Annotated in this window: 201 protein-coding genes, 1 tRNA gene and 1 pseudogene (2 of these 203 cut by a window edge); 121 read left to right on the top strand and 82 right to left on the bottom strand. The window is 70.9% G+C overall.

Annotated features, from left to right (window positions below; all coding sequences use genetic code 11):
- Window positions 1–542 carry the 3' end of an MFS transporter gene (locus tag IF54_RS0115810; RefSeq protein ID WP_420790364.1) on the top strand. Its footprint begins 640 nt before the window's first position, so only the last 542 of its 1,182 coding nucleotides appear in the window; the start codon falls outside the window, past its left edge; it ends in the stop codon at window positions 540–542.
- Window positions 543–623: 81 nt separating this feature from the next.
- Here the strand turns inward: IF54_RS0115810 and IF54_RS0115805 are convergent, their stop codons facing one another.
- Window positions 624–1,259 carry a TIGR03085 family metal-binding protein gene (locus IF54_RS0115805; protein ID WP_030318905.1) on the bottom strand — a complete coding sequence of 212 codons (636 nt, stop codon included), beginning with the start codon at window positions 1,257–1,259 and terminating at the stop codon, window positions 624–626.
- A gap of 83 nt (window positions 1,260–1,342) precedes the next feature.
- Between IF54_RS0115805 and hisI the strand changes: the two genes are divergently transcribed.
- The 11 genes from hisI (at window position 1,343) to lgt (ending at window position 10,040) form a co-directional block, all read left to right on the top strand.
- A complete protein-coding gene (hisI, locus tag IF54_RS0115800) occupies window positions 1,343–1,741 on the top strand; it encodes a phosphoribosyl-AMP cyclohydrolase (RefSeq protein WP_030318903.1) in 399 nt (132 codons plus the stop codon).
- Window positions 1,742–1,752: 11 nt separating this feature from the next.
- Window positions 1,753–3,231, top strand: coding sequence for an anthranilate synthase component I (locus IF54_RS0115795; protein ID WP_030318901.1), 1,479 nt, complete (start codon window positions 1,753–1,755; stop codon window positions 3,229–3,231).
- A gap of 51 nt (window positions 3,232–3,282) precedes the next feature.
- Window positions 3,283–3,924, top strand: a complete 642-nt coding sequence (locus IF54_RS0115790; protein WP_030318899.1) for a TIGR02234 family membrane protein — start codon at window positions 3,283–3,285, stop codon at window positions 3,922–3,924.
- A gap of 91 nt (window positions 3,925–4,015) precedes the next feature.
- On the top strand, window positions 4,016–4,264 hold the full coding sequence (locus IF54_RS0115785; RefSeq protein WP_030318897.1) for an HGxxPAAW family protein: 249 nt from the start codon (window positions 4,016–4,018) through the stop codon (window positions 4,262–4,264).
- Between the two features lie 78 nt (window positions 4,265–4,342).
- Complete coding sequence (locus tag IF54_RS0115780) at window positions 4,343–4,783, top strand: DUF2752 domain-containing protein (protein ID WP_030318895.1); 441 nt, start codon at window positions 4,343–4,345, stop codon at window positions 4,781–4,783.
- A 137-nt stretch (window positions 4,784–4,920) separates the two neighbouring features.
- Complete coding sequence (trpC, locus tag IF54_RS0115775) at window positions 4,921–5,730, top strand: indole-3-glycerol phosphate synthase TrpC (RefSeq protein ID WP_030318893.1); 810 nt, start codon at window positions 4,921–4,923, stop codon at window positions 5,728–5,730.
- A gap of 21 nt (window positions 5,731–5,751) precedes the next feature.
- Entirely contained in the window at window positions 5,752–5,916 is a 165-nt protein-coding gene (gene trpM / locus IF54_RS44175; protein ID WP_107047838.1) for a tryptophan biosynthesis modulator TrpM, read from the top strand.
- A gap of 108 nt (window positions 5,917–6,024) precedes the next feature.
- Entirely contained in the window at window positions 6,025–7,311 is a 1,287-nt protein-coding gene (trpB, locus tag IF54_RS0115770) for a tryptophan synthase subunit beta (protein ID WP_030318891.1), read from the top strand.
- Window positions 7,308–8,126: a tryptophan synthase subunit alpha gene (gene trpA, locus IF54_RS0115765; RefSeq protein WP_030318890.1), complete on the top strand. Its 819-nt coding sequence runs from the start codon at window positions 7,308–7,310 to the stop codon at window positions 8,124–8,126. The genes trpB and trpA overlap by 4 nt, the downstream gene beginning before the upstream one ends.
- A gap of 102 nt (window positions 8,127–8,228) precedes the next feature.
- Entirely contained in the window at window positions 8,229–9,002 is a 774-nt protein-coding gene (locus IF54_RS0115760; protein WP_030318889.1) for a DsbA family protein, read from the top strand.
- A gap of 81 nt (window positions 9,003–9,083) precedes the next feature.
- Complete coding sequence (lgt, locus tag IF54_RS0115755) at window positions 9,084–10,040, top strand: prolipoprotein diacylglyceryl transferase (RefSeq protein WP_078851988.1); 957 nt, start codon at window positions 9,084–9,086, stop codon at window positions 10,038–10,040.
- A gap of 84 nt (window positions 10,041–10,124) precedes the next feature.
- On the opposite strand, the gene IF54_RS0115750 is transcribed toward lgt, so the two are convergent.
- The 7 genes from IF54_RS0115750 to IF54_RS41145 all read right to left on the bottom strand — a co-directional run bounded on the left by IF54_RS0115750 (window position 10,125) and on the right by IF54_RS41145 (window position 17,987).
- Window positions 10,125–10,952 (bottom strand): HpcH/HpaI aldolase/citrate lyase family protein, encoded by an 828-nt coding sequence (locus tag IF54_RS0115750; protein ID WP_030318887.1) that lies wholly within the window; start codon window positions 10,950–10,952, stop codon window positions 10,125–10,127.
- Window positions 10,949–12,139, bottom strand: a complete 1,191-nt coding sequence (locus IF54_RS0115745; RefSeq protein WP_030318886.1) for a CaiB/BaiF CoA transferase family protein — start codon at window positions 12,137–12,139, stop codon at window positions 10,949–10,951. The genes IF54_RS0115750 and IF54_RS0115745 overlap by 4 nt, the downstream gene beginning before the upstream one ends.
- Window positions 12,136–13,029, bottom strand: coding sequence for a ribokinase (rbsK, locus tag IF54_RS0115740; RefSeq protein WP_030318885.1), 894 nt, complete (start codon window positions 13,027–13,029; stop codon window positions 12,136–12,138). The genes IF54_RS0115745 and rbsK overlap by 4 nt, the downstream gene beginning before the upstream one ends.
- Before the next feature lie 101 nt (window positions 13,030–13,130).
- Window positions 13,131–14,483 (bottom strand): ADP-ribosylglycohydrolase family protein, encoded by a 1,353-nt coding sequence (locus tag IF54_RS0115735; protein WP_030318884.1) that lies wholly within the window; start codon window positions 14,481–14,483, stop codon window positions 13,131–13,133.
- Window positions 14,471–15,637 carry an ADP-ribosylglycohydrolase family protein gene (locus IF54_RS0115730; RefSeq protein ID WP_030318883.1) on the bottom strand — a complete coding sequence of 389 codons (1,167 nt, stop codon included), beginning with the start codon at window positions 15,635–15,637 and terminating at the stop codon, window positions 14,471–14,473. Before IF54_RS0115730 ends, IF54_RS0115735 begins: the two co-directional genes overlap by 13 nt.
- Window positions 15,638–15,645: 8 nt before the next feature.
- Window positions 15,646–16,974 (bottom strand): ADP-ribosylglycohydrolase family protein, encoded by a 1,329-nt coding sequence (locus IF54_RS0115725; protein WP_078851987.1) that lies wholly within the window; start codon window positions 16,972–16,974, stop codon window positions 15,646–15,648.
- Window positions 16,971–17,987, bottom strand: a complete 1,017-nt coding sequence (locus IF54_RS41145; RefSeq protein ID WP_078851986.1) for an ADP-ribosylglycohydrolase family protein — start codon at window positions 17,985–17,987, stop codon at window positions 16,971–16,973. The genes IF54_RS0115725 and IF54_RS41145 overlap by 4 nt, the downstream gene beginning before the upstream one ends.
- Before the next feature lie 254 nt (window positions 17,988–18,241).
- On the opposite strand from IF54_RS41145, the gene IF54_RS0115715 reads away from it, so the two are divergent.
- The 3 genes from IF54_RS0115715 (at window position 18,242) to IF54_RS0115705 (ending at window position 25,410) form a co-directional block, all read left to right on the top strand.
- Window positions 18,242–18,973 carry a VIT1/CCC1 transporter family protein gene (locus tag IF54_RS0115715; protein WP_030318880.1) on the top strand — a complete coding sequence of 244 codons (732 nt, stop codon included), beginning with the start codon at window positions 18,242–18,244 and terminating at the stop codon, window positions 18,971–18,973.
- A 379-nt stretch (window positions 18,974–19,352) separates the two neighbouring features.
- On the top strand, window positions 19,353–23,957 hold the full coding sequence (gene gltB, locus IF54_RS0115710; RefSeq protein ID WP_078851985.1) for a glutamate synthase large subunit: 4,605 nt from the start codon (window positions 19,353–19,355) through the stop codon (window positions 23,955–23,957).
- The gene (locus IF54_RS0115705; protein ID WP_030318875.1) at window positions 23,950–25,410 is read left to right on the top strand and encodes a glutamate synthase subunit beta; all 1,461 of its coding nucleotides are present in this window, start codon (window positions 23,950–23,952) and stop codon (window positions 25,408–25,410) included. Before gltB ends, IF54_RS0115705 begins: the two co-directional genes overlap by 8 nt.
- A 196-nt stretch (window positions 25,411–25,606) precedes the next feature.
- Here IF54_RS0115705 and IF54_RS0115700 read toward each other — a convergent pair whose 3' ends face one another.
- Window positions 25,607–26,524, bottom strand: a complete 918-nt coding sequence (locus IF54_RS0115700) for a rhomboid family intramembrane serine protease (RefSeq protein ID WP_030318872.1) — start codon at window positions 26,522–26,524, stop codon at window positions 25,607–25,609.
- 97 nt (window positions 26,525–26,621) lie between these two features.
- On the opposite strand from IF54_RS0115700, the gene IF54_RS0115695 reads away from it, so the two are divergent.
- The gene (locus IF54_RS0115695) at window positions 26,622–27,344 is read left to right on the top strand and encodes a vWA domain-containing protein (protein ID WP_030318870.1); all 723 of its coding nucleotides are present in this window, start codon (window positions 26,622–26,624) and stop codon (window positions 27,342–27,344) included.
- Window positions 27,345–27,369: 25 nt separating this feature from the next.
- Here IF54_RS0115695 and IF54_RS0115690 read toward each other — a convergent pair whose 3' ends face one another.
- A complete protein-coding gene (locus tag IF54_RS0115690; protein ID WP_051735452.1) occupies window positions 27,370–27,879 on the bottom strand; it encodes a MarR family winged helix-turn-helix transcriptional regulator in 510 nt (169 codons plus the stop codon).
- Window positions 27,880–28,015: 136 nt separating this feature from the next.
- Between IF54_RS0115690 and IF54_RS0115685 the strand changes: the two genes are divergently transcribed.
- On the top strand, window positions 28,016–29,596 hold the full coding sequence (locus tag IF54_RS0115685) for an MFS transporter (protein ID WP_030318866.1): 1,581 nt from the start codon (window positions 28,016–28,018) through the stop codon (window positions 29,594–29,596).
- Window positions 29,597–29,639: 43 nt separating this feature from the next.
- Here the strand turns inward: IF54_RS0115685 and IF54_RS0115680 are convergent, their stop codons facing one another.
- Together IF54_RS0115680 and IF54_RS0115675 are read right to left on the bottom strand one after the other, a co-directional pair.
- Window positions 29,640–30,536 (bottom strand): hypothetical protein, encoded by an 897-nt coding sequence (locus IF54_RS0115680; RefSeq protein ID WP_030318864.1) that lies wholly within the window; start codon window positions 30,534–30,536, stop codon window positions 29,640–29,642.
- 37 nt (window positions 30,537–30,573) lie between these two features.
- A complete protein-coding gene (locus tag IF54_RS0115675; RefSeq protein ID WP_030318862.1) occupies window positions 30,574–32,466 on the bottom strand; it encodes a glycoside hydrolase family 35 protein in 1,893 nt (630 codons plus the stop codon).
- Window positions 32,467–32,654: 188 nt separating this feature from the next.
- Here IF54_RS0115675 and IF54_RS0115670 point away from each other — a divergent pair, with 188 nt between their 5' ends.
- The 8 genes from IF54_RS0115670 to IF54_RS0115630 all read left to right on the top strand — a co-directional run bounded on the left by IF54_RS0115670 (window position 32,655) and on the right by IF54_RS0115630 (window position 43,636).
- Window positions 32,655–33,527: a helix-turn-helix domain-containing protein gene (locus tag IF54_RS0115670; protein WP_030318860.1), complete on the top strand. Its 873-nt coding sequence runs from the start codon at window positions 32,655–32,657 to the stop codon at window positions 33,525–33,527.
- 94 nt (window positions 33,528–33,621) lie between these two features.
- Window positions 33,622–33,972: a chorismate mutase gene (locus IF54_RS0115665; protein WP_030318858.1), complete on the top strand. Its 351-nt coding sequence runs from the start codon at window positions 33,622–33,624 to the stop codon at window positions 33,970–33,972.
- A 113-nt stretch (window positions 33,973–34,085) separates the two neighbouring features.
- Window positions 34,086–34,691 (top strand): response regulator, encoded by a 606-nt coding sequence (locus IF54_RS0115660; RefSeq protein WP_030318857.1) that lies wholly within the window; start codon window positions 34,086–34,088, stop codon window positions 34,689–34,691.
- Window positions 34,692–34,747: 56 nt separating this feature from the next.
- Complete coding sequence (pepN, locus tag IF54_RS0115655; protein WP_030318856.1) at window positions 34,748–37,234, top strand: aminopeptidase N; 2,487 nt, start codon at window positions 34,748–34,750, stop codon at window positions 37,232–37,234.
- 397 nt (window positions 37,235–37,631) lie between these two features.
- Window positions 37,632–38,267, top strand: coding sequence for a DUF3800 domain-containing protein (locus tag IF54_RS0115645; protein WP_030318854.1), 636 nt, complete (start codon window positions 37,632–37,634; stop codon window positions 38,265–38,267).
- A gap of 229 nt (window positions 38,268–38,496) precedes the next feature.
- The gene (locus IF54_RS39605; RefSeq protein WP_051735451.1) at window positions 38,497–40,662 is read left to right on the top strand and encodes a hypothetical protein; all 2,166 of its coding nucleotides are present in this window, start codon (window positions 38,497–38,499) and stop codon (window positions 40,660–40,662) included.
- Between the two features lie 137 nt (window positions 40,663–40,799).
- On the top strand, window positions 40,800–42,218 hold the full coding sequence (locus IF54_RS0115635; protein WP_030318850.1) for a pyridoxal phosphate-dependent decarboxylase family protein: 1,419 nt from the start codon (window positions 40,800–40,802) through the stop codon (window positions 42,216–42,218).
- Window positions 42,215–43,636 carry a lysine N(6)-hydroxylase/L-ornithine N(5)-oxygenase family protein gene (locus IF54_RS0115630; protein ID WP_030318844.1) on the top strand — a complete coding sequence of 474 codons (1,422 nt, stop codon included), beginning with the start codon at window positions 42,215–42,217 and terminating at the stop codon, window positions 43,634–43,636. The genes IF54_RS0115635 and IF54_RS0115630 overlap by 4 nt, the downstream gene beginning before the upstream one ends.
- 129 nt (window positions 43,637–43,765) lie before the next feature.
- On the opposite strand, the gene IF54_RS0115625 is transcribed toward IF54_RS0115630, so the two are convergent.
- A complete protein-coding gene (locus IF54_RS0115625; RefSeq protein WP_030318843.1) occupies window positions 43,766–45,565 on the bottom strand; it encodes a bifunctional metallophosphatase/5'-nucleotidase in 1,800 nt (599 codons plus the stop codon).
- 127 nt (window positions 45,566–45,692) lie between these two features.
- On the opposite strand from IF54_RS0115625, the gene IF54_RS0115620 reads away from it, so the two are divergent.
- Both IF54_RS0115620 and pyk read left to right on the top strand, forming a co-directional pair.
- Window positions 45,693–46,379, top strand: coding sequence for an SIMPL domain-containing protein (locus IF54_RS0115620; RefSeq protein WP_030318840.1), 687 nt, complete (start codon window positions 45,693–45,695; stop codon window positions 46,377–46,379).
- A gap of 144 nt (window positions 46,380–46,523) precedes the next feature.
- A complete protein-coding gene (pyk, locus tag IF54_RS0115615) occupies window positions 46,524–47,954 on the top strand; it encodes a pyruvate kinase (RefSeq protein ID WP_030318837.1) in 1,431 nt (476 codons plus the stop codon).
- 1 nt (window position 47,955) lies between these two features.
- Here pyk and IF54_RS0115610 read toward each other — a convergent pair whose 3' ends face one another.
- Window positions 47,956–48,732: a sigma-70 region 4 domain-containing protein gene (locus tag IF54_RS0115610; protein ID WP_030318834.1), complete on the bottom strand. Its 777-nt coding sequence runs from the start codon at window positions 48,730–48,732 to the stop codon at window positions 47,956–47,958.
- A gap of 88 nt (window positions 48,733–48,820) precedes the next feature.
- Window positions 48,821–48,903, bottom strand: a tRNA-Leu gene (locus IF54_RS0115605).
- 101 nt (window positions 48,904–49,004) lie between these two features.
- Here IF54_RS0115605 and IF54_RS0115600 point away from each other — a divergent pair.
- Window positions 49,005–49,661, top strand: a complete 657-nt coding sequence (locus IF54_RS0115600) for an ANTAR domain-containing response regulator (protein WP_020137531.1) — start codon at window positions 49,005–49,007, stop codon at window positions 49,659–49,661.
- Between the two features lie 75 nt (window positions 49,662–49,736).
- Here the strand turns inward: IF54_RS0115600 and IF54_RS0115595 are convergent, their stop codons facing one another.
- The 8 genes from IF54_RS0115595 to IF54_RS0115560 form a co-directional block, all read right to left on the bottom strand.
- Entirely contained in the window at window positions 49,737–50,453 is a 717-nt protein-coding gene (locus IF54_RS0115595) for an ABC transporter ATP-binding protein (protein ID WP_030318832.1), read from the bottom strand.
- Entirely contained in the window at window positions 50,450–51,319 is an 870-nt protein-coding gene (locus IF54_RS0115590; RefSeq protein ID WP_030318830.1) for an ABC transporter ATP-binding protein, read from the bottom strand. Before IF54_RS0115590 ends, IF54_RS0115595 begins: the two co-directional genes overlap by 4 nt.
- 5 nt (window positions 51,320–51,324) lie before the next feature.
- Complete coding sequence (locus IF54_RS0115585; RefSeq protein WP_051735456.1) at window positions 51,325–53,094, bottom strand: branched-chain amino acid ABC transporter permease; 1,770 nt, start codon at window positions 53,092–53,094, stop codon at window positions 51,325–51,327.
- 5 nt (window positions 53,095–53,099) lie between these two features.
- Window positions 53,100–54,029, bottom strand: coding sequence for a branched-chain amino acid ABC transporter permease (locus IF54_RS0115580; RefSeq protein WP_030318823.1), 930 nt, complete (start codon window positions 54,027–54,029; stop codon window positions 53,100–53,102).
- Between the two features lie 138 nt (window positions 54,030–54,167).
- Entirely contained in the window at window positions 54,168–55,388 is a 1,221-nt protein-coding gene (locus IF54_RS0115575) for a branched-chain amino acid ABC transporter substrate-binding protein (protein WP_030318821.1), read from the bottom strand.
- Window positions 55,389–55,614: 226 nt separating this feature from the next.
- Window positions 55,615–56,298 (bottom strand): hypothetical protein, encoded by a 684-nt coding sequence (locus IF54_RS0115570; RefSeq protein ID WP_030318818.1) that lies wholly within the window; start codon window positions 56,296–56,298, stop codon window positions 55,615–55,617.
- A gap of 530 nt (window positions 56,299–56,828) precedes the next feature.
- Window positions 56,829–57,290, bottom strand: a complete 462-nt coding sequence (locus tag IF54_RS0115565) for a PaaI family thioesterase (RefSeq protein WP_030318817.1) — start codon at window positions 57,288–57,290, stop codon at window positions 56,829–56,831.
- Between the two features lie 55 nt (window positions 57,291–57,345).
- Window positions 57,346–59,640, bottom strand: coding sequence for an FdhF/YdeP family oxidoreductase (locus IF54_RS0115560; RefSeq protein WP_030318815.1), 2,295 nt, complete (start codon window positions 59,638–59,640; stop codon window positions 57,346–57,348).
- Between the two features lie 182 nt (window positions 59,641–59,822).
- Between IF54_RS0115560 and polA the strand changes: the two genes are divergently transcribed.
- Window positions 59,823–62,552, top strand: a complete 2,730-nt coding sequence (polA, locus tag IF54_RS0115555; RefSeq protein WP_030318813.1) for a DNA polymerase I — start codon at window positions 59,823–59,825, stop codon at window positions 62,550–62,552.
- Between the two features lie 579 nt (window positions 62,553–63,131).
- Here polA and IF54_RS0115550 read toward each other — a convergent pair.
- The gene (locus IF54_RS0115550) at window positions 63,132–63,977 is read right to left on the bottom strand and encodes a DUF4184 family protein (RefSeq protein WP_030318810.1); all 846 of its coding nucleotides are present in this window, start codon (window positions 63,975–63,977) and stop codon (window positions 63,132–63,134) included.
- 307 nt (window positions 63,978–64,284) lie between these two features.
- Here IF54_RS0115550 and IF54_RS0115545 point away from each other — a divergent pair, with 307 nt between their 5' ends.
- From IF54_RS0115545 to IF54_RS0115535, 3 genes are all read left to right on the top strand, one after another.
- Window positions 64,285–66,042 carry a lytic transglycosylase domain-containing protein gene (locus tag IF54_RS0115545; RefSeq protein WP_030318808.1) on the top strand — a complete coding sequence of 586 codons (1,758 nt, stop codon included), beginning with the start codon at window positions 64,285–64,287 and terminating at the stop codon, window positions 66,040–66,042.
- Window positions 66,043–66,184: 142 nt separating this feature from the next.
- Window positions 66,185–66,319, top strand: coding sequence for an SPW_0924 family protein (locus IF54_RS42140; protein ID WP_107047837.1), 135 nt, complete (start codon window positions 66,185–66,187; stop codon window positions 66,317–66,319).
- 21 nt (window positions 66,320–66,340) lie between these two features.
- Window positions 66,341–67,324 carry a DUF3068 domain-containing protein gene (locus IF54_RS0115535; protein WP_030318806.1) on the top strand — a complete coding sequence of 328 codons (984 nt, stop codon included), beginning with the start codon at window positions 66,341–66,343 and terminating at the stop codon, window positions 67,322–67,324.
- Here IF54_RS0115535 and hrpB read toward each other — a convergent pair.
- Window positions 67,314–69,788 carry an ATP-dependent helicase HrpB gene (hrpB, locus tag IF54_RS0115530; RefSeq protein ID WP_030318804.1) on the bottom strand — a complete coding sequence of 825 codons (2,475 nt, stop codon included), beginning with the start codon at window positions 69,786–69,788 and terminating at the stop codon, window positions 67,314–67,316. The genes IF54_RS0115535 and hrpB overlap by 11 nt on opposite strands.
- Before the next feature lie 42 nt (window positions 69,789–69,830).
- Window positions 69,831–70,733, bottom strand: coding sequence for a methyltransferase domain-containing protein (locus tag IF54_RS0115525; RefSeq protein ID WP_030318801.1), 903 nt, complete (start codon window positions 70,731–70,733; stop codon window positions 69,831–69,833).
- A 314-nt stretch (window positions 70,734–71,047) separates the two neighbouring features.
- Between IF54_RS0115525 and rpsA the strand changes: the two genes are divergently transcribed.
- From rpsA to IF54_RS0115505, 4 genes are all read left to right on the top strand, one after another.
- Complete coding sequence (rpsA, locus tag IF54_RS0115520) at window positions 71,048–72,547, top strand: 30S ribosomal protein S1 (protein WP_030318799.1); 1,500 nt, start codon at window positions 71,048–71,050, stop codon at window positions 72,545–72,547.
- A 215-nt stretch (window positions 72,548–72,762) separates the two neighbouring features.
- Window positions 72,763–73,701 carry a PAC2 family protein gene (locus IF54_RS0115515; RefSeq protein WP_030318796.1) on the top strand — a complete coding sequence of 313 codons (939 nt, stop codon included), beginning with the start codon at window positions 72,763–72,765 and terminating at the stop codon, window positions 73,699–73,701.
- 31 nt (window positions 73,702–73,732) lie between these two features.
- Complete coding sequence (gene coaE, locus IF54_RS0115510; RefSeq protein WP_030318794.1) at window positions 73,733–74,350, top strand: dephospho-CoA kinase; 618 nt, start codon at window positions 73,733–73,735, stop codon at window positions 74,348–74,350.
- Window positions 74,351–74,400: 50 nt separating this feature from the next.
- Window positions 74,401–74,781: a tetratricopeptide repeat protein gene (locus tag IF54_RS0115505; RefSeq protein ID WP_020137550.1), complete on the top strand. Its 381-nt coding sequence runs from the start codon at window positions 74,401–74,403 to the stop codon at window positions 74,779–74,781.
- A 145-nt stretch (window positions 74,782–74,926) separates the two neighbouring features.
- On the opposite strand, the gene IF54_RS0115500 is transcribed toward IF54_RS0115505, so the two are convergent.
- Window positions 74,927–75,202 carry a DUF6343 family protein gene (locus IF54_RS0115500; RefSeq protein ID WP_030318791.1) on the bottom strand — a complete coding sequence of 92 codons (276 nt, stop codon included), beginning with the start codon at window positions 75,200–75,202 and terminating at the stop codon, window positions 74,927–74,929.
- Window positions 75,203–75,269: 67 nt separating this feature from the next.
- Here IF54_RS0115500 and IF54_RS0115495 point away from each other — a divergent pair, with 67 nt between their 5' ends.
- On the top strand, window positions 75,270–76,169 hold the full coding sequence (locus tag IF54_RS0115495) for an acyltransferase domain-containing protein (RefSeq protein WP_030318787.1): 900 nt from the start codon (window positions 75,270–75,272) through the stop codon (window positions 76,167–76,169).
- Window positions 76,170–76,271: 102 nt separating this feature from the next.
- Window positions 76,272–76,751 carry a DoxX family protein gene (locus IF54_RS0115490; RefSeq protein WP_030318786.1) on the top strand — a complete coding sequence of 160 codons (480 nt, stop codon included), beginning with the start codon at window positions 76,272–76,274 and terminating at the stop codon, window positions 76,749–76,751.
- 67 nt (window positions 76,752–76,818) lie between these two features.
- Here IF54_RS0115490 and IF54_RS0115485 read toward each other — a convergent pair whose 3' ends face one another.
- Window positions 76,819–77,634, bottom strand: a complete 816-nt coding sequence (locus IF54_RS0115485) for a S4 domain-containing protein (protein ID WP_030318783.1) — start codon at window positions 77,632–77,634, stop codon at window positions 76,819–76,821.
- Window positions 77,635–77,699: 65 nt separating this feature from the next.
- Here IF54_RS0115485 and IF54_RS0115480 point away from each other — a divergent pair, with 65 nt between their 5' ends.
- Entirely contained in the window at window positions 77,700–78,398 is a 699-nt protein-coding gene (locus tag IF54_RS0115480; RefSeq protein WP_030318781.1) for a uracil-DNA glycosylase, read from the top strand.
- Window positions 78,399–78,464: 66 nt separating this feature from the next.
- On the opposite strand, the gene IF54_RS0115475 is transcribed toward IF54_RS0115480, so the two are convergent.
- The gene (locus tag IF54_RS0115475; RefSeq protein ID WP_030318779.1) at window positions 78,465–79,133 is read right to left on the bottom strand and encodes a GntR family transcriptional regulator; all 669 of its coding nucleotides are present in this window, start codon (window positions 79,131–79,133) and stop codon (window positions 78,465–78,467) included.
- A 194-nt stretch (window positions 79,134–79,327) separates the two neighbouring features.
- On the opposite strand from IF54_RS0115475, the gene IF54_RS0115470 reads away from it, so the two are divergent.
- The gene (locus tag IF54_RS0115470; RefSeq protein ID WP_030318777.1) at window positions 79,328–80,797 is read left to right on the top strand and encodes an NCS1 family nucleobase:cation symporter-1; all 1,470 of its coding nucleotides are present in this window, start codon (window positions 79,328–79,330) and stop codon (window positions 80,795–80,797) included.
- 5 nt (window positions 80,798–80,802) lie between these two features.
- Window positions 80,803–81,525 (top strand): aspartate/glutamate racemase family protein, encoded by a 723-nt coding sequence (locus tag IF54_RS0115465; RefSeq protein WP_030318774.1) that lies wholly within the window; start codon window positions 80,803–80,805, stop codon window positions 81,523–81,525.
- Window positions 81,526–81,634: 109 nt separating this feature from the next.
- Here IF54_RS0115465 and IF54_RS0115460 read toward each other — a convergent pair whose 3' ends face one another.
- Window positions 81,635–82,084, bottom strand: a complete 450-nt coding sequence (locus IF54_RS0115460; RefSeq protein ID WP_030319119.1) for a GNAT family N-acetyltransferase — start codon at window positions 82,082–82,084, stop codon at window positions 81,635–81,637.
- Entirely contained in the window at window positions 82,081–82,500 is a 420-nt protein-coding gene (locus tag IF54_RS0115455; protein ID WP_030318772.1) for a RidA family protein, read from the bottom strand. The genes IF54_RS0115460 and IF54_RS0115455 overlap by 4 nt, the downstream gene beginning before the upstream one ends.
- A gap of 557 nt (window positions 82,501–83,057) precedes the next feature.
- Here IF54_RS0115455 and IF54_RS43380 point away from each other — a divergent pair.
- Both IF54_RS43380 and IF54_RS0115445 read left to right on the top strand, forming a co-directional pair.
- Window positions 83,058–83,135, top strand: a pseudogene (locus IF54_RS43380) (nucleotidyltransferase domain-containing protein); the annotation flags it as partial.
- A gap of 171 nt (window positions 83,136–83,306) precedes the next feature.
- The gene (locus IF54_RS0115445) at window positions 83,307–85,406 is read left to right on the top strand and encodes an FUSC family protein (protein WP_037820026.1); all 2,100 of its coding nucleotides are present in this window, start codon (window positions 83,307–83,309) and stop codon (window positions 85,404–85,406) included.
- A gap of 42 nt (window positions 85,407–85,448) precedes the next feature.
- Here IF54_RS0115445 and IF54_RS0115440 read toward each other — a convergent pair whose 3' ends face one another.
- Window positions 85,449–86,396 (bottom strand): endonuclease/exonuclease/phosphatase family protein, encoded by a 948-nt coding sequence (locus tag IF54_RS0115440; protein ID WP_030318767.1) that lies wholly within the window; start codon window positions 86,394–86,396, stop codon window positions 85,449–85,451.
- Window positions 86,397–86,623: 227 nt separating this feature from the next.
- Between IF54_RS0115440 and IF54_RS0115435 the strand changes: the two genes are divergently transcribed.
- The 3 genes from IF54_RS0115435 to IF54_RS0115425 all read left to right on the top strand — a co-directional run bounded on the left by IF54_RS0115435 (window position 86,624) and on the right by IF54_RS0115425 (window position 89,304).
- Window positions 86,624–88,048 carry an amidohydrolase gene (locus IF54_RS0115435; protein ID WP_078851982.1) on the top strand — a complete coding sequence of 475 codons (1,425 nt, stop codon included), beginning with the start codon at window positions 86,624–86,626 and terminating at the stop codon, window positions 88,046–88,048.
- A gap of 211 nt (window positions 88,049–88,259) precedes the next feature.
- Window positions 88,260–88,949, top strand: coding sequence for a DUF899 domain-containing protein (locus IF54_RS0115430; RefSeq protein ID WP_030318762.1), 690 nt, complete (start codon window positions 88,260–88,262; stop codon window positions 88,947–88,949).
- 169 nt (window positions 88,950–89,118) lie between these two features.
- Window positions 89,119–89,304: a hypothetical protein gene (locus tag IF54_RS0115425; protein ID WP_020137566.1), complete on the top strand. Its 186-nt coding sequence runs from the start codon at window positions 89,119–89,121 to the stop codon at window positions 89,302–89,304.
- Between the two features lie 2 nt (window positions 89,305–89,306).
- Here the strand turns inward: IF54_RS0115425 and IF54_RS0115420 are convergent, their stop codons facing one another.
- From IF54_RS0115420 to IF54_RS0115410, 3 genes are all read right to left on the bottom strand, one after another.
- Complete coding sequence (locus IF54_RS0115420) at window positions 89,307–91,169, bottom strand: ABC transporter ATP-binding protein (protein WP_420790363.1); 1,863 nt, start codon at window positions 91,167–91,169, stop codon at window positions 89,307–89,309.
- Between the two features lie 357 nt (window positions 91,170–91,526).
- Window positions 91,527–91,973: a hypothetical protein gene (locus tag IF54_RS0115415; RefSeq protein ID WP_030318757.1), complete on the bottom strand. Its 447-nt coding sequence runs from the start codon at window positions 91,971–91,973 to the stop codon at window positions 91,527–91,529.
- Window positions 91,964–92,626: an ATP-binding protein gene (locus tag IF54_RS0115410; protein ID WP_234438986.1), complete on the bottom strand. Its 663-nt coding sequence runs from the start codon at window positions 92,624–92,626 to the stop codon at window positions 91,964–91,966. The genes IF54_RS0115415 and IF54_RS0115410 overlap by 10 nt, the downstream gene beginning before the upstream one ends.
- A gap of 298 nt (window positions 92,627–92,924) precedes the next feature.
- Between IF54_RS0115410 and IF54_RS0115405 the strand changes: the two genes are divergently transcribed.
- Both IF54_RS0115405 and IF54_RS0115400 read left to right on the top strand, forming a co-directional pair.
- The gene (locus IF54_RS0115405; RefSeq protein WP_030318752.1) at window positions 92,925–93,785 is read left to right on the top strand and encodes a helix-turn-helix domain-containing protein; all 861 of its coding nucleotides are present in this window, start codon (window positions 92,925–92,927) and stop codon (window positions 93,783–93,785) included.
- Window positions 93,786–94,040, top strand: coding sequence for a DUF397 domain-containing protein (locus tag IF54_RS0115400; protein ID WP_030318750.1), 255 nt, complete (start codon window positions 93,786–93,788; stop codon window positions 94,038–94,040).
- Between the two features lie 48 nt (window positions 94,041–94,088).
- On the opposite strand, the gene IF54_RS0115395 is transcribed toward IF54_RS0115400, so the two are convergent.
- Entirely contained in the window at window positions 94,089–95,699 is a 1,611-nt protein-coding gene (locus tag IF54_RS0115395) for a PLP-dependent aminotransferase family protein (protein WP_030318748.1), read from the bottom strand.
- A 46-nt stretch (window positions 95,700–95,745) separates the two neighbouring features.
- Between IF54_RS0115395 and IF54_RS0115390 the strand changes: the two genes are divergently transcribed.
- Window positions 95,746–96,225, top strand: a complete 480-nt coding sequence (locus IF54_RS0115390) for a carboxymuconolactone decarboxylase family protein (protein ID WP_030318746.1) — start codon at window positions 95,746–95,748, stop codon at window positions 96,223–96,225.
- A gap of 49 nt (window positions 96,226–96,274) precedes the next feature.
- Here the strand turns inward: IF54_RS0115390 and IF54_RS0115385 are convergent, their stop codons facing one another.
- The 3 genes from IF54_RS0115385 to IF54_RS0115375 all read right to left on the bottom strand — a co-directional run bounded on the left by IF54_RS0115385 (window position 96,275) and on the right by IF54_RS0115375 (window position 99,525).
- The gene (locus tag IF54_RS0115385) at window positions 96,275–97,762 is read right to left on the bottom strand and encodes a glutamate synthase subunit beta (protein ID WP_030318744.1); all 1,488 of its coding nucleotides are present in this window, start codon (window positions 97,760–97,762) and stop codon (window positions 96,275–96,277) included.
- 178 nt (window positions 97,763–97,940) lie between these two features.
- Complete coding sequence (locus tag IF54_RS0115380; RefSeq protein WP_030318742.1) at window positions 97,941–98,420, bottom strand: DUF1772 domain-containing protein; 480 nt, start codon at window positions 98,418–98,420, stop codon at window positions 97,941–97,943.
- A 397-nt stretch (window positions 98,421–98,817) separates the two neighbouring features.
- Window positions 98,818–99,525 carry a DUF2293 domain-containing protein gene (locus tag IF54_RS0115375; RefSeq protein WP_078851981.1) on the bottom strand — a complete coding sequence of 236 codons (708 nt, stop codon included), beginning with the start codon at window positions 99,523–99,525 and terminating at the stop codon, window positions 98,818–98,820.
- A 61-nt stretch (window positions 99,526–99,586) separates the two neighbouring features.
- On the opposite strand from IF54_RS0115375, the gene IF54_RS0115370 reads away from it, so the two are divergent.
- Together IF54_RS0115370 and IF54_RS0115365 are read left to right on the top strand one after the other, a co-directional pair.
- Entirely contained in the window at window positions 99,587–100,219 is a 633-nt protein-coding gene (locus IF54_RS0115370; protein WP_030318737.1) for a uridine kinase, read from the top strand.
- A gap of 125 nt (window positions 100,220–100,344) precedes the next feature.
- Window positions 100,345–100,776 carry a CBS domain-containing protein gene (locus IF54_RS0115365; RefSeq protein ID WP_030318735.1) on the top strand — a complete coding sequence of 144 codons (432 nt, stop codon included), beginning with the start codon at window positions 100,345–100,347 and terminating at the stop codon, window positions 100,774–100,776.
- Window positions 100,777–100,809: 33 nt separating this feature from the next.
- Here IF54_RS0115365 and IF54_RS0115360 read toward each other — a convergent pair whose 3' ends face one another.
- Window positions 100,810–101,937 carry a magnesium and cobalt transport protein CorA gene (locus IF54_RS0115360; protein ID WP_030318733.1) on the bottom strand — a complete coding sequence of 376 codons (1,128 nt, stop codon included), beginning with the start codon at window positions 101,935–101,937 and terminating at the stop codon, window positions 100,810–100,812.
- A gap of 210 nt (window positions 101,938–102,147) precedes the next feature.
- Here IF54_RS0115360 and IF54_RS0115355 point away from each other — a divergent pair, with 210 nt between their 5' ends.
- Entirely contained in the window at window positions 102,148–102,942 is a 795-nt protein-coding gene (locus IF54_RS0115355) for a methyltransferase domain-containing protein (protein ID WP_030318731.1), read from the top strand.
- A 117-nt stretch (window positions 102,943–103,059) separates the two neighbouring features.
- Here IF54_RS0115355 and IF54_RS0115350 read toward each other — a convergent pair whose 3' ends face one another.
- Together IF54_RS0115350 and IF54_RS0115345 are read right to left on the bottom strand one after the other, a co-directional pair.
- A complete protein-coding gene (locus tag IF54_RS0115350; RefSeq protein ID WP_030318729.1) occupies window positions 103,060–103,998 on the bottom strand; it encodes a carbohydrate kinase family protein in 939 nt (312 codons plus the stop codon).
- Window positions 103,995–104,903 carry a pseudouridine-5'-phosphate glycosidase gene (locus tag IF54_RS0115345; protein WP_030318727.1) on the bottom strand — a complete coding sequence of 303 codons (909 nt, stop codon included), beginning with the start codon at window positions 104,901–104,903 and terminating at the stop codon, window positions 103,995–103,997. Before IF54_RS0115345 ends, IF54_RS0115350 begins: the two co-directional genes overlap by 4 nt.
- 98 nt (window positions 104,904–105,001) lie before the next feature.
- Here IF54_RS0115345 and IF54_RS0115340 point away from each other — a divergent pair, with 98 nt between their 5' ends.
- Entirely contained in the window at window positions 105,002–105,430 is a 429-nt protein-coding gene (locus IF54_RS0115340) for a VOC family protein (RefSeq protein WP_030318726.1), read from the top strand.
- A gap of 33 nt (window positions 105,431–105,463) precedes the next feature.
- Here IF54_RS0115340 and IF54_RS0115335 read toward each other — a convergent pair whose 3' ends face one another.
- Together IF54_RS0115335 and IF54_RS0115330 are read right to left on the bottom strand one after the other, a co-directional pair.
- A complete protein-coding gene (locus IF54_RS0115335) occupies window positions 105,464–106,018 on the bottom strand; it encodes a methylated-DNA--[protein]-cysteine S-methyltransferase (RefSeq protein WP_030318725.1) in 555 nt (184 codons plus the stop codon).
- Window positions 106,019–106,074: 56 nt separating this feature from the next.
- Window positions 106,075–106,944, bottom strand: coding sequence for a glycerophosphodiester phosphodiesterase (locus IF54_RS0115330; protein WP_030318723.1), 870 nt, complete (start codon window positions 106,942–106,944; stop codon window positions 106,075–106,077).
- 279 nt (window positions 106,945–107,223) lie between these two features.
- Between IF54_RS0115330 and IF54_RS0115325 the strand changes: the two genes are divergently transcribed.
- The 7 genes from IF54_RS0115325 (at window position 107,224) to IF54_RS0115295 (ending at window position 116,248) form a co-directional block, all read left to right on the top strand.
- Window positions 107,224–108,093 (top strand): MHYT domain-containing protein, encoded by an 870-nt coding sequence (locus tag IF54_RS0115325; protein ID WP_030318721.1) that lies wholly within the window; start codon window positions 107,224–107,226, stop codon window positions 108,091–108,093.
- Between the two features lie 176 nt (window positions 108,094–108,269).
- A complete protein-coding gene (gene uvrB / locus IF54_RS0115320; RefSeq protein WP_030318719.1) occupies window positions 108,270–110,417 on the top strand; it encodes an excinuclease ABC subunit UvrB in 2,148 nt (715 codons plus the stop codon).
- 129 nt (window positions 110,418–110,546) lie between these two features.
- Window positions 110,547–111,125, top strand: a complete 579-nt coding sequence (locus tag IF54_RS0115315) for a TerD family protein (protein ID WP_030318717.1) — start codon at window positions 110,547–110,549, stop codon at window positions 111,123–111,125.
- Window positions 111,126–111,180: 55 nt separating this feature from the next.
- Complete coding sequence (locus tag IF54_RS0115310) at window positions 111,181–113,391, top strand: TerD family protein (protein WP_030318715.1); 2,211 nt, start codon at window positions 111,181–111,183, stop codon at window positions 113,389–113,391.
- Window positions 113,392–113,617: 226 nt separating this feature from the next.
- Window positions 113,618–114,619, top strand: a complete 1,002-nt coding sequence (locus IF54_RS0115305; RefSeq protein ID WP_030318712.1) for a TerC/Alx family metal homeostasis membrane protein — start codon at window positions 113,618–113,620, stop codon at window positions 114,617–114,619.
- Between the two features lie 131 nt (window positions 114,620–114,750).
- On the top strand, window positions 114,751–115,053 hold the full coding sequence (locus tag IF54_RS0115300; protein ID WP_030318710.1) for a hypothetical protein: 303 nt from the start codon (window positions 114,751–114,753) through the stop codon (window positions 115,051–115,053).
- A gap of 94 nt (window positions 115,054–115,147) precedes the next feature.
- Window positions 115,148–116,248, top strand: coding sequence for a calcium:proton antiporter (locus IF54_RS0115295; protein ID WP_030318707.1), 1,101 nt, complete (start codon window positions 115,148–115,150; stop codon window positions 116,246–116,248).
- An 81-nt stretch (window positions 116,249–116,329) separates the two neighbouring features.
- Here the strand turns inward: IF54_RS0115295 and IF54_RS0115290 are convergent, their stop codons facing one another.
- Complete coding sequence (locus IF54_RS0115290; RefSeq protein ID WP_030318705.1) at window positions 116,330–117,376, bottom strand: S66 family peptidase; 1,047 nt, start codon at window positions 117,374–117,376, stop codon at window positions 116,330–116,332.
- 80 nt (window positions 117,377–117,456) lie between these two features.
- On the opposite strand from IF54_RS0115290, the gene aroQ reads away from it, so the two are divergent.
- Entirely contained in the window at window positions 117,457–117,930 is a 474-nt protein-coding gene (gene aroQ, locus IF54_RS0115285) for a type II 3-dehydroquinate dehydratase (protein WP_030318704.1), read from the top strand.
- 93 nt (window positions 117,931–118,023) lie between these two features.
- Here aroQ and IF54_RS0115280 read toward each other — a convergent pair whose 3' ends face one another.
- From IF54_RS0115280 to IF54_RS0115260, 5 genes are all read right to left on the bottom strand, one after another.
- Window positions 118,024–118,782: an amino acid ABC transporter ATP-binding protein gene (locus IF54_RS0115280; RefSeq protein ID WP_030318701.1), complete on the bottom strand. Its 759-nt coding sequence runs from the start codon at window positions 118,780–118,782 to the stop codon at window positions 118,024–118,026.
- On the bottom strand, window positions 118,779–119,669 hold the full coding sequence (locus IF54_RS0115275) for an amino acid ABC transporter permease (protein ID WP_030318699.1): 891 nt from the start codon (window positions 119,667–119,669) through the stop codon (window positions 118,779–118,781). The genes IF54_RS0115280 and IF54_RS0115275 overlap by 4 nt, the downstream gene beginning before the upstream one ends.
- Complete coding sequence (locus tag IF54_RS0115270) at window positions 119,666–120,550, bottom strand: ABC transporter substrate-binding protein (protein WP_030318697.1); 885 nt, start codon at window positions 120,548–120,550, stop codon at window positions 119,666–119,668. Before IF54_RS0115270 ends, IF54_RS0115275 begins: the two co-directional genes overlap by 4 nt.
- 325 nt (window positions 120,551–120,875) lie before the next feature.
- A complete protein-coding gene (locus IF54_RS0115265; RefSeq protein WP_030318695.1) occupies window positions 120,876–121,532 on the bottom strand; it encodes an MBL fold metallo-hydrolase in 657 nt (218 codons plus the stop codon).
- Window positions 121,533–121,542: 10 nt separating this feature from the next.
- Window positions 121,543–122,229, bottom strand: coding sequence for a maleylpyruvate isomerase family mycothiol-dependent enzyme (locus tag IF54_RS0115260; RefSeq protein ID WP_030318693.1), 687 nt, complete (start codon window positions 122,227–122,229; stop codon window positions 121,543–121,545).
- Between the two features lie 231 nt (window positions 122,230–122,460).
- Between IF54_RS0115260 and uvrA the strand changes: the two genes are divergently transcribed.
- Window positions 122,461–125,529: an excinuclease ABC subunit UvrA gene (uvrA, locus tag IF54_RS0115255; protein WP_030318691.1), complete on the top strand. Its 3,069-nt coding sequence runs from the start codon at window positions 122,461–122,463 to the stop codon at window positions 125,527–125,529.
- 114 nt (window positions 125,530–125,643) lie between these two features.
- Here the strand turns inward: uvrA and IF54_RS0115250 are convergent, their stop codons facing one another.
- The 3 genes from IF54_RS0115250 to IF54_RS0115240 form a co-directional block, all read right to left on the bottom strand.
- Window positions 125,644–126,555 carry a carbohydrate kinase family protein gene (locus tag IF54_RS0115250; RefSeq protein WP_030318688.1) on the bottom strand — a complete coding sequence of 304 codons (912 nt, stop codon included), beginning with the start codon at window positions 126,553–126,555 and terminating at the stop codon, window positions 125,644–125,646.
- Entirely contained in the window at window positions 126,552–127,727 is a 1,176-nt protein-coding gene (locus IF54_RS0115245; RefSeq protein WP_030318687.1) for a LacI family DNA-binding transcriptional regulator, read from the bottom strand. The genes IF54_RS0115250 and IF54_RS0115245 overlap by 4 nt, the downstream gene beginning before the upstream one ends.
- Before the next feature lie 231 nt (window positions 127,728–127,958).
- Window positions 127,959–128,915: a hypothetical protein gene (locus IF54_RS0115240; RefSeq protein WP_030318684.1), complete on the bottom strand. Its 957-nt coding sequence runs from the start codon at window positions 128,913–128,915 to the stop codon at window positions 127,959–127,961.
- A 474-nt stretch (window positions 128,916–129,389) separates the two neighbouring features.
- On the opposite strand from IF54_RS0115240, the gene uvrC reads away from it, so the two are divergent.
- The 12 genes from uvrC to IF54_RS0115180 all read left to right on the top strand — a co-directional run bounded on the left by uvrC (window position 129,390) and on the right by IF54_RS0115180 (window position 144,548).
- Entirely contained in the window at window positions 129,390–131,489 is a 2,100-nt protein-coding gene (gene uvrC / locus IF54_RS0115235; RefSeq protein ID WP_030318682.1) for an excinuclease ABC subunit UvrC, read from the top strand.
- On the top strand, window positions 131,486–132,445 hold the full coding sequence (rapZ, locus tag IF54_RS0115230; protein WP_028809639.1) for an RNase adapter RapZ: 960 nt from the start codon (window positions 131,486–131,488) through the stop codon (window positions 132,443–132,445). The genes uvrC and rapZ overlap by 4 nt, the downstream gene beginning before the upstream one ends.
- Complete coding sequence (locus IF54_RS0115225; protein WP_030318679.1) at window positions 132,442–133,509, top strand: gluconeogenesis factor YvcK family protein; 1,068 nt, start codon at window positions 132,442–132,444, stop codon at window positions 133,507–133,509. The genes rapZ and IF54_RS0115225 overlap by 4 nt, the downstream gene beginning before the upstream one ends.
- A complete protein-coding gene (gene whiA / locus IF54_RS0115220; protein WP_020120074.1) occupies window positions 133,500–134,489 on the top strand; it encodes a DNA-binding protein WhiA in 990 nt (329 codons plus the stop codon). The genes IF54_RS0115225 and whiA overlap by 10 nt, the downstream gene beginning before the upstream one ends.
- 145 nt (window positions 134,490–134,634) lie before the next feature.
- On the top strand, window positions 134,635–137,586 hold the full coding sequence (locus tag IF54_RS0115215) for a M14 family metallopeptidase (RefSeq protein ID WP_030318676.1): 2,952 nt from the start codon (window positions 134,635–134,637) through the stop codon (window positions 137,584–137,586).
- Window positions 137,587–137,799: 213 nt separating this feature from the next.
- A complete protein-coding gene (gene gap, locus IF54_RS0115210) occupies window positions 137,800–138,807 on the top strand; it encodes a type I glyceraldehyde-3-phosphate dehydrogenase (protein ID WP_030318674.1) in 1,008 nt (335 codons plus the stop codon).
- 129 nt (window positions 138,808–138,936) lie between these two features.
- Complete coding sequence (locus IF54_RS43375; protein WP_030318673.1) at window positions 138,937–140,148, top strand: phosphoglycerate kinase; 1,212 nt, start codon at window positions 138,937–138,939, stop codon at window positions 140,146–140,148.
- A 6-nt stretch (window positions 140,149–140,154) separates the two neighbouring features.
- Window positions 140,155–140,931, top strand: a complete 777-nt coding sequence (gene tpiA, locus IF54_RS43370) for a triose-phosphate isomerase (protein ID WP_030318671.1) — start codon at window positions 140,155–140,157, stop codon at window positions 140,929–140,931.
- A gap of 103 nt (window positions 140,932–141,034) precedes the next feature.
- Entirely contained in the window at window positions 141,035–141,265 is a 231-nt protein-coding gene (secG, locus tag IF54_RS0115195) for a preprotein translocase subunit SecG (protein WP_020137612.1), read from the top strand.
- Window positions 141,266–141,480: 215 nt separating this feature from the next.
- Window positions 141,481–141,816, top strand: a complete 336-nt coding sequence (locus tag IF54_RS0115190; RefSeq protein ID WP_003957010.1) for an RNA polymerase-binding protein RbpA — start codon at window positions 141,481–141,483, stop codon at window positions 141,814–141,816.
- 230 nt (window positions 141,817–142,046) lie between these two features.
- On the top strand, window positions 142,047–143,702 hold the full coding sequence (pgi, locus tag IF54_RS0115185) for a glucose-6-phosphate isomerase (protein WP_030318668.1): 1,656 nt from the start codon (window positions 142,047–142,049) through the stop codon (window positions 143,700–143,702).
- Between the two features lie 105 nt (window positions 143,703–143,807).
- A complete protein-coding gene (locus IF54_RS0115180; protein ID WP_030318666.1) occupies window positions 143,808–144,548 on the top strand; it encodes a DsbA family protein in 741 nt (246 codons plus the stop codon).
- Between the two features lie 27 nt (window positions 144,549–144,575).
- Here IF54_RS0115180 and pgl read toward each other — a convergent pair whose 3' ends face one another.
- From pgl to tkt, 5 genes are read right to left on the bottom strand one after another with little or no spacing between them, the layout of a single operon-like run.
- Window positions 144,576–145,358 (bottom strand): 6-phosphogluconolactonase, encoded by a 783-nt coding sequence (gene pgl / locus IF54_RS0115175; protein ID WP_030318664.1) that lies wholly within the window; start codon window positions 145,356–145,358, stop codon window positions 144,576–144,578.
- Complete coding sequence (gene opcA, locus IF54_RS0115170; protein WP_030318662.1) at window positions 145,355–146,566, bottom strand: glucose-6-phosphate dehydrogenase assembly protein OpcA; 1,212 nt, start codon at window positions 146,564–146,566, stop codon at window positions 145,355–145,357. Before opcA ends, pgl begins: the two co-directional genes overlap by 4 nt.
- Window positions 146,563–148,086 carry a glucose-6-phosphate dehydrogenase gene (gene zwf / locus IF54_RS0115165; RefSeq protein ID WP_030318659.1) on the bottom strand — a complete coding sequence of 508 codons (1,524 nt, stop codon included), beginning with the start codon at window positions 148,084–148,086 and terminating at the stop codon, window positions 146,563–146,565. Before zwf ends, opcA begins: the two co-directional genes overlap by 4 nt.
- Window positions 148,087–148,089: 3 nt before the next feature.
- Window positions 148,090–149,208 (bottom strand): transaldolase, encoded by a 1,119-nt coding sequence (tal, locus tag IF54_RS0115160; RefSeq protein ID WP_030318656.1) that lies wholly within the window; start codon window positions 149,206–149,208, stop codon window positions 148,090–148,092.
- Window positions 149,209–149,241: 33 nt separating this feature from the next.
- A complete protein-coding gene (tkt, locus tag IF54_RS0115155; protein WP_030318654.1) occupies window positions 149,242–151,329 on the bottom strand; it encodes a transketolase in 2,088 nt (695 codons plus the stop codon).
- Between the two features lie 342 nt (window positions 151,330–151,671).
- On the opposite strand from tkt, the gene IF54_RS0115150 reads away from it, so the two are divergent.
- From IF54_RS0115150 to IF54_RS0115135, 4 genes are all read left to right on the top strand, one after another.
- Window positions 151,672–152,625, top strand: coding sequence for a heme o synthase (locus IF54_RS0115150; RefSeq protein ID WP_030318652.1), 954 nt, complete (start codon window positions 151,672–151,674; stop codon window positions 152,623–152,625).
- A 59-nt stretch (window positions 152,626–152,684) separates the two neighbouring features.
- Window positions 152,685–153,020, top strand: coding sequence for a hypothetical protein (locus tag IF54_RS0115145; RefSeq protein WP_030318651.1), 336 nt, complete (start codon window positions 152,685–152,687; stop codon window positions 153,018–153,020).
- Window positions 153,021–153,353: 333 nt separating this feature from the next.
- Window positions 153,354–154,460, top strand: coding sequence for an amidohydrolase family protein (locus IF54_RS0115140; protein WP_030318649.1), 1,107 nt, complete (start codon window positions 153,354–153,356; stop codon window positions 154,458–154,460).
- 45 nt (window positions 154,461–154,505) lie between these two features.
- The gene (locus IF54_RS0115135; RefSeq protein ID WP_030318648.1) at window positions 154,506–155,225 is read left to right on the top strand and encodes a nucleotidyltransferase domain-containing protein; all 720 of its coding nucleotides are present in this window, start codon (window positions 154,506–154,508) and stop codon (window positions 155,223–155,225) included.
- Here IF54_RS0115135 and IF54_RS0115130 read toward each other — a convergent pair.
- Together IF54_RS0115130 and IF54_RS0115125 are read right to left on the bottom strand one after the other, a co-directional pair.
- Window positions 155,180–156,217 (bottom strand): COX15/CtaA family protein, encoded by a 1,038-nt coding sequence (locus IF54_RS0115130; protein ID WP_030318647.1) that lies wholly within the window; start codon window positions 156,215–156,217, stop codon window positions 155,180–155,182. The two genes, IF54_RS0115135 and IF54_RS0115130, sit on opposite strands and share 46 nt — an antisense overlap.
- 75 nt (window positions 156,218–156,292) lie before the next feature.
- Window positions 156,293–159,037, bottom strand: a complete 2,745-nt coding sequence (locus IF54_RS0115125; RefSeq protein ID WP_030318645.1) for a DUF3856 domain-containing protein — start codon at window positions 159,035–159,037, stop codon at window positions 156,293–156,295.
- Window positions 159,038–159,211: 174 nt separating this feature from the next.
- Here IF54_RS0115125 and IF54_RS0115120 point away from each other — a divergent pair, with 174 nt between their 5' ends.
- Window positions 159,212–160,453, top strand: coding sequence for a glycosyltransferase family 4 protein (locus IF54_RS0115120; protein ID WP_159002140.1), 1,242 nt, complete (start codon window positions 159,212–159,214; stop codon window positions 160,451–160,453).
- Here the strand turns inward: IF54_RS0115120 and IF54_RS0115115 are convergent.
- From IF54_RS0115115 to IF54_RS0115095, 5 genes are all read right to left on the bottom strand, one after another.
- The gene (locus IF54_RS0115115; protein ID WP_030318641.1) at window positions 160,402–161,196 is read right to left on the bottom strand and encodes a hypothetical protein; all 795 of its coding nucleotides are present in this window, start codon (window positions 161,194–161,196) and stop codon (window positions 160,402–160,404) included. The genes IF54_RS0115120 and IF54_RS0115115 overlap by 52 nt on opposite strands.
- A complete protein-coding gene (locus tag IF54_RS0115110; RefSeq protein WP_159002138.1) occupies window positions 161,193–163,292 on the bottom strand; it encodes a glycogen debranching N-terminal domain-containing protein in 2,100 nt (699 codons plus the stop codon). Before IF54_RS0115110 ends, IF54_RS0115115 begins: the two co-directional genes overlap by 4 nt.
- 82 nt (window positions 163,293–163,374) lie before the next feature.
- Complete coding sequence (locus IF54_RS0115105) at window positions 163,375–164,145, bottom strand: ABC transporter permease (protein ID WP_030318638.1); 771 nt, start codon at window positions 164,143–164,145, stop codon at window positions 163,375–163,377.
- Complete coding sequence (locus IF54_RS0115100; RefSeq protein WP_030318636.1) at window positions 164,142–165,065, bottom strand: ABC transporter ATP-binding protein; 924 nt, start codon at window positions 165,063–165,065, stop codon at window positions 164,142–164,144. The genes IF54_RS0115105 and IF54_RS0115100 overlap by 4 nt, the downstream gene beginning before the upstream one ends.
- A 98-nt stretch (window positions 165,066–165,163) precedes the next feature.
- Complete coding sequence (locus tag IF54_RS0115095; RefSeq protein ID WP_030318634.1) at window positions 165,164–165,961, bottom strand: aminoglycoside N(3)-acetyltransferase; 798 nt, start codon at window positions 165,959–165,961, stop codon at window positions 165,164–165,166.
- A 161-nt stretch (window positions 165,962–166,122) separates the two neighbouring features.
- Here IF54_RS0115095 and IF54_RS0115090 point away from each other — a divergent pair, with 161 nt between their 5' ends.
- The 8 genes from IF54_RS0115090 to IF54_RS0115055 all read left to right on the top strand — a co-directional run bounded on the left by IF54_RS0115090 (window position 166,123) and on the right by IF54_RS0115055 (window position 172,686).
- A complete protein-coding gene (locus IF54_RS0115090) occupies window positions 166,123–166,866 on the top strand; it encodes a helix-turn-helix transcriptional regulator (RefSeq protein WP_030318633.1) in 744 nt (247 codons plus the stop codon).
- Window positions 166,863–168,284 (top strand): Fe-S cluster assembly protein SufB, encoded by a 1,422-nt coding sequence (gene sufB / locus IF54_RS0115085; protein ID WP_030318631.1) that lies wholly within the window; start codon window positions 166,863–166,865, stop codon window positions 168,282–168,284. Before IF54_RS0115090 ends, sufB begins: the two co-directional genes overlap by 4 nt.
- A 61-nt stretch (window positions 168,285–168,345) precedes the next feature.
- Window positions 168,346–169,527 (top strand): Fe-S cluster assembly protein SufD, encoded by a 1,182-nt coding sequence (sufD, locus tag IF54_RS0115080; RefSeq protein WP_030318629.1) that lies wholly within the window; start codon window positions 168,346–168,348, stop codon window positions 169,525–169,527.
- Window positions 169,527–169,844: a non-heme iron oxygenase ferredoxin subunit gene (locus IF54_RS0115075; RefSeq protein WP_030318627.1), complete on the top strand. Its 318-nt coding sequence runs from the start codon at window positions 169,527–169,529 to the stop codon at window positions 169,842–169,844. The genes sufD and IF54_RS0115075 overlap by 1 nt, the downstream gene beginning before the upstream one ends.
- 8 nt (window positions 169,845–169,852) lie before the next feature.
- The gene (gene sufC, locus IF54_RS0115070; RefSeq protein ID WP_030318625.1) at window positions 169,853–170,617 is read left to right on the top strand and encodes a Fe-S cluster assembly ATPase SufC; all 765 of its coding nucleotides are present in this window, start codon (window positions 169,853–169,855) and stop codon (window positions 170,615–170,617) included.
- Complete coding sequence (locus IF54_RS0115065) at window positions 170,614–171,870, top strand: cysteine desulfurase (RefSeq protein ID WP_030318623.1); 1,257 nt, start codon at window positions 170,614–170,616, stop codon at window positions 171,868–171,870. Before sufC ends, IF54_RS0115065 begins: the two co-directional genes overlap by 4 nt.
- A 16-nt stretch (window positions 171,871–171,886) precedes the next feature.
- On the top strand, window positions 171,887–172,357 hold the full coding sequence (sufU, locus tag IF54_RS0115060; protein ID WP_030318620.1) for a Fe-S cluster assembly sulfur transfer protein SufU: 471 nt from the start codon (window positions 171,887–171,889) through the stop codon (window positions 172,355–172,357).
- A complete protein-coding gene (locus IF54_RS0115055; RefSeq protein ID WP_028809645.1) occupies window positions 172,354–172,686 on the top strand; it encodes a metal-sulfur cluster assembly factor in 333 nt (110 codons plus the stop codon). The genes sufU and IF54_RS0115055 overlap by 4 nt, the downstream gene beginning before the upstream one ends.
- 68 nt (window positions 172,687–172,754) lie before the next feature.
- On the opposite strand, the gene IF54_RS0115050 is transcribed toward IF54_RS0115055, so the two are convergent.
- Window positions 172,755–173,573: an AbfB domain-containing protein gene (locus tag IF54_RS0115050; protein WP_030318617.1), complete on the bottom strand. Its 819-nt coding sequence runs from the start codon at window positions 173,571–173,573 to the stop codon at window positions 172,755–172,757.
- A 203-nt stretch (window positions 173,574–173,776) separates the two neighbouring features.
- Here IF54_RS0115050 and IF54_RS0115045 point away from each other — a divergent pair, with 203 nt between their 5' ends.
- From IF54_RS0115045 to IF54_RS0115015, 7 genes are all read left to right on the top strand, one after another.
- Window positions 173,777–174,097, top strand: coding sequence for a DMT family transporter (locus IF54_RS0115045; RefSeq protein ID WP_030318615.1), 321 nt, complete (start codon window positions 173,777–173,779; stop codon window positions 174,095–174,097).
- Window positions 174,097–174,633, top strand: coding sequence for a TetR/AcrR family transcriptional regulator (locus IF54_RS0115040; RefSeq protein WP_030318613.1), 537 nt, complete (start codon window positions 174,097–174,099; stop codon window positions 174,631–174,633). Before IF54_RS0115045 ends, IF54_RS0115040 begins: the two co-directional genes overlap by 1 nt.
- 95 nt (window positions 174,634–174,728) lie before the next feature.
- Complete coding sequence (locus tag IF54_RS0115035) at window positions 174,729–175,334, top strand: RNA polymerase sigma factor (RefSeq protein ID WP_030318611.1); 606 nt, start codon at window positions 174,729–174,731, stop codon at window positions 175,332–175,334.
- A 2-nt stretch (window positions 175,335–175,336) separates the two neighbouring features.
- A complete protein-coding gene (locus tag IF54_RS0115030) occupies window positions 175,337–176,350 on the top strand; it encodes a CU044_5270 family protein (protein ID WP_030318608.1) in 1,014 nt (337 codons plus the stop codon).
- 214 nt (window positions 176,351–176,564) lie between these two features.
- Complete coding sequence (gene dapD, locus IF54_RS0115025) at window positions 176,565–177,554, top strand: 2,3,4,5-tetrahydropyridine-2,6-dicarboxylate N-succinyltransferase (RefSeq protein WP_030318606.1); 990 nt, start codon at window positions 176,565–176,567, stop codon at window positions 177,552–177,554.
- Between the two features lie 141 nt (window positions 177,555–177,695).
- Window positions 177,696–178,265 (top strand): SigE family RNA polymerase sigma factor, encoded by a 570-nt coding sequence (locus tag IF54_RS0115020; RefSeq protein ID WP_030318604.1) that lies wholly within the window; start codon window positions 177,696–177,698, stop codon window positions 178,263–178,265.
- The gene (locus IF54_RS0115015; RefSeq protein ID WP_030318602.1) at window positions 178,262–179,494 is read left to right on the top strand and encodes a hypothetical protein; all 1,233 of its coding nucleotides are present in this window, start codon (window positions 178,262–178,264) and stop codon (window positions 179,492–179,494) included. Before IF54_RS0115020 ends, IF54_RS0115015 begins: the two co-directional genes overlap by 4 nt.
- A gap of 35 nt (window positions 179,495–179,529) precedes the next feature.
- Here IF54_RS0115015 and dapA read toward each other — a convergent pair whose 3' ends face one another.
- Complete coding sequence (gene dapA / locus IF54_RS0115010) at window positions 179,530–180,423, bottom strand: 4-hydroxy-tetrahydrodipicolinate synthase (protein WP_030318600.1); 894 nt, start codon at window positions 180,421–180,423, stop codon at window positions 179,530–179,532.
- A gap of 155 nt (window positions 180,424–180,578) precedes the next feature.
- On the opposite strand from dapA, the gene IF54_RS43900 reads away from it, so the two are divergent.
- Genes IF54_RS43900 through IF54_RS0114990 form a run of 4 tightly spaced genes read left to right on the top strand, consistent with a single transcriptional unit; the run spans window position 180,579 to window position 182,461 of the window.
- Complete coding sequence (locus IF54_RS43900) at window positions 180,579–180,707, top strand: hypothetical protein (protein WP_258318803.1); 129 nt, start codon at window positions 180,579–180,581, stop codon at window positions 180,705–180,707.
- Window positions 180,704–181,423: a hypothetical protein gene (locus IF54_RS0115000; RefSeq protein WP_030318598.1), complete on the top strand. Its 720-nt coding sequence runs from the start codon at window positions 180,704–180,706 to the stop codon at window positions 181,421–181,423. The genes IF54_RS43900 and IF54_RS0115000 overlap by 4 nt, the downstream gene beginning before the upstream one ends.
- 52 nt (window positions 181,424–181,475) lie before the next feature.
- The gene (locus IF54_RS0114995) at window positions 181,476–181,895 is read left to right on the top strand and encodes a phage holin family protein (RefSeq protein WP_030318597.1); all 420 of its coding nucleotides are present in this window, start codon (window positions 181,476–181,478) and stop codon (window positions 181,893–181,895) included.
- Window positions 181,892–182,461 carry a DUF3618 domain-containing protein gene (locus IF54_RS0114990; protein WP_030318595.1) on the top strand — a complete coding sequence of 190 codons (570 nt, stop codon included), beginning with the start codon at window positions 181,892–181,894 and terminating at the stop codon, window positions 182,459–182,461. The genes IF54_RS0114995 and IF54_RS0114990 overlap by 4 nt, the downstream gene beginning before the upstream one ends.
- A 156-nt stretch (window positions 182,462–182,617) precedes the next feature.
- Here IF54_RS0114990 and IF54_RS0114985 read toward each other — a convergent pair whose 3' ends face one another.
- Window positions 182,618–183,598, bottom strand: coding sequence for a YihY/virulence factor BrkB family protein (locus tag IF54_RS0114985; RefSeq protein ID WP_030318593.1), 981 nt, complete (start codon window positions 183,596–183,598; stop codon window positions 182,618–182,620).
- A 148-nt stretch (window positions 183,599–183,746) separates the two neighbouring features.
- On the opposite strand from IF54_RS0114985, the gene IF54_RS0114980 reads away from it, so the two are divergent.
- Window positions 183,747–184,364, top strand: a complete 618-nt coding sequence (locus IF54_RS0114980) for an ArsR/SmtB family transcription factor (RefSeq protein ID WP_030318591.1) — start codon at window positions 183,747–183,749, stop codon at window positions 184,362–184,364.
- Window positions 184,365–184,367: 3 nt separating this feature from the next.
- Entirely contained in the window at window positions 184,368–185,096 is a 729-nt protein-coding gene (locus IF54_RS0114975) for an SRPBCC family protein (RefSeq protein ID WP_030318589.1), read from the top strand.
- 63 nt (window positions 185,097–185,159) lie between these two features.
- On the opposite strand, the gene IF54_RS0114970 is transcribed toward IF54_RS0114975, so the two are convergent.
- Window positions 185,160–186,983: an endonuclease/exonuclease/phosphatase family protein gene (locus IF54_RS0114970; protein WP_030318587.1), complete on the bottom strand. Its 1,824-nt coding sequence runs from the start codon at window positions 186,981–186,983 to the stop codon at window positions 185,160–185,162.
- Window positions 186,984–187,275: 292 nt separating this feature from the next.
- Between IF54_RS0114970 and IF54_RS0114965 the strand changes: the two genes are divergently transcribed.
- From IF54_RS0114965 to IF54_RS0114940, 6 genes are all read left to right on the top strand, one after another.
- Entirely contained in the window at window positions 187,276–188,700 is a 1,425-nt protein-coding gene (locus IF54_RS0114965; protein ID WP_030318585.1) for a hypothetical protein, read from the top strand.
- Between the two features lie 210 nt (window positions 188,701–188,910).
- Window positions 188,911–190,356 (top strand): alkaline phosphatase PhoX, encoded by a 1,446-nt coding sequence (locus IF54_RS0114960; RefSeq protein ID WP_030318583.1) that lies wholly within the window; start codon window positions 188,911–188,913, stop codon window positions 190,354–190,356.
- A 349-nt stretch (window positions 190,357–190,705) separates the two neighbouring features.
- Window positions 190,706–192,286, top strand: a complete 1,581-nt coding sequence (locus IF54_RS0114955; RefSeq protein ID WP_030318580.1) for a TROVE domain-containing protein — start codon at window positions 190,706–190,708, stop codon at window positions 192,284–192,286.
- An 86-nt stretch (window positions 192,287–192,372) separates the two neighbouring features.
- Complete coding sequence (locus tag IF54_RS0114950) at window positions 192,373–193,020, top strand: GntR family transcriptional regulator (RefSeq protein WP_030318577.1); 648 nt, start codon at window positions 192,373–192,375, stop codon at window positions 193,018–193,020.
- A gap of 13 nt (window positions 193,021–193,033) precedes the next feature.
- Window positions 193,034–194,059 (top strand): 1-aminocyclopropane-1-carboxylate deaminase, encoded by a 1,026-nt coding sequence (locus IF54_RS0114945; protein WP_030318576.1) that lies wholly within the window; start codon window positions 193,034–193,036, stop codon window positions 194,057–194,059.
- A gap of 78 nt (window positions 194,060–194,137) precedes the next feature.
- On the top strand, window positions 194,138–195,175 hold the full coding sequence (locus IF54_RS0114940; RefSeq protein WP_030318575.1) for a LacI family DNA-binding transcriptional regulator: 1,038 nt from the start codon (window positions 194,138–194,140) through the stop codon (window positions 195,173–195,175).
- A gap of 195 nt (window positions 195,176–195,370) precedes the next feature.
- On the opposite strand, the gene IF54_RS0114935 is transcribed toward IF54_RS0114940, so the two are convergent.
- From IF54_RS0114935 to IF54_RS0114920, 4 genes are all read right to left on the bottom strand, one after another.
- Window positions 195,371–196,387 carry an aldose 1-epimerase gene (locus tag IF54_RS0114935; RefSeq protein ID WP_030318574.1) on the bottom strand — a complete coding sequence of 339 codons (1,017 nt, stop codon included), beginning with the start codon at window positions 196,385–196,387 and terminating at the stop codon, window positions 195,371–195,373.
- Between the two features lie 16 nt (window positions 196,388–196,403).
- Complete coding sequence (locus IF54_RS0114930; RefSeq protein ID WP_020137661.1) at window positions 196,404–197,186, bottom strand: ATP-binding cassette domain-containing protein; 783 nt, start codon at window positions 197,184–197,186, stop codon at window positions 196,404–196,406.
- Window positions 197,183–198,214, bottom strand: coding sequence for an ABC transporter permease (locus IF54_RS0114925; protein WP_020137662.1), 1,032 nt, complete (start codon window positions 198,212–198,214; stop codon window positions 197,183–197,185). Before IF54_RS0114925 ends, IF54_RS0114930 begins: the two co-directional genes overlap by 4 nt.
- 89 nt (window positions 198,215–198,303) lie before the next feature.
- Window positions 198,304–199,431 (bottom strand): substrate-binding domain-containing protein, encoded by a 1,128-nt coding sequence (locus IF54_RS0114920; RefSeq protein WP_030318571.1) that lies wholly within the window; start codon window positions 199,429–199,431, stop codon window positions 198,304–198,306.
- Between the two features lie 149 nt (window positions 199,432–199,580).
- On the opposite strand from IF54_RS0114920, the gene IF54_RS0114915 reads away from it, so the two are divergent.
- Both IF54_RS0114915 and IF54_RS0114910 read left to right on the top strand, forming a co-directional pair.
- Window positions 199,581–200,639, top strand: a complete 1,059-nt coding sequence (locus IF54_RS0114915) for a LacI family DNA-binding transcriptional regulator (RefSeq protein ID WP_030318569.1) — start codon at window positions 199,581–199,583, stop codon at window positions 200,637–200,639.
- On the top strand, window positions 200,632–201,672 hold the full coding sequence (locus tag IF54_RS0114910; RefSeq protein WP_234438985.1) for a carbohydrate kinase family protein: 1,041 nt from the start codon (window positions 200,632–200,634) through the stop codon (window positions 201,670–201,672). Before IF54_RS0114915 ends, IF54_RS0114910 begins: the two co-directional genes overlap by 8 nt.
- A gap of 95 nt (window positions 201,673–201,767) precedes the next feature.
- On the opposite strand, the gene IF54_RS0114905 is transcribed toward IF54_RS0114910, so the two are convergent.
- Entirely contained in the window at window positions 201,768–204,317 is a 2,550-nt protein-coding gene (locus IF54_RS0114905; protein WP_030318566.1) for a glycoside hydrolase family 32 protein, read from the bottom strand.
- A gap of 316 nt (window positions 204,318–204,633) precedes the next feature.
- On the opposite strand from IF54_RS0114905, the gene IF54_RS0114900 reads away from it, so the two are divergent.
- Window positions 204,634–205,638, top strand: a complete 1,005-nt coding sequence (locus IF54_RS0114900) for a LacI family DNA-binding transcriptional regulator (RefSeq protein ID WP_051735446.1) — start codon at window positions 204,634–204,636, stop codon at window positions 205,636–205,638.
- 102 nt (window positions 205,639–205,740) lie between these two features.
- Window positions 205,741–206,316 (top strand): TetR/AcrR family transcriptional regulator, encoded by a 576-nt coding sequence (locus tag IF54_RS0114895; protein WP_030318562.1) that lies wholly within the window; start codon window positions 205,741–205,743, stop codon window positions 206,314–206,316.
- Between the two features lie 176 nt (window positions 206,317–206,492).
- Here IF54_RS0114895 and IF54_RS0114890 read toward each other — a convergent pair whose 3' ends face one another.
- The 7 genes from IF54_RS0114890 to IF54_RS0114860 form a co-directional block, all read right to left on the bottom strand.
- Window positions 206,493–207,719, bottom strand: a complete 1,227-nt coding sequence (locus IF54_RS0114890; RefSeq protein WP_030318560.1) for a TerD family protein — start codon at window positions 207,717–207,719, stop codon at window positions 206,493–206,495.
- Window positions 207,720–207,858: 139 nt separating this feature from the next.
- Window positions 207,859–208,848 (bottom strand): zinc-dependent alcohol dehydrogenase family protein, encoded by a 990-nt coding sequence (locus tag IF54_RS0114885; protein WP_030318558.1) that lies wholly within the window; start codon window positions 208,846–208,848, stop codon window positions 207,859–207,861.
- Window positions 208,845–209,669, bottom strand: a complete 825-nt coding sequence (locus IF54_RS0114880) for a carbohydrate ABC transporter permease (RefSeq protein ID WP_030318556.1) — start codon at window positions 209,667–209,669, stop codon at window positions 208,845–208,847. Before IF54_RS0114880 ends, IF54_RS0114885 begins: the two co-directional genes overlap by 4 nt.
- Window positions 209,666–210,604, bottom strand: coding sequence for a carbohydrate ABC transporter permease (locus IF54_RS0114875; RefSeq protein WP_030318554.1), 939 nt, complete (start codon window positions 210,602–210,604; stop codon window positions 209,666–209,668). The genes IF54_RS0114880 and IF54_RS0114875 overlap by 4 nt, the downstream gene beginning before the upstream one ends.
- The gene (locus IF54_RS0114870) at window positions 210,601–211,971 is read right to left on the bottom strand and encodes an ABC transporter substrate-binding protein (protein ID WP_030318549.1); all 1,371 of its coding nucleotides are present in this window, start codon (window positions 211,969–211,971) and stop codon (window positions 210,601–210,603) included. The genes IF54_RS0114875 and IF54_RS0114870 overlap by 4 nt, the downstream gene beginning before the upstream one ends.
- Before the next feature lie 77 nt (window positions 211,972–212,048).
- Window positions 212,049–212,816 carry a DeoR/GlpR family DNA-binding transcription regulator gene (locus tag IF54_RS0114865; protein WP_030318547.1) on the bottom strand — a complete coding sequence of 256 codons (768 nt, stop codon included), beginning with the start codon at window positions 212,814–212,816 and terminating at the stop codon, window positions 212,049–212,051.
- A gap of 309 nt (window positions 212,817–213,125) precedes the next feature.
- Window positions 213,126–213,935, bottom strand: coding sequence for an NAD-dependent epimerase/dehydratase family protein (locus tag IF54_RS0114860; protein WP_030318545.1), 810 nt, complete (start codon window positions 213,933–213,935; stop codon window positions 213,126–213,128).
- 153 nt (window positions 213,936–214,088) lie between these two features.
- Here IF54_RS0114860 and IF54_RS0114855 point away from each other — a divergent pair, with 153 nt between their 5' ends.
- The gene (locus IF54_RS0114855) at window positions 214,089–215,033 is read left to right on the top strand and encodes a 5-dehydro-4-deoxyglucarate dehydratase (protein ID WP_030318543.1); all 945 of its coding nucleotides are present in this window, start codon (window positions 214,089–214,091) and stop codon (window positions 215,031–215,033) included.
- Entirely contained in the window at window positions 215,030–216,190 is a 1,161-nt protein-coding gene (locus IF54_RS0114850; protein WP_030318541.1) for a hypothetical protein, read from the top strand. Before IF54_RS0114855 ends, IF54_RS0114850 begins: the two co-directional genes overlap by 4 nt.
- Here IF54_RS0114850 and IF54_RS0114845 read toward each other — a convergent pair.
- Complete coding sequence (locus tag IF54_RS0114845) at window positions 216,127–217,350, bottom strand: MFS transporter (RefSeq protein WP_030318540.1); 1,224 nt, start codon at window positions 217,348–217,350, stop codon at window positions 216,127–216,129. The two genes, IF54_RS0114850 and IF54_RS0114845, sit on opposite strands and share 64 nt — an antisense overlap.
- A 146-nt stretch (window positions 217,351–217,496) precedes the next feature.
- Between IF54_RS0114845 and IF54_RS0114840 the strand changes: the two genes are divergently transcribed.
- From IF54_RS0114840 to IF54_RS0114795, 9 genes are all read left to right on the top strand, one after another.
- Window positions 217,497–218,081, top strand: coding sequence for a TIGR03086 family metal-binding protein (locus IF54_RS0114840; protein ID WP_030318538.1), 585 nt, complete (start codon window positions 217,497–217,499; stop codon window positions 218,079–218,081).
- Window positions 218,082–218,155: 74 nt separating this feature from the next.
- On the top strand, window positions 218,156–218,911 hold the full coding sequence (locus IF54_RS0114835) for an MBL fold metallo-hydrolase (RefSeq protein WP_030318536.1): 756 nt from the start codon (window positions 218,156–218,158) through the stop codon (window positions 218,909–218,911).
- 204 nt (window positions 218,912–219,115) lie between these two features.
- Window positions 219,116–219,772, top strand: coding sequence for a GntR family transcriptional regulator (locus tag IF54_RS0114830; protein WP_030318535.1), 657 nt, complete (start codon window positions 219,116–219,118; stop codon window positions 219,770–219,772).
- Window positions 219,769–220,680 (top strand): dihydrodipicolinate synthase family protein, encoded by a 912-nt coding sequence (locus IF54_RS0114825; protein ID WP_030318532.1) that lies wholly within the window; start codon window positions 219,769–219,771, stop codon window positions 220,678–220,680. Before IF54_RS0114830 ends, IF54_RS0114825 begins: the two co-directional genes overlap by 4 nt.
- Window positions 220,677–222,434 (top strand): L-arabinonate dehydratase, encoded by a 1,758-nt coding sequence (gene araD / locus IF54_RS0114820; protein WP_030318530.1) that lies wholly within the window; start codon window positions 220,677–220,679, stop codon window positions 222,432–222,434. The genes IF54_RS0114825 and araD overlap by 4 nt, the downstream gene beginning before the upstream one ends.
- Window positions 222,435–222,586: 152 nt before the next feature.
- A complete protein-coding gene (locus IF54_RS0114815) occupies window positions 222,587–223,525 on the top strand; it encodes a carbohydrate ABC transporter permease (protein WP_030318528.1) in 939 nt (312 codons plus the stop codon).
- A complete protein-coding gene (locus IF54_RS0114810) occupies window positions 223,522–224,418 on the top strand; it encodes a carbohydrate ABC transporter permease (protein ID WP_030318526.1) in 897 nt (298 codons plus the stop codon). The genes IF54_RS0114815 and IF54_RS0114810 overlap by 4 nt, the downstream gene beginning before the upstream one ends.
- 277 nt (window positions 224,419–224,695) lie before the next feature.
- Complete coding sequence (locus tag IF54_RS0114800) at window positions 224,696–225,889, top strand: Gfo/Idh/MocA family protein (protein WP_051735445.1); 1,194 nt, start codon at window positions 224,696–224,698, stop codon at window positions 225,887–225,889.
- Window positions 225,886–226,548, top strand: the 5' portion of a protein-coding gene (locus IF54_RS0114795) for a PmoA family protein (protein ID WP_030318520.1). It continues 183 nt past the right edge of the window; only the first 663 of its 846 coding nucleotides appear in the window; it begins with the start codon at window positions 225,886–225,888; its stop codon lies off the right edge, out of view. Before IF54_RS0114800 ends, IF54_RS0114795 begins: the two co-directional genes overlap by 4 nt.

Genomic DNA, 226,548 nt, shown 5'->3' with positions numbered 1-226,548 from the left:
TGCTCGCCGTCGCCCTCGGCGACCTCGGCTTCGTCGGGCCGCTCAACGTCGGGTTGACGCTGCTCGCCGACGAGCGCGGCTGGGGTTCCGCCGGGATGGGCTGGGTGCTGGGCGGGTTCGGAGCCGGGGCCAGCCTCGCCTCGCTGGTGCTGGCCGTGCGCGGGCGCGTGCCGCACGCCGGGCACGTGATGGTGTACGCCTGCCTCGGCGGGGCGGTCGCCATCGGCGCCCTGGCGTTCGTCCCCGGCGTCCTCGCGGCCGCCGGAGTCGCCCTGCTGATCGGACTGCTCGCCGGGCTCAGCGGCGCCCTGTGCGGCGCCCTGCTCCAGACCCAGGCTGACCCTGCCTACCTGGGCCGGGTCACCGCCGTGGCCGCACTGGTCAGCCTCGGCTTCGCACCGCTCAGCATGCCGCTGTCCGCCGCCGCGATCGGCACCTGGGGCACCGGCCCGGTGTTCGTCACCAGCGCGGCGGTGTGCGGCCTCGGCGGGCTCGTCGCCCTGTGCGCCCGGAACCTGCGGCGCGCCGAACTCCCAACGTGAACCGTTCGGGTCGGGGCGGAGGGCTCGCCAGGGCCAGCACGGCGGGGGCGGCTTGACGAGTCCCGCCCCCCGTCCCGCCCCTCAGATTCCGAGTTCCTTGGCCTCGTGGAGTTTGGCGATTGCTTCCTTGTCGCCCTCCAGGTCCACCTTGGCCGCGCTCTGGCGGCCGTAGAGGAACAGCAGGAGTTCGGAGGGTTCGCCGGTGGCCGTCACGACCGGGGTGCCGCGGTGGGCCACCGCTGTCTGGCCGTCCGGGCGGCGCAGCACCAGTCCGGTGGGGACGCTGCGGCCCATGAGGCGGGCGGTGCGTTCCAGGCGGGACCACAGGGTGTCCTGGAAGACCGGGTCCAGCTCGCGGGGCGTCCAGTCGGGGCGGGCGCGGCGGACGTCCTCCGTGTGGACGTAGAACTCGACCGTGTTCGACAGCTCGTCGACCTGCTTGAGCTGGAACGGCGAGAAACGCGGCGGGCCCGTACGGATGAGCTGGATCAGCTCCTCGTAGGGCTTCTCGGAGAACTCGGCCATCACCCGGTCCAGACGGGACGCGAGCTGCTTGATCACCAGGCCCCCGGCCGCGTCGGGGCGGCGCTCGCGCACGACCACGTGCGCCGCGAGATCGCGGGTGAGCCAGCCGTCGCACAGAGTGGGGGCGTCCGGGCCCTCGGCCTCCAACAGGTCGGCGAGGAGAAGTCGTTCACGCTTGGCGAAAGTCGACATGCAGTCAGCCTACGACCGTCTCACCGGTCCGCACAGTGGACACCCCACGGTCACTGTCAGTGGCGCGCGGCACAATGGCAGTCATGACCAGCACGCCCCCGCCCCGCAGCAGTCTCGACCCGGAGATCGCCGCGCGTCTCAAGCGCAGCGCCGACGGGCTCGTCCCCGCGATCGCCCAGCAGTACGACACCGGTGAGGTGCTCATGCTCGGCTGGATGGACGACGAGGCGCTGCACCGCACCCTGACCACCGGCCGCTGCACCTACTGGTCGCGCAGCCGCCGGGAGTACTGGGTCAAGGGCGACACCTCCGGCCACTTCCAGTGGGTCAAGTCCGTCTCCCTGGACTGCGACGCCGACACCGTGCTGGTGAAGGTGGACCAGGTCGGCGCCGCCTGCCACACCGGCGCGCGCACCTGCTTCGACGCCGACGTACTCCTCAAGGACGGCGCCGGTTCCGGTACCGCCCCCTCGGATCAGTAAGGTCAGCCGCCATGGACCTCGAGACCTTCCGCAAGCTCGCTACCGACCGGCGCGTCATCCCGGTCACGCGCAAGCTCCTCGCCGACGGCGACACCCCTGTCGCGCTCTACCGCAAGCTCGCCGCCGAGCGCCCCGGCACCTTCCTGCTGGAGTCCGCGGAGAACGGCCGCTCCTGGTCCCGGTACTCCTTCGTGGGCGTCCGCTCCGCCGCCACCCTCACCGCCCGCGACGGCCAGGCCCACTGGCTCGGCACCCCACCCGTCGGAGTCCCCGTCGAGGGCGACCCGCTCGCCGCCCTGCGCGCCACCATCGAGACCCTGCACACCCCCCACCAGGAGGGCCTGCCGCCCTTCACCGGCGGCATGGTCGGCTACCTCGGCTACGACATCGTCCGCCGCCTGGAGAAGATCGGCCCCGGCGAGCGCGACGACCTGAAGCTCCCCGAGCTGACCATGCTTCTGACCAGCGACCTCGCCGTCATGGACCACTGGGAGGGCTCGGTCCTGCTGATCGCCAACGCGATCAACCACAACGACCTCGACACCGGCGTCGACGAGGCCCACGCGGACGCGGTGGCCCGTCTGGACGCCATGGAGGCGGACCTGTCCCGCCCGGTGGCCCAGCCCCCGGCAGTCCTCCCGCCCTCCGAGCTCCCCGAGTACACCGCGCTGTGGGGCGGCCCCGACTTCCAGGCGGCCGTCGAGGACATCAAGGAGCGCATCCGGGCCGGCGAGGCCTTCCAGGTCGTCCCCTCCCAGCGCTTCGAGACGCCGTGCACGGCAAGCGCGTTGGACGTCTACCGGGTCCTGAGGGCCACGAACCCGTCCCCGTACATGTACCTGTTCCGCTTCGACGGCTTCGACGTCGTCGGTTCCTCCCCCGAGGCCCTGGTCAAGGTCGAGGACGGGCACGCCCTGGTCCACCCCATCGCCGGCACCCGCTGGCGCGGGGCGACCCCGCAGGAGGACCAGGCCCTCGCCGACGAGCTGCTCGCCGACCCGAAGGAGCGCGCCGAGCACCTCATGCTCGTCGACCTCGGGCGCAACGACCTCGGCCGGGTCTGCGAGCCCGGCTCGGTGGAGGTCGTCGACTTCATGTCCGTCGAGCGGTACTCCCACGTCATGCACATCGTCTCGACGGTCACCGGCAAGGTCGCCGAGGGCCGCACCGCCTTCGACGTCCTCACGGCCTGCTTCCCGGCCGGCACCCTCTCCGGTGCGCCGAAGCCCCGCGCGATGCAGATCATCGACGAACTCGAGCCGTCCCGGCGGGGGTTGTACGGCGGCTGCGTCGGCTACCTGGACTTCGCGGGCGACTCCGACACCGCGATCGCCATCCGCACCGCCCTGCTCAGGAACGGCACGGCCTACGTCCAGGCAGGCGCCGGAATCGTCGCCGACTCCGACCCGGTCGCCGAGGACACCGAGTGCCGCAACAAGGCGGCGGCGGTCCTCAGGGCCGTACACACCGCGAACCGCTTGGGCAAGTAGGGCGATTCTCACGGAACCCCGGGTAACCGTTCGCCCGGGGTTCGGGTGATAGTGGGGTACGTGACTGCCCTACCTCACCCCCGTTCCGAAGCCGCAGGACCCGCCAGGGCCGGCCGCCTCAGTCTCGCCGTAGCGCTGCTCGCCGGTGCCCTCGGCGCGGCCGTGGCGCTGCTCGCGACCCGTCAGCGATGGTCGGAGGGCACCGCGACGGTGGCCGGCGGCGCGTTTCCGCTGACCGCCAAGGGCAGCGACGTGACCGGTGTCCCGGCCGCGCTCGCCATAGTGGGCCTCGCCGCGCTCGTCGCCGTCTTCGCCGTACGCAAGGCCGGGCGGCTGCTGGTCGCCGGGGTGCTCGCGCTCTCCGGCGCCGGCATCGTGACGGCGGCGCTGATCGGGGCGGGGGACTCCTCCGCGCTGGACGAGCAGGCGGCGAAGGCCTCCGGCGACACCTCGGCGACGGTCACCGCGCTGAGCCACACCGCCTGGCCCTATGTGGCCGTGGTGGGTGGCGTGCTGATTCTTGTCGCCGGGTTGCTCGCTCTTCGCTACGGGCGGTTGTGGCCCGCGATGTCGGGGCGGTACGAGCGGGACGGAGTGCCCCGGGCACGTCGTAAGGCTGTCGTCGTGGATCCCGATCGGCCCGAGGACATCTGGAAGGCGCTCGATCGTGGGGAGGATCCGACCGGGGCGTAGCGCCGCACCAAAGCGACCCCCGAACACATCGGGACCCCGCGTACGGAAGAATGGGCCCGACATCACGTACTTCAGCACCTAGGAGCAAGCAATGGCGGGCAGCAGCCACGGTCACACCCCGGCCGCCTGGACCGGTGTCACTATCGCCTTCATCGGTTTCTGCGTCGCGGGCGTCTTCATGGTGATGGCCCAGCCGGCGGGGTTCTGGGCCGGTATGGCGATCGTGGTCATCGGCGGGATCATCGGCTGGATCATGAGCGCGATGGGGATGGGCATGCCCAAGGACGCCCACAAGCCGCTCGTCACCTCCAAGGCCGAAGCGGCGGACGCCAAGAGCTGACACGCACCGCGTGAGGGGGCGGTCCGGCCAGAAGCGCCGGGGCCGCCCCTCGCGCGTTCGGGGAGAGGGCGGGGGACAATGCCGGACGTGAACGCCGACACGCAGCGAGCGCTGCCCCCCGAAGGACTCCTGGGGCGGCTGGCCGTCCCGGCCGGGATCCTCGCGGCCGTCGCCGGGGCCTTCGCGTACGTGGGGACCGTGGACCCCAACCAGCCCGGCCACTACCCGGTCTGTCCGCTCTACCGGTTCACCGGCCTGTACTGCCCCGGCTGCGGCGGACTGCGCAGCGCGCACGCCTTTGTCCACGGCGACTTCCTCGCCGCGCTCCAGGACAACGCGATGGCCGTCGTGGGCTATCTGGGCTTCGCCGTGCTGTGGACCGTCTGGGTGGTCCGCGCGGCGCGCGGACGGCCGCTGCGGCTCGGTCTCGGGCCCGTGCAGCTGTGGACCGTGGGGACATTGGCGCTGGTCTTCACCGTTGTCCGGAACCTGCCGTTCGGTGGCTGGCTTCATCCTTGATCAACTGGTGAATGTCCAGGTAGTGGGAACGACGTCAACCGGATGCGAGCCCTACGCCCTCCTGCGGATACCATCGCAGTGACCACTGTTTTCATCGGTCGATGGAACTGTCAACCGTCTGGAAGGGGGCCGCTCGCGTGAGTGTGCTCGACGAGATCATCGACGGAGTCCGTGCCGACCTCGCGGAACGGCAGGCGCGCGTCAGCCTCGACGAGCTCAAGGAGCGCGCGGCGAAGGCTCCCGCGGCCAAGGACGGCGTGGCCGCCCTGCGCGGCGACGGCGTCAAGGTCATCTGCGAGGTCAAGCGCTCCAGCCCCTCCAAGGGCGCGCTGGCCGCGATCGCCGACCCGGCCGGGCTCGCCGCCGACTACGAGGCGGGCGGCGCGGCCGTCATCTCCGTCCTCACCGAACAGCGCCGCTTCGGCGGCTCGCTGGCCGACCTGGAGGCCGTCCGCGCGCGCGTGGACATCCCGGTCCTGCGCAAGGACTTCATCGTCACCTCGTACCAGCTCTGGGAGGCCCGGGCCTACGGCGCCGACCTCGCGCTGCTCATCGTCGCGGCCCTGGAGCAGCCCGCCCTGGAGTCCCTGATCGAGCGCGCCGAGTCCATCGGACTCACCCCGCTCGTCGAGGTCCACGACGAGGACGAGGTCGAGCGCGCGGTGGACGCGGGAGCGAAGGTCATCGGCGTCAACGCGCGTAATCTCAAGACCCTCGAGGTCGACCGCGGCACCTTCGAGCGCGTGGCCCCCGAGATCCCGGCCAACCTGGTCAAGATCGCCGAGTCCGGCGTCCGCGGCCCCCACGACCTGATCGCCTACGCCAACGCAGGCGCCGACGCGGTCCTGGTCGGCGAGTCCCTGGTGACCGGCAAGGACCCGAAGACGGCGGTCGCCGACCTCGTGGCGGCGGGCGAGCACCCTGCCCTTCGGCACGGGCGCGGATGATCTTTCGCTAGGCTTGCCTCGATGACTCTGACCCTGACGGCTGTCGACCGGCACGCACGCCTCGCGCGTGGCTGCCGGCCCCGAGGCTGCCGCGCGCCGGCCCGCAGGGTCCACGGCCGCAGGGTCAGGTATGTCATCGGAGACGAACCCGGGCAGGTCAACGGTCGCCGATGGCGAGGCTTCTAGGGGCGCGGGGAACTGCGCGACCAGCCGCTGACGGCCTGTAGTCGGTCGGCTACCCACGCCCCCACGGCGCTTAGTGTCTCTTTCACGCACTCACCGTGAGGTACTGCCATGCCCAGCGAGTTCTTCATCCCCGACCCGGAGGGTCAGGTCCCGAGCCCCGAAGGCTACTTCGGGGCTTTCGGCGGCAAGTTCATCCCGGAGGCCCTCGTCGCCGCCGTGGACGAGGTCGCCGTCGAGTACGACAAGGCCAAGCACGACCCCGAGTTCGCGCGCGAGCTCGACGACCTGCTGGTCAACTACACCGGCCGCCCGAGTTCGCTCACCGAGGTCCCCCGGTTCGCGGAGCACGCGGGTGGCGCCCGGATCTTCCTCAAGCGGGAAGACCTCAACCACACCGGCTCCCACAAGATCAACAACGTGCTCGGCCAGGCCCTGCTCACCAGGCGCATGGGCAAGACCCGCGTGATCGCCGAGACCGGCGCCGGCCAGCACGGCGTCGCGACCGCGACGGCCTGCGCGCTGTTCGGGCTCGAGTGCACGATCTACATGGGCGAGATCGACACCCAGCGCCAGGCCCTCAACGTGGCCCGGATGCGCATGCTCGGCGCCGAGGTCATCGCCGTGAAGTCGGGATCGCGCACCCTCAAGGACGCGATCAACGAGGCCTTCCGCGACTGGGTCGCCAACGTCGACCGCACCCACTACCTGTTCGGCACGGTCGCCGGACCGCACCCCTTCCCGGCCATGGTCCGCGACTTCCACCGCGTGATCGGCGTCGAGGCCCGCCGTCAGCTCCTGGAGCGGGCCGGCCGGCTGCCCGACGCGGCCATCGCCTGCGTCGGCGGCGGCTCCAACGCCATCGGCCTCTTCCACGCCTTCATCCCCGACACCGCCGTACGCCTCATCGGCTGCGAGCCCGCCGGACACGGCGTGGAGACCGGCGAGCACGCGGCCACCCTCACCGCGGGCGAGCCCGGCATCCTGCACGGCTCCCGCTCCTACGTCCTCCAGGACGAGGAGGGCCAGATCACCGAGCCGTACTCCATCTCGGCCGGTCTGGACTACCCCGGCATCGGCCCCGAGCACTCCTACCTCAAGGACTCCGGGCGCGGCGAGTACCGCGCGGTCACCGACGACGCGGCCATGCAGGCCCTGCGCCTGCTGTCCCGCACCGAGGGCATCATCCCGGCCATCGAGAGCGCCCACGCGCTGGCCGGCGCCCTGGAGGTCGGCAAGGAGCTCGGCAAGGACGGGCTGATCGTCGTCAACCTGTCAGGGCGTGGCGACAAGGACATGGACACCGCCGCACGCTACTTCGGCCTCTACGACACCGACGCGGCCGTCGCCGCGGACGAGGCCGGCACCGGCGCGGAGATCGAGGGGGACGCCAAGTGAGCGGCAACATCCAGCTGTTGACCGACACCCTCGCCGCCGCCAGGGCCGAGGGCCGCTCCGCGCTCATCGCCTACCTCCCGGCCGGGTTCCCGACCGTGGACGGCGGCATCGAGGCGATCAAGGCCGTCTTCGACGGCGGCGCGGACATCGTGGAGGTCGGCCTGCCGCACAGCGACCCCGTCCTCGACGGTCCCGTCATCCAGACCGCCGACGACATCGCCCTGCGCGGCGGCGTCAAGATCGCGGACGTCATGCGCACGGTCAAGGAGGCCCACGAGGCCACCGGGAAGCCGGTGCTCGTGATGACGTACTGGAACCCCATCGACCGCTACGGCGTCGAGCGCTTCACCGCCGAACTCGCCCAGGCGGGCGGCGCGGGCTGCATCCTGCCCGACCTGCCGGTGCAGGAGTCGGCGCTGTGGCGGGAGCACGCCGAGAAGCACGGGCTCGCCACGGTCTTCGTGGTCGCGCCCAGCAGCAGGGACGCGCGCCTCGCCGAGATCACCGCTGCGGGCAGCGGATTCGTGTACGCCGCCTCGCTGATGGGCGTCACCGGCACCCGCGAGTCGGTGGGCGCGCAGGCCCAGGACCTCGTCGAGCGCACCCGGGCCGCCGGCGGCGGCCTTCCCGTGTGCGTCGGGCTCGGTGTCTCCAACGCGCAGCAGGCCGCCGAGGTGGCCGGCTTCGCCGACGGGGTGATCGTCGGCTCGGCCTTCGTGAAGCGGATGCTGGACGCGCCCGACGACAAGGCCGGCATCGAGGGCGTCCGCGAACTCGCCGCCGAACTGGCCAAGGGCGTGCGCCGACAGGCGTAGGCGCACCGCGCCCGTCATGGCGTAACGGACGGTTCGATCACTCGAACGGGTGGACCTGGGGCCGGGGAGGCGCGGTGCGCCTCCCCGGTTCGTTCTGCGGGTGTGAGTGAGAAGAACCGTGAGGGAAAGCGCACCGCCCGGGAGCGGCTGGCGGAGGAGCGCGCAAAGCAGAAGTCCGCGGAGAAGCGGCGCCGGGTGCTGATCGTGGGCGCGAGCGTGGTGTGCGTCCTGGGGCTGGCCGCGGTGATCGGCGTGGTCGCGGCGAACTCCGGAAAGGACGACAAGGAGGCCTCGGGCCCGGTCGTGGCGCCCTCGGGGGCCAACGGCCAGGACAGCCTCGCCATTCCGGTCGGCGAGGAGGGCGCCAAGTCGACGCTCGTCGTCTGGGAGGACTTCCGCTGCCCGGCCTGCAAGGCCTTCGAGGCGGCGTACCGGCCGACCATCCACGAGCTCACCGGGTCCGGCAAGCTCAAGGTCGAGTACCACCTGGCGACCATCATCGACGGCAACATGGGCGGCACCGGCTCCCGCACCGCGGCCAACGCCGCGGCCTGCGCCCAGGACGCGGGGAAGTTCCCCGGCTACCACGACGTGCTCTACGAGAACCAGCCGGAGGAGACCAGCGACGACTACGCCGAGAACGCGAAACTGCTCGAACTGGCGCAGAAGGTCGACGGCCTGGACACCCCCGCGTTCCGCACCTGCGTCGAGAAGGGCACCCACGACAGCTGGGTCGACAAGTCCGCGGCGGCGTTCCGCAACGGCGGCTTCAGCGGTACGCCGACCGTTCTGCTGAACGGCAAGAACATCTACCAGGACCAGACGATGACGCCGGCGAAGCTGAAGCAGCAGGTACTGGAAGCCGCCAAGGGGTAAGGAATTCAAGTCGGCCTGTTATGGACCCGTTGCCGGGCCGCCTGCCGTGGCCCGGCCCGGCAGGGTAGCGTCGACCCTGCCATGGAACTTGCCTACATTCCCAGCCCGTCGCGCGGGGTGATCCACCTCGGCCCCATCCCGCTGCGTGGCTACGCGTTCTGCATCATCATCGGCGTCTTCGTAGCCGTATGGCTCGGCAACAAGCGCTGGATCGCCCGGGGCGGGCGAGCCGGCACGGTGGCCGACATCGCGGTCTGGGCCGTGCCGTTCGGACTTCTCGGCGGCCGTCTCTACCACGTGATCACGGACTACGAGCTGTACTTCAGCGAGGGCCGTGACTGGGTGGACAGCTTCAAGGTCTGGGAGGGCGGACTCGGCATCTGGGGCGCGATCGCGCTCGGAGCGGTCGGCGCCTGGATCGGCTGCCGTCGCCGTGGCATCCCGCTGCCCGCCTACGCCGACGCCATCGCGCCCGGTATCGCCCTCGCGCAGGCCATCGGGCGCTGGGGCAACTGGTTCAACCAGGAGCTGTACGGCAAGCCGACCGACCTGCCGTGGGCCCTGCACATCACGTCCTCGACGGACGGCCGGGTGCCGGGCTACTACCACCCGACGTTCCTGTACGAGTCGCTGTGGTGCATCGGTGTCGCCCTGCTCGTCATCTGGGCCGACCGGCGCTTCACCCTGGGCCACGGACGGGCGTTCGCGCTGTACGTCGCCGCGTACTGCACCGGGCGCGGCTGGATCGAGTACATGCGCATCGACGACGCCCACCACATCCTCGGCCTCCGGCTGAACGTCTGGACCGCGATCATCGTGTTCCTGCTCGCCGTCACGTACATCGTGCTGTCGGCGCGGAAGCGGCCCGGGCGCGAGGAGGTCGTCGAGCCGGGTGCCGCCGACGGTCCGGACGACGAGGGCGAGAAGGCCGACGCCGACGAGACGGCCACGGATGCGGAGAAGGCCGAGGTCGACTCCGAGGATGCCGACGCCAAGGACGAGACCAAGGACGAGGCCGAGTCGGCGAAGAAGACCTGACGGCCGGCTGTACGTCGACGGGGGCGCCCCGGGATTCCCGGGGCGCCCTCTGGTGTGTCAGGAGCGGGGTGTCGCAGGGGTGAGTCAGAGACGTCGGGTCAGGGACAGGGTCCGATGGGCCTGGGCCGCGACCGCCGTGTCGATGAACGTGCCGTTCGCGAGGGCCTGCGCGCCCGGGTGGGCCTGCACCGCCTCGAGGATGGACTCCGCCTGCTCGATCTCCTCCTCCGTGGGCAGGTAGGCCCGCTCGATGACGGGGAGCTGGCGGGGGTGGATGGCCGCCCGGCCCAGGAAGCCCAGGGCGCGGCCGTGTGCGCAGGACACCTTGAGACCCTCCAGGTCCCGGATGTCGGGGTGCACCGACTGGGACGGCGGAGGCAGGGCCGCCGCTCTCGCCGCCACGATCACCCGGGAGCGGGACCAGTCCAGGCCCGCGTCGTGCCGTACGCCCAGATCGGCCCGGAGATCCGCCTCGCCGAGCGCGAGGCCCCGCAGGGCCGGGTGGGCGAGGGCGATGTCGTAGGCCCGCTCGACGCCCAGGGCCGATTCCAGGAGGGCGTAGAGGGGTGGGGCGCCCTGGTCGGCCGGGGCCGCCTCGACGACGCGGGTGATCTGGGCCGGGGAGGTGACCTTGGGCAGGCGCAGGGCGGACAGGCCCGGCAGCTGGGCGAGGGCTGCGAGGTCCGCTGCCGCGAGGGGGGTGTCGACGGCGTTCACGCGGACGTGGACGGGCGTCGGCTGAGGGTCGGTGAGACGTTCCGCGGTCGCCTCGCGGGCGTACGCCTTGCGGTCGGGGTCGACCGCGTCCTCCAGGTCGATCACCACGACGTCGGCGCCGCAGTTCAGGGCCTTGTCCACGACGTGGGGGCGGTCGCCGGGGACGTAGAGCCAGGTCAGGGGGTGCCGTCTCACAGGGCGCCCTCCGTGCGCAGGGCCGTCAACTCGGCCTCGGTCAGGCCCAGTTCGGTCAGGATCTCGTCGGTGTCCGCGCCGTGCGGGCGGCCCGCCCAGCGGATCGCGCCGGGGGTCGAGGAGAGCCGGAACAGGACGTTCTGCATGCGCAGCGGGCCGAGTTCGGGGTCATCGACGGTGGTGACGGTGCCGAGGGCCTGGTACTGCGGGTCGGCCATCACGTCCCGGATGTCCTGGACGGGGGCGACGGCCGCCTCCGCCTTCTCGAAGGCCGCGAGGACCTCGGTGCGGGAGCGTGCGGCGATCCAGGAGCCGACCGCCGCGTCGAGGACGTCGGCGTGTTCCGCCCGTTGGGCGCCCGTCGCGAACCACGGCTCGTCGATCAGCTCCGGGCGGCCGACGAGGTGCATCACCCGTTCCGCGATCGACTGGGCCGAGGTGGAGACCGCGACCCAGGTGCCGTCGGCGGTGCGGTAGGTGTTGCGGGGGGCGTTGTTGGCGGAGCGGTTGCCGGTGCGCTCCTGGACGTGACCGAGCTGGTCGTACCAGGTCGGCTGGGGCCCGAGGGCCGCCAGGATCGGCTCGATGATCGCCATGTCGACGACCTGGCCCTCTCCGGTGCGGTCGCGGGCCGCGAGGGCCGTCATCACCGCGTACGCCGTGGCGAGCCCCGCGATCGAGTCGGCGAGGCCGAAGGGCGGCAGGACCGGGGGCGCGTCCGGTTCGCCGGTGATCGCCGCGAAGCCGCTCATCGCCTCGGCGAGGGTGCCGAAGCCGGGGCGGCGGGAGTAGGGGCCGAACTGGCCGAACGCGGTGACGCGGGCCAGGACCAGACGGGGGTTGACGGCGGACAGCTCCGGCCAGCCGAGGTCCCACTTCTCCAGGGTGCCGGGCCGGAAGTTCTCGATGACGACGTCCGCCGTCGCGGCCAGCCGGAGGAAGGTGGTGCGGCCGCCCGGCTTGGACAGGTCGAGGGTGAGCGTGCGCTTGTTGCGGCCCAGCAGCTTCCACCACAGGCCGATCCCGTCCTTGGAGGGGCCATGGCCGCGGGAGGGGTCGGGTTTCGTGGGGTGCTCGATCTTGACGACCTCCGCGCCGAAGTCGCCGAGCATGGTGGCGGCGAGGGGGCCCGCGAAGAGGGTGGCCGCGTCGAGCACGCGCAGGCCTGCGAGGGGGGTCTCGGTCATGACGTGTACCCGGCCTCGATCTCGGAGCGGTAGGGCATCGACGCCGACGCGCCCTCCCGCTGGACGGAGAGGGCCGCCGCGGTGGCGGCCCAGGCCATCGCCTCCCGGATCGGCCGTTCCTCGCCGAGGGCGACCGCGAGGGTGCCGACGAAGGTGTCGCCCGCGCCCGTGGAGTCCACCGCGGTGACCCGGGGCGCGGGGACCGCGAGGGGTTCGGCGTCCCGGGTCAGGTAGAGGCTGCCGGCCGCGCCGAGGGTGATCACCACCCGGGGGACCCGGTCGAGGAGGGCGGCACCCGCGGCGAACGGGTCCGCGATGCCGGTCAGGGTGGCGGCCTCGTGCTCGTTGGGGACCAACAGGTCGGTGGCGTCGAGGAGTTCGGGCGGCAGCGGCCGGGCCGGGGCGGGGGTCAGGATCGTCCGGACGCCGTGGGCGCGGGCGGTCTCGGCGCCGGCCAGGACCGCTTCCAGGGGGATCTCCAGCTGGAGGAGCAGGGCGTCGGCGGAGGCGATCAGGCCCTCGTCGCCGGGGACGAGGTGGTCGACGGTGCCGTTGGCGCCGGGGACGACGACGATCGCGTTGCCGCCCTCGTCGTCCACGACGATGTGCGCGGTGCCGGTGGGCCCCTCCACGGTGCGCAGGTGGTCGGTGGTGACGCCGGAGTGCTCCAGGGTGGAGCGCAGCCGGGGGCCGAAGGCGTCGTTGCCGACCGCGCCGATCATCGAGACGGTGGCACCGGCGCGGGCCGCGGCGATCGCCTGGTTGGCGCCCTTGCCGCCGGGGATCGTGCGGAACTCCCTGCCGGTGACGGTCTCTCCGCGCCGGGGTGCCTTGTCGACGTAGGCGACCAGGTCCATGTTCGTGCTGCCGAGCACGGCGATGTGGGTCATGGGCGGGCGGCTTCCGGGTGGGTGGGATCGGTCATGGGCGAGCAGCCTCCCGGTGGACGATGGCGGTCATGGGCGAGCAGCCTCCCGGTGGACGATGGCGGTCATGGGCGAGCAGCCTCCCGGTGGGTGAGGTGGGCCAGGGTGTCGAAGCCGACGCCGTTGAAGTCGGCGACGGAGGTGGCGAGCCGGTTCTTGAGCGGGGCGGTCCAGTGCTCGGGCAGGCGCTCGGGGGCGCCGGTCAGCAGGGCGGCGATGCCGCCGGTCGTGGCCCCGTTGGAGTCGGTGTCCCAGCCGCCGCCCACCGCCCGGGACAGGGAGCCGGTGAAGTCGCCGTCCGCGTGGGTGAGGGCGGCGGCCATGAGGGCGGTGTTGGGGATCGCGTGGACCCAGTGGTGTTCGGCGTGGGTGGCGTGGAGTTCGTCCACGACCGTGTCGAAGTCGTCGTGCCGCCGGGCCAGTTGGATCGCCTGGGTGATCGCCGCCGTCAGTCGGGAGGCCGGGGGGATCACGGTGAGGCCGGTGCGCAGGCAGGCGTGGATGTCGGGGGTCGCCGCCGCCTGCGCGATGACCGCTGCCGTGAACATCGCCGCGTAGACGCCGTTGGCGGTGTGGGTGAGGGTGGCGTCCCGGTGGGCCTGTTCGGCGGCCGCGCCCGGGTCGCCGGGGTTGGTCCAGCCGTGGACGTCGGCGCGGATCAGGGCGCCGATCCACTCGCGGAAGGGGTTGCGGTGCCGGGCCGTCCGCGGGGGTTCCAGGCCCTGGAGGAGATTGCGGTAGGCGAGGCGTTCCGCGGTGAAGGTGCGGCCCGCGGGAAGCTCGTCGAGCCAGAGCCGCGCCACGTCGGCGGTGGTGAAGCGGCGGCCGTGGCGTTGCAGCAACAGCAGGTTCAGCAAGGGGTAGTTGAGGTCGTCGTCCTCGGGCATGCCGTCGATGTTCTCGGCGAGGGAGGTGGGGGCCGAGCGGCGGTTCCAGGGATGTGCGGCGAGCAGGTCCTCGGGGACGCCCTTCGCGGTGAAGTAGGTGTTCAGGGGCCAGTTTCCGACGGACTTGGCGAGTTGACGGATGGCGTCCAGGGGGAGCTTCTCCACCGGCTTGCCGAGGAGGCAGCCGACGGCCCGGCCCAGCCAGGCCGCTTCCAGCGCGGACCGGGTGAGGGCGGCCGGGGCGGGTGACGGCCACGCCGGGCAGCGGGCCCTGATCCCCGCGAGGCCGGTGGGTTCGTCATCCGCCAACCGGCTCGGCAGGTCGGCCAGTTCGTCGAGGAGGTCCTCGGCGAGCTGCCGCAGGTACCGGGACGCGGGTTCGGCCGAGGCGCCCGCCCGGGCCGGAGCCTCCGCGCCACCGGCCGCCCGCCACCGGGCCGCGATCGCCGACGGCTCCCGGCCGTCCTGGCGTGCCTGGCGGAGTTCGTGGCCGAGCAGGTCCTCCGGCTGGACCCAGGTCAGTCGGAGCATCTCGGACCTCCGAGCGCGGTGAAGGCCGACTCGTGGGCCCGGCGGCGGCGCACGTCCTGTTCGAAGATCTGCCGGGTGACGGCCGTCAGCGTCCGTGCCGGCTCCCAGAGGTCCAGGCGGCTCGCCTCCGCCACCTTCTTGGACCACTCGTCCGGAACAGGGCTGCCCAGGGCGCCTGCCACCGCGCCCGCCATCGTGGCGATCGAGTCGCAGTCCCGGCCGTAGTTCACCGCGCCGAGCACCGCGTGCCGGAAGTCGCCGCCGGCCACGACCAGCATGGCCAGGGCGACGGGCAGTTCCTCGATGGCGTGCAGGCGGGAGGGGCGGCGGGCGCCGAGGGAGGGGGCGCGGTAGTCGTCGCCGACGGTGTCGTAGGGGGACACCGCCGCGCGCAGCGGCCCTAGCGCCGACTCGAAGTCCGTGTACCGGCAGGCCACTTCGCAGACCTTCTCGACGGCGGTGCGGGTGCCGTCCTTGGCGAGGGACAGACAGGCCGCGACCACCGAGTCCGGGGTCGCGCCGGGAGTGCTCGCCGCCGCCACCGCCGCCGCGAACACGCCCGCCGCCTCGCGGCCGTACGAGGACTGGTGGGCGCCCGCGACGTCCAGGGCCTCGGCGTAGGCGGCGGCCGGGTTCGCCGCGTTGACCAGGCCCACCGGAGCCATGTACATCGCCGCACCGCAGTTGACGATGTTGCCCACGCCCGCCTCGCGGGGGTCGACGTGGCCGTAGTGGAGGCGTGTGACCAGCCATTTCTCGGCGAGGAACAGGCGGTGCAGGGGGAGGGCCTCCGCCTCCAGTTCGGGGATCCAGCGCAGGGTCGTCATCAGGTCGGGGACCAGGTGCTCGGCGATCGCGTACGCGTCCAGGTGGTCCCCGACCCGCTCGTAGACCCTGATCAGGGCGTGGGTCATCAAGGTGTCGTCGGTGACGTGGCCGTCGCCCTTGTGGTACGGCGCGATGGGACGGGCGGTGCGCCACCCGTCGCCGTTCCAGGGGCCGACGATGCCGTGGACGCGGCCGGCGTGGCGCTCGAGGATCTGGTCGGGGGAGTAGCCCTCGACGGGGCCGCCGAGGGCGTCGCCCACCGCCGCGCCCACGAGGGCTCCGGCGATCCGTTCCTCAAGACTGCTTTCTTGGTTTTTGGGCGTCATGCCCGGAATCATCCTCCTGGGAGGGGCGGTTGTGCGGCTTCCAGGAGTCCGGCGAGTTCCACGAGGTCCGTGCCGGTGAGGCGGGGGAGGGCGCAGCCGGAGAGGGTGCGGCAGGCGGCCTGCCAGGTGGCGGGGATCGACCCGCTGCCGCCCAGGGCGCCGGTCAGGGCGCCGACCAGGGCCGGGGCGGAGTCCGCCACCCGGGACAGACAGGCCGCCGCGGGGACCGCCTCGGCGATCCGGCCCCGGGCGGCGGTGGCCAGGGCGAGGGTCACGGGGACGGTCTCGGCGGCCGCGATGCCGTAGCTGTAGACGTGGTCGACGATGTCGTGTTCCAGGGCAGGGATCAGCGCGAAGGCGCTGCCGGCGGACCGGGCGAGGTCCAGCGCGTGGTGGGCGTTGCGGGCGATCTCGGTGCCCTCGGGGAGTTCGGCGAGTGCGGCCCGCACGCAGGTGTCGACGGGGGCGCCGGTCAGGGCGAGCGAGAGGGCGGCGGCCATCGCGCGGGCGCCGTGCACGCCGTCGCCGTCCTGGGTGTAGCGGGCGTCGAACTCGGCCAGGTCGGCGGCGAGTCGGGGGGCGCCGGGGTGGGCGACGGCGAGGACGCAGGCCCGGACGCAGGCCGCGTCGTCGAAGTAGTGCGGGTTGTCGTGGCCGGTGGCGGGCGGGCGCAGGCCGGTGGCGAGGTTGCCGAGTCCCGCGCGTACGGAGATGCGGGCGCGCAGGGGGATGTCGGCGGACTCGATCTCGGGGGCCCGGTCCGTCGCGGCGGCCACTTCGTCGGCGAGGGCGTTCCAGGTGAGGTCGATCGCGGTTCTCGTACGGCGGTCCCGGGGGAGGTCGCCGAGGGCGGTGTCGTCGGCCGCCCTGAGGAGGGCCTCCGCGGTGAGGGCCGCCCATTCGGCGTCGTCGGAGGGGCCGAGGCGGAGGGGCTCGGGGGGTTGGTTGAGGGCGATGGGGACGGGGAGGGTGGTGGTGGCGTTCTGTTCGGCGAAGGTGTCGAGTTCGCGGGTGAGGCGGCGGGTCCAGTCGGGGAGGCGGGTGGCTCGGTGGCGGGCGGAGGGCCAGCCGGCGGCGTCGCCTGCGGCGAGGCCCAGCAGGAGGCCGACGGTTCTGCCTGCCTCGGCTTCGCCTTCGGCTTTTGTGTTCCCACCCGCACCACCCGTTTCGCTTTCGTGGTCGGGTGCGGGTGGCCCCTGTGGGGCGGTCCCGCCGTCGGCGGCCGCGGGCGCGTTGGGGGGCGCGTCTGCGGGTGCGTTCGCGGGTGGCGCCGCGGGTGCGTACGCCGTCGCCGTCGTCGGTGTGGTCGGCTCGTCCCAGGGGGCCGGCGGGGTCATGAGACGACCTCCGCCCCCGCGCCCGTCACCAGCGACTCCGCCACGTCCAGTACATGTCGGCCCGCCATCGACGGCAGGCAGCTGCCTCTTGCCGGGCCGATCGCCGTGGCCCACAGGGGTGGGATCGCCGAGATGCCCCTCGTCGCGCCGGCCAGCGCTCCCGCGACCGCCGCCGTCGTGTCCGCGTCCCTTCCCATGTTCACCGCCGTCAGGACCGCCTCGCGGAAGTCGCCGTCGGCCGCCGCGTACGCGCCGAAGGCGAGGGCGACCGCCTCCGGGGCCAGGTCGGTCCAGGGGTAGCCGCCGATCACCACCGCCGAGCGGACCGCCTTCTCGCCCCGGTGGGCCACCGCCACCGCCCGCCTGAGAGACCTTGCCGTCCAGCTGTCGTCCGGGATCACCGCCAGCGCGGAGGCGACCACGGCGATCGTCGGGGCGCCCGCCATCGCCGCGGCCACTCCCGCCGCGACCGCCTGGCCGCCGTAGATCCCCTCGCCGTCATGGCTCACCGAGCCGTCGATCGCCACCAGCCGGGCCGCTTCCGCGGGGCGGCCCGCCGCGAAGACGCCGAAGGGGGCCGCGCGCATGGCGAGACCGTCGCTCCAGGCGTGCCGGTGCTGGGCCGAGATGGGGGCCGCGAGGCCCCGGCGGAGGTTCTCCAGGGTGCCCCGCTCGCTGAAACCGGCGCCCCGGAACGGGCCCTCGTCGCGGTCAGCGATCCACTCGTGCCAGGCCGCCTCCACATGGGCGGGGGTCAGTGCGGAGCCGTGCCGGGCCAGCAGCAGGCCCGAGAAGATCGTGTACTCGGTGTCGTCGGTGCCGGAGGGGGTCTCGGCCACGAAGCCCTCGATACGGCCCCAGCGGGCCCGGATCTCCGACGGCTTCAGGTTCTCGGCGGGGGCCCCGAGGGCGTCCCCGACCGCCAGACCGAGCAGGGCGCCGCGGGCCCGCTCGCGGAGTTCGGCGGTGTTCTGCGGCACCGGGGCCGAGGGGACGCAGGCGATCGATGTCATACGCGGGCCTTTCCACAGAGACACCTTTTGCGGATGTGTCCCACCGTCGGCGGTTGACCGGAGCCTCCTTGGCCCCAACGTCACCCGGTCGACATCTGTGCAGGCCTGCTATCGAATGAGCGCTCGACGGTAAAACCGCAGGTTAGCCCAGCCTTTCCTTGCTGGCGGACGGGATTGCCCCGACGTACTGTGGCGTTGTTAATTTTTAGAATCTGTCCAAAGTTAGCTTTGGCTTAGCTTCCCTGGGGGACCGAATGGCCATCATCGACATCGAGGCGCCGCTGCACGAGGCGCACCGCGACAACCACACGCACCGGGACGTCAACGGCGGCTGGCTCAGGCCCGCCGTGTTCGGGGCCATGGACGGGCTGGTCTCCAACCTCGCCCTGATGACCGGTGTCGCCGGCGGTGCCGTCGGTCAGCACACCATCGTGCTGACCGGACTCGCGGGGCTCGCCGCCGGTGCCTTCTCGATGGCGGCCGGCGAGTACACCTCCGTCGCCTCCCAGCGCGAGCTGGTCGAGGCCGAGCTGGACGTGGAGCGGCGCGAACTGCGCAAGCACCCGCAGGACGAGGAGGCCGAGCTCGCCGCCCTGTACGAGGGGCGGGGTGTCGAGCCGGAGCTGGCCCGTGAGGTCGCCCGGCAGCTGTCCAAGGACCCCGAGCAGGCCCTGGAGATCCATGCCCGCGAGGAACTCGGCATCGACCCCGGGGACCTGCCCTCGCCGCTCGTCGCCGCGGTCTCCTCCTTCGGCTCCTTCGCGCTGGGTGCCCTGATCCCGGTGCTGCCGTATCTGCTCGGCGCGACCGCGCTCTGGCCCGCCGTGCTGCTCGCCCTGGTCGGGCTCTTCGCGTGCGGTGCCGTGGTGGCCAGGGTGACCGCGCGGAGCTGGTGGTACAGCGGACTGCGGCAGCTCGCCCTGGGAGGCGCGGCGGCCGGTGTGACGTACGCCCTGGGCATCCTGATCGGAACGGCCGTAGGATGAGCGGGCTGCTACTTATGCGAGGGACCGCATAAGTAGCCGTTACTCGCTGGTTTCGAACGCTTAACCACTGGGCATGAGCCGTAAGCGCTGCGGGCAATGACGCTTGCGGCGCACTTGCGGGGTGGGCGACGACGCCTTCTCCGCCTCCCGGACCGATGGACATGGATCTGACCGATCAGTCCGGCCCGGAACCATCTACTTCAAGCCACGTGTGCGGCACCCCCCTCGCACCCACGTGGCGTCCGCATGTTGGAACGACATATCCAGTTCCCGAGAATCGCTCCATCATGTAACCTGCACGAAATTTTGCACTCACGCAGAGGGCCAACGTCGTCCCTCGGCAATCTGCATATGCCAGTTGACGACGACGGGAGAGCCGATGCGTACGCCGCGCCAGCCGTCCCAGCACTCCATGAATGGCCAGAAGTGGTCGTTCATGGATGCTCGCCCTGCTGCGCAGGGTATGTACGACCCCCGCAACGAGAAGGACGCCTGTGGCGTCGGTTTCGTGGCCACCCTCACCGGCGAGGCGAGCCATGCGCTGGTCGAGCAGGCGCTCACGGTTCTGCGCAACCTGGAGCACCGCGGTGCCACCGGCTCCGAGCCCGACTCGGGTGACGGCGCGGGCATCCTTTCCCAGGTTCCGGACGCCTTCTTCCGCGAGGTCGCCGGCTTCGAACTGCCCGCGGCCGGCAGGTACGCCGCCGGTATCGCCTTCCTGCCCGACGAGGGCACCCAGGACGCCGTCTCGAAGATCGAGACGATCGCCGGGGAAGAGGGCCTGACCGTCCTCGGGTGGCGTGAGGTTCCCGTCGCCCCCGAGCTGCTCGGCGCCACCGCCCGCTCGACGATGCCCGTCTTCCGCCAGGTCTTCGTGACCGACGGCCTCTCGGAGGGCATCGACCTCGACCGCAAGGCCTTCGTGCTGCGCAAGCGCGCCGAGCGCGAGGTCGACGTGTACTTCCCGTCGCTGTCCGCGCGGACCATCGTCTACAAGGGCATGCTGACCACCGGCCAGCTGGAGCCCTTCTTCCCGGACCTGTCCGACCGCCGCTTCGCCTCCGCGATCGCGCTCGTGCACTCCCGGTTCTCCACGAACACCTTCCCGTCGTGGCCCCTCGCGCACCCGTACCGCTTCGTCGCGCACAACGGTGAGATCAACACCGTCAAGGGCAACCGCAACTGGATGGCCGCCCGCGAGTCCCAGCTCGTCTCGGACCTCTTCGGGGACCAGGACACCCTCGACCGCGTCTTCCCGATCTGCACGCCGGACGCCTCCGACTCGGCGTCCTTCGACGAGGTCCTCGAACTCCTGCACCTGGGCGGCCGTTCGCTGCCGCACTCCGTGCTGATGATGATCCCGGAGGCGTGGGAGAACCACGACTCCATGGAGCCCGCCCGCCGCGCGTTCTACGAGTTCCACTCCACGATGATGGAGCCCTGGGACGGCCCGGCCTGTGTCACCTTCACCGACGGCAAGCAGGTCGGCGCGGTCCTCGACCGCAACGGACTGCGCCCCGGCCGCTACTGGGTCACCGACGACGGCCTCGTCGTCCTCGGCTCCGAGGTCGGCGTCCTCGACATCGACCCCGCCAAGGTGGTCCGCAAGGGCCGTCTCCAGCCGGGCCGCATGTTCCTCGTCGACACCGTCGAGCACCGCATCATCGAGGACGACGAGATCAAGGCCGGCCTCGCCGCCGAGCAGCCCTACGCCGAGTGGCTGGAGGCCGGGGAGATCGAGCTCTCCGACCTGCCCGAGCGCGAGCACATCGTGCACACCCACGCCTCGGTCACCCGCCGCCAGCAGACCTTCGGTTACACCGAGGAGGAGCTGCGCGTCATCCTCGCCCCGATGGCCAAGGCCGGCGCCGAGCCGATCGGCTCCATGGGCACCGACTCGCCCATCGCCGCGCTGTCCTCGCGCCCGCGGCTCCTCTTCGACTACTTCACCCAGCTGTTCGCCCAGGTCACCAACCCGCCGCTGGACGCGATCCGGGAAGAGCTGGTCACCTCCCTGCGCTCCTCGCTGGGCCCCCAGGGCAACCTCCTGGAGCCGAGCGCCGCGTCCTGCCGTACGGTCACCCTGCCCTTCCCGGTGATCGACAACGACGAGCTGGCCAAGCTCATCCACATCAACGCCGACGGCGACATGCCCGGCTTCAAGGCCGCGACCCTGTCCGGCCTGTACCGGGTCTCCGGCGGCGGTGACGCCCTCGCCGCCCGCATCGAGGAGATCTGCGCCGAGGCCGACGCCGCCATCGAGAACGGCGCCCGCCTGATCGTCCTGTCGGACCGCCACTCCGACGCCGAGCACGCGCCGATCCCCTCGCTGCTGCTCACCGCGGCCGTCCACCACCACCTCATCCGCACCAAGCAGCGCACCCAGGTGGGCCTGCTGGTCGAGGCCGGTGACGTTCGCGAGGTCCACCACGTCGCCCTGCTCATCGGCTTCGGCGCCGCGGCCGTGAACCCGTACCTCGCCATGGAGTCGGTCGAGGACCTGGTCCGCGCCGGCACCTTCCTGCCCGGCATCGAGGCCGAGAAGGCCATCCGGAACCTGATCTACGCCCTCGGCAAGGGCGTCCTCAAGGTCATGTCGAAGATGGGCATCTCCACCGTCGCCTCCTACCGCGGCGCCCAGGTCTTCGAGGCCGTCGGTCTCGAAGCGGGCTTCGTCGAGAAGTACTTCAGCGGGACCGCCTCCAAGATCGGCGGCGTCGGCATCGACGTCATCGCCAAGGAGGTCGCCGCCCGGCACGCCAAGGCCTACCCCGCCTCCGGCATCGCTCCCGCGCACCGCGCGCTGGAGATAGGCGGCGAGTACCAGTGGCGCCGCGAGGGCGAGCCGCACCTGTTCGACCCGGAGACGGTCTTCCGCCTCCAGCACTCGACCCGTGCGAACCGCTACGACATCTTCAAGAAGTACACGGACCGCGTGAACGAGCAGTCCGAGCGGCTCATGACGCTGCGTGGACTCTTCGGCTTCAAGTCGGACCGCCCGTCGATCCCCGTCGACGAGGTCGAGCCCGTCTCCGAGATCGTCAAGCGCTTCTCCACCGGCGCCATGTCGTACGGCTCCATCTCCAAGGAGGCGCACGAGACCCTCGCCATCGCCATGAACCAGCTGGGCGGCAAGTCCAACACCGGTGAGGGCGGCGAGGACCCGGACCGTCTCTACGACCCGGCCCGCCGGTCCTCCATCAAGCAGGTCGCCTCCGGCCGCTTCGGTGTGACCTCCGAGTACCTGGTCAACGCGGACGACATCCAGATCAAGATGGCCCAGGGCGCCAAGCCCGGCGAGGGCGGCCAGCTGCCCGGCCACAAGGTCTACCCGTGGGTCGCCAAGACCCGGCACTCCACCCCGGGTGTCGGTCTGATCTCCCCGCCGCCGCACCACGACATCTACTCGATCGAGGACCTGGCCCAGCTGATCCACGACCTGAAGAACGCGAACCCGCAGGCGCGGATCCACGTGAAGCTGGTCTCCGAGGTCGGTGTCGGTACGGTCGCCGCAGGTGTGTCGAAGGCGCACGCGGACGTCGTGCTCATCTCGGGTCACGACGGCGGCACGGGTGCCTCCCCGCTGACCTCGCTGAAGCACGCGGGCGGCCCCTGGGAGCTGGGCCTCGCCGAGACCCAGCAGACGCTGCTGCTCAACGGCCTGCGCGACCGGATCGTCGTCCAGACCGACGGCCAGCTCAAGACCGGCCGTGACGTCGTCATCGCCGCGCTGCTCGGCGCCGAGGAGTTCGGTTTCGCGACCGCGCCGCTCGTCGTCTCCGGCTGCGTCATGATGCGCGTCTGCCACCTGGACACCTGCCCGGTCGGCATCGCCACCCAGAACCCCGTGCTGCGCGACCGGTTCTCCGGCAAGGCCGAGTACGTCGTGAACTTCTTCAAGTTCATCGCCGAGGAGGTCCGCGAGATCCTCGCCGAGCTGGGCTTCCGCTCCATCGAGGAGGCCGTCGGCCACGCCGAGACCCTCGACGTGACCCGCGCGGTCGACCACTGGAAGGCGCAGGGCCTGGACCTGGCCCCGCTCTTCTACGTGCCCGAGCTGCCCGAGGGCGCCGCGCTGCACCAGGTCATCGCGCAGGACCACGGCCTGGAGAAGGCGCTCGACAACGAGCTCATCAAGCTCGCCGCCGACGCCCTGGCCGCCGACTCGGCGACCGACGCCCAGCCGGTGCGCGCCCAGGTCGCCATCCGCAACATCAACCGCACGGTCGGCACCATGCTCGGCCACGAGGTGACGAAGAAGTTCGGTGGCGCGGGCCTGCCCGACGACACCATCGACATCACCTTCACCGGCTCCGCGGGCCAGTCCTTCGGCGCCTTCCTCCCGCGCGGCATCACGCTGCGCCTGGAGGGCGACGCCAACGACTACGTCGGCAAGGGCCTCTCCGGCGGCCGCGTGATCGTCCGTCCCGACCGGGGCGCCGACCACCTCGCCGAGTACTCGACGATCGCGGGCAACACCATCGCCTACGGCGCGACCGGCGGCGAGCTGTTCCTGCGCGGCCGTACCGGTGAGCGCTTCTGCGTCCGCAACTCCGGCGCGCTGGTGGTCTCGGAGGGCGTGGGCGACCACGGCTGCGAGTACATGACCGGCGGTCACGCGGTGGTCCTCGGGCCGACCGGCCGCAACTTCGCGGCCGGCATGTCCGGCGGCATCGCCTACGTCATCGACCTGGACCGCGACAACGTCAACGTGGGCAACGTGGACGCGATCGAGGCCCTGGACGACACCGACAAGCAGTGGCTGCACGACGTGGTGCGCCGCCACCAGGAGGAGACCGGCTCCACGGTCGCCGAGAAGATCCTCGCCGAGTGGGACACCCCTGGAGGAGGGGTGGACCGCTTCAGCAAGATCATCCCCAGCACGTACAAGGCAGTGCTCGCCGCCAAGGACGCCGCCGAGCAGGCGGGACTCTCCGAGTCCGAGATCACCGAGAAGATGATGGAGGCGGCGATCAATGGCTGACCCGAAGGGCTTTTTGAACCACGGCCGCGAGGTCGCCAAGTCCCGTCCCGTCGACGTCCGCCTGAAGGACTGGAACGAGGTCTACGTCCCGGGCTCGCTGCTGCCGATCATCTCGAAGCAGGCGTCCCGCTGCATGGACTGCGGCATCCCGTTCTGTCACAACGGCTGTCCGCTCGGGAACCTCATCCCCGAGTGGAACGACTACGCCTACCGCGAGGACTGGACCGAGGCGTCCGAGCGCCTGCACGCGACGAACAACTTCCCGGAGTTCACCGGTCGGTTGTGCCCCGCTCCCTGCGAGGCGGCGTGCGTGCTCGGCATCAACCAGCCGCCGGTCACCATCAAGAACGTCGAGGTCTCGATCATCGACAAGGCGTGGGACAGCGGTGACGTCAAGCCGCAGGCCCCCGAGCGCCTGTCCGGCAAGACCGTCGCCGTGATCGGCTCCGGCCCGGCGGGTCTCGCCGCCGCCCAGCAGCTCACCCGGGCCGGTCACACCGTCGCCGTCTACGAGCGCGCGGACCGCGTCGGAGGCCTCCTCCGGTACGGCATCCCGGAGTTCAAGATGGAGAAGCGGCACATCAACCGCCGTATCGAGCAGATGCGTGCGGAGGGCACCCGCTTCCGTACCGGCATCGAGATCGGCCGCGACCTCAAGGCGACCGACCTCAAGAAGCGGTACGACGCCGTCGTGATCGCCGCCGGTGCCACCACCGCGCGCGACCTTCCGGTGCCGGGCCGCGAGCTCAAGGGTGTCTACCAGGCCATGGAGTACCTGCCGCTGGCGAACAAGGTCCAGGAGGGCGACTACGTCACCTCCCCGATCTCCGCCGAGGGCAAGCACGTCGTCGTGATCGGCGGCGGCGACACCGGCGCCGACTGCGTGGGCACCGCCCACCGCCAGGGCGCGGCCTCGGTGACGCAGCTGGAGATCATGCCCCGGCCGGGCGAGGAGCGGAACCCGAACCAGCCCTGGCCGACCTTCCCCATGCTGTACAAGGTCACCTCCGCGCACGAGGAGGGCGGCGAGCGGGTCTACTCCGTCTCCACGACCCACTTCGAGGGCGACGAGGACGGCAACGTCCAGTGGCTGCACCTCAGCGAGGTCGAGTTCATCGACGGCAAGCTGACCCCCAAGCCGGGCACGGAGCGCAAGATCCCCGCCCAGCTGGTCACCCTCGCGATGGGCTTCACCGGCACCGACCGGGAGAACGGCCTGGTCGAGCAGTTCGGCCTGGAGCTCGACGAGCGCGGCAACATCGCCCGCGACGCCGACTTCGCGACCAACGTGCCGGGCGTGTTCGTCGCCGGTGACGCCGGCCGCGGCCAGTCGCTCATCGTGTGGGCCATCGCGGAGGGCCGCTCGGCCGCCCGCGGCTGCGACCGGTTCCTGACCGGCGCGAGCGAGCTGCCGGCGCCGATCCGTCCGACGGACCGCTCGCTGATGGTGTGATCACACCCGCATAGACGTCCCGTACAAAGGCGTACGGAACAGTGATGGCGCCCGCGTCATGTCCCCGACCGGACCGAGGCGGGCGCCGTCGCATGTCCTGGACCGGACCGAGGCGGACGCCGAGGACTACGGCACCTTGAACGTCTCCCCGTACACCTGCCACTCCAGCGGTGTCAGCAGGTCCAGGAAGGCGTGCTCACCGGGCTCCCGTCAGCTCGGCGACCTTCGCCCAGGCGCACACCACGAGCAGCACCAGCAGCACGACGCAGGCTCCCGCCTGCACGAGGGCGCGACGGCCGTCCCGGGGAGCGTACGCGTAGGCGAGGGTGACGGCGCCACCGGTGAGCAGACCGCCCAGGTGGCCCTCCCAGGACGTCATGGCCGCCGAGATCACCAGCCACAGCAGCAGCCCCGCCATGAACCGGTTGACCTGGGCCATGTCGGCGCCGAGCCGGCGGGCCAGCACCCAGTACGCGGCACCGAGCCCGAAGATCGCGCCGGACGCGCCCAGCGTGGGGTCGTAGGGCGCGATCAGCAGGACGAGGACCGAGCCGCCGAGCGCCGAGAGCAGATACAGGGCGAGGTAGCGGATGCGGCCCAGCTGGGCCTCGACCACGCGGCCGATGTTCCAGAGCGACACCATGTTCATCACGATGTGCAGGATCCCGAACGTGCCCCCGGTGGGCGGCAGATGCAGGAACGCGCCGGTCAGCAGCCGGTACCACTCGCCGTCGACGACCCCCTCGACGTGGAGTTCGGCGGGGTAGGAGGCCTGCCACAGGTAGTGGCCGCCGTCCGGGCCCGCCAGTCCGGCCCCGAGCATCTCGAACCGGTCGACGATCGCCGGGCGCACCAACTCGCCGACGTAGGCGAGCACGTTGAGGCCGATCAGGACGTACGTCACCAGCGGTACGGCCGTGATCCGCCCGCCGAACGCGGTCCGCGCCTGCCGTACCGACCGGGCTCCCTCACGCACGCACTGCGGGCACTGGTGGCCGACGGCCGCCTCCCGCATGCAGTCCGGGCAGATGAACCGCTCGCAGCGGGTGCAGCGGACGTGGGACTCCACCTTCGGGTGGCGATAGCAGGTGGTGAGGGTGGATTCGGGTTCCACGTCCGGCTCCTCGGAGTGACAGGGGTGATCATTGAGCCGGTGGGGACGGCGGCGAACAAAATATCGAACGCCGGTGGCTGCGAGGAGCGGAGGGGTCATGGTCGCGATCAGTCTCAGCAAGGTGGAGGAGACGGCGCCCGAGCTGGTCGACCTGTACAAGAGCGCCGGGGTGTCCCTGGTGAAGCACGGGCTGGACGGGCTGCGGGCCGCGGTCTACCTCGTGGTCGACTACTCGGGCTCCATGCGGCCGTACTACCAGGACGGCAGTGTGCAGGCGCTCGCCGACCGGGTGCTCGGGCTGTCCGCGCACCTCGACGACGACGGCCGCGTGCCCGTGGTGTTCTTCTCCACCGGCATCGACGCCGAGACGGACATCGAACTCGCCGATCACCAGGGGAGCGTCGACCGGATCGTGGCCGGCCTCGGGCACATGGGAAAGACCAGCTACCACCTGGCCATGGACGCCGTCATCGACCACTACCTCGACAGCGGCAGCACCGCGCCCGCGCTGGTCGTCTTCCAGACCGACGGCGGCCCGATCAACAAGCTCGCCGCGGAACGGTACCTGTGCAAGGCGGCGAAGCTGCCCCTGTTCTGGCAGTTCGTCGGCTTCGGCAACCCGGACAGCAAGCAGTTCGACTTCCTCCGCAGGCTCGACGAGCTTCCCGTACCGGACCGGCGGGCGGTGGACAACGCAGGGTTCTTCCATGCGGGCGAGAACCCTCGCACGGTCCCCGACGGCGAGTTGTACGACCGTCTGGTGGGCGAGTTCCCGCAGTGGCTGGAGGCGGCGCGGGCGGCCGGGATCGTCCGGGCGTAGACCCGGGGTGCGGTGGCCGACGCGTTCAGTCGGCCAGGCGGGCGGCGGCCTGACGCTGCTGGTTCGTCATCACGTCCAGGAAGCGGATCACCGTCTCCAGCTCGTCCGTGGTGAACGGCTCGCAGGCGGTGGCGATGTCGCGGGCGTACTCCTCGAAGAACGCGAAGAGCTCCGCGAGGTTGTCCCGGTCCGGCTCGATCAGCACCCGGCGCTTGTCCGTGGGGTGCTCGACCCGGCGGACCAGACCCTTGGCCGCCAGCCGGTCGACCAGGCCGGTGACGGAGGCGGGCGCCAGACGGGTCGATGCGGCGAGTTCCTTCGCGGTGAGCGGGCCGTGCCGCTCCAGGAGGTCGAGGGCCTTCGTCTCCGTGGGGTTGAGACCGCGCTTCGCGGCCACGGCGGTGTGGAACATCACCGTGGCCCCGCTCTGCTCCCGGCCCGCCTCGAACAGCCGCAGCAGGACCGCGGCCCGTCGCTCGTCGTCGGCGGGGACGGCCTGGGAGAGGTCGGGGGCCTTCTTGCCGCTGCTGGTCATGGCGTCAGGCTAGCAAAATATTTCGTTCGGTCTAACTAACTACTTGCGATCAGGGGTGGGCGGCTGCGAGGGTGGTCAAAGTGTTTCGTTCGCCCGAACGAAATGATTATGACCGAACACCGCAGGGGGAGCCCTCATGTCCACGACCCTCACCGAGTCCCCGCCCGCCGGGGCGCAGCCGTATCCACGCCGCTGGGCGGCCGCCGCCGTGATGATGATCGCGGCCCTCATGGACCTGCTGGACGTGACGATCGTGAACGTGGCCATCCCGTCCGTCGGCCGTGACCTGCACGCCTCCCAGAGCGACCTCCAGTGGCTCGTCTCCGCCTACCTGCTGGGCTTCGCCGCCACGCTCATCGTCTCCGGCCACCTCGGAGACCGCTTCGGGCGCCGGGGGCTCTTTCTGGCCGGGGTCGCGGGCTTCGGGCTGGCGAGCCTCGCGTGCGGGATCGCGCAGACACCGGGGCAGCTGATCGCGGCCCGGGCGGTGCAGGGGGTGACCGCCGCGGTCCTGGTCCCGCAGGTGCTCGGCGCGTTCCGCACGATGTTCCACGGCAAGGAGCGCGGGGCGGCCTTCGGGATGTACGGCGCCGTCGCGGGGTTCGCCTCGGCGATCGGGCTGCTCGCGGGCGGACTGCTCACCGACGCCGATCTGTTCGGCTGGGGCTGGCGGTCGGTGTTCCTGGTGAACGTGCCGGTGGCGGTCGGGACGTTCGCGGCCGGGCTCGTGCTGGTCCCGGCCACCAAGGAGCGGTCCGCGGGGCGGCCCGACGTGCTCGGCAGCCTGGTGCTCGCGGGCGGCCTCGTGGCGGTGGTGCTGCCGCTGGTGCAGGGGCGGGAGAACGGGTGGCCGGTGTGGGGGTGGGTGTGCATGGCCGGGGGCGTCTGTGCGGTCGTGGGGCTCGGAGTGTTCGAGGCGTGGCGGGGTTCGCGGCGGGGCGCGGGGGGTGTGGGCGATGGGCGTGCGACTGCGGGGCGCATGACTGAAGGGGGTGCGACTGAAGGGTGTGCGGCTGCGGGGTGTGCGGCTGAGCGGCCTGCCGCTGAGGGGCGTCCGGCTGCGGGGCGTGCCGCTGCGGGGCGTCCGGGGATCGTGCCCTTGCTGCCCGCCCGGGCCTTCCGGCTGCCGGCGTTCTCCGTCGGTGTCCTGGTCCAACTGCTGTTCTCCGTCGGCATGCAGGGGTTCTTCCTGGTCTTCGCGCTCTGGCTGCAAGGGGGCCAGGGATACACCCCGCTCCAGGCCGGAGTGCTGACCGTCGCCTTCTCCGCGGGGGCGTTCCTGACCGCGCCGGTCGCGGACGGCCTGGCGGTGCGGTGCGGACGGCTGGTGCTCGGCGCCGGGGCACTGCTCATGGCGGGCGGCTTCGGCTGGGTCTGGTCCGGCGTCGACTCCGCGGCCGCCGTCCACACCGGGGCCTGGCCGCTGGTGCCGGGACTCGTCCTGGCCGGGGCCGGGCTGGGGCTGCTGGCGGTGCCGCTGGTCAACGTCGTGCTGTCGGCGGTGCCGGGGGAACTGGCGGGCGGTGCCTCGGGGATCTTCTCCACGGCCCAGCAGTTCGGGGGCGCGGTGGGCGCCGGGATCGTGGGGACGGTGTTCTTCTCCCACGCGGACGAAGGACTGGGCGCCGCGCTGGGGGCGGCCATGCCGTGGGTGGTCGGGGGGTTCGTGGTGAGCGCGGGGTTGTGCGGGGTGCTGCCGCGGCGGGGGGAGGGATGAGGCGTGAGGTGCAGGAGAGGGGAGAGGGGAGAGGCGGCGTGCTCTACGTGTCGCACTCCAGCACTGTCCGGCACAGCGCGCACCGGGCCCGCACCCGCCCTCGGACCGGCACTCGGATCCGCTGGTGGCAGGTGGGGCAGGGGAACGACACACGCAGGCTGCCGGTGCCGTCCGGGGTGAAGGCGTAACGGGTGCCCGGGCCCTGACCTTGGCCCGGTCCGGGGCCGCCGTGCCGGCGGTCGCGGGCGTACCGGCGGCGGCCCGCCCAGCCCGCCGCCGTCAGCGGGGGCTGCTGCTCGTCCTCGCGGGCCAGCGCGAGGCCCTTCCCGTACGCCGTGTACGCCTGCGGACTGGTGAACCACACCGAGGGGTCCTCACCGAACACCAGGGACCGTTTCGCCAGGACGTACCCGAACTCCTCCGGCGTCAGATACCCCAGCTTCTGGGACGACGCCGCGTCTTCCCGGTACGCGTCCAGCAGCAGCCACCCCGCCCCCAGATATGTCGTCGCCGTGTCCGTGAGGATCTCGTTCTCGCGCACCCCGGGGAAGGACAGGTCAAGCCGGTGCAGGTACACGTGCATGACCTCGTGGGCCAGCGCCGCCCCGATGTCCCGCCGGTGGGTGCGGAACCGGTCGTTGAGTTCGACGAAGTACTCGGGCCCCGCGGTGAGTTCGACGTTCGCCGCGTGGGTCATCTCCCGGAAGCTCACGACGAACCGCGCGTCCGGGAGACGGTAGTGCCGCACCAGCTCCCGCGCCACCCGCTGGGCCCCCAGATAGAGGTCGTCGGTGTCGCAGAACGCCACGTCCACCGGCGCCACGCTCGTCGCGAACGTCTGCACCGTGTCGTAGGAGAGCCGCTTGTAGAGCGCGGTGATCGCCGCCCGCACCGTCTCCAGATGCGGGTAGCCGTGCTGGACCGGTCCGTCGTTCGCCACGCCCGTACCCCCAAGACGCCCTGAACCCGATTCCACTCTACGAGGTCGGGCGCGGATCCAGGGGGATCGGATCCGGGGCACGCAGACGCAGGACGGGCCCGTCGGCCGGCGCCGCCTCCAGCTCAAGGACCCACACGTCGTTGCCGCCCTCCCGCAGCACCGGACCGGGCACGTACAGCGACCGCTGCGGGCCCACCGACCAGTACCGGCCCAGATTGAAGCCGTTGACCCAGACGAAGCCCCGGGCCCAGCCCGGCAGCTCCAGCACCGCGTCCCCCGCGCCGCGCACGCTCAATACACCCCGGTACAGGCCGGGAGAGCCGTCCCCGGGGACCGCCGCGAAGCCGATCCCCGCCGACGAGTCCGGTCCCGCCGACGAGTCCGGGCCCGCCGGCCCCACCGAGTCGATGGAGTGCAGCGTGTCGACCGAGTCGATGGAGTGCAGCGTGTCGACCGAGTCGATGGAGTGCAGCGTGTCGATGGAGTCCAGTGCGTCCAGCCGCAGCCCCGTCGCCCGTACCCCGTGCAGGAACTGCCGCTCGTGCAGCAGACCTCCCGTGATCCCCTTCGCCTCCCCGCTCCTGGGCCCGTAGTTGACCCGGCCCAGCGACTCCACCCACAGCTCCACCCGCGCGGGCCCGGCTACCGGCTCCTTGAGCTGCACGTCGTCCTCGGTGAGCACCCCGGCCCGCTCCCCGTCGACGTACACCACCGCGAGGTCCCTGAGGCCGCGCGCGATCAGCGGATACGGCTGCCGCGGCCCCGGCACGTCCACCTCGTACCGCACCAGCCCCCGGTCCACGTCCAGGTCCTCGAAGGTCGGCGGCACGGGACCCTCGATGGGCGTCCCGCCGCGCTCCTCCAGTACGGCGGACAGGGCCGCCCACCCGGACAGGAGCACCTCGTGGGGCTGCCCCAACACGGCCGGTGCGGGCGGCAGTTCGGCCACCGGGCCGTACGCGGCGAGCACCTCCCTGAACCGCTGGAACTTCTCCGTGGGTCGGCCGTACTCGTCGATCGGCGCGTCGTAGTCGTACGACGTCACGTCCGGCTCCAGCGGGCCGTCGTGCAGCGCGCCCCCGCCCCGGTTGGCGCCCGACCAGCCGGCGAAGTTCGTGCCGCCGTGCGCCATGTACAGGTTCACCGAGGCACCGCACTCCAGGATCTCCCGCAGCGCCTCGGCCGCGTCACCGGCGTCCCGGACGACGTGCTCGCCGCCCCAGTGGTCGAACCAGCCGCACCAGAACTCCATGCACATCAGCGGGCCGTCCGGGCGGTACCGGCGCAGCGTCTCGAAGGCCGCGCGGGCGTCGGAGCCGAAGTTGACCGTGGCGAGGACACCGGGGAGCGAGCCACCGGTGAGCATGTGGTCCTCGGGGCCGTCCGAGGTGAACAGAGGGACGGTCACGCCCACCGCGCGCAGCAGCTCCGCCAGCCGGCGCAGGTAGCCGGTGTCCGAGCCGTAGCTGCCGTACTCGTTCTCCACCTGGACCATCAGCACCGGGCCGCCCCGGTCTACCTGCCGCTCCACGACCTGCGGCAGCAGCCGCCGGAACCAGCGCTCCACCTGTCCCAGGTACACCTCGTCGCTCGTCCGGGGATGACCCCGCAGCCAGTGCGGCAGGCCGCCGTTCTCCCACTCCGCGCAGATGTAGGGGCCGGGACGGACGATCGCCCGCAGCCCGGCCTCCTGGGCCGCGTCCAGAAACCGGCCCAGCGCCTCCGTGTCCCGGAAGTCGCCGGGGCGCGGCTCGTGGAGGTTCCACGGCACGTACGTCTCGACGCAGTTCAGGCCCATCGCCCGCAGCATCGCCAGCCGGTGCCCCCACTGCGCCTCGTGGACCCGGAAGTAGTGCAGCGCGCCGGACAGCAGTCGCACCGGCCGTCCGTCCAGCAGGAAATCGGTTTCACCCGTCGAGAACTCGCTCATAGGCTCCACCTTCACGACTGGCGGCGACCACGTCCATGGACAAAGATCGGCGCTGCTTGGACCGAAGCGACGGTCGTCGAGCCGAAGCGACGGTCGTCGAGCCGAAGCGACGGTCGTCGGACCGGAGCGGCCGTCGTCGGACCGGAGCGGCCGTCGTCGAGCCGAAGGGATGCGTGGGAGGCGCGGCGATGTACCACACCTGGATGCGGTTCCTCACTCCCGGCCCCGTCCACCACCGCCTCGGCCTCGTCTGCCTCGGCGTCGGCCTCCAGTACGGTCCGCTGCCCACCGTCGGCCCCCGCACTCTCGACAGCCACGTCGCCGTCGTCGTCAGCAGCGGCACCGGGTGGTACGAGACCCCCGACGGGCGGCGCCGGACGGTCACCGCGCCCGCTCTGCTGTGGCTCACGCCGGGCGTCCCGCACCACTACGCGCCGGACCCCGTCACCGGCTGGGACGAGGGGTTCGTCGGCTTCACCGGGCCCGCCACGACGACGTACACCGAACTCGGGTACATCGAACCGGACCGTCCCGTGGTGGCGCTGTCCGATGCCGCCGGTCCCCGCGCGGTGATCGCCCGGATCGCGCGCGCCGCCCGTCGCGACAACCCGCTCCTGGAGGTGGAGACGGGCGCCGCGGTCCACGAACTGCTGGTCGCCCTGCGTCGCGCCCGCGCCGACCTCGCCCCTGACGGCGACCCCGTCCTCAAGGCCCTCGCCCGTGACGCCTTCAAGCCGATGTCCGTCGCCGACCACGCGGGCCGGCACGGCATGACCCTCGCCGAACTGCGCACCGCCGTGCGCCGGGGCGCCGGGTGCAGCCCCAAGGACTACCTCCTCGGTATCCGCCTCGACCGCGCCAAGGAACTCCTCGCCGCCACGGAACTCCCCGTCGCCGCGATCGCCCGCCGCGTCGGCTACGACGACCCCGCCTACTTCTCCCGCCTCTTCACCCGCCGCGTAGGCATGCCCCCCATCCGCTTCCGAGCCCAGGAAGCCCGAACGGTCCCCGGCGGCTGGAGCAACCAGGTCCCGGATCCGGGGGATCTGCCGAGGGTTTGAGGGGCGGGCGTTGAGGGGGGGGCGCCTGTCGTGCCTCCTGGTGGGCGCATCCGGCGATCTTTCCCTTCACCCCCTCCCCGTAATGTTGTCGACCATGACCACCAGCAACACCGGAAACGGTGACGTCGACCCCGCCGTCCGTGAGGAGCTCGCGCGGCTGCGGGACAGCATCGACAACATCGACGCGGCCGTAGTCCACATGCTCGCCGAGCGGTTCAAGGCCACCCAGCAGGTCGGCCACCTCAAGGCCCGCCACCAGCTGCCCCCCGCCGACCCGGCCCGCGAGTCCCGCCAGATCGAACGGCTGCGCACCCTCGCCGAGAACGCCAAACTCGACCCGGCTTTCGCCGAGAAGTTCCTCAACTTCATCATCGCCGAGGTCATCCGGCACCACGAGCGCATCGCCGAGGACGCCGTCAACGGCAGCACCACCACGGCCGATTGACCCCGCGGGACACACACGGCATGCTGCCCCGTGCACTCCTTGTCAGCCTGCGAGCACTCCCCGTCAGCACCCGGGCGTAGGCTGGATCGTCCGCGAGGGAGGGACGTCGGGCCATGCCGTCGGATGCCAGGATCCTCATCGTCGACGACCACGAGGACACGCTCTACGCCCTGGAGAGCGCCCTGGCCCCGCTGGGCTACCGGCTCGGCCGCGCCACCAGCGGTGACGAGGCCCTCAAGCAGGTGCTCCGGGGCCAGGTCGGCCTCCTGCTCCTCGACGTGCGGATGCCCGGCGTCAGCGGCCTCGACGTGGTCCGCTGGATGCGCCGCCTGGAACAGACCCAGCACATCCCCGTCATCCTGCTCACCGGCTTCGGCCCCGACCACGAACTCACCTCCGCCGCCTTCGCCCTCGGCGTCGCCGACCTCGTGATGAAGCCCATCGACCCCTGGGCCCTGCGCACCAAGGTCCGCTACCTCTTCGACGCCCACCGCCGCCACCTCGCCCTCGAACACGAGGTGCGCGAACTGCGCGCCCTCGTCAAAGGCCACGGCGAGGAGCACGGCGAGGACCATGGCGAGGACCTGGGCGAGGGCCACGGCGAGAACCAGGCCGCGCCCACCACCCCCCACCCCGCCCTGCCCCACCCCGACGCCCGCGTCCCCCTCCAGCGCGGACAGGGGGCGCACACCGAGGAGCTCGAACAGGACCGGACATAAGGCGTGTACCGATCCGCCTCTGTGAGTTGGCCCTGCCATCAGGCAGCATGTCCTGCATGTCCGTACTGACGCGCGACGAAGCGCAGACCCGTGCCAAGCTCCTCGACGTTCACCGCTACACCATCGCGCTCGACCTCACCACCGGCGACGAGACCTTCACGTCCCGGACCGTCGTCAGGTTCACCGCGCGCGCGGAGGCGGACACCTTCGTAGAGCTCAAGCCGGCCGAACTGCGAGAGGCGACCCTCGACGGCCGCCCCCTCGACCCGGAGACCCTCGACGGCAACCGGCTCCCCCTGAAGGGCCTGACCGCCGGCGAGCACGAACTGCGGATCGACGCCGTCATGCGCTACTCCCGCACCGGCGAGGGCATGCACCGCTTCACGGACCCCAGCGACGGCGAGTCGTACGTCTACACCCAGCTGTTCATGGAGGACGTCCAGCGCGTCTTCGCCGCCTTCGACCAGCCCGACCTCAAGGCCGTCTTCGACCTCACGGTCACCGCCCCCGAAGGCTGGAGCGTCCTCGCCAACGGCATCACCGAACACCTCGGCGAAGGCCGCTGGCAGGCCGCCCCCACCCCCCTCATCTCCACCTACCTCGTCGCGGTCGCCGCCGGCCCCTGGCACTCCGTACGCACCGAACACCGCGGCCTGCCCTTCGGCATCCACTGCCGCCGCTCCCTCGCCCCCTACCTCGACCCGGACGCCGACGAGATCTTCGAGATCACCCGGCAGTGCTACGACCGCTACCACGAGAAGTTCGAGGAGCCCTACCCCTTCGACTCCTACGACCAGGCGTTCGTCCCCGAGTTCAACGCCGGCGCCATGGAGAACCCCGGCCTCGTCACCTTCCGCGACGAGTTCGTCTACCGCTCCGCCGTCACCGACACCGAGCGCCAGACCCGCGCCATGGTCATCGCCCACGAGATGGCCCACATGTGGTTCGGCGACCTCGTCACCCTGCGCTGGTGGGACGACATCTGGCTCAACGAGTCCTTCGCCGAGTACATGGGCTACCAGACCCTCACCGAAGCCACCCGCTTCACCGACACCTGGGTCGACTTCGGTGTCATGCGCAAGGGCTGGGGCTACGACGCCGACCAGCGCCCCTCCACCCACCCCGTCGCCCCCGAAGCCGTCGAGGACACCGCCTCGGCCATGCTCAACTTCGACGGCATCTCCTACGCCAAGGGCGCCTCCGCCCTGCGCCAGCTCGTGCACTGGCTCGGCGAGAAGGACTTCCTCGCCGGCATCAACACCCACTTCGCCCGGCACAAGTTCGGCAACGCCACCCTCGCCGACTTCATCGACTCCCTCGCCTCCGCCACCGAACGCGACGTCCACGCCTGGGCCGACGCCTGGCTGCGCACCACCGGCGTCGACACCCTGCGGCCCGTCGTCACGCGCGGCGAGGAAGCCACGTACACCCTCCAGGTCGAGCACAAGGGCAGCCGCCCGCACCGCATCGCGGTCGGCCTCTACGACCAGGACGTCACCGACGAGGGCCGCCACCTCGTCCTGCGCGACCGCCTCGACCTCGACGTCCCCCAGAGCGAACCCCTCCCCATCGGCAAGCGCCCCGCCCTCCTGCTCCTCAACGACGGCGACCTCACCTACGCCAAGGTCCGCTTCGACCCCCAGTCCTTCACCACGGTCACCGAGTGCCTCTCCGGACTCCCCTCGCCACTGACCCGCGCCGTCGTCTGGAACGCCCTGCGCGACGCCGTCCGCGACGGCGAACTCCCGCCCTCCGCCTACCTGGAGGCCGCCCGCGCCCACCTCCCGCACGAAACCGACCTCGCCCTCGTCCAGGGCGTCCTCGCCTTCGCGGCCACCTACGTCGCCGACCGCTACATCACCCCCGAGGAACGCCCCGCCGCGCTGTCCCTCCTCACCGCCCTGTGCCGCGACCTCATCCGCCGCACCGAGGACGGCGACAACCCCGGCCTGCGGCTGATCGCCGTACGCCACTGCATCAACGTCGCCGCCCACCCCGACACCATCGCCGCCTGGCTCGCCGACGGCACCGTCCCCGGCGGACCCGAACTCGACCCCGAACTGCGCTGGCGCGTCCTCGCCCGCCTCGCCGTCCTCGGCGCCACCGACGAGGCCGCCATCGCCGCCGAACTCGCCCGCGACCCCTCCGCCACCGGCCGGGAGGGCGCCGCCCGCTGCCGCGCCGCCCTCCCCTCCGAAGAGGCCAAGGCGGCCGCCTGGGACGCCATGTTCACCCGCGACGACCTCTCCAACTACCTCTTCACCGCCACCGCCCAGGGCTTCTGGCAACCCGAACAGGCCGATCTCGTACGGCAGTACGTGCCCCGCTACTACGACGACGCCGTCGCCCTCGCCGCCCGCCGCGGCCCCGCCATCGCCGACGCCGTGGGCCGCTGGGCCTTCCCCGACTACGCCATCGACGAGGACACCCTCCGCCTCGGCGAGAGCTGTCTGCGCGACGCCGACCCCATCCCCGCCCTGCGCCGCAAACTCACCGACCAACTCGACGACCTGGGACGTGCGTTGCGGGTGAGGCAGGCGTGAGTCGCTGGCCGCTGTCGCGCGTGTCATTGCTCGCGGCAGCGGCCTTCGGGGCCTCTGGGTTGGAAGTTGACGGTGTGAAAGATGCGGGTCTAGCCTGAAACCGTACGAGCCCTTCATCACTCGCGGCCCCACACACGGCGACAGGCTGTGTGTCTCGGACACTCGAACTGGCGGACCTCACGGATCGTTGGATCCACGCAGGCCACCGAGGGAGAGACCGAGAAGCGTGGTGGTGAGGAGACGCAGCGCGTATCGCCCGAATCCGCTTGCCCGGTCGGCTCTGAGCCCGGCCGGAGTGATCAGTTCGATGCGGTGCAGCCGCATGTCGTTCTGACGACGTCCGGATTCGAGCGAAGGGCCAGGAACAGCCATCAATGCATCCAAGCCGGTCGATCGCGTGTACTACATCGACGAATCCGGCATTCCCCGAACTGGCTTTGCGCTCTACACCGCCGTAGGTATTCCCGTCGCTGACGCTCCGCACATTCTGAGAACTTGGCAGGCATTGCGTGAGGAATGGTGCAAGAACCACGGCATCCCCGTCGACTACGAACTCCATGCGAGCGACTTCCTGGCGGGCCGAGGCCGTCCGGGTGGACGCAACCCGCTCAAGATAGAGCGCTACCGCATGGCCCAGCAGGCCCTCGACCTGATCGGAACCCACCCCGGCATCCAGATCGTCACCGTCTACACCCGGGAGCCGGCACATTGGGGAGTGGCGAAGCGCCGTGCTTACGACCGGCTGTTGCGCGGTCTTGACCGAAGGCTCGCGGAAGCGGGTGAGACCGCCCGACTCGTCGTCGACGGCGACGGCAGTGAGCATCTTTACAGCGAAGTGCATGAGCAGGTGAGACCCGGCCGTATCCCTGTGACGGCCGTCGAGGTTCCCGCACACACCTCCGCCTGGCTCCAGATGGCCGATCTAGCCGCATACAGCGCCTGCCAGGCCATCGCGCAGCAGCAGAGCCGGGAGTTCATGTGGGGCTGGTACGCGCGCCATTTGCCGAAAGCGGCGCCCCCTAAGCCGTGCTGACTCTCATCATCACCCCGTACATGACGAACCCCGGCCGAGGGCCGGGGTTCGTGAAAGCAGACCTGGCACACGCGCTGCGCGTGGCCCTGACTGCAAGGCCAGTCTACCGGCGTATGGCACACCGGGCCAGCAATCAGACGGGTGACATACACAGTCTCGGCAGGTCAAAGAAAGGAAGAGTGTGAGCAGCTCCACTGAATCCCAGGATCAGGCCGGCCAAGGTCAAGGTATGCAAGCCTCCCCGGCCGGTCCCGAGACGATCTCCTTCAGCTTTGCGGGCGGGGACTTCACCGTCTCTGGCTTCGAGCGGACCCTTCCCTCCTACTCCACCCCCGGTGGACGCGCGCAGCTGGTGAAAGCAGGTATGGCGGCCGACGGCGCGGCTCTGGACGAGGACGCCTGGCACGCCGTCGCACGCGCCATCATCTCCCCAGAGGCTGCCGCCGCCCAGTTGAGCGCCCCCAAGGGACAGGGCTCCGCCCTCATCGAGGAGCACGTGGAAGGCGCCACCCTTCGCTCGCTCCACACTCGCGTCTGGCTGACCGAACTCTTTCCCGGCCACCAGCCCCGCACAAGCCAAGAAGCCCTCCCAGTCGAGGACCCCGAGGTGCACGGCGACATCGACGAACAGGGACGACCGCTCGCCCGTGTCAGATACCGGTACCGCGACCGCAAGCACCTGCGCGATCATCTCAAGCAGACCATCGAGCAGACCCGGCACGCCAACCCGAATCCTTACGACCGTTCAATTCTCGCCCGAAGAATCACCCGCGCGGTCATCGCTCACCCTTGCCGTCTTGAGTTCGCCGACGGCGACGAACACGTGGACGTTCTCGCCGTACGCGACGGCATCACCCGCCTGACCAGTGCCTGGGCACTGCTCACGGACGAGAGCGCACCCTATGCGGAGGACATCGCTGACACAGCGCTCAAGATCCTCACGGCGGAGAAGACTCAGCGCCGCGGTGCCCCCGAGAAGGCCTTGAGCCAGCGCATGGCTCTGGGACGCCAGGAAATGCTCAGCACCCTCCTTGCCGAGTTCCAGCGGGGAGTGACACAGACGCAGCCGGCGGACCGCTCGGTACGTCTCGGTCAGACGCTGGTGGTTCCCGCCCAGATCACCGTCGGCGTCCACCGTCACGGCTCCGCCGGACTCTCCGCCGAAGAAGTCTTCGACGACGCCGTCCGGTCCATCCTCGCCTCCATCCACGTCGAGTTCCGGCATTGGGAGGCAGCCGCGCAGAACGTGGAGGTCGGCAGCCGGGCCATCAGCCGGGTACGCCTGCCCGGACTGCCCCAGAACAGTCTGCTCGACGGAATCATCGGTCTCGCACTGGGACGGCGCAGGCCTGAGGAACTCCCCGCCGTCTTCGGCGACCCCGGAATTCCGGCAACTCCCCTGTGGCGGGCCGTCTACCTGACGCATTTCTTGACTCGGCCAGAGGTCCGCGAACAAGTCAAGAGGTTCGCCAAGGACATCAAGGGCACCGGCAGGATGTCGAACTCGGGATACGCCGAACTCCTCGGCCCGGTCATCGATCTGCCCTGGCGCGGCTACAAGGCGGGCTCACTGCAACAGGCGCGGAACGCGTGGGCGAACGGCGGAGTGCTCACCAAGCAGGTACTCGGAGACTGGCAACCCGCCCCGGTCGAGGACTTCACCGACCTCGTCGCACCAGCGCTCAAAGGCGACATCAACGCACGACAGACCCTGGTGGTCGCCGGGGGAACCGCACTCATCGCGGACAAACTCATCACCCGGAATGTCGGGTCCGCGGTTGGCAAGACCGTGCCCTTCCGCGCCAACACCGACGTGATCGTCGCCGGCCTCTCCGACTCCGAGGAAGGGCTGTGGACCCTGGCCTTCGCAGCCTCCGCATTCGAGGCGGGGCGGGAATGCCTGAACTCCTTCACCAAGGCTCAGCTCCTGGCCCGCAAGACGACCGACATGTACACCATCCCTGCGGTCGACCTCAGCGAGCCGGACCACAAGCTCCGGGACAAGGGGGGCGTAGCGCTCGAACTCCTCGATCAGTGGCGGGTCGTGGCCACATCCGACCCCACGAAGACACAACAGGCAGAAGACGAACGGCTTCAGCAGAGTTCTCCTTCCGGCACCGGGCTCTCCCTCACCGACAAACTCGGCGCCGAACGGCGTGCCCTGCGGCAGGCAGTAGCAGAAGCCCGGCAGGCGGTGGACCGTCTGATGAGTCTCGCGGACAGTCCCGAGGCGAGGGCAACCACGGTCCACCCATTCGGTTCACGCGAAGAGCTCGACCGAATGATCGACGAAGTACGCCAGCTCGCCGGCCAGATCCTCCTCCACCCACAGGCCAACGACCTGGTCGACGACGAGGAAGAGGACGAGGAGGAGGACGACGGCCTCTCCCACTGAAGTCCCCACCACCCTCGACCCAACACGCTTTCCCCGTACGGCAGTACCCCCTTTCGGGTCAGGATCGTTGAACTCTCCGGGCGCGCCCAGCCGGCTCCGTCCAAGCTGGAAGCCCCCAGCGCTCCCGGAGGTCGACGATGAGCACCCCGCCACTGGCCTCGGGCCCCGAAAGCGGCGATGTGCTGCGCCCACTGCTCGACACGGTTCTGGACGCCCTGGGGGAGGGGGTACGTCTGAGGGGTGGGCCACTGCCGGCCGGGGGCCCTGAGGCGGTCTCGGCCCGGGTGCGGGACGCGGTCGGGGCCGTACTCCCGGACGAGGGCGACCCGGAGGGCCTACGGCACCTGGTGCGAGCACTGGCAGAAGGCGCGGCGGACCCCGCGGACCCCTCCTGCGTGGCCCACCTCCACTGCCCACCGCTGGCAGTGGCCGCGGCAGCCGACCTGGCCGTCAGCGTCCTGAACCCTTCAATGGACTCCTGGGACCAGGCTCCGGCGGCGTCGGAGCTTGAGGCCCGGGTGACACGTGCACTGGCAGACGAGGTCTACGCCGAGACACTTGAGGGCGCGGGACTGTATCGATATGCGGCTCCGCCGCGGGGCGCGACAAGCCCCCACCGGCCCGACGCTCTGATCACAACCGGTGGCACGGAATCCAACCAACTCGCCCTCCTCCTGGCCCGAGAGACCCTGGGCCCGGGTGTCCGCCTCGTCTGCGGCGAGAACGCCCACCACTCCCTCCCAAGGTCCGCCTGGCTCCTGGGCCTGCCCGAACCGGTGATCGTCCCCACCCCCACCGGCACCCTCGACCCCGCAACCCTGGACAAGGCCCTCCACGGACCCTCGGTCATCGCCGCCACCGCAGGCACCACCGACGCCGGCCTCATCGACCCCCTCCCCGACATCGCCGCCCTCTGCGCACAACGCGGCGCACGCCTCCACGTCGACGCGGCCTACGGCGGCGGCCTCCTCTTCAGCCCGCGGCACCGAGCCAAGCTCACCGGCATCAACAGCGCCGACACCGTCACACTCGACCTGCACAAACTCGGCTGGCAACCCGTCGCCGCAGGCCTCCTGGCCGTCCGCGACACAGACGACCTCGCCGCCCTGAACCACCGCGCCGACTATCTCAACGCCGACGACGACACCGAAGCCGGTCTCCCCGACCTCCTCGGCCGCTCCCTGCGCACCACCCGCCGCCCGGACGTCCTCAAGATCGCCGTCACGCTGAAAACCCTGGGCCGCGCGGGACTCGCCGCCCTCGTCGACCAAGTCTGCTCAACAGCGCAGGAGTTCGCCGCACTCGTCGAACGGCACCCCGGGTTCGAACTCCACGAACCGCCCACCATCAGCACGGTTCTGTTCCGACCCGCAGACGCCACCGACGGTGCCGTAGCGGCCGTACGCCGACAACTCCTCACCGACGGCCGCGCCGTCCTCGGCCGAGCCCGCGCAGCGCACCGGCTCTGGCTCAAGGCCACCCTCCTCAACCCCACCACCCAGCCGGCCCACCTCACCGCACTCCTGCACCTCGTGGAAGGAACCACCCCCCGATGAACCCCCACCCCCCACACCACGAGCCCGACGCACCCCGCGACCTCGTCGGCATCGGCATCGGCCCCTGCAACCTCTCCCTCGCCGCCCTCGCCCAGCCCCTCACCACCCTCGACGCCGTCTTCTACGAACAGCACCCCGCCTTCCACTGGCACCCCGGACTCCTGATCGACGGCGCCACCGTCCAGGTCCCCTTCCTCGCCGACCTGGTGACCCTCGTCGACCCCGCCAGCGACTGGACCTTCCTCAACTACCTCAAGGCCCGCGAGCGCCTGTTCCCCTTCTACTTCGCCGAGCGCTTCCACATCCAGCGCGCCGAGTACGACGCCTACTGCCGCTGGGTCGCCGAGAACCTCCCCGGCCTGCACTTCCGCCACCAGGTCGACGCCGTCCGCTTCAACCCCGAACGCGACGTCTTCGAGGTCGACTTCACCCAGCTCGACAGCGACGGCGAGGCCGAGGCCCTCGGGCGTACCTACACCAAGAACATCGTCGTCGGCATCGGCACAGAGCCCTGCGTGCCGGAACCGCTCAAGCCCCTCGTCGAGGCCCCCGGCGTACCCGTCATCCACGCCGCCGACTACCTCGACCACCGCCGGAGCCTGCTCGCCGCCGACCACGTCACCGTCGTCGGCTCAGGACAGTCCGGTGCCGAGGTCTTCCTCGACCTGCTCCGCAACCGTCCCACGGGCCGCGAACGACTGCACTGGCTCGGCCGTACCGAAGCCTTCGCGCCCATGGAGTACTCCAAGCTCGGCCTCGAACACTTCACCCCCGACCACACCCGCTACTTCCACGCCCTGTCCGAAAGCGTCCGCGACCGCCTCGGCACCACCCAGTGGCAGCTCCACCGCGGCATCGGCGCCGACACCATCGCCGCCATCCACGACGAGCTCTACCACCGCACCCTGCACGGCGGCTGGCCCGACGCCGTCCTCACCCCCGGCGTCCGCGTCCGTACCGCCGGACGCATCGCCACCACGAAGATCGAACTCCACCTCGAACACATCCAGCAGGGCAGCCGCTCCCGCCTCACCACCGACGCCGTCGTCCTCGCCACCGGCTACCGCGAACGCCCCCTCGACCGCATCCTCGCCGGACTCGACCCCTACCTGCGCCGCGACAGCCGCGAACGCCCCCGCGTCGACGAGCAGTTCAGACTCGACCTCGACCCCTCCGTCAGCGGCGCCGACTGTCACGTGTACGTGCAGAACGCCGAGCGCCACACCCACGGCGTCGGCGCCCCCGACCTCGGCCTCGCCGCCTGGCGCAGTGCCACCATCCTCAACACCGTCACCGGCAAGAACCCCTACCCCCTGCCCGCCCGCACCGCCTTCACCACCTTCGGCCTCGAACAGCGACCCCAGATCCCACCCGCCCGCCAGGCCCCCGTCCTGACCCCCCTGGTCGAAGGACGATGACGGAGACGACGGAGACGACGGAGACGACGGAGACGAGGGAGACGAGGAAAACGAGGGAGACGAGGAAAACGCCGACGACAGCGCGCAGAGCGCGTGTCGCCGGCGTGACCCAGCGGAACCCCGGCGTCCCTAGAACACCGGCGTACCGTCCCGCGTGAGCTTCCAGTCCACCGACGCGAAGTCCTTCGGGTCCAGCACACCCTTCGCGGTCACCCACTCCGCGATCCGGGTACGGATCTCCGTCGACTCCGACCACAGCTCGGTGGCGGAGGCCACGTGCGGGAACGCCCCGCCGCCGTTGGCCCGGTAGTTGTTCACCGCGAACACGAACTTCTGCGCGTCGTCCAGAGCGGCACCGTTGAACGTCAGGTTCTTGATCCGCGAACCCGCCGCCTGCGCGATGTCGATGTCGTACGACAGCCCCGACACGTAGTCGTAGTTGTAGTCCGGACGGTTGTTCGCGTTCGTCAGCTTCTCCACGTCCACCGGCGCACCCGCCGCCGTCCGCACGAAGTACTCCGCCGAGTACTCCAGGTACGCCCGGATCTGCGCACCCGTCAGCAACTTCGCCACCAGCGTGTTGTCGTACACGTACAGGCTCGACAGGTCCCGGATCGTCACGGCGCCCGCCGGGATCTCCGAGGTCCGGGAGAACGGGGAAGCCTGCGCGATCACCGGCAGCGAGGCGTACTCCGTCGACGCCAGCGCCGCCCGCACCACGTCCTCCTGCACCTTCGTGATCAGGTCGATGATCGGGGCGTCCTTGTACCGCGCCTCGACCGTCGTCAGCGCGGCCGTCGCCGTCCCCACCACCTGGTTGACGTACTTCACGACGACGTCGTGATCGTCCTTCAGCAGCTTGGTGATCTTCGGATCGTCGGCCACCGAGTTCGAGTTGAGCACCTTGGACGAGACGGACTCGACCGACCAGCGGCCCTTCTCGAAGACCAGCTCGAAGTCGAACAGCGACAACCGCTCCGCGTACGCCAGCGGCTCCGAGAGCACCACCGTCTTCCCGGTCTTGGTGTTGGTGACCTTCAGCTCCGGGATCTCCACATGCGCGTGCCCCACCAGGATCGCGTCGATCCCCGGCACCTGCTGCGCCACCAGCGCCGCCGAGTTCTCCACGTACGGCAGCTGATCACCGTAGGACGACGTCCCCGACGAACCCGAGTGCGCCGACACCACCACCACGTCCGCACCCATCGACCGCAGCTTCGGCACCCACTTCGCCGCCTGCTCCTCAAGCCCCGGGAACGTCAACTTCCCCTGCACATAAGCCTTGTCCCAGATCGCGATACCCGGGTTCGTCAGCCCCAGCACCGCCACCTTCACCGGCGGCGCGCCCTTCACGTGGAACGTCTTGATGAAGTACGGCGGGAAAGCGGGCTTCAGCGTCTTCGCGTCCAGCGCGTTGGCGCCGAGCAGCGGGAAGTCGCACTGCTCCTCGAACTTCCGCAGCGTCTCGATGCCGTAGTTGAACTCGTGGTTGCCCAGCGCCACCGCGTCGTACCCGATGGCGTTCATCGCCGCCGCCATCGGATGGACCGGACCGCCCTTCGCGGTGATCGGGTCGACCTTCGCGTAGTAGTACGTCAGCGGCGTGCCCTGGATCGTGTCGCCCGCGTCCAGAAGCAGCGTGTTGCAGCGGCCCTTCTCCTTGCGGACCTGGTTCACCAGCGTCGAGATCCGCGACAGACCCTGCGCGTTGCCCGCCGCGTCCTTGTACTCCGCGTCCTTGAAGTAGTCCCAGTTGAAGACATGACCATGCAGGTCGGTGGTGCCCATGACCGTGAGCGAGTACCGCTTCACCGGCTTCCTCCCGCTCTCCGCGGCCTGCGCGGCAGGAGCTCCCACGGCACCCGCCAGCGCGACCCCCGCTCCCGTCACGGCGGACTTCTCCAGGAACTTCCTGCGGTTCAAGGCCATCTCTTGATCTCCTCGGGGAAAGGTCAACAACGCGCGTAGATTCTGACCCGGTCATGCTGAACCGCAACAGACCCCACAGGTTTCGATCTGGTGACTCACCGCGCGAAAACTGACACAGTGAGTCGTTATGACCGTTCCCTACGGCACACCCGACGCACCACGCATCGCCGTCCGCGGCGAAGCCCACCTCGAAGTCGACCCCGAGATCGCCCGCATCGGCGTCACCGTCGCCTCCCGCGGCAAGGACCGCCGCACCGCCCTCGACGACCTCACCCGCCGCAACACCACCGTCCTGGACCTCCTCAAGTCCTACGGCGACGCCGTCGAACACCTCGAGACCGGCTCCTTCTCCGTCACCCCCGAACTCAAGGAACACGGCCGCGGCGAACGCGTCCACGCCTACCACGGCCACGTCCACATCACCGCCGAACTCACCGACTTCACCGCACTGGGCGAACTCACGACCCGACTGGCCGACCAGGAGTTGACCCGCGTCGACGGACCCTGGTGGGCCCTGCGCCGCGACTCACCCGTCTACCGGCAGGCACGGCAACAGGCAGTCCGGGAAGCCGTCCAACGGGCGAAGGAGTACGCGGAGGCACTGGGCACATCCCTGGCGTCCCTGCTCGAACTGGCGGACATCGGAGCCGAGGACCCCGAACCCCGCTTCGTGGGCAAGGCGAGCCGCGCCCGCTCCATGGCCTACGAAGCCGCGGCCGACACCACGGCCGCCCCACTCGACCTCGAACCCCAGCGCCAACACGTCTACGCCCACGTCAACGCACGGTTCACAATGGCACCGCCGACCCTGTAACAGGTCGCCGTATTTGCTCCTGTGATGCTCATCGGAGCGGGGCCCCGCACACTTCAACACTTGTCAAAAGGGCTTCACCCGGAGGTTGTTGAGTCGTCATGTGCGACCAACTCCCTACCCGCCGGTAAGGCCTAATGTCGAAACATGCGCCGAGCAAAAATCGTCTGCACCCTGGGCCCCGCCACCGACTCCTACGACCAGATCAAAGACCTGGTCGACGCCGGAATGGACGTAGCCCGCTTCAACCTCAGCCACGGCAGCTACGCCGAGCACGAGGAGCGGTACCACCGCGTCCGCAAGGCCTCCGACGAGACCGGCCGCAGCGTCGGCCTCCTCGCCGACCTTCAGGGCCCGAAGATCCGCCTCGGTCACTTCACCGAAGGGCCCGTACTCCTTGAACGCGGGGACACCTTCACCATCACGGTGGAAGAGGGCGCGGAAGGCGATCAGCGGCAGTGCGGAACGACGTACGCCGGACTCGCCTCCGACGTCGCCGTCGGCGAACGCATCCTCGTGGACGACGGCAAGGTCTGCCTGGAGGTCACCTCGGTGGAGGGCCCCCGCGTCCACACCCGAGTGATCGAGGGCGGCATGATCTCCGACCACAAGGGCCTCAACCTGCCCGGCGTGGCGGTCTCCGTTCCGGCGCTGTCGGAGAAGGACGAGGAGGACCTGCGCTGGGCGCTGCGCATGGGCTTCGACGTGATCGCCCTGTCCTTCGTACGCTCCGGACGCGACATCGAGGGCGTCCACCGGATCATGGACACGGCGGGGCGCCGGGTTCCCGTGATCGCCAAGGTGGAGAAGCCCCAGGCGGTGGACGCCATCGAGGACATCGTCGCCGCCTTCGACGGGATCATGGTGGCCCGCGGCGACCTGGGCGTGGAGATGCCGCTGGAGCAGGTGCCGATCGTCCAGAAGCGCGCGATCAAGCTGGCCAAGCGCAACGCCAAGCCGGTGATCGTCGCGACCCAGATGCTGGACTCGATGATCGAGAACGCGCGGCCGACGCGTGCGGAGGCGTCCGATGTCGCCAACGCGGTCATCGACGGCACGGACGCGGTGATGCTGTCCGGCGAGACGAGCGTGGGCAAGCACGCGATCGAGACCGTCCGGACGATGGCCAAGATCGTGGAGGCGGCGGAGGAGGACATCCTCGAGAAGGGCCTCCCGCCGCTGACGGAACGGAACAAGCCCCGCACCCAGGGAGGGGCTGTCGCCCGGGCCGCGGCGGAGATGGGCGACTTCCTCGGCGCGAAGTTCCTGGTGGCCTTCACTCAGTCCGGCGACACGGTTCGGCGACTGTCCCGCTACCGGTCCCCGATCCCCCTCCTGGCCTTCACCCCGGAACCGGCGACGCGGTCCCAACTCAGCCTGACGTGGGGCGTGGAGACGTACCTCGGCCCGCAGGTCGACTCCACGGACGCGATGGTCGACCAGGTGGACGAACTCTTGCTGCGCTACGGACGGTGCGAGAAGGGCGACGTGGTCGTCATCACGGCCGGCTCCCCGCCCGGGGTGTCGGGCTCGACGAACCTGGTCCGGGTGCATCACATCGGGGAGGACGACAAGTAGGTCAGTGTTTGGGGCCTACGTGGGTGTCCAGGAGGGCGACTGAGGCTTTGCGGGCGATGGAGATGTTGCAGTGGTTCATCTGCCGCCAGTCGACCCCTACCTGGTCCAGGGCATCGGTGAAGAGCCGCATGATGTCGGCGGACCTGTTGCTGAAGCAGTACCGGGGATATTCGTAGCGCTTGTGTTCACCGGCCACGAGGCGGGTCGTCCAGTTGGTGATGCGGCACCCGTCCGAGTGGATCAGGCCTCGGATGAACTCCCAAGGGTGTTCATCGACGATGGCCTGTTGCCAGGGTTCGAGGGCGATGGAGCGCTCGTGCTTTCTGCCGGGGCCGTGCTGGGGAAACAAGCAGTGCAGGTGCTTCGAGTAGACCTTCACGTTGCGGCAGCCGATCTTCCGGACGCGGCAGACGGCATTGCCGGGAAACACCGCGCGCATGGCCTGCTCGCAGGCGTCCATCAGGCCGGGCCAGGCTTCATCGCACGTGATCATTAGGTTGGGCACTCGATGCTCGGAGTAGCGGCTGATGTGGCCGTCTCCGAGGTAGAGACCCAGTAGGTAGCTGTATGCGGTCGAGTCCAGATCTCTGCCGTCGCATCGCGGGCACTTCGGATCGTGCTTGCCCGGACACTCGCCCCGCCTGGCTCGGTCGAGATGCTTCCAGTAGCTGATCGTGCCTGCCGGGACGCCGAATTTCCGTGCGATATCCGCGTTCTTCGCCCCGTCCCGCAGTAGCGTGACTGCCTTCTGCTGAACCTCAGTGCCGTGAAAGTTCATACGGCTACTCTGAGTGAGTGATCGCAACTCCGCGCAGCAAAAAGCGGATGTTCACGAGAACGTGGACATCCGCTTCATGCGTTGGAAGTGCCGGGTGCGGGACTCGAACCCGCAAGCCCTCTCAGGCAGATGTGTTTGAGACATCCGTGTATGCCATTCCACCAACCCGGCAGGACTGGCTGCACGGAAGCATACCGGGTCACCGCAGCTCCCCGCCTCTAGGTAGGCTGCACAAGCAGCAGTACCTGCCCGGCCCGTAACAAGGAGCCCCCGTGACCGCCCCCGAGTCGCCCCAGCCCGTAGACGCGCCCGACGACGACAAGTCGCACGTGCCTCCGCTGACGACCCGTGTCGTCATCGCCGAGGACGAGGCCCTGATCCGCCTCGACCTCAAAGAGATGCTGGAGGAAGAGGGCTACAGCGTCGTCGGCGAGGCCGGTGACGGTGAGCAGGCCGTCGAGCTCGCCCGTGAGCACAAGCCGGACCTCGTGATCCTCGACGTGAAGATGCCCAAGCTGGACGGGATCTCGGCCGCCGAGAAGATCGCCGAGGAGCGCATCGCCCCTGTCCTGATGCTCACCGCCTTCTCGCAGCGCGACCTCGTCGAGCGGGCGCGGGACGCCGGTGCGATGGCGTACCTGGTGAAGCCCTTCAGCAAGAGCGATGTCGTGCCGGCGATCGAGATGGCGGTGTCCCGGTTCACGGAGCTGAAGGAGCTGGAGAACGAGGTCGCGGACCTCACTCAGCGTCTGGAGACGCGCAAGCTCGTGGACCGGGCGAAGTCGATCCTTCAGACCTCGTACGGGCTGACGGAGCCTGCCGCGTTCCGGTGGATCCAGAAGACGTCGATGGACCGGCGGATGTCGATGCAGCAGGTCGCGGAGGCGGTCATTCTGGACGCCGATGAGAAGAAGGCCAACAAGGGCTGAGCCCAACGCCGACCAAAGACCGAGGCCCGCGTCCCCAGCAGGGGGCGCGGGCCTCGTCGTACGACGAAGGAAAGGTCAGTCTTCGCCGAGGTACGCCTTGCGGACCGACTCGTCGTGCAGCAGGTCCTGGCCGGTGCCGGAGAGGACGATGTTGCCGACCTCCATGACGTGTCCCTGGTCGGCCAGTGAGAGGGCGGCCTGGGCGTTCTGTTCGACCAGCAGGATGGTCGTGCCCTGGGCCTTGAGTTCGACGATCGTCGCCATGATCTTCTGCATCATGATCGGCGAGAGGCCCATGGAGGGTTCGTCGAGCATCAGCAGCTTGGGCTGGGACATGAGCGCGCGGCCCATGGCCAGCATCTGCTGCTCGCCGCCGGACAGGGTGCCTGCGGCCTGGTTGCGGCGCTCTCCCAGGATCGGGAAGAGGTCGTAGGCGCGCTGTATGTCCTTCTCGATCCCTTCCTTGTCCTTCCTCAGGAATGCTCCGAGCTGGAGGTTCTCGAAGATGGTGAGGCGGGGGAAGATGTGCCGGCCTTCGGGGGAGTGGGCGAGGCCGAAGGAGACGATCTTGTGGGCCGGGATGCCGCTGAGGGGCTTCCCGTCGAACGTGATCTTTCCGGAGGTCGGCTTCAGGAGGCCCGAGAGCGTCCGCAGTGTCGTCGTCTTGCCGGCGCCGTTGGTGCCGATGAGGGTGACGACCTGGCCGGCTTCGACGCTGAAGGAGATGCCTTTGACGGCTTCGATCTTGCCGTAGGAGACCCGGAGGTCCTCGACTTCGAGGAGTGCGGTCACTGGGCTTCTCCCTTGGTGCTGGTGGTGCTTGGCGCGTCGGAGACGGCCTCTGCGGCGTCGACTTCGGCCGCTTCGGCTGCGCCGGGGTCGCCCTCGAAGGGTTCGCCGAGGTAGGCGGCGATGACGCGCTCGTCGGCCTGGACGACCTCGGAGGTGCCTTCGACGAGCTTCTCGCCCTGGACGAGGACGGCGACGCGGTCGGAGAGGTTGAAGACGAAGCGCATGTCGTGCTCGATGAGGAGGACGGCGATGCCCTTGTCGCGGATGGCGAAGACCAGCTCCTCGGTCGCCCGCGTCTCCTGGGGGTTCATGCCGGCGGTGGGCTCGTCGAGCAGCAGGAGGCCGGGCTCGGAGGCCAGGGCGCGGGCGATCTCGAGCTTGCGCTGTTCGCCGTAGGGGAGGTTGCGGGCGAGGTGGTCGCGCTTGGCTTCGAGGCCGATGAACTCCAGGAGTTCCATGGCGCGTTCTTCGCTGGCCTTCTCCGCCTTCTTGAAGCCGGGGCCGCGGAGGAGGGCGGACCAGAGGCCTTCCTTGGTGCGGGTGTGGCGGCCGACGAGGACGTTCTCGAGGACCGTCATGTTGGCGAAGAGGCGGATGTTCTGGAAGGTGCGGGCGATGCCGGCCTTGGTCACCAGGTGGGGCTTGGGCGGGAGGACGGTGCCCTGGTAGGAGACCGTGCCTTCGGTGGGGACGTAGAGGCCGGTGAGGCAGTTGAAGAAGGTGGTCTTGCCGGCGCCGTTGGGGCCGATGAGTCCGACGATCTCGCCTGCGTTGACGGTGAAGTCGACCGAGCGGACGGCGGTGAGGCCGCCGAAGCGCATGGTGACGTTGCGTGCTTCGAGTACGGGTGTGGTCTCGGTGGTCATGGTGCTCACGCCCCCGCCTTGGTGACGGCGGCCGGTTCGCCGGAGAGTGTGGTGGTGTCGGGTACGTCGAGTTGGCCGGTCTCGTGGAATTCGAGCTGGCGGCGGCGGTTGGCGATGATGCCTTCGGGGCGGAAGCGCATCAGCAGGATGAGGGCGATGCCGAAGGCCAGCAGCGACTTGTCCTGGAGGAAGACGAGCTTCTCGGGGAGCAGGTAGAGGAGCGCGGCGCCGAGGATGGGGCCTGCGACCGTGCCCATGCCGCCGAGGACGACGGCGGCCAGGAGGAAGGCCGAGTTGGGGGGTGTCGAGCCCGCGAACTGGTACGGCGTCGGGACGACGCTGTAGGTGACGTGGGCGCTGACGGTGCCGGCGAGGCCGGCGAGGGAGGCGCCGAGGGCGAAGGCGATCAGCTTGACGCGGAAGCCGTTGATGCCCATGGCGGTGGCGGCGGTCTCGTCCTCGCGGATGGCGATCCAGGAGCGGCCGATGCGGGAGTCGGCGGCGCGGGTGTAGACCAGGACCACGAGGGCCATGATCAGCACCATCAGCAGGTAGTAGTTGGCGAAGCGGCCGATGGTGAAGCCGGCGATGTCGTGGGCTTCGCCGAGGTTGAACCCGAAGAAGTTCAGGTCCGGGATGGACGGGATGCCGTTCGGGCCGTTGGTGATGTCGGGGCCCGATTCGCCGTCCATGTTGTTCACGGCGATACGGAAGATCTCTCCGAAGCCGAGGGTGACGATGGCGAGGTAGTCGCCGCGCAGGCGCAGGGTGGGGGCGCCGATGAGGACGCCGAAGATCAGCGATGCGGCGGCGCCGGCGAGTGCGGCGGCCCAGAAGGGGAAGTGGACGCCGGAGAAGCGGGAGAACTCGGAGCCGGAGACGAGGGCGGCGGTGTAGGCGCCGACGCCGAGGAAGGCGACGTATCCGAGGTCGAGGAGGCCCGCGAGGCCGACGACGATGTTGAGGCCGAGGGCGACCGTGCCGAAGACCAGGATGTTGACGCCGATGTTGGCGTAGTGGTCGTCGGTCTGGGTGAAGGGGAACGCGATCGCGGCGGCGAAGCCCATGGCGAGCGTGAAGCTGCGGTTGCGGGCGACGATCCCGGAGAAGCGGTCCATGAGGCCCGCGGTGTGCAGGGCCCAGACGGCGAAGACGACGACGATGAGGAAGCCGACGAAGAGCTCGCCGTACTCGGTGTCGATGCCGTAGGTGAAGACGGCCAGGCCGATGATCGTGACGACGGTGATGACCGCGCGCTCCAGCCAGGGGCTGAGGGGAGCGGGGGCGGGGATGCCGTCGGGCTTGGCGATGTAGGCCTTGAGGTTGGCCTTGGTGCTCTCGGTGTGCGGCTCGGGGAGAGCGAACGCGCCGATGACGGGGAGGAGGGAGGCGATGGCCGCGACCCAGCCGCCCGGTTCGAGGTTGGCGAGCCCGCCGAGTTCGGCCGCGATCGAGATGATCGTGTACCAGGTGACGCCGAAGGCGCCGATGGCGGTGAGGACGAGGGGCGCGTTGTTGCGGGCGGGGATGAGCCAGCCCAGGCCCGGGACGCCGTACGCGGAGAGGGCGAAGACGGTGGTGAGGGCGCCGGCGATGAGGGTGAGCCACTGGAGGCCGCCCGGGTAGCCGGTGATGGTGAGGTCGCCGGGGAACTCGCTGGTCCAGGTCCAGGCGAGGAACGCGGAGACGATGGTGGCGATGCCGCCGCCGAGGAGGAGCGCGCGGGCTGCCGCGAGGGGCAGCGGGATCAGGGCGCGGTTGGTGGTGTCGGTCATGGTGGTCACGCCCTGTCCGCGACGCGTTCGCCGAGCAGGCCTTGTGGCCTGACGAGGAGGACGATGATGAGGAGGGCGAAGGCCCAGACGTTGGCCCAGCTCTGGCCGCCGAGCTTGTCCATGCCGGGGATGCCGTCGATGTAGGCGGAGGCGAGGGTCTCGGCGACGCCGAGGACGAGCCCGCCGAGCATGGCGCCGTAGATGTTGCCGATGCCGCCGAGGACGGCCGCGGTGAAGGCCTTGAGGCCCATCAGGAAGCCCATGCGGTAGTCGATGTTGCCGTACTTGAGGCCGTAGGCGAGGGCGGCGACGGCGGCGAAGAAGCCGCCGATGGCGAAGGCGATCACGATGATGCGGTTGGTGTCGATGCCCATGAGCTGTGCGGTGTCCGGGTCCTGCGCGGTGGCCTGCATGGCGCGGCCGGTGCGGGACTTGCGGACGAAGAAGGCGAGCGAGGACATGCAGATGATGGCGGCGACGATGAGGAAGATGTCGGCGTCCTTGATGGTGACGGAGCCGATCTCGTGGGTGGCGTCGAGGCCGGGGAAGGCGATGGCGCGGTCGGCGCCGGGGTAGAAGTTGCGGACGACTTCCTGGAGGGCCAGGGAGAGGCCGATCGCGGTGATGAGCGGTGCGAGCCGTGGTGCTCCGCGCAGGGGCCGGTAGGCGAACCGTTCCGCTCCGACCGCGATGAGGACGGCGACGATTCCGCCGCCGACCAGCATCAGGGGGACGGCGACGGCCATCGAGACGCCGTCCGGGAGGATGTAGAAGTAGACCGTGAAGGCGCCGAAGGCCCCGGTCATGAAGATCTCGCCGTGCGCGAAGTTGATGAGCTGGACGATGCCGTACACCATCGTGTAGCCGATGGCGATGAGCCCGTACATCGAGCCTAGGAGCAGCCCGTTGGCCAGCTGCTGCGGCAGGGTGTTCACCGCGTGGCCTCCATTGTCGCTGGTGGTCGTGTGCACTGGTGGTGTGCAGGGGGTGGGGTGTGGCAAGGGCCGCGCGGTCGGGGTCCCCTTCCGCGCGGCCCGTGGTGAGGTGGTGCTGTTGCCTTTGAGAGGCCGGTACTAGCTGGCGGTGCCGGTCTTCACGGCCTTCCACGCACCCTTGGTGACCTGGTAGACGGTGAGCTGCTTGTTGGTGGTGTCACCGTACTGGTCGAAGGAGACCTTGCCGGAGATGCCTTCGAAGTCGGACTTCTGGACGTTGTCGACCACGGAGGAGCGCAGGGCGTTGATGTCGGTGGGGACCTTGCCGTCGTTGGCGTCGACGGCGGCCTTCACGGCCTTGATGATGGCGGTGGTGGCGTCGTAGGAGTACGCGCCGTAGGCGCCGTAGTCACCCTTGTAGCCCTTGGACTTGTACGTCTCGATGAACGTCTTGGCGGCGGGCAGGGTGTCGGCGGGGACACCGACGGCCGTGGCGAGGTCGCCCTCGGAGGCCGCGCCCGCGGTCTCGATGTAGGTGGAGGCGAACATGCCGTCGCCGCCGAAGAGCGGGATCTTGACTCCGCCGTCCTTGAGCTGCTTGGTGATCAGGGAGGACTCGTCGTACTGGCCGCCGTAGTAGAGCAGGTCGGCGCCGGAGCTCTTGACCTTGGTGACGAGGGAGCCGAAGTCCTTGTCGCCGGTGTTGACGTGGTCGGTGCCGACCACGGTGCCGCCGAGCTTCTTGAACTGCTCGTTGAAGATCTTGGCGAGGCCGGCGCCGTAGGTCTGCTTGTCGTCGACGACGAAGACCTTCTTCTTCTTGAGGCCGTTGTACGCGTAGTCGGCGGCGAAGCTGCCCTGGAGCTCGTCGGTGGTGGCGGTGCGGAAGTACGTCTTGTAGGGACGCTTCTTGGCCGTCTGCCAGTCCTTGCCCTGGGTCAGGGCCGGGTTGGTGTTCGACGGGGAGATCTCGACCATGTTGGCCGAGGCGAACACCTGCTGCATCGACTGGGCGACACCGGAGTTCAGCGGGCCGACGGCGCCGACGGCGGTCTTGTCGCCGGTTATGGCGGTGGCGTTGGACTGGCCGGTGGCCGGCTGCGCCTTGTCGTCGAAGGCCTTCAGCTTGAAGGTGACGCCCGGGACGAGCTTGTTCTTGTTGGCGTCGTCGACGGCGATCTGGGCGCCGTACTGGATACCGAGACCGGTGGTGGAGTTCTCGCCGGAGAGCGGGGCGTCCACGCCGATGGTGAGGGTGGTGCCACCCCCGCTGTCACTGTTGCCGCCCTTGTCGTCTCGGGAGCCGCAGGCGGTGAGTGTGAGAGCCCCCGTCGCCATGACGGAGGTCAGGATCACCATGGAACGTCGCACAATCATTCCTTTCCGCAGGCACCCGCGCCCTTGTGGGTGCGGCTGGTACCCGCGCTTTACCGAACTCCCGATGGAGCGGTGACTGGCCGTGACTCTAAGCCCGGTTTGCAGGCAGCGGCATCGCTGTGCACGGGCTTGTGACTTTCTTGTTATGACGTGGTGGATGGTGGGCTTCCGCGAGGGGGCCTCTCAGCCGGTTTGGCGGAATTTCCCCTCAGTCCGCATTTTGAGAACCTGCACTTCCGCTTGGCCGTGGGGCTCGGGGCGGCAATGTCGGGGTGCAGGCGCCTCGGAGGAGCGCGAAGAGGTCCTCGGAGTAGGCCCGGCCGAAGATGAAGCTGTGGTGTTGTATTGCGCGCGCGTTACGGAGCGTTACGTCAAGAAATGGTAGGTCGGCATTACGGGGCAGGCCGGAACAGTCGGAAACCGCTATCTCCACGGTGACCCGGCGTGTCGTGCCGGCGTGCACGGTGAAGGCGTGGGGCAGGGCGTGGGCGGTGAGGCCGGGGAAGGCGGCGCCGGTGACCTGGAGGGTGACGGGTGGTCCTGCGGTCACGTCGACGGCGAAGCGGAAGCGTCCGCCGGTGGGCCGGGTGCCGTCGGTCTCGGGGAGTCCGGCGGGCCCGAGGTAGCGCCAGGCGGTGACGTTGGCGGGCCAGGGCATGGGGGTGGCGGGCGGCTCGGGAGGAGGGGCGTCGCTGAGCGCGCGGGGGAGGAGGACGCCGACCGCGAGCAGGGCGGCCGCGGTGACGGCGAGGGCCCTGCGGGCGCGTGGCGGCAGCCCGCCCCACCACGCGCTCCAGCGATCCGTCGGCCGGGGCCCGTCGGCGCCGATGACGTCCTGGCCCTCCCCGGTGTCCGGCGACTCGACCGGCTCGACGGGCCCGATACCGGTCATGGGACCGACCTCATGGGGAAACGGTAGGGGAGCCGGGGGGCGGCGCCCAGAGGGTGTGCGCGGGCGGGTGCCTGTGCGGCGGAGGAGCCGCGGTGCGGGGCCCCTGTGCGGCGACGCGGCGGAGGAGCCGTGGTTCGGGGCTCCTGTGCGGCGACGCGGCGGAGGAGCGGCGGTGCGGGACCCCTGTGCGGCGGACCGGGGCGCATGGCTGCGGTGTGCTGTGCGGCGGATCGGGGTGCGTGGCCGGGGTGGGGTAGGCCGGGGTGGGGTAGGCCGGCCGAGTCGGTGTCACCGGGAGTCGGCCTGAGCCTGGGGTGTGCGCCCGGGGACCTGCGCGGCGGACTTGGGGTGTGCGGCCGGGGGCCTGTGCGGCGGACCGTGCGTGGGCGAGGCGCTGTCACCCGGAGTCCGCCTGATACCGGTGTGCGCGGCCGGGGGCCCGGCGGCGGATCGAGCTGCGTGGCCGGGGCCTGGGCGGCGGACCGAGCCGCGGGGGTCACCCGGAGTCGGCCCGGTCCGCCGGGCCGGTGCTAGCGGGCCGGGGCGTCGCGCAGGAGGCAGGTCAGGCGGGCGCTACAGACGCGCCGGCCTTCCTCGTCGCTGATCACGATCTCGTACGTGGCGGTGGAGCGCCCCCGGTGCAGGGGCGTGGCGACGCCGGTGACCAGGCCGGAGCGGGCCCCGCGGTGGTGGGTGCAGTTCAGGTCCACGCCGACGGCGATCTTGGAGCTGCCGGCGTGCAGCATGGAGCCGACCGATCCGAGCGTCTCGGCGAGGACGGCGGAGGCGCCGCCGTGCAGGAGCCCGTACGGCTGGGTGTTGCCTTCGACCGGCATGGTGCCGACGACCCGGTCGGCCGACGCCTCGATGATCTCGACGCCCATGCGGGTGCCCAGGTGCCCGGCGGAGAACATCGCGACGAGGTCCACGCCGAGGGCGGCGTACTCGTCGATGACCTCCTGCGGGAACGTGACGTGCTGCTGCTCACCCATGGGCCCGGGCTCCGTTCATCGTGTGCGGTACGGCTGCCAACGGCTGAGCAAACGCTCAGTCGGTCGTCGATTGTTCCAGACGTACGACGACGGATTTGCTGGCCGGGGTGTTGCTGGTGTCGGCGGTCGCGTCCAGCGGCACCAGGACGTTGGTCTCGGGGTAGTACGCGGCCGCGCAGCCCCGGGCCGTCGGATAGTGCACGACCCGGAATCCGGGGGCCCGCCGCTCCACCCCGTCCTTCCACTCGCTGACGAGATCGACGTACGACCCGTCGGTGAGCCCGAGCCCGCGCGCGTCCTCGGGGTTGACCAGGACGACCCGGCGGCCGTTCGTGATGCCCCGGTAGCGGTCGTCGAGGCCGTAGATGGTGGTGTTGTACTGGTCGTGCGAGCGCAGCGTCTGGAGCAGCAGCCGCCCCTCGGGCAGCTCGGGGTGCTCGACGGGCGCGGCGGTGAAGTTGGCCTTGCCGGTGGCGGTGGGGAAGCGCCGCTCGTCGCGCGGGGCGTGCGGCAGGGTGAAGCCGCCGGGGCGGGCCACGCGCGCGTTGAAGTCCTCGAAGCCGGGGATCACGCGGGCGATGCGGTCACGGATGGTGGCGTAGTCCTTCTCGAACTCCTCCCAGGGGGTCCTGCTGCCCTCCCCGAGGACCCGGCGGGCCAGCCGGGCCACGATGGCGGGCTCGGACAGCAGTTGTCCGCTCGCCGGCTCCAGACGGCCCCGGGAGGCGTGCACCATGCCCATGGAGTCCTCGACGGTCACGAACTGCTCTGTGCTTTTCCCGTTCGGGCCGACCTGGAGATCGCGCTCGGTGCGACCCAGGGTGGGCAGGATCAGGGCACGCGCGCCGGTGACCACGTGCGAGCGGTTGAGCTTGGTCGACACGTGCACGGTCAGCCGCGCGCGCCGCATGGCGGCCTCGGTGACGTTGGTGTCGGGGGAGGCGGAGACGAAGTTGCCGCCCATCGCGAAGAACACCTTGGCCTCGCCGTCGCGCAGGGCGCGGATGGCGCGGACCACGTCGAAGCCGTGCTCGCGCGGCGGGGCGAAGCCGAACTCCTTCTCCAGGGCGTCCAGGAAGGCGGGCGCGGGCCGCTCGAAGATGCCCATGGTGCGGTCGCCCTGGACGTTGGAGTGGCCGCGGACCGGGCAGACGCCGGCGCCGGGGCGGCCGATGTTGCCGCGCAGGAGAAGGAAGTTGACGACCTCGCGGATGGTCGGCACGGAGTGCTTGTGCTGGGTGAGGCCCATGGCCCAGCAGACGATGGTCCGCTTCGACGCGAGGACCATGGCGAGGGCTTCCTCGATCTCCTGCCGGGACAGGCCGGTCGCGGTGAGGGTCTGGTCCCAGTCGGCGGCGCGGGCGGCCTCGGCGAACTCCTCGTAGCCGTGGGTGTGTTCGCGGACGAACGCCTCGTCCACGGCACCCTCGGTCTCCAGGATCAGCTTGTTGAGGAGGCGGAACAGGGCCTGGTCGCCGCCGATGCGGATCTGGAGGAAGAGGTCGGTGAGCGAGGCGCCCTTGAGCATGCCCTGCGGGGTCTGCGGGTTCTTGAAGCGCTCCAGGCCGGCCTCGGGCAGCGGATTGACGCTGATGATCTTCGCGCCGTTCGCCTTGGCCTTCTCCAGGGCGGAGAGCATGCGGGGGTGGTTGGTGCCCGGGTTCTGGCCGGCGACGACGATCAGGTCGGCCTGGTAGAGGTCCTCCAGCAGGACGCTGCCCTTGCCGATGCCGATGGTCTCGCTGAGCGCCGAACCGGACGACTCGTGGCACATGTTGGAGCAGTCCGGCAGGTTGTTGGTGCCGAGCTCGCGCGCGAAGAGCTGGTAGAGGAACGCGGCCTCGTTGCTGGTGCGGCCCGAGGTGTAGAAGACGGCCTCGTCGGGGGAGTCCAGGGCGGCGATCTCCTCGGCGACGATGTCGAACGCGCGCTCCCAGGAGACCGGCTCGTAGTGCGTGCCGCCCTCGGGGACGTACATGGGGTGGGTGAGCCGGCCCTGCTGGCCGAGCCAGTAGCCGCTGCGGTTCGCGAGGTCGGCGACGGGGTGCGCGGCGAAGAACTCGGGGGTGACCCGGCGCAGGGTGGCTTCCTCGGCGACCGCCTTCGCGCCGTTCTCGCAGAACTCCGCCGCGTGCCGGTGGTCGGGCTCCGGCCAGGCACAGCCCGGGCAGTCGAAGCCGTCCTTCTGGTTGACCCGCAGCAGCGTCAGCGCGGTCCGCTTGACGCCCATCTGCTGCTGGGCGATCCGCAGGGTGTGACCGATGGCGGGAAGCCCGGCGGCCGCGTGCTTCGGCTCCGCGATGTGCGGCGCGTCCTGAACGGGGTCGGCCTTCGGCGGCTTCGATGCCATCGCGCACTCTCCTTCGCCTACACGTGCGAGTACGCCCCGATCCTCCCACGCGCCGCTGACAACGATCACGCCTGGGAGGGTGGGGGCGGTACGCCGGCGGGGGCCGGGTCCTGTGGACGGTCGTGGGACCCGGCGCAGTGGGTGGCGTCCGAGTGTCAGTGGCGCGTGGCAGGATCGGGGGCGTGGCAGAGACAGCAGCGAAGAAGACCGACAACAGCCCCGGCGGCAGCCGCCCGCGTCTGATGCTCATGGACGGGCACTCGCTGGCCTATCGCGCGTTCTTCGCGCTGCCCGCGGAGAACTTCACCACCGCGACCGGCCAGCCGACGAACGCGATCTACGGCTTCGCGTCGATGCTGGCCAACACCCTGCGTGACGAGGCGCCCACCCACTTCGCGGTGGCCTTCGACGTGTCCAGGAAGACCTGGCGCTCCGAGGAGTTCACGGAGTACAAGGCCAACCGCTCCAAGACCCCGGACGAGTTCAAGGGCCAGGTCGAGCTGATCGGCGAGCTCCTCGACGCCATGCACGTCTCGCGGTTCGCGATCGACGGCTTCGAGGCGGACGACGTCATCGCCACCCTCGCGACCCAGGCCGAGGCCGAGGGCTTCGAGGTGCTGATCGTCACCGGCGACCGCGACTCCTTCCAGCTGGTCTCCGAGCACACCACCGTCCTCTACCCGACGAAGGGCGTCTCCGAGCTGACCCGGTTCACTCCGGAGAAGGTCTTCGAGAAGTACGGCTTGACGCCCGCCCAGTACCCCGACTTCGCGGCCCTGCGCGGCGACCCGTCCGACAACCTCCCCGGCATCCCCGGCGTCGGCGAGAAGACCGCGGCCAAGTGGATCAACCAGTTCGGTTCGTTCGCGGAGCTCGTCGAGCGGGTCGAGGAGGTCAAGGGCAAGGCCGGACAGAACCTCCGCGACCACCTGGAGGCCGTCAAGCTCAACCGCCGCCTCACCGAGATGGTGCGCACGGTCGAGCTGCCGAAGGCCGTCACCGACCTGGAGCGCCTGCCGTACGACCGCAAGACGCTCGCGATGATCCTGGACACCCTGGAGATCAGGAACCCCTCGCTGCGCGAGCGCCTGCTGGCCGTCGACCCGGGCGCCGAGGAGGCAGAGGGCGCACCTGCCGCCGCGCCGGGCGTCGCGGTGGACGGCACCGTGCTCGGCACCGGCGAGCTGGCCGGCTGGCTCGCCGAGCACGGCGCACAGCAGGCCCTGGGTCTCGCCACCGTCGACACCTGGGCCCTCGGCACCGGTTCCGTCGCCGAGGTCGCGCTCGCCGCGTCCGGCGGGGCCGCCGCCTGGTTCGACCCCGCCGAGCTGGACGAGGCCGACGAGCGGGCCTGGACCGCCTGGCTCGCCGACGCCGACCGGCCCAAGGTCCTGCACAACGCCAAGGGCGCCATGCGGGTCTTCGCCGAGCACGGCTGGTCCGTCGCAGGGGTCGGCATGGACACCGCGCTGGCCGCCTACCTCGTCAAGCCCGGACGCCGCTCCTTCGACCTGGACGCGCTGTCCCTGGAGTACCTGGGCCGCGAGCTGGCGCCCGCCGCGACGGCCGACGGACAGCTGGCCTTCGGCGCGGACGACGGGGCCGAGGCCGAGGCACTGATGGTCCAGGCAAGGGCCGTGCTCGACCTGGGCGCCGCCTTCGAGGGGCGCCTGGAGGAGGTCGGCGCGGCGGACCTGCTGCGGGACATGGAGCTGCCCACCTCCGAGCTGCTGGCCCGCATGGAGCGGCACGGCATCGCCGCCGACCGGGCCCACCTGGAAGCCATGGAGCAGATGTTCGCCGGGGCGGTCCAGCAGGCCGTGAAGGAGGCGCACGCGGCGGCGGGACACGAGTTCAACCTCGGCTCGCCCAAGCAGCTCCAGGAAGTGCTCTTCGGGGAGCTGGGCCTGCCGAAGACGAAGAAGACCAAGACCGGCTACACCACGGACGCCGACGCGCTGGCCTGGCTCGCCGGCCAGACGGACAACGAACTCCCGGTGATCATGCTCCGGCACCGGGAGCAGGCCAAGCTGCGGGTGACCGTGGAGGGCCTGATCAAGACGATCGCGGCCGACGGCCGGATCCACACGACGTTCAACCAGACCGTCGCGGCGACGGGCCGGCTGTCGTCCACGGACCCCAACCTTCAGAACATCCCGGTCCGCACGGACGAGGGGCGGGCGATCCGGCGCGGGTTCGTGGTGGGAGAGGGCTTCGAGTCCCTCATGACCGCGGACTACAGCCAGATCGAGCTGCGTGTGATGGCGCACCTCTCCGAGGACGAGGGGCTCATCGAGGCGTTCACGTCGGGCGAGGACCTGCACACCACCGCCGCGTCGCAGGTGTTCGGGGTCGAACCGGACGCGGTCGACGCGGAGATGCGGCGCAAGATCAAGGCGATGTCGTACGGGCTGGCGTACGGGTTGTCGGCGTTCGGGCTCTCGCAGCAGCTGAACATCGAGGCGGGTGAGGCGCGGGCGCTGATGGACGCCTACTTCGAGCGGTTCGGCGGGGTGCGGGACTATCTGCGGCGGGCGGTCGACGAGGCGCGGGCCACGGGGTACACGGCGACGCTGTTCGGGCGGCGGCGGTACCTCCCCGACCTCAACAGCGACAACCGCCAGCGGCGTGAGGCGGCCGAGCGGATGGCCCTGAACGCGCCGATCCAGGGCACGGCGGCGGACATCGTGAAGATCGCGATGCTCAAGGTGGACGGGGCGTTGCGGGAAGCGTCTCTCGGCTCTCGGATGCTGCTCCAGGTCCACGACGAAATCGTGGTGGAGGTGGCTCCGGGGGAGCGGGAGGCCGCGGAGGCGATCGTGCGGCGGGAGATGGGGGACGCGGTGCGGTTGCGGGTGCCGTTGGGGGTTTCGGTGGGGGACGGGGCGGACTGGGAGTCCGCAGCGCACTAGCCTCCGGCGGGGGGGGTGTCCGTCCTCGGTCCGGCGGCTCGGTCTCTTTTCACAGGGCCCGGTTCCGGACGCCGGCCGCTGCGGGCGGACACCCCCCACCCCGTCCCCTTCACGCCGTCGGCGGCGAACGGTGCGTCGTGGCGTGCGTCCACTGCGCCTACCCAGGGGCGCGGGGAACTGCGCGACCAGCCACGACGGACCTCAAGCCGCCCGACAACCGAACTCGGCTCTCTCATAGGCGTCACTCGGCTGGACGTAGAACCCGCGCCCCTGAACCCGGCCCCAACCAAAATGCGCTCATGGGTATACGCATGCTCCACCGCCGGACGGCCCCCGCGCAGGTGTGCGCCGAGCCGAGGGCGTTCTCCCTGCGGGCCCCGGTGCCGGCTCACTCGGTCGGTGCGAGTACCGCGCGGATTCCCCAGGGGCTCACCGCACGTCTGCTGGGGGCCGGCGCGGCAGTTCGGCGCGGGGTGCGGGGGGAGCTGGTGCTCAGTTATCTGGCGCTCGTGCTCACCCTGTTCCCCAGGTCCCGTCCGATGCCCACCATGACGGTGTTCGTCGCGACGGAAGGGGCCGTCAGCGGGGCACCGGGGCGTCGGCCTCCCGCGGAGCGCCCGGTGCCGGAGCCGGGCGCCACAGCCTGACGGCAAGGGCGTAGAGCAGGACTCCCGGCACCAGCCCGGCGCCGATTCCGAAGCACAGGGTGGGGATCAGGTCCCAGGGTTTCGCGACGGCGCCCCAGTACGCCCACCACCGCACGGCCCGCTGGAGCGCGCCCACCGTCACGCAGCCGCCGGTCACGGCCAGCGCCCACCACCGGTCCCGGGAAGAGAGGGCGGGCACACCCGCGGGGTCGGCGGAGACGGGTGCGCGGCGCAGGGCGCGTACGCAGAACGCGGTGATGGCGAGTGCCGCCACCGCCGAACTGCCGTACTGGAGGTACCAGTACAGCGGGGATCCGGCCACGGTCCGGTCGAGGACCGGGAGGAGTCGCAGGCCCCAGCGGTCGTGGTGGGTGAAGGCGTCCCACACGACGTGGGTGAGGGCGCCCAGCGCGGCGGAGGCGTACCAGCGGGCGGCCAGGGCCGGGCTCGGCCGTGCGCGGGGAGTGCCGCAGCGGAGCAGGGTCGCCGACGCGGACTGGCGGTCGCGGGGCAGCAGGGCCACCAGGGGCTCGCGCAGCAGCAGCCAGAGGCCCACCAGGGCCCAGGCGATGAGGACGTCGACGGTGAGGACACCCGGGAGGGAGTGCGTGACGGTGCCGAACTCCATCGCACCGGAAAGGACACTCGCCGCGAAGTAGGTCATGTCGGGCGAGAAGGTTCCGGCCACCAGAACGGCCGGAACCAGTCCGCCCCGGCCGGTGCCGTCGGGGCGCAGCACGGGCAGCGCCGCCGCCGCATGGCTCAGGGTGAACGGCAACAGGGCTCCTCACGAAGGGCGTTGGCCGGACGGCGGTTCGGGTGATCGCCGCCGTCCAGTATGGGCGACGCGGCCCCACGGCGATCGAACATGGCCAACCGGTGAATATCGGGCACGAACCGGTGTTCGTGGAAAGGAAGTTGTCGTAGGGTCGCACGGGTCGCCGCGCTGGGGAGCTCGGTCGGAGGTGCGCCTCAGGAATTGCCGCGCGTCACAGGGGCAACCTCCAGGGTGGTTCGACCGTCAGAACGGGACGAGAGCGAAAGACGGAGACGGGCGTTCGGCGTCCACAGGAAGGGTTCACTTTATGGCGGCGCAATTCGGCAGGAGGCTGGCCAAAGGGGCGACGACCACCGCCGTGGCGGCACTCGCGGTCGCGGCACTGTCCGCCTCCCAGGCCCCCGGGGTCACGGCCGACGACAACGGCAGAACGACCACCGCCGGTGCTGCCGAGGTCTCTCCCGATCCGACCGCCGGGAACGGCGCGACCGGCAACTCGCCGTACTACACGGACCTGCCGCCGCTGAACACCCCGAGCCCCGCGCCGACCGACGGCAGCACGCCCTCCGTCTCCCCGGTCGGGAGCGAGGCCGGCATACCCGCGACCCTCCTCGACGCCTACAAGAAGGCCGAGACGGAACTCCGGGCGTCCAAGCCCGGCTGCAACCTGCCCTGGCAGCTGCTCGCCGCCATCGGCCAGGTCGAGTCGGGCCAGGCGCGCGGCGGCCGCGTCGACGCCGACGGCACCACGACCTCCAAGATCCTCGGCCCGCAGCTCGACGGCAACGGCTTCGCGCTCATCAAGGACACCGACCACGGCGTCTACGACGGCAACAGCGCCTACGACTCGGCCGTCGGCCCCATGCAGTTCATCCCCTCCACCTGGGCATGGGCCGGCCGCGACGGCAACGGCGACGGGGCGAAGGACCCGAACAACATCTACGACGCCGCCCTCGCCGCGGGCCACTACCTGTGCCGCAACAACTGGGACCTGGCGACCGGTGCTGGCCTGGAAGACGCGATCCTCAGCTACAACCCCTCACGGCACTACCTGAACACCGTCCTGTCGTGGCTGGAGTACTACCGCAAGGGCACCCACGAGATCCCCGACGGCACCGGCACCGTCCCGGGCAGCCGCAGCGACGGCAGCACCGGCGGCTCCACCCCCTCGGCGCCCTCGACCTCCGCCCCCGGCACCACCGAGCCGAGCCGGCCCGGCAACGGCTCGACGAAGCCGAAGCCCACACCCCCGGCTCCGCCCTCGACCACCCCGCCCTCCTCGGGCGGCCCCAGCACGCCGCCGTCGACGCCTCCCGCCACGCCCACCGAGTCGGTGGACCACCTGGAGGACTCGGGCACGCCGAAGCTCACCGCCATGGCCGGCGACGCGTTCGGCGACAAGATCAGCACCAGGGCCGAGAACGCCGCCGGCATGGGCGTCCCCAAGGTCCGGATCCGCTTCACGATCGTCGGCGACACCGACGCCACCTTCGCGGGCGGCGAGAAGGTCGCCACCGCGCTCACCGGTTCCTCCGGCGTGGCCACCGCGCCGGCCCTCCAGGCGGGCGAGACCACCGGGACCTTCACGGTCCGCACGACCCTCATCGGCCGTACGGTCACCGCCCCCGACTACACGGCCACCGTCACCCAGCGCGTCGCCGACACCCTGGTCCGCACCACGACCACCGCCCTGACCTGCGCCCCGAACGGCGAGTTCGCCGACGCGGTCCAGCTCAAGGCCACCTACAAGAAGGCCGTCGCCGACAAGGTCGCCGTCACCGCCACGCTGATCACCTCGGCCGACGACGCCACCGAGAACGCCAAGGGCCCTTACTTCAAGGACGCCGACGGCAAGACCGTCCGCACCCTGACGGGTCTGACGACGGACGCGGACGGCCTGCTGAAGCTGCCGCAGCTCTACTCCGACGACACCACCGGCACCTTCCTGCTGCGCGTCACCACCGCGGGCGGCGCCACCCTCGACGTGACCCTGACCGTGGCGGCGCCCGGCACGGACGCCTCCACAAGCCCCACGCCGAGCCCGAGCCCCAGCGCGAGCTCGTAACCCGACCCACCCCGGAGGGCGTCCTTTCCGCTTCGGCGGACAGGGCGCCCTCCGTCCGTGTGCGACCTGTTCTCATCTCGCGCGGGCGTTGCTACGGTGCCGGACCTGACGATGTATCAGTTCCTTCCACGGGGAGGCGGACATGCGCGCCCTGATCGCCGCCACGACCGGCCTCGTCCTCGCGCTCGCGCTGGTCCTCGCGATCACCGCGATGGGGCAGCAGACGGGCGCGACCTCTCCCAAGCCCATGCTGACGACCGTCCCCGCCCACCCGTAACCGTCCGCCCGGGAGGCCGAGATGCGCCGCAAGACCAGCCTGGTCCTGCTCGCCCTCGCCGTGTTCTTCGCGGCGCTGTCCCCGCTGCTGCGCTGGTACGCCTTCCCGCGCCTCGCGAAGATCCCCGCGAACCAGTACCAGGACATGGTCCTGGAGGCGAAGGACGCCACCCTCCTCGACTACGGCACCATGACCGCGAAGAAGGTCTCGAAGGTCACCATCGTGCAGACCCTCAGGGGCGATGTGGCGGCCTCCGAGAAGATCGAGAAGACGGCGGGCAAGGACGTCGTCGTCTGGGACGGGCTGTCCTACGTCCAGGGCCCCGACGGCAAGATGGTGTCCGAGATCCCCGAGCGCTACATCTTCGACGCCCACAGCCAGGCCCCCGTCCACGCCCCCGGCGAGATGGTCGACGGCGACCCCGTCAAGCGCACCGGCATCGAGTTCAAGTGGCCCTTCCTGACCGAGAAGCGGGACTACGAGTACTTCGACGCGCAGAGCCGCACCACCAACCCCATCCACTACGAGGGCACCCGGACCTTCCGCGGCGTGCCCGTCTACTACTTCGAGCAGACCGTCCCGTGGACCCAGGTCCCCTTCCCCAAGACCATGCCGGTCAAGGGCATCACCCCCGAGACCGTCGCCAAGACCGGCACCACCCGCTGGTACACCACGGTCCGCAGGTTCTGGGTCGAACCGCTCACCGGCGCCCCCGTCTACGGCGAGGAGATCCACAAGGAGGAACTGCGCGGCGGCACCCTCCTCGGCGGCCGTGAGAAGGTCACCGCCTTCGCCGGGCACGTGAAGATGCGCGAGGACTACATCGAGCACACCGTCGACCTGGTGAAGTCCAACCGCCTGCTCGTCCTCCTGATGACCTCCTACCTTCCCTGGGGCTTCGCGACCCTGGGCGTGCTCCTCCTGCTGCTCGCCCTGTGGCTGGAGGCCCGCAGCCGCCGCCCGCACCCGGCGAAGGTCCGGGAACCGGAACCGGTCACCGCCTGAGCCGCGCGTTCGTGTACCGCGTCGGCTCCGCGGCCGCGGGGTCCTCGGGCCACGGATGCTTCGGATAGCGGCCGCGCAGCTCCGCCCGTACGCCCTTGTAGCCGTCCTTCCAGAAGGAGGCGAGGTCGGCCGTGACGGCGGCGGGCCGCCCGGCGGGGGAGAGGAGATGGACCAGGAGCGGCACCCCGGCGACCTCCGGTGAGGTCTGGAGCCCGAACATCTCCTGCAACTTCACGGCGAGGACCGGCTGTTCGGGGTTGCCGTAGTCGATCCGGATCCTGGACCCGCTCGGTACGGCGATCCGCTCCGGCGCCAGCTCGTCGAGCCGACCGGCCTCGCCGGAGGCCCAGGGCAGGAGCCTCTGGAGCGCCGCACCGGCATCGAGGCGCGCCAGGTCGGCCCCTCGTCGGGCGCGGCTCAGCTCCGGCTCCAGCCACTCGTCCACGCGCGCGTGCAGTGCGTTGTCCGAGACCTCGGGCCACGGCTCCCCGAGGTGGTGGTGAAGGAACGCGAGCCGCTGCCGCAGCACGTCGGCATCGGACGTCCAGCGCAGCAGCCGCAGACCGTCCTCCCGCAGCCCTTCCAGAAGAGCCTCGCGTACGAGGACGGGGTCGGCGTTCCTGAGGGGCCGTGCCGCGAGCTCGATCGCCCCGAGCCGTTCCACCCGCCGCGCCACCACGTCCCCGTCCGCCCAGTGCACCTCCTGCCGCTCCGAGTACAGGGAGGCCGCCGCCGACCGGGCCGTGTCCTCGTCGATCACGGCGGCGAGCTGCACGCGCGCGTGCCCCTTGCCGACGGGACGGTCCGCCACGGCGACGGCGATCCAGGGGGCGCCCCGCAGGGGAGAGCTCTCGGAGAGCTCGGCACGGGTCCCGGACGCCATCAGATAGGAGCCGCCGTCAGCCCTTGCGACCCGCTCCGGGAACGCCAGGGCGGCCACGAGACCGGTCTGCCCGGCCTGCGCACCGTCGGACTCCGGCGCCGCGGCCCGCAGGCGCCGCACCTCCGTCCGCCACCGTCCCGCGTACGCGTCCCGCCCACGCCGGGCGGCCCGCAGGGCGTCGGCGAGGTCGTCCCCGTACTCCCGGGGCGGCTCCTCCGACAGCAGCGCGACCACCTCGGCTCCGGTCCCCGAGGTGTCCAGCAGCGCCCGGCCCAGCCGCGGATGCAGACCCAGCCGGGCCAGCCGCACGCCCCGGTCTGTCGCCCGGCCCGCGGAATCCACCGCGCCCACGGCCGTCAGCACCTCCCTGGCGGCCGCCATCGCCCCGACCGGGGGCGGGTCCAGCAGCGCGAGCCCGGACGCGTCGGGATCGCCCCAGCAGGCCGACTGGAGCGCGAACGCCGTCAGGTCGGCCACCTTGATCTCCGGAGCCGGGAAACGCGGCAGCCGGGCGTCCTCGGCCTCCGCCCAGCACCGGTACACCGCACCCGGCGCCTCCCGCCCGGCCCGGCCCGCCCGCTGCCGCCCGGCGGCCTGCGAGGCCCGCACGGTCGCCAGCGCGCTCAGCCCGCGCGCGTGGTCGACCCGCGGCTCCCGCGCGAGCCCCGCGTCCACGACCACCCGCACCCCGGGCACGGTCAGGGACGACTCGGCCACCGAGGTCGCGAGGACCACCCTGCGCCGCTCCCCGGCCACCAGCACCGCGTCCTGCACGGCGGCTGGCGCCCGGCCGTGCACCTGGAGCACCTCCACGTCACCGAGGCCGCCCAACTGCCCGGCCACGCGCGCGATCTCGCCCACGCCGGGCAGAAAGCACAGCACGTCCCCGTCCCGCTCGGCCAGGGCCCGCCGCACCACGGACGCCACATGGGCGAGCAGCGCGGGATCGACCCGCATGCCGTGCGGCGGCCGTACCGGACGGGCCGGGGGCGCCCAGACCACCTCCACCGGATGGGCGACGCCCGCCGCCTCGACCACGGGCGCGTCGCCCAGCAGCCGGGCCCAGCCCTGCGCGTCGGTCGTCGCGGACGCGGCCAGCAGCCGCAGCTCCGGGCGCAGGGTCTGCCGTACGTCCCACAGGAAGGCCGCCGCGGTGTCCGCGTCCAGGTGCCGTTCGTGGCACTCGTCGAGGACCACCACGTCGACGCCCGCCAGCTCCTGGTCGCGCTGGAGCCGCTGGAGCAGCACACCCGTGGTGACGACCTCCACGCGCGTGTGCCGTCCGGTCACCCGCTCGCCGCGCACCGTGAAACCCACGCTCGCGCCGACCTGCTCGCCCAGCAGCCACGCCATCCGCCGGGCCGCCGCCCGGGCCGCGATCCGGCGCGGTTCGGCCACCACGACCCTCCGGGCGGGCACGTCGGCGTCCAGCAGGCCGGCAAGCGCCAGCGGGACCAGGGTCGTCTTGCCGGTGCCCGGCGGCGCCACCAGGACCGCCGTGCCGTGTCCCTCCAGGGCGTCGCCCAGCGCGGGCAGGGCACCGCGTACGGGAAGGGCGTCCAGAGCGTCGTAACGGATCACGTCCCTAGTGTCGTACGACCGCCCCGGCGCCCTGCCGGTGCGTCAGTCCCGTTCGCACACGAAGATCGCCGAGCCCGGGATCAGGTTGCCGCGCAGCGGGGACCAGCCGCCCCACTCCGACGTGTTCCAGGCCGGCCACTCCGGCTCGACCAGGTCGACCAGGCGGAAACCGCCGGCGACCACGTCACGGACCCGGTCGCCGATGGTGCGGTGGTGCTCGACGTACACCGCGTCGCCGTTCTCGTCCTGCTCGACGTAGGGCGTGCGGTCGAAGTAGGAGGCGGAGACCGACAGACCCTCGGGTCCCGGCTCGTCCGGGAAGGCCCAGCGGATCGGGTGGGTCACCGAGAAGACGAAGCGGCCGCCCGGACGCAGGACCCGGCGCACCTCCTTCAGGACCAGCACCGGGTCGGCGACGAACGGCAGCGCGCCGTACGCCGAGCAGGCCAGGTCGAAGGAGCCGTCCGCGAAGGGCAGGGCGCCCGCGTCGGCGCACACCAGGGGGAAGGCCGCACCGATGCGCAGGGCGTGCTGGAGCTGGCGGTGGGAGATGTCCAGGGCGACCGGGCGGGCGCCCTGCGCGGCCAGCCAGCGCGCGCACTGGGCCGCTCCCGCGCCGATCTCCAGGACGTCCTTCCCCTTGAGGCCCTCGGGCGGGCCCAGCAGCTCGGCCTCCACCTCGTCGAGTCCCTCCGGACCCCAGACGAACCGGTCGTCGCCGAGGAAGGTGCCGTGCTCCACCTGGTACTCGTCCGCGTTGCGGTCCCACCAGCCGCGGTTCGCGCGGGCGCTCTCGGTGACGTCGGCGTCGCGGCGGGTGGCCTCGGGTTCGGTGTCCGCTCCGGCGTCGGGCGCGGTGTCCTGCTGATGTGATGCGGGCCCTTGGATGATCGGCTCCCTCGTCGTACTCTTCCGTCCAACCCGTCGGCGGCCGCCGTCATGAATGGGGCGCCGTCACGCGCGCGTGGCCTCGTGAGACAGGTTTTGTGCCGGGTATGCGGCGATCCGCCCCGGGTGTGCGCCTTCGCGCATTGACCCTGTCCGGCTGCCCCCGTATGCTACAAGTTGCGCTGCGGGCCTGCGCACCTCAGACGTAGCAGGCTGCGCTCGCATCTGTCGTATGTCCCCTCGGTTGTCGAGGCGCCATCACCGGATTCCGGTGGGGCGCTTCCTTGGCTGTCCGGCTTCTTCAGAGCGACACGGGCTCCCGGCGTAGCAGTACCTACGACTTCAATGTCCGTACCGGAGCCCTTTCCCACATGACGAGCAGCACCGAGACCACCGCCACCACCCCGCAGGTTGCGGTCAACGACATCGGTAACGAGGAAGCCTTCCTCGCCGCTATCGACGAGACGATCAAGTACTTCAACGATGGCGACATCGTCGACGGCGTCATCGTCAAGGTTGACCGGGACGAGGTTCTCCTCGACATCGGTTACAAGACCGAAGGTGTCATCCCGAGCCGCGAGCTCTCGATCAAGCACGACGTCGACCCCAACGAGGTCGTCGCCGTCGGTGACGAGATCGAAGCCCTTGTTCTCCAGAAGGAGGACAAGGAAGGCCGCCTGATCCTCTCGAAGAAGCGCGCCCAGTACGAGCGCGCCTGGGGCACCATCGAGAAGATCAAGGAAGAGGACGGCATCGTCACCGGTACCGTCATCGAGGTCGTCAAGGGTGGTCTCATCCTCGACATCGGCCTCCGTGGCTTCCTCCCGGCCTCCCTGGTCGAGATGCGCCGCGTTCGCGACCTCCAGCCCTACGTGGGCAAGGAGCTCGAGGCCAAGATCATCGAGCTGGACAAGAACCGCAACAACGTGGTCCTGTCCCGCCGTGCCTGGCTGGAGCAGACCCAGTCCGAGGTCCGCCAGACGTTCCTCACGACCCTCCAGAAGGGTCAGGTCCGCTCCGGCGTGGTCTCCTCGATCGTCAACTTCGGTGCCTTCGTGGACCTGGGTGGCGTCGACGGTCTGGTCCACGTCTCCGAGCTGTCCTGGAAGCACATCGACCACCCCTCCGAGGTTGTCGAGGTCGGCCAGGAAGTCACCGTCGAGGTCCTCGACGTCGACATGGACCGCGAGCGTGTCTCCCTGTCGCTGAAGGCGACCCAGGAAGACCCGTGGCAGCAGTTCGCCCGCACGCACCAGATCGGTCAGGTCGTGCCCGGCAAGGTCACGAAGCTGGTTCCGTTCGGTGCGTTCGTCCGCGTGGACGAGGGCATCGAGGGTCTGGTCCACATCTCCGAGCTGGCCGAGCGCCACGTGGAGATCCCGGAGCAGGTCGTCCAGGTCAACGACGAGATCTTCGTCAAGGTCATCGACATCGACCTCGAGCGCCGCCGCATCAGCCTCTCGCTGAAGCAGGCCAACGAGTCCTTCGGTGCCGACCCGGCCTCGGTCGAGTTCGACCCGACCCTGTACGGCATGGCCGCGTCCTACGACGACCAGGGCAACTACATCTACCCCGAGGGCTTCGACCCCGAGACCAACGACTGGCTCGAGGGCTTCGAGGCTCAGCGCGAGGTGTGGGAGAACCAGTACGCCGAGGCGCAGTCCCGCTTCGAGCAGCACCAGCAGCAGGTCATCAAGAGCCGCGAGGCCGACGCCGCTGCCGCTGCCGAGGGTGGCGACGCCGCCGGTGCGGCTCCGGCCGCCGGTGGTGGCGGTTCGTACTCCTCCGAGGGTGCGGACACCTCCGGTGCGCTGGCTTCCGACGAGGCGCTCGCTGCGCTTCGCGAGAAGCTCGCGGGTGGCCAGAGCTGAACGCTGGCTCGCTGAGGCTTAGCCGGTAACTGAGGGGCCGTACCTTTCGAGGTGCGGTCCTTCAGTGTTTTCCGGTCTGCTTTCGGCTTGCGGCCGGTGGGGCTTCTCGCGCCGTTCCCCGCGCCCCTTTCGGGGCGCGTTTTTGGGGGCCCCAGTGGGAATGCCGCTGTTCCAGGGCGTGTTGATGTGTGTGAACACGAGGAGGAGCGGTCACTGTGCTTGATCCGCAGGGTTTGTACGCATGGGAGCCCAAGGGCCTCGCCGTCGTCGACATGGCGCTCGCGCAGGAGTCGGCCGGCCTGGTCATGCTCTACCACTTCGACGGATACATCGACGCGGGTGAGACCGGCGACCAGATCGTCGACCGGCTGCTCGACACGCTGCCGAACCAGGTGGTGGCCCGGTTCGACCACGACCGGCTCGTGGACTACCGCGCCCGCCGCCCGCTGCTCACCTTCAAGCGGGACCGCTGGACGGCCTACGAGGAGCCCACGATCGACGTGCGGCTCGTCCAGGACGCCACCGGGGCGCCCTTCCTGCTGCTGTCCGGCCCGGAGCCGGACGTCGAGTGGGAGCGTTTCGCCGCCGCCGTCCAGCAGATCGTGGAGCGGCTCGGCGTGCGGCTGTCCGTGAACTTCCACGGCATCCCCATGGGCGTCCCGCACACCCGGCCCGTCGGCCTCACCCCGCACGGCAACCGGCACGACCTCGTCCCCGGCCACCGCAGCCCCTTCGATGAGGCGCAGGTCCCCGGCAGCGCCGAGGCCCTCGTCGAGTACCGGCTCATGGAGGCCGGCCACGACGTCCTGGGCGTCGCCGCGCACGTGCCGCACTACATCGCGCGCTCGCCGTACCCGGACGCCGCCCTGACCGTCCTGGAGGCCATCACGGCCGCCACCGGCATGGTCCTGCCCGGCATCGCCCACGCCCTGCGCACCGACGCCCACCGCACCCAGACCGAGATCGACCGCCAGATCCAGGAGGGCGACGAGGAGCTCGTGGCCCTGGTCAACGGACTCGAGCACCAGTACGACGCGGCGGCCGGTGCGGAGACCAGGGGCAACATGCTCGCCGAACCGGTCGACATCCCCTCTGCCGACGAGATCGGGCTGGAGTTCGAGCGCTTCCTGGCGGAACGGGAAGGCGACAGCTGACACGCCGGGGCGAGCGTCTAGGCTTCCGGTCATGCTGAAGGTGGGCCTGACCGGCGGTATCGGCGCCGGCAAGAGCGAGGTGTCGAGGCTGCTCGTGGAGCACGGCGCCGTCCTGATCGACGCGGACCGCATCGCACGCGAGGTCGTGGCGCCGGGCACCCCCGGCCTCGCGGCCGTCGTGGCGGCCTTCGGCGAGGAGGTGCTCGCCGAGGACGGCGGTCTCGACCGGCCGAAGCTGGGCTCCATCGTCTTCGCCGACCCGGACCGGCTCGCCGTACTGAACTCGATCGTGCACCCCCTGGTCGGTGCCCGCTCCCGTGAGCTGGAGTCGGCCGCCGCCGAGGACGCCGTCGTCGTCCACGACGTGCCCCTCCTCGCGGAGAACTCCCTCGCCCCGCTCTACGACCTCGTGGTCGTCGTCGACGCGAGCCCGGAGACCCAGCTCGACCGGCTCGTCAGGCTGCGCGGCATGACCGAGCAGGACGCACGCGCGCGGATGGCCGCCCAGGCGACACGCGAGAAGCGCCTGGAGATCGCGGACATCGTCATCGACAACGACGTCCCCCTGGACGACCTGCGGCAACGCGTCCAGGACGTATGGGGCGATCTCGTACGGCGGGCGCGCGCGTCACAGGGGTCCCAGGAATAGCGTGGCCCTGTCGGGGCGTTGAACCCTTCCAGTGAGGGAAGGACTGTGCCGTGCCCGAGACCAGCGGTTCGACCGGACGTACTCCGGAGACGCATGTCATCGACTTCCGCGCCGCGGAGCAGTTGCTCTCCGCGCGGGACCCCCGAGGCGCGGTGAAGCTGCTCGACTCCGTCATCGCCGCCCACCCGGAGAACACGGCGGCCCGGCTGCTGCGTGCGCGCGCCTTCTTCGCCGCCGCGCAACTGCGCCCCGCCGAGCTGGAGTTCACCATCGTCCTGGAGCGCGAGCCGGACAACGCCTTCGCCCACTTCGCGCTCGCGCGCACCTACGAGCGACAGGGGCGGCCGGACCAGGCCAGGCGGCACTTCCGGCTGGCCGCCGCGCTCGACCCGAACCCGGAGTTCCTGAAGGCGGCGCGCTTCGAGTCCTGAGGGCCTGCCCGGGCCCAGGTCTTCGGCAGGGCCTACCTGGGCCGGTTCTCCGGCGGCTCTCTGGCAGGGCCTGCCTGGGCCGGTTCTCCGGCGGCTCTCTGGCAGGGCCTGCCTGGGCCGGTCTCCAGCGGCTCTATGGCGGCGCCTATCTGGGCCGGTTCTCCGGCGGCCGGTACGGCGGGATGTCGGGGCCCGGCTGGTAGTGCGGGCCCTGGCGGATGTGCCGGAGGATCAGGGTGAGATCGACGGTGATCACCAGCCACAGGGCACCGCAGGCGACGGCCCATCCGGGACGCCCCGCCAGCGCGAACGCGACCGCGCCGGCGATCGTCCAGACCAGCCCCCACACGGTCAGCCAGAACCTCGCCCGCAGCGCACTGCGTGCTGTCGTCGGCTCACTGCCCGTACGCATCGGGATCATCGCTCCTCCTTTGCAACGTACTCTTCGGAACGGACGTAGAGCAAAGGGCCGAGCAGGAGGTCACCGCGTGCTTCCGGATGCCGACGAACTGGCCGAGGTGCTGGTGGAACTCGCCGTGGCCCATGAGGACGTGGGCGAGCTCGTGCGGATCGGCCGACGGGTCGTGGACGACCCGGAGCTGCGGCGGTTCCTGGAACACTCCGTCGACGAACTCGTCCGGGACATGGGCAAGCTCGGCGAACCGGTCACCCTGCCCGACCTGGACTGGCCGGCCGGTGCCCTCCAACGCTGCTTCCCCGTCTACGTGTTCGTGGCCGCGCTGCCCCACACGCGCGCCTACCACCGCTCGCGCGGCATCCCGGCCGACGTCTCCCGGCGCACCCTCGCCGACCTCGGGCGGAACATGGCCGTGCACCGCAGGCGGTACGGCAGGCCGGGCGTGCAGTCGCCCCGGTGGCTGACCCGGCACTTCCGCGGCGAGCTGTACCAGCTGGGGCGGCTCCAGTTCGAGCGGACCGAGTACGGGCCGTGGAACCGGCGGACGCTCGGGGAGGCCGGGCTGGACATCCCCGCCGGAACGCCCTGTCTGAGCCTGCACATCCCGGAGTTCCTCGGTCCCCTGTCACCCCGCTCCTGCGACCGCTCGCTCGCGCTCGCCGGGGAGTTCTTCGGCCGCCACTTCCCGGACGAGCCGCACCGGGCCGCGCTGTGCCATTCCTGGCTGCTCGACCCGCAGTTGAAGCGCTACCTGCCCGCCGACTGCAACATCGTCCGGTTCCAGGAACGGTTCCGGCTGGCCCCCGAGGACGCGGAGCCGGAGGACACCGAGCCGGTGCAGTTCGTGTTCGGGGACCCGGAGCTCGCGGTGGAGAGCCTGCCCCGGCGGACGGTCCTGGAGCGGGCGATCGGCGATCATCTGCGGTCCGGAGGGCACTGGTACATCGGACACGGCTGGTTTCCCCTGTAGCGGAAAGCCGGCTGTGCAGGGGCGATGAATTTCCGTCCGGGTGCTGGTCTACCTCTCCGACAGCACCACGGACCGCTTCCCCGCTTCTCCCAGGAGACCCCGATGTCCGAGACCACCGCCCCCGTCACCGCCGCCGCTTCCTCCGTCGAAGGCTCCCGTGTCATCGCCGAGTCCCCGACCGCCCGCGGCCGCCGGGCCCGGATCGCTCTGCGCGTCCTCCAGGTCGTGCTCGCCCTGTTCTACGTCGTCGCGAGCGCGCTGCCCAAGCTGATCGCGCTCCCCGCGGCCGTCGAGAGCTTCGACCGGATGGGCTGGGGGAGCGCGGGCATGTACACCATCGGCGCGCTCGAACTGGCCGGTGGGATCGCCCTGTTGATCCCGGTCCTCCAGTCGGTGGCAGCCGTGGCGCTGAGCGGGCTGATGGTCGGCGCGTTCGTCGTCCAGCTCACCTACTTCGACGGAGAGAACGCGGCGACCCCGCTCATCCTGATGATCCCGCTCGCCCTGATCGCCTGGGCCCGCCGCCGGCACACCGCGGACCTGCTGGGGCTGCTGCGGATCCCGCGACGAAGGGCGGTGTGAGCAGCAGCAGGCCTCGCCGCGGTCGCTGTGGTCGCCGCGGACCGGTCAGGGGAGCAGGGCGTCCGGGTCAGTCCGGGCGCCCTGACCTGTTCGAGCCACCGCCCTTGTCCGAACGACGTGCCCTGGCCGACCTGTCGGGCCTGCCGGCCCGGTCAGGTCTGCCGGCTCGGTCAGGTCTGCCGGCTCGGTCAGGTCTGCCGGCTCGGTCAGGCTTGCCGGTCCGGTCCGTCCCGCCCCGGTCGTCGAAGCCGCCCGGATCTTGGGAGCCGACAGGGGCGTCGGGGCCGACAGGGGCGTCGGGGCCGGCAAGGGCATCGGGGCCGGAAAGGGCGTTGGCCCCGCTCCGGCCGCCCGGTCCGGCGAAGCGGCCGCGGCGGTCGCCCTCCGCGAGACCGCGCAGCCGTTCCAGTTCCCGGCGGTCACGCTTGGTGGGGCGGCCCGCGCCGCGGTCGCGCAGACCGGCCGGGGCGAAGGCCTCGCGGGGCGGTGGCGGGGGAGAGTTGTCGACGTAGCACTGGACGGCCACGGGGGCGCCGACCCGCTTGCGGATGAGCCGCTTGACGACCACGATCCGTTCCCGGCCCTCCTGCCGGACCCGCACCTCGTCGCCGACGCGCAGCGAGTGGGCGGGCTTCACGCGCTCACCGTTCACATGCACATGCCCGCCCCGACAGGCGGTGGCTCCCGCGGAACGGGTCTTGACCAGCCGTACGGACCAGATCCAGCTGTCGGTGCGCACGGTCTCGCCGTGCTGGGGCCCGGCCGCCTCCGCGGCGGCGACGGCGGCGGCGACCTTCGGGTCCGGTGCCTCGGGGGGCACGGCCTTCGGAGCCACGGCCCCGGTCTCCCCGGTCTCGTCGTCGTCCGTACGTTCCACAGCCATGGCTCCGACCTTAGTACCCGGGACCGGGAACCCCGGCGGGCTTTTCCTGCCCGTACGGTGGAGTGGTGGACGCCCTTGCCGAGCTCGACCGCCGGATCGCGGACTGCCGGGCCTGTCCCCGGCTGGTCGAATGGCGGGAGGACGTGGCCCGGACCAAGCGGGCCGCCTTTGCCGACTGGACGTACTGGGGGCGGCCGGTGCCCGGGTTCGGGCCCGCGGACGCGCGGATGCTGATCGTCGGGCTCGCTCCGGCCGCGCACGGCGGGAACCGCACCGGGCGGATGTTCACCGGTGACCGGTCCGGGGACGTGTTGTACCAGGCGCTGTACGACATCGGGCTGGCCTCGCAGCCGACTGCCGTGACCGCCGACGACGGTCTGGAGCTGCACGGCGTGCGGGTCACCTCGCCGGTGCACTGCGCCCCGCCCGCCAACAAGCCGACCCCCGGGGAGCGCGACACCTGCCGGCCCTGGCTGGTCCAGGAGCTGAACCTGCTGCGGCCGACGCTGCGGTCCGTCGTCGTGCTCGGCGCCTTCGGCTGGCAGGCGGCGCTGCCCGCGTTCACGGCGGCCGGCTGGAGCGTGCCCAGGCCGAGGCCCGTCTTCGGACACGGGGCCCGCGTCCCGCTCGACGGCCTCGAACTCTTCGGCTGCTTCCACGTCAGCCAGCGCAACACCTTCACCGGCAAGCTCACCCCCGAGATGCTGAGGGATGTGCTGGGCACGGCGGCCCAGGCGGCGGGACTGCGGAGCCGTACTCCTTGAAGACCGCGCGGCTGTACCCGTGAAGACCGCGCAGCCGTACCCCTTGAAGAGCGGGCGGCGTCCGGTTCAGTCCGTCCCTGCGGACTCCCCGAACAACTGCCGTACCGTCGACTCGTAGTTGGTGCGTACGTGCGCGAGGGCGTGCGCGCGGGCCCGGTCGGGGTTGCCCGAGGCGATGGCCTCGTACAACTCGCGGTGTTCGACGAGGAGTTGAGGCCACTCCTCGTTCCTGCGGGTCATCCAGCGCAGTCGCCCGGCGACCGGCTCCAGCGCCTCCACCAGCAGGCTGTTGCGGGCCATGGCCACGATGCTGTCGTGCAGCCGGCTGTTGATGTCGGTGATGGTCTCGGCGTCCCCTGCCGCGGTCGCGGTCGCCGCCAGGTCCAGGAGCCGCTCGACCTCGGCGAGGTCCTCGGGGGTCGCCCGGGCCGCGGCCAGACCGGCGGCGCAGACCTCCAGTGCCTCGCGCAGCTCGAAGAGCTCCCTGACGTCGTTCGGGGTCAGTCGCCGTACGACCGTGCGGCGCGGGGTCTCGAAGTGGACGAAGCCCTCGGCGACCAGGGCGCGGATCGCCTCGCGGACCGGCACCCGGGAGACCCCGAAGCGGTCGGCGAGCTCCCGCTCCACCAGTCGGTCGCCCGGGCGCAGTCCGCCCGCGATGATCTCCTGCCGCAGGGTGGCCAGGACACGTTCGCGGACGGCGCCGAGGGGCTCGGTGTTCGTCGTGGAGCTCATGGAGCCATCTTCGCCGACACAGGTGCCGTCGTTGACCGCCGGAGCCGTGTTAGGGAGCCGTCCTGTTTTACGGAGCCTTAACGAACGCGACATCGGTCGGAACTCTTGACGGAGGGACCATGTCGGCAGTTTGGTATACCAAAACTGGATGCCAGGCGGCCGCCATCCTCCTGTCCCCCGTCCTTGGAGGCCCCGTGTCCCTCGCCGACAGCGCCGAAGCCACCGGCGCACCAGCGTTCGTCCCCGATCCCCGGCTCACCAACGAAGACCTCGCGCCCGCGGGCAAGCGCAACTGGAAGGTCTTCGACCTCTTCGCCATGTGGATGTCCGACGTCCACAACCTGGGCAACTACACCTTCGCCGCCGGTCTGCTGGTCCTCGGCATGAACGTCTGGCAGGTCTTCACGTCCCTGCTCGTCGGCTTCGTGCTCATCTACGTCGGCATGAACTGGATGGGGAAGATCGGGCAGCGCCACGGCGTGCCGTTCCCCGTGGTCAGCCGCATCAGCTTCGGTGTCTGGGGCGCCAACATCCCGGCCCTCATCCGCGCCGTGATCGCCATCATGTGGTACGGCATCCAGACCTACCTGGCCTCCGTCGCGGTCAACGTGATGCTGCTGGCCGCCTGGCCGGGACTGGAGTCCTGGACCCACAGCTCCTTCCTCGGCCTCGACGCGCTCGGCTGGGTCTCCTTCGTCTCCCTCTGGCTCATCCAGGCGCTCATCATCAGCCAGGGCATGGAGTCGGTCCGCAAGTTCCAGGACTTCTGCGGCCCGGCGATCTGGCTGGTCATGATCGCCCTCGCGATCTGGGTCCTGGCCAAGGCCGGCTGGAGCATCTCGCTCACCACCACCCCGCACCCGGTGTCGGTCGGCGAGCAGTGGCGGCAGTGGTTCGGCGCGATCGGCCTGATCCTCGCCACCTACGGCACCCTGATGCTCAACTTCTGCGACTTCTCCCGCTTCGCGCCGGACTACAGGACCGTCCGCCGCGGCAACTTCTGGGGCCTGCCCATCAACTCCACGGCCTTCGTGGTCGTCTCCGTGATCGTCACCGCGGGCTCGCTGGAGGTCTGGGGCCAGGCCATCACCGACCCGGCCGAACTGGTCGCCAAGGTCGGCAACACCTGGGTGATGGTGCTGGGCGCGCTCACCTTCGCCGTCGCCACCATGGGCGTCAACATCGTCGCCAACTTCGTCTCACCGGCGTACGACCTCGCCAACGTCTGGCCGCAGAAGATCACCTTCAAGGTCGGCGGCATGATCAGCACGGTCGCCGCCCTCGTCGTGACCCCGTGGAACCTCTTCTCCAACCCCACGGTCGTCAACTACTTCCTCGGCGGCCTCGGGGCCTTCCTCGGCCCGCTGTTCGGCGTGATCATGCTCGACTACTACTGGGTCAAGAAGGGCCGCGTCGACGTCGACGAGCTGTTCAAGGCCGAGCCCGGGTCCCGCTACTACTACCGCAAGGGCGTCAACCCCAAGGCCCTGTGGGCGTTCCTGCCCGCGGCCGGCGTCGCCGGTGTCCTCGCCCTGGTGAAGACCTTCAGCGACGTGGCCCCGTACTCCTGGTTCATCGGTACGGCTCTCGCGGCCGGCCTGTACGCACTGCTGTGCCGCACCGAGCGAGCCGCTCCTGCGGTCCCCGAGGCCGTGGAGGTCTGATAAACGTGCGGATCGTCGTCACCAACTGCAACACCACGCAGGAGATGACCGAGGAGATCGTACGAGGTGCCCGGGCCGCGGCGGGCCCGGGCACCACCGTGCTCGGGCTCACCCCGCGGTGGGGGCCCGAGTCCGCGGAGGGCTGGCTCGACAGCTATCTCTCCGCGGCCGCGGTCATCGACCTGCTGCGCACCTACGAAGGTCCTTCCTACGACGCCGTCGTCATGGCCGGCTTCGGTGAGCACGGACGTGAGGGCGTCCGGGAGCTGGTGGACGTGCCGGTCGTCGACATCACCGAGGCCGCCGCCCATCTGGCCTGTCTGCTCGGCCGCCGCTACGGCGTGGTGACCACGCTGGAGCGCTCCTGCGGGCAGATCGAGGACAGCCTGGAGCTGGCGGGGGTGGGCCGCAACTGCGCCGCCGTCGTCGGGACCGGCCTCGGGGTGCTCGACCTGGGGGACGCGGAACGCACCGAGGCCGCCTTCCTCGCGGCCGCCGAGCGGGTGCGGGAGGCGGGCGCGGAGGTCCTGGTGCTGGGGTGCGCCGGGATGACCGGGTTGCAGCGGGCGGTGGGGGAGAAGCTCGGGCTTCCCGTCGTCGACGGGGTGGGGGCGGCGGTGAAGCTGGCGGAGTCGCTGGTAGGCCTTGGGCTCAGCACCAGCCGGGCGGGAGGGTACGCGCGGCCGGTGCAGAAGCGGCGCGTGTGGGGGCCGCCGGCCGTGGGGTGACCCTGCCGTGCGGTGATTTCGGCGGGGGTGACCGGACCGGGCCGGGGGAGACAGGACCGTGACGGCGATGACCCCGCCTGGGGTGACCGGACCGTCCCGTGGATGACCGTCAGGGCCGCCAGACGTACCGCACATCCGGCTCCCGCTCCTCGTTGCCGCTGCCGTCGGTGCGTTCGGCCTCGACGAAGCCGTGGCGTTCGTAGAAACGATGGGCGGGCTTGTTGACCTGGAAGGTCCACAGGCTCAGGCCCTGCGGAGACCGCTCCTTGGCGAGCGCGACGAACCGGTCGCCGATGCCGCGGCCCCGCCAGTCCGGGTCGAGATACAGCTGGGACAGCAGGCCCTCGGCGAGGACCATGAGCCCCACGACCCGCCCCTCCGCGTCGGCCACCCACGTCTCGCGCGCGGGAACCACCACGTCCCGTATGTACGCGCGCACCTCGTCGTCGGACCGGGGCCGGACGACCGTCGGCAACGCGGCACCGAAGGAGCGCAGATAGACGTCGGCCGTGGCCGAGGCATCGGCGGCGGTGGCCCGGCGGATGACGACCCCGCTCACCGCGTCTCCTTCTCCGGGTCCGGGACGACCGCCGTGGCAGTGATCTCCACCAGCTGGCCGGTGTACCCGAGGCAGGCGACCCCGATCAGCGTCGACGAGTGCGGACCGGCGCTCAGTCCGGACGCCTCGACGACCTCCCACACGGTGGACAGCACCGCGGGCTCGCTGCTCACCACGTACACGTCGGTGGCCAGCACATGCTCCAAGTCGCTCCCGACGGAACGCAGTTGCTCCCGGAGATTCGCGATCACCTGCTCGGCCTGCCGTGCGGGATCCCCCTCGCCGACGAGATTCCCCTGGCCGTCCAGCGGCACGGACCCGGCGAGAAACGCGAGCTTCGTGCCGGCTTCGACGACGGAGGCGTGCGAGTACGTGGGCGGCGGGAAGAGGGCCGGGGCGGTGACGCGCTGGATCACGGGGGCTCCTGTGACGAACGGCGGGCAACCTTTCGATCATCGGGGGCGGGGGGAGGCGACCGCACCTGAATTTCCGGTCCCGACCGAAGCCGGTCCACCGCCCGCCGCCTCCGCAGCGCCGCTTCCCTTACCGCGCCGGATCTCCGAACGGCGACCGCCGAAGCGGCCCTGAACTCCTCGCTCCGCTCCACCGCCTCGACTCGCTCGACGCTGTAGAGGCGGGTCGGCGGGGCCGTACGGAGGTACGGGTTGGCCCGCCGCACATCGGGCTCGCCGAGCAGCCGGCGGATCATCCCCGCCGTCCAGCCCCGGGCCCGCAGCCCCGCGGCGGACAGATGCGTGCGCCGCGCCCGCGGGTCCTGGTCTCGTTGGTCCCGGTCCCGGTCTCGGTCCCGCTCGTTCGTCGTCATCGCTGATCCCCCGTCGTCGTGACACTGAGTGACGACATCATTGATAACGCGCACCACTGACAACGGCCTTCCCGGCAGCCCGAAATCCGTGGAACGCCGACCGCGATCTGCGCGCGGTCGGCCGGCAGAGCGAGGTGTCCGAGGACGGCGCAGGCGAAGGAGGGCCGCTTCCGGGTGGAGCCGTTGCTCATCCGCCTCGCGGGGATCCCCAAATACCTGATCGTGGAGACCGTGTTGCGTTCATAAAGAACGTGGCTTGTGCATGCATCGTCACACGCGGGTAACACAAGCGTCCCGTAGCCTCCAAGGACGCGCTTTACCGTGGAGCACACCGCTCAGCGCCCGGCCACCGTCGCCCGAAGGCACACCCCGCCTCGCCCAGACGACAGGAGCCCCGTGTCACTCGCCCCACCGCCCTGGCTCGCCCACGCTCTCCGCGCCCAGCGGGGACCGATCCCCTGGAGCGCCGTGGTGCGGGGGGCCCTGTCCGCGGGGCCGCTGCTGTTGGCCGGGGTGCTCGCCGACCGCACCTCGCTCGGTGTCGTCGCCGCCATCGCCGCCATGCTGGCAGGGATCAACGACCGGCCAGGGAGCCGGCGGGCGTCCGTGAAGCGGATCGGGATGCCGGCCCTCGCCGGGGCGGCCGGGATGGCCCTCGGTACCTATGCGGGGGACCACATGGGGGCCGTCGCCCTCACCGCTCTGCTCACCCTCGCCGGACTGGTCGCCGGCGCTGTCAGTGCCGTCGGGCCCGTCGCCTCCGGGGCCGGGACCCAGCTGCTCGTCACGTCGGCGATCGGGGCGGGCATGCCGTTGCCGGAGGAAGGGTGGCTGCGGGCCCTCGCCTATCTCGGCGGGGCCTGCTGGCTGCTCGGGCTGCGGCTCGCGCTGCCCACTCCCGGCGCGCTGGCCGGGGACTTCCGGTTCGACGGGGAACGGGATGCCGTGGCCACCGTCTACGACGCAGTCGCCGAACTCCTCGACGCCGTCGGCACCGAGCGGGCCGGCGACCGGCGCGTCGCCCTCACCGCCGCCCTCGACCACGCCCAGGACGCCCTCACCGGCCCCCGGCTGCGGCGGTACGCCAGCTCCTCCGCCGAGCGGCGGCTGCACGCGCAGTACGCCGCCGCGCTGCCCCTCGCCGAGGCCGCCACCGCGCTCGCCTGGGCCGGGGAGGCGGTGCCGGAGCGGGCCTGCGCCGGACCCCGGAGGCTCGCCGTCGCCGTACGGGAGAACACGCACACCGGACCGTTGCCCGCGCCCACCCGGTCGGCCCCCGCGCTGCGGGCGCTCGACGACGCGCTGCTGCGGGCCGCCGAGGCGTTCGACCGGGGGCGCGGCGGCGATCTGCACACCCGTAGGCGCACCGCCCGGGGCGTGCTGCGGTCCGTCCTCGGTTCCGGCGGGCGGGAGTACGGGCTGCGGGTCGCCCTCTGCTTCGGGGCCAGCGTCGCTGTCGCCCAGGCCCTGCACCACTCCCGCTGGTACGGGGAGCACGCGCACTGGTACTGGCTGCCCGCCACCACCGTCTTCCTCGTCAAGCCCGACCTCGGCCCGCTCGCCTCCCGGGTGCTGTGCCGGGCCGCCGGAACCGTCCTCGGAGCCCTGGTCTTCGCGGGGTTCGCGCTCGTGCTGCCGCGGCCCGGGGGGCTCGTCGCGCTCGTCGCGGTCAGCGGGGCGCTCATCCCGGTGGCCACCCGGCACTTCGCCGCGCAGACCGCCGTCGTCACGGTGCTCGTCCTGGCGCTCGTGATGGTCGGCGGCGAACCGCAGGCCTCCGCCGGCCGGATCACCGAGACCCTGCTCGCTTGCGCGATCGTGCTGATCGTGGGCCACCTGCCGATGCCGGGGCAGCGCGGCGGGGGAGTGCGGGCCCGGCTGGCGGCGGCGGGCGGAGCGGCCGAGGCCTACCTCGCGCATGTCCTGCGGGAGGCCGAGGGGGCCGTCGCGCGGGGCGCCGAGCGCCCTGTCCTGCCGCAGGGCGAGCGTCGCGTTCGGCCTGTGCTCGACCGCTCCTTGCCCGCCGCATGGGACGCCCGCATCGAAGGCACCGCCGTACGGGACGCCCGTGGTGAAGGCACCGCCGCACGGGACGCCCGTGATGAAGGCACCGCCGGACGGGACACCCATGTCGACGGCACTGCCGTACGGGACGCCCGCATCGAAGGCACCGCCGACGACGACCCCCGCCCCCTGCGCTGGACCCTCCGTCGTGAGGCCTATCGCGCGCTCGCCGAGGCCCGTACCGCCATCGCCCTCGCCGCCGCCGAACTCCCCGCGCTCGCAAGGCACTCGGAGGGTGCCGAGGAGATCGCCGCCGTGCTCGAACGGCTCGTCGACACGACCACCGCGTGCGCCGTCCACCTCGACGACTCCGGACGGCTCACCGCCGGTGACCTGGACCGGCTCACCGAACTCCTCGACGAACTCGGGCGGCTTGACGAGGGGCACGGGCTGGTGGGTCTGCGGCGCTCCGAACTCCCGCTCGCCGGTTAGGAGTTCACCCACCCCACGGTGCTCCGTCGCGACCGCACCGCCTCACAGGCGCACCCACACCGGCGCGTGGTCGGACGCCGTCGCGTCCCGCCGCGCCGCCGGATCCGCGCCGACCGACGGCAGCCGCATCGCACCCTCGTGCGGCAGGCCCGTGCCCGCCTTCCGGACCCGGTGTATCAGGTGGTGGTCGCACAGGATGTGGTCGATCAGCTCACGGCGGCCGGCGTTGACGCGGGAGTAGCGCTCCTCGGCGGGGATCAGCGGGGCGGTGTCCCACAGGCGGCCCGCGTCGCCCTTGTCGGGCATCTTGTATCCGGAGGTGCCGATCTCGGAGCCGGGCGGGCCGAGCAGGATCTGGGTGGTCGCGGCCTGCACCTCGTCGTTCAGGTCACCGAGCACCATCACGTTCCGCTCGCGTCCGTCGCCGTCCAGCAGCTCGTCGGCCAGCGCCCTGAGGGCCGTCGCCTCCGCCGCCCGGCGGTACAGGGCGTACGCCCCGAAGCGGGCCCGCTCGCCCTCGTCGCGCGGCTGGAAGCGGCCGCCCGGGTACGACAGCAGCTTCGACTTGAGGTGGGCCACCGCCACCCGCAGCGGCCCGCGGTCCGTCTCCATCTCCACCGCCAGGAAACCGCGGCCCGACCCCGCCACCGTCGCGCCCTCGTCGTCGGCCTGGACCGGCCGCAGCTTCGGCGGGAACACGGTGGTGTCGGCCAGCACCTCGAAGGGGTTACGGGAGATCACGCCGACCCGGATGCCCCGGCCGTCCGGGTGCCGGGAGGTCGCGACGGTCCAGCCGCTGCCGAGCAGGTCGACCAGGTTTTGCAGGGCCTCCGGCTCGCCGACCTCCTGCACCGCCAGCAGCGTCGGATCGAGGCCGGTGACGGTGGCGGCGAGGGCGGCGAGCTTCGCGTCGTAGGCCGCCTTGTCCCGGGGGCCGAAGGGGCTGCCGGGACGGTACAGGTTCTCCAGGTTCCAGGTGCCGAGAAGCATGCCGGGCTCCCTTCAGAAGCCGGTTTGCATGAAAGGTGTCGTCGTCAGGCCGTCCGGGGCGTCAGGCCGTCCGGCCAGGCCCTGCCGTGAAAGGTGTCGTCGTCGGGCCGTCCGGTCAGGCCCTGCCGTGAGGCCAGCGTGCCCCGTCCGCACGGGCCGCGACAGAGCCCTGACGGGATGCGCGGTCCGGCTCACGCACCGCGCCCATCACGCCGTACGTTGGCGTGATGACCGACTCTCGCGCCGGCTCTCCCGACGGTTCCGCCGCCGGTTCTCCCGACCCTTCCGCCGCCGGCTCGACCGCCGGTGCACCCGCTGATCTCATCATCACCGGATGCACCGTCCTCGTGCACGACGATCAAGAGCGGATCGGGTTCGAGGAGGACGCCGCGATCGTCGTGCGGGACGGGGCCGTGGTGTCGGTGACGAGTGCCGACGCCGTACGGGAGCTGCCCGCCGCCGAGCGGATCGACGCCCGGGGCCAGGTCGCGATGCCCGGGCTCGTCAACTGCCACACCCACGCGCCCATGGTCACCCTGCGCGGGGCCGCCGAGGACCTGCCGACCGAGGAGTGGTTCAACGACGTCGTCTGGCCGGTCGAGTCCAACCTCACGGAGAAGGACGTGGAGTTGGGGGCGTGGCTGGCCTGTGCGGAGATGATCCGGGGCGGTGTCACCTGCTTCGCCGACCACTACTTCTCGATGGACGCCGTCGCAGCGGTCGTCGACGCGTGCGGAATGCGGGCGCACCTCGGGGAGGCATACTTCTCCTCGCAGGGCCCCCAAGGGCGGGAGCGGTCACTGGAGTTCGCCCTGCGGCACCGCGGCGGGGCCGGTGGCCGCATCACGACGGCCCTCGCCCCGCACGCCCCCTACACCGTCGACGACGCCGACCTCGCCGCGACCGCGTCGCTCGCCCACGCGCACGGACTCCCCGTCCACCTCCACGCCTCCGAGAACCGCGACCAGGCCGAGACGAGCCTCGCCCGGCACGGCGTCACCCCCGTCGAGGTGCTCCACCGCACCGGGATCCTCGACACGGACGTCCTGATCGCCCACGGCACCGGCATCCTCGACCGCGACCTGCCGCTCCTGTCACGTGCCGCCGGTCGTACGGCCGTCGCCACCGCACCGCGCGGCTACCTCAAGTTCGCCTGGCCCACCACCACGCCCGTGCGCGCCCTGCACGACATCGGCATCCCCGTCGGACTGGCCACGGACGGCGCCGCCTCGAACAACTCCCTCGACGTGTGGGACTCGATGGCGCTCACCGCGCTCGTCCAGAAGTCGACGACCGGAGATCCCCGCTGGCTGACAGCCCGGCAAGCGCTGCACCACGCAAGCCTCCAGAGTGCCCGCGCGGTCGGACTCGGTGACGTCGTCGGCCGCATCGCGCCCGGCCGGCGTGCCGACATCGTCCTGGTCGACCTCACCGGCCCGCACACCCAGCCCGTCCACGACCTCGCCGCCACCCTCGTCCACAGCGCCCGCTCCTCCGACGTCCGCACCACGATCGTCGACGGCCGCGTCCTGATGCGGGACCGTGTGCTGCTGACCGTCGATGTGGCCGCCGTCGTGGGGGAGTTGGCGGAGCGGATGCCCGCGCTGCTGGACCGGAGCCACGGCAGGCGGATCCAGGAGTACGACACCTGAGACCCGGATGCGAGGTGCCGGGCCGGCCGAGCCTGTCGGGCCTGTCGGGCCTGTCGGGCCTGACGTACCTGCTGTACCTGCTGTACCTGCTGTACCTGTCGGGCCTGCCGTGCCGAGGGGATTTCCCGCGAGAGATTTCCCGTGGCGGCGATGAGTTCCGTTCGTCCCCTCGGTCACCACTCCCGACGGACCGTCGCACAGGAGGGACCCCATGGCGCTTCCGGAGATCGCCTCGCGAGAGGAATGGCGCGCTGCCCGCGCGGAGTTGCTGGTCAGGGAGAAGGCGGCCACGCGCGCGAGGGACGCGCTCAACGCCGAGCGGCGCCGGCTGCCCATGGTCGAGATCGAGGAGGAGTACGTCTTCGAGGGCGGCGACGGCAAGGCCACCCTGCTCGACCTCTTCGAGGGACGCCACCAGCTGGTCGTCCACCACTTCATGTTCGCTCCCGGATGGGACGCCGGGTGCCGCAGCTGCGCCGCCTTCCTGGACCAGATCGGGCATCTCGCCCATCTGACGGCACGGGGGACGACGTTCGCCGCCGTGTCGAGGGCGCCGTACCCGAAGATCCTGCCGTTCAAGGCGCGGATGGGCTGGACCGTGCCCTGGTACTCGTCGTACGGCGGCCGCTTCAACCACGACTTCGAGGTCACCCAGGAGACCGGCGGGGAGCAGACCGAGCGGCCCGGGATCAGCTGCTTCCTCAGGGACGGGGACCGGGTCTTCCACACCTACTCGACCTATGAACGCGGTCTCGACGGGCTCGGCTCGACCACCAGCCTCCTCGACCTCACCGCACTCGGACGGCAGGAGGAATGGGAGGAACCCGCGGGCCGGGCTTCCGCTCTCGGAGCACCTGCCGGCTCTGTGCGCATCAGGTATCACGACGAGTACGACTTCTGACACGGAAAGTAGCAAAAGTGACCGCTGAGTAACCGAACTCTCACACTTCGCGCTGAACGCGTGTCAGCTACGTCTCAGTACGGCAACGCAACGAGGCGATCCGGCTCCGGAAGGCGTTAACTCCTACAAGCGCTCCACGGGTGAGCGCCACGCTTTCTGGAGGTGCAGGATGGTGAACGGGCGAACAGTGCTCGAACGCTTTCCCGCCGGTGGGCCGCGAGGATCGTGGCCCGCGGAGGAGTTCGCGCAGGCGAGGCGTCTCGAGGGACAGCCGGCCGAGGTCGTCATGGACCTCGCGTCCGACATGTTCCTGGTGATCGTCCGCAGTGGAGGGGCGGCCGACGCCGTCGCATGAGGTCAGCCCGCCTCCTCGGCGGGCACCTTTGCCCTGAACTGCTCGGCCTGGAGCGAGTACAGCTCCGCGTAGACACCACCGGAAGCCAGAAGCTCGTCGGGCGTGCCCGACTCCACCACCCGGCCCTGCTCCAGTACGTGCACCAGATCCGCGTGGCGCACGGACGCCAGCCGGTGGGTGATCAGGACGACCGTCTGACCGGTGCCTGCCAGAGCGCGGATCTTCTCGAAGACCTCCAGCTCGGCGCGTGCGTCCAGAGCGGCCGTCGGCTCGTCCACGATCAGGATGTGGCCGCTGCGGTAGGCGGCCCGGGCGATCCCGAGCCGCTGCCACTGTCCGCCGGACAGCTCGTGCCCACCGCTGAAGTTGCGGGCCAGCAGGGTGTCCAGGCCGCGCGGCAGATCATCGAGCACGTCCCCGGCCCCTGCCTCCGCGACCGCGCCGGCCACCCGCTCGTCGGTGAGCGGCACCGAGGAGCGGCCCACGGCCACGTTGACGCGGGCGGTGAACGGCCACCGCTTGAAGTCCTGGGCGACCATCGCGACCCGCTCGGCGAGCAGCCGCCGGTCCGCCCGCGCCGCGTCCACGTCGTCCCACAGGATCCGGCCCCGGTCGGGGGCGTACAGGCCGGCCAGCAGTTTGACCAGCGTGGTCTTGCCCGAGCCGTTCTCGCCGACCAGCGCGACGATCTTGCCGAGCGGCAGGGTGAGCGTCACGTCGTCGAGGGCGGGGCGGGTCGCGTCACCCGGGTAGGTGAAGGAGACGTTCTCGAAGCGGATCTCGCGCGGGTCGTCCGGCAGCGCGACCCCGCCCGCCGGGATCGCCCGCTCGGCCGCCTCCCGGTACAGCCGCTGGAGATCGCCGACGAACAGCGCGTCCTCGTGCAGCGAGTTCACCTCCATGACCAGCGTCTCCAGGCTCTGCGAGCCGGTGCGGATCGCGATCACCGCCGTACCGGCCACGGACAGGGCCATGGCGCCCGCCAGCAGCAGCCCGCCCAGCGTCGCGTACGTGGCCGCGGTGGCGAGGCCCGTCCAGGACGCCGCGATCAGTCCGGTGCGGGCCGCTAGCCGGGCCAGCCGGGCCTGCTCCGCCTCCGCCGTCTCCGCCATCGACCGGAAGTGCCGCAGCAGGAACGGGCCCACCCCGTGCACCCGGATCTCCGGCGCCGCCTCGGGCTCGATCAGCAGGGCGCCGAGCAGCCGGCTCGCCCGTACGTGCTGCACCCAGGCGTGGTACCACTCGTACCGCCTGCGCGCGATGGTCAGCGCGCTCCACGCGCTCGGGATCGTCATCGTGACCAGCAGCGGCAGCAGCGCCGGATGCAGCACGGTCAGGACGCCCGCCGCCGCGATCATCGAGATCGCCGCGTTGATCACCCGGGTGGCGCTCGGGATCATCCGGCGGGCCGAGCTCGCGCCGTACTGCGCGGTGTCCAGCAGCTTGTGGAAGGCGTGGTCCTCGATCGCGGCCAGTTCCACGGCCGCCGCCCGCTCCAGATACCGCTCGGTCGCCACCCGCTCGACCTTGGGTTCGAGCCGCCCGGTGGCGTACGTGGACGCGGCCCGCAGCAGTGCCCCCACCAGCATCACGGCACCCATGATGACCAGGGCGGGCACGGCCCCCCGCAGCCGGTCCTCCAGCGAGCCCCCGCCGATCAGCCGGCCCAGCACACTGTTGACGGCCAGCAGACTCACGGCCTGGGCCAGACCGCGGCCCACCTCGGCTGCCAGCACGGTCCGCGCGGCCTGCCGGTCGGCCTGCCAGGCCAGCCGGAGACTCGCCGACAGCAGCACCGGCAACCGGACGGCCATGGACCGGAACCCCAGCTCAAGGAACGCGTCGGAGTGCGAGTTCCACCCCATGTCGTACCGCAGCGGCCCGCCGAACAGCAGCCGCTCGGACTCGGAGACACCGGGTTGCCCGGAGCCACGCCGTTTTCCCACCACAGACCTCCCCCGATCGTGGACGGGGCAACTATGGCGGGGCGGGCGGGGCTGGGGCAGGGCGCAGAAGGTCAAGGGGCAAACACGCGGGGCGCACACCCACTGGCACGCGGGGCGCACACCCACTGGCACGCGGGGCGCACACCCACCTGAAGGGACGCGGGGTGGTGTCGTCTGCGGCTCCGCCGCGTGGGCGCGACCACCCCCACTCAGCCGCACTCGAAAGAACCCGAAAGACTGCTCAGTCGCACCCGAAAGGCGGCCCGGCCGACGGAGTCAACCCGCGGAGCTCACCGGCCGGGACCAGCTCGGCGTCGTCCCCGTCAGGCGGCACAACGCCAGGTACAACGGTATCGGCGGCGTGTAGGGCAGCGTCCCCTCGGGCCGATGCACGAGAGACGGCACCACCGGGGCGTCCGGAACAATCGCCCCGGTGGCGTAGTGGGCGGGCGCGGGCCAGTCGAGGGCGTAGTCGGAGTCGGCGGGCACGAGCCACCACCAGTGCGTGTCATCGGCGTACACGCACCCGACCCGCGGCAGCCGGGGCACCAGCTGCTGCCCCAGCAGGGCCGGCATCCCCACCGCGTCGCAGCCCAGCGGCACCGTCATGCCCTGCGGCACGGCGAGCCGGAACGGGGTGCCGGGCGCCCGCAGCCCGCGGCGAAGGCGGACCAGCGAGTCCAGAGTCAGCACCGGGCCGCCGGACCCGCTGCTCACGCCCATGCGCCCAGGCCCCCTGTGCCGTGATCGCGCGCGTGTCCCTCGGGCTCGGCCCGGTGATGCTCCTCGGCCTCGTCCCCCTGGCCGGAGCCCCCGGAGGGGACCGGCTTGGGCCGGGCACCCCAGCCCAGGTCGTTGCGCGGGCCGGTGTCCGCACGGGGCTGGTCCGCCTTGCGCGGCAGCTCCGCCCAGACCAGCAGCCCGGGGCCGTGCTCATGGGCGCCCCACGCGTGGCAGAGGGAGTCGACCAGGAGCAGTCCCCTCCCGTGCTCCTCTTCGCCGCGCTGCGGCGACGGGCGGGGTTCACCCGGCGCACAGCCCTCGTCGCGTACGGCTATCCGCACCAGGTCGTCGTTGTCGTGCAGCTCGCAGACCACACGGCTGCTCGCGGTGTGCACGATGGCGTTGGTGACGAGTTCGGAGACCACCAGGGCCGCCGAGTCGCAGATGTCCTCGCAGACCGACCAGTGGGTCAGTCTGGCCCTCGTCAGGCGTCTGGCCTGCGCCGGGGAGCCCGGGTGCGCGGCCAGCTCGAAACGGAACCGGCGCCGGGCGGCAGCCCTGTCGGGCCCCGCTCTCCCGGCGGCTCCGAGACCCTGGGGGCGGCCTTCGGCAGCGTTTGTTCCTAAGGGCGGGGACGGAATCACGCTTGCCACTATCGCCCCGTCGTGAACACTTGGCAAGTGTCACTCTGAAAAATGCAGAGTGCTATGTGACGTGGTGGGAGGCCATGGCACACTGCTCGCAACAGCATCTTGAGCGGCGCCAGTTGGGATCACCGGAGATCCGTACGCATCGGTATTCGTGCCGATGGTTGTATCCGTACAGATTTTCGATTAGGTCTTCGAATGGCGCCGCTGGGCTGTCAGCATGCAGACGGCTCGGCTTCAGTCGACTTCAGGTGAACCGGTCGACTTCGGTCGACTTCGATACGGGACTTCGTGGAGGTGGAGCGTGAGCGAACCGCGGTCCGCGCCGACGGTCGGCCAGGTCGTCCTCGGCCGGCGCCTGCTGGACCTGCGGGAACGCGCCGGGCTCAAGCGCGAGGAGGCCGCCCGTATCCTCCGGGTCGCCCCCGCCACCGTCCGCCGGATGGAGATGGCCGAGGTCGGCCTCAAGATCCCCTACCTCCAGCTGCTGCTGAAGGCCTACGGCGTCTCCGACCAGGAGGCCGAGGACTTCGTCCAGCTCGCCGAGGACGCCAACCGCCCCGGCTGGTGGCAGCGCTTTCACGACGTGCTGCCCGGCTGGTTCTCGATGCACGTCAGCCTGGAGGGCGCGGCCGCCCTCATCCGCGAGTACGAGCCGCACTTCGTGCCCGGTCTGCTCCAGACCGAGGACTACGCGCGTGGCGTGCTGCGCTCCGGTGCCATCGGACAGACCAGCCCCGAGGACATCGAGCGCCATGTCGCCCTGCGCATGGAACGTCAAGGACTGCTCACCCGTCCGGACGCGCCCCGGCTGTGGGTCGTCATGGACGAGACCGTGCTGCGCCGCCCCGTCGGCGGCCCGGAGGTGATGCGTGCCCAGATCGACAAACTGATCGAGGCAACGAAGCTGCCCAACGTGACGCTCCAGGTCGCCCCGTTCGCCAACGGGCCGCACCCCGGGACGTACGGGCCCTTCGTGCTCTTCCGATTCGCCGTGCCCGAACTTCCGGACATGGTCTACAGCGAGTACCTGACCGGCGCGGTCTATCTCGACGCGCGCGTGGAGGTGGCGACCCACCTCGAGGTCATGGACCGCATGGCGGCGCAGGCCGCTACAGCACATCGCACGAAGGAGTTCCTCCGGGACCTCCGCAAGGAGTTGTGAATGAACCGCATCACGCCGCGTCACTCCGTCTACAACGGCATGCCCGCAAGGGAGCTGGGGAGCGAGGGCTGGCACAAGCCGTGGAGCGGCGGCAACGGCGGCAACTGCCTGGAGGCGATGAAGCTCGCCGACGGCCGGATCGCCGTCCGCCAGTCCACCGACCCGGACGGACCCGCGCTGATCTACACCACCGACGAGATGACCGCCTTCATCGAGGGGGCCAAGGCGGGGGAGGCCGACTTCCTGCTCTCCTGACGTCGTTGTTCACTTGTTCCGTTGCTCCATTGCTGCATGTTCTTTTGCTCATGCTCTCTTGTTCAATTGCTCGGTAATCACTGACGGGTTGGGGTGCTGTGGCGGCACCTGGGCGTCTGCCGGCGGAAGTGCTCCGCACAGTGCCTCCAGGGCCGCCGCGTACGCGTGCTCGGAAGGGGTCGCGTATCCCACGACCAGGCCGTCGCGGGCCGGCATGCCCGCGTCCGGTCCGCCGGGCCCGTCCGGCCCGTCCGTCGCGTCGGGGTGGCGGAACTCCGCGAGTCCGTCCAGCGCGACGCCCTGCCAGGTCGCGGCCTTCACGGCGGACCGCTCAGTGCCGGGCGGCAGTCGCAGCACCGCGTGCAGGCCCGCCGCGACCCCGCTGACCTCGATGTGCGGCGCGCGTTCGGCCAGGGCGGCGACGAGCCGGTCCCGGCGGGCACGGTACCGCTGCCGCATCCGCCGCACATGACGGTCGTAGGACCCGGAGACGATGAGCTCGGCGAGGGCCAGCTGGTCGAGGACGCTCGCCCAGGCCTCCCGTTCGCCCTTGGCCGCGAGCACGTCACCGACGTACCGCTCGGGCAGCACCATCCATCCCAGCCGCACCGCGGGCGACAGGCTCTTGCTGACCGAGCCGATGAGGATCACCCGCTCGGGGTCGAGGCTCTGGAGGGCGCCGACGGGCCTGCGGTCGTAGCGGAACTCCCCGTCGTAGTCGTCCTCCAGGACCACCCCGCCCCGCGCGCGTGCCCAGTCGACCACCGCCGCCCGCCGCTCGGGGTGCAGCGGGCCGCCGGTGGGGAACTGGTGCGCGGGTGTGAGCAGGACCGCGCGCTCGCGCGTGAGCCGGTCGACCCGGGCGCCGTGTTCGTCGATCGGGAGCGGCACGGTGCGCACGCCCTCGGCGGCGAGCAGCTCGCGGTGGAAGGGCAGTCCGTATGCCTCCACGGCGAGGGGACCGCGCAGGACCTGCCTGCCTGAGCCTCTGCCCTTCTCGAGGCCTGCGCCTCCCCCGAACAGCAGCCGCAGGGCGTGTGCGAAGCCGGAGCAGACGACGATCCGGTCCGGCTCGGTCCGTACGCCACGCGCGCGTGCGAGGTATTCGGCGAGGGCCTCCCTCAGCTCGGGGCGCCCGGCCGGGTCACCGGGCCCGAAGACCTCGTTGGGCGCCTGCTGGAGGGCCCGGCGGTAGGAGGCGAGCCAGGCGGCTCGGGGGAAGGCGGAGACGTCGGGGGTGCCTTGGCGGAGGTCGTGGACTCGCGCGGCCGGGCGTGGGCGTGGGCTTGGATGTGGGCGTGGAGATGGCTGTCGGACCGGAACTCGGGTCGCGTTCGCCGTGGGCCTCTTCGGGCGTACGGCGGTGTGGGGCGGCCGGGTCTGTTCGGCGACCCGGGTCCCGGAGCCCTGGCGGGCGGTGAGCCAGCCCTCGGCGACGAGTTCGGCGTAGGCGTCGGCGACCGTGTTGCGGGCGACGCCCAGGTCGGCGGCGAGCGAGCGGTACGGCGGCAGCCGGGTGCCGGGGGCGAGCCTGCCGCTGCGGACGGCGTCCCGCAGCGCCCGGGCCAGCGCGGCCCGCTTGCTCCCCGGACCGGAGAGTTCCAGATGCAGGTCGGTGCCGCCTGTCCGCTCCCCGGAATTGACCCATGATTCTGCCATGGAAGTGCACCCTACAGCCGGTCTTTCTTGCTCGTAGGTTGGTCCCATGACGACGACGAACACGCACGTGACCGGTACGGCTCGACTGAACTTCGCGAAGGCGGCACCCAAGGTGTTCCGCGCTCTGATCGGCTTCGACGCGGCCGCTCGCGAGGGCCTCGACCCCGCCCTCGTCGAACTGATCCAGGTCCGCGCCTCCCACCTCAACCGCTGCGCGTACTGCCTGCACATGCACACCAACGACGCCCGCAAGGCCGGCGAGACCGAGGACCGCCTCCACATGGTCCCGGTCTGGCGGGAGGCCCGGCACTTCTTCACCGAGCAGGAACAGGCGGCCCTGGCCCTCACCGAGGCGGTCACGCTGGTGGCCGACGGAGGAGTCCCCGACGAGGTCTATGCCCGGGCAGCGGCACACTTCGACGAGCAGGAACTGGCCCACGTCCTGTCCCTGATCCTCGCGATCAACACCTGGAACCGGGTGGCGCTGTCGACGGCGAAGGTCGCGGGGACCGACGAGCGGGGCTGAGCGGCCTGCCCCTGGGCGTCCCCCGTTCCAGGACGGGACGCCCCCGTCCCTAGACGGTCATGGGGCGGTCGTACGGCCCGATCGGCGCCGGGAGCCGCGAACTCCCCGTCAGGTACCGGTCGACCGCCGCCGCGACCGCCCGTCCCTCCGCGATCGCCCACACGATCAACGACTGTCCCCGGGCGGCGTCCCCCGCGGCGAACACCCCCGCCGCACTCGTACGGAACTCCCCGTCGCGTGCGATCGTCCCGCGCGGCTCCAGTTCCAACCCCAGTTGCTCCACCAGCCCGTCGCCCCGGTCCGGCCCGGAGAACCCGAGCGCGAGGAGCACGAGGTCGGCCGGAAGCGTCCGCCCCGTCCCCTCCACGGGCCTGCGGGCCGCATCCACTCCGACGAGATGCAGCGACCGCACCCGCCCCTCGGCGTCCCCCTCGAAGCGGAGCGTCGACGCGGCGAACAACCGTGCGTCCGCGTCGGCCGCGGGCGCGGTCTCCAGCTCCCCGGCCTCCTCGTGCGCGGCCGACAGCCGGTAGATCCTCGGGTACGTGGGCCAGGGTTCGGCATCCTCGTCCCGCACACCCTCCGGCTGCGCGTAGATGTCCAACTGGGTCACGGAGGCGGCCCCTTCACGCACCGCCGTGCCCAGACAGTCCGCCCCCGTGTCACCCCCGCCCACGATGACGACATGCTTCCCGGCAGCCGACAGCGGGGAGACCTCAAGATCCCCCTCGCACACCCGGTTCGCCGCCGGCAGATACTCCATGGCCTGCCACACCCCGGCCAACTCCCGCCCCGGCACGTCCAGTTCACGCCATGCCGTGGCCCCCGTCGCGATCACCAGCGCGTCGTACCGTGCCCTGAGCTCCGCGGCCCCCACATCCCGCCCGACCGCCATGGACGTACGGAACTTCGTCCCCTCGGCCCGCATCTGCTCGATCCGCCGCTCCAGATGGTGCTTCTCCATCTTGAACGCGGGGATGCCGTACCGCATCAGGCCGCCCAGCCGGTCGTCCTTCTCGTAGACGGCGACCGTGTGCCCCGCCCGGGTCAACTGCTGGGCCGCGGCCAGTCCGGTCGGGCCCGACCCGATCACCGCGACGGTCCGCCCGGACAGCCGGTCCGGCGGCCGCGGCGGCGCGAACCCGAGCTCCCAGGCCCGGTCCGCGACGGCCACCTCGACGTTCTTTATGGTGACCGCCGGCTGGTTGATGGCGAGCACACAGCCCGCCTCGCACGGTGCCGGGCACAACCGCCCGGTGAACTCGGGGAAGTTGTTCGTCGCGTGCAGCCGGTCCGCGGCCTGCCGCCAGTCCTCCCGGGAGACGAGGTCGTTCCACTCCGGGATGAGATTCCCCAGCGGACAGGCCTCGTGGCAGAACGGGATCCCGCAGTCCATGCAGCGGTCCGCCTGCTTGCTGACGATGGGCAGCAGGGCCCCGGGGACGTACACCTCGTCCCAGTCCCGCACCCGCTCCTCCACCGGCCTGCGAGGCCAGTCCCGGCGAGGCGTGCTCATGAATCCCTTGGGATCGGCCATGGCCGTCTTCCTTGCTCGCGCTGGTGACGCCGACGCGTCCGACGCGGCCGTGCGTCATCGGGCGGCACGCTTGCGGAACTCCTTCCGGCCACGATACGACTCCCCGGCCTGGTGCGCAGAGTGCTGTCAGCTACGCAGGGACAGTGCTTTCCCGCACCTGCCGCGCGGTCCGTGCCTCTCAGGTGAGGGCCAGTACGTACGCCACCGCCGCCGCGCCCGAGGCGATCGCACGGACGTGGTTCCACATCGTCCACTCCCGCACGTACGTCGGCCAGTACGTCGCCGCCTCCGTGGTGCCTGGGGCCAGCCTCAGCAGGGCGTCGTTGCGGGGCACGTTCGCCACCATCGTCAGCCCGAACGAGCCGAACAGATAGAGCGCGCTGCCCACCAGCAGCTCCGCCGTCCCCTCGTCGGGCCACAGCACGAACGTCACCACCGCGATCACCGCGCACAGCACCGCGGAGCCCGCGAACAGAGCCATGAACGGCGGCCGCACCGCGTTCACGTTGATCGAGTTCATCGCGGCGACGCCCTGCGCGGGCGGCAACGCGGCGAGAGCCCGCATCACGAAGGTCGAGAACGCGCAGAACACCCCGGCCACCAGCCCGGTCCCGAGCACGCCCAGCACCACCAGCCAGAAGTAAGGCCCATCGATCATCACCACACCAGCTCCCGCCTCCGGCCGGGCTCCGGACCCGGCACCACCCGTCCCCACCAGTCAATCCCGTGCTCTCCCCACGAACCATGGCCTGTCCGCGCACTCCCATACGCAAGCGTCCAGGACGGGACGGGACGGGACGGATCGGGAGGGGGCGGGCGGAGAGCGGAGACGGCTGACCTGCCGGGCGCCGGGTGCCGCCGGGTGCCGGGTGCCGCCGGGTGCCGGGTGCCGCCGGGTGCCGGGTGCCGCCGGGTGCCGCCGGGTGCCGGGTGCCGCCGGGTGCCGCCGGGTGCCGGGTGCCGGGGGTCGGGGGTCTGGTGTCCGTCGTCGACTGGCGGCCCTCGCGTGATCGGCGTCCGCTCGCCGTGGTCGGTCAGCCCTCCAAGGTCCGGCTTCAGCCCGCCGCTTCCCGCGCCTCCGCCCCCGCAGCCCGCCACACCCTCAGCACCGCCTCCACACCCCCCGCGATCCGCCGCCGGGCCTCGTGCCGCGCCACCCCGCTCATCAACAACGTGTCATACGGCGTGTCCACGTGCCGTACGGAGGCCACCACCGCCGACACCACCGCACCCTCCGACAACGCCCGCCCCGCCGCACTCCTCCCCACCCGCCCGCTGCCCCGCGCCGACGCGTGCGAGGCGATGGCCGCGGCCCGCTCGTCCGGGCATCCGGGAAACAGCCGCCGAATCTCCGCGGCGAACGCCTCCGCGAACCGCACGTCCTCCACCGCCCGCCGCCGTGCGTCCCGCGCCCGACGCCGCCGCCGTGCCTCCGCGTCCGCCAGACACCGCTCCTCGGCCCGCGCCAGCCCGGCCTCCTCGACGAGCACACCCTGCCGCTCGTACCGCCCCTTTCGCCGGTTGAAGCGCACCACCACCGCCCACAGCGCACTCTCCTCCCGCGACCGCCGTGTGAGCGCCGTGTCCCCGCGCGGCAGGAAGACCAGATGCCCGAGGTCGGCGCAGTCAAGGCATCGAGGCGCCCCACCCTCCATGACGAGCAGCGCCAACGGCCCTCTCCGGCACTCCGCGCAGTGCCGTCTTCGCAGCGGCTGGACGACCAGAGGACCACCTCGGGCCGGGGGAGCAGCAGGGCTTGCCATGACGGGTTCATTCCCCTTCCACGGCCACGACCGACACCACCGGTTGACGCATCATGGCCCTGTGCGACTCGAAGCGATCACCTGGGAACGGCTCGGCGACCAACTGGCCGACCGGCTCCTCGACCTGAAGCCTGCCGACGGCAGCCCCTGGCCCCGCGTCGCTCTCGACGGCGCCCCCGCGGCCCGACCGGACGAGCTCGCCGAACGGATCGGCGAGGCCCTGCGCATACGCGGTCGCCCCTCGCTCGTCGTCGGCATGCAGGGCTTTCTGCGTCCCGCCTCGCTCCGTCTGGAATACGGCCACCACGACCTGGAGGCCTACTACAACGGCTGGTTCGACACCGCAGCCCTCTGGCGCGAGGTCTTCGGCCCTCTCGAACCCGGCGGAGACGGACGCGTCCTGCCCGACCTGTGGGACCCGGTCACCGACCGCGCCACCCGCAGCCCCTACGTGCAACTCCCGCCCGGTGGAGTCCTGTTGCTCCACGGCCCCCTCCTGCTGCGCCACTGGTTCCCCTTCGACCTGTCCGTCCACGTCCTCCTCTCCGCGGGCGCACTTCGCCGCCGTACCCCCGAGTCCGACCACTGGACCCTGCCCGCCCACGAGCGCTACGCCGAGGAGACCGACCCGGCCGGCACCGCGGACGTCCTCGTGCGCGCCGACGACCCTCGCCACCCGGCGTGGAGCGGCTGATCCTCCGCGGCTTCCTTGCCGCCGGGTTCCGGGTGCGAGCCCCCGGTGGCGCCGGGAGAATGTAGGGCGCCGGGACTTGCGGTGCCGTCCGCGCCGCGCCGGCCGTCCGGCACCCGGAGGTACCCATGACCACCGCCGGAGACATCATGCACCGGGGCGCACAGTGGATCCCGGCCCACGAGACCCTCGACCGCGCCGCGCAGCTGATGCGTGAACTCGGCGTCGGAGCCCTGCCCATCAGCGACGAGAACGAACGGCTGTGCGGCATCCTCACCGACCGCGACATCGTCATCGGCTGTGTGGCCGTCGGCCACGACCCGGCCCGGGTCACCGCGGGCGAGATGGCCCAGGGCACCCCGCGCTGGATCGACGCGAGTGCCGACGTCGGCGACGTCCTCCACGAGATGCGTGAACACCGGATCCGCAGGCTCCCCGTGATCGAGAACAAGCGCCTGGTCGGCATGATCAGCGAGGCCGACCTGGCCCGGCACCTGACGGACGAACAGATCGCCGACTGGGCCGGAAGCGTCTACGCCCCCTCCTCCACCACCCACTGACCGGCCGCGCGGACGGTCCTTCTCACAGCCTCCTCACAGCCAGCCGTTGCGCCGGAAGCCTCGGTAGAGCACCGCGCAGGCGGCGGCTATCACGCCCATGACCAGCGGATAACCGAACTTCCAGTGCAGCTCCGGCATGTGCTCGAAGTTCATCCCGTACACCCCGCAGACCATCGTCGGGACGGCGATCACCGCGGCCCACGCGGTGATCTTCCGCATGTCCTCGTTCTGTGCGACCGTCACCTGCGCGAGGTGCGCCTGGAGGATCGAGTTGAGCAGCTCGTCGAAGGCGGCGATCTGCTCCTTGGCCCGCAGCAGATGGTCGGAGACATCGCGGAAGTACGCCTGTATCTCCGGGGCGACGACCTGGATCGGCCGGGTCGACAACTCCTCGAGGGGACGGCCGAGCGGGGCGACCGCCCGCTTCAGCTCCAGCAGTTCACGCTTGAGCTGGTAGATCCGGCCCGGGTCGACCCGGGCGCCGCTCTCCGAGAACACCGCCGTCTCGACCAGGTCGATGTCCGACTGCACGGCGTCGGTGACGCTCAGGTAGTCGTCGACCACATGGTCCGCGATGGCGTGCAGCACCGCGGCCGGTCCCTTGGCGAGTTGCGCGGGGTCGGCCTCCAGCTCCTCGCGCAGCGGGCCCAGCGATCCATGACTGCCGTGCCGCACCGTGATCACGAAGTCCTCGCCGACGAACACCATGATCTCGCCGGTGTTGACCACCTCGCTCGTCGCCGTGAGCTCCTCGTGCTCCACGTAGCAGACCGTCTTGAACACCGCGAACAGTGTCTCGCCGTAGCGCTCCACCTTCGGCCGCTGATGGGCCTCGACCGCGTCCTCGACGGCCAGCGGATGCAGGTCGAAGAGGTCGGCGATGCCCTCGAACTCGTGGTCCGACGGTTCGTGCAGACCGAGCCAGACGAAGCCGTCACGGCTGTCGCGCACCCGCTCCACGGTGTCCACCAGATCACCGTCGACCGGGATCCGCGCCCCCTCCTTGTACGTCACGCAGTTGACGACCGAGGTGCCCAGCGGGGAACGGGCGTGGTGGCTCAGGTCGACACGCGGGCGCCGCCGGGCCAGCCGGGCCACCTTGCGCAGCCCGCCGACCCTGCCGAGGCCCGTGACCTTGCGCAGATTCCCTGCCATGGACATCTGGATCTCCTTGCGTGGATCTCCCCGTTCGACGCGTTGCTGCGCCCTGGCGAGCCAGTGTGCCAGCCCGACGTAAGCCGCGGGTGAGCCTGTGGAAAGGGGTCATTCCGGTTGGTTCCCGCCTGTGGACAACCGAACCGGCGCCCCCATCTCGTCGTGGCGGACGCGTCGTCCGTTCCGGACAAGCCCGGCAACTGGGATCATCTCCGCATGACACGAACCGACGGGTACCTCCTCGACAACCGGCAGGCGGAGGCGGCGGAGCGCTTCGACGCCTTCGCGACCCTCTTCGACCCCACGACCTTCCGGCACTTCGAAGGATTCGGCGTCGGGCCCGGCTGGCGCTGCTGGGAGGTCGGCGCCGGCGGCACCTCCGTGGTGTCCTGGCTGGCGAAGAAGGTCGGCCCGACCGGCAAGGTCGTAGCGACGGACATCGACACCACCCGGCTCGCTCCGGCGGCCCGCCCGCCCGTGGACGTCCGCGTCCACGACGTGAGCGCCGAGGAAGCACCCGGGGACGGCTTCGACCTGGTGCACGCCCGGCTCGTCCTCGTGCATGTGCCGGACCGCGCACGGGCGTTGCACTCCATGATCAAGTCCCTGCGCCCCGGCGGACGGCTCCTGCTGGAGGACGCCGACCCCGCTCTCCAGCCCCTGACCTGCCCCGACGAGTACGGCCCTGAGCAGCAGTTGGCGAACCGGCTGCGGCAGGGCTTCCGCTCGTTGCTCGCCGACCGCGGCGCCGACCTCTCCTACGGCCGCACCCTCCCGCGGCTGCTCCGCGAGGCCGGTCTGCGTCAGGTGACCGCCGACGCGTACTTCCCGCTCGCCTCACCGGCCTGTGCGGCCCTGGAGTCCGCCACGATCCGCCAGATCCGCGGCCAACTCGTCACGGCGGGACTGGCCACGGACGAGGACATCGACCAGCACCTCGCGAACGTGGCCACCGGGACGATGGATCTGGCCACGGCCCCGCTGATCTCGGCGTGGGGGCGCAAGGCGTAGCGGGGTGACGGCGGTAGGGGGCCGCCGTGGTCGGATGCTGGCGGGCGAGCGGGCGAGCGGGCGAGCGGGCGAGCGGGCGGCGGTCGGCGGCTGGCGGTGGTTCCGCGACCGCCGGCGTCAGCCCAGCCCCGGCGGTCGCCCGCCGACCCGCTCCACCGCCAGCGCCCCCGCCCGGCATCCCTGCGCCGCCGCTTCCTCCGGCCCGGCACCGGCCAGCAGGGCCGCGAGGAACGTCCCCGTGAACGCGTCCCCCGCCCCGGTGGTGTCCCGTGGGGTCGCCGACACCGCGGGCACGTGGGCGTGCACGGCACCGGACCGGGCGATCAGCGCGCCCTCGGCCCCCTGCTTGGTGACCACCAGCGGCACCTGGCGGCTCAGCTCGGCCGCCGCGGCCCCTGCGTCGGACAGCCCGGTGAGCAGACACGCCTCGTCCCGGCTCGGCAGCAGCACGTCCACCCCCTCGATCAGGGCGAGGAAGCGGTCCACGCCCAGTCCCTTCAGGAAGCCCGCCGACGCCGGATCCAGGCTCACCGGCACACCACGCGCGCGTGCCGACTCCAGGGCCACCGCCACCAGGGCGCGGCTCGACTCCGAGAACAGCAGATAGCCCGACAGGTGCAGCCGCCCCACACCGTCGAGCAGGGCATCCGACCAGTCGTCCGGTGCCAGCCGCAGCGACGCCCCGCTGTCCGTCAGGAGCGTGCGTTCGGCGCCCTCGCCCGCGTCCACCAGGCAGATCACCGTTCCGGTGGGCGCCTCGGGGTCGACGACGAGCCGTGGCCGCACTCCGCACGCAGCCAGCTCCCGCTCGTGCCACGCGACCGCCTCCGCGCCCACCCGCCCGAGCAGCCGCACCTCCGCAACGCCCCGGTACGCGGCCCAGCAGGCCACGTTGGCCCCGGCCCCGCCCGGCACCGTACGGATCGCGGCGGCCGTGTCGGTACCGGCGGCGAGCGGCCCCCGGTGCCGGGCCACGACATCCGTGATGACGTCACCGACGACCAGAAGGGCGCCGGCCGGGCCGGCCGTGGCCGACCCGGGCCCGTCCGTCGTCACACCCCGGCCCAGGCCGCCGCGATCCGCCCCGCCAGCCGCACGTTGCCGCGCACCGCCGCCAGGTTGGCGCTCAGGGAGGCGCCGTCGGTGTGGCGCACCAGGTAGTCCAGCAGGAACGGGGTGACCCCCTGCCCGGTGACACCGGCCTCCTCGCACGCGTGCAGCGCCTCCGCGAGCACACGCGCGTGCAGTTCGGGATCCAGCTGCTGCGCCTCCGGCACGGGATTGGCGACGATCAGCGAGGAGTCGGGCCCGTCGAGCGAGTCCTGGGCTCGCATCACGTCCGCCACCTGGGCCGGGGTGTCCAGCGTCCACTCCACGGGGTGCCCGGAGTCGGAGAGGTAGAAGCCCGGGAAGCGGCCCGTGCCGTAGCCGGCCACCGCGACGCCCAGGGTCTCCAGCCGCTGGAGGGTCGCCGGCACGTCCAGGATCGACTTCACGCCCGCGCACACCACGGTGATCCGCGTGCGCGCCAGCAGTCCGAGGTCGGCCGACTCGTCCTGAGTGATGGTCCACTGCCGGTGCACGCCGCCTAGGCCGCCCGTCGCGAACACCCGCACCCCGGCCAGTGCCGCCAGCTGTGCCGTCGCGGACACCGTGGTCGCCCCGCTTGCCCCGGTGGCCACCGCGAGCGGCAGATCGCGGTGGCCCAGCTTGCGGATCCCGTCCTCGTTGGCGACCCGCTCCAACTGCTCCTTGTCCAGGCCGACATGAGGCCGCCCGTCCAGTACGGCGATCGTCGCGGGTACGGCTCCTTCCTGCCGTACGACATCCTCCAGCTCGAGCGCCACCTGGAGATTGCGCGGACGCGGCAGCCCGTGCGCGATGATCGTGGACTCCAGGGCCACCACGGGTCGACGCGCGTCGATCGCCTCGCGCACCTCTTCGGACAACACCAGCACCACGGCTTGCCTCCTGTCGTTCGGTCTTCCCTCATCCATGGCGAGCGGCACGTCCGGTCAAACCCTTGCGGGTCGTGGCGGACGACACCAGCCTGGGGTGCATGACGGACAACTCGACACGTCTCGACCATGTCGTCCTCTGGGTGCGCGACCCGGTGGCGTCGGCCGACTTCTACGAGAAGACGCTGGGCATGGAACCCGTGAGGGTCACCGACTACGCGGCGGGGGCGGCGCCCTTCCCCTCCGTACGGCTCAATGACGAGACCGTCTTCGACCTCATGCCGCTCGCAGCGGCGGAGCGCATGGACATGGTCCCGGGGGCCGCGGAGAGTGCAGGACACCCCGTCAATCATGTGTGCCTGGCCCTGCCCGCCGACGATTTCGAGACACTCCGCGCCCGTCTGGAGGAACGGTCCGTGCCCGTCTCGGGGTTCTCCCACGACTCATTCGGCGCACGTGGACTGGCCAGGCGCAGCTTCTACTTCCGCGATCCGGACGGGAACGTCTTCGAAGCACGCCACTACGACTGACGGCGGGCCCTCGGCCCGGACGCGAGACGCGCTTCAGAACAGCGGCTCCGGGAGCACGCCCTCCAGCGCGAGCAGCTTCCGCTTGGTCTCCAGACCGCCGCCGAACCCGCCGATGCCGCCGTCGCTCTCGACGACACGGTGGCAGGGCACGACGACCGGCAGCGGATTGGAGCCCATGGCAACTCCGACGGCCTGCGCGGCACCGGGCTGACCGACCCGCCCGGCCAGATCGCCGTATCCGACGACCTGGCCGTAGGCCACACCGGAGGCCAGCTCGCGCAGCACCTGGCGGTTGAAGCCCGAGATCAGCGACCAGTCCAGGGGCAGCTCGAAGCCCTGCCGCTCGCCCGCGAAGTACGCCTCGACCTGGCGTATCGCCTCGGCCAGCAGCGGGGAGCCGGGCGCCTCGACGGGCTCTGAGCCCAGCCGGGACGCCAGCCGCTCCAGCGCCTTGTCGCGCACCGCGTCGGTGGCGTGGAAGACCACGTTGACCAGACCCTCCTCGGTCGTGGCCAGGAACAGAGGGCCGATGCCGGTAGCGACGACGGCCCACACGACTCGCTGCTCGTCCTGCCCATGGCTGTTCATGCGCCCACCGTACGGGCCGCCACCGACAATGCCCCGTGACCAGCGAGAACGGTCTCCTAGCCGGCCAGTGCGTCCCGCACCACGCCGGGCTCGTTGGTGATGATGCCGTCGACGCCGTACCCGGCCACCCGCCGCGCCGCCTCCGCCGTGTTCACCGTCCAGGCGGAGACCTCCAGCGGCCTGCCGTGCGGACCCGTGAAGGCGTGCACCGCGGAGACGTAGGCCGCGGAGAGGGCGGTGTACGACGGGTTGATCTGGTCGGTGAAGTCCGCGTACGCGGGCAGGTCGGCGACCGGGGGCTTCCCGAGACAGCCGGTCTTCACCCCGGGCATGAGCTCGTGGACGGTCCGCAGGGCGGCCACGCTGAAGCTCTGCACGACGAGCCGGTTCTCGTGCTGCCGGTCGAACCACCCCTCGTTGCTCAGGAGCTTGAGGGTCTGCCGCTCGATGCCCGGGTACAGCTCCGGGTTCTTGAGTTCGAGGAGCAGCTTCTGATGGTGAAGATCGACTCGGTGCAGGTACTGCCCGAGCGTCGGCACGCGCGCGCCCGCGTAGGAGGCACCGAACCAGCTGCCCGCGTCCAGGCGGCGGATCTCCGCCGCCGTGAAGTCCTTCACCTTCCAGGGGGCCCGGCCGGGGAAGACCTCCTCGACATCGGTGGTGCGCCGCAGGCTGTCGTCGTGGAGGACGACGAGTGCGCCGTCCCTGGTGCGCTGGACGTCGTTCTCGACCCAGACGGCGCCGAGCGCGGCAGCCTTGTCCACGGCGGCCAGGGTGTTCTCGGGGGCGTGGGCGGAGGCGCCCCGGTGGGCGATGACCTCCGGCGGTGTGCCGTCCTCGACGGCACGGACGTCGGTAGCGGGAAGCAGGAGGGCGGCGGTCCCCAGGAGCGCGGTGCTCAAGGCGGTCGCTGCGCGCGCGTGCATACGTACTCCTCGCGTCGAGCATCACGTACAGCACAACTGTGACAGCACCGCGTCAACGGCAACGGGGTGCAGAATGGACACATCTTCGACGGGACCCTTCCAACTCCGCTCACCGGTGCCGCACAAGTGGGGCAAGGGCGTGTTTCTTTGCCGGAAAATCGTTCGACCATTCCGGTGGGGGTCATACTCTCTGCCACGACCCCGACCGCCCGGGCGGTACTGGGAAGGGGTGGATTTCAGGAAATTCCAGGACGTAAGAGGGCGGGAGGGTTGCCGCGCATGCAAGGCACGGTCGACGGATTCAGCTATGGACTCGTCACACCGCTGGTGGCTTACCTCATGGCCTGCCTCGGCGGGGCCCTCGGCCTGCGTTGCACCACCAGATCCATGCTCGTCAGACGGTCCTGGCGCCCCGGCTGGCTGGCTCTCGGCTCGGCGGCGATCGGCTCCGGCATCTGGACCATGCACTTCGTGGCGATGATGGGCTTCCAGGTCCGGGAGGCGCCGATCCACTACGACCGGGCGATCACCTTCGCCAGTCTCGGCGTGGCCATCGTGATGGTGGGTGTCGGCGTCTTCATCGTCGGCTACCGGGGTGCGAGGGGAACGGCCCTGATGACGGGCGGCGCCATCACCGGCCTCGGCATCGCGTCCATGCACTACCTGGGCATGGCGGGCATGCGGCTGAACGGGCAGCTGGAGTACAACACGGCCACCGTGGCCGTCTCCGTGGTCATAGCCGTCGTCGCCGCGACGGCCGCCCTGTGGGCCGCCGGCCAGGTCAGGGGCTTCCTGTGGAGCGTGGGCGCGAGCCTCGTCATGGGCCTCGCGGTCACAGGCATGCACTACACGGGCATGGCCGCCCTCAGCGTGCATGTGCACAACACCAGTGCCCCGGTCGCGGGCGACTCCCCGGCCTCCCTGCTGGCGCCCATGATGATCGGCCCGCTCGCCTTCCTGCTGCTCGCGGGCGTCGTCGTGATGTTCGATCCGCTGATGGTCATGGGCAAGCCGGTATGGTCACCCGCCGAGAACAAGCCCGGCGTCCCGGCCCGGGAACTGGTCCACCACCCGCCCGCCCGCCGCTCCCCGCTCCACCCCCGCCGAGACACCCCGCACCACGAACCCCGCACACCCCAGAACCGCTGACCACCGGCGGGGCGCCACCCATGACCGGGGGCCACCGGTCCAGTCGTCGGCTACGCCGAGACCGGTGCAGGTGATCGCCCTGTGGTCGCAGACGCTCTGCTCCCAGAACCGCTCCCACCGACCCCGAAACCCCTGATCCGGCCGCGTTGTCAGTGGGGAGTCGTACGGTTGACTTCATGCGGCCCGTTTCCCACATCGAACGTACGGTGGCGCCCTTCGAGGTCGTCAGCCCCTACCAGCCCAGCGGCGACCAGCCGGCGGCCATCGCCGACCTGGCCCGGCGCATCGAGGCAGGTGAGAAGGACGTCGTCCTGCTCGGCGCGACCGGTACCGGAAAGTCCGCCACCACGGCGTGGATGATCGAGAAGCTCCAGCGCCCCACCCTCGTGATGGCCCCGAACAAGACCCTGGCCGCCCAGCTGGCCAACGAGTTCCGGGAGCTGCTGCCGAACAACGCGGTCGAGTACTTCGTCTCGTACTACGACTACTACCAGCCCGAGGCGTACGTCCCGCAGTCGGACACCTACATCGAGAAGGACTCCTCGATCAACGAGGAGGTCGAGCGCCTGCGCCACTCCGCGACCAACTCGCTGCTCACCCGCAGGGACGTCGTCGTGGTCGCCTCCGTCTCCTGCATCTACGGCCTCGGCACCCCCCAGGAGTACGTGGACCGCATGGTCCCCCTCCGGGTCGGCGACGAAGTCGACCGCGACCAGCTGCTGCGCCGCTTCGTCGACATCCAGTACACGCGCAACGACCTCGCCTTCACCCGCGGCACCTTCCGCGTCCGCGGCGACACCATCGAGATCTTCCCGGTCTACGAGGAGCTCGCCGTCCGCATCGAGATGTTCGGCGACGAGATCGAGGCCCTGTCCACCCTCCACCCGCTCACCGGCGAGATCATCAGCGACGACGAGCAGCTGTACGTCTTCCCGGCCTCCCACTACGTCGCCGGCCCCGAGCGCATGGAGCGGGCCGTCAACGACATCGAGAAGGAGCTGGGGGAGCGCCTCGCCGAGCTGGAGAAGCAGGGCAAGCTCCTGGAGGCCCAGCGCCTGCGGATGCGCACCACCTACGACCTGGAGATGCTCCGCCAGATCGGCTCCTGCTCCGGCGTGGAGAACTACTCGATGCACTTCGACGGCCGCCTGCCCGGCTCCCCGCCGAACACCCTGCTCGACTACTTCCCGGACGACTTCCTCCTCGTCATCGACGAGTCGCACGTGACCGTGCCCCAGATCGGCGCCATGTACGAGGGCGACGCCTCCCGCAAGCGCACCCTCGTCGACCACGGCTTCCGGCTCCCCTCGGCCCTGGACAACCGCCCGCTGAAATGGGAGGAGTTCACCGAGCGCATCGGCCAGACCGTCTACCTGTCGGCGACCCCCGGCAAGTACGAGCTCTCGCGCGGGGACGGCGTCGTCGAGCAGATCATCCGCCCGACCGGCCTGGTCGACCCGGAGGTCGTCGTCAAGCCCACCGAGGGCCAGATCGACGACCTGGTGCACGAGATCCGCACCCGCACCGAGAAGGACGAACGGGTCCTGGTCACCACGCTCACCAAGAAGATGGCCGAGGACCTCACCGACTACTTCCTGGAGCTCGGCATCCAGGTCCGCTATCTGCACAGCGACGTCGACACCCTGCGCCGGGTGGAGCTGCTGCGCGAGCTGCGCTCCGGCGAGTTCGACGTCCTGGTCGGCATCAACCTCCTCCGGGAGGGCCTCGACCTGCCCGAGGTCTCCCTGGTCGCGATCCTCGACGCCGACAAGGAGGGCTTCCTGCGTTCCGGCACCTCCCTGATCCAGACCATCGGCCGCGCGGCGCGCAATGTCTCCGGCCAGGTCCACATGTACGCCGACAAGATCACCCCGGCGATGGAGAAGGCCATCGACGAGACCAACCGCCGCCGGGAGAAGCAGGTCGCGTACAACCAGGAGCGGGGGATCGACCCCCAGCCGCTCCGCAAGAAGATCAACGACATCGTCGCGCAGATCGCCCGCGAGGACGTGGACACCGAGCAGCTGCTCGGCTCCGGTTACCGCCAGGGCAAGGACGACAAGGGAGCCAAGGCACCCGTGCCGGCCCTCGGCGGCAAGGCGGCGGGCACCAAGGGCGCCAAGGCCGCCAGGGGCAAGGCCGCCAAGGAGACCGTCCCCACCGACCGTCCCGCGGCCGAACTCACCGAGCAGATCGAGGAGATGACGGCCCGTATGCGGGCAGCCGCCGCCGACCTCCAGTTCGAGATCGCCGCCCGGCTGCGGGACGAGGTCTCCGAGATGAAGAAGGAGCTCCGGCAGATGAAGGAGGCGGGCCTGGCCTGACCTCATCGCACTGTGTTGCAAGACCGACACAAAGTGCGCTCCGGGGTGCGTCACCGTCCAGGGCCCTGCGTAGGGTGCTGGCAACCGCGGACGCCGCGGCAACAGGGGACATCGAGAGGGGTTCGGCGCGTGACCGTCAACATGACCAAGGGTCAGGCCATCAGCCTGCAGAAGAACGACGGAGGCAGCCTGACCGCGGTGCGCATGGGCCTCGGCTGGCAGGCGGCTCCCCGCCGCGGCCTGTTCGGCTCACGCACCCGCGAGGTCGACCTCGACGCGTCCGCCGTCCTGTTCGCGGACAAGCAGCCCGTCGACGTCGTCTTCTTCCGCCACCTGGTGAGCGACGACGGCTCGGTCAGGCACACCGGTGACAACCTCGTCGGCGGCGCCGGCCAGGGCGGGGACGACGAGTCGATCCTCGTCGACCTGGCCCGCGTCCCGGTCCACATCGACCAGATCGTCTTCACCGTGAACTCCTTCACGGGCCAGACCTTCCAGGAGGTGCAGAACGCGTTCTGCCGTCTGGTCGACGAGACCAACGGCCAGGAACTGGCCCGCTACACCCTTGCCGGCGGCGGCTCCTACACCGCCCAGATCATGGCGAAGGTGCACCGGACGGGCCCGGCCTGGACGATGACGGCCCTCGGCACCCCCACCAACGGCCGCACCTTCCAGGACCTGATGCCGGCGATCCTGCCGCACCTGTAGACGGCCGCCGAGCGGCACCCGATCGGACACCACGAACACACAGGGGGGCAGGGCGATGACGGCCGAGCTGGTGCGGGGGCAGAACCACCCGCTTTCTCAGGCCCGTCTCGAGATCCGGATCGCGGCCGGCACGCCGGTCGTGGCCGCTGCCACGCTCGGCGACGAGCAGGGCAGGGTGCCCGGCGCCGAATGGGTCGTCCATCCCGGCGCACCCACCCTGCCGGGTCTGGAGGTCTCCCGGCAGGCGGCCGCCGACCACCGGCTCGCGGTCGACCTGGGTGCCGTGCCGGAGGCCGTCCACCGGGTCCATGTGCTGCTCGCCCTGCCCGCGGTGGGCGGCCCCGTGAGCTTCGGCGCCGTGGCCGCCCCGTTCGTCGCGGTCACCGGCCTGGACGGCACCGAGCTCGTCAGCTACACCATCGTCGGCCTGGACGCCGAGTCGGCGGTCGTCGCGCTGGAGCTCTACCGCCGCCAGGGCGCCTGGAAGGTGCGCGCGGTGGGCCAGGGCTACGCGGGCGGCTTCGCCGAACTCCTCGGAGATCAAGGCCTTCTACAGCCCCACCATCTCGCGAACGGCATCCACGAGGCGGTGGCCCGCAGCCTGGCCCGCGCGGTGCCGATGCCACCGCCCCTCACGGCCGACGCCGACCGGCCCCGGCAGACGGCTACACCGGCACCTGGCCCGGAGCAGGGCTCGACCGCGGCCCAGGGCGCCCCCGGCGCCGTATCGCCGAAGCCGCCGCTGTCGCCGTACGACGCACCACCCCCCGGCACCCCGGCGCAACCCGTACCTCCCCACGGCGGCCCCGTCTCCGGCTCCCCGCAGCCGACGTCGCCCCATGGCGGGCCGGCCTCCGGCGGGCCCCAGCCGATGGTGCCGCACGGCAGCCCCGCCCCGGGAACGCCCCGGCCCGGCTCCCCCTACGGCCCGCCCCCCGCGGTCGGCGGGTCGCAGTCCGGATACGGCGACCAGGGAGCCTCGGAATACGGCGGCCAAGGGGCCTCGGACGCCTCCGCTGCCCAGCCACCCGCGCCCACCGCGGGCGGCCCGATCGACTACAGCCACCCGCGCCGCCAGAACGCCGCCCCGCCGCCGCCCCCGCCCACCGCACCCCCGGCCCAGCCCGGTCAGCCCGCGCCACCCGTCGCCGGGGACGCGACCGGGTGGTCCATGGACGAGCGGCTCTACAACCAGGTGTGGGGCATGTTCGAGGACCTGGCCCGCTCGACGGCGGCGTACCGCAGCGCCGTGGACTTCGCCGACTCGCGGATGGAGAAGGAACTCGACGCCGCCCTCGCCGACCCGCGCAGCCGGATCAGTGGACAGGGCGATGCCGCACGGGAGGCGACCCGTGCCAAGCAGGCCCAGCTCGTCGAACAGGCCCGCGCGGTGTACGACCGGGATCTGGACCAGCTCATGGCCGAGTCCGACGTGGTCGAGCCCGCCCTGCCGCCCGCGTACGCCCGCTGGGACAACCCGGTCTGGCACGGCTACCGGGTGCCCTTCGAGGTCCCCATGGCCGTGCGGCTGGGGGACCTGCATCTGCCCGAGTGCGCCGAGCTGCGCATCCCGATGCTGGTCCGGCTGCCGCTGGAGCGCGGTCTGTGGATCGACAGCGGGGCCGCCGAATCACTCGACGGCTCGTTCCTCGACGCCCACGAGCTGCACCGCCTCGCGATGGACACGGCCGTGGCGCTCGCGGCCCGGCTGATCGCCGTGCACCCCGCCGGTGACTTCACCCTGCACGTCATCGATCCGGCCGGCTCCGGTGCCCAGGCGCTCGCGCCGCTGGCGCGGGCCGGTGTGCTCGCCGGTCCGCCCGCAGTCGGCGCCGCTGGCGTAGCCGAGGTCCTCGCGCGGCTGACCCAGCGCGTCGACCTCGTCCAGATGGCGATCCGCGGCGGTGCGGCCGATTCCCTCCCGCCCGGAGCGGACGCCTCCGAGCAGCTCCTGATCGTCAACGACTTCCCGCACGGCTTCGACGACCGGGCGGTGACCCAGCTGCGCTACCTCGCGGACGAGGGCCCGTCTGTCGGCGTCCACCTGATGATGGTCGCGGACCGTGAGGAGGCCTCCGCCTATGGCCCCCTCCTGGACCCCCTGTGGCGCTCGCTGATGCGGCTGACCCCGGTGCCCGACGACCACCTCGCCGACCCCTGGGTCGGGCACGCCTGGACCTACGAGCCCATCCTCGTCCCGCCCGGCAGCCAGGTGCTCCAGCAGGTCCTGGGCCAGGTCGCAGCCGCCCGCACCAAGTACTCGTAAAGCCACCTTGACCTGCTTACTTGACTTTTATTTTGCCAATCGCTTTACCTTTCCTTGGTGATTGGGTACCGTTGACGGCACGGAGGGGAGTACTCCCTGTCGACTGCGGCGTACCCGTCAATACGGATCAGGCCTGATCCCGGGGCGTCGGCCCACCGTGGGTGGAAGAGACCTCCGGCAGCGCGACGACGCTGGTTACTTGCCGTTACGTATTGCCGGAGGAACTGTGGACGTTTCCGTGACCCTGTGGGTCCTGACCGTCGTGGGCCTCGCCGCCCTCATCGCGGTCGACTTCTTCATCGGCCGCAAGCCGCACGACGTGTCCATCAAGGAAGCGGGCATCTGGACCGTCGTCTGGATCGCCCTGGCCGGACTCTTCGGCCTCGGACTGCTGATCTTCGGCGGTGGTCAGGCCGGGGGAGAATTCTTCGCGGGCTTCATCACCGAGAAGTCCCTGAGCGTGGACAACCTCTTCGTCTTCGTCCTGATCATGGCGAAGTTCGCGGTGCCCTCGCAGTACCAGCAGCGGGTCCTGCTCGTCGGTGTCCTGATAGCCCTGGTGCTGCGCGCGATCTTCATCGCCGCAGGTGCCGCGATCCTCGCCAGCTTCGCCTGGGTGTTCTACATCTTCGGCGCGTTCCTCATCTGGACCGCCTGGAAGCTCATCCAGGAGGCCCGCGCCGACGACGAGGACGAGGAGTTCGAGGAGAACAAGCTGCTCAAGGCCGTTGAGCACCGGTTCGGTGTCGCCGACCGATACCACGGCACCAAGCTGTGGATCGAGGAGAACGGCAAGCGGGTCATGACCCCGATGCTGGTCGTGATGCTCGCCATCGGCACCACCGACGTGCTCTTCGCCCTCGACTCGATCCCGGCGATCTTCGGCCTGACCCAGGACCCGTACATCGTCTTCACGGCCAACGCGTTCGCCCTGATGGGTCTGCGCCAGCTGTACTTCCTCATAGGCGGCCTGCTGAAGAAGCTGGTCCACCTCAGCTACGGCCTGTCGATCATCCTCGGCTTCATCGGCGTCAAGCTGGTGCTGCACGCCCTGCACGAGTCCGGGGTCCATGTCCCCGAGATCAGCATTCCGGTCTCCCTCGGTGTGATCTGCTCGGTCCTGATCGTGACCACGCTCACCAGTCTCCGTGCCTCCAAGAAGCAGGCGGCGGCCGAGGCGGCGCGAGCGGAGAGCGAAGGCGCTCCGAAGGACAGCATCGAGGCCTGACCACGGTCGGCGTAGGAAGAACCACCACCGGGAGTGGTGCGCGGCGAATTGCCGGTCACCGCTCCCGGTGCTTGGTTGGTCCGGGAGCGCGTACCCCGGCCCGGGGACGCCGTGGCCGGCTGGAGACCCCCATGAAGTTCGTGCAGATCATCGGCTTCGCGACCGAGCGCCTTGAGGAGATGCAGCAGCTGATGGAGGAGGCGGGGCAGCGCAACGAGGGCCGGACGGGCGGCCCCACCCACCGCATGCTCCTGAGGGACCGCGACAAGCCCAACCACTACCTGGCGGTGCTCGAATTCGAGTCGTACGAGGAGGCCATGCGCAACAGCGACGACCCCGAGACGAGCAAACTGGCGGAGCAGCTGGGCGCGCTGAGCTTCGGCGAGCGTGTGTACACCAATTGCGACGTCCTGGATTCGGGCGAGCTCAAGTAGTGCGGACCCAACCGGTTCAACGCCCGTATGGTTCAACACCCACCGTTCAACCTCAAGTAGTGCATGCCCGGTTCGCCCCTGGGACGATCTCTTCATGATCGCTCGGTTCAGGCCGCTCATCACGCGCTGGACGTCCGTCGTGCCCGGGCTCGCGGTCGCCCTGCTGGTGTTCACCTGGGGTCGCGATCTGCCCGGCGTGGTCGTGGCGCTCGTGACCCTGGTGCTCGCGGGAGCCGTGCTGGCGGCCGTGCACCACGCCGAGGTGGTGGCCCACCGGGTCGGTGAACCCTTCGGCTCGCTCGTTCTCGCCGTCGCCGTCACCATCATCGAAGTCGCCCTGATCGTCACCCTGATGGCCGACGGCGGCGACAAGAGTTCCACCCTGGCCAGGGACACCGTGTTCGCGGCCGTGATGATCACCTGCAACGGCATCGTCGGCATCAGCCTCCTGGTGGCCTCACTGCGCCACGGCACTGCCGTCTTCAACCCCGAGGGCACCGGCGCCGCCCTCGCCACGGTCGCCACCCTGGCCACCCTCAGTCTGGTCCTGCCGACCTTCACGACCAGCAAGCCGGGCCCGGAGTTCTCCACCACGCAGCTGACCTTCGCCGCGCTGTCCTCGCTGGTGCTGTACGGCCTGTTCGTGGCGACCCAGACCGTGCGGCACCGCGACTACTTCCTCCCGATCACCCACCAGGGCGAGCTGATCACGGCCGACGACCACGCCGAGGTCCCCACCGCCCGTACCGCGCTGATCAGCCTCGGTCTGCTGGGGCTGGCCCTGATCGGGGTTGTCGGCCTCGCCAAGGGCGTCTCGCCGACCATCGAGTCCGGGGTGGCCAAGGCGGGCCTCCCACACGCCGTCGTCGGTGTGATCATCGCCCTGCTGGTGCTGCTCCCCGAGACGATCGCGGCCCTGCGCTCCGCGCGCCGCGACCGGGTGCAGACCAGTCTCAACCTCGCCCTCGGCTCCGCCATGGCCAGCATCGGCCTGACCATCCCCGCGGTCGCCCTGGCGTCCGTCTGGCTCTCCGGGCCGCTCGTCCTCGGCCTGGGCGCCACCCACATGGTGCTGCTGGCCCTGACCGTGGTGGTGAGCTCGCTGACCGTGGTCCCGGGCCGGGCCACCCCGCTCCAGGGCGGCGTCCACCTGGTGCTGTTCGCGGCCTATCTGGAGCTGGCGATCAATCCGTAGCGGCAACAGTGCGAAGCACCCGAGGCTGCGCAGCGCGAACTACCCGAAGTGGCCGGCATTTACGCGGGCGCGCGGGCGTGATCAGTAGGTGACGGTGATGCGCCGGGCGGGGCCGTCGACGCGGACGAGGCCGCCGTGGGGGATGACGAGTTGGGGATCGGTGTGGCCGTAGTCCACGTCGAAGACGATGGTGGTGTCGGGGGCATACACGCGCATGGCTTGCAGGACGGCCTCCCGCTGGTCGGCGGCGTAACGGTCCGCCTCCTCGGGGCTGCTGGGGCGCTCGAAGGACCAGGTCTTGGGGCGGCCCATCAGCAGGGCGGAGAAGCGTTGCAGCAGCCCGCGTTCGCCCATGTTGCGCAGCGTGCGGAAGACCTCGAGGTCGCTCGGCATCTCCTCGGAGGTCTCCAGGAGCAGCACGCCACCGTCGTACTCACTGAGATCGCGGGCGATCTCGCGGTCGGCCATCAGCAGCCAGCCGAGGATCTCCAGGCAGCCGCCCCAGGCGCGGCCCTCCACCACCCGGTCGGCGTTCACCCAGGTCCAGCCGTTGCCGGGGCGGGTCTCGGGTTCCGCGTCGAAGGTGGCGGGGTCGGCCCAGTCGCGGTTGACGTCGTTCCAGCGTGCCGCGGCGGTGAGTTCGTACGGGCCGGAGGTGAACAGGGCCGCCCGCAGGGAGTCGGCGGTCAGCGGATCCATGGCCACGGGCCGGCCGAGCGCGGTCATCACGGTCGCCCCGTGATAGCCGACGATGCCGGTGGCGTACAGGTACGCGAGCAGGTTGGTGTTGTCGCTCATCCCGAAGAACGGCTTGGGGTTCGCCCGGATCAACTCCCGGTCCAGGAACGGCAGCACGGTGATCTGGTCGTCACCGCCGATGGACGCCATGACCGCCTTGACGTCCGGGTCGGCGAAGGCCGCGTGGAGGTCGGCGGCGCGCTCCTGGGGCGTCGAGCCCATCCTGCGCGTCGTCGGGTACTCGACCGGCTCCAGCCCGTACTCCTTGCGCAGTCGCTCGAGCCCGAGTTCGAAGGGGCGCGGGAAGAGCCCAGGGAGGCCGGCGCCGGGGGAGACGACGGCGATCCGGTCGCCGGGTACGGGCTTGGAGGGGTACGAGAGCGTGGTCATGCCGGGAGGGTACGGGCGGCACCGCGCGCGTCGCACCGTGATAAACCGGGGACGAGCAGCCCACCCGCACCGGAGGAACCGTGCCCCGCACCCTGGCCAACGCCCCGATCATGATCCTCAACGGCCCCAACCTGAACCTGCTGGGGCAGCGGCAGCCGGAGATCTACGGCAAGGAGACGCTGACCGACGTCGAGGCCCTGTGCGCCGAGGCGGCGGCCGCGCACGGCGGCACGGTCGATTTCCGGCAGTCCAACCACGAGGGCGAACTGGTCGACTGGATCCACGAGGCACGGCTGAACCACTGCGGGATCGTCATCAACCCCGGCGCCTACTCGCACACTTCGGTCGCGATCCTGGACGCGCTCAACACCTGTGACGGGATGCCGGTGCTGGAGGTGCACATCTCCAACATCCACCGGCGCGAGGCCTTCCGGCACCACTCCTACGTCTCGCTGCGCGCGGACGGGGTCATCGCGGGGTGCGGGGTGCAGGGGTACGTCTTCGGCGTGGAGCGGGTCGCCGCGCTGGCGGGACCGGCACGGGCCGAGGCGTAGGACTGTAAGCGGGTCGAGGCGTAGGACTGTAAGAGGCGTCCGCCCTTGCGGGCGCCTCTTACACATGCCTACAGCCGCCTCGCTACAACATGCCTACAGCCGCCCCGCCTCCACGATCCGCCGCAGGAAGCGCTGCGTCCGCTCCTGTTGAGGCTCGCCGAAGATCTGTTCGGCGGTGCCGCGCTCGTGGACGACCCCCGAGTCCAGAAAACAAACCTGGTCGGCGACCTCCCGCGCGAAGCCCATCTCGTGGGTGGCCAGCACCATGGTCATGCCCTCGCCCTTGAGGTCGCGGACCACGTTCAGGACCTCGCCGACCAGCTCGGGGTCGAGCGCCGCGGTGATCTCGTCGAGGAGCAGTAGCCGGGGCCGTACGGCCAGGGCCCGCACGATCGCCACCCGCTGCTGCTGACCGCCGCTGAGCCGGTCCGGGTACTCGTCCGCCTTCCCGCCGAGCCCGAGCCGCTCCAGCAGCTCTCTGGCATGCTGCTCGGCCTCCGCGCGGGCCACGCCGTGCACCCGCCGCGGGGCCAGGGTGATGTTCTCCAGCACGGTCATGTGCGGGAAGAGGTTGTATGCCTGGAACACCACGCCGATACGGCGCCGTACCGCGTCCTGGTCGGCCCGCGGGTCGGTGATCTCCTCACCGTCCAGCCAGATCGCGCCGTCGTCGATCTCCTCCAGGAGGTTGGCGCAGCGCAACAGGGTCGACTTGCCGGAGCCGGAGGCGCCGATCAGGGCGGTCACCGTGTGCGGGGCGACCTCCAGGTCGACGTCCCGCAGTACGACCGAGTCGCCGAAGGTCTTGCGGACGGACTCCATCCGCAGCACCGGCGCGTCCGTGTCGCTCATGCGATCCCTCCCTGCGCCCGCCGTCGGTCCATCCGTGCCGTCACCCAGTCCGTGAAGCGCGTCATCGGGATGGTCAGCGCCACGAACACCAGGCCCGCGACGATGTACGGCGTGTAGTTGAGGCTCCGGCCGACGATGATGTCGGCGGCCCGTACGGCGTCGATCGCGCCGCCGATCGACACCAGACCGGTGTCCTTCTGGAGGGACACCAGGTCGTTCAGCAGGGGCGGCACCTGGCGGCGCACCGCCTGCGGCAGCACCACGTACCGCAGCGCCTGCCGGTTGGACAGTCCGAGCGAACGGGCCGCGGCGCGCTGCGAGGGGTGCACGGACTCGATGCCCGCGCGGAACACCTCGGCCACGTATGCCGAGTACGTCAGCGTGAGTGCCGTGCCGCCCAGCCACACCGGGTCGACCGTCACGCCCTGGAGCCGCAGTGCCGGGACGCCCAGGACGACGATCATCAGGTTGATGATGAGCGGGAGGCCGCGGAAGAAGTCCGTGTAGGCGGCGGCCAGGAAGCGCAGCGGGAAGAACACCGGGCCGCGCAGGGTGCGGGCGATGGCGATGAGCATGCCGAGGACCAGGACGGCCGCGCCGCAGATGAACAGCAGCCGGACGTTCAGCCACAGTCCTTCGAGGACCTTCGGGAACGCCTCGCGCGCGTACTGCCCGTTGAAGAACGTCTCCTTGGTGCGCGGCCAGCCCGGCGCGTTGACGACGACCAGGTAGAGGACGACGGCGGTGACCAGGGTCGAGACCGCGGCGATCGCCGTCGCGCGGCGGGAGCGGGCACGCTTGAACGCATCCCGCTCGATCCGCCGCTGCGACGGCGTGTAGGAGTCGCCACCGCTCTCCTGGCCGGTCTCGTCCTTCGTGAGCGTCACTTGAGGACCGGGGCGTCGACGGCGTCCGACAGCCACTGCTGCTCCAGCTCGGCGAGCGTGCCGTCCTTGCGGAGCGCGTCCACGGCGGCCGTCACGCAGGAGGTGAGGGAGCTGCCCTTGTCGAGCACGAGCCCGAACTGCTCGGGCGTGCCGCCCTGGTTCTCGAACTGCCCGACGATCGTGCCGTCCGTCACCTCGGCCGCGGTGATGTAGAAGGCGGTGGGCAGGTCGACGACGATGGCGTCCACCTGCTTGTTCTCCAGCGCGGACTTCGCCTGGTCGTTCTTGGCGTACGCGGCGGCCTCCTGCGTCGGCTTCACCACGTCCTGGATGTAGTTCAGGCTGGTCGTGCCGACCTGGGCGCCGAGCTTGAGGCCCTTCAGGTCCGCGATGCTCTTCGCCTTGGCGGCCTTCGTCCCCTTGAGCGCGATGACGGCCTGCCGCACGTCGTAGTAGCCGGACGAGAAGTCCACGGCCTTCTTGCGCTCGGCGCTGATCGACACCTGGTTGATGTCGAAGTCGAAGGTCTTCTCCCCGGGCGCGAAGGCCTTGTTGAAGGGGACGCTCTGCCAGACGACCGCGCTCCGGTCGTAGCCGAGCTGCTTGGCCACGGCGTAGGCGACGGCGGACTCGAAGCCCTTCCCGTTCGCCGGCTTGTCGTCCTTGAACCACGGCTCGTACGCGGGCTCGTCCGTCGCGACCGTCAGCTTGCCGGAGGCCTTCGTGGCCAGCTTGCCCTTGGCGCAGGCGTTACCGGTCGGCGCCGAGGCCTTGGCGCTCGCGTCGTCCTCGGGCTGCGGGGCGCAACCGACGGCGGTGGCGAGCAGGGCTATGGATGCCGCGGCGACGGCGCGGCGCAGGGCGCGAGGGGCAGGGTGCATGGCGGGAGAGTGACAGTCCACTGTCCCGTTTGTCGAGGTCACAACGGCAATTGTCCGCATATTGGGAACGGGTGTTGCATTTTTGTGAACAGTTTTCGGACAGGTTGCCTGGGCCGCCGGCCGAGGGCGGGGATCGAAAGACCGGCGGCCCTTACCGCGCAGGAGCCGTCATCCTGTGCGGGGCTGCCCCCAGTTGACTGCGCAACCACCTGTGCCGGGAGCGCGTGTGTGACACCGGCGTGTGCGAAGAGTTCACACGGGGCGCGCGCAACCTCCCTTGCGCGCACCGGCGTTCACCACCCCCGCGCGTGCAACCAGAAGGGTTTCACCACCCCCGCGCGTGCCACTCCGGCAGCTGCGGCCGCTCCGCGCCCAGGGTCGTGTCGTGGCCGTGGCCCGGGTACACCCAGGTCTCGTCCGGCAGCACGTCGAAGATCTTCGTCTCGACGTCGTGGATCAGACTGGCGAACGCCTCCGGGTCCTTGCGGGTGTTGCCCACGCCGCCCGGGAAGAGGCAGTCCCCGGTGAACACGTGCGGGTGCCCGTGCGGGTCGTCGTAGACGAGGGCGATCGAGCCCGGTGTGTGCCCGACCAGGTGGCGCGCGGTGAGTTCCACACGTCCCACCCGGATGACGTCCCCGTCGTCGACCGGGACGTCGGTGGGGACGGGGATGCCCTCGGCGTCCGCCCGCCCGGCGTACGTACGCGCGTGTGTCGCCGCGACGACCTCCGCGAGCGCCTGCCAGTGGTCGCCGTGCTGGTGCGTGGTGACGACGGACGCGATGCCGTCGGCGCCGATGGTGCCGAGCAGGGTCTCCGCCTCGTTGGCGGCGTCGATCAGGAGCTGCTCGTCGGTGGCCCGGCAGCGCAGCAGATAGGCGTTGTTGTTCATCGGGCCGACCGCGACCTTGGTGATCATCAGGTCCTTGAGCTCGTGCACGTCGGCGGGCCCGCCGACCGTCACCTGTCCGCTGTACGTCATGACGGCCAGCCTATAGCGGGGGCAGCACGGGGAGGGGGCCGCCGTGGACCGTCAGCGCGGAGCCGTCGCGGCGGCCCGCGAGCCAGCCGAGGAGGTCGGCGGCGGTGCCCTCGACGCTGACCTCCGGTGCGTCGGCGGCGCGACCGGTGCTCCACGCGTGCGTGCCGTCCGCCAGGCTCGTGGCCGGCACGTCGGGGTGGCCGGAGAAGCGCTCGGTGAGGAACACGATCTCCCGTTCCGTGAACTCCTCGGGCAGGTCCTCCAGCTCGTACCCGATCCCCAGGTCCACGTGGTGCAGTTCGACCTCGACCCACCTCCGGAACGGCACCCGGGCCGCCGCGTCGGTGACCCCGTTGCGCAGCTCGACCGTGCGCGACCAGTCCGCGGGCTCCGCCCCCGCCTCCTGGAAGCGGGCGCCGCTGTCGCGCAGGTCGGCGAGCTGGACGTCGAGGGGCCGGGGGGCGTCGCGCTCGATGTCGGCGTCGCGCGCCTCGGCCGAGGGGTACATGGGCCGACCCCGCAGCACGTTCACGAGAGCGTCGGCGTTGCGGGAGAGATGGGCGAGGACATGGCCGCGGCTCCAGCCCGGAAGCCGTGACGACTGCGTCACGGCCGCGTTGTCCATCTTGGCGGCTGCGGTCAGCAGCCGCTCGGTCGCACCACGTACAGACTCCAGGTCATGAGCGTGATCAGTCATGGTGCTGACCCTAGCCCCGCCACACCTTTGGGTGAAGGTGGTGAAGCTGTGCCGTAAATCGAATGCACGTGCTATATGGTCGGAAGCGGCGTCGGGCATGCTGGAAGGCCGGGGATTGTTGTTCCCCATCCGGGAATCCGACCGGCGTTGTCAGTGGCTCCCCCTAGTCTGAGAAAAGACGGGGGCCCCGCCCCTGTCACTCCTCTCAAGCCAAGAAAGGTGCGGACCGGCGTGGCCGACCGTCTCATCGTCCGTGGCGCGCGCGAGCACAACCTGAAGAACGTCTCGCTCGACCTGCCTCGCGACTCGCTCATCGTCTTCACGGGCCTGTCCGGGTCGGGCAAGTCCTCGCTGGCCTTCGACACCATCTTCGCCGAGGGCCAGCGGCGCTACGTGGAGTCGCTCTCCTCGTACGCCCGCCAGTTCCTCGGGCAGATGGACAAGCCCGACGTCGACTTCATCGAGGGCCTGTCGCCCGCGGTCTCCATCGACCAGAAGTCGACCTCGCGCAACCCGCGCTCGACGGTCGGCACCATCACCGAGGTCTACGACTACCTGCGGCTGCTCTTCGCGCGCATCGGCAAGCCGCACTGCCCCGAGTGCGGCCGCCCCATCTCGCGCCAGTCGCCGCAGGCCATCGTCGACCGGGTCCTGGAGCTGCCCGAGGGCAGCCGCTTCCAGGTGCTGTCGCCGCTGGTGCGGGAGCGCAAGGGAGAGTTCGTCGACCTCTTCGCCGACCTCCAGACCAAGGGTTACAGCCGGGCGCGGGTGGACGGTGAGACCGTCCAGCTCTCCAACCCGCCCACGCTGAAGAAGCAGGAGAAGCACACCATCGAGGTGGTCGTCGACCGTCTCACGGTGAAGGACTCCGCCAAGCGCCGCCTCACCGACTCCGTGGAGACCGCCCTCGGCCTGTCCGGCGGCATGGTCGTGCTCGACTTCGTCGACCTCCCCGAGGACGACCCCGAGCGCGAGCGGATGTTCTCGGAGCACCTGTACTGCCCGTACGACGACCTGTCCTTCGAGGAGCTGGAGCCCCGCTCCTTCTCCTTCAACTCGCCCTTCGGCGCCTGCCCCGAGTGCACCGGCATCGGCACCCGCATGGAGGTCGACCCGGAGCTGATCGTCCCCGACGAGGACAAGTCCCTCGACGAGGGCGCGATCCACCCCTGGTCGCACGGCCACACCAAGGACTACTTCGGCCGGCTCATCGGCGCCCTCGCGGACGCCCTGGGCTTCCGCACCGACATCCCCTTCGCGGGGCTGCCCCAGCGCGCCAGGAAGGCCCTGCTGTACGGCCACAAGACGCAGATCGAGGTCCGCTACCGCAACCGGTACGGCCGTGAGCGGGTCTACACGACCCCCTTCGAAGGCGCCGTGCCCTTCGTCAAGCGCCGGCACAGCGAGTCCGAGTCCGACGCCAGCCGGGAGCGCTTCGAGGGCTACATGCGCGAGGTGCCCTGCCCCACCTGTGAGGGCACCCGCCTCAAGCCGCTCGTCCTCGCGGTCACCGTCATGGGCAAGTCGATCGCCGAGGTCTCCGGCATGTCCATCAGCGACTGCGCGGACTTCCTGGGCGAGCTGAAGCTCAGCGCCCGTGACAAGAAGATCGCCGAGCGGGTCCTCAAGGAGGTCAACGAACGGCTGAAGTTCCTGGTCGACGTCGGCCTGGACTACCTCTCGCTGAACCGCGCGGCCGGCACCCTGTCCGGCGGCGAGGCCCAGCGCATCCGGCTGGCCACCCAGATCGGTTCCGGACTCGTCGGCGTCCTGTACGTCCTCGACGAGCCGTCCATCGGACTGCACCAGCGCGACAACCACCGTCTGATCGAGACCCTGGTCCGGCTGCGGGACATGGGCAACACGCTCATCGTCGTCGAGCACGACGAGGACACCATCAAGGTCGCCGACTGGATCGTCGACATCGGTCCCGGCGCGGGCGAGCACGGCGGCAAGGTCGTGCACAGCGGCTCCCTGAAGGAGCTCCTGGCCAACACCGAGTCGGAGACGGGCCAGTACCTGTCGGGCAGGAAGGCCATCCCGCTGCCCGACATCCGCCGGCCTCTCGACCCGTCCCGGCAGCTCACCGTGCACGGAGCCCGCGAGAACAACCTCCAGGACATCGACGTGTCCTTCCCGCTGGGCGTGTTCACCGCGGTCACCGGTGTCTCGGGCTCCGGCAAGTCGACCCTGGTCAACGACATCCTGTACACCCACCTGGCGCGCGAGCTCAACGGCGCCAGGAGCGTCCCGGGCCGGCACACGCGCGTGGACGGCGACGACCTCGTCGACAAGGTCGTGCACGTCGACCAGTCGCCCATCGGCCGCACCCCGCGGTCCAACCCGGCGACGTACACCGGCGTCTTCGACCACGTCCGCAAGCTGTTCGCCGAGACCACCGAGGCGAAGGTCCGCGGCTACCAGCCGGGCCGCTTCTCCTTCAACGTCAAGGGCGGCCGCTGCGAGAACTGCGCGGGCGACGGCACCATCAAGATCGAGATGAACTTCCTCCCGGACGTCTACGTCCCGTGCGAGGTCTGCCACGGCGCCCGGTACAACCGGGAGACCCTGGAGGTCCACTACAAGGGCAAGTCCATCGCCGACGTCCTGAACATGCCGATCGAGGAGGCCACGGACTTCTTCGACGCCGTCCCGGCGATCGCCCGCCACCTCAACACCCTCAAGGACGTCGGTCTCGGCTACGTCCGCCTCGGCCAGGCCGCGACCACCCTGTCCGGCGGTGAGGCCCAGCGCGTGAAGCTCGCCAGCGAGCTCCAGAAGCGTTCCACAGGCCGTACGGTCTACGTCCTGGACGAGCCGACCACCGGTCTGCACTTCGAGGACATCAGCAAGCTGCTGAAGGTCCTGTCCGGCCTGGTCGACAAGGGCAACACCGTCATCGTCATCGAGCACAACCTCGACGTGATCAAGACGGCCGACTGGATCGTCGACATGGGCCCCGAGGGCGGCGCGGGCGGCGGTCTGGTCGTCGCCGAGGGCACGCCCGAGGAGGTCGCCGGCGTACCGGCCAGCCACACCGGCAAGTTCCTGAGGGAGATCCTGAGCGCCGACCGGATCAGCGACGGGGCCGCGGTGAAGGCTCCGCGCAAGGCGCCGGCCCGGAAGACGACCGCGGCGAAGAAGGCGGTCGCCACCACGTCCACGCCCAAGACGACGGCGACGGCCAGGACGACCGCGGCCAAGAAGACAGCCGCGAAGAAGACGGCGACGGCCGGCGAGGCGGCGGCCGCCAAGAAGGCCACCCCCGCGAAGAAGGCGACCCGGGCCCGCAAGGCCTGAGTCGACGGACAGCCGCGGTCGGTACGGCCGGGGGCAGAGGCAAGAGGGCGGCGCCCCGCGGGATCTCCCCGCGGGGCGCCGCCCTCTTGCCTACAGCGCTCCCGCCTCTTCCGTCTACAGCGCGCCCACCTCGGAGGCGTACGGCGGCTCCGCGCCCGCTCGTGAGCAGGTGATCGCCGCCGCGCGGGCCGCGAAACGCAACAGCCGGGTCCAGTCGTCGACGCGCAGTGCGGCGAGCGCCGCAGGAGAGAGTGCGTCGAGGGCCGCCAGGCCGTGCAGCAGCGCCGCGTTCACGGTGTCGCCGGCACCGATCGTGTCCACGACGTCGACCTTCTCGCCCGGCACGGGAAGCGCCGACCCGTCCCGGGTGAACACGCTCAGCCCGTCACCGCCGTGGGTGATCACCACCGCCGAGGGGCCCGCTGCCAGCCATTCCTGGGGGGTGCCGCCGAGCCACAGCGCGTCCTCCTCGGAGAGCTTGAGCAGGGACACCGACGGCAGCCAGCTCTTGAACCGGGCCCGGTACGCGTCCGCGTCGGGGATCAGCCCGGCCCGGATGTTCGGGTCGAGCGCGGTGAACACGCCCTGTGCGGCGGCGGCCCGCAGCAGCTCCTCGTAGGCGCTCGCTCCCGGTTCCAGGACGAGCGAGCAGGTGCCGAAGGAGACCGCGCGGGTGCCGGAGGGCAGTGCGGTGGGTGCCGTGAACAGACGGTCGGCGGTGCCGTCGACGTAGAAGGAGTAGGCGGCCGAGCCGCCGTCGTCGATCGAGGCGACGGCGAGCGTGGTGGGTTCGGTCCCGCGCTGGACGTCGGACACGTCCACCCCCGCCTCCCGCAGTCCGTCGAGCAGGGCCTCGCCGAACGCGTCGAGCGAGACGCGGGAGCAGAACGCCGTGGGGGAGCCGAGCCGGCCGAGGGCCACGGCGGTGTTGTAGGGGCCGCCGCCGAGCGCGGGCTTGAGACTCGCGAGGGCGCCCCTGCCCTGCGGTACCAGATCGATCAGGGCCTCACCGGCGACGACGATCACGAGACGGTTCCTTTCGACTGCGAGGACTGGGAGCGTGGCGCAGGGCGGCCGTACTCCCCGGTCTCCGCACAGCCGCACGACGTGCGGTGCACGAAGGCACAGGGCAGACGCAGGGTACGGCTGGGGCGATCCGGGGCGGCGAGCCGGTCCAGGAGCAGGCGGACCGCTTCGGTGCCGATCTCCCTGCTGGGCTGGGCGATCGCGGTGAGCCGGGGGGCGAACAGGTCCGCCCAGGCGAAGTCGTCGAAGCAGCACAGCGCCAGGTCGTCCGGTACCGAGAGGCCGCGTTCGCGCAGGGTGCGCAGGGTGCCGATGGTCATCGTGTTGTTGGCGGTGACCAGGGCGGTGGGGGGTGTCGGGAGGGCGAGCAGGGCGGCGGTGGCCAGTTCCGCGCCGGCCGACTCGGAGTCGCCGTGGACGATCAGGTGGGGGTCGTAGGGCAGGCCGGAGGCGGTGAGGCCCTGCCGGTACCCGGCGATCCGTTCGGCGGTGGTGCTGAGCCCCGGCAGGCCGGCCACCAGACCGATGCGCCGGTGGCCGAGCCCGGCGAGGTGGGTGACCAGGTCGGCCGTCGGCCGGGTGCTCTCGGCACACACCTGATCGAAGCGCCGAGGGCCGCCCGACGGAGGGCCCGCGTCCCCCGGCCCGCCAAGGACGGCACCGGGCTCCTCACCGCCGGCGCCGACACCCGCATCCCCCGGCCGCCCCTCAACCCCGCCCGCTCCGTCCACCACCCGGTCCAGGAACACCGTCGGGACCTCGTGCCGCGTGAGGTAGGAGACGAGTTCACGAGGGTCCGCCGAAGGCGCGACGATCATGCCGTCCACGCGCCGTTCGTGCAGCAGCTGGACGACCTTGCGCTCGTGCTCGGGGTCGTCGTGCGGATCGGCGATGAGCAGGCTGTAGCCGTGTTCGAGGGCGCCCGCCTCCACGCCCTGGAGGATCTCCGTGAAGTACGGGTTGCTGATCGCCGAGACCGCGAGCCCGATGGAACGGGTGCGGGAGGTCACCAGGGAGCGGGCCAGGGTGTTGGGGGTGTACCCGAGTTCGTCCACCGCGTCGAGCACGGCCTGCCGGGTGTGGGGCAGAACCGGCCGGGTGCCGTTGAGGACGTGCGAGACGGTCGCCACCGACACGCCCGCAGTGCGTGCCACGTCGGCCATGGTCGGCATCGAGCCCCTCCCGGACAGGCGGCTTCCCGGATCGGGGGCCCCGGACGGTGTCCCCACGGCCGGGAACGTATCTCATCCAGCGGCGCACGTAAACGCTTACGCAAACGTTTACGTCGGGTCACCGGCTGAGTCCGGGTTGCCGGGGTTCGTATCACCGGCCCGAGGTCGTATCACCGGCCCAGGGCCGTATCGCCGGCCCAGGGCCGTATCACCGGCCCGAGGCCCGGGCCCTCACTCCCAGTCCCACCCGATCCCCACGACCCCCGACCGCACCCGCGGCTCGACGAGGTGGACCGAGTGGTGGTGGCCGGTGAGCGCCAGTTCCTGGCGGCTGCCGCGGGGCGCCGCGGGGGAGTGCTGGGTGAAGCGGTGGCAGCGCACCGGCAGCGCGTTCTCGTCGAACCGGACCTGGAGCGCGTACTGGCCGCCGGGCGAGCCGAAGCCGCGGACGTACTCGCGCGAGACCCCGCCCGTGCCGTCCTCGACGCGGTAGCGGAACAGGAAGGTGTCACCCGCCCGCAGCCGGGCGTCCAGGAGCAGCTCGGCCACCAGCACCCCGGTCTCGTGGTGCCGGCGCACCCGCCCCGTACGGCAGTTCTCCAGGGCGTGCACGGCCATGTGCTCCGGCGCGCATCCCGGATCGCCGTGGTGGACGGCCATGAAGCGGTCGACGCCCTCGCGGTGGGCCCGCACGATGTGGTGCGACTCGAGGCCGCGCAGCTCGCGACGGGGCCCTATGTCTATCCGCTCGTGGTGGCCGAGGGTGTGCAGCCCGCCGTCGTGCGGCGAGTCCAGCTCGTCCAGCAGCTGTCCGAGCACGTCCGAGGCAGCAAGGAGGGAGCGGTAGGAACGGGTCGCGGAACGCTCGGCGGCCGGCCGGTCGTCGTACTCGGCGAGCAGCCGGATCAGCGACTCCTCCGGCAGCTGAAGAATCTCCTCCAGCGCGCGGACGGCTCGTAGCGACTCGGGCCGCTGCGGGCGCCGGGCGCCCTGCTGCCAGTAACTCAGGCTGGTCACACCGACCTTGACCCCGTGGCGCGACAGATGGTGCTGGACGCGCTGGAGCGGCAGCCCCCGTGCGGCGATCGCGGCGCGCAGCGCGACATGGAAGGGGCCGCCTCGCAGGGCCGTGTCCAGTTCCGCGTCGACGACGGTCGCGACATCCGCGTGCTGTGTGGCGTGCGGCATGCAGGGGCCTTTCTGTACAGGTCCGGGCGGCTGGTCAGGCCGTTCCAAGGAGGGGTGTGCCGGGATCGTTGGGGCTGTGCCGGGGGAGGCTTCACATCCGTACGCCGCTGTTCCCGGTCCCGAGTTCCCCCGCATTGAAGCGTGTTGGACTGGTCCCGACAACACCTGCCGTCCAACGACCGTGCGCTCTCGGCCGGTTGGGGCACCGTTCCGGGTGGCCGGCGGCCCGGTCCGGACCGTCGGCGGGCCCTCCGCCCAGGCGCTCGAGGTCTCGCCGTCGCCGTCCGAGAGGGCCGTCGGCCGGACTGCGGGAGACCGGCCGGTCAGCCCCGAAGGATGTGAGCTCGCCCTCGTGACGAGTACCACGACGAGGAGACCATGTCCGCTCGCCCACGTGCGTCGGCCGCTGAGCGGGAGCACAGGGTTGTCCACAGGCTCGTCGGAGTGTCAGCCCTCGCCAGTAGGGTGTGAGACATGGCCGACCCCTCCAGCTACCGCCCCAAACCAGGGGAGATCCCGGACACCCCCGGGGTGTACAGGTTCCGCGACGAGCACCGCCGGGTGATCTACGTCGGAAAGGCGAAGAGCCTGCGCCAGCGCCTGGCGAACTACTTCCAGGACCTGGCGAGCCTGCACCCCCGCACCCGCACGATGGTGACCACCGCCGCGTCCGTGGAGTGGACGGTGGTGTCCACGGAGGTCGAGGCCCTCCAGCTGGAGTACTCCTGGATCAAGGAGTTCGACCCCCGGTTCAACGTCAAGTACCGCGACGACAAGAGCTACCCGTACCTCGCGGTGACGATGAACGAGGAGTTCCCCCGCGTGCAGGTGATGCGCGGCCAGAAACGCAAGGGCGTGCGCTACTTCGGGCCGTACGGACACGCGTGGGCGATCCGCGACACCGTCGACCTCCTGCTGCGTGTCTTCCCCGTCCGTACCTGCTCGGCCGGCGTCTTCAAGAACGCCGCCCGCACCGGACGCCCCTGCCTCCTCGGCTACATCGGCAAGTGCTCGGCGCCCTGCGTCGACCGCGTCTCGGCCGACGAGCACCGCGACCTGGCCGAGGACTTCTGCGACTTCATGGCCGGCCGCACCGGCACCTACATCCGCCGCCTGGAGCAGCAGATGGCGGACGCGGCCGAGGAGATGGAGTACGAGCGGGCGGCCCGGCTGCGCGACGACATCGGGGCCCTGAAGAAGGCCATGGAGAAGAGCGCGGTCGTGCTCGCCGACGCCACCGACGCCGACCTGATCGCGGTCGCCGAGGACGAGCTGGAAGCTGCCGTCCAGATCTTCCACGTCCGCGGCGGACGCGTACGCGGCCAGCGCGGCTGGGTCACCGACAAGGTCGAGGAGATCACCACCGGCGCCCTCGTCGAACACGCCCTCCAGCAGCTCTACGGCGAGGAGAAGGGCGACGCGGTCCCCAAGGAGGTCCTGGTCCCCGCCCTGCCAGAGCCGGTGGAGCCGGTCCAGGAGTGGCTCGCCGAGCGCCGCGGGTCGGGCGTCTCGCTGCGCATCCCGCAGCGCGGCGACAAGAAGGCCCTGATGGAGACCGTGCAGCGCAACGCCCAGCAGGCGCTCGTCCTCCACAAGACCAAGCGCGCCTCCGACCTCACCACGCGCTCGCGAGCCCTGGAGGAGATCGCCGAGGCCCTCGACCTGGACAGCGCCCCCCTCCGGATCGAGTGCTACGACATCTCCCACCTCCAGGGCGACGACGTGGTCGCCTCCATGGTCGTCTTCGAGGACGGCCTCCAGCGCAAGAGCGAGTACCGCCGCTTCCAAATCAAGGGATTCGCCGGGCAGGACGACGTGCGGTCCATGCACGAAGTGATCTCCCGCCGGTTCCGCCGCTACCTCGCCGAGAAGGAGAAGACCGGCGAGTGGGTCGACGACGCCTCGCAGGCGGCTTTCAAGGACGCCTCGGGCAAGGACGTCCCGACCGGCGCCCCGGACGCCCCTGACAGCGGCCTCAAGGACGACGACGGCCGCCCCAAGAAGTTCGCCTACCCGCCCCAGCTCGTCGTGGTCGACGGCGGCCGTCCCCAGGTCGCCGCGGCGAAGCGGGCACTGGACGAGCTCGGCATCGACGACATCGCCGTCTGCGGCCTCGCCAAGCGCCTGGAGGAGGTGTGGCTGCCCGACGACGAGGACCCGATCGTGCTGCCCCGCACCAGCGAAGGCCTGTACCTTCTCCAGCGGGTGCGTGACGAGGCCCACCGCTTCGCCATCACCTACCAGCGCACCAAGCGGGCCCAGCGCTTCCGGTCGAGCCCGCTCGACGACGTCCCCGGCCTCGGGGACACACGCAAGCAGGCCCTCCTGAAACATTTCGGGTCCTTGAAGAAACTACGATCCGCCACCATCGACCAGATCTGCGAGGTCCCCGGCATAGGCCGCAAGACGGCCGAGACGATCGCCGTGGCCCTCGCCCAGGCGGCCCCGGCCGCGCCCGCCGTCAACACGGCGACTGGAGAGATCATGGACGAAGAGGAACCCGGTACCACGGGTTCCGGTGGGGATCCCGTGTCGGCGGGCGCCCCGGACGAACGACGGGGGCAGGAGACATGAATGTGAACGAGCACGAAGAACCACAGCACCAGAGCGGAGACGACACCCAGGTGAGCACGGGCGCACCCCACGACACTTCCGGAGTCCCGGAGGCCGCCATCCCCGAGCTGGTGATCATCTCCGGCATGTCCGGCGCCGGCCGCTCCACCGCCGCCAAGTGTCTGGAGGACCTCGGCTGGTTCGTCGTCGACAACCTCCCGCCCGCGCTGATCCCCACCATGGTGGAGCTCGGCGCCCGCTCCCAGGGCAATGTGGCCCGGATCGCGGTGGTCGTCGACGTGCGCGGCCGGCGCTTCTTCGACAACCTCCGCGAGTCCCTCGCCGACCTGGAGTCCAAGCACGTCACCCGCCGGATCGTCTTCCTGGAGTCCTCCGACGAGGCCCTGGTGCGCCGCTTCGAGTCCGTGCGCCGCCCGCACCCCCTCCAGGGCGACGGCCGCATCGTCGACGGCATCGACGCCGAGCGTGAGCTGCTGCGCGAGCTGCGCGGCGACGCCGACCTGGTCATCGACACCTCCAGCCTCAACGTCCACGAGCTGCGCGCCAAGATGGACGCCCAGTTCGCCGGCGAGGAGGAGCCCGAGCTGCGGGCCACCGTCATGTCGTTCGGCTTCAAGTACGGCCTCCCGGTCGACGCCGACCTGGTCGCGGACATGCGGTTCCTGCCCAACCCGCACTGGGTCCCGGAGCTGCGGCCCTTCACCGGCCTCAACGAGGAGGTGTCGGCGTACGTCTTCAACCAGCCCGGCGCCAAGGAGTTCCTCGACCGCTACGCCGAGCTGCTGCGCCTGATCGCGGCCGGCTACCGCCGTGAGGGCAAGCGGTACGTGACGATCGCCATCGGCTGCACCGGCGGCAAGCACCGCTCGGTCGCCACCTCGGAGAAGCTCGCCGCGCGTCTCGCGGCCGAAGGCGTGGAGACGGTGGTCGTGCACCGGGACATGGGACGGGAATGACCGCACGCACTCCGCGGCTGAGCAGGCTGCGACGGGCGGTTCCCGAAGGCCGGGCGTCCCGGCCCGTCGAGACCCGCGGCGCGCGGCCCCGGCGGCGCGGTACCCAGCCCAAGGTGGTGGCGCTCGGCGGAGGCATGGGCCTGTCCGCCTCGCTCGCCGCTCTGCGCCGGATCACCGGCGATCTCACCGCCGTCGTCACCGTGGCCGACGACGGCGGCTCCAGCGGACGCCTGCGCGACGAGCTGGGGGTGCTGCCGCCCGGCGACCTGCGCAAGGCGCTGGCCGCGCTGTGCGGCGACGACGACTGGGGCCAGACCTGGGCCCGGGTCATCCAGCACCGCTTCCAGTCCAAGGGCGATCTGCACGAACACGCGGTCGGCAATCTGCTGATCGTCGCCCTGTGGGAGCAGCTCGGCGACCATGTCCAGGCTCTCGACCTGGTCGGCAGGCTGCTGGGCGCCCATGGCCGGGTGCTGCCCATGTCCGCGGTGCCCCTGGAGCTCCAGGCCCTGGTCAAGGGGCACGATCCGGAGCGGCCCGAGGACGTGGGGACCGTACGGGGGCAGGCGACGGTGGCCCTGACCCCGGGCGAGGTGCAGTCGGTGCACGTCGTGCCGCACGACCCGCCGGCGGTGCCCGAGGCGGTGGAGGCGGTCCGGGACGCGGACTGGGTGGTCCTCGGCCCCGGCTCGTGGTTCTCCTCGGTGATCCCGCACCTGCTCGTGCCCGAACTGCTGGACGCGCTCACCCAGACGAAGGCGCGCCGGGTACTCTCCCTGAACCTCGCACCGCAGCCGGGAGAAACCGATGGCTTCTCCCCGCAGCGTCATTTGGAGGTTTTGGGACGACACGCCCCTAAACTCGCCCTGGACGTGGTGCTGGCCGACCAGGCCGCCGTGCCCGACCGCGACTCCCTGACCGATGCCGCCGAGCGGTTCGGCGCCGCGGTCGAGCTGGCCCCGGTGGCCCGGCCCGACGGAACCCCGAGGCATGACCCGGAGCTGTTGGCCGCCGCGTACGACCGTATTTTTCGGATGCATGGAAGGATCGGCCCATGGCGATGACGGCAGCGGTGAAGGACGAGATCTCCCGGCTCCCCGTCACCCGTACCTGCTGCAGAAAGGCGGAGGTCTCCGCCATCCTGCGGTTCGCCGGCGGCCTCCACCTGGTGAGCGGGCGCATTGTGATCGAGGCCGAGCTGGACACCGCGATGGCGGCCCGCCGGCTCAAGCGGGACATCCTGGAGATCTTCGGCCACAGCTCGGAGCTGATCGTGATGGCCCCGGGCGGACTGCGCCGCGGCTCCCGGTACGTCGTGCGGGTCGTCGCCGGCGGTGACCAGCTGGCCCGGCAGACCGGCCTGGTCGACGGCCGGGGCCGGCCGATCCGGGGGCTGCCCCCGCAGGTCGTCTCCGGCGCCACCTGTGACGCCGAGGCCGCCTGGCGCGGGGCCTTCCTGGCGCACGGCTCGCTCACCGAGCCCGGCCGCTCGTCCTCCCTGGAGGTGACCTGCCCGGGCCCGGAGGCCGCGCTCGCGCTGGTCGGTGCCGCCCGCCGGCTCTCGATCGCCGCCAAGGCCCGCGAGGTCCGGGGGGTCGACCGGGTCGTCGTCCGCGACGGCGACGCGATCGGTGCGCTGCTCACCCGCCTCGGCGCCCACGAGTCGGTGCTCGCCTGGGAGGAGCGCCGGATGCGGCGCGAGGTGCGGGCCACGGCCAACCGGCTCGCCAACTTCGACGACGCCAACCTGCGCCGCTCGGCGCGCGCGGCCGTCGCCGCGGGGGCGCGGGTCCAGCGGGCCCTGGAGATCCTCGCCGACGACGTGCCCGAGCACCTCGCGGCCGCGGGGCGGCTGCGGATGGACCACAAGCAGGCCTCCCTGGAGGAGCTCGGGGCGCTCGCCGACCCTCCGCTGACCAAGGACGCCGTGGCGGGCCGTATCCGACGGCTGCTGGCGATGGCCGACAAGCGCGCCTCCGACCTGGGCATCCCGGGCACGGAGTCCAGCATCACCGAGGAGATGGCCGACAACCTCGTCGGCTGACGGACCTTCAGCACGCCGGTGCCTTCACCCACTTGAGTGAAGGCACCGGCGTTTGCGCATCCGTGAGGCGCCCTTGACTCGATCATGAAGTGTCATGAGCCTGGCATCTGTTCGCCGCTGTGGCGGACCACCGCAAGGGGGGCTCATGAGACGTAGAGCGAGACCGATCCTCGCTGTTGGCGCACTTCTCCTCGGCGGCGCGGGCCTCGTGCCCGTCGCCCAGGCCGCGGAGAACGCCGCTTCTCCTGATCCGAACGAAGTCAAGGTCTTCCGGGCCGAGGTGACCAGCGCGCAGGTACCCCTGCTGCTGGCGGCCGGCCAGGACGGCCACGAACTGAGCGAGCAGGTGCCCGCGAAGGGCACCGCGACCGTCGAGGTCTACCTCACCGACCAGGAGGCGGAGAAGCTCGAGGAGAAGGGTGTCGAGCTCACCGAGCACACCCTGACCGCCAAGGCCGAGGCGCGGGTCGAGAAGGCCGCCGAGGGCGTGTTCCGGCCGTACAGCGGCAGCGGCGGGCTCAAGGAGGAACTCCTCGCCACGGCCCGGGCCAACCCCTCGCTCACCAAGCTCGTCTCCATCGGCAAGACCGTGAACGGCCAGGACATCCTCGCGCTCAAGCTGACCAGGGACGCGAAGAAGTCCAAGGACGGCGCCAAGCCCTCCGTCCTCTACATGTCCAACCAGCACGCGCGCGAGTGGATCACGCCGGAGATGACCCGGCGGCTGCTGCACTACTACGTGGACGGCTACAGGACCGACAAGCGACTGAAGAAGATCGTCGACTCCACCGAGCTGTGGTTCGTCCTGTCGGCCAACCCCGACGGCTACGACTACACCTTCAAGAGCGCCGACAACCGTCTGTGGCGCAAGAACCTGCACGACAACAACGGCGACGGCGTCATCGGCGTCGGCGACGGCGTCGACCTCAACCGCAACTTCTCCTACAAGTGGGGCTACGACAACGAGGGTTCCTCGCCCAACCCCACCAGTGAGACCTACCGCGGCACGGCCCCGGGCTCCGAGCCCGAGACCAAGGCGCTGGACGCCTTCGAGAAGCGCATCGGCTTCACCTACGGCATCAACTACCACTCCGCCGCCGAACTCCTCCTCTACGGGGTCGGCTGGCAGGTGGCCACCGACACGCCCGACGACATCATGTACAAGGCGCTCGCCGGCACCCCGGACAACTCGGCGATCCCCGGCTACCGGCCGCAGGTCTCCTCGGAGCTGTACACCACCAACGGCGAGGCGGACGGCCACGCGTCGAACGTCAACGGCCTGGCGATGTTCACCCCCGAGATGTCGACCTGCCAGACCGCCTCGGACCTCGACCCGAACGACCAGTGGAACGCGGCCGACTGCCAGTCGGTGTTCAACTTCCCGGACGACGAGAAGCTGATCCAGCAGGAGTTCCACAAGAACATCCCGTTCGCGCTCTCCGTCGCCGAGTCCGCCGCCAAGCCGGACCAGCCGAAGTCCTCGCTCGGCCTCAAGGCCGCCGACTTCACCCCGAAGCCGTTCACCACGTCCTACGCGCGCGGCGCCGACCAGGAGGTCTCCGTCGTCGTCCGCAGGTCCGTGCGGGACAAGGAGCTCAAGTACCGTGTCAACGGCGGCCGTACGCACGACCGGGACCTCAGGGCCTGGAAGGGCGGTGAGACCTACGGAGGCGAGGACAACCTCTACTACGACGAGTACCGGGCCAAGGTCGAGGACGCCAGGCCGGGCGACAAGGTCGAGGTCTGGTTCACCGGCCGGGACAAGAGCGGGAAGTCCACCTCCAGCACGCACTTCACGTACACGGTCGCGCAGCGGCCCCGCGCGGACGTGCTGGTGGTCGCCGAGGAGGGCGCGACCGCCACACAGGCGCAGACGTACGTCGACGCGCTCAAGGCGGCCGGCCGTCAGGCGATCGTCTGGAACGTCGGCACCCAGGGCGCGCCCGACGCGCTCGGCGTACTGGACCACTTCAAGTCGGTCGTGCACTACACGGGCGCGACCGTCCCGGGCAACGCCACCCAGCTCCAGCTGCGCGCCTTCCTCAACGAGGGCGGCAAGCTGATCGAGGCGGGCGAGCGGGCCGGCGGCAGCGTCGACCTGGGCGGCGGCACGCTGTCCAACGACTTCAGCCAGTACTACCTGGGCGCCTACACCCGTACGACCCTGCCGAACGCCACCGCCTTCCAGGGCACCGGCAAGCTCGCCGGCCCCTCCGGGACGCTCGGCGCCGCGCCCGGCAACCCGCTGGACGCGGCCGGCTCCTTCAGCGTCACCTCGGACAACCTGCCGGCGGCGACCTTCCCGCAGTTCGCGAGCGCGGGAGCGGGCAGCTACCCCGGCACGCCCAACCCGTACGGGCCGTACGAGGGCTCCTCCATGGCGGCCGTCACGCACAGCGACTACGCCTGGAACCGTCTGACCCGCACCGTCGACCTCACCCAGGTGACCGCCGCGCAGGCGCCCACGCTGCGCACCCGGATGCTGTGGGACACCGAGGAGGGCTACGACCACGCCGTCCTGGAGGCGCACACCGCCGGGGCCGACGACTGGACCACCCTCCCCGAGAAGAACGGCGCGACCAGCAACGCGGTGCCCGCCGAGTGCGAGGCCGGGTTCTTCATCGCGGCCCACCCCGCGCTCAAGCGGTACCTGACGCAGACCGCCGCCGGCTGCACGCCCACCGGGACCAGCGGCCAGTGGAACAGCTTCACCGGGGCCTCGGCCGGCTGGCAGGAGGTCTCCTTCGACCTCTCCGCCTACGCGGGCAAGAAGGTCGAGGTGTCCTTCAGCTACATCACCGACCCCGGCTCCGGCGGTCGCGGTGTGCTGCTCGACAACACCTCCGTGGTCGTCGGCGGGCAGGCCGTCGAGACCGAGGGCTTCGAGACCTCGCTCGGCGCCTGGAGCGTGCCCGGACCGCCCGCGGGCAGCCCCGCGGTCGTCAAGGACTGGGGCCGGGCCGGAGAGCTGTTCCGGACGTACGGCGCGGTCACCACGGACGACACCGTGCTGCTGGGCTTCGGCCTGGAGCACGTCACCGCGGCGGCCGACCGCACGGCCCTGATCCGCAAGGCACTCGCGGCCGTCGGAGGGTGAACCCGTGGTGACCCGGCGTAGCCCTTCCGGGTGACCGCAGTTTTCGATCCGGGGCGGTCCGTACCCCTACTGACGGGTACGGACCGCCTGCCCTTTTATGCGGCATCTCGATGTCACCCCGAAAGCCTCAGGGAGGTAGGGTCGGGAGTGGTCGGGGACATCCCATACAGCTCGCCGGTCTCGAAACCGGCGTACCAACGAGGAGATCGGTTCGTGACGATCCGCGTAGGCATCAACGGCTTTGGCCGCATCGGTCGTAACTACTTCCGCGCGCTGCTGGAGCAGGGTGCTGACATCGAGATCGTGGCTGTCAACGACCTGGGTGACACCGCGACCACCGCGCACCTGCTGAAGTACGACACCATCCTGGGCCGCCTCAAGGCCGAGGTGTCGCACACCGCCGACACGATCACTGTCGACGGTCACACCATCAAGGTGCTGTCCGAGCGCAACCCGGCCGACATTCCGTGGGGCGAGCTGGGCGTCGACATCGTCGTCGAGTCCACCGGCATCTTCACGAAGAAGGCCGACGCCGAGAAGCACATCGCGGGCGGCGCCAAGAAGGTCCTCATCTCGGCTCCGGCCAAGGACGAGGACATCACCATCGTGATGGGCGTCAACGAGAACAAGTACGACGCGGCCAACCACCACGTCATCTCCAACGCCTCCTGCACCACCAACTGTGTGGCGCCGATGGCCAAGGTCCTCGACGAGAACTTCGGCATCGTCAAGGGTCTGATGACCACGGTCCACGCGTACACGAACGACCAGCGCATCCTGGACTTCCCGCACTCGGACCTGCGCCGTGCCCGCGCCGCCGCGGAGAACATCATCCCGACCACCACGGGTGCCGCCAAGGCCACCGCGCTGGTCCTCCCGCAGCTCAAGGGCAAGCTCGACGGCATCGCGATGCGCGTCCCGGTCCCCACCGGTTCCGCCACCGACCTGGTCGTGGAGCTGGAGCGCGAGGTCACCAAGGACGAGGTCAACGCCGCGTTCAAGAAGGCCTCCGAGGGCGAGCTCCAGGGCTACCTGTCGTACACGGAGGACCCGATCGTGTCCTCCGACATCGTCAGTGACCCGTCGTCCTGCACCTTCGACTCCTCCCTGACCATGGTCCAGGAGGGCAAGTCCGTGAAGATCCTCGGCTGGTACGACAACGAGTGGGGTTACTCCAACCGCCTCGTCGACCTCACGGTCTTCGTCGGCAACCAGCTCTGATCCACAGAGCAGGCAGGAACCTCCGTGAGTCAACAGGGCCCGGGCGGCGCAGGGACGCGCCGTCCGGGCCCTGACTCACGTGCAGAACCGCCCTCGTACGATCAGAGCACCCTCACCAGGAGTTCCCTCATGAAGACGATCGACGAACTCATCGCCGAAGGCGTGGACGGCAAGCGGGTCTTCGTCCGCGCCGACCTCAACGTGCCGCTCGCCGACGGCCTCATCACCGACGACGGCCGCATCCGTGCCGTCCTGCCCACCGTCAAGTCCCTCGTGGAGGCGGGCGCCAAGGTGGTCGTGGCGTCGCACCTCGGCCGCCCCAAGGGCGCGCCGGACCCGGCCTTCTCCCTGCTTCCCGCCGCCGAGCGGCTCGGCGAACTGCTGGGCGCCCCCGTGGCCTTCGCCCAGGACACCGTGGGCCCCGCGGCCCACGACGCCGTGAACGGCCTCGAGCCCGGCCAGGTCGCCGTGATCGAGAACCTGCGCTTCAACGCGGGCGAGACCTCCAAGGACGACACCGAGCGCGGCGAGTTCGCGGACCAGCTGGCCGCCCTCGCGGACGTCTACGTCGGCGACGGCTTCGGCGCGGTGCACCGCAAGCACGCCTCGGTCTTCGACCTGCCGGCCCGGCTGCCGCACTACGCCGGCTACCTCATCGCCACCGAGGTCGGCGTCCTGAAGAAGCTCACCGACGACGTCAAGCGGCCCTACGTGGTCGTGCTCGGCGGCGCCAAGGTCTCCGACAAGCTCGCCGTCATCGACGAGCTGCTCGGCAAGGCCGACCGCATCCTCATCGGCGGCGGCATGGCCTTCACCTTCCTCAAGGCCAAGGGCCACGAGGTCGGCGCCTCCCTGCTCCAGGAGGACCAGATCCCGGCGGTCCTGGAGTACATCGAGCGCGCCGAGAAGACCGGCGTCGAGCTGGTTCTGCCGGTCGACGCCGTGGTCGCCCCGGCCTTCCCGGACCTGAAGACCAAGGCCCCGGCCGACGCCACCACCGTCGCCGCGGACGCCATCCCGGCCGACCGGATGGGCCTGGACATCGGTCCGGCCTCCGGCAAGCTGTACGCCTCGAAGATCACCGACGCCGCCACCGTCTTCTGGAACGGCCCGATGGGCGTCTTCGAGCACCCGGAGTTCGCCGAGGGCACCAAGGCGGTCGCCCAGGCCCTCCTCGACTCCCAGGCCTTCACGGTCGTCGGCGGTGGCGACTCCGCCGCGGCCGTCCGCATCCTGGGCTTCGACGAGAACGCGTTCGGACACATCTCGACCGGTGGCGGCGCCTCCCTCGAATACCTCGAGGGCAAGACGCTCCCCGGCCTCGCCGCACTGGAGGACTGACCCCGCATGACCACTCGCACGCCGATCATGGCGGGTAACTGGAAGATGAACCTCAACCACCTCGAGGCCATCGCGCACGTCCAGAAGCTCGCCTTCGCCCTCGCGGACAAGGACTACGAGGCCGTCGAGGTCGCCGTCCTGCCGCCCTTCACCGACCTGCGCTCCGTGCAGACCCTGGTGGACGGCGACAAGCTCAAGATCAAGTACGGCGCCCAGGACCTCTCGGCGCACGACTCCGGCGCCTACACCGGTGAGATCTCCGGCTCGATGCTGGCCAAGCTGAAGTGCACGTACGTGGCGATCGGCCACTCCGAGCGCCGTCAGTACCACGCCGAGACCGACGAGATCGTCAACGCCAAGGTCAAGGCCGCCTACAAGCACGGCCTCACCCCGATCCTGTGCGTAGGCGAGGAGCTGGAGGTCCGCGAGGCGGGCAACCACGTCTCCCACACCCTCGCCCAGGTCGAGGGCGGTCTGAAGGACCTCCCGGCCGAGCAGGCCGAGTCCGTCGTCATCGCCTACGAGCCCGTCTGGGCCATCGGCACCGGCAAGGTCTGCGGCGCCGAGGACGCCCAGGAGGTCTGCGCCGCCATCCGCGGCAAGATCGCCGAGCTGTACACCCAGGAGCTGGCCGACCAGGTCCGCATCCAGTACGGCGGCTCCGTCAAGGCCGGCAACGTCGCCGAGATCATGGCGCAGGCCGACATCGACGGCGCCCTGGTCGGCGGTGCCTCCCTGGACGCCGATGAGTTCGTCAAGATCGTGCGCTTCCGGGACCAGTGAGTAGGCCTTAGCGGCGATCCGTCGTACTCTTGCGGGGGCATGGCCCTGACGGCCGTGCCCCCGTCGTTCATCCGAATCCGAGAGAGTTGGTCCAGCCGTGGTTTTGGGGTTCTCGATCGCCCTGATCGTCTTCAGCGGGCTGCTGATGCTGCTGGTGCTGATGCACAAGGGGAAGGGCGGCGGCCTCTCCGACATGTTCGGTGGCGGCATGCAGTCGTCCGTCGGTGGCTCCTCGGTCGCCGAGCGCAACCTCGACCGCATCACCGTGGTGATCGGTCTGCTGTGGTTCGCGTGCATCATCGTCCTCGGTCTCCTCATGAAGACGAACAGCTGAGCGGCCAGGCCACACACAGCACGTACATTCCGCACGTAAGGCCCCATGTTCGGTACGCGCACCTGAGCGCGGCCTATCATGGGGCTTGCGTCTAGGTGTGGGGGCTGTAACTCCAACCACTGGACGCGCGTTGGGCCTTACGTAGACTGAGGCGCTCGCAACGAAGCGACAACGCCGACTCGCTTCGCGGCACCATCACGCAGGGAGTTACGACCGTGGCAAGTGGCAACGCGATCCGAGGTAGCCGGGTCGGGGCGGGGCCGATGGGCGAGGCCGAGCGGGGCGAGTCCGCGCCCCGGCTGCGCATCTCCTTCTGGTGCTCCAACGGGCATGAGACGCAGCCCAGCTTCGCGAGCGACGCGCAGGTCCCCGATACCTGGGACTGCCCGCGCTGCGGCTTTCCCGCCGGACAGGACCGGGACAACCCGCCGGACCCGCCGCGCACCGAGCCGTACAAGACGCATCTCGCGTACGTACGGGAGCGGCGCAGCGACGCGGACGGCGAGGCGATCCTCGCCGAGGCGCTCGCCAAGCTGCGGGGCGAGATCTAGGAGTCGAGTGCCGGCCGGACACCGAGGGGTGTCTGGCCGGAGGTGTTTCACGGCTTGAGCCGTTCCACGGCCCGGCCTGTCCGTCGCTTTCGCCGTCTCGCTGATACCCGTGCTCCGTGCGCACGTATCTGTGGGTGCGGTCGGCGCCGCAGCCGTCACGGCTGGCGTCCCGCGTTGATCAACTACGTTGGCACAGCTGGGACAGGCACGAAAGAAGGCTGAAGTCGGACATGAACGCAGGCGGCCGTAGCAGGCTCAACCGGACGCCCGAGTGGACCGCGCTGACCGAGCACCGCGAGGCGCTCGGCGAGGTGCGGCTCAGGGAACTGTTCGCCGCCGACCCGGGGCGCGGTACCGGGTACACCCTGCGGGTCGGGGACCTGTACGTCGACTACTCCAAGCACCTGGTCACCGACGAGACCCTGCGGCTGCTGCGCGAACTCGCCTCCGCCACCGACGTGTTCGGCCTGCGGGACGCCATGTTCCGCGGCGAGCGGATCAACACCACCGAGGACCGGGCCGTTCTGCACACCGCACTGCGCGCCCCGCGCGACGCGGTGATCGAGGTCGACGGCGAGAACGTCGTGCCCCGCGTGCACGCCGTCCTCGACAAGATGAGCGACTTCGCGCACCGGGTCCGCTCCGGGGGGTGGACCGGCCACACCGGCAAGCGGATCAGGAACGTCGTCAACATCGGCATCGGCGGCTCCGACCTCGGCCCCGCGATGGCCTACGAGGTGCTGCGCGGCTTCACCGACCGCGACCTCACCGTCCGCTTCGTGTCCAACGTCGACGGCGCCGACCTGCACGAGGCGACCCGTGACCTGGACGCGGCCGAGACGTTGTTCGTCATCGCCTCCAAGACCTTCACCACCATCGAGACGATCACCAACGCCACCTCGGCCCGCTCCTGGCTGCTCGGCGAGCTGAAGGCCGGTCAGGAGGCCGTCGCACAGCACTTCGTGGCGCTGTCGACCAACGCCGGCAAGGTGTCGGACTTCGGCATCGACACGGCCAACATGTTCGAGTTCTGGGACTGGGTCGGCGGCCGCTACTCCTACGACTCGGCGATCGGCCTGTCGCTGATGATCGCCATCGGCCCGGACCGCTTCCGGGAGATGCTCGACGGCTTCCGGCTCGTCGACGAGCACTTCAGGAACGCCCCTGCCGAGTCCAACGTCCCGCTGCTGCTGGGTCTGTTGGGCATCTGGTACGGCAACTTCCATGACGCCCAGTCGCACGCGGTGCTGCCGTACAGCCACTACCTCTCCAAGTTCACCGCGTACCTGCAACAGCTCGACATGGAGTCCAACGGCAAGTACGTGGGCCGGGACGGGCAGGCCGTCGAGTGGCAGACCGGGCCGGTGGTGTGGGGCACGCCCGGTACCAACGGGCAGCACGCCTACTACCAGCTCATCCACCAGGGGACCAAGGTGATCCCGGCGGACTTCATCGGCTTCGCCCGCCCGGTGGACGAGCTGAGCGACGAACTCGCAGCGCAGCACGACCTGTTGATGGCAAACTTCTTCGCCCAGACCCAGGCGCTGGCCTTCGGCAAGGCACCGGACGAGGTCCGCGCGGAGGGTGTGCCCGAGGAACTGGTCCCGCACAGGACGTTCCGGGGCAACCACCCGACCACGACGATCCTGGCCCGTGAGCTGACTCCGTCGGTCCTCGGCCAGCTCATCGCCCTGTACGAGCACAAGGTGTTCGTCCAGGGCGCGGTCTGGAACATCGACTCCTTCGACCAGTGGGGCGTCGAACTCGGCAAGGTCCTGGCCAAGCGGCTGGAACCGGCGCTCACCGAGGACGCGGACGTACCGGACCTGGACGCGTCGACCAAGGCGCTGGTGGCTGCGTACCGAGAGCTGCGGGGGCGGCAGTGAGCCGGTCCGAACAGAACTGCTGTGCGTTTTCTGTGCCCGTGCTCTAGGGTCACGCTGAACCTGGGGAGACGAGAGGTACGGATGAGGCATGGGGGGCGGGTCGCCGTGGCATTCACGGCGGCCCTTCTGGGGTTGGTGCTCGCGGGATGCAGTCCGCGGGTCGCCGCTCCCACGGAGACATACAGCAGTCTTGCGACGGTTCCGGAGAAGCTCGGCTCCGACGGCACGACGATCACCGTAGGGAATGCACACGCACCGGTGACGGTGCACCTCTACGAGGACCCGCGGTGCCCCTACTGCGAGGAGTTCGAGACCACCGGGGGCGGTCCGGAGCTGCGGGATGCGATCCTGCGGGGCCAGGTGAAGGCCGAGTACACCCTGGCGTCCTTCCTGGACGGCAAGCTCGGTGGCAGCGGCTCCAAGAAGGCGGTCAACGCCCTGCGGGCGGCGCTCGCGCTGGGCAGGTTCGCGGAGTACCACGAAGTGCTGTACGCCAACCAGCCCGAGGAGTCCGAGGACGGCTTCACCGACGACCGGCTGCTCGAACTCGCCGTGCAGGTCGAAGGGTTGAGGGGCCGGACCTTCGAGACCGCGATACGGGACATGAAGTACGAGACCTTCGTGAAGGCGTCCGAGAAGGCCTACGAGAGCGCTGGTGACAGCCCGCACAAGGGCCCGGGCACGCCGACCGCAGTGATCAACAGGGTACGGATCCCGGCCGACTACAGCGGCGTGCTCTACGACGCCACGGCGTTCTCGAACCTGCTCCAGCTGATCCGTAGATCGCCGGAGGAGTGGGAGGGGTACGAGTTCCCCGAAGTGCCGACGCCGCCGAGCCTCTCCTGAAAGAGACCCGGCGGCGAAGGGCGGGAACTACGGCGTGGCCGGGGGGTACAGCGACCTCGGCAGCTGGGACGCCGCTGCCGAGTCCAGCAGCCACAGGGTGCGGGCCCGGCCGCGTGCCCCCGCCGCCGGTGCCTGGATCTCGCCCGCGCCGGACAGGGCGATCGCCGCTGCCTGTGCCTTGTCCTCGCCGGCCGCGAGCAGCCAGACCTCGCGGGCCGCGCGGATCGCGGGCAGGGTCAGCGTCACCCGGGTCGGCGGCGGCTTCGGGGCGCCGTGCACCCCGACGACCGTGCGCTCGGTCTCCCGCACCGCGGGCAGCTCCGGGAACAGGGACGCCACATGCGTGTCCGGGCCGACGCCCAGCATCAGGACGTCGAAGGTGGGGACGGCGCCGTGGTTCTCCGGACCGGCCGCGCGGGCCAGCTCCTCGGCGTAGGCCGCGGCCGCGGCCTCGACGTCGTCGCCGTGCGGGCCGTCCGACGCGGGCATGGTGTGCACGCGCTTCGGGTCCAGCGGGACGGCGTCCAGCAGGGCCTCGCGGGCCTGCGTGTCGTTGCGCTCCGGGTCGCCCTCGGGCAGGAAGCGCTCGTCGCCCCACCACAGGTCGAGCCGGCCCCAGTCGACGGCGTCCCGGGCGGGCGCCGCGGCCAGGGCGGCCAGCAGGCCGTTGCCGTTGCGACCGCCCGTGAGGACCACCGACGCCGAGCCCCGGGAGGCCTGCGCGTCCACGATCTTCGTGATCAGACGGGCCGCGGCGGCCTGGGCCATCAGCTCCTTGTCGTGGTGCACGACGAGCTGCGGAGTGCTCACTTCGCCCCCTTCCCGGACAGGCCGGAGGGGACCGGCTTCAGCGCCGGCGGCTTCGCCGCTGCCGGTGCGGGAGCTTGCGCAGGAGCCTCGCCGTCGGCCGGTTCTCCTTTGGCCGACGGTCCCTCCGGGGCACCCTCGACGTCCGGGGCACCCTTGACGTCCGAGGCAGCCTCGGCGTCCGGGGAGGTCTCCCGGGAGGCCGCAACCGGCTGCTCCGAGTCCTCCGACCTCTCCAGCTCCTCCGGCTGCTCCGGCTTCCCCGCAGTGTCCGCCTGCCCGTTCGACACGTTCAGCCGGTGCACCCCGAACCGCAGGGCGGAGGCGTAGGTGTCGTCCGGGTCCAGCCTGCGCAGCTCCTCCGCGATCAGCTCGGCCGTGTCCCGGCGCTTGAGCGCCACCGCACGGTCGGGCTGGCCGTCGATGGACAGCGTGGCCAGGGAGCCGTCGGCCCGGTCCAGGGTGATCGGACCGTTGCTGGTCTCCATGCGGACCGCGGTCAGCCCGGGCCCGGAGGACAGCGAACGCCGTACCGGCACCTCGAGACGGTCGGCGAGCCACATGGCGAGCAGCTCGCAGCTCGGGTTGAACTCCTCGCCCTCCACCTCGACCGCCTTGACCTCGACGCTGACCTGGTCCAGGGCCGCCGCCAGCATCGAGCGCCAGGGCGTGATCCGGGTCCAGGACAGGTCGGTGTCGCCGGGCTTGTAGGTCCCGGCGCGGGCCGTCAGCTCACGCACCGGCTGTTCGGAGGAGTAGGTGTCGGTGACCCGGCGCTGGGCGAGCGCGCCGAGCGGGTCCCCGGCCGGGTCGAGCGGGGCGTCCACCGGCCACCACACGACGACCGGGGCGTCCGGCAGCAGCAGCGGCAGGACGACCGACTGGGCGTGGTCGGCCACCTCGCCGTACAGCCGCAGCACCACCGTCTCGCCGGTGCCCGCGTCCGCTCCGACGCGGACCTCGGCGTCGAGGCGGGACTGGGTGCGGTCACGGGGGCTCCGCGACACCCGCTTGATGACCACCAGCGTGCGCGAGGGGTGCTCGCGGGACGCGTCGTTGGCGGCCTTCAGGGCGTCGTAGGCGTTCTCCTCGTCCGTCACGATGACGAGCGTGAGCACCATGCCCACGGCCGGCGTGCCGATGGCCCGGCGTCCCTTGACCAGCGCCTTGTTGATCTTGCTGGCGGTGGTGTCCGTGAGGTCTGTCTTCATGGCCGGCGCCAGCTCCGTCCCTCTCGTGCGAGCATTTCGTCCGCCTCGACCGGGCCCCAGGTCCCCGAGGGGTACTGGGCGGGCCTGCCGTGCTTGTCCCAGTACTCCTCGATCGGGTCGAGGATCTTCCAGGACAGCTCGACCTCCTCCGTGCGGGGGAAGAGGTTGGAGTCGCCGAGCAGCACGTCGAGGATCAGTCGCTCGTACGCCTCGGGCGAGGACTCCGTGAACGACTCGCCGTAGGCGAAGTCCATGGACACGTCCCGGATCTCCATCGAGGTGCCCGGCACCTTGGAGCCGAAGCGGACGGTGACGCCCTCGTCGGGCTGGACGCGGATGACGATCGCGTTGGAGCCGAGCTCCTCGGTGGCCGTCGTGTCGAAGGGGGAGTGCGGGGCCCGCTGGAAGACCACCGCGATCTCGGTGACCCGGCGGCCGAGCCGCTTGCCGGTGCGCAGGTAGAACGGCACCCCGGCCCAGCGGCGGTTGTCGATCTCCACCTTGATGGCCGCGTAGGTGTCGGTCTTGGAGTTGGGGTCGATGCCCTCCTCCTGGAGGTAGCCGACCGCCTTCTCACCGCCCTGCCAGCCCTCCGCGTACTGTCCGCGCACGGTGTCCCGGCCCAGGTCCTTCGGCAGCTTCACCGCGCCGAGCACCTTGGTCTTCTCGGCGGCCAGCGCGTCCGCGTCGAAGGAGGCGGGCTCCTCCATGGCGGTCAGCGCCATCAGCTGGAGCAGGTGGTTCTGGATGACGTCACGGGCGGCGCCGATGCCGTCGTAGTAGCCGGCCCGGCCCCCGATGCCGATGTCCTCGGCCATCGTGATCTGCACGTGGTCCACGAAGGACCGGTTCCAGATCGGCTCGAACATCGTGTTGGCGAAGCGCAGCGCCAGGATGTTCTGGACGGTCTCCTTGCCCAGGTAGTGGTCGATCCGGAAGACCTGGTCCGGGGCGAAGACCTCTTCGACGGTCGTGTTGAGGTCCTCGGCCGACTTGAGGTCGTGGCCGAAGGGCTTCTCGATGACCGCGCGGCGCCAGGAGCCGTTCGACTGGTCCGCCAGCCGGTGCTTCTTCAGCTGCTGGATGACCACAGGGAAGGCGGACGGTGGCACGGACAGGTAGAAGGCGAAGTTGCCGCCGGTGCCCTGAGCCTTGTCGAGTTCCTCGATGGTGTCGCGCAGCCGCTCGAACGACTCGTCGTCGTCGAAGGTGCCCTGGACGAAGCGCATCCCCTGGATGAGCTGCTGCCAGACCTCCTCGCGGAACGGCGTGCGGGCGTGTTCCTTGACGGCGTCGTGGACGACCTCGGCGAAGTCCTCGTGCTCCCAGTCCCGCCGGGCGAAGCCGACCAGCGAGAAGCCCGGCGGCAGCAGACCCCGGTTCGCGAGGTCGTACACGGCGGGCATGAGCTTCTTTCGTGACAAATCGCCCGTGACGCCGAAGATGACCAGGCCCGACGGCCCCGCGATACGCGGGAGCCGTCGGTCGGCGGGGTCACGCAGCGGATTGCTGCTCGACAAGATCTAGCCCTCCGAGGGTGCGAGGCGCTGGAGCTCCGCCTCGGTCGACTTGAGCAGGTCGTTCCAGGACGCCTCGAACTTCTCGACGCCCTCGTCCTCCAGCAGCTGCACGACCTCGTCGTACGAGATCCCGAGCTTCTCGACCGCGTCGAGCTCGGCACGGGCCTGCTCGTACGTGCCGGCGATGGCGTTGCCGCGGATCTCGCCCTGCTCCTCGGTGGCGAACAGGGTCGCCTCCGGCATGGTGTTCACCGTGTTCGGCGCGACCAGTTCCTCGACGTACATGGTCTTCTTGTACGCCGGGTCCTTGACGCCGGTGGAGGCCCACAGCGGACGCTGCTTGTTCGCGCCGGCCTTCTCCAGCTTCGCCCAGCGCTCGCCCGAGAAGACCTCCTCGTACGCCTGGTAGGCCAGACGGGCGTTGGCGACACCGGCCTTGCCGCGGGCGGCCTTGGCCTCGTCGGTGCCGAGCGCGTCGAGGCGCTTGTCGATCTCGGTGTCCACGCGGGACACGAAGAAGGACGCCACGGAGTGGATCTGCGACAGGTCCAGGCCCCGCTCCTTGGCCTTCTCCAGGCCGACCAGGAACGCCTCCATGACCTCGCGGTAGCGCTCCAGGGAGAAGATCAGCGTGACGTTGACGCTGATCCCGAGGCCGATGACGTCGCTGATCGCCGGGATGCCCGCACGGGTGGCCGGGATCTTGATGAGGGTGTTGGGACGGTCGACGAGCCAGGCCAGCTGCTTGGCCTCGGCGACGGTCGCCTTCTCGTTGTGCGCCAGACGCGGGTCGACCTCGATCGACACCCGGCCGTCCTGGCCGCCGGTGGCGTCGAAGACCGGGCGCAGGATGTCGGCGGCGTCGCGGACGTCCGCCGTGGTGATCATGCGGATGGCCTCTTCGACCGTGACCTTGCGGAACGCCAGGTCGGAGACCTGCGGGTCGTAACCGTCGCCCTCGGAGATCGCCTTCTGGAAGATCGAGGGGTTGGTGGTGACGCCCACGACGTGCTGCTGGTCGATCAGCTCGGCGAGGTTGCCGGACGTGATCCGCTTGCGCGACAGGTCGTCCAGCCAGATCGCCACGCCTTCCTCGGAGAGGCGCTTGAGTGCGTCTGTCATGGAATTACATCTCCTACGTGTCGTATACGGGCGTCAGCGCTGGGCGGCTGCGAGAGATTCCCGCGCCTTGGCGGCCACGTTCTCCGCAGTGAAACCGAACTCCTGGAAGAGGAGCTTGCCGTCCGCGGAAGCACCGAAGTGCTCCAGGGAAACGATGCGGCCGGCGTCTCCGACGTACTTGTGCCACGTGAGACCGATCCCGGCCTCGACCGCGACACGGGCCTTCACGGACGGGGGCAGGACGCTGTCCCGGTACCCCTGGTCCTGCTCCTCGAACCACTCGACGGACGGCATCGAGACGACCCGCGTCGGCACACCGGAGGCCTCCAGCTGCTCGCGCGCCTCGACCGCGACGTGCACCTCGGAACCGGTGGCGATGAGGATGGCCTCGGGGGCGCCGCCGGACGCCTCGAACAGGACGTAACCGCCCTTGACCGCGTCCTCGTTGGGCTCGTACGTCGGCACGCCCTGACGGGTCAGCGCGAGGCCGTGCGGGGCACCCTTGCCGAACTCCTTGGTGTACCGCTTGAGGATCTCGCGCCAGGCGATCGCCGTCTCGTTGGCGTCCGCGGGGCGGACCACGTTGAGACCGGGGATCGCGCGCAGGGAGGCCAGGTGCTCGACCGGCTGGTGCGTCGGGCCGTCCTCGCCGAGACCGATGGAGTCGTGCGTCCACACGTACGTCACCGGCAGGTGCATCAACGCCGAGAGCCGGACGGCGTTGCGCATGTAGTCGGAGAAGACGAGGAACGTGCCGCCGTAGACACGGGTGTTGCCGTGCAGCGCGATGCCGTTCATCTCCGCGGCCATGGAGTGCTCGCGGATGCCGAAGTGGATGGTGCGGCCGTACGGGTCCGCCTCCGGCAGCGGGTTGTCCGCCGGGAGGAACGAACTGTTCTTGTCGATCGTGGTGTTGTTCGAGCCGGCGAGGTCGGCGGAGCCGCCCCACAGCTCGGGGACCACGGCACCGAGGGCCTGGAGCACCTTGCCGGACGCGGCACGCGTGGCGACACCCTTGCCGGGCTCGAACACCGGGATCGCGGACTCCCAGTCCTTGGGCAGCTCACCCGCGGCGATGCGGTCGAACTCGGCCGCGCGCTCGGGGTTGTTGCTCCGCCACTCCTGGAAGGACTTCTCCCACTCTGCCTTCGCCTGACGGCCGCGCTCCAGCGCCCCGCGGGTGTGCTCGATGACCTCGTCGGCGACCTCGAAGCTCTTCTCCGGGTCGAAGCCGAGGACGCGCTTGGTGGCGGCCACCTCGTCGTCGCCGAGCGCCGAGCCGTGCGCGGCCTCGGTGTTCTGGGCGTTCGGGGCCGGCCAGGCGATGATCGAGCGCATCGCGATGAAGGACGGCCGGTCGGTGACCGCCTTGGCCTTCTCGATGGCCTCGAAGATCGCGACCGGGTCCAGGTCGCCGTTGGCCTGCGGCTCGACGCGCTGGGTGTGCCAGCCGTACGCCTCGTACCGCTTGACGGTGTCCTCGGAGACGGCCGTCTCGGTGTCGCCCTCGATCGAGATGTGGTTGTCGTCCCACAGCAGGATGAGGTTGCCGAGCTTCTGGTGGCCGGCCATCGAGGACGCCTCGGCGGAGATGCCCTCCTGGAGGCAGCCGTCACCGGCGATGGCGAACACGAAGTGATCGAAGGGGGAGGTGCCCTCGGCGGCCTCCGGGTCGAACAGACCGCGCTCGTAGCGGGCGGCCATCGCCATGCCCACCGCGTTGGCCACACCCTGGCCGAGCGGGCCGGTGGTGGTCTCGACGCCCTTGGTGTGGCCGTACTCCGGGTGGCCCGGGGTCTTCGAGCCCCAGGTGCGGAAGGCCTTCAGGTCGTCCAGCTCCAGGCCGAAACCGGCCAGGTAGAGCTGGGTGTAGAGCGTCAGGGACGAATGGCCGGCGGACAGCACGAAGCGGTCGCGCCCGACCCAGTCCGGGTCGGCCGGGTCGTGCCGCATCACCTTCTGGAAGAGGGTGTAGGCGGCCGGGGCCAGGCTCATCGCCGTACCGGGATGGCCGTTGCCGACCTTCTGTACGGCGTCGGCGGCCAGGACGCGGGCGGTGTCGACGGCCCGCTGGTCCAACTCGGTCCACTCGAGGTCTGTGGTGGTCGGCTTGGTGCTCACCCTGGGTCAGGGCTCCTCTCCACATGTCACGCATGTCGAATGCCGGTGCACGGGACGCCCGGTCTTTGTCGAGCCTACCCCCGCAAGTACGTGCGTTTTTTAGACTGCCGGGCCCTGCGGGGATCCGCCTCCCGACCGGGCCGTACCGCGTTCGGCAAGTGAATACGCAGCCGCTCGTACGAGTGCTCAACCGAGTGACGCCGAGCTCTTCCGGGGGCGTCCTCGGACACGAGCCGACCCCCGCGAATGTCGGGGTATGGGCAACGTCTACAGTGGCGTGGTACGCGCGAGCCTTTACCGCGACTTCACACGGCCGAGGCTTGCTGGGATGTCTCTGTAGGGGTGTGCGTGACGGCCGTCGAATCCCGTCCAGCCGGTGTGCTGGGGGAGAGCAAGAGCTCGATCCACCGGCCGTTCGGGGCCCGTGTCAAGGCATTCGTGGCGCTGACCAAGCCCAGGATCATCGAGCTGCTGCTGATCACCACCGTTCCGGTGATGTTCCTGGCGCAGCAGGGCGTGCCGGACCTGAAGCTGGTCCTGTTGACCTGCCTCGGCGGCTATCTGTCCGCGGGCGGCGCCAACGCGCTCAACATGTACATCGACCGCGACATCGACGCGCTGATGGACCGCACCTCGCAGCGTCCGCTGGTGACCGGCATGGTGTCGCCGCGCGAGTGCCTGGCCTTCGGCATCACGCTGGCGGTCGTGTCGACGCTGCTGTTCGGTCTGACCGTCAACTGGCTGTCCGCCTGGCTGTCACTCGGAGCGCTGCTCTTCTACGTCGTCGTCTACACGATGATCCTCAAGCGGCGTACCTCGCAGAACATCGTGTGGGGCGGTATCGCCGGCTGTCTGCCGGTGCTGATCGGCTGGTCCTCGGTCACGAACTCCATGTCGTGGGCGCCGGTCGTCCTCTTCCTGGTCATGTTCTTCTGGACGCCGCCGCACTACTGGCCGCTGTCCATGAAGGTCCGTGAGGACTACGCGCGCGTGGGCGTGCCGATGCTGCCGGTGGTCGCCTCGAACAAGGTCGTCGCCAAGCAGATCGTCATCTACAGCTGGGTGATGGTCGGGGTCTCGCTGCTGCTCACCCCGCTCGGCTACACGGGCTGGTTCTACACGGCGGTCGCGCTGCTCGCGGGCGGCTTCTGGCTGTGGGAGGCGCACGGTCTCCAGAACCGCGCCAAGGCCGAGGTGACGGGCGTGAAGCTCAAGGAGATGCGGCTGTTCCACTGGTCGATCACCTATGTGTCGATCCTGTTCCTCGCGGTCGCGGTGGACCCCTTCCTGCGCTAGGCGTTCCTGAGGCGAGGGTCACGTCGCCCCCCTCCCTACCGATCGGTAGCATCCTGGTCATGGCAGACACCACGCAGCAGGTTGACGCGAAGGCCGAGCGCAGGGTCGCCCGGCTCGCCCAGCAGATCAGCGCCTTCTCCAAGGAGCACGGCGGCGCCGAGGGCCAGCTGGCCTACATCGGCGAGCGCGGCACCCGGATCGTCCTCGTCGGCGAGGACGGCGGCTGGGGCGACCTGGTGGCCCCCTCCTACGAGATCGCCGAGAAGGCCGTCGAGAAGGCCGGCATCACCGTCCACGAGAACTTCGACGGCGAGTTCGCGGCCAAGGTCCAGACCGGCCCGTACGAGTGGACCCGCATGGCGGGCATCCAGGTCGGCGGCCCGAGCAACGGCTGACCGAACGCGCCGCGAAGGGGGGCGGGGCCGCTCGACGTGCGGCTCCGCCAGGTGAGCGCGATCAGTCACGACGGACTCGTGTCGCCCTGTGGCTGCGCCCCCGCTGGGCAGGTCTCCGGCCACGGACTTCCCGGCCACGCGCCAGAGAGCGCGACCACACACCACCGAACCCGAAGAGGCCGCGCGGATCAGGACGCAGCCCCCCAACGGCCGTGAGTCGAACGGCTCGGCCCGCGGAGCGTTTCGCACGGGGTGTGTGAGGCCAACACCTCGTGAGTGGTTCACCCGTTAGGACGTGTAGTCAGCCCACACGGTCCGTCCACGGGAGTCCGGATGATCGAAACGCCGTCCCTCGTGGACCAGTACTGCCACGGCGTCCTGAGAACGGAGCTGGGACTCGGCACCTTCGAGGCCCAGCTGGCCCGCACCGAGGGCCCGCCCGCGCCGGGAACCACGCTGTTCGACACCCAGACGGGTTTCGCCGTACGACGCTGGTGCCCGCCCCTGCTCGGCCTGGAACCGCACTGCCCGCCCGCCCGCTACCTGGCCCGGCGCCGTGAACTCGGCGTCCTGGAAGCGGGCCGCAGGCTGCTCAGGGGCAGCGGCATCACGACCTATCTGATCGACACCGGACTGCCCGGCGACCTCACCGGACCCACCGAGCTGGCCTCCACCGCCGCCGCCGACACCCGCGAGATCGTCCGCCTGGAGCTCCTCGCCGAACAGGTCGCCGACACCTCCGGCACCGTCGAGTCCTTCCTCGCCAACCTCGCCGAGTCCGTGCACGGCGCCGCCGCGAACGCGGTCGCCTTCACCTCGGTGGCGGGCGTACGGCACGGCCTCGCGCTGGCCCCCGAACCGCCGGGGCCCGGCGAGGTGCGGGGCGCCGCGGGCCGCTGGCTGGCCGGGCGCCGGGTGGGCGGCGAGCTCTCCGACCCCGTGCTGCTACGGCACCTGCTGTGGATCGCGGTCGCCTCCGGGCTGCCCCTCCAACTGCACGCCGGACTCGGCGAACCCGGCCTGCGCATCGACCGCACCGACCCGGTCCTGCTCACCGACTTCGTCCGGGCCACCGCGGGCCTCGGCACCGACCTCGTCCTGCTGCACAGCTACCCCTACCACCGGCACGCCGCCCATCTCGCCGGGGTCTTCCCGCATGTGTACGCCGACTCGGGCGCCGCCCTCGTGCGCACCGGCGCCCGCGCGGCGACGGTCCTCGCGGAGATCCTGGAGCTGGCCCCCTTCGGCAAGATCGTCTTCTCCAGCGGGGCCCACAGCCTGCCCGAACTGCACGTGGTGGGCGCCCGGCTGTTCCGCGAGGCGCTGGCCCGGGTGCTGGGCGGCTGGGTCGCGGAGGGCTCCTGGTCGCTGGCGGACGCACAGCGGGTGGCGGGACTGATCGCGGCGGGGAACGCGCGCAGGGTGTACGCCCTGGAGTGACGTGCGGGGGTGTACGGGGCGTCGAGGGCTGTACAGGATGGCCCCATGCAGCAGACCGACGCGTTACTGGACCGCTTCCGCACCGCCCTCGCCCCGCTCGACCCCGTCGCCGTCTGGGCCCACGGCTCGCTGGCGGGCGGCGACTACCAGGAGGGCCGCAGCGACCTCGACCTGATCGCCGTACTGCCCGCGCTCCCGCCCCGCACGGTGTGGCGGCTGGCGAAGCTGCACGCGCGGCTGCGGGCCGAGCCACTGGCCGGGCAGCTGCACTGCACGTATCTGACGCCCTCGGCCGACCCCGGCCGCCGCCATCTCACCTGGGCGCACGAGGAGCTGTTCAAGCGGCCCGTCACCGCGGTCACCCGGCGGGAGCTGCACGACTTCGGGCGGGTGCTGCACGGCAAGCCGCCGGCGGACCTGCTGCCGCCGGTGACGGACCGCGAACTCGCCGACTTCGTGGTCCGCGACCAGCGCGACTTCTGGCGCCCCGCCGTCGACAAGGCCCCGCTGTGGACCCGGGACGTGTGGGTGGACCTGGGTCTGGTGACCTTCGCCCGCGCGAGCGTGACCCTGCGCGAGGGCCGGCTGATCTCGAAGAGGGAGGCGCTGGAGCTGCTGCCCGGGCTCGGGGCGCCGGTGGCGGTCGTCGAGGACATCCGGGGGCGCCGCTACGGCGATCCCCGGCCCGCGGTCGAGAACAGGGCCGAGCTGACCCGGGCCTACTTGGGCCCGGCGATCGACGAGCTGGTGGCGGCGTACGGCTGAGCCGGGACCTCGGGCAGCTCGGGGCGCTCGCGCAGCGCCAGCAGCACGCGCAGGACCGCGATCCACACCAGGGCCGAGCCGAGCATGTGCAGGCCGACCAGGAACTCGGGCAGGTCGGTGAAGTACTGGACGTACCCGATGACGCCCTGGGAGAGCAGGACCAGGAAGAGGTCGCGGGTGCGGTGCAGGGGGTCCTTGGGGGCGTCGACCGCCTTGAGGATGAACCACAGGGCGAACGTCAGCGACACCACGATCCAGGCGAGGACCGCGTGCGCCTTGGCCACCGTCTCCCAGTCCAGCGGCATCCGCTCGACCTCGCTGGAGTCGCCGGCGTGCGGCCCGGCACCCGTGACGACCGTGCCGACCAGGATCAGGAGCGCGGCGGCGGCGACCATGAACCAGACCAGCTGCTGCACCGGCTTGCCGACCAGCGGACGGGGAGCCGAGTCGCCCTCACGGGTGCGCTGCCACATGACGGCGGCGACGGTGATCAGGGCCGTCGTCGCGACGAAGTGCGCCGCGACGGTGTACGGGTTCAGACCGACGAGCACGACGATGCCGCCGAGGATCGCGTTGCTCATCACGATCCAGAACTGCGCCCAGCCCAGCCGGGTCAGACTCCGCCGGTACGGCTTCTCGGAGCGCGCGGCGATGATGGCCCAGCCGACGGCCGCGCACAGCACATAGGTGAGCATCCGGTTGCCGAACTCGATGGCACCGTGGAAGCCCATCGCGCTGGTCGTGGTCAGCGAGTCGTCCGTGCACTTCGGCCAGGTCGGGCACCCGAGCCCCGACCCGGTCAGCCGCACCGCGCCACCGGTGACCACGATGACCACCGCCATGACGAGCGCGGAGAGCGCTGCTCGCTGGACCGTCCGGGGGGTGGGGGTCCAGCGGGCAGCGATGAAGGCGAGGGGGTTGCGGACGGCCGCTCGGGCGTCGGCGCGGGTCAGGTTCGGCACGCCTTCCATCGTAGGGGGCCGCTTGTGCATGCGTTCACGAGGGTTGCGGAACGCGGGCCGGACCGCCGTGTGTCCAGCCCGTTCCCCGCGACACGGCAGTGAACGTCACGACCCCACGGGGGCGGAGGCCGAGCGAGCGGGCGGGGGTTGCGCGCCGTCCCACAGGGTGATGCTGATGCGCCGGGCGCGGTCACGGAAGGCGGTGGCCCGCCCGGGGTCCGCCGTACAGTCGGCCAGCCGCTCGTAGACGGTCACCAGGCACGGGTGGTCCTCTCCCAGCCGAGCCCGGAAGATCTCCTCGGCCTTGGTGAGCACCGATGCCGCCTCCTCGCGCCTGCCCAGAGTGATCAGCACGGGCGCGAGGCGCGACAGGGTCTTGGCCCGGTAGTGGTGATCCTCGCCGTAGCGCTTGCGGTAGATCTCCTCCGCCTCGCGCAGCGTCCGCTGAGCCTCCTGAGGCCGGCCCAGCGCGAGCTGGAGGGAACCGAGCTTGTTCAGGCAGGCCGCGTACTTGTGGGCCTCCGCCATGCGTCTTTGGTGGTGGAGGGCGAGGACGGGACCGAGCAGTTCCTCGGCGGACGACAGCTTGGCACGTGCTGCGCGACGGCAGTCCCGCCGGCGTATCGGATGCAGGGTTGAACGGGCGCGGACCAGCAGTTCCTCGCCCTGGCGCCGGTGCACGTCCGCCAGGAACTTGGCGACCTGCGAGGTCTCGAAGTCCTCCTGACCGCGGAACGCGCGGAACACGGCCAGCGCCTCGGTCAGCGCTGCCTCGGCGGTGACCAGGTCGCCGCGGTCCTGGGCGACGATTCCGACGTCACGGCGGAGCATCGCCCGGAAGAGGCTGTGTTCCTTCGGCTCCTGACTGCCGCAGAAGGGGATGTGGAGCGCGGCGCGTTCGTACGAGTCGAGCGCTGCCGACAGGCGCCCGGCATTGCGGTGGATCATGCCCACTTCCTGTTCGGCCACTGCCCAGTCCAGGCTCGCCGCCGTGTCCGTTCCCCGGCTCGCGAAGATCTTCACGGCCCGCTGCGCGGCCTCCAGAGCCTCGTCGAACCGAATGCGTTCGCGCAGGATGCCGGCCATCTGGCGGTGGCACTGCGCCTCGAGTTCCAGGAACGCCGCGTCGCCCGAGTGCTTGCGGCACTCCTCCAGTGCCTTGCGGCACTCGGACTCCGCGGCGTCGAGGTGAGCCAGCAAATAGTGCTGACGTGCGACGGCCAGCAGGGCCGTCGCACGCCCCAGGGCACCCCGGCCGTCAGGGTCGGGCCGCAGTCCGCGCAGCTCCGCCTCACGCTCGAAGAAGGTCAGGGCACGCACCCAGTTGCAGCGCCCTTCCTGGTAGACCCCCACCCGGTGCAGGAGCCGTATCAGCGCGTCGGAGTCCTGTGCCGCTCCGCTCTCGCCGTCTGCCTCGTCGGCGGCGGGCCACACGGCTTCCGTGATGACCGTGTCCGCGTGCGGCATCAGACGCTCGCAGGCGTACCGGGAGTCGATCTGTTCGGGGGAGGCGGGGAAGGCCGCCTCGATCAGCCGCACCGCCGACTGCGACCACTCCAGCCTGGCGGCCAGGTCCATGCGGCTGCGGATGAACTGTCGCACGCGAGGATGAATGCCGTAGGTCTCCCGGCCGGTGCGGCCGTCGCCGTTGCGGGTCAGCAGGGAGTGGTCGACGAGCCGCAGGACCATGCGATTGAACGCGCGTTCGTTTTCCATGGCGTGACGCAGGCCGACCGGGAGCATGGCGCTGTGCTCGAAGAGCGTGGCGCGGGGAACGTCCTCGGACGCCAGGTAGGAGCAGAGCCGGAGCAGGTCCTCGGCTTCCGGCGCGTTCTGGCGGATGCGTTCGACGGCCAGGACCAGTGTCTCGAAACCGGTCTCGATGGAGGGCTCGGGCAGTTGCCGCAGATACTCCTCGACGGTGATCTCCTCGCGGTCGATGTAGGCACCGGCCGTCTCCAGATCGAGTGGCACCCAGCCGACCTGGCTTCCCAGCACGGTCAGCTGCTGGTCGTCGTGATCCGTTGTGGGCGTGCCGATGCGGCGACGCAGGAACGCCAGACCGTCGTCCGGCCCGAGTCCCGGTACCTCGATGGGCTCGGCGCAGAGCGGGGACCAGCCTTCGCGCAGCTGGGTGGTGATCAGTACTTCGCCCTCCCCGTCCGGGGGGAGCAGCGGCGCCAGCTCCTGCGTGCCGTCGCCCCGCGCCCCCGGACGGTCGCTCTCACGCTGGACGTTGTCGTAGACCAGCAACCAGCCCGGGTTGTCGCGCAGCCAGCCCCACAGGCCCGACAGGACCACGTTCTCACTCACGTGCCCCGGGACCCGTACGCAGGCGGCGAGTTCCAGCAGTTCGACCCGTAGCCGCGCCGGGCTGGAGGCGGACAGCCACCAGGTCAGGGTGTGCGTGTCGAGGTGGCGACGGGCGTAGGCCACCGCCAGTTGGGTCTTGCCGACGCCCCCCGTGCCGTGCAGCACGCAGGCGCGTACGCCGGTGGCGGGAAGTTCGCCGTCGGGCACCGGCGGACACAGCTGTGCTTCGATGCGCTTCAGTTCCCGCTGCCGGCCCGTGAAGTACCGGGTGAACGGGGGCAGGTTGGGTGGGGGGACATACGGTTGGCTGGATAATTCCTGAGGTCGTGCGCGCCTTCCCACCGAATGCCGGGTGACGAATGCCGAGGCGCCGCCGAGCAGGCCCGTCACGGTGACGACGGCCCAGAAGGCCGGCCCCTGGGTGTGATCGGCGACGATGGGCAGGACGCAGGCGCCCGCACCCGTGGCGGTGTACAGACCCGCGAGGAGCCGCCTGCGTCCGGAACCGCTTCTCTCGCCGGTCCTGAATGCAGTCATGGTGGACCACCCCCGTCCGCTAATTCCCCCTGACTGCGCGGTTGTTCGAGCTACTTCGCGCAGTATGGTGGGTTTTCCCCGAGTGCCGAGTGGCAACCCTGTGCTTCCCCCTGCGTTTACCGGAATGTGTGGCTACGATCTGCGCTTCCCGGGTTCGGTTATCGGAGGCGTGGCGTGGATGAAGAGGAAAGCGGTCGGACGGACGGTCCCCGGCTCCATGTGGGCCTGGTGCACTGGTCGTTCCCCCCGTGCGTGGGCGGGGTCGAGACCCACCTGTGGGACTACTCGAGGCTGCTTGCGGGGCATGGCGTCGACGTGACGGTTTTCACCGGAACGCCGGATCCGGCTATTCCGCGACACGCCGGGATCAGAGTTCTCTACCACTCCGGCCTGGACCTGTCCCCGGCCCCCCGCACACCTCCCGGCGAACCGACGCTGACCGATTGGTTCAGGAAGGAGTTGAGCCCTGATCCGGCTCGGGGCAGAGCGGGCGCGAGGCTGGTGCACGGGCACAACCTGCACCACTTCTCGGACGGCCCGGCGCGGGCGCTCGGCGGCCTTCGGCAGGAACTGAACCTGCGACTGCACCACACTTACCACAGTGTCTGGCGCGAGGGCTCCGTGAATCCCGCCGCCGAGGCGTGCCGGAACTGGGACCGGCATTACGCGGTCTCCGACTTCCTGCGGAGGGAGTGCGTCCGACGGATCGGGATCGTCCCGGAGCGCCGTTATCTGGGGGTGGACACGAAGACGTACCAGGAGGTTCCGGTGTCCGGTGGGCGCCAGGTGCCCGGGCGAGTGCTCCTGCCCGCGCGGCTGATTCCCAACAAAGGCGCACGGTTGGCCGTCCGGGCGGTCGAGCACATCATCAACAACCGCACGACGTCGGTGAAGCCGCACCTGGTGCTCACCGACACGAAGAACACGGTCGACTTCCATCATGAAAAGGACGGTTTCCGCGAGGAATTGCAGAAACTGATCGCGAAATTGGAGATCGAGAGACATGTCGATTTCGTGGAAGCGCGGGTCGACGAGATGCGGGAGCTTTATGAAGCCGCCTCGGTGGTGATCTATCCGTCGGTCTTCGACGAACCCATGGGGCTCGCTCCGCTGGAGGCGATGTGTGCTGCCAGACCCGTCGTGGTGACCCGTATGGGTGGTCTCGACGAGGGTGTGGAGTACGACGGGGAGATCGGTTATCTCGTCCCCGACAGAAGCGTGGACAAGCTGGCCGACCGCATCGCCCTGCTGATCGACAGCCCCGAGCACGCGCAACAGGTGGGTATCAGAGCCCGCGAGCACGTCATGGCACATTTCGACCTGGAGCGTCACTATGTGCTGCCGATGATCAAGGAGTACCGCGCTCAACTCGCCGAGGACCCCGGCGCCGACGCTGGGGGCACCTCGCCGCTGTAGACCAGGTGGGTCACGGCGGCGACCCGCTCCGTCCGCCGCAGCCTGCGCAGTGACACCAGGATGCCCAGCCAGGCACCCGCGCACCCCACCACGCTGAGGACGTCGACAGCGATCGGCAGCGCGCCGGCCCAGACGAGTTCGGCCGTCAGGAAGAGAACCGGGAACAGGCATGAGGTGAGCACGTTCACCTCGGCCTCGGTGTTGTCCACCGCCAGGGTCGGGGAATCGAGCCGCAACCGGCGCTTGCAGTACTCGAAGGCGAACAGCCCTCGGTTCTCCCGGTGCCCTCCGCCGTGGATCACCACCGCACCATGAGGGGTCGGAGCGGGGTCACGCAGGTAGTAGTCGAGTTGGGGATGAGTGCGCAGGCAGTCGTCCAGAGCCTGCCGACCGCAGATGGCCTCCACCCGCCTGCGCAGGTCGGGGGCGTCGAGCGGGGCGAAGCGAGGGACCAGTTCGAGGAGGCCGACCAGCCAGAAGGAGAGCTCACGGAACAGGTACCCGGCAATGAAGCTGAGGGACAGGAAGTTGAGCCCCACCACGACGGCCAGCGGAGTCGAGAGGTCCTTGGTCTGCACCACCATGAAGGACCACAGGTCGCCGGTGTGCCGTAGGTGGAGGAGGGCGATGACCCCGGTCGTGACGATGCACAGCCCCGGAGCCAGGACACTGGAGGCGATGACTGCCGAGTAGAAGGAGAACTTGGAGACCATCGCCGTGGCGTCCGGGCCCATGCCGGTCACGCCCCCGTGCTGTCGACGGTCCAGTCGGGCGGCAGGCCCCGGACGACGACCGGTGCGTCGGACCCGGCCACGCCCACGCCCACCGAGAACTCCCGTCCGGCGAGCCGCAGTCCCTCCACCCGCAGAGGTCCGAACGGCGTCGGTCGGATGTGCAGCACACGACGGGAGACGTCAGGCGCCAGCCCGAGCAGGGCCGACAGCACCGCCACCCCGGACGCCGCGGACCAGCCCTGGGGCCGACAGGCCGCCGGATAGGCGAGCGGAGCCGGAGAACCCTCACCGCGGCTGTCGCCGCCGTACAACTCGGGCATCCGGTAGTCGAAGTGGGCCGCCGCCTCCAGCAGGCCCTCCGCCAGCGCGGACGCCTCAGCCGCGCAGCCCGCCGCGCACAGACCCTGGACGGCGATCGCCGTGTCGTGGGTCCACACCGAACCTCCGTGATAGCTCAGCGGGTTGAAACCGCGCAGCAGGGCCGACCTGCTGCGCAGCCCCCAGCCGGAGTTCAGTTCGGGGGCGGCCAGCCAGGCCGCGACATCGCGGCATCCGGACTCGTCCAGGATGCCGGTGGACAGCAACTGGCCCATGTTGGAGGCCGGTCCGCTGACGGGCTCCAGTCCGCGGCCGACGGCGATCGCCACATACCGGGATGCCGGACCGTCCGGCGAGGGCAGCCAGAAGGTGTCGGCGAACCGTTTGCGCAGGGCCTGGGCCCAGGAGGTCAGCCGTTGTGCTTCCTGCTGCCGACCGTGGGACGCCATCAGTCCGGCCAGGCCGACGGCCGCCTGATAGGCGTACCCCTGCACCTCGCACAGCGCCAGCGGTGGTTCGATACGGCGGCCTGCCGCGTCGCGGACCGCGTCCTCGCTGTCCTTCCAGGACTGGTGGCGCAGGCCTCCTGGGCGGGGGTAGTAGCGCAGGAGACCGTCCTCGTCGCGGTTGGTGGTCTCCTCCACCCATTGCATCCCACGCTCTGCATAGGGCAGCAGCGCGTCCACGTCGGCGTCCGGGAGGCCCCAGTGCCAGGCCTCCACCAGCAGGGTCACGAACAGTGGCGTGGCGTCGACCGAGCCGTAGTAGTGGGAGGGCAGCCGCAGGCCGTTGCCGTGGTCGGCCTCCGCCGGGCGCAGTTCGTGGAGGATGCGGCCCGGTGCCTCCTCGCGGAACACGTCGTGGGCCGAGCCCTGGCGGCGGGCCAGCGCCCAGAGCGTGCCGCGCGCCAGGTCGGTGCCGAGCGGCAGCAGCATGCGGGCCGACCAGATGGAGTCCCGGCCGAAGAGCGTCAGATACCAGGGGCAGCCCGCCGCGATGAACTGGTCCTCGACGCCGTCGCGGGCGGTGCCCTCCGGGTCGGCCAGACGCAGGGCACGCAGGTCGGCCAGTCCTCGGCGGACTAGCGCCGACAACCGGCGGTCGCCGTGCACGACGGGCTCCGACCAGGGCGGGGGAGACGCGGGGGCGCGTGGATGGCCGGGCGGGTCGGGGACCGTGCCGCCCGACACGGTCAGCCGGATCTGCCGGCTCTCGCCGGGGCGCAGCAGTACCCGTGGCCAGGTGAGGGTGCCGCCCTCGGGGCCGTCGGTGACCTCGGGAGCCGGGCCCGACTCCGTGACGCGGACGTGTGCGCGGCCCGCCCGGGAACGCCAGTCGAGTCCGGGCGGATCGAGAACGGCGGTGCTGCGCACGGTCGTGCCGGTCAGCCCCCGCTTCACGTCCGCGATGTCCGCCAGGTCGGTCGCCAGAGCCAGTTCCACATGTAATCGCCGCGCGACGGTGCCGACGTTGCGCAGGAGGAGACTCTCCCCGGCACCCGCGGTACGCACCCGCTCGATGATCACGGTCGGGTCGTTGGTGCGGTCGTGCGGGTAGCGGTGCACCGAGGTGAACCTGACCTGCCCGGGACCGAGGGGCTGAACGCCGATGGGCTCCGGTTCCCGGCCGTCGACCAGCAGGCACGCCGTGTGCAGCAGTCTGCGGTCGTGGCCGTAGAACCCCTCCGCGCGGAGACCGCGCAGCTGTCCGTCCCGCGGCGATGCCGCGAAGGCCGGGGCTGCGACGCAGATCACCACGTCGTGGAGAAGTGGTTGCAGAGCACGCACACTGGGGGAATCCGCGGACTCGTACACGGGACGTCTCTTCCCGCTGCACCCGAACGTCACTCACATGGCGGACGTCATCGGCTCATTCCCAGCGGAAGAACCGCCCCGCCGCGGCCAGCCCCACGACGCCCCACGCCGCGAGGATCCCCAGATCGCCCCACGGCACCCCGGCCCCGTGCAGCAGTACGTCCCGCAGGCCGTCCGAGAGGGCCGTGATCGGCAGCAGGCTCAGGATGTCCTGCGTGGTCTGGGAGAACCGGTCGAGCGGGACCATGACCCCGCCGCTGACCAGCAGGAGCAGGAAGACCAGGTTGGCGGCGGCCAGGGTGGCCTCCGCCTTCAGGGTGCCGGCCATCAGGAGGCCGAGGCCCGAGAAGGCCGCCGTGCCGAGGAGCAGGAGCAGGGCCACGGACAGCGGGTCGCCGTGCGGGGACCAGCCCAGGGCGAGGGCGATCGCCGTGAGCAACACCACTTGCAGGATCTCCGTCACCAGGACCGACGCGGTCTTCGCCGTCATCAGGGCCCAGCGAGGGAGGGGGGAGCTGGCCAGGCGCTTCAGGACGCCGTACCGGCGCTCGAAGCCCGTGGCGATCGCCTGGCCGGTGAAGGCCGTGGACATGACCGCGAGGGCGAGGACGCCGGGAGCAAGGAAGTCCACCGCCTTGGCCTGGCCCGTGTCGATGATGTCCACCGAGCTGAACAGGACCAGCACCAGGGCCGGGATCACCACCGTCAGCAGGAGCTGCTCACCGTTGCGCAGGAGCATCTTCGTCTCCAGCGCCGCCTGGGTCGCGATCATGCGTCCCAGGGGGGCCGCGCCCGGCTGGGGGGCGTAGGTGCCGGTGGCCGTCATGCGCGCAGTTCCTTGCCTGTCAGTTCCAGGAAGACGTCTTCCAGGGTGTGCCGTTCCACCGAGATCTTCTCCGGCATGACGCCGTGCTGGGCGCACCAGGACGTGACCGTGGCCAGGAGCTGGGGGTCGACCTTGCCGATGACCCGGTAGGAGCCGGGCGTCAGCTCCGCCGCCGTGCAGTCGGCGGGGAGGGCCTTCAGGAGGGACCCGACGTCGAGGCCGGGACGGCCCATGAAGCGCAGGGTGTTCTCGGCGCCGCCGCGGCACAGTTCCTCCGGCGTGCCCTGGGCGATGACCCGGCCGCCGTCGACGATCGCCACGTCGTCGGCGAGCTGCTCGGCCTCGTCCATGTAGTGCGTGGTGAGGATGACCGAGACGCCGTCCGACCGCAGGTCCCGGATCAGGTCCCAGGTGGCCCTGCGGGCCTGCGGGTCGAGGCCGGCCGTCGGCTCGTCCAGGAACACCAGTTCCGGGCGGCCCACCACGGCCATGGCGAGCGCGAGACGCTGCTGCTGGCCGCCGGACAGCCTGCGGTACGTCGTCCGGCCGCAGCTGTCCAGACCCAGGCGCTCGATCAGCGCGTCCACGTCCAGCGGGTGCGCGTGCAGTCTCGCCACGTGCCGCAGCATCTCGTCGGCGCGGGCGCCCGAGTACACGCCTCCGGACTGGAGCATCACGCCGATCCTCGGGTGCAGCTCACGTGCCTGTCGCACCGGGTCGAGGCCCAGGACGCGTACCGTGCCGGAGTCCGGCTTCCGGTAGCCCTCGCAGGTCTCGACCGTGGTCGTCTTGCCCGCCCCGTTGGGCCCGAGTACGGCGGTCACGCCCGCCCGGGCCACCAGATCGAGGCCGTCCACGGCGGTCTTCGTGCCGTACCGCTTCACCAGGGCGTGGACCTGGACCACGGGCTCACTTCGCATGGGCCCGAGTCTAGGTTCGCGGCCCGCGCGTCAGTCGGCCGGGTGCGAGATCTCCACCGTCGGAGGACTCATGGGTGCCCGCCGGTCGCCCGCGCCGCCTAGAACTCCTCGCGTGAGCGGTGCAACGGCAGCCAGCGTTCGGCGTAGGCCACCGCGTCGGCGACCGGGAACAGCCGGGTCTCGGCCGCGCCCACCCTTCCCCTTGCGACGACGCCGGTGTCCCGCTCGAAGTCGTACCCCAGTTCGTCGAAGCGGTCCGAGGTGATCGAGACCTCCGTGACGACCTCCCAGCCGGCCGGTCCGGGGCGGCCGACGTTCACCAGGGGGCCCGGGACGCGGTACTCGGCGAGGTGGAAGCTGGTGCAGGTGTCGTAGCCGGCGCCGAGGAGCAGCACGCGCGCGTGGAGGTCCTCCAGGCGGGCCAGCGGGCTGCGCTCGCCGAGCCGGCAGTCGGCGGCGTGGCCGTCCAGGACGGCATGCGCGCGGGGGCCGAGTGCCGCGAACGAGGTCTGGGGGTGGGCGCTCCGGAGGGCGCCGGGCCAGGTGCGCACGGTCTCCGGGATCACGCCGACCCCGCGCGAGGGCGTGACGAGGGGGTCGTAGGCGGGCATGGTTGCGCGGACGGTGTCCCACCAGTCCTCGGGGACCGGCGGGTTGCTCCACACCGCCGGGTCCGAGAGGTCGCCGGTCTGGGTGGGGACCACGAGGGTGCCGTCCGGACCGAGGACGTCGAGGAGAGCCTGGACCACCGCGACCTGGCCGCCGCAGACCCAGCCGAGAGCGCTCAGGGAGGAGTGCACGAGGAGGGTCTCGCCGCTTCTGACACCCAGCTCGCGCAGCTGCCCGGCGAGGGTGTCGCGGGTGACAAGCGGGCCGGTGGGAGGTGGTGTCGGCATGGTTCGGGAGTGTCCCTGACAGAACTGCCGGACGCCACCGGTTTGATCGATCAAAGATCGTTTTCGCAGGTCAAGTTAGGGATGCCTAAGTGACGCAGGGCACCGTCCGGCGGGCCGGGGGCGGCTTGCCCGGTCCTGAGGAATTACGCAACAATGGCGTTGTGAAAAACGTCGGCGAGGTTCGGGAGACCCCCACGGGGGCCCCTCAGGAGGAGCTCGCGACCGGTGAGCGGTCCACCCGCAACCGCGTCGCGCGATCCATCCTGGACCACGGCCCGTCGACCGTCACCGAGCTGGCCGGCCGGCTGGGGCTCACCCCCGCCGCGGTACGGCGCCATCTGGACGCCCTCGTGGCCGACGAGGTCGTCGAGGCCCGGGAGCAGCGGGTGTACGGCGCGCGGACGCGCGGGCGCCCCGCCAAGGTCTTCGCTCTCACCGACTGCGGCCGGGACGCCTTCGACCAGTCCTACGACAAGCTCGCCGCGGACGCCCTGCGCTGGATCCAGGAGCGGTTCGGCGGGGACGAGGCGGTCGTCGCCTTCGCCCGCGCCAGGATCGCCGCGCAGGCCGAGGAGTACCGCAAGGCCGTCGAGACCGCCGCCCCCGAGGAGCGCACCGAAGCCCTGGCCAAGGCCCTGAGCGCGGACGGGTACGCTGCAACGGCGCGGAGCGCACCGGTCGGCGAGCAGCTCTGCCAGCACCACTGCCCGGTGGCCCATGTCGCGGAGAAGTTCCCGCAGCTGTGCGACGCAGAGACGGAGATCTTCTCCCAGCTCCTCGGCACGCACGTCCAGCGACTGGCGACCATCGCGCACGGCGACGGCGTCTGCACGACGTTCATCCCCAAGATTTCCCACACCCCTGATATCGCATCTGCAAGTACGGCCGGGAGGAACCCCGCATGACTCTCCCCACGGAGACTGCTCACCCTGAACTCGAGGGCCTGGGCAAGTACGAATACGGCTGGGCCGACTCCGACACGGCCGGCGCTTCCGCGCGGCGCGGTATCAACGAAGACGTCGTGCGCGACATCTCCGCGAAGAAGAACGAGCCGGAGTGGATGACCAAGCTCCGCCTCAAGGGGCTGCGCCTGTTCGACAAGAAGCCCATGCCGAACTGGGGCTCCGACCTCTCCGGCATCGACTTCGACAACATCAAGTACTTCGTGCGCTCCACGGAGAAGCAGGCGGAGTCCTGGGAGGACCTGCCCGAGGACATCAAGAACACGTACGACAAGCTCGGCATCCCCGAGGCGGAGAAGCAGCGCCTCGTCGCCGGTGTCGCGGCCCAGTACGAGTCCGAGGTCGTCTACCACCAGATCCGTGAAGACCTGGAGGAGCAGGGCGTCATCTTCCTCGACACCGACACCGCCCTCAAGGAGCACCCGGAGCTCTTCAAGGAGTACTTCGGCACCGTCATCCCGGTCGGCGACAACAAGTTCGCGTCGCTGAACACCGCGGTGTGGTCCGGCGGTTCCTTCATCTACGTGCCGAAGGGCGTGCACGTCGAGATCCCGCTCCAGGCCTACTTCCGGATCAACACCGAGAACATGGGCCAGTTCGAGCGGACGCTGATCATCGTCGACGAGGACGCCTACGTCCACTACGTCGAGGGCTGTACGGCGCCGATCTACAAGTCGGACTCCCTGCACTCCGCGGTCGTCGAGATCATCGTGAAGAAGGGCGCCCGCTGCCGCTACACGACCATCCAGAACTGGTCGAACAACGTCTACAACCTGGTCACCAAGCGCGCCGTGGCGTACGAGGGCGCGACCATGGAGTGGATCGACGGCAACATCGGCTCCAAGGTCACCATGAAGTACCCGGCCGTCTACCTGATGGGCGAGCACGCCAAGGGCGAGACCCTGTCCATCGCCTTCGCGGGCGAGGGCCAGCACCAGGACGCCGGCTCCAAGATGGTCCACATGGCGCCGAACACGTCGTCCAACATCGTGTCGAAGTCCGTCGCGCGCGGTGGCGGCCGTACCTCCTACCGCGGTCTCGTCGAGATCGGCGAGGGTGCGGCCGGATCCAAGTCGAACGTGCTGTGCGACGCGCTGCTCGTCGACACCATCTCCCGCTCCGACACGTACCCCTACGTGGACGTCCGCGAGGACGACGTGTCCATGGGCCACGAGGCGACCGTCTCCAAGGTCTCCGAGGACCAGCTCTTCTACCTGATGAGCCGCGGTCTCTCCGAGTTCGAGGCGATGGCCATGATCGTGCGCGGCTTCGTCGAGCCCATCGCGAAGGAGCTGCCGATGGAGTACGCGCTGGAACTCAACCGGCTGATCGAGCTCCAGATGGAGGGTGCGGTCGGTTAACACCGGCCCGTGTCCCCGTCGTAAGTCTTACAAGCGTCAGGAAGAGAGCACACCGACAGCCATGGCTGAGGCCCAGAACATCCCGGTGGGATCCACCACCGCCGGCTCGATCGCGGTGGCCGCCGAGTCGACCGTCGCCACGCGCATGAGCGCGCCCCCGTCCTTCGACGTGCAGGACTTCCCCGTCCCGCACGGCCGCGAGGAGGAGTGGCGGTTCACCCCGCTGGAGCGGCTGCGCGGGCTGCACGACGGCACCGCGGTCGCCACCGGCGCCGGCGTGACGGTGGACGTGCAGGCCCCCGAGGGCGTCGTCGTCGAGACCGTCGGCCGTGACGACGCGCGCCTCGGCAGGGCGGGCACCCCGGTGGACCGCGTCGCCGCCCAGGCGTACTCGTCCTTCGAGAAGGCCGGCGTGGTCACCGTCCCCAAGGAGACGGTCCTCACCGAGCCGATCCGGATCGCCGTGCACGGCGAGGGCGGTACCCGCTTCGGGCACCAGGTGATCGAACTGGGTGCCTTCGCCGAGGCCGTCGTGGTCATCGACCACACCGGTGACGCCGTGCTCGCCACCAACGTCGACTACGTGCTCGGCGACGGCGCCAAGCTCACCGTCGTCTCCGTCCAGGACTGGGACGACAAGGCCGTGCACGTGGCCCAGCACAACGCCCTCATCGGGCGGGACGCGAGCTTCAAGTCGGTCGTGGTGACCTTCGGCGGCGACCTGGTACGCCTGCACCCGCGCGTCTCCTACGCCGGCACCGGCGGTGAAGCCGAGCTGTTCGGGATCTACTTCACCGACCGGGGCCAGCACCAGGAGCACCGCCTCCTGGTCGACCACAACACCCCGCACTGCAAGTCCAACGTCGTCTACAAGGGCGCGCTCCAGGGCGACGACGCGCACGCGGTGTGGATCGGTGACGTGCTCATCGAGGCCAAGGCCGAGGGCACCGACACCTACGAGATGAACCGCAACCTCGTCCTCACCGACGGCGCCCGGGTCGACTCCGTGCCCAACCTGGAGATCGAGACCGGCGAGATCGTCGGCGCCGGCCACGCGAGCGCGACCGGCCGCTTCGACGACGAGCAGCTCTTCTACCTGATGGCCCGTGGCATCCCGGCCGACGAGGCCCGCCGCCTCGTGGTCCGCGGCTTCTTCGCCGAGCTGGTCCAGCAGATCGGTGTCGACGACATCGAAGAGCGCCTTCTCGTGAAGATCGACGAGGAGCTGGAGGCCACCGTCTGATGGCCTACGTACGCGCCTGCGGGCTGAGCGAGCTGGAGGAGGACACCCCGAAGCGGGTGGAACTCGACGGCACGCCGGTCTCCCTCGTGCAGACCGAGGGGGAGGTGTTCGCGATCCACGACATCTGCTCCCACGCGAACGTCTCGCTCTCCGAGGGCGAGGTGGAGGACTGCCAGATCGAGTGCTGGCTGCACGGCTCCAGCTTCGACCTGCGCACCGGCAAGCCGTCCGGCCTTCCCGCGACGCGCCCCGTCCCCGTATACCCCGTAAAGATCGAAGGGGACGACGTGCTCGTCTCCCTCAACCAGGAGTCCTGAGGCAATCCATGGCAACGCTTGAAATCCGCGACCTGCACGTCACCGTCGAGGCCGACAACGCCACGAAGGAGATCCTCAAGGGCGTCGACCTGACCGTGAAGCAGGGCGAGACGCACGCCATCATGGGCCCCAACGGCTCCGGCAAGTCGACGCTCGCCTACTCCCTCGCCGGTCACCCGAAGTACACCATCACCGGCGGCACCGTCACCCTCGACGGCGAGGACGTCCTGGAGATGGAGGTCGACGAGCGCGCCCGCGCGGGCCTGTTCCTGGCGATGCAGTACCCCGTCGAGGTCCCCGGCGTCTCGGTCTCCAACTTCCTGCGCACCTCGGCCACCGCCGTCCGCGGCGAGGCCCCCAAGCTGCGCACCTGGGTGAAGGAGGTCAAGGAGGCCATGGAGCGCCTCCACATGGACCCCTCCTTCGCCGAGCGCAACGTCAACGAGGGCTTCTCCGGCGGTGAGAAGAAGCGCCACGAGATCCTCCAGCTGGAGCTCCTCAAGCCGAAGATCGCGATCCTCGACGAGACCGACTCCGGCCTCGACGTCGACGCGCTGCGGGTCGTCTCCGAGGGCGTCAACCGGGTCCGTGAGACCGGTGAGGTCGGCACCCTGCTGATCACGCACTACACGCGCATCCTGCGCTACATCAAGCCCGACTTCGTCCACGTCTTCTCCGGCGGCCGGATCGTCGAGTCCGGCGGCGCCGAGCTCGCCGACAAGCTGGAGAACGAGGGTTACGAGGCTTACACGAAGGGTGGCGTATCCGCGTGACACAGCTGCCGGGCCTCCTCGACACCGAGGCGATCCGCAAGGACTTCCCCATCCTGGACCGCCAGGTCCACGACGGCCGGAAGCTCGTGTACCTGGACAACGCGGCGACCTCGCAGAAGCCGCGCCAGGTGCTGGACGCCCTGAGCGAGTACTACGAGCGCTACAACGCCAACGTCCACCGCGGTGTGCATGTGCTCGCCGAGGAGGCCACGGCGCTGTACGAGGGAGCGCGCGACAAGGTCGCCTCCTTCATCAACGCGCCCTCGCGCGACGAGGTGATCTTCACCAAGAACGCCTCCGAGTCGCTCAACCTCGTGGCGAACATGCTGGGCTGGGCCGACGAGCCCTACCGCGTGGACTCCGAGACCGAGATCGTCATCACCGAGATGGAGCACCACTCCAACATCGTGCCGTGGCAGCTGCTCGCGCAGCGCACGGGCGCGAAGCTGAAGTGGTTCGGGCTGACCGACGACGGCCGCCTCGACCTGTCCAACATCGAGGAGGTCATCACAGAGAAGACGAAGATCGTCTCCTTCGTGCTGGTCTCCAACATCCTGGGCACGGTCAACCCGGTCGAGGCGATCGTCCGCCGCGCGCAGGAGGTCGGTGCGCTCGTCTGCGTCGACGCCTCGCAGGCCGCGCCGCACATGCCGCTGGACGTCCAGGCCCTCCAGGCCGACTTCGTGGCCTTCACCGGCCACAAGATGTGCGGCCCGACCGGCATCGGTGTGCTGTGGGGACGGCAGGAACTCCTGGAGGACCTGCCCCCGTTCCTCGGCGGCGGCGAGATGATCGAGACCGTGTCGATGCACTCGTCGACCTACGCCCCCGCCCCGCACAAGTTCGAGGCGGGCACCCCGCCGATCGCGCAGGCGGTCGGGCTGGGCGCGGCGATCGACTACCTCGACTCGATCGGCATGGACAGGATCCTCGCCCATGAGCATGCGCTGACCGAGTACGCGGTCCAGCGGCTCGCCGAGGTCCCCGACCTCAGGATCATCGGCCCGACCACGGCCGAGGACCGGGGCGCGGCGATCTCCTTCACGCTCGGCGACATCCACCCCCACGACGTGGGCCAGGTCCTCGACGAGGAGGGCATCGCGGTCCGGGTCGGCCACCACTGCGCGCGGCCGGTCTGCCTGCGGTACGGAATTCCTGCGACCACGCGAGCGTCGTTCTATCTGTACTCCACGCCCGCCGAGATCGACGCACTGGTCGAGGGGCTGGAGCACGTACGGAACTTCTTCGGCTGAGGGGCGTGCTGAAACCGTGAAGCTGGACTCGATGTACCAGGAAGTCATCCTGGACCACTACAAGCACCCGCACGGGCGTGGTCTGAGGGACGGCGACGCCGAGGTGCACCACGTGAACCCGACGTGCGGCGACGAGATCACCCTCCGCGTGAAGTACGACGGCACGCGGATCGAGGACGTCTCGTACGAGGGCCAGGGCTGCTCGATCAGCCAGGCCTCGGCCTCCGTCCTGAACGATCTGCTGGTCGGCAAGGACCTCGCCGAGGCGCAGCGGATCCAGGAGACCTTCCTGGAGCTGATGCAGTCCAAGGGGAAGATCGAGCCCGACGACGCGATGGAGGAGGTGCTGGAGGACGCGGTCGCGTTCTCCGGTGTCTCCAAGTACCCGGCCCGGGTCAAGTGCGCCCTCCTCAGCTGGATGGCGTGGAAGGACGCGACGGCCCAGGCGCTGGACGCCGGCGCCGACGCCGAAAGGAAGACGGCATGAGCGAGACCGTTGAAATGAAGCCGGCCTCCGAGGAGGAGGTCCGCGAGGCGCTGTACGACGTCGTCGACCCCGAGCTGGGCATCGACGTGGTCAACCTCGGCCTGATCTACGGCATCCACATCGACGACGCGAACATCGCGACCCTCGACATGACCCTGACCTCGGCGGCCTGTCCGCTGACGGACGTCATCGAGGACCAGGCCAAGTCCGCCACGGACGGCCTCGTCAGCGAACTCCGCATCAACTGGGTGTGGATGCCGCCGTGGGGCCCGGACAAGATCACGGACGACGGACGCGAGCAGCTGCGGGCGCTCGGGTTCAACGTCTGAGGCTCTTCGGCTGTGACGAAAGCGGCGGCACCCTCGGGTGCCGCCGCTTTCGTGTGCTCACGCGCGGCTCAGGCCAGCCCGCCCACCGGCTGGAACGACGAGTCCGCCACGAACTGGGAGCTGTACTCGAAGCGTTGCAGGCGGACCACGAAGTTCTGGTGGCGCAGGAAGTAGCCCGGGTAGTTGACCGACTCCAGCATCTTCGCGCCGGGTGCGGCCGTCGAGTCCCGAGAGCAGAACGTGGCGTCCTGCTTGAACAGGGACGAGCCGTCGTTGCGTTCGGCCCGCAGGACGAAGCTGCGGTGGCGCAGGTACGCACCGTCGTGTGTGACGAACGAGTAGCACGAGGCGTTCGCCAGGCCCTTGACCTGTTTGAACGTGGCGTCCTCACGGGCCTGTTCGCCGCTGACCTGGTCCAGGCCGACATGGTCGGAGTCCACATGCCAGTAGCGGTCGGGGTAGTTGACCGAGCGGAACGAGCCGTAGACCGCCGCGGGCTTCGGCTTCGCCGGACTGCCCTTGGAGGGCGTGGACTTGGGCGGCTTCGGGGTGGTCGTGACCGCGACGGTCGGACCGGTGCCCTGTTGCCGGGGGCCCGCGGGACTCGGGGACACCGACGAGAGGTCGCTGTCGCCCTCCGGGGGGAGGGTCGTCGCGGGCTGCGAGGAGAAGGAGATCAGACCGGATCCCCCGTCCCGCGCGGATTTCGACCGGACATCGTCCTTGTTGTCGGTCGCGGCTATCGCCGCCACACAGGCGACGACGGTGGTCACCGCCAGCGCACCGGCGAGATACAGCCGCCTGGTGCCGGGAGTGCGGGAGGTGTCCAGTGTCCAGCCGTTCTCCCAGGGGCGGTCCTGAGGCGGCCGGGACTTGTCTTCGGGCATGCGCGGTTCCTCCGGCACGGCGCGGTGTGCGACGGCCGCTGCTGTGGTGGCGCGGTAGGTGAAGGGTGAACCACGTGTGGTTCCGGAGGGAACATTAGTGGTTACCGGGGGTTGTGAGCAGCCTTTTGAAGCGGCTGATTTCCACATTCACGCATCAGCGGACCGCAAGATTTCCGCAATCGTCGTTATGTACGCTTGTACGCATGGGATATCTGCTCCTCGCCGGAGCCATCGCAGCCGAGGTCGGAGCGACCACGGCCATGAAGTACACCGAAGGATTCAGCCGGTTGGGGCCCTCGCTGCTGACCGTGCTCGGCTACGTCCTCTCCTTCGCGCTGCTCGCGCAGACCCTGAAAACGGTGTCGGTCGGCACCGCCTACGCGATCTGGGCCGGAGCGGGCACCGCGACCATCGCCGCCATCGGGATGTTCTTCCTCGGAGAGAGCATGACGGTCACCAAAGCCGCCGGGATCGCGCTGATCATCGTCGGGGTCGTGGTGCTGAACCTGGGCGGGGCGCACTGATGGCGCGCCGGTACGACCCCGAGCGACGGCAGCGGATCATCGACGCGGCCATCCGGGTCGTGGGGCAGAAAGGCCTCGCGGGGCTCAGCCACCGCAGTGCCGCCGCCGAGGCCGATGTGCCGCTCGGCTCGACGACGTACCACTTCAAGAGCCTCGACGAGCTGATGGTCGCCGCGCTGCGCCAGGCCAGCGAGGGCTTCGCCAAGGCGGTCGCCGCACACGGGGCGCTGGACGGCCCCGGCGGCGACCTGGCAGCCGACCTCGCCCGCGTCCTCGGCGAGTGGCTCGGCGGCGACCGCACCGGCGTCGAGCTGGAGTACGAGCTCTACCTCGCCGCGCTGCGCCGGCCCGCCCTGCGCCCCGTCGCCGCCGAGTGGGCCGATGACCTCGCCGCCCGCCTCGCCCACCGCACGGACCCGGTCACGGCACGCGCCCTGGTCGCGCTGACCGACGGGATCTGCCTCCAGGTGCTGCTGACGGGGGTGCCGTACGACGAGGGGTACGCGCGGGAGATGCTGGCGCGCGTGATCCCCTGATCCCGACTCCTGGTTCCTGCGCCGGTGTCCGTGAACTCTTCGCCGTCCATCGGGCAACAGGGGGTGTCACACACCGACGAACCAGGGGGAGCCTTGTGAGTGGACCACCGTCGTCCACGGCACGGACGGAGGACGACGCGGAGGTCGTCGCCCAGTCGCTGGACCAACCGGAGCTGTTCGCCCGGCTCTACGACCGCTACGCGCCGGACATCCACCGGTACGCCGCCCGCCGCCTCGGCGACGGCGCGGCCGACGACATCACGGCCGACACCTTCCTCGTCGCGTTCCGGATCCGCTCCCGCTACGACCTCACACGTCCCAACGCCCGCCCCTGGCTGTACGGCATCGCCGGCAACCTGATCGGCAAGCAGCGCCGCTCCGAGGTGCGGGCGCTCAGGGCGCTGGCCCGCACCGGCGAGGATCCGGTCGCCGCGTCCTGGAGCGAGTCGTGGGTCGAGGCCACCGACAGCAGGATCGCCGCGCAGGGCCCGCTCGCCGGCGCCCTCGCCGCGCTGTCGGCCGGGGACCGGCACGTCCTGCTGCTCGTCGCCTGGGCCGACCTCACCTACCAGGAGGTCTCCGAGGCACTGGGCATCCCGGTCGGTACCGTGCGCTCCCGGCTCAACCGGGCGCGCCGCAAGGTGAGGACGGCGCTGGGCGCCGATCCCGCATTCGTGAGCGACGCGGCGGAGGTGGCGTAGCGATGGACGAGATGACCGAGGTGCGCACACTGCGCGCCGACGCGCCGACGGCGGACCGTGCGCGGCTCGCGCCCGGGCGGGCACGGCTGCTGGACGCGGCCCGCGCGGGACAGCGGCGGCGGGAGCTGTGGCGGCGCCGGGAGTTCGTGATCGTGGCGGTCGTGGCCGCCGTGACCGCCGTGGCCGTGACCGCGGCCCTGCTGGTGGGCGGCGACAGCGCAGGCCACAAGGTACGGCCCGCGAACGGACCGACCCTGGACCTGAGGGGGATGAGCGCCGCCCAGCTCCTGAACCGGGCCGCCGACACCCTGGAGACCGAACCCGACGGTCCGGTGCCGACGGCCCGGCAGTGGATCTACCGCAGGGCGATCCAGGAGCACCAGGACGGGACGCTCCCCGACTCGATGGTGCCGCAGGCCTACGTCGACGAGTCCTGGATCCGGTACGACGGCACCGCGCTCGCCTCCATGGAGTTCGACGGAAAAACCACCCGGATGAACACCATCAAGATGCACCTCGAGAACGGCGGGGAGGGCGACGACCGTTCGGCGCGTGAGATGTACCGGGTGCTGTCGGCGCTGCCGTCCGGCGGCGAGCAGACGCTGAAGGTGCTGCGCGAGAAGAACGCCATCGAGGACGGCAGGGGGGTGCCGCAGGCGGAGAACGACTACATCGAGATCAGCGTCCTGCTGGACGCCTACGTCATGCCCTCCAAGGGGCTGGCCTCGCTGTACCGCGCCCTCGCGACCCTGCCGGGCGGGAAGGTCACCGACCACCTCGTCGAGACGAAGGCCGGGACCCGGGCGATCGCCCTGAGCTACGACCGCGACGACGACCCGAGGACCGGTGAGCCGACCCAGGACCAGTGGCTGATCGACCCGCAGACGTACCGGATCATCGGTATGCGCCTGCTGACGGCCGGCGAGGTCGTGGGCGGCTCGTCACTGTCCGGGACAGCCGTGGTGGACCGGGCCGGGGTACGGGGGCCGGTCGACACGGGGCCTGACGGGGACTGACGGAGAAAGAGGGTCACGGCGGCCCGCACCACGTGGGGAGTGCGGGCCGCCCGCGTTCCCCGTCATGTGGGGGAGCGTGGGCCGCCGGCCTTCCCCGGCACGCGGGGAATGCGGGCCGCCCGCGTTCCCCGTGGCCACGCCCGTACCGCTCGGCCTCTGAGACGGCCCGCGCGCGGGTTCGCCTCGCACGCCCCCCGGCGGTTAGGTTTCCCTCATGACCGACACGACTGCTCCGCGTATCACCGGCGCCATCGCCGCAGGCCTCGCCACCGTCGCCGCCGACGGCACCGTTCTCGACACCTGGTTCCCCGCTCCCGAGCTCACCGCCGAGCCGGGTCCCTCCGGCACCGAGCGGCTGTCCGCCGAGCGGGCCGTGGAACTGCTCGGCGAAGGCGCCACGAAGGCGATCGGTCCGGACGCCCGCCGTGGCGTCGAGGTGGTCGCGGTCCGTACGGTCATCGCCTCCCTGGAGGAGAAGCCGCTCGACACGCACGACGCCTACCTGCGTCTGCACCTGCTCTCGCACCGCCTGGTCCAGCCGCACGGCCAGAGCCTGGACGGCATCTTCGGGCTGCTCCCCAACGTCGCCTGGACCTCTCTCGGCCCGGTCGCCGTCGACGACGTCGAGAAGGTGCGCCTGAACGCCCGCGCCGAGGGCCTGCACCTCGCCGTCACGAGCGTCGACAAGTTCCCGCGCATGACGGACTACGTGGCCCCCAAGGGCGTCCGCATCGCCGACGCCGACCGGGTCCGGCTCGGCGCCCACCTCGCGGCCGGCACCACCGTGATGCACGAGGGCTTCGTCAACTTCAACGCCGGCACGCTCGGCACGTCGATGGTCGAGGGCCGCATCTCCGCCGGTGTCGTGGTCGGCGACGGCTCGGACATCGGCGGCGGCGCCTCCACCATGGGCACGCTCTCCGGCGGCGGCAACGTCCGCATCACCATCGGCGAGCGCTGCCTGATCGGGGCCGAGGCGGGCGTCGGCATCGCGCTCGGCGACGAGTGCGTCGTCGAGGCTGGTCTCTACGTCACCGCGGGCACCCGGGTCACCATGCCCGACGGCCAGATCGTCAAGGCCCGCGAGCTGAACGGCGCCTCGAACATCCTCTTCCGCCGCAACTCGGTCACCGGCACGGTGGAGGCCCGCCCGAACAACGCGGTCTGGGGCGGCCTGAACGACATCCTGCACAGCCACAACTGAGCGCTTTCACCCGAAGTCGCCGTAGAGGTTCCGCCTCTACGGCGACTTTTTTCATGGGTGTGGCATAGCGGGGGCACCCCGCGCGCGTCACAAGGGGCGGAGGGCCGCGCACCGGCGCCGCCGGGGGAAGAGAAGGTGACGATGAATGCCGAAGGGCTGGAGAGTTTCCGGGACTTCGTGGACGGCAGGTCGTCCGCCCTGCTGAAGACCGCCGTGCTGCTGTGCGGCGGGGACCGGCACGCCGGTGAGGACCTGCTCCAGAACGCTCTGGTCCGGGCGGCCGGACGCTGGCAGAAGATCGACGAACCCGAGGCCTACGTACGGCAGGTCCTCTACCGCCAGCAGGTCAGCCGCTGGCGGCTGAAGTGGCCGCGCCGGGAGGTCAGCGTCGCCGAGCCGCCCGAACCGGCGGCCCCCGGCGGCACCCCGGCCGACACCGCCGCCGCCACCGAACTGCGCCTCGTGATGCGCCAGGCCCTGTCCCGGCTCACCGCACGTCAGCGCACCGTGCTGGTGCTGCGCTACTTCGAGGACCTGCCCGAGGCCGACGTGGCCCGGCTGCTCGGCTGCTCGGTCGGCACCGTGCGGTCCACCGCCCACCGCTCGCTGGCCCGGCTGCGCTCGCTCGCACCCGAACTGGCAGCCCTCGGGCCCGCCGACGCCGAGCGGTCCGCGTCCCGTGACTACTCGCCCGTGGAGGTGCGTCCGTGAACGTCGACGACATCGTGCGCGACGCCCTGCGCGAGCAGGCCGCCGAACAGCCCCCGGCTGCGGCGGGGTTCGCCGACCGGGTGCTGGCCGTCCGGCGCCGCCGTCGCACCCGCAGGATCGCCCTGGCCGCCGCGGCCGCGGTGGCCGTGATCGCCGTAGGGGTGACGGTGCCGCTGATGGACTCCGGCAAGGACGACGTCCGCCCCTCGGGCGGCGGCGGTGGGATCGTGGTGGAGAAGAGGACGAAGGCCCACCCCGACCAGTCGCCGCCCCGCGAGGAGATCTCCGCCGGGGGCACCACCCTGGCCGGGTACTACATCCCGGAGACGGTGAAGAAGACTTCGGAGACAGCTGTCTACCAGCGCACCTACCACCTGCTGAACCCGCGCACCGGCAGGTACGCGAAGGCCGCGGACTGGTCCTGGGTGGCGGTCGCCCGAGGTGGCAGGACGGCCGCCGTCCTCGAACAGGAGCTGCCCGCCTCCCGGATCGGCCTCCTCGACCTGACCACCGGCAAGGTCGAGCGGTGGATCCCGGTCGACCACGGGGTCGGCGGGCTCGCCTTCTCCCGCGACGGCCGCAAGCTGGTCGCGACGACCTACTCCGTCAACCCCGACCTGCGGGTCAAGGTGAACGGCTCCGACGGCTGGGACCAGTCCCAGCCGTCCGGCCGCACCGGGTTCTACCTCTTCGACGTGGCCTCAGGGAAGGGCGACTGGACCGAGGTCAAGCTCGCGAGCAGCTCCGACGATCCCAGGGGCGCCGGCTTCCTCAACAGCCGCCAGGACTTCGCCCTCACCGACGACGGCAGGCACGTCTGGGCCGGCAACCCCATGGGGGCCATCGGCAAGGAGTTCTGGGACCTGAAGGGCGCCAAGGTACCCACTCCCGCCGACGACAAGTACCTGGAGTGGTACGTCGACGCGGGCAAGTCGCCGGACGGCAGGCTCGTGGCCGGTGCCTTCGCGGGTCAGAAGTGGCATACCTCCTCGTTCATCCTCGACGCCAAGACCGGTGTGCACACCGAGGTGCGAGGCCAGCAGCTGCTCGCCTGGGTGGGCAACAAGCAGCTCATCGCCTGGGACATCGGCAAGAACGACAAGAACGAGTTCCACCAGCGGCTCGTTTTGGTCACCCTCGGCAGCGACAAGGAGGTCCCGTTGAGCGGCTTCCGCGAGGGCAACGACGGCGACGCCGGACGCTGGGAGCCGCTCTTCGCCCAGCCCTGATCATCGCCCCTCCCCTGATCGTCCTGATCAGGGGATCAGGCGGCCACGAACCGTTCGTACTCCGCCAGCAGCCCGTCGGCCGTCTCCCGGTCGGCGGGCCGCAGCGGGGCACGGACCGGGCCCCCGGGCAGACCGAGCGCGTTGAGGAGGGCCTTGGCAGTGACCGTGCCGGGAAGGCCCGCCGCCATCATCGCCTCGATCAGCCCGGTGGCCCTCTGTTGGAGGCGGGCGGACACGGGGGTGTCGCCCGCCTCGAACAGGTCGATGATCGCCCGCAGCCGCTCCGGGACCACGTTGGCCACCGTGCTGACGTACCCCGTCGCGCCCACCGCGTACAGCGCGAGGATCTGCTCGTCGCAGCCCGCGTAGTACGCCAGCTCCGTGCGGTGCAGGACCTTCTGGGTGCCGAGGAGGTCGTAGGAGCAGTCCTTGACCGCGACGATCCGGGGGTGCCCGGCGAGCCGGATCATGGTCTCCGGTTCGATGCGGGTGCCGGTGCGGGCCGGGATGTCGTACAGCATCACGGGCAGCCCCGAGGCGTCCGCGATCTCCCGGAAGTGTGCCTCCAGCGCGTCCTGCGGCGGCCTGCTGTAGTACGGGCTGACCACCAGCACCCCGTCCGCGCCCGCCTTCTCGGCCGCCAGGGCCAGCTCGACGGTGTGCCGGGTGTCGGAGGTGCCCACGCCCGCCACCACCGGCACCCCCGCGCCCACCGCCTCCCGGACCGCCGTCACCAGAGCCGACTTCTCCGCGTCCGAGGTCGTCGGGGACTCGCCCGTCGTGCCGGACAGGACGAGCCCGTCGCAGCCGTGGGAGACCAGGTGCGCGGCCAGCCGCTGGGCGCCGTCGAGATCGAGCGCGCCTTCCTCGGTGAAGGGGGTGACCATGGCGCACAGGGCGCGGCCGAAGGGAGGAGGCGTAGTCGTCATGGGGACAGTCTCGGCGCGCCGACAGTGAAGCTCCACTTAATTCTTCTGCGAGGTATGCGTAAGCAGAGCTTCACACCGGGGTCCTAGGCCCTATGTCCAATTCGCGCCTCATGGGTCACCATGGCGAGACAGGACCCCTGTGTGTGGGAGGCGTCATGAAGCTCGGCAAAGCACTGGCCACGGGAGTCGCCGAGGAGCGGCCGCAGATCCGGGACGAGGAACTCGACCTTCCCGAGGAGATCGAGGAACTGAAGGCTCCCGAAGAGGTACCGGCGGCCCGATGAGGCTGCGGCTTCCGGAGGAACGCCCCGCGGAGCCGCCGACCGGATACAAGATCGCCCACCCGGTGCTGTCCCAGGACGGCACCCGGGCCGGGTTCACCGGTGTGTCGCTCGGCGGCGCGCTGCCGTACGGCGTCCTGGCCGACGCGTCCTGTGTCTACGGACTGCGGCACCGGGCGCCCCACCGCCGCTGCGACTGCGGCTTCCACTGCGTGCACGACCGCGCGGCCGCCGAGGCACTGCTGTGCACGGCCGAGCACCGCACGGCCGTCCTCCTCGACGTCCTGGTCCTCGGCCGCTACCTGCGCTTCGAACTCGGCTACCGCTACGCCCGCCAGCGGGTGCGCTCCGCCACCGTCGGCCCCTGCGCCTGCGGCGCGGTCGCGGCGGCCCTCGCCGACGCCGGCTGGGGGCGGCCCGGCTGGCGCGCCCTCGCCCCCTCGTGCGCGGCCTGTCTGCGCGGTCGTACGGCTGTCTCGCTCGCCGGGTTCGCCCGGCTGGCCGGGGAGGGGCTGCGGGTCGTCGCGGGCCCGGCCGCACCGGTCGCGGCCGGCCTCGACGCCGGAGGGCTGCTCGGGGTCGGGGTCGCCGCAGGAGAAGGGCTCGGGGTGCCCGAACTCGCCGCCGAGGCAGCCCTGTTGCAGGCGCGGCTCGACTGGTTCCAGAGCCAGCTCGCCCGGCTGGGAGAGCGCGGCCCGGACGGCGGACCGCAGGGGTAGCGGGGGCCGGGCCGGGTACCCGGGGGTTTCGACCGAGAGGAGGCGGAGCACCGTGACCGGAACCACGGCCCCCAGGCCGACGCACGACGAACACCACTCGGTGGGCGAACTCGTCGGACAGGCCACCGAACAGCTCTCCCGGCTGGTACGGCAGGAGGTCGCCCTTGCGAAGGAGGAGCTGGCCGCGAAGGGCCGGCGGGCCGGGCGCGGCGGTGGGCTGCTCGGTGCCGCGGGCGCCTTCGCCTACGCGGGACTGCTCGCCCTGGCCGGAACGGGCGCCGCCGCACTGTCGCTGGTGCTGCCGGTCTGGGCCGCGGCGCTGATCGTGACGGGCGTGCTCTTCGTGATCGCGGCGGTTCTTGCCGCGACCGGCCGCGCCCAGTTGCGCCACGCCGCACCCCCCACGCCCGAGGCGGCGCTCGACAGCGTCAAGGCCGATGTCGAGGAGATCAGGGAAAGGGCGCACCGATGACGGACAGGACGACCGGCGAGCAGGCCTCGACAGGGGCCAAGGGGCCCGACGAGCTGCGGCGCCAGATCGAGCGGACCCGCAGTGAACTGGGCGACACGGTGGAGGAGTTGGCAGGAAAGATGGACGTGAAAGGCCGCGCCCGGGCCCGGGCCGCGGATCTCAGGGACAAGGCGGGCGCGCTGACCGTGCAGCTGCGCAGCAGCGCCGCGCAGGCCGGGCACACCGTGCACGACAAGGCCACCCAGGCGGGCCACAAGGTGCAGGACCGGGCCGTCCAGGCCGGTCACAAGGTGCAGGACCGTGCCGTTGAGGCCGGTCACAAGGTGCAGGACCGTGCCGTTGAGGCCGGTCACAAGGCCCAGGACCGGACGCTGCGCACCGGTGAGGCCACCCAGGACGGGGCCGCGCGGACCGGCCGGGAGCTGGAGCGCAGGGCGCAGCACAGCGTGCCCGCGCCGGTCCGGCCCGTCGTCCTCGCGGCGATACGGCATCCCCGGCCGGTGCTGATCGTCGGCGCGGCCGTGCTCGCGGTCGCCGTCGTGTCGTGGCGGTACCCGAAGAAGTGAGCGGCGGTACCTGACCCGTCCACGGAGGTCAGTCGCTTTGGAGCTCCCCGTCAGCCGGATCCGCCGGCGGGGAGCTCCGCTGCTGAGGGCGCCGGGTCTGCCTGCTGAGGGACGCCGGGGCCGCCGTCATTTCTCCCGGGCCCAGGAGGCCCGCCGTCACTTCTCCCGGGCCCAGGAGGCCCGCAGTCTCTCCGGCCAGGTCCGGGTGTCCCGCGGCTCCACGTAGGGCTCCTCCGCCGGCTCGTGCTCGCCGGAGGCGATCGCCCGCTCCCGGGCCAGTTCCGCGTCGAACTCCAGGCCCAGCAGGATGGCCAGGTTGGTCAGCCAGAGCCACACGAGGAACACGATGGCGCCCGCGAGGGTGCCGTACGTCTTGTTGTAGGAACCGAAGTACGCGGCGTAGAGCGCGAAGCCGGCGGACGCGGCGAGCCACGCCAGTGTGGCGAGGACGCTGCCGGGGGAGATCCAACGGAAGCCGCGGCCGCGGACGTTGGGGGCGGCCCAGTACAGCAGGGCGATCATCCCGACGACCAGGAGCAGCAGCACCGGCCACTTGGCGACGCCCCAGGCCGTGATCGCCGCGTCGCCGAAGCCCACCACCCGTCCCGCCCGTTCGGCCAGCGGCCCCGTGAAGACCACGATCATCGCGCTCGCCGCCAGCATCAGCATCAGCGTCACGGTCAGCGCCAGCCGCAGCGGCGTCAGCTTCCACACCGGGCGGCCCTCCGGGAGGTCGTACACCGCGTTGGACGCGCGGATGAACGCGGCGACATAGCCGGAGGCGGACCACAGTGCCGCGAGCAGTCCGAGGACCGCCAGGACGCTTCCGGTGCCCCCGCTGTCTCCGAGCTGGATCACCGCGTCCCGCAGGATGTCGCGGGCCGGGCCCGGGGCGAGGCCTCCGATGGTGTCGAGGAGCGTGTCCGTCGCGCGCCGGCCCACCACCCCCAGCAGGGACACCAGCACCAGCAGGGCGGGGAACAGGGACAGGACGCCGTAGTAGGTCAACGCGGCGGCGCGGTCGGCCAGTTCGTCGTCCAGCAGTTCCTTGAAGGTGCGCCTGGTGACGGCGGCCCAGGAGCGCCGGGGCAACTCCAAGGGGCTTTCCGGCGCGGTGTTCTCGGCCTGCTCGGTCATGAACCGGCGGGTCTCCCGAAACCACCGGTCGAACCCCACGTGAGCGGCGCCGGCCCGCTCGTCAGGGGCCTCCGGGCGAGCACTGGCCCCCCGCACCGAACACATCTCTCTCCTGGACAAAAAAAGTTTTCGGTGAGAGGGTTGACCCATGCTGGACGTCACCGTGATCGAGGACCCCGAGGCCGCAGCCGTCTCCCTGGACCCCATACGGGCGCGGCTGCTGGCCGAGCTGGCGGCCGGGCCCGCCTCCGCCGCCATGCTCGCCGGGCAGGTCGGCCTGCCCCGGCAGAAGGTGAACTACCACCTCAAGGCGCTGGAGCGGCACGGCCTGGTCGAGCTCGCGGGGGAGCGCCGCAAGGGAAACGTCACCGAACGGCTGATGCGGGCGACCGCCGCCTCGTACGTGATCTCACCGCTGGCCCTGGCCGCCGTGCAGCCCGACCCGGACCGCTTCCGCGACCAGCTCTCCGCCCGCTGGCTGCTGGCGCTCGGCGCCCGGCTGGTACGGGACGTCGGCCGGCTCATCACAGGTGCCGCCAAGGCGCGTCAGCGGCTGGCCACCTATGCGCTCGACGGCGAGGTGCGCTTCGCCTCCGCTGCCGAACGAGCCGCGTTCATCCAGGAGTTGACCGCCGGGGTCACCGCCCTGATCCGCAAGTACGGCGCCCCGGACACCGAGGGCGGCAGGGACCACCGGATCGTCGTGGCCGTCCATCCCACGCTCAAAGAGCCCCAGTCCCCTTCTCCGCAGACCGAGTTGGAGTAGATCATGTCCAAAGAGTTCGAGATCGCCCGCGAGTTCGAGGTCGACGCCACCCCCGAGCAGGTCTGGGCTGCGGTCACCACCGGCACCGACGGCTATCTGTGGCCCATGGAGCCGCCCGAGCCCCGCGTCGGCGGCACCGGCCCCTTCGGGTCCAAGGTCGTCGCCTGGGACCCGCCGCACCGCTACACCAACCGCGTCGAGGACGTCGAGGGCATCTCCCAGCAGACCCTCAACCAGCTCGACTACACGATCGAGCCCCGGGACGAGGGCCGCCGGGCCTGGGTTCGCTACGTCCACAGCGGGATCTTCGTCGACGACTGGGACAACCAGTACGACGGCGCCGCCCGGCACACCGACTTCTATCTGCACACCCTGCGCGAGTACCTGACCCACTTCGCGCCCCGCCCGGCCGCCTTCGCCACCTTCAACGGACCCGAGGCATCCAAGGCGCCGGACGCCCTCGCCGCCGTAGGGCGCGCACTCGGGGTCGGCGAGGACGTGGCCGCGGGCACCCGGCTGACGGTCCACGGGCCCGACACCTTCGAGGCCGTGGTCGACTTCCGCAACGCGTACTTCATCGGGCTGCGCACCGACCGCGGTCTCACCCGGATCTTCGGGCGCAACCACTGGGGCCACCCGGTCGGCATCTCCCTGCACGACTTCGCCCCCGACTCCGACATCAAGGAGTGCGAGGGCGAGTGGCAGGGCTGGCTGAACGGGGTGTTCGGCTGAGCGGTGTGTCCAGCCCAACGGGGTGTTCAACCAGCCCTGAGGCGACGGGAGTTAACGGGGAAGCTACGGCCTGAAGCGCAGTACCTGCGGGTCGTGGTCGCTGATCTGGTCGTTGAACTCCGAGTTGATGTGCACGCTGTCGTACGCGAAGTCGCAGGACTTCCGGATCGACGGGCTGACCAGGATCTGGTCCAGGACCTGCTGGTTGCCCTGGTAGTCGTAGGTGTAACGCTCCTTCTTCGGCAGCGACTTGATCGCCGACCAGAGCTCGCCGTCACCCTCCAGGATCTTCGCGGTGCCGGAGAACTCGAAGTCGTTCATGTCGCCGAGGGCGATGACGTCCGCGTTCTTCTGCACGTCGAGGACGCTCTTCACGAACGCGTTGACCAGGGTCGCCTGGGCGTGGCGCTGGACCTCCGAGCTGCGCGGCACCGGCTGGGTCGCCGAGGTCAGACCGAAGTCGCCGCCCTTGGAGTTCAGGTGGTTGGCGATCACGAAGACCGTGCGGCCCCGGAAGACGAACTCACTGGCCAGCGGCTTGCGGCTGGACTTCCAGGCCTCGTTCGCCGGGTCGATCCGGCCGGGGGAGGCCGTCAGCTGCGCCTTGCCGTGCACCTTGGTGACGCCGACGGCGGTCGTGGAGTCGCCGCCCGCGCGGTCCGTGAAGGAGACCCGCTCCGGGTTGAACAGGAACACCTGGCGGATGTTGCCGCCCGGCTCGCCGCCGTCCTGGTCGTTGACCGGGTTGATCGAACGCCAGTCGTACTTCGGGCCGCCCGCCGCCACGATCGCGTCGATCAGCTTGTTCACGGTGACGTCGGCCGCGACCGTGCCGTCGTCCTTCGCGCCGTTGTTGTCCTGGATCTCCTCCAGCGACACGATGTCGGGCGACTTCAGGTTGTTCACGATCGCGGAGGCGTGCTCCTCGAAGGTGGCGTCGGACGGGTCGAGGTTCTCGACGTTGTACGTAGCGACCGCGAGCTCGTCCTTCTTCTGCTTCTGGGTCGACTCGCGCTGGAGACCGGCGCTCTTCAGCGTGCCGATCTCGTTCGCGACCAGGGTGTAGCCGCCGAACTGGTTGAAGTCCAGCGGGCCCGCGGTGCTGCCGGTGAGGACGTCACCGACGTTCGCGACCGGGAAGGCGGCCGTCGCGCCCAGCGACTGGATCTGGAGCCGGCCGGTGTTCTGGGACGTGTAGGAGCCGTACAGCGTGCCGCCGCGCTTCGTGGCGTTCTCGCGCGGCTTCACCGTCACCCACAGCTCGGTGTACGGGTCGGTCGCGCCGACCACGCGGACGTCCTTGACCTGGACGTTCATGCCCTCGAGGGACTCGTAGTAGTCCAGGGCGTACGTCTTCGGCTGAAGCGTCAGGCCGTTGATCGAGTTGCCGGCGGCCGCATCGCCCTCCGGGGCGTACGCGGCGGGCACCGACTTCGCGTCGACCACGACGGGGGCCGGGACCGTGTTGCCGCTGGAGACGACGGTGACCGTCGGCTTGGTGATCTCGGTGACCGACTGGTTGCCGGAGGACGTGCCGCCCGGGACGTACTCCGAGACGGTGCCGGTGACGGTGACGGCGTCACCGACGGCGACCTTCGGCGCCGAGCTGGTGAAGACGAACACGCCCTCACTGGTCGCCGGGTCGGCGTCCGGGTTCGGATCCTGGAACCAGAAACCCTTGGACGAGCCGTAGGTGCGTACCCCGGTCACGATTCCGGCCACATCGGTGACCTTCTGACCGGCGTACGGGGATATCCGGGTCGCGCCCTGGATGTCATGGATGCTCACGCCGGCCGCGTGCGCGGGCGAGACGAGGGCGAGGGCGGAGGCCGCGGAAGCGGCGGCGACGGTGAGCGCGGCGAGACGCGCGGACTTCTTGCTCGGCAACGGGATCCCTCCGGGGACGAACGTAGGCGCCGGGACGAGGGTGGACATGAAGCGGTGGGAGCCGCGACCTGTGGGGGCGGTTGCGACGCGCGTAGAAAATACCGTGCGCAGAAATCCAGTGAACAGGTGTCCGCCGGTTTTCTACGCGCGTCAATCTCCTGCCTGCTCAGGCCAGTTGTCAAGGTTTCAGCCATGTACGCAACCTGTCCGGTACATGAACCGGGCGGCATGGGTGGATATCCGTCTACGCTGAGCGGCTGAGTGGCACGACGCGTCCTAGGAGAAACAGCCGATGTCAGACAGCTCCCCCCTGCCGCCGGTGCGACTGCACCCCGAAGCGGAGCTGGCGCGGGACGCCCTGTCCACGCCCCTGCTCACCCGGGCGGCCCGGCTCGCCCGCTGGGCCGGCGAGGACACCCGGGTCGACGCCGGGGGCGGACTCGTCGAGGAACAGCTGCCCGCGGCGGCCTCGGAACTCGGACTGACCGGTGACGACGCGGCGGCCTGTGCGAGCGAGGCCTGGCGGGTCGCCCTCGACACCGGTCTGGTGGAGATCGTCGACGAGGAGGAGGGCACGGTCGCCGCGGGCGCCGACCTGGCCCTGCTCACCGGCTCCCCGCAGGACGTGCTCGGGGTGTGGCTGACCGCGCTGGAGACCGTGCTGGCCGACGCGAGCGTTCCCGACCTCGACGACCTGGTCGACGCCCTGGACGAGGGCGGCGAGGTCGACCTCACCTCCCTGGACTGGGACCCGCAGGCCGAGCAGGAGTTCCTGGACGGGGTCCTCGGCAACCTCTACCTGCTCACGGTCAGCGAGGACGGACCGGGCGACGGCACCGTGCCCCTGCCCGCCCTCGCCGCCTCGATGATCGTGCCCAGCGACATGGGCGAGCCCACCAACGACGTCCTGGAGCAGGTCTCCGACGCGATGATGCGGCTCGACGACCAGTTCCGGATCCTGGAGCCGATCGGCCTGGTGGCGTACCGGCCCGTCGACGAGGCCCTGATGGCGGACACCGACGAGGAACCCGCCGCGGTCGTCGACGAGACCGACGTCTCCCGCTACGGCATGGTCCGGCTGACCCCCCTCGGCCTGTACGGACTGCGCTCGCGGCTGCTGGAGGCGGGGATCGCGGCACCGGCCGTCGGTGACCTCGCCGACAAGGGCGGGGACGCGCTCCTCGACGGCACCGCCGTCTTCCCGCCGTCCGCCGCCCAGGCCGAGACCGAGCAGTGGCTGGCCCGCCGTGAACCCCTCGCGGCAGCACGGGAGTTGCTGGGCGCGGCCCGGGGCGGCGACCAGGGCGCGCCGCTGCGCCGGCTGCGGTGTCAGCAGGCCCTGTCCCTCGTCGGCACGGTCGCGGAGCCCGCGCTGCGGGAGGTCCTCGACGACCCCGAGCTGGGCGGGCTCGCCCGGGTCTGGCTGGTCGAGCGGGGCTTCGAGGACGTGCCCGCGCCCTCCCAGGACATGGTGTTCTGGCTGACCGTCGACACCATCGCCGCGCAGCTGGCCGCGGAGGGCAACTCCGAGGAGCTGCAAGGGCTGGTCGAGGGACTGGCCCAGCAGCACGGCGGGTTCTTCGCGGCGGCCTGGCGGGTGGACCACCCGGCCACGGCGGATGTGCTGGAGGCGATGGGGCGGTTGCACCCGGACAAGAAGGTGGCGAAGGAGGCGCGCAAGGCCGCGTTCAAGGCGCGGTCGCAGCAGGGTGGTTAGGGCGGTGGCCCAGGTGCGGGCGGGTGGGGGTTGCTCGCGCAGTTCCCCGCGCCCCTAAAGGGGCGCTTTCCCTGCCCTTTGTTGATTCATGGAACCGGGTCCACTGAATCTCCCCGCCGTTCAACCGGTGTTCAGACATGGACGGGACCGTTGCGCCGAACCGAGGTCCGCCACCCTCCACGGCGTCAATCCACCGTCTCAGGAGACACCATGTCGCTCACCCGCAGGGACTTTGCCGCGAAAACCGCGATCACCGGTGCCGGTGTGGCACTGGCGGGCACGGTCGGCGCCCTCGCCACCGCACCCAACGCGCTCGCCGCGACCGACGTCGAGAGCGAGGGCGCGCAGACCGCGGGCCACCACCACGGTGTCGGCTACGGTCCGCTGATCGCCGACCCGCAGGGCCTGCTCGCGCTGCCCGCCGGCTTCACGTACAAGGTCATCACCTACAGCGGCAGGACCAAGCTGGAGTCGGGTGAGTTCACCCCCTCCAACCACGACGGCACGGCCACCTTCTGCGGTCCCCGCGGGGCGACCCTCCTGGTCAACAACCACGAGCTCAAGGGCCCGCGTGCCAACTGGCCGCACCCCGTGCCGCTCACCGAGGGTCTCGTCTACGACCCCGCCGCCTCCGGTGGCTGCACGGTCGTCGAGGTCCGCCACGGACATGTCGCCGAGTGGGTCGGCATCGCCGGTACCTCCACCAACTGCGCGGGCGGCACCACTCCTTGGGGCACCTGGCTCACCGGCGAGGAGACCGAGGACAAGGCCGGCCAGAACGGGATGACCAAGGACCACGGCTACATCTTCGAGGTCGACCCCGAGGACCGCCGCGCCAACCGCGACCCCAAGCCCGTCAAGGCGTTCGGCCGGTACGCCCACGAGGCGGTCGTCATCGACCCCAAGCGCGGCCACGCCTACCTGACCGAGGACGCCTCCGGCCCCAACGGCCTGCTCTTCCGCTGGACCCCGCCGGCGGGCTTCCACCACGGCCGCGGCAAGCTGCGCACCCTTGCCGACGACGCGGGGGTCCTTCAGGCCTTCAAGTGCTTCGACTCCGGCGGCAAGTTCGTGGACGACCTCTCCCGTGCCACGAAGATCGGCACGGTGTACGGAGTGGACTGGGTGGACGTCCCCGACCGTGACGCGAAGACGACCTCCGTCCGCAAGCAGTTCACCACCGGCCAGGTCACTCGCGCCCGCAAGCTCGAGGGCATGTGGTGGGGCGACGGCGGTGCGTACGTCGTCTCCTCGTACGCCCGTGAGGAGAGCCCCGTCCAGCACGACGGCCAGGTCTGGTTCTACGACCCCAAGCGCCGCACCCTGACCCTGAAGGTCCTCCTCGGCGTGAACCCGGACCCGTCCCAGGACGGCGCCTTCGACGGCCCCGACAACATCACCGTCTCCCCGTACGGCGGCCTCGTCATCGCCGAGGACGGCGAGGGCGTCCAGCACCTGTTCGGCGCCACGGAGAGCGGCCGCACCTACCCGATCGCCCGCAACGAACTGAACATCGGCACCGAAGAGGAGCCCGAGTACAGCGAGTTCACGGGCGTCACCTTCTCACCCGACGGAAAGACGCTGTACGCCAACATCCAGACTCCGGGAATCATGCTGGCGATCACGGGGCCGTGGAAGCGCCAGAAGCGCGGCTGAACCGGCTGGACTTTATTCGCTCGCTCCACCTGAGTCGCGCCTCCTACAGTGAGATCACGACAACGCACCTCCCGGTGCGAAGACGGCGGCTACTTCTCTCTCAAAGAATCCGATGCCGCCGTCGAATTGATCTCGGGAGGCGCGGCTCAAGGTGGGTGCCCGGTGCGCAGGCAGCGGTTACTTCTTGGGATCCGGTGGTTGCGGGTTCGAGTCCCGTCATCGACTTCGGGTCGGTGTAGCTCAATGGGACAGAGCACCGGAATAAAGTCCGCAGCCGACTCCTGATCTCGGGCACCCTCCTTTCGCCGTGTCTCCCTCCGGAACAGCAATGAATTCGGGGGAATTCACCATGGCGCGATTCAACAGGAAGGCCGCACGGGCCCACCCCGTCTCGCGGGTCACCTCGACCGGCCGCATTCTGCGGACCTACGAGGGCGGCCGGGGTCATGAGCGCGACACGCGCTCCGAGCTCTTTCTGCTCGCGGTCTCCAATTTCGTCTCCCAGCAGACCTTCTACGAGTCCGGCGCGGACCGCGACGACCGTTTCGTGTGCCTCGTGCGCGAACTCGCCGTCACCGACCCCACCTGGACCGCCGGCCTCCTCGGCTGGCTGCGCGGCGAGGGCAACCTCCGTACCGCCTCCCTCGTGGGCGCCGCCGAGTACGTCAAGGCGCGTCTCGACGCGGGCATGACCGAGGGCCCCTCGAACCGGCAGGTCGTGGCCTCCGTGCTCCAGCGACCCGACGAGCCCGGCGAGTTCCTCGGGTACTGGACCTCGCGCTACGGCCGTAACGTCCCCAAGCCCGTCAAGCGGGGCATCGCCGACGCCGTACGCCGTCTGTACAGCGGCAGGTCGCTGCTGAAGTACGACACCGCGTCCAAGGGCTACCGCTTCGGCGACGTCCTCAACCTCGTGCACGCGGTTCCGGACCCGGACAAGCCGTGGCAGGGCGAGCTGTTCCAGTACGCCCTCGACCGCCGGCACCACCCCGACACCGCCGTACCGCCCGGGTCGAGCCGGGTCCTGACCGCGCACCGCGAGCTGATGGCGCAGCCGGTCGAGGCACGGCGGGCCGTGGTCACGTCCGAGGGCGGTGCCGAACGGCTGGCCGCGGCCGGCATGACCTGGGAGGCGCTGGCGGGCTGGCTCCAGGGCCCGATGGACAAAGCGGCCTGGGAGGCCGTGATCCCGTCCATGGGTGCGATGGCACTCGTCAGGAACCTGCGCAACTTCGACGAGGCCGGCGTCTCGGACGAGGTCGCCGCGCAGGTGGCGGAGAGGATCAGCGACCCGGCGGAGGTCGTACGCTCGCGGCAGTTCCCGTTCCGCTACCTCGCCGCGTACCGGCACGCGCCCTCGCTGCGCTGGTCCCACCCGCTGGAACAGGCGCTCGGCCACTCGCTGGCGAACGTACCCGCGCTGCCCGGCCGGACCCTGGTCCTGGTGGACCGCTCGGGTTCGATGTGGGCGCGGCTGTCCGACCGCTCGCAGCTCAACCGGGCCGACGCGGCAGCGATCTTCGGCACGGCGCTCGCGCTGCGCGCCGAGGACGCGGACCTCGTCGAGTTCGGTACCACGAACCGGCGGCTCGCGATCGGCAGGGGCGAGTCGGTGCTGAAGATCCTCGGCCGCTTCGGCGACCTGGGCGGCACCGACACCACCTCGGCGATCCGCGCGCACTACCGGGGCCAGGACCGGGTGCTGATCGTCACCGACGAGCAGTACACCTACCACCGGCATGGCGGTCCGACCGAGCAGGTCCCCGCCGAGGTGCCGGTCTACACCTGGAACCTCGCCGGCCACCGGGCGGGTCACGGCCCCTCCGGCACCGGCAACCGCCACACCTTCGGAGGCCTCTCGGACGCGGCCTTCCGGATGGTTCCGCTGCTCGAGGCGGCCCAGGACGCCGACTGGCCCTGGGCGGCCTGAGCCCCGAGCGTGGCCCGCACTTCACGGGGGTGCGGGCCACTCCCATGTCTTGCCGGACGACCTACTGACATCTAACATTTCAGTTCATGAAGGCCATCCGACCGCTCGCCCGCACCCTGCTGAGGGACCAGGCCTACGCGTCCATCCGGGACGCCATCGTGGCCGGGGAGATCGAGCCCGGGGCCGTCGTGCGGGACGGGGAGCTCGCCGAGCGGCTCGGGCTGTCGCGGGCGCCGGTGCGGGAGGCGTTCGCGCGGCTGGTGGACGAGGGGCTGCTGGAGAGCAAGCCGCAGAGCTACACCCGGGTGACCCGGGTGGACGCCGCCGAGGTGCGCGACGCCGCCGCCGTGGTCGGCGCCATGCACGAACTGGTCACCCGGGTCGCCGTACCGCGCCTGTTCGCCGCCGACATCGAGACGATGCGCGCCGCCAACGCACGCTTCGCGGCCGCCGTCGCCGCGGGTGACGTGGACGAGGCCCTGCACGCCGACGACGACCTGCACGACGTACTCGTCCGCGTCAGCGGCAACCGCGCGGCCGCCGCCACCGCCGCCCGCTACACCCCCCTCATCCGCCGCCTGGAGCGCCGGCGCTTCGGCGAGGGCGGCACCTGCCGCTCGGCGAACCTGCACGACCGGCTGATCGAGGCCTGCGCCGCAGGTGACGTCGACCGGGCCGTCGACGTCACGGCGGAGATCTGGCGAGGGCTTGCCGAGCTCGCCGACAGCGACTGACCCCGGAGGACCCATGGCCACCAAGTCCCTTGCCTCGTACGACCGTTACCCCCTGCTCTTCGGGCCGTCCCCGGTGCACCCGCTGGAACGCCTCACCGCGCACCTCGGCGGTGCCGCGCTGTGGGCCAAGCGGGAGGACTGCAACTCCGGGATCGCGTTCGGCGGCAACAAGACCCGCAAGCTGGAGTACCTGGTCGCCGACGCCCTCGCCCAGGGCTGCGACACCCTCGTCTCGATCGGCGGCGTCCAGTCCAACCACACCCGGCAGGTGGCCGCCGTCGCGGCCCGGGCCGGGCTCAAGTGCGTGCTCGTGCAGGAGAGTTGGGTGGACTGGCCGGACGCGGTGTACGACAAGGTCGGCAACATCCTGATCAGCCGGCTCGCCGGGGCCGACGTACGGCTGGTGAAGGCCGGGTTCGGGATCGGTTTCAAGGAGAGCTGGGAGCGGGCGCTCCGGGACGTCGAGGAGTCCGGCGGGAAGCCGTACGCCATCCCGGCGGGTGCCTCCGACCACCCGCTCGGGGGTCTCGGGTTCGCCGGGTGGGCGTACGAGGTCGCCGAGCAGGAACGGGAGTTGGGCGTCTTCTTCGACACGGTCGTGGTGTGCTCCGTGACCGGCTCCACCCAGGCCGGCATGGTCGCCGGGTTCCGCGCGCTGGAGCAGGCCGGTGGCCGTCCCCGCCGGATCCTCGGCATCGACGCCTCCGCGAAGCCCGTCGCCACCCGGGAACAGATCGCGCGGATCGCCCACAACACCGGACAACTCATCGGCGTCGAGAGGGAGTTGACGGAGGCGGACGTCGAGCTCGACGAGCGCTACCACGCCGGCGTCTACGGCATCCCCGACGAGACCACCCTCGCCGCGATGCGCCTCGCCGCCCGCACCGAGGGCATGGTCACCGACCCGGTCTACGAGGGCAAGTCCATGGCCGGAATGATCGACCTCGTCGAGCGCGGGGAGATCGGGCCCGAGTCCACGGTGCTGTACGCCCACCTCGGCGGGCAGCCTGCGCTCAACGGGTACAGCGCGCTGTTCTGACGGCGGCGACGGGACGCCGGCGACGGGGAAGCGGACCCGTGCCGGGCGGCCTCCGGGTGGCTGGATACAGTGCACGGCATGTGGACCGAGCAGCAGCGGGAGCCGAGCGGGCGGGCGGCCGAAGGGTCCCGGCGCCGGGCCACCATCCACGACGTCGCGGAACTGGCGGGCGTCTCCCGGCAGACCGTCTCGCGGGCCGTCAACGACAAGGGCGAGATTGATCCAAGCACCAAGGCACGGGTGCTGGAGGCCGTGCGGACGCTGGACTACCGCCCGAGCCGGTTCGCGCGCGGGCTGGTCCGCAAGGGCACGGTCACCGCGGGGCTGGTCATCCCGGATCTGATGAACCCGTTCTTTCCCGAGATTGCTGCCGGGGTCCTGGAGGCCGCCGAGGAGCGCGGCTGGCAGGTCGTGGTCTGGGACACCCGCACCGACGTGGACCGGGAGCGCGAGGCGCTCGCGGTGCTGGCGCACCAGGTGGACGCGGTGGTGGGCTACCTGAAGAACGACGACGAGGTGCTCGCCCGCCACCTCGGCGGGATGCCCCTCGTCCTGCTGGAACGCGGCCCCCGCCAGACCCGGTTCGCGGCCGTCGGCGTCGACGCCGACGCGGGACTCCGGCAAGGCATCGCGCATCTGGTCCGGGGCGGGCACCGGCGGATCGGCATGCTCGACGGCGACCGGCCCGTCCCCGGCGCCCGCCGTGCGGCCTTCCTCGCCGAGGTCCGGCGGCACGGACTGCCGGTCGACGACAGCTGGATCGTGATGTCCGACCAGCACAGTGTGGCGGGCGGCGAAGAGGCCATGGACCGGCTGCTCGACGCCCGGCCGCAGGTCACCGCGGTGTTCGGCTTCAACGACCTCATCGCGGTCGGCGCGATGCGGGCCGCGCGGCGCCGGGGCCGCAGAGTGCCCGAGGATCTGGCCGTGCTGGGCTTCGACGGGCTCGCGCTGAGCGAACTGGTGGAGCCCGCCCTCACCACCCTTCACCTCGACAAACGCCGGCTTGGCCGGCTGGCCGTCGAGCAGGTGGCCCGGCTACGGGCCGGCGAGGAGCCGCTGACCGGCCCGGACGCGTGGCTGGTGCCCGAACTGGTGGTACGGGCATCGGCCTGAGCGCGTCGACGGGCTCCGGCTCACCCGGTGCGCGCGGGTTTCGGCTCGTGTGGCACTCCCGGGCGTCGGCTCACCCGGCGCGCGCGGGCCTCGGCTCGCGTGGCGCTCCTGGGCACCGGCTCACTGGGCCTCCACAGTCACCGGCTCACTCGGCCACCACAGTCACCGGCTCACCCGGCATCCACCGTCATCAGCTCACACGGCCCTCTCCCGACCGCCGTACCGGACGCCGAAGGCGAAGGATCGGGTTCGGCCGGGTTCCAGGGCGAGTGCGGCGGTGTGTTCGGGGCGGTTGAAGGCGTCGGTCGTCGTCTCGACGGGTTCGAGCGCGATGGAGGCGCGGCGGTCGCGGGCCAGGGTGTCGCCGGTGAAGACGTGCAGGTAGCCGCTGTGCTGCCAGATCCGCAGTTCCTCGCCGGTCGCCGGGTCGGTCAGGACCGTCTCGATGCGGCCGTCGGGACCGGGGACGAGGTCCGCGTAACAGGCGTCGATGACCGCGTCGCCCAGCCGCCGTGGTGAGCGGAAGTCCATGTCGGGACGGTCGTCCAGGGGGAGCCGGGCGTCCTCGCCGGGCAGTGGGATGAGGGCGGCGTCGGTACGGATCAGGGTGTCGGCGGGCACCCGCAGGGTCAGGTCGTCGATGGGACGGGACAGCGTGAAGTAGGGGTGCCAGCCCGCCGCGTAGGGCGCGGTCGTCCCGCCGACGTTGGTCGCGCTGATGTCGATGTCCACCTCGTGGGCGGTGAACGTGTAGACGACGGTGAGGTCGAGGGCGAAGGGATAGCCGGGGTACGTGTCCGGCCGGATGCCCGTGCGCAGCAGCAGCCGGGCCGCGTCGGGGGTCGTGTCGGCTTCGGCGAGGACGAAGGGGGCCTCGCGGGCGAAGCCGTGGTAGATCAGCCGCTCGCCGTGGATGCCGGGGAGCAGGTCGTGGTCGTGGCCGCCGTAGCGGTAGCGGCCGTCGGCCACCCGGTTGGGGAAGGGGGCCAGCAGTCCGGCGCGGACGCCGTCCTGGGCCAGGAGTTCCTTCTCGTCGCGGTAGCCGTCCGTCAGCTCCTTCGGCTCGCCGCCGGCCTCGGGCGTGACCTGCCAGCTCAGCAGCGTCGCTCCGTGCAGGGCGACGACGGCGCGCGGGGAGCCGTCCGGTGCGGAGACGGTGAGGGTGGGTTCGCCGCCGAGGCGGCTCTCGGTGATCCGGTACTCGGCGGTCATTCCCGTCGCGTTCCCTTCAGCTCGCCTCGGGGGCGAGCTTCTTCGCGCCCGTCATGATGGCCACCGCGTCCTCCATGGAGTACGCGTCCGGGGTGATGACGCCGGCGCAGCCGCCGAGGCGCTGGATGTGGATGCGGTCGGCGACCTCGAACACGTTGGGCATGTTGTGGCTGATGAGGATGACGCCGAGGCCCTGGTCGCGCAGGTCGCGGACGAGCCGGAGGACCTGGCCGGTCTCGCGGACGCCGAGCGCGGCGGTGGGTTCGTCGAGGATGACGACCCGGCCGCCGAAGGCCGCGGTGCGGGCGACGGCGACCGACTGGCGCTGTCCTCCGGAGAGCGTCTCCACGGCCTGGTTGATGTTCTGGAGGGTGCCGATGCCGAGCCGCTTGATGTGGTCGGCGGCCTGCTTCTTCATCTCGCCGGTGTCGAGCATGCGGAACACCGAGCCGAGGATTCCCTTGCGGCGGATCTCGCGGGCGAGGAACAGGTTGCTGGCGATGTCCAGGGCGGGCGAGACGGCGAGGGTCTGGTACACGGTCTCGATGCCGGCGTCGCGGGCGTCCTGGGGCCGCTTGAAGCTGACCTCCTTCCCGTCGACCAGGAGGGTTCCCTGGTCCGGGACGAGCGCTCCGGACAGGCACTTGATCAGGGTGGACTTGCCGGCGCCGTTGTCGCCGATGACGGCGAGGACCTCGCCGGCGTGCAGGGTGAGGTCGACGTCGTTCAGGCCGACGACCCGGCCGAAGACCTTGACCAGGCCCTTGGCCTCGAGAACGGGGGCGGTGGCGGTCGTCACGACTTCACACTCCGGATCCACTGGTCGACGGAGACAGCCGCGATCACCAGGATGCCGACTGCGAGGACTTGGTAGTTGGGGTCGATCCCGGCAAGCGCGAGGCCGTTGACGAAGACCTGGACGATCAGCGCGCCGATCAGCGAGCCGAAGACCACTCCGCGTCCGCCGAAGAGGCTGGTGCCGCCGATCACGACAGCGGTGATGGACTGGAGGTTGGCGTTCAGGCCGCTGTTGGGGTCACCGCCGCCGACCCGGCCGACGAGGATCCAGGCGCCCACGGCGATCGCGAAGCCGCCGACCATGTAGGCGCTCAGCAGCACCCGGTTGACGGAGATGCCGGCCAGGCGCGCGGCCTCGCTGTCGTCGCCGACCGCGTACAGGTGGCGTCCCCAGGCGGTGTACCGCAGGGCGTACCCGATCACGACGTACAGGGCGATCATGAGCAGGACGCCGTTGGTCAGGTTGAGCTGGCCCAGCGAGACCGTGTTGGCCGTCCACATCAGGATGTTGCCCGGCTGGAGGGCGACCGTCTGGCCCTTGGCGTAGATGAGGGTGATCGCGGTGAAGACGCTGAGGGTGCCGAGGGTGACGATGAAGGGTGGCAGTTTGACCTTGGTCACCAGAAGGCCGTTGACGGCCTGGGCGGCTATCGCGACGACGGCCCCGGCGAGCAGGGCGAACACGCCGGGCCAGTGGTTGTCGGCGACGAGCTTCGACATCAGCAGCGAGGAGAGCACCATCACCGCGCCGATCGACAGGTCGATGCCGGCGGTGAGGATGATGACCGTCTGCCCGACGGCGAGCGAGCCGATGACGGCCACCTGCTGGGCGATCAGCGACAGGTTCTGCAACGCGTAGAAGCGCTCGTTCACCAGGGAGAACACGATGGCGGCGAGCACGAGGACGATCGCCGGGCTGAGGGCCGGCTGACGGTGCAGCACCGAGTGGATGCGCTGGCTGGGGGTGGCGGGCCTGTTGAGGAACTCCTCCGCCGGTGCCGGAGTGGCTTTCTCCACGTGGGTGGTCACAGGGGGTCCTTCCGGTGTTTTCCCTGGTACGGACTGATGAGCGGGGGTGCGGGTGCGGCTCCGGTCACCGGGGCCGCACCCGCGGGGTGTCAGCTGCCCCAGCAGGCGGAGGCGGCCTGGGAGGGGGACTGCACGGTCAGTCCGTCGAGGGACTTGGCGGCGACGAGGGCCGTGCCGGTGTCGTAGAACGACTTGCCGTTGGTGACGCTGGGCTTGCTGCCGCCGCGGGCCAGCTTGGCGATCGAGCTGACGCCGAGGGCGGCCATCTTGCCCGGGTACTGCACGGCGTCGGCCGCGAACTCGCCGCTGGTGACGTTCTTCAGGCCGGAGCAGCTGCCGTCGATCGCGAAGATCGCCGCCTGCTTCTCCTTGCCGGCCGCCTTGAGCGCGTTGTACGCGCCCTCACCGGCGGGCTCGTTGATCGCGTAGACGACGTTGATGTCCGGGTTGGCGGACAGGCAGTTCTCCATCGCGGTGCGGCCGCCGTCGATGGCGCCCTGGGTGGGCTGGTGACAGACGACCTTGTACGTGCCGCCCTTGCCGCCGGTGTACTTGCCGGACTTGGCCTCCTTGCCGTTCTCGGTCTTGCTGCCGGGGTCGATCCCCATGCCTTCGAGGAAGCCGTGGTCGCGGTTGATGTCCACGGAGACGACCTGGTTGTTGAACAGGTCGAGCATGGCGATGACGGCCGGCTTGCCGTTCAGGGAGGCCGCCGCGTACTGGCCGATGAGCTTGCCGGCCTGCTCGTTGTCGGTGGCGTAGGTGATGTCCGCGGTGCTCGCCGGGTTGGGCGCGGTGTCGAGGGCGATCACGAAGAGGCCGGCCTGCTTGGCGCGGCCGAGGGCGGCGTTCACGGCGTCGCCGTTGGTGGTGATGAGGATGCCCTTGTCGCCCCGCGATATCGCGTTGTCGATGGCGGTGATCTGGGTCTGTGTGTCGCCGTCGCTGGTGCCCGCGGCCACCGTGAGACTCACGTTGTCCTTGCCGGCCTGGGCCTTGGCGTCCTTCTCCATGCTCACGAAGTACGGGTTGCTGAGGGTCTTCAGGATCAGCGAGACCCCGACCTTGCCGCCCCCGCCCGAGCCGGACGCGGAGGAGCTGGAGCCGGATGAGCCACAGGCCGCGAGCGTGGCGCCGAGGCACACCGTGACGCCGATCGCTGCCGCCCGGCTGCGCCGGCTGCGGCGGCTCGACATCTGGCTGGTGGAGAGGTTCATGGCGTGATCCCTTTCGGTGCCGTCCCTTGGCCGACGCTGAGACAACGTTGACTGGGCGAGATACTGGGCCTCTATGGACGAGGGCGTCAAGAGGCTGGTAGACATGCGTCGGCAACGAGTAGGTAACGCGAATCCGGTTGGAGACAACGATGACTCAGGGCGAGGCGCCGGCCCGGTCCACCCGCAGCCGCCCCACCATGCGTGAGGTCGCGGCGCTGGCCGGAGTCGCCATCAAGACCGTCTCCCGGGTCTTCAACGGCGTCCCCACCGTCGATCCGGCGATCGTCACCCGGGTCCGCGAGGCCGCCGACCAACTGGGCTACCGGCCCAACCTCACGGCGAGCAGTCTGCGCCGCGGGGACGGTCGTACGGCCACCATCGGCATGCTCGTCGAGGACGCCGCGAACCCCTTCTCGGCCGCCCTGACCCGCACCGTGGAGAACGTGGCCCGGGCCCGCGGAGTGCTGGTCCTGGTCGGCAGCCTGGACGAGGACCCGGCCCGGGAACGGGAGTTGGCCCAGGCGCTGGTCGACCGCCGGGTCGACGGACTGGTGATCGTCCCGGCCGGCCGGGACCAGAGCTACCTGATCAACGAGCAGCGCACCGGCACCCGGATGGTCTTCGTCGACCGCGAGGCCGGCCTCCTCGACGCGGACGCGGTCGTCTCCGACAACCGGCAGGGCGCCCTCACCGCCGTGGAACACCTGATCAAAGTGGGCCACCGCCGCATCGCCTACCTCGGTGACCGGCCCACCATCCCGACCGCCGCACAGCGTTTCGACGGCTACCGGCACGCGCTGGAGGTCGCGCACCTCCCCTACGACGAGGCGATCGTCCAGCAGGTCCCGGCCGGCGAGGAGGCCGCCGTGGCCGCCACGAAACGCCTGCTGGAGCTGCCGGATCCGCCCACGGCCCTGTTCACCAGCCAGAACCTGGTCACCATAGGAGCCCTGCGTGCCCTGCGCGCCCTCGGACTCCAGGACACCGTCGCCCAGGTCGGCTTCGACGACTTCCCGCTGGCCGACATCCTCAACCCGGGCATCTCCGTCATCGCCCAGGACGTCGAGGAAGTGGGCAGAAGGGCCGCCGAGATGCTCTTCCACCGTCTCGACGGCGACGAGTCGCCCACCCGCACCGTCACCGTGCCGACCCGGCTGATCGAGCGGGGCTCCGGCGAGATCCCGGCCGGAGGACCCCGCCATGACTGACGCCGCCCAAGTCCCCGCACCGCCCCCGGCCGTGACCGTGATCGGCGAGGCGCTCATCGACCTCGTCCAGCTCGACGCCCCCGGCGACTACCGCGCCCGGCCCGGCGGCAGCCCCTTCAACGTCGCCATCGGCCTCGCCCGGCTCGGCCACCGCACCGCGCTCATGGCACGGCTCGCCGACAACACCTTCGGCCGGCTGCTGCGCACGCACGCCGCCGCCGAGGGCGTCGACCTGACGTACGCCCCGCGGGCCACCGAGCCCACCACGCTCGCCGTGGTCTCCATGGACCCGCAGGGGCGGGCGAGTTACGACTTCTACCTGGACCGCACCGCCGACTGGCAGTGGACCGAGGCGGAGACGGCCCTCGCCCCGCGGGGCACCGCCGTCCTGCACTTCGGCTCGGTCGCCTCCTGGACGCCCCCGGCCGAGGAGCACGTCCACGCCGTGGTCCGGCGCCTGCGCGCCACCGGCACGACACTGATCAGCTACGACCCCAACGTGCGCCCCGCCCTTCTCGGTGACCCGGAGCGCGGCAGGCAGGCCGTCGAACGCGGTGTCACCGCCGCCCACCTCGTCAAGGCCAGCCGCGAGGACGTGGAGTGGCTGTACCCGGACACCCCGATCGTGGAGATCGCCGCGCGCTGGCTGGAGTTGGGCGCGCTGCTGGTCGTCGTCACCGACGGCCCCGAAGGCGCCCATGTCTTCCGTGCCGGTGCGGAGAGCCTGAGCCGTCCCGGCCGCCGCGTGGCAGTGGTCGACACCGTCGGCGCGGGCGACGCGTTCACCGCGGGACTCCTCGGCTCACTGATCCGCCACGGACTGCACACCCCGTCGGCGCTGACCACGGCCGACCCGGGCGTACTGCGGATCGCCGTGGACGACGCCGTCCTGGTGTCCGCCCTGACCTGCGAACGCCAGGGCGCCGACCCGCCCACCGCACGACCCCGCCCCGCACTGCTCGCCCAGGCGCCGATGGAGGCGACGGATCTGACGTTCGCGGACGGCGACCACCGTGTGACCGCGGGGTTGTGAGGCGCGGCTGCCGATGCGGCAGGCCGGGCGCTGATGACCCGGTCAGGGGTGTCGCCAGGTGCTCTCGGCGCCCGCAACACCCCTGACACGGCAGGTCACTTCCAGATGGAGGCCAGCTGCCAGACCTTCAACCGGCTGAGTGTGGCGGTGCCGTTGTCCGCGAAGACGCCGATGCTGGTGCCGGCCGGATCGGGGAAGATCTGGTCGGTGAGGACCACCTGCTCGCCGGAGGCGTTCTCGGCGTAGACCTCCACCGAGGAGTTGTCGACGAGGACATGCAGCTTCAGGTGGCTGCCGCCGAGGGCCAGCGGGGCGCGCTCGATGCTGGAGAAGGCCGGGTCGAAGTCCGTCGCCCCCGAGGCGGTGCGGTCCAGGTAGACCTCGCCGGTGGTGGTGTCGTAGCCGATCCGGGTGCGCTGGGCGCCGCCGGTGCGGACGTCGAGACCGAACCGTTCGGCGGTGCCGGGAGTGAGCGTGGCGTCGAGTTCCACGGTGCCGCCGCGCACCCCGAGTTGCCTGGTGGTGCTGCTGACCGTCGTGGCCGGGACGCCGGCGGCGGCCCCGCGCAGCGTCTTCAGCTCGCCGACCGGCTGCTGGACCAGCTGGATCCTGCCGCCGATGGTCTTCAGGGAGAGCTGACGGGGGAAGGTGTCGGCGCTGCGCCACGGGCTGGTGGGGATGGCCTGCCCGTAGTTCCAGTTGTTCATCCAGGCGATCATGACGCGTCGGCCGTCCGGAGCGTCGGTGAAGCTGTTGGCGGCGTAGAAGTCCTGGCCGTGGTCGAGCCAGTGGGCGCGCTGGAGGACGGACCGGGCGGGTGCCGCGGCGACGGTGAAGTCGTCGGCGAGGACGTGTCCCCAGCCGCCTGTGTTGGCGTCGACGATCTGGATCCGGACCTTCTTCCCCTTGTAGGCGGTGGTGTTGAAGGAGGCCCAGTCCAGGTTCTCGGAGTCGGAGCCGGTGGCGCTCTGCACGACGTTGCCGTCCACGAGCAGGTTGACGCCGGTCTCGGCGGAGCGCGGCTGGGCCCGGGTGTCGGAGAGGACCATCTGGTCGAGGTTGATGTGGCCCCAGCCGCCGGTGCCGGCGTCCACGACCCTGATCCGGGCCTGCTTGCCCCGGAGGTCGGACAGGTCCCACGAGGCCCAGTCCATGGCCTCCGTGTTGCTGCCCGTGGCCGAGCGGACCATCTTGCCGTCCACGAGGAGTTCGACGGCCGTGGGGGACCCGGAGCTGACGCCGTGGTAGCCGCCGCCGACGAGGAAGTCCAGGTACTTCTTGTCGATCGTGAAGGCCGGTGAGGTGAGGGTGCCGGTGGCGGCGTCCCCGCCCAGAAAACTGTTGACGAGACCGTGGCCCAGGTAGCCGGACACCTGCTGCTGGCCGGGCAGGGTGCCCTCGGCCGGTCCGGTGCCGAAGGCGTCGCCGGTGGTGGTCCAGTCGCCGAGGGGGCTGGAGTAGGTGCCGCCCTCGAAGTCGGCGAGTGTCTCGCCGGCCGGCGTGGGCTGCGCGTCCAGGACGGAACCGGGCCGGTAGGGGTGCCTGCCGCCGCCGACCCTGAAGTTGACGTAGTCGCCGGTGACGGTGAACGCGGGCGAGGTCAGCGTGCCGGTGGCGGCGTCACCGCCATGAAAACTGTTGGCCAGTGTTTTGCCGCCGAAGCCGGTCACCGCGCTCTGGCCGTCCAGGGCGCCCGTCGCCGGTCCGGTGCCGAACGCGCTGCCGGAGGCCGTCCAGTCCCCGAACGAACCGGACTCGAAGTCCTGGAGAGCGGTACCGGCCGGGGCGGTGTACGCCCCGCTGTCGTCGGCGGTGAACTTGGTGCCGTCGAAGTCGCCGACGAAGTACTGGGCGCCCGAACCGCCCGCGATGGCACCGGGGTTGAGGTTGACCGCCAGCACCCACTTGGTCTTCTTCGCGTCGCCGTCCACGGGCAGCGGGAACAGGTCGGGGCACTCCCACACCCCGCCGGTCGCGCCCGCCGGACCGAAGTCGCTCAGATGACTCCAGTGCTTGAGGTCGGCCGAGCTGTAGAAGGAGATCTTGTGCTGGTCGGAGAGGGCCACGGCCATCAGCCAGCTGCGGGTGGGCGCGTACCAGAACACCTTCGGGTCGCGGAACTCCGTCGAACCCAGGTCGAGGACCGGATTGCCGGAGTACTTCGTCCAGGTGGTGCCGCCGTCGGTGCTGTAGGCGAGGGACTGCCGCTGGACGCCGCCGGACTTCACCAGGCTCGTGTAGACGGCGACCAGCGGCGGGTTCTCGGCGGTGCCGAAGCCGGTGGTGTTGTTCCTGTCCAGCACCACGCTGCCGGAGAAGACCATCTCGTCGGCGTCCTGCGGGATGGCGACCGGGAGTTCCTTCCAGTGCACCAGGTCGGTGCTGACCGCGTGACCCCAGGACATGTTGCCCCAGGTGTCGCCCGACGGGTTGTACTGGAAGAACAGGTGGTACTGGCCCTTGTAGTGGATGAGCCCGTTGGGATCGTTCATCCAGTTCCGGGCCGGGGTGAAGTGGAACTGGGGCCGGTAGGGCTCCTGGTGGAGCGGGGCGGCGGAGGCCGGGGACGCGGCGATCAGGCCGAGCCCGGACAGGGCGGCCAGCGCGGAGAGCAGTCTGCGGCGCGGACGAGGCGATCGGGACATGGAGCTCCTTACGGGCAGGCGGGTGCGGCGCGGCCGTGGGGACCGGCCCGCGTCAGGTGCGGGTCAGGGCAGGGCTCCGCCCGGCCTCGTCCAAGGCCGTGGGCGAGCCCGCCCGGCAAGGGGAGCGCGGCATCGAGAGCTTCCAGCCGACGTCTGGAAACGTTTCGCCGAAAGTACGGCCGGGCTCACCCGGTGTCCAGACTCTGGGCAGCAAATGGCTTCCGTGTGAGGATGGGGCAGGGCTGTCAGAGCCGCGCCCACGGAGGTGAAAACGTTGCCACCCTCGCAGCACGACGCCGGCAGGCGGTCGGCGACGATGCGTGACGTCGCGACCATGGCAGGGGTCGGCATCGCCACCGTCTCCCGGGTCGTCAACGGCAAGCCGGGAGTCACTCCGGACCTGGCGGCTAAGGTGACGCGCGCCGCCGAACTGCTCGGCTACCGGCACGACATGACGGCCAGCAGCCTGCGCAGGGCCGACCGCCGCACCCACACCCTCGGGCTGATCCTCGAGGACGCCGCCAACCCGTTCTCCGCCGCCCTGCACCGCGCGGTCGAGGACACCGCCGCCGAACGAGGTGTGCTGGTGCTCGCCGGCTCCACCGACGAGGACCCGGTCAGGGAGCGCGGTCTCGTGGGCACGTTCACCGCGCGCCGGGTCGACGGCCTCATCGTGGTGCCCACCGGACTGACCGACACGGATCTCGACGCGGCCCGGGGTGCGGGCACCCCCGTCGTGTGCGTGGACCGGCCCACGAGCGTGCGGGAGGTGGACACCGTGACGGTGGACAACCGGGCGGGCGTGCGCGCGGCGGTCGGGCGGCTGCACGCCGCGGGACACCGGCGCATCGCCTTCCTGGGAGACCTCCCCACGATCTGGACCGCCGAGGAGCGTCACGCCGGATTCGTCGAAGGGCTCGCGGAATCGGGCTCCGTCCTGCACCCGGCGCTCGTACGGCGCGCGGTCCACGGTGTCGAGGCCGCCCAGGAGGCCACCCGGGAACTCCTCGCCCTGCCCCGGCCGCCCACCGCGCTCGTCTCCGGCCAGAACCTCGTGACCGTCGGTGTCCGCAAGACCCTCCAGGACCTGCGACGTCAGCACGACGTGGCGCTGATCGGTTTCGACGACCTGCCCTTCGCCGACCTGCTCGACCCCGGCATCTCGGTGATCGCCCAGGACCCGGTCGCCATCGGCCGTGAGGCCGCGACCCTGCTGTTCGACCGCGTCGACGGCGACCTCGGACCCGCCCGCCACCGTGTGCTGACGACGCGCTACCTGGCCCGCGGTTCCGGAGAACTGCCGGGCCCCGGCGGGGTCTGACGGGCGCGCAGGGCGGGCGGTGCGCCGCGCTCACCCCGCTCTGGGGCCGGGGCCCGTTCGATACCGTACGGAGGGAGTCCCCGGTTCCCGAGGAGTATCTGGATGACGCAGGTCAGGGCCATGCGTGCGGACGCTCGGCGCAACTACGAGCGGCTGCTGAAGGTCGCCGCGGAGGCCTTCGCCGAGCACGGGGAGGGTGCGTCGCTCGACGACATCGCCAAGCGGGCGGGGGTGGGGTCGGGGACCCTCTACCGGCACTTCCCGACGCGGCGGGCCCTGCTGGAGGCGGCGTACGTGGACCGCGTCGAGGGGCTCGCCCGGCGTGCCGACGAGCTCGCGGAGCGGTTGCCGCCGGGGGAGGCGCTGACGGAGTGGCTGTACGAGCTGTGCGTCGGGACGATCCAGGTGCGGGGGCTGGGCGCGCTGCTGGGGTCCGCGATGACGGTGACGGTGACGGACGGGGGTGTCACGCCCACGGTGTGCGGGACGCATGTGCGGGGGGCGGCGGAGCGGTTGGTGTCGGCGGCGCGGGAGTCTGGAGCGGTGCGGGGGGATGTGGAGCCGGTGGAGTTGCTTCGGCTGGCCCATGGGGTGGCGGGGGCGGCGGAGCTGGGGGGTGGGGGTGGGGCTTCCATCCGGCGGTGTCTGACGTTGCTGATGGAGGGGGTGCGGGGTTAGCGGCGCCTGTTGATGTGCCTCGCTTTGCCGGTCGGCGGGTGCGGGTGGGTCGTGGCTTGTCGCGCAGTTCCCCGCGCCCCTGAGTGGGTGCAGCCAAGGCCTGCCTGGCTGTACCCACCGCTCTTAGGGGCGCGGGGAACTGCGCGACCAGCTCCCGCCGGCCCGCAGTCGAACAACTACAACGCCTGGGCCGCCGGCTTCACCATCCCCCTCACCGTGCGGGACTTCACGAAGTCGCCCATCGCCGTCATCTCCCACTCGCCGGAGAACTGGCGGATCAGCTTCGCCATCATGACCCCCGTCTGCGCCTCCGCGCCGGTGAGGTCGAAGCGGACCAGTTCCTCTCCGCTCGCGGCGTCGATGAGGCGGCAGTACGCCTTGGCGACCTCGGTGAACTTCTGGCCGGAGAAGGAGTTGACCGTGAAGACGAGGCCGGTGACCTCCTGGGGCAGCCGGCCGAGGTCCACGACGATCACCTCGTCGTCACCGCTGCCCTCACCCGTGAGGTTGTCGCCGGAGTGCTTGATCGCGCCGCCGACGATGGACAGCTTGCCGAAGTAGCAGCTGTCGATGTGATTGCGCTGCGGGCCGTAGGCGATGACGGACGCGTCGAGGTCGATGTCCTTGCCCCGGAACGCCGGTTCCCAGCCGAGGCCCATCTTGACCTGGGAGAGCAGCGGACGGCCGCCCTTGACCAGGGACACGGTCTGGTTCTTCTGGAGGCTGACCCGCCCCTTGTCGAGGTTGATCTTCCCGGTCCCCGCAGCGGGAGCGGGCGGGGCCGGGGGAGTGGCGGGCGGGGCCACCGGGGTCTGCACGGTCGGGGCGGGCGGCGGAGCGACGGGCTGCGGCGGAGCCGCCTGTTGGGGCGGAGCCACCGGCTGCTGCGGGGCCACCGGCGTCGGCGCCGGCTCCTCCACGGTCACGCCGAAGTCCGTCGCGATGCCCGCCAGCCCGTTCGCGTACCCCTGTCCGACCGCCCGGGCCTTCCAGGCGCCGTTGCGCAGGTAGATCTCCACGACCACCAGCGCCGTCTCGGTGCCGAGCCGCGGGGGAGTGAACGTGGCCAGGACGGAGGTGTCGTCCGCGTTGCGGATCGTGGCCGTCGGCTCGATGCCCTGGAAGGTCTGCCCTGCCGCGTCCGGGCTCGCGGTGACGACGATCTTCTCGATGCCGGGCGGCAGGGCCGCCGTGTCGACGGTGATCGCGTCGGGGGATGTGCCGCCGCCCGAGCGGTAGGTCACTCCCGGCCCGGACGGCTGGTTGTAGAAGATGAAGTCGTCGTCGGAGCGCACCTTGCCGTCGGCGGTGAGCAGCAGGCCCGACACGTCGAGCCGCACCGGCGCGGAGACGTCCACCGTCACACGGGTGACGGGGAGGGGGATGTTCGAGCCCGGGGTCATAGCTGTCATGCCCGGTGAACGACCGACGCCGCTTTACCGTTCCCTTAATCTTCCACGACACCCCACCGGCCCACGACACCCCACCGGCCCACGGCATCCCCACTGGCCTACGGCACCCCTCCGGCCCCCGCTTCACCGTCTACGGCACCACCACGATCTTGCGGCCCACCCCCGCCGCGAACTGCTCCAGCGCCTCCGGATAGCGGTCCAGGGGCAGCCGGTCGCTGATGAAGACCTCCGGGTCCAGGACCCCCGTCGCGAACAGCTCCGCCGCCCGCTCGAAGCTGTGCAGGACGGCCATGGAACCGGTGATGGTGATCTCCTGGTTGTAGACGCGGTACGGGTCGATCGTCACCCGGGTCGCGTAGTCGGCCACCCCGAACTGGAGGAAGGTGCCCGCCTTGGCCACCCGGTCCAGGCCGTCCTGGATCGCCGCCGCGTTGCCCGTCGCGTCGATCACCAGGTCCCAGCCCTGCGGGCGGTCCAGCTCGTCGGCGTTCGCCGCGGAGCCGGAGACGCCGAGCTTGCGGGCCGTCTCCAGCCGGGCCGGGTTCACGTCCACCACGTCCACGCTCGCCGCGCCGGTCCGCTTGGCCAGCTCCAGCATCATCAGACCCATCGTCCCCGAGCCGTAGATCAGCACATGGGCGCCGAGGCGGGCGCGCAGGACGTCGTATCCCCGGACCGCGCAGGAGAGCGGCTCCACCAGCGCCGCGTCCTGGGTGCGGACGTGCTCGGGCAGCCGTACGCAGTTGGCCACCGGCGCGAGGGCGAACCGCGCCGCGCCGCCGCCCGTGGTCACGCCGATCGCGGCCCAGCGTTCGCAGAGGTTGTTGTGGCCCGTACGGCAGTAGCGGCACTCGTGGCAGTACAGGGACGGGTCGACGGCCACCCGGTCGCCGACCGCCAGCTCGGTGACCCGGGTGCCGACCCCGACCACCTCGCCAGCGAACTCGTGGCCCGGCACGATCGGCAGCTCGGGGGCGAACTCGCCCTGGAGGATGTGCAGATCGGTGCCGCACAGGCCGCATGCGGCGACCTCGACCACGACCTCGCGCGGACCCGGCGTCGGGTCCGGGACCTCGGCGACGACGGCACGGCCCACGGACTCGATGACGGCGGCCTTCATTTCACGGCTCCCAGAGACAGGCCCTGGACCAGCTTGTCCTGGGCGGCGAACCCCGCGGCGAGCACCGGCAGGGAGATCACGAGCGACGCGGCGCACACCTTCGCCAGGAACAGCCCCTGGCTGGTGATGAAGCCGGTCAGGAAGACGGGAGCGGTCTCGGCGACCACGCCCGTGAGCACCCTCGCGAACAGCAGTTCGTTCCAGCTGAAGATGAAGCAGATCAGGGCCGTGGCCGCGATGCCCGGCAGGGCGATGGGGGCCACCACGCGCGCGAGGACGGTCGGGAGCCCCGCGCCGTCCACCCGCGCCGCCTCGATCACCGCGACCGGGACCTCGGCGAGGAAGGACTGCATCATCCAGACCGCGATCGGCAGGTTCATCGACGTGTAGAGGACGACCAGCAGCCAGATGTTGTCGAGCATGCCGGTGTTCTTCGCGAACAGGTAGATCGGCAGCAGGCCCGCCACCACCGGCAGCATCTTGGTGGAGAGGAAGAAGAACAGGACGTCCGTCCACTTCCGCACCCGGCGGATCGACAGCGCGTACGCCGCCGGGAGCGCAAGCAGCAGGACGAACAGGGTCGAAGCCACCGACGCCACCAGCGAGTTGACCAGCGCCGGCCAGGGGCTCGCGCCGCCGCCCGTGCCGAAGAAGTCGCGGTAGCCGTCCAAGGTGAGGGCGGCGCCGAAGGAGGGCGGGTTGGTGGCCGCGTCGGCCTCGGAGTGGAAGGACGTCAGGGCCATCCAGGCGATCGGGAGGAAGAACATGATGCCCAGGAGCCAGGCCAGCAGACCCAGACCGTTGCGGCACAGGACGTTCATGCGCGTGCCACCTCCTCGCGGAACAGGGACGACACCACGCGCAGGGCGAAGGTCGCGATGATGATCGAGCCGATGACGACCAGGACGCCGGCCGCCGAGGCGAGGCCGTTCTCGTGGGCCTGGTAGAAGCTCTGGTAGACGGTGTACGGCAGGTTGGCGGTGCCCAGGCCACCGGACGTGATCGTGAAGACCGCGTCGAAGTTCTGGACGATGTAGATCGAACCGAGCAGGGCGCCCAGCTCCAGGTAGCGGCGCAGGTGCGGGAGCGTCAGGTAGCGGAAGATCTGCCAGTCGCTCGCACCGTCCACCCGCGCGGCCTCCATCTGCTGCTGGTCACGGCTCTGGAGTCCGGCCAGCAGGATGAGCATCATGAACGGGGTCCACTGCCAGACCAGCGAGGCCTCGACCGCGAGCAGCGGGGTGTTGGAGATCCAGTCCGGCTGTGGACCGCCCACATAGTGCAACAGCCCGTTGAACAAGCCGTATTCGGGGTTGTAGAGCACATGTTTCCAGAGCAGCGCGGCCGCCACCGGTACGACCAGGAACGGGGCGATCAGCAGGGTGCGGACCACTCCTCGACCGCGGAACCTCCTGTCCAGGAGCAGCGCCAGGAGGAGCCCGAGGACCAGGCTGACCAGGACCACCGTCACCGTCAGCAGGACCGTCGTCCACACCGAGTGGCGCAGGTCCGCGTCGGTGAGGACCTCCTTGTAGTTGTCGACCCCGGTGAAGTGACGGGCCTTCGGATAGAGCGAGTTCCAGTCGAAGAAGGAGATCACCACCGTCGCCACGAACGGGAGTTGGGTGACCACGATCATGAAGACCAGGGCGGGCAGCAGCGGGGCCCGGGTGGCCCAGGCGCGCAGCCGGTTCGAGGGCTGCCGCACGGTACGAACGCTCGGAGTGGCCAGTGGGGCCGTCGTTGTCGCGGTCATCGTCCCTCGTACTCCTCGGAGATCTTCTCGGCGAGCTGCTGGGACTTCCTCAGGGCCGACTCGACGGACTGGCGTCCGGCGATGGCCGCGCTGATCTCCTGGGAGACCCGGGTGCCGAGATCGGTGAACTCGGGGATGCCGACGAACTGGATGCCGGGCGCGGGACGCGGCTGCACCCCCGGGTCGTTCGGCCGCGCCTGCTCGATGGCCTCCTTGGTCATCTCCTGGAAGGAGGCGGCCGACTTGCGGTACTCCGGGTTCGTGTACGTCGAAGCCCGCTTGCCCGCCGGGACGTTGGCCCAGCCGATCTCGTCGCCGACCAGCTGCTCGTACCGCTTGCCGGACGCCCAGGAGACGAACTTCCAGGCGTTGTCGGGGTTGCGGGACGCTTTCTGGATGCCCCAGGCCCAGGTGTAGAGCCAGCCGGAGGCCTCGGTCCGCTCGACGGGAGCGGGGGCGTAGCCGAGCTTGCCCCTGACCGGGGAGTCGGCCGCCTCCAGCAGACCGGCGGCGCTGGTGGCGTCGTACCACATGGCGACCTTGCCCTGGGTCATGTTGTTGAGGCACTCGGCGAAGCCGGACTGGGCGGCGCCGGACTCGCCGTGTTCGCGCACCAGATCGACGTAGAACTTGGTCGCCTTCTCGAAGGCGGGGGAGTCCAGCCCGGCCTTCCAGTCCTTGTCGAACCAGGTGCCGCCGAAGGTGTTCACGACCGTGGTGAGAGGGGCCATGACCTCGCCCCAACCGGGCAGTCCGCGCAGGCAGATGCCCTTCATGCCGGACTCGGCACCGTCCACCTTGGCGGCCAGGTCGGCCACCTGGGTCCAGGTGGGACGGGCCGGCATGGTCAGGCCCTTCTTCGCGAAGACGTCCTTGCGGTACATCAGGAAGGACGACTCGCCGTAGAAGGGCTGGCCGTAGAGCTTGCCGTCGTCGCCGGTCAGGGACTGGCGCATCGGCCCCAGGATGTCCTGTTCGTCGTACGACGGGTCCTTGCCGACGTACGAGTTCATCTCGTGCAGCCAGCCGTTGCGGGCGTAGATGGGGATCTCGTAGTTGGACAGGGTCGCCACGTCGTACTGGCCGGCCTGGTTGGCGAAGTCCTGGCTGATCTTGTCGCGGACGTCGTTCTCGGGCAGGACGGTGAAGTTGACCTTGATGCCGGTCTCCTCGGTGAAGCGCGGGGCGAGCTTCTGGAGTTCCGTCATCTGGGAGTTGTTGACCATCAGGACGTTGACGGACGTGCCGCCCGACCCGGTCCCGCCCGCTCCGACCCAGCAGCCGGAGAGCAGCGGGGCGAGCAGCGTCCCTGCGGCGGCCAGGGCGAGTGTGGCTCGCGGTGGCCGTCGTCGGCTCGGGGTTCGCATGGATCGCTCCTGGACATAGAGGGACATAAAGGGCACTGATTGTGGTAAGTGGCCCCATAGAGGAGTGAGTTCGGACGTCAGACCCGGATGACCTGCGGGCCCAGCAGGGAGTAGCGGTGGGCCTCGGCCGACGGCAGCAGCGTGCTGGTCACGATCGCCTCCAGCGCGCCGATCTCCGCGAACCGGCAGAAGCTGACCGCGCCGAACTTGGTGTGCACGCCCGCGAACACCGTGCGGCGCGCGGCCCGGACGGCCTGCGCCTTGACCTCGCCGACCGCGGGGTCGGGGGTGGTGAGGCCGTGTTCGCGGGAGATGCCGTTGGCGCCGATGAAGGCCAGGTCGAGGACGAACCCGGCCAGCATCTTCGTCGTCCAGTGGTCGACCGTGGCCAGGGTTCCGGCCCGGACCCGCCCGCCGAGCAGCAGCACGGAGGTGTTCTCGGCCCCGGCCAGGGCGCCGGCGACCGGCAGGGAGGCGGTGACCACGGTCAGCGGCCGGTCCCGGGGCAGGGCCTCGGCGATGAGCTGCGGGGTGAAGCCCTCGTCGACGAAGACCGTCTCGGCGTCCCCGACCAGCTCGGCCGCGGCGGCCGCGACCCGGCGCTTCTCGGGCACGTGGCTGGTGGCGCGGAAGGCCAGCGTCGTCTCGAAACCGGCGCTCTCCACGGGGTAGGCGCCGCCGTGCGTACGGCGGACCAGGCCGTGGTCCTCCAGGGCGCGGAGGTCTCTCCGCACGGTCTCCTTCGCGACGCCGAGCTGGGCGGCGAGGGTGTTGACGTCGACGGCGCCGGTGGTGCGGGCGGTGCGGACGATGTGCCGCTGGCGTTCTTCCGCGGTACTGGTCATTCGGTCACCCGCCCTCCTGTCGTGTGGTGCCCGTTCGGGCCGTCTGGAGGAAGTTGTACAGCGGGCGGGGGGTGGTGACCAGGTCTGTTGCGGGGGTGATCCTGTCCGTGTGTGCCCGTTCGGGCGGGGCGGGCCTACGGACTCGGGTGGGGCGGTCGTGTGGCGGGTGCGGGTCCGATGTGGCTGGTCGCGCAGTTCCCCGCGCCCCTGGGGGTGGCGCTTCGCGCCTACCCCCAGGCCCCTGCCCCGTGCCCGGATATGCCTGCGGGCGGGCCCGTTCGGTGCCCGCCCGCCCTCGTTACGCCTGGATCAGTGCGGCCAGATCGGCGGGTCCGTCACGAACTGGCCGCCCAGGTAGGCGTGGGCCTCCACGCCTTCCTCCAGTTCGCCCTGTTCGGCGATGAGCTTCTCGGCGTAGGGCTCCGAGTCGTCCTGGGGGTCGTAGCCGAGGGCGCGAGCGCTGGCCAGGTCCCACCACAGACGGCTGTTGGCAGAGGAGCCGTAGACCACGGTGTGGCCGACCTCCTCTGCGGTCAGCGCCGCGTGGAAGAGGCGGGCGCCGTCGGCGGGGCTCATCCACAGGGAGAGCATGCGCACGCTGGTCGGCTCCGGGAAGCAGGAGCCGATGCGGACCGAGACGGTCTCCAGGCCGTGCTTGTCCCAGTAGAACTGCGCGAGATCCTCGCCGAACGACTTGGACAGGCCGTAGAAGGTGTCCGGTCGGCGCGGGGTGTCGACGGGGATGAGGGGGTCCTGGCCCCGGGGGCGCGGGGTGTAGCCCACCGCGTGGTTGGAGGAGGCGAAGACGATCCGCGGGACGCCCTCGGCGCGTGCGGCCTCGTAGAGGTGGTAGGTGCCCTCGATGTTGGCCTTGAGGATCTTCTCGAACGGGGCTTCCAGGGAGATGCCCGCGAGGTGGAGGATCGCGTCGACACCGCGCACGGCCTCGCGCACCGCCTCCCGGTCGGCGAGATCGGCGACGATCGCGTCCGGCTCGCCCTCGATCGGCCGCAGGTCGAGCAGGCGCAGCTCGTAGCCGTACGCGGGCAGGAGGTCCCGCATCAGGGTTCCGAGGCCGCCGGCGGCGCCGGTGAGCAGGACGGTGCGGGGAGCGGGCATCCTCGGGTCTCCTTGAACGGCCTCGTCAGTGCACGGTATTCACATGCGTGGACAAGCTAGGGATTGGGTCTTGGCTTCGTCAAGGGTAGCGTGGTGTGCGTTCAGAAATATAAACTCTGATCAGTATTCTGCATGTCATTCTAGGGAGAGCCTGTGACGTCGTCCGCCGACCTCGCCCATCGACTCGGCATCCCCAGCGGGCCGCTGTTCTTCCCCGTCACCCCCTACGGCCCGGACGGATCCGTCGACCTCGGTGTGTACCGCGCGCACGTACGCCAGGGCGTGGACGCCGGGGCCGCGGCCGTGTTCGCGTGCTGCGGCACCGGGGAGTTCCACGCGCTCACGCCCGAGGAGTTCCAGGACTGCGTCCGCGCGGCCGTGGCGGAGACGGCCGGGCGGGTGCCGGTCGTCGCGGGCGCCGGATACGGCACCGCGCTCGCCGTGCGGTACGCGCGGCTCGCCGCGGCCGCCGGGGCCGACGGACTGCTCGCCCTGCCGCCCTATCTGGTGGTCGCCGGGCAGGGGGGACTGCTGCGGCACTACCGCGAGGTGGCCGCCGCGACCCCGCTCCCGGTGATCGTCTACCAGCGCGACAACGCCGTGTTCACCCCGGAGACCGTCGTCGAACTGGCCCGCACCGAGGGGATCATCGGCCTCAAGGACGGCCTCGGCGACCTCGACCTGATGCAGCGGACCGTGAGTGCGGTGCGCACCGAAGTGCCCGGCGACTTCCTCTACTTCAACGGCCTGCCCACCGCCGAGCAGACCCAGCTCGCCTACCGGGCCATCGGCGTTCCCCTGTACTCCTCGGCCGTCTTCTGCTTCGCCCCCGAGGTCGCCCTCGCCTTCCACCGCGCGCTCGTCGAGGACGACCGGGCCACGGCCGACCGCCTGCTCGACGGCTTCTACCGTCCCTTCGTCGAACTGCGCGCGCGTGGCCGCGGGTACGCCGTCTCCCTGGTGAAGGCCGGTGTCCGGCTCCGTGGCCTCGACGTGGGCGAGGTCCGGCCGCCGCTGCACGAGCCGGACGAGGACCATGTGAAGCAACTCGCGCAGATCATCGAGCGCGGCCACGCGCTCCTGGAGGAGGCACGGTGAAGGCGTCGACGTTCGTCTACCCCTGGGACGTCAACGGTGACCCGGAGGCCGCGGCCCGGATCGCCGGGCTCGGCGTGCGCCAGGCGACCCTCGCCGCCGCGTACCACTCCACGCGCGCGCTGACCCCCCGTCACCCGCGCCACCGCATCGTCACCGCCGAGCACGCGGCGGTCCTGTACCCGACGGACGCGCGCTGGGAAGGACGGGACCTGCGCCCGTACCCGGCCGGCGACTGGGCGCCCGGGGACGCCTTCGGGACGGCCTGTGCGGAACTCGCCGGGGCCGGTCTCGAGGTGCACACCTGGGTCGTCCTCGCGCACAACTCCCGTATGGGAGCCGAGCATCCGGGCATCTCCGTCGTCAACGCCTACGGCGACCGCTACCCGTGGGCCCCGTGCATCGCCCAGCCCGCCACGCGCGCGTACCTCGTCGACCTCGCCGTGGAGGCGGCCGTCCGCCCCGGCGCCGCCGGCACCGAACTGGAGTCCCTCGGCTGGTACGGCCTCCAGCACCTGCACGCCCACGACAAGACCGGCGGGGTCCCGCTCGGCGACGCCGGGATGTACCTCATGGCGCTCTGCTTCTGCGGGACGTGCCGCGAGGGGTACGGCGAACAGGGCGTCGATCCCGACGAGTTGGCGGCGTCCGTGCGTACCGCCCTGGAGCCGCTGTGGCGGGGGGCGCCGGACGACGGGGGCTGGGCCGGGGTCGAGAAGCTGCTCGGCGACGGGCTCGCGGCCGCCACCCGCGCATGGCGCGACGAGATGGCCCGCACACTCCAGGAGGCGGCCGTCCGGGCGGTCCGGGCGGCCGCTCCCGAGGGTTTCCAGATCCTGCTGCACGCCGACCCGGTGACGTACCACGTCGGCGCCAACCCGGGAGTCGCCCCGGAGCACGTCCTGTCCGTCGCGGACGGTGTGGTGGTGCCCTGCGCGGACGGGCCGGGCCTCCTCACGCCGTTCGCCGGAGTCCGGGACGACGCGGTGATCGCCGCCAACTTCCCCGTCGTCCAGGCGATGGGTGGCAGCCCGGGCACCCTCGCGGCGGACGTGGCGCGGGCGCGAGAGCGCGGGGCGACCGAAGTCCGGCTGTATCACGCCGGGTTGGCGTCGGACGGCGACCTGGAGGCGATCCGCTCGGCGCTGGCCGGCCTCTGAAACAGGGGCACGGCGGTGGCCAGCCACACCATGCCGAGGACGGCCGACAGCGGCCGCTGGTCGACCAGTTCGACCAGGGCCGCGCCCGCCGCGAGGCCCAGCGCGTTCGGCGCGAACACCAGGGTGTGGGCGGTGGCGGCGGTACGGCCCAGCAGTGCGTCCGGGGTCTCGCGCTGCACGGCGGTGAGCGCGGCGATCAGCACACAGGGCAGGCCGACGCCGATCGCCGCGCTGCTCGCCAGGGCCGGCGCCTCGGAGGGCAGCGCGCGGAGCCCGGCGGCCACGGCCGTGAGGGCGATGCCGTACCCGGCGAACCGGCGCCCGCCCAGGCGCCGCAGCGCGGGACCGGAGAACAGCCCCACGGCCACGGATCCGGCGCCCTGGACGGCGTACAGCACACCGGCGTACGCGGGGGAGCGGCCGAGGGCGTCGATCACGGCGTAGAGCAGGGCGCCGTTGACCCCGGCACAGAACATGGTGGTGCCGCCGGCCAGGATCAGAGGGCGGAGTACGGGGTGGGCCCAGAGGTGCCGGGCGCCTTCGGTGAAGGGGGTGCGGGGGGAGGGTTCGGGGGGTTCCTCTCGGGTGGGTGGACGCTCCTGGCGGACGCGTAGTCCGGCGTACACCGCCGCCGCCACTGCGAACGTGAGGGCGTCTAGAAGGGCCACGGCCGGGCCGCCGTGGAGGGCGTACAGGCCGGCGCCCGCCAAGGGGGCGATCACCTTCATGCCCTCAGTGATCGCCATCCGCAGCCCGTTGAAGTCACCGAGCAGGGACGGGGCGACGGCTCCGGCGACCAGGGCCGACTCCGCCGCGTCATGGACCACGCCCACCGCGCCGTACACGAGAAGCACCGTGAGGACGACCGGGACACGGGCGGTGAGAAGGACCGGCAGGAGCGCGGCGAGCAGCAGGTTCGCGCCGATCAGCAGCGGTTTGCGGCGGACCCGGTCCGCGAGGGTGCCGAGCAGCGGGCCCGCGAGGGTCGGCGCCCACATCGCGAGCATGCACAGCGCGGCCAGGCCGTCCGAGCCGGTGAGGTCCTTGACCCAGACCCCGGACACCAGCCACAGGGCCGAGGTGCCGAAGCCGGAGACGAGCACCCCGGTGAGATACAGCCGTGCGTTGCGGTCCCGGAGCACCGCCCATGTCTTCGTCATGAGGGGAAAGCGTGGGTCTAAGGCCCCCGGGGAGGGATGGGGAAGGTGACGTAGATGTGCGAGCGATGAGTTTTCGGAGCGGGGACGGTCCACCCCTCACGACCACGCTCACCCCGCACGACCACGCGAACCCTGAGGAGCACCGCATGACCGTCCCGCCCCTGGACCTCGGACCGCAGACCCGCGTCATCGCCCTGCTGGCCGAGGGCGTCACCGATGAGCAGCTGGGCCACGCCACACCGTGTCCGGAGTACGCGGTGCACCACCTGCTCGGCCATCTGCTCGGCCTCTCCGCGGCCTTCCGCGACGCGGCCCGCAAGGACCTGGGCGCCACCACCGACACCCCGCCGACCGACTCCGTCCCGGACATCGGCCCCGGCTGGCGCGCGGAGCTCCCCAAGGTCCTCGACGAGCTCGCCGAGGCCTGGCGGGACCCGGCAGCTTGGACCGGCATGACCCGCGCGGGCGGCGTGGACCTGCCCGGCGAGATCGCCGCCGCCGTCGCGGTCGACGAACTCGTCGTCCACGGCTGGGACCTGGCCATGGCCACCGGCCAGCCGTACGAGCCGGACCCGGCCGCACTCCAGGCGACGTTCGCCTTCCTCCAGGCCTCCGCCGACGACCCCAGCCGCGACGCCATCTTCGGCCCGATCGTCCCAGTGCCCCAGGACGCCCCGCTCCTCGACCGGGCCGTGGGCCTCAGCGGGCGGAACCCGGGCCGGCCCGTGTAGACGCCGGTACGACCGTGCCGTAGTCGAACGGAAACCGGCGGCGGGCGGCGGGCCCGGACCGTACGCTCCCCACCATGCCGCCCCTCAGCCTCACCGTCCTCGGCACCGCCTCCCCGCACCCGGGACCCGGCCGCCCCTGCTCCGGCTACCTGCTGCGCGGCGGGGGCGCCGAGGTGTGGGTGGACGCCGGCCCCGGAACCTTCGCCGAGTTGCAGCGGCACACGAACCCCTCCCGGCTCACGGCGATCTGGATCTCCCACCTCCACGCCGACCACAGCGCCGATCTGCTCCCCGCCCTCTACGCCTTCGCGTACGGCGGCCTCACCCCGCCCGCCCCGATCCCGGTGTACGCCCCGCCCGGCGCCGCCCACCGGATCGCCGGGTTCTTCGGGCGGTCCGACACCCGCTTCCTCAGCGGTGTCCTCGACTTCCAGCCCCTGTACGACGGCCACGAGGTCCGGCACTGGAACCTGCGCCTCGCCTCCCGTGCCGTCGTCCACGACGCCGAGACGTACGGGCTGCGCGCCGAGTGCGCCGGACGGGTCCTCGCGTACTCGGGGGACAGCGGTCCGTGCACCGCCCTCGTCGAACTCGCCGCGGAATCCGACGTGTTCCTGTGCGAGGCGGACCTCGACCGGCATGGCGAAGGCGAACAGGTCCATCTGACCCCGGAGGACGCCGGTGACATCGCCCGCAAGGCGGGGGCGCGCGAGCTGATCGTCACCCATGTCGGGCCCACGCTCACCCGTGACGCGGCGACCGCCCGCGCGGCCGTCGCCTTCACCGGACGGACCACGACCGCCTTCGAGGGCGCGACCCGGCTCGTCTGACGCGCCGTCACCGCGACTTCAACTTCCTTTGCCGGAAGCATTGACGAAACAACACCGTCCTCCTACCTTCAACGCGTCGTACTTCGTACGTCATATATGAGACGCGATACGCGAGATCAGATACACGACGGCTCGATACGCGACGACTCGATGCACGACGTTCCGATGCACGACGTTCCGATACGCGAGATCCGAGAGGCGCGCATGACCTCTGTGCCCACGCCGATCCCCTCCCGCACGCAGTACGTGCTGGAGGAGATCAAACGCCGCATCCTCACCGGGCGCCTGACGCCTGGTCAGGCCCTGGTGGAGACCGAACTCGCCGCACAGTTCGGGGTGTCCAAGACCCCGGTGCGCGAGGCGCTCAAGACCCTGGCCGGGACCGGGCTCGTCGTGATGAGCCAGTACAAGGGCGTCACGGTGCGCATGGTGGACGCGGACATGGCGCGCGAGGTCTACGACGTCCGCCTGCTCCTCGAACCCGAGGCGCTGCGGCGGGCGGTACGGCGAGGGGCCTCCCTCGACGCCGCCCGTGCCGCCCTGACCCGGGCCGACGACGCCACCGACACCGCCGAACGCTCCCTGGCCAACCGGGAGTTCCACCGCGCCCTGTATCTGCCCTGCGGCAATCCGCTGCTCGGCCGGATGCTCGACGAGGTCCGCGACCAGGCCGCCCTGGTCTCCGCCGTCGCCTGGGCGGCCTCGCCGTCCTGGGAGCGCGAGGCCGGAGAGCACCGGGAGATCCTGCGACTCGCCCAGGAGGGCGACGCGGAGGGCGCGGGCCGGGCCCTGCACGCCCACATCGCGTCCTTCGTCGAGCGGGCGTTCCCCGGAGTGCTGGACCAGGAGGGCCAGGAATGAGCAGCGAGACGTTCGAGCCCCAGCGGGCGGCCCTGGCCGACGTCGTGGCGATCCCGGTGACCCCGTTCGCCGAGGACGGCACCGTCGACCAGGACGCCCACCGGGCCCTGCTGCGCCGGCTGCTCGACGGTGGCGTCACCACCCTCACCCCCAACGGGAACACCGGCGAGTTCTACGCCCTCGCGCCCGAAGAACGCCGTCTGGTCACGGAGTTGACCCTCGACGAGACCGGGGACCGGGCCGACGTCCTCGTGGGCGTGGGGCACGACGTGCCCACCGCGGTCGCCTCCGCCCGGCACGCCCGGGAACTCGGCGCGGGCATGGTCATGGTCCACCAGCCCGTCCACCCCTACGTCTCGCAGAGCGGCTGGGTCGACTACCACCGCGCCATCGCCGAGGCCGTCCCGGAGCTGGGGGTGGTTCCCTACATCCGCAACGCCCAGCTCCGCGGGGAGCGCCTCGCCGAACTCGCCGACGCCTGCCCCAACGTCATCGGGGTGAAGTACGCCGTTCCGGACGCGGCCAGGTTCGCCGCCTTCGCCCGGGACGCGGGACTCGAACGCTTCGTGTGGGTGGCCGGGCTCGCCGAGCCCTACGCCCCCTCCTACTTCTCGGCGGGCGCCACCGGCTTCACCTCGGGACTGGTGAACGTCGCCCCCGCCGTCTCGCTGAACATGATCGAAGCGCTTCGATCCGGGGACTTCCCGGCCGCCATGAAGGTCTGGGAGCAGATCCGCCGCTTCGAGGAACTCCGCGCGGCGAACGGCTCCGCCGACAACGTCACCGTCGTCAAGGAGGCCCTCGCCTCGCTCGGCCTGTGCCGCCGCCAAGTCCGGCCGCCGAGCCGGGAGTTGTCCGAGTCGGAGCGCGCCGAGGTCGCCGCGATAGCCGCCGGGTGGGCGATATGACCGACACGGAGAGGCTGAGGCCGGACACGGAGAGGCTGAGGCCGGAGGAGCTGCGCAGCCACCAGTGGTACGGCACCCAGGGCCAGTTGCGTACCTGGTCGCACAACGCCCGGATGCGGCAGCTCGGTTACGAGGCCGAGGAGTACCGGGGCCGACCGGTGATCGCCGTCCTCAACACCTGGTCCGACATCAACCCCTGCCACGTCCATCTGCGCGAGCGCGCCGAGGCCGTCAAGCGCGGGGTGTGGCAGGCGGGCGGCTTCCCGCTGGAGTTCCCGGTCGCCACGCTCTCGGAGACGTACCAGAAGCCCACTCCGATGCTCTACCGCAACCTCCTCGCCATGGAGACCGAGGAACTGCTGCGGTCCTACCCGATCGACGCGGCGGTGCTGCTCGGGGGCTGCGACAAGTCGACGCCCGCGCTGCTCATGGGCGCGACCTCGGCCGACGTGCCCTCGATCTTCGTGCCCGCGGGGCCGATGCTGCCGGGCCACTGGCGCGGGGAGACCCTCGGGTCCGGCACCGACATGTGGAAGTACTGGGACGAGCACCGCGCGGGCAACCTCACCGACTGCGAACTGCGCGAGCTCCAGGGCGGGTTGGCGCGCTCGCCGGGCCACTGCATGACCATGGGGACCGCGTCCACGATGACCGCGGCCGCGGAATGCCTTGGCATGACCCTGCCGGGCGCGTCCTCGATCCCGGCCGTCGACTCCGCCCACGAGCGGATGGCGGCCGCCTCCGGACGCCGGGCCGTGGAACTCGCCTGGACCGGGCTCAAGCCGTCCGGCATCCTCACCCGGGACGCCTTCGAGGACGCCGTCACCACTGTCCTCGGGCTGGGCGGCTCCACCAACGCGGTCATCCACCTGATCGCCATGGCCGGCCGGGCGGGCGTCGAACTCACCCTGGACGACTTCGACCGCATCGCCCGCACGGTCCCGGTCCTGGCGAACGTACGGCCCGGCGGACGGACGTACCTCATGGAGGACTTCCACTTCGCCGGCGGTCTGCCCGCCTTCCTCTCCCGGATCACCGACCTGCTCCACCTGGACCGGCCGACCGTGAACGGCACCCTGGGCGAGCAGCTGGAGGGTGCCGTCGTCCACAACGACGACGTCATCCGCACCCGTGACAACCCGGTCGCGAGCGAGGGCGGGGTCGCCGTCCTGCGCGGCAACCTCTGCCCGGACGGCGCCGTCATCAAGCACATCTCCGCCGAATCGCACCTGCTCAAGCACACCGGGCCCGCGGTCGTCTTCGACGACTACAAGTCCATGCAACGCACCATCAACGACCCGGAGTTGGACATCACCGCGGACAGCGTCCTGGTGCTGCGCAACGCCGGGCCCAAGGGTGGCCCCGGCATGCCCGAGTACGGCATGCTCCCCATCCCCGACCACCTGCTCAAGCAGGGCGTACGCGACATGGTCCGTATCTCCGACGCCCGGATGAGCGGCACGAGCTACGGCACGTGCGTGCTCCATGTGGCTCCGGAGTCGTATATCGGCGGACCCCTGGCCCTTGTCCACACGGGTGACATGATCACGCTCGACGTCGAGGCCAGGATGCTCCAACTCAACGTGGATGACGAGGAGTTGGAGCGGCGTCGCAGGGACTGGACGCCCCCGCCCACCCGCTACGAACGCGGCTACGGCGCCCTCTACAACGACCAGATCACGCAAGCGAACACCGGCTGCGACTTCGAGTTCCTGGCCACGCCGGGCAAGGTCTCGGATCCGTACGCAGGCTGACTGCACCCACCCCAGGGGCGCGGGGAACTGCGCGCCCAGCCACAACGCACGCTGCACACGCCACGCAACCTCAAGTCGCACTCCACGCACATCGAGAAAGCGCTTACCGCACCACGAACGCAAGCCGCACGCACCGAGAACGGAGACCTGTCATGGCCCAAGCCGCAGCCGTGGCGAAACCGCCCGCGCCCCTTCGGCGGCGGCGCCGCGCCTCCGCCACCCCCCGCAGGCTGCCGTACCTGCTGATCGCGCCGGCGGCCCTGCTGATGCTGGGCTTCATCGCCTACCCGGTCATCAGCGTCTTCTACTACAGCCTCCAGAACTACAACCCCACCAAGCCGTGGCGGAACGGGTACGCGGGCTTCGACAACTTCGTCCAGATCTTCACCAAGGACCCGCAGTTCTGGGACACGTTGACCTTCAGCGCCAAGTGGGTCCTCGTCGAGGTCGGACTCCAGCTGCTGTTCGGCCTCGCGCTCGCGCTGATCGTCAACCAGACGTTCGTGGGCCGGGGTCTCGGCCGCGCGCTGGTCTTCTCCCCGTGGGCCGTCTCCGGTGTGCTGACCTCCGCGATCTGGGTGCTGCTCTACAACTCCCAGACGGGCATCACCCGTTACCTCGCCGACATGGGCGTCGGCTCCTACGGCACCAGCTGGCTGTCGGACACCTCCACCGTGTTCTCGGCGGCGGTCGTCGCCGACCTGTGGCGCGGGGTGCCGTTCTTCGCGATCCTCATCCTCGCCGACCTCCAGTCCGTCTCGAAGGACCTGTACGAGGCCGCCGAGGTCGACGGGGCAACCAAGATCAAGCAGTTCTGGCACATCACGCTGCCGCACCTGAAGGACGCGATCATCCTGTCCACGCTGCTGCGCGCGGTGTGGGAGTTCAACAACGTCGACCTGCTCTACACCTTGACCGGCGGCGGACCCGCGGGGGAGACGACCACCCTGCCCCTCTACATCGCCAACACCAGCGTCGACGCCCACAACTTCGGCTACGCGTCCGCCCTGACCACGGTCGCGTTCGTGATCCTGCTCTTCTGCTCGATGGTCTACCTGCGGCTGAGCAAGTTCGGAGGCGGTTCCAAGTGATCACCAAGGAGGCCACGAAGGTCGCGCCCGCTCCCGTGCCGCAGCCACCGGAGGCGACCCGTCCGGTGAAGCGCCGCCGCGCCTGGGACGAGGTGCCCCGCTGGCAGATCTACACACCCCTGTCGATCTACCTCGTCTTCACCCTGATCCCCTTCTACTGGATCCTGCTGTTCGCGCTGCGCCCGGCCGGCTCCACCTCGCTGGTGCCCTGGCCGATCACCTTCGACCACTTCGAGAAGGTGTGGACGCAGCGGTCCTTCGGCACCTACTTCGAGAACAGCGTGTACGTCGGTCTCGCGACCCTGGTGATGACGACCCTGGTCGCCCTGGCCGGCGGCTACGCCCTCGCCCGGTTCGACTTCAGGATCAAGAACGCGTTCATGCTGGCCCTGCTGTGCTCCCAGTTCGTGCCGGGCGCGCTGCTCCTGGTGCCGCTGTTCGAGATCTTTGCCGAGCTGAAGATGATCAACTCACTGGGCAGCGTCATCATCGCCGAGACGGTGTTCCAGCTGCCCCTGTCGATGATCCTGATCAGCAACTTCATCAAGAACGTGCCGTACTCCCTGGAGGAGGCGGCCTGGGTGGACGGCTGCAACCGGATGACGGCCTTCAGGATCGTCGTGCTGCCGCTGCTCAGGCCGGGTCTGATCGCCGTCGGCTCCTTCGCCTTCGTGCACTCCTGGAACCACTTCCTGTTCGCCCTGATGTTCCTCAACAACCAGGACAAGCAGACCATCCCGGTCGGCCTCAACACCCTGATGAGCGCCGACAGCGTCGACCTCGGCGCGCTGGCCGCCGGCGGCATCATCGCCGCGGTCCCCGTCGTGATCGTCTTCGCCTTCATCCAGAAGTGGCTGATCACGGGCTTCAGCGCGGGGGCGGTGAAGGGATGAGACTCCGTCGGATCGCGGTGGGAGGCGTGGTGCTGGGCCTGCTGGGCTTCGTCGTCCGGGCGGAGGGGCGCGCGGTGGGCCGTGTGCTGCTCGGCAGGGGGTCTGCGGGGATGTCCTCGGCGCCGGGTGCGGTGGCCGGCCGGCGCTCGACCCACGGGGGCGTCGACCACATGACCCCGGCTGACGGCGGGCGGGCGCCTACCCTGCACACAAAGATCGACAGTGCCGCGGCGGCCGACCGACAGCCGGCACGCGGCGCGGGCGCAGGGAGGATGCCATGAGCACCGACGACACCACCACGAACACCGAAGCCGTCACCGGCACCGTGGACATCGTCCTGGCGGGCGCGCGCGGCCACGGCCGCTGGCACCTGGAGAACATCCGCCGGCTCCAGGACAAGGGGATCGTACGACTGGCGGGGATCTGCGAGCTGACCCCGCTGACCGGCGAGGAGATCCCCGACGGCCTCGGCACGCCCGAGCAGTCCGCCGACTTCGGCGCGCTCCTCGACTCCACCGGCGCCCGGATCGCCGTGATCTGCACGCCGATCCCGACCCACACCGACCTGGCGCTCGCGGCGGCCGAGCGAGGCGTGCACGTCCTGCTGGAGAAGCCCCCGGCGCCGTCGTACGCCGAGTTCCGCCGCATGGCCGACGGGGTCGCCGCCGCCGGGATCGCCTGCCAGATCGGCTTCCAGTCGCTGGGCTCGCACGCCGTGCCCGCGATCCGCCGGCTGATCGAGGAGGGCACGATCGGCGAGGTGACCGGGATCGGCGGTGCCGGAGCCTGGGCCCGCGCCGAGTCGTACTACCGGCGTGCGCCCTGGGCGGGCAAGCGGCGGATGAACGGCGTCGACGTCATCGACGGCGCCCTGACCAACCCCCTCGCGCACGCCGTCGCCACCGCGCTCGCCCTCGCCGACGCGAGCCGCGCCGAGGACGTCACCCGCATCGAGACGGAACTCCAGCGCGCCAACGACATCGAGTCCGACGACACCTCCTGCGTCCGCGTCACCACGGCAAGCGGTCTCAGGGTGACCGTCGCCGTGACCCTGTGCGCCGAGGACCCCGGCGACCCGTACGTCGTGGTGCACGGTGACCGCGGCCGGATCACCTACTGGTACAAGCAGGACCGGGTGCTCCTCCAGCGGGCCGGGCACGGCCCCGAGGAGTACGAGTACGGCCTCACCGACCTGCTGGAGAACCTGGTGGGCCACCTCACCGACGGCGACGAGCTGCTGGTCGCCCCGGAGGCGACGGGTGCCTTCATGAAGGTCGTCGAGGCGATCCGGCTGGCCCCGGACCCGGCCCCGCTGCCGGCGTCCGCCTGGCGACTGCTGCCGGACGAGGAGCGCCGGGTCGTCCCCGGCATCGACGGGCTCGTGGCCGCCGCCGCGGACAGCCTCGCCCTGTACTCCGAGCTCGGCGCCGACTGGGCCCGGCCGCACGAAGCGAACGAGGTGAGTACATGACGCCCCCCGATGCCCCGGTCCTGCGGGTCGCGGGCCGCCCCGTCGGCCGCTGCGTCACCCGCCCCGAGCTGCCCGACCGGCTCTCCCCGCGGCCCTACCTGCACCCCGTCACCACCCTGGCCGGCACGGCGGTCACCGAACTCGGCCCCGCCGACCACCCCCACCACCTCGGCGTCGGCGTCGCCGTTCCCGACGTCGAGGGGCACAACTTCTGGGGCGGACGCACCTACGTCCGCGACCAGGGCCCCACCGAGCTCGACAACCACGGCGCCCAGCGCCACACCTCCTTCCCCCAGCGCGACCCGGACGGCTTCGTGGAGGAACTGCGCTGGGTCGCCTCCGGCGCCGAGCTGCTGCGCGAGCGCCGTACGGTCTCCGCCACCGAACTGACCCCGACGGCCTGGGCGTTGGACTTCACCTTCGCGCTCACCAACGTCACCCACGGCCCCCTCTCGATCGGCAGCCCGGCCACCAACGGCCGCCCCGGCGCGGCCTACGGCGGCTTCTTCTGGCGGGCCCGCAAGGAGGCCACGGCACCCGAGGTGTTCACCGTCGACCGTGCGGGCGAGGACGCGATCCACGGCACCCGCGCCGACTGGGTCGCCCTCACCGGCGGCACCTGGACCCTCGTGTTCGCCGGCGCCACCGAGGTGACCCGA

Origin of the sequence: Streptomyces sp. NRRL B-3229, from assembly GCF_000719505.1 — a bacterium.
GTDB classification, from domain to species: domain Bacteria; phylum Actinomycetota; class Actinomycetes; order Streptomycetales; family Streptomycetaceae; genus Streptomyces; species Streptomyces griseorubiginosus.
Note: the sequence above shows the minus strand (reverse complement) of the source record. Positions and strands in the feature narration are given on the sequence as shown.

What these genes read in the sequence shown, in the direction of transcription:
- sufC (WP_030318625.1), top strand. Translation starts at nt 169,853, where the DNA reads ATGGCAACGCTTGAAATCCGCGACCTGCACGTCACCGTCGAGGCCGAC.
- IF54_RS0114890 (WP_030318560.1), bottom strand. Translation starts at nt 207,719, where the DNA reads ATGACCCCGGGCTCGAACATCCCCCTCCCCGTCACCCGTGTGACGGTG.
- IF54_RS43900 (WP_258318803.1), top strand. Translation starts at nt 180,579, where the DNA reads ATGAAGCTCGGCAAAGCACTGGCCACGGGAGTCGCCGAGGAGCGGCCG.
- IF54_RS0115500 (WP_030318791.1), bottom strand. Translation starts at nt 75,202, where the DNA reads ATGATCCCGATGCGTACGGGCAGTGAGCCGACGACAGCACGCAGTGCG.
- IF54_RS0115805 (WP_030318905.1), bottom strand. Translation starts at nt 1,259, where the DNA reads ATGTCGACTTTCGCCAAGCGTGAACGACTTCTCCTCGCCGACCTGTTG.
- IF54_RS0115545 (WP_030318808.1), top strand. Translation starts at nt 64,285, where the DNA reads ATGGCGGCGCAATTCGGCAGGAGGCTGGCCAAAGGGGCGACGACCACC.
- IF54_RS0115625 (WP_030318843.1), bottom strand. Translation starts at nt 45,565, where the DNA reads ATGGCCTTGAACCGCAGGAAGTTCCTGGAGAAGTCCGCCGTGACGGGA.
- IF54_RS39605 (WP_051735451.1), top strand. Translation starts at nt 38,497, where the DNA reads ATGCAAGCCTCCCCGGCCGGTCCCGAGACGATCTCCTTCAGCTTTGCG.
- IF54_RS0115635 (WP_030318850.1), top strand. Translation starts at nt 40,800, where the DNA reads ATGAGCACCCCGCCACTGGCCTCGGGCCCCGAAAGCGGCGATGTGCTG.
- IF54_RS0115270 (WP_030318697.1), bottom strand. Translation starts at nt 120,550, where the DNA reads ATGCACCCTGCCCCTCGCGCCCTGCGCCGCGCCGTCGCCGCGGCATCC.
- IF54_RS0114870 (WP_030318549.1), bottom strand. Translation starts at nt 211,971, where the DNA reads ATGCGAACCCCGAGCCGACGACGGCCACCGCGAGCCACACTCGCCCTG.
- IF54_RS0114835 (WP_030318536.1), top strand. Translation starts at nt 218,156, where the DNA reads ATGCCGCCCCTCAGCCTCACCGTCCTCGGCACCGCCTCCCCGCACCCG.
- IF54_RS0115730 (WP_030318883.1), bottom strand. Translation starts at nt 15,637, where the DNA reads ATGACGCCCAAAAACCAAGAAAGCAGTCTTGAGGAACGGATCGCCGGA.
- uvrC (WP_030318682.1), top strand. Translation starts at nt 129,390, where the DNA reads ATGGCCGACCCCTCCAGCTACCGCCCCAAACCAGGGGAGATCCCGGAC.
- IF54_RS0115785 (WP_030318897.1), top strand. Translation starts at nt 4,016, where the DNA reads ATGGCGGGCAGCAGCCACGGTCACACCCCGGCCGCCTGGACCGGTGTC.
- IF54_RS41145 (WP_078851986.1), bottom strand. Translation starts at nt 17,987, where the DNA reads ATGACATCGATCGCCTGCGTCCCCTCGGCCCCGGTGCCGCAGAACACC.
- IF54_RS0115240 (WP_030318684.1), bottom strand. Translation starts at nt 128,915, where the DNA reads ATGCCGCACGCCACACAGCACGCGGATGTCGCGACCGTCGTCGACGCG.
- IF54_RS0114955 (WP_030318580.1), top strand. Translation starts at nt 190,706, where the DNA reads ATGGCGCGATTCAACAGGAAGGCCGCACGGGCCCACCCCGTCTCGCGG.
- IF54_RS0115620 (WP_030318840.1), top strand. Translation starts at nt 45,693, where the DNA reads ATGACCGTTCCCTACGGCACACCCGACGCACCACGCATCGCCGTCCGC.
- IF54_RS0114975 (WP_030318589.1), top strand. Translation starts at nt 184,368, where the DNA reads ATGTCCAAAGAGTTCGAGATCGCCCGCGAGTTCGAGGTCGACGCCACC.
- IF54_RS0115385 (WP_030318744.1), bottom strand. Translation starts at nt 97,762, where the DNA reads ATGGCCGATCCCAAGGGATTCATGAGCACGCCTCGCCGGGACTGGCCT.
- araD (WP_030318530.1), top strand. Translation starts at nt 220,677, where the DNA reads ATGACCGACACGGAGAGGCTGAGGCCGGACACGGAGAGGCTGAGGCCG.
- IF54_RS0115440 (WP_030318767.1), bottom strand. Translation starts at nt 86,396, where the DNA reads ATGCTTCTCGGCACCTGGAACCTGGAGAACCTGTACCGTCCCGGCAGC.
- IF54_RS0115125 (WP_030318645.1), bottom strand. Translation starts at nt 159,037, where the DNA reads ATGACTGCATTCAGGACCGGCGAGAGAAGCGGTTCCGGACGCAGGCGG.
- IF54_RS0114830 (WP_030318535.1), top strand. Translation starts at nt 219,116, where the DNA reads ATGACCTCTGTGCCCACGCCGATCCCCTCCCGCACGCAGTACGTGCTG.
- IF54_RS0115265 (WP_030318695.1), bottom strand. Translation starts at nt 121,532, where the DNA reads ATGACGTACAGCGGACAGGTGACGGTCGGCGGGCCCGCCGACGTGCAC.
- IF54_RS0115330 (WP_030318723.1), bottom strand. Translation starts at nt 106,944, where the DNA reads ATGCACGCGCGCGCAGCGACCGCCTTGAGCACCGCGCTCCTGGGGACC.
- IF54_RS0115055 (WP_028809645.1), top strand. Translation starts at nt 172,354, where the DNA reads ATGAGCGAGACCGTTGAAATGAAGCCGGCCTCCGAGGAGGAGGTCCGC.
- IF54_RS0115780 (WP_030318895.1), top strand. Translation starts at nt 4,343, where the DNA reads ATGCCGGACGTGAACGCCGACACGCAGCGAGCGCTGCCCCCCGAAGGA.
- IF54_RS0115020 (WP_030318604.1), top strand. Translation starts at nt 177,696, where the DNA reads ATGAATGCCGAAGGGCTGGAGAGTTTCCGGGACTTCGTGGACGGCAGG.
- IF54_RS0115105 (WP_030318638.1), bottom strand. Translation starts at nt 164,145, where the DNA reads ATGACGGCCACCGGCACCTACGCCCCCCAGCCGGGCGCGGCCCCCCTG.
- IF54_RS0114815 (WP_030318528.1), top strand. Translation starts at nt 222,587, where the DNA reads ATGGCCCAAGCCGCAGCCGTGGCGAAACCGCCCGCGCCCCTTCGGCGG.
- hisI (WP_030318903.1), top strand. Translation starts at nt 1,343, where the DNA reads ATGACCAGCACGCCCCCGCCCCGCAGCAGTCTCGACCCGGAGATCGCC.
- IF54_RS0115675 (WP_030318862.1), bottom strand. Translation starts at nt 32,466, where the DNA reads ATGAGCGAGTTCTCGACGGGTGAAACCGATTTCCTGCTGGACGGACGG.
- IF54_RS0115475 (WP_030318779.1), bottom strand. Translation starts at nt 79,133, where the DNA reads ATGAGCTCCACGACGAACACCGAGCCCCTCGGCGCCGTCCGCGAACGT.
- IF54_RS43375 (WP_030318673.1), top strand. Translation starts at nt 138,937, where the DNA reads ATGAAGACGATCGACGAACTCATCGCCGAAGGCGTGGACGGCAAGCGG.
- IF54_RS0115130 (WP_030318647.1), bottom strand. Translation starts at nt 156,217, where the DNA reads ATGCACAAGCGGCCCCCTACGATGGAAGGCGTGCCGAACCTGACCCGC.
- IF54_RS0115260 (WP_030318693.1), bottom strand. Translation starts at nt 122,229, where the DNA reads ATGACTGATCACGCTCATGACCTGGAGTCTGTACGTGGTGCGACCGAG.
- IF54_RS0115795 (WP_030318901.1), top strand. Translation starts at nt 1,753, where the DNA reads ATGGACCTCGAGACCTTCCGCAAGCTCGCTACCGACCGGCGCGTCATC.
- IF54_RS0114915 (WP_030318569.1), top strand. Translation starts at nt 199,581, where the DNA reads ATGACTCAGGGCGAGGCGCCGGCCCGGTCCACCCGCAGCCGCCCCACC.
- IF54_RS0115300 (WP_030318710.1), top strand. Translation starts at nt 114,751, where the DNA reads ATGAAGTTCGTGCAGATCATCGGCTTCGCGACCGAGCGCCTTGAGGAG.
- IF54_RS0115140 (WP_030318649.1), top strand. Translation starts at nt 153,354, where the DNA reads ATGATCGAAACGCCGTCCCTCGTGGACCAGTACTGCCACGGCGTCCTG.
- IF54_RS0115245 (WP_030318687.1), bottom strand. Translation starts at nt 127,727, where the DNA reads ATGCCGACCATGGCCGACGTGGCACGCACTGCGGGCGTGTCGGTGGCG.
- rpsA (WP_030318799.1), top strand. Translation starts at nt 71,048, where the DNA reads ATGACGAGCAGCACCGAGACCACCGCCACCACCCCGCAGGTTGCGGTC.
- IF54_RS0115665 (WP_030318858.1), top strand. Translation starts at nt 33,622, where the DNA reads ATGACCACCAGCAACACCGGAAACGGTGACGTCGACCCCGCCGTCCGT.
- IF54_RS0115100 (WP_030318636.1), bottom strand. Translation starts at nt 165,065, where the DNA reads ATGCGAAGTGAGCCCGTGGTCCAGGTCCACGCCCTGGTGAAGCGGTAC.
- IF54_RS0115360 (WP_030318733.1), bottom strand. Translation starts at nt 101,937, where the DNA reads ATGTCCATGGCAGGGAATCTGCGCAAGGTCACGGGCCTCGGCAGGGTC.
- whiA (WP_020120074.1), top strand. Translation starts at nt 133,500, where the DNA reads ATGGCGATGACGGCAGCGGTGAAGGACGAGATCTCCCGGCTCCCCGTC.
- IF54_RS42140 (WP_107047837.1), top strand. Translation starts at nt 66,185, where the DNA reads ATGCGCGCCCTGATCGCCGCCACGACCGGCCTCGTCCTCGCGCTCGCG.
- IF54_RS0115670 (WP_030318860.1), top strand. Translation starts at nt 32,655, where the DNA reads ATGTACCACACCTGGATGCGGTTCCTCACTCCCGGCCCCGTCCACCAC.
- IF54_RS0115215 (WP_030318676.1), top strand. Translation starts at nt 134,635, where the DNA reads ATGAGACGTAGAGCGAGACCGATCCTCGCTGTTGGCGCACTTCTCCTC.
- rbsK (WP_030318885.1), bottom strand. Translation starts at nt 13,029, where the DNA reads ATGACCCACATCGCCGTGCTCGGCAGCACGAACATGGACCTGGTCGCC.
- IF54_RS0115560 (WP_030318815.1), bottom strand. Translation starts at nt 59,640, where the DNA reads ATGGCATCGAAGCCGCCGAAGGCCGACCCCGTTCAGGACGCGCCGCAC.
- IF54_RS0114840 (WP_030318538.1), top strand. Translation starts at nt 217,497, where the DNA reads ATGACCGTCCCGCCCCTGGACCTCGGACCGCAGACCCGCGTCATCGCC.
- IF54_RS0115490 (WP_030318786.1), top strand. Translation starts at nt 76,272, where the DNA reads ATGTCCGAGACCACCGCCCCCGTCACCGCCGCCGCTTCCTCCGTCGAA.
- IF54_RS0114980 (WP_030318591.1), top strand. Translation starts at nt 183,747, where the DNA reads ATGCTGGACGTCACCGTGATCGAGGACCCCGAGGCCGCAGCCGTCTCC.
- IF54_RS0115535 (WP_030318806.1), top strand. Translation starts at nt 66,341, where the DNA reads ATGCGCCGCAAGACCAGCCTGGTCCTGCTCGCCCTCGCCGTGTTCTTC.
- IF54_RS0115030 (WP_030318608.1), top strand. Translation starts at nt 175,337, where the DNA reads ATGGACGAGATGACCGAGGTGCGCACACTGCGCGCCGACGCGCCGACG.
- IF54_RS0115400 (WP_030318750.1), top strand. Translation starts at nt 93,786, where the DNA reads ATGAACCGCATCACGCCGCGTCACTCCGTCTACAACGGCATGCCCGCA.
- IF54_RS0114985 (WP_030318593.1), bottom strand. Translation starts at nt 183,598, where the DNA reads ATGACCGAGCAGGCCGAGAACACCGCGCCGGAAAGCCCCTTGGAGTTG.
- IF54_RS0114910 (WP_234438985.1), top strand. Translation starts at nt 200,632, where the DNA reads ATGACTGACGCCGCCCAAGTCCCCGCACCGCCCCCGGCCGTGACCGTG.
- lgt (WP_078851988.1), top strand. Translation starts at nt 9,084, where the DNA reads ATGGAACTTGCCTACATTCCCAGCCCGTCGCGCGGGGTGATCCACCTC.
- sufB (WP_030318631.1), top strand. Translation starts at nt 166,863, where the DNA reads ATGACTCTCCCCACGGAGACTGCTCACCCTGAACTCGAGGGCCTGGGC.
- IF54_RS0115000 (WP_030318598.1), top strand. Translation starts at nt 180,704, where the DNA reads ATGAGGCTGCGGCTTCCGGAGGAACGCCCCGCGGAGCCGCCGACCGGA.
- IF54_RS0115380 (WP_030318742.1), bottom strand. Translation starts at nt 98,420, where the DNA reads ATGATCGATGGGCCTTACTTCTGGCTGGTGGTGCTGGGCGTGCTCGGG.
- IF54_RS0115225 (WP_030318679.1), top strand. Translation starts at nt 132,442, where the DNA reads ATGACCGCACGCACTCCGCGGCTGAGCAGGCTGCGACGGGCGGTTCCC.
- sufD (WP_030318629.1), top strand. Translation starts at nt 168,346, where the DNA reads ATGGCTGAGGCCCAGAACATCCCGGTGGGATCCACCACCGCCGGCTCG.
- IF54_RS0115135 (WP_030318648.1), top strand. Translation starts at nt 154,506, where the DNA reads ATGCAGCAGACCGACGCGTTACTGGACCGCTTCCGCACCGCCCTCGCC.
- IF54_RS0115425 (WP_020137566.1), top strand. Translation starts at nt 89,119, where the DNA reads ATGGTGAACGGGCGAACAGTGCTCGAACGCTTTCCCGCCGGTGGGCCG.
- IF54_RS0114940 (WP_030318575.1), top strand. Translation starts at nt 194,138, where the DNA reads ATGTGGACCGAGCAGCAGCGGGAGCCGAGCGGGCGGGCGGCCGAAGGG.
- IF54_RS0115310 (WP_030318715.1), top strand. Translation starts at nt 111,181, where the DNA reads ATGACGGCCGAGCTGGTGCGGGGGCAGAACCACCCGCTTTCTCAGGCC.
- trpB (WP_030318891.1), top strand. Translation starts at nt 6,025, where the DNA reads ATGCCCAGCGAGTTCTTCATCCCCGACCCGGAGGGTCAGGTCCCGAGC.
- tpiA (WP_030318671.1), top strand. Translation starts at nt 140,155, where the DNA reads ATGACCACTCGCACGCCGATCATGGCGGGTAACTGGAAGATGAACCTC.
- IF54_RS0114895 (WP_030318562.1), top strand. Translation starts at nt 205,741, where the DNA reads ATGACGCAGGTCAGGGCCATGCGTGCGGACGCTCGGCGCAACTACGAG.
- IF54_RS0115145 (WP_030318651.1), top strand. Translation starts at nt 152,685, where the DNA reads ATGGCAGACACCACGCAGCAGGTTGACGCGAAGGCCGAGCGCAGGGTC.
- IF54_RS0115690 (WP_051735452.1), bottom strand. Translation starts at nt 27,879, where the DNA reads ATGACCAGCAGCGGCAAGAAGGCCCCCGACCTCTCCCAGGCCGTCCCC.
- IF54_RS0115685 (WP_030318866.1), top strand. Translation starts at nt 28,016, where the DNA reads ATGTCCACGACCCTCACCGAGTCCCCGCCCGCCGGGGCGCAGCCGTAT.
- IF54_RS0115630 (WP_030318844.1), top strand. Translation starts at nt 42,215, where the DNA reads ATGAACCCCCACCCCCCACACCACGAGCCCGACGCACCCCGCGACCTC.
- IF54_RS0115735 (WP_030318884.1), bottom strand. Translation starts at nt 14,483, where the DNA reads ATGCTCCGACTGACCTGGGTCCAGCCGGAGGACCTGCTCGGCCACGAA.
- IF54_RS0114920 (WP_030318571.1), bottom strand. Translation starts at nt 199,431, where the DNA reads ATGAACCTCTCCACCAGCCAGATGTCGAGCCGCCGCAGCCGGCGCAGC.
- IF54_RS0114960 (WP_030318583.1), top strand. Translation starts at nt 188,911, where the DNA reads ATGTCGCTCACCCGCAGGGACTTTGCCGCGAAAACCGCGATCACCGGT.
- IF54_RS0114825 (WP_030318532.1), top strand. Translation starts at nt 219,769, where the DNA reads ATGAGCAGCGAGACGTTCGAGCCCCAGCGGGCGGCCCTGGCCGACGTC.
- IF54_RS0115390 (WP_030318746.1), top strand. Translation starts at nt 95,746, where the DNA reads ATGACGACGACGAACACGCACGTGACCGGTACGGCTCGACTGAACTTC.
- dapD (WP_030318606.1), top strand. Translation starts at nt 176,565, where the DNA reads ATGACCGACACGACTGCTCCGCGTATCACCGGCGCCATCGCCGCAGGC.
- dapA (WP_030318600.1), bottom strand. Translation starts at nt 180,423, where the DNA reads ATGACGACTACGCCTCCTCCCTTCGGCCGCGCCCTGTGCGCCATGGTC.
- IF54_RS0115695 (WP_030318870.1), top strand. Translation starts at nt 26,622, where the DNA reads ATGGTCGCGATCAGTCTCAGCAAGGTGGAGGAGACGGCGCCCGAGCTG.
- IF54_RS0115040 (WP_030318613.1), top strand. Translation starts at nt 174,097, where the DNA reads ATGGCGCGCCGGTACGACCCCGAGCGACGGCAGCGGATCATCGACGCG.
- IF54_RS0115435 (WP_078851982.1), top strand. Translation starts at nt 86,624, where the DNA reads ATGACCGACTCTCGCGCCGGCTCTCCCGACGGTTCCGCCGCCGGTTCT.
- IF54_RS0115280 (WP_030318701.1), bottom strand. Translation starts at nt 118,782, where the DNA reads ATGAGCGACACGGACGCGCCGGTGCTGCGGATGGAGTCCGTCCGCAAG.
- opcA (WP_030318662.1), bottom strand. Translation starts at nt 146,566, where the DNA reads ATGAAGACAGACCTCACGGACACCACCGCCAGCAAGATCAACAAGGCG.
- coaE (WP_030318794.1), top strand. Translation starts at nt 73,733, where the DNA reads ATGCTGAAGGTGGGCCTGACCGGCGGTATCGGCGCCGGCAAGAGCGAG.
- IF54_RS0115705 (WP_030318875.1), top strand. Translation starts at nt 23,950, where the DNA reads ATGGCTGACCCGAAGGGCTTTTTGAACCACGGCCGCGAGGTCGCCAAG.
- IF54_RS0115340 (WP_030318726.1), top strand. Translation starts at nt 105,002, where the DNA reads ATGACGGACAACTCGACACGTCTCGACCATGTCGTCCTCTGGGTGCGC.
- IF54_RS0114865 (WP_030318547.1), bottom strand. Translation starts at nt 212,816, where the DNA reads ATGACCAGTACCGCGGAAGAACGCCAGCGGCACATCGTCCGCACCGCC.
- IF54_RS0115045 (WP_030318615.1), top strand. Translation starts at nt 173,777, where the DNA reads ATGGGATATCTGCTCCTCGCCGGAGCCATCGCAGCCGAGGTCGGAGCG.
- IF54_RS0115590 (WP_030318830.1), bottom strand. Translation starts at nt 51,319, where the DNA reads ATGACCACCGAGACCACACCCGTACTCGAAGCACGCAACGTCACCATG.
- IF54_RS0114900 (WP_051735446.1), top strand. Translation starts at nt 204,634, where the DNA reads ATGCGTGACGTCGCGACCATGGCAGGGGTCGGCATCGCCACCGTCTCC.
- IF54_RS0114905 (WP_030318566.1), bottom strand. Translation starts at nt 204,317, where the DNA reads ATGTCCCGATCGCCTCGTCCGCGCCGCAGACTGCTCTCCGCGCTGGCC.
- pepN (WP_030318856.1), top strand. Translation starts at nt 34,748, where the DNA reads ATGTCCGTACTGACGCGCGACGAAGCGCAGACCCGTGCCAAGCTCCTC.
- IF54_RS0115290 (WP_030318705.1), bottom strand. Translation starts at nt 117,376, where the DNA reads ATGACCACGCTCTCGTACCCCTCCAAGCCCGTACCCGGCGACCGGATC.
- IF54_RS0114860 (WP_030318545.1), bottom strand. Translation starts at nt 213,935, where the DNA reads ATGCCCGCTCCCCGCACCGTCCTGCTCACCGGCGCCGCCGGCGGCCTC.
- IF54_RS0115485 (WP_030318783.1), bottom strand. Translation starts at nt 77,634, where the DNA reads ATGGCTGTGGAACGTACGGACGACGACGAGACCGGGGAGACCGGGGCC.
- IF54_RS0115745 (WP_030318886.1), bottom strand. Translation starts at nt 12,139, where the DNA reads ATGACCGAGACCCCCCTCGCAGGCCTGCGCGTGCTCGACGCGGCCACC.
- IF54_RS0114800 (WP_051735445.1), top strand. Translation starts at nt 224,696, where the DNA reads ATGAGCACCGACGACACCACCACGAACACCGAAGCCGTCACCGGCACC.
- IF54_RS0115575 (WP_030318821.1), bottom strand. Translation starts at nt 55,388, where the DNA reads ATGGTGATCCTGACCTCCGTCATGGCGACGGGGGCTCTCACACTCACC.
- IF54_RS0115660 (WP_030318857.1), top strand. Translation starts at nt 34,086, where the DNA reads ATGCCGTCGGATGCCAGGATCCTCATCGTCGACGACCACGAGGACACG.
- IF54_RS0115335 (WP_030318725.1), bottom strand. Translation starts at nt 106,018, where the DNA reads ATGAACAGCCATGGGCAGGACGAGCAGCGAGTCGTGTGGGCCGTCGTC.
- IF54_RS0115565 (WP_030318817.1), bottom strand. Translation starts at nt 57,290, where the DNA reads ATGGGTGAGCAGCAGCACGTCACGTTCCCGCAGGAGGTCATCGACGAG.
- IF54_RS0114845 (WP_030318540.1), bottom strand. Translation starts at nt 217,350, where the DNA reads ATGACGAAGACATGGGCGGTGCTCCGGGACCGCAACGCACGGCTGTAT.
- IF54_RS0115355 (WP_030318731.1), top strand. Translation starts at nt 102,148, where the DNA reads ATGACACGAACCGACGGGTACCTCCTCGACAACCGGCAGGCGGAGGCG.
- IF54_RS0114885 (WP_030318558.1), bottom strand. Translation starts at nt 208,848, where the DNA reads ATGAAGGCCGCCGTCATCGAGTCCGTGGGCCGTGCCGTCGTCGCCGAG.
- IF54_RS0115585 (WP_051735456.1), bottom strand. Translation starts at nt 53,094, where the DNA reads ATGACCGACACCACCAACCGCGCCCTGATCCCGCTGCCCCTCGCGGCA.
- IF54_RS0115430 (WP_030318762.1), top strand. Translation starts at nt 88,260, where the DNA reads ATGGCGCTTCCGGAGATCGCCTCGCGAGAGGAATGGCGCGCTGCCCGC.
- IF54_RS0114880 (WP_030318556.1), bottom strand. Translation starts at nt 209,669, where the DNA reads ATGAACGTCCTGTGCCGCAACGGTCTGGGTCTGCTGGCCTGGCTCCTG.
- IF54_RS0115095 (WP_030318634.1), bottom strand. Translation starts at nt 165,961, where the DNA reads ATGCCGACACCACCTCCCACCGGCCCGCTTGTCACCCGCGACACCCTC.
- IF54_RS0115075 (WP_030318627.1), top strand. Translation starts at nt 169,527, where the DNA reads ATGGCCTACGTACGCGCCTGCGGGCTGAGCGAGCTGGAGGAGGACACC.
- IF54_RS0115395 (WP_030318748.1), bottom strand. Translation starts at nt 95,699, where the DNA reads ATGGCAGAATCATGGGTCAATTCCGGGGAGCGGACAGGCGGCACCGAC.
- IF54_RS0115725 (WP_078851987.1), bottom strand. Translation starts at nt 16,974, where the DNA reads ATGACCCCGCCGGCCCCCTGGGACGAGCCGACCACACCGACGACGGCG.
- IF54_RS0115570 (WP_030318818.1), bottom strand. Translation starts at nt 56,298, where the DNA reads ATGACCGGTATCGGGCCCGTCGAGCCGGTCGAGTCGCCGGACACCGGG.
- IF54_RS0114875 (WP_030318554.1), bottom strand. Translation starts at nt 210,604, where the DNA reads ATGACCGCGACAACGACGGCCCCACTGGCCACTCCGAGCGTTCGTACC.
- uvrB (WP_030318719.1), top strand. Translation starts at nt 108,270, where the DNA reads ATGCGGCCCGTTTCCCACATCGAACGTACGGTGGCGCCCTTCGAGGTC.
- trpM (WP_107047838.1), top strand. Translation starts at nt 5,752, where the DNA reads ATGACTCTGACCCTGACGGCTGTCGACCGGCACGCACGCCTCGCGCGT.
- rapZ (WP_028809639.1), top strand. Translation starts at nt 131,486, where the DNA reads ATGAATGTGAACGAGCACGAAGAACCACAGCACCAGAGCGGAGACGAC.
- tal (WP_030318656.1), bottom strand. Translation starts at nt 149,208, where the DNA reads ATGACAGACGCACTCAAGCGCCTCTCCGAGGAAGGCGTGGCGATCTGG.
- IF54_RS0115715 (WP_030318880.1), top strand. Translation starts at nt 18,242, where the DNA reads ATGGCCATCATCGACATCGAGGCGCCGCTGCACGAGGCGCACCGCGAC.
- IF54_RS0115610 (WP_030318834.1), bottom strand. Translation starts at nt 48,732, where the DNA reads ATGAACTTTCACGGCACTGAGGTTCAGCAGAAGGCAGTCACGCTACTG.
- IF54_RS0114945 (WP_030318576.1), top strand. Translation starts at nt 193,034, where the DNA reads ATGGCCACCAAGTCCCTTGCCTCGTACGACCGTTACCCCCTGCTCTTC.
- IF54_RS0115325 (WP_030318721.1), top strand. Translation starts at nt 107,224, where the DNA reads ATGCAAGGCACGGTCGACGGATTCAGCTATGGACTCGTCACACCGCTG.
- IF54_RS0115295 (WP_030318707.1), top strand. Translation starts at nt 115,148, where the DNA reads ATGATCGCTCGGTTCAGGCCGCTCATCACGCGCTGGACGTCCGTCGTG.
- IF54_RS0115365 (WP_030318735.1), top strand. Translation starts at nt 100,345, where the DNA reads ATGACCACCGCCGGAGACATCATGCACCGGGGCGCACAGTGGATCCCG.
- IF54_RS0114950 (WP_030318577.1), top strand. Translation starts at nt 192,373, where the DNA reads ATGAAGGCCATCCGACCGCTCGCCCGCACCCTGCTGAGGGACCAGGCC.
- IF54_RS0115375 (WP_078851981.1), bottom strand. Translation starts at nt 99,525, where the DNA reads ATGGCAAGCCCTGCTGCTCCCCCGGCCCGAGGTGGTCCTCTGGTCGTC.
- IF54_RS0115050 (WP_030318617.1), bottom strand. Translation starts at nt 173,573, where the DNA reads ATGCCCGAAGACAAGTCCCGGCCGCCTCAGGACCGCCCCTGGGAGAAC.
- IF54_RS0114935 (WP_030318574.1), bottom strand. Translation starts at nt 196,387, where the DNA reads ATGACCGCCGAGTACCGGATCACCGAGAGCCGCCTCGGCGGCGAACCC.
- IF54_RS0114965 (WP_030318585.1), top strand. Translation starts at nt 187,276, where the DNA reads ATGTCAGACAGCTCCCCCCTGCCGCCGGTGCGACTGCACCCCGAAGCG.
- IF54_RS0114990 (WP_030318595.1), top strand. Translation starts at nt 181,892, where the DNA reads ATGACGGACAGGACGACCGGCGAGCAGGCCTCGACAGGGGCCAAGGGG.
- pyk (WP_030318837.1), top strand. Translation starts at nt 46,524, where the DNA reads ATGCGCCGAGCAAAAATCGTCTGCACCCTGGGCCCCGCCACCGACTCC.
- IF54_RS0115415 (WP_030318757.1), bottom strand. Translation starts at nt 91,973, where the DNA reads ATGGGCGTGAGCAGCGGGTCCGGCGGCCCGGTGCTGACTCTGGACTCG.
- pgi (WP_030318668.1), top strand. Translation starts at nt 142,047, where the DNA reads ATGAACGCAGGCGGCCGTAGCAGGCTCAACCGGACGCCCGAGTGGACC.
- IF54_RS0115420 (WP_420790363.1), bottom strand. Translation starts at nt 91,169, where the DNA reads ATGGGGTGGAACTCGCACTCCGACGCGTTCCTTGAGCTGGGGTTCCGG.
- gltB (WP_078851985.1), top strand. Translation starts at nt 19,353, where the DNA reads ATGCGTACGCCGCGCCAGCCGTCCCAGCACTCCATGAATGGCCAGAAG.